General features: G+C 70.3%; 167 protein-coding genes (2 of these 167 only partly in view). 92 read left to right on the forward strand and 75 right to left on the reverse strand.

Annotation, left to right across the window (positions count from 1 at the left end; genetic code table 11):
* The 5 genes from AC07PR_RS01230 to AC07PR_RS01250 form a co-directional block, all read right to left on the reverse strand.
* A protein-coding gene (locus AC07PR_RS01230) for an amidohydrolase family protein (protein WP_495134090.1) crosses the window boundary here: on the reverse strand, positions 1-204 show its 5' portion. The gene continues 732 nt to the left of window position 1, outside the view; the window shows 204 of its 936 coding nt (coding positions 1-204); it begins with the start codon at positions 202-204; its stop codon lies off the left edge, out of view.
* A 10-nt stretch (positions 205-214) separates the two neighbouring features.
* Positions 215-1,159, reverse strand: a complete 945-nt coding sequence (locus AC07PR_RS01235) for an NAD(P)-dependent oxidoreductase (protein WP_483106547.1) — start codon at positions 1,157-1,159, stop codon at positions 215-217.
* A gap of 1 nt (position 1,160) precedes the next feature.
* Entirely contained in the window at positions 1,161-2,126 is a 966-nt protein-coding gene (locus tag AC07PR_RS01240; RefSeq protein WP_377161885.1) for a Bug family tripartite tricarboxylate transporter substrate binding protein, read from the reverse strand.
* Between the two features lie 282 nt (positions 2,127-2,408).
* Positions 2,409-3,092 (reverse strand): 4-carboxy-4-hydroxy-2-oxoadipate aldolase/oxaloacetate decarboxylase, encoded by a 684-nt coding sequence (gene ligK, locus AC07PR_RS01245; protein WP_495134091.1) that lies wholly within the window; start codon positions 3,090-3,092, stop codon positions 2,409-2,411.
* Between the two features lie 99 nt (positions 3,093-3,191).
* The gene (locus tag AC07PR_RS01250; RefSeq protein WP_483106545.1) at positions 3,192-3,887 is read right to left on the reverse strand and encodes a substrate-binding domain-containing protein; all 696 of its coding nucleotides are present in this window, start codon (positions 3,885-3,887) and stop codon (positions 3,192-3,194) included.
* A gap of 177 nt (positions 3,888-4,064) precedes the next feature.
* Here AC07PR_RS01250 and AC07PR_RS01255 point away from each other — a divergent pair, with 177 nt between their 5' ends.
* Positions 4,065-4,979, forward strand: a complete 915-nt coding sequence (locus tag AC07PR_RS01255; protein ID WP_483106544.1) for a LysR family transcriptional regulator — start codon at positions 4,065-4,067, stop codon at positions 4,977-4,979.
* A 45-nt stretch (positions 4,980-5,024) separates the two neighbouring features.
* Here the strand turns inward: AC07PR_RS01255 and AC07PR_RS01260 are convergent, their stop codons facing one another.
* The 3 genes from AC07PR_RS01260 to AC07PR_RS01270 form a co-directional block, all read right to left on the reverse strand.
* Positions 5,025-5,414: a GNAT family N-acetyltransferase gene (locus tag AC07PR_RS01260; RefSeq protein ID WP_377154901.1), complete on the reverse strand. Its 390-nt coding sequence runs from the start codon at positions 5,412-5,414 to the stop codon at positions 5,025-5,027.
* A gap of 104 nt (positions 5,415-5,518) precedes the next feature.
* On the reverse strand, positions 5,519-5,779 hold the full coding sequence (locus AC07PR_RS01265; RefSeq protein WP_377154902.1) for a type II toxin-antitoxin system TacA family antitoxin: 261 nt from the start codon (positions 5,777-5,779) through the stop codon (positions 5,519-5,521).
* Positions 5,780-6,032: 253 nt separating this feature from the next.
* The gene (locus AC07PR_RS01270) at positions 6,033-7,844 is read right to left on the reverse strand and encodes a RecQ family ATP-dependent DNA helicase (protein WP_495134092.1); all 1,812 of its coding nucleotides are present in this window, start codon (positions 7,842-7,844) and stop codon (positions 6,033-6,035) included.
* Between the two features lie 293 nt (positions 7,845-8,137).
* Between AC07PR_RS01270 and AC07PR_RS01275 the strand changes: the two genes are divergently transcribed.
* A complete protein-coding gene (locus tag AC07PR_RS01275; protein WP_421038055.1) occupies positions 8,138-8,293 on the forward strand; it encodes a DUF3309 family protein in 156 nt (51 codons plus the stop codon).
* A 90-nt stretch (positions 8,294-8,383) separates the two neighbouring features.
* Here AC07PR_RS01275 and AC07PR_RS01280 read toward each other — a convergent pair whose 3' ends face one another.
* Both AC07PR_RS01280 and AC07PR_RS01285 read right to left on the reverse strand, forming a co-directional pair.
* Entirely contained in the window at positions 8,384-9,706 is a 1,323-nt protein-coding gene (locus tag AC07PR_RS01280) for a 3-oxoacyl-ACP reductase (protein ID WP_495134093.1), read from the reverse strand.
* Complete coding sequence (locus tag AC07PR_RS01285; protein ID WP_495134094.1) at positions 9,703-10,653, reverse strand: histidine kinase dimerization/phospho-acceptor domain-containing protein; 951 nt, start codon at positions 10,651-10,653, stop codon at positions 9,703-9,705. The genes AC07PR_RS01280 and AC07PR_RS01285 overlap by 4 nt, the downstream gene beginning before the upstream one ends.
* A gap of 137 nt (positions 10,654-10,790) precedes the next feature.
* Between AC07PR_RS01285 and AC07PR_RS01290 the strand changes: the two genes are divergently transcribed.
* Complete coding sequence (locus tag AC07PR_RS01290; RefSeq protein WP_377154907.1) at positions 10,791-11,237, forward strand: DUF4148 domain-containing protein; 447 nt, start codon at positions 10,791-10,793, stop codon at positions 11,235-11,237.
* 221 nt (positions 11,238-11,458) lie between these two features.
* Here the strand turns inward: AC07PR_RS01290 and AC07PR_RS01295 are convergent, their stop codons facing one another.
* Positions 11,459-12,586: an alpha/beta fold hydrolase gene (locus AC07PR_RS01295; RefSeq protein WP_495134095.1), complete on the reverse strand. Its 1,128-nt coding sequence runs from the start codon at positions 12,584-12,586 to the stop codon at positions 11,459-11,461.
* A gap of 243 nt (positions 12,587-12,829) precedes the next feature.
* On the opposite strand from AC07PR_RS01295, the gene AC07PR_RS01300 reads away from it, so the two are divergent.
* From AC07PR_RS01300 to AC07PR_RS01340, 9 genes are all read left to right on the forward strand, one after another.
* Positions 12,830-13,939, forward strand: coding sequence for a beta family protein (locus AC07PR_RS01300; RefSeq protein ID WP_495134096.1), 1,110 nt, complete (start codon positions 12,830-12,832; stop codon positions 13,937-13,939).
* A 78-nt stretch (positions 13,940-14,017) separates the two neighbouring features.
* Positions 14,018-14,446, forward strand: a complete 429-nt coding sequence (locus tag AC07PR_RS01305) for a hypothetical protein (protein WP_495134097.1) — start codon at positions 14,018-14,020, stop codon at positions 14,444-14,446.
* A gap of 230 nt (positions 14,447-14,676) precedes the next feature.
* Entirely contained in the window at positions 14,677-15,993 is a 1,317-nt protein-coding gene (locus AC07PR_RS01310) for a TolC family protein (RefSeq protein WP_495134098.1), read from the forward strand.
* An 8-nt stretch (positions 15,994-16,001) separates the two neighbouring features.
* A complete protein-coding gene (locus AC07PR_RS01315; RefSeq protein ID WP_495134099.1) occupies positions 16,002-17,336 on the forward strand; it encodes an efflux RND transporter periplasmic adaptor subunit in 1,335 nt (444 codons plus the stop codon).
* 10 nt (positions 17,337-17,346) lie between these two features.
* Positions 17,347-20,532 (forward strand): efflux RND transporter permease subunit, encoded by a 3,186-nt coding sequence (locus AC07PR_RS01320; RefSeq protein WP_495134100.1) that lies wholly within the window; start codon positions 17,347-17,349, stop codon positions 20,530-20,532.
* Positions 20,533-20,634: 102 nt separating this feature from the next.
* Entirely contained in the window at positions 20,635-21,111 is a 477-nt protein-coding gene (locus AC07PR_RS01325) for an Sbal_3080 family lipoprotein (RefSeq protein ID WP_483106533.1), read from the forward strand.
* A 229-nt stretch (positions 21,112-21,340) separates the two neighbouring features.
* Complete coding sequence (locus AC07PR_RS01330) at positions 21,341-21,544, forward strand: AbrB/MazE/SpoVT family DNA-binding domain-containing protein (RefSeq protein ID WP_495134101.1); 204 nt, start codon at positions 21,341-21,343, stop codon at positions 21,542-21,544.
* Positions 21,537-21,758: an AbrB/MazE/SpoVT family DNA-binding domain-containing protein gene (locus tag AC07PR_RS01335; protein ID WP_377154916.1), complete on the forward strand. Its 222-nt coding sequence runs from the start codon at positions 21,537-21,539 to the stop codon at positions 21,756-21,758. The genes AC07PR_RS01330 and AC07PR_RS01335 overlap by 8 nt, the downstream gene beginning before the upstream one ends.
* A 47-nt stretch (positions 21,759-21,805) precedes the next feature.
* Positions 21,806-22,258: a DUF1801 domain-containing protein gene (locus AC07PR_RS01340; protein WP_483106528.1), complete on the forward strand. Its 453-nt coding sequence runs from the start codon at positions 21,806-21,808 to the stop codon at positions 22,256-22,258.
* A gap of 45 nt (positions 22,259-22,303) precedes the next feature.
* Here the strand turns inward: AC07PR_RS01340 and AC07PR_RS01345 are convergent, their stop codons facing one another.
* Positions 22,304-23,221 (reverse strand): pyridoxal-phosphate dependent enzyme, encoded by a 918-nt coding sequence (locus tag AC07PR_RS01345; protein ID WP_495134102.1) that lies wholly within the window; start codon positions 23,219-23,221, stop codon positions 22,304-22,306.
* A 57-nt stretch (positions 23,222-23,278) separates the two neighbouring features.
* Here AC07PR_RS01345 and AC07PR_RS01350 point away from each other — a divergent pair, with 57 nt between their 5' ends.
* Complete coding sequence (locus AC07PR_RS01350) at positions 23,279-23,905, forward strand: HD domain-containing protein (RefSeq protein ID WP_495134103.1); 627 nt, start codon at positions 23,279-23,281, stop codon at positions 23,903-23,905.
* Here the strand turns inward: AC07PR_RS01350 and AC07PR_RS01355 are convergent, their stop codons facing one another.
* Entirely contained in the window at positions 23,906-24,367 is a 462-nt protein-coding gene (locus AC07PR_RS01355) for a carboxymuconolactone decarboxylase family protein (protein WP_495134104.1), read from the reverse strand.
* Positions 24,368-24,454: 87 nt separating this feature from the next.
* Here AC07PR_RS01355 and pdxR point away from each other — a divergent pair, with 87 nt between their 5' ends.
* Positions 24,455-25,867 carry a MocR-like pyridoxine biosynthesis transcription factor PdxR gene (pdxR, locus tag AC07PR_RS01360; protein ID WP_495134105.1) on the forward strand — a complete coding sequence of 471 codons (1,413 nt, stop codon included), beginning with the start codon at positions 24,455-24,457 and terminating at the stop codon, positions 25,865-25,867.
* Between the two features lie 146 nt (positions 25,868-26,013).
* Positions 26,014-27,144 (forward strand): DUF4126 family protein, encoded by a 1,131-nt coding sequence (locus AC07PR_RS01365; RefSeq protein WP_495134106.1) that lies wholly within the window; start codon positions 26,014-26,016, stop codon positions 27,142-27,144.
* A 70-nt stretch (positions 27,145-27,214) separates the two neighbouring features.
* Here AC07PR_RS01365 and AC07PR_RS01370 read toward each other — a convergent pair whose 3' ends face one another.
* Positions 27,215-28,405, reverse strand: a complete 1,191-nt coding sequence (locus AC07PR_RS01370) for a sterol desaturase family protein (protein WP_495134107.1) — start codon at positions 28,403-28,405, stop codon at positions 27,215-27,217.
* Between the two features lie 39 nt (positions 28,406-28,444).
* Positions 28,445-29,311: a MipA/OmpV family protein gene (locus tag AC07PR_RS01375; protein WP_495134108.1), complete on the reverse strand. Its 867-nt coding sequence runs from the start codon at positions 29,309-29,311 to the stop codon at positions 28,445-28,447.
* Between the two features lie 351 nt (positions 29,312-29,662).
* Between AC07PR_RS01375 and AC07PR_RS01380 the strand changes: the two genes are divergently transcribed.
* The 4 genes from AC07PR_RS01380 to AC07PR_RS01395 all read left to right on the forward strand — a co-directional run bounded on the left by AC07PR_RS01380 (position 29,663) and on the right by AC07PR_RS01395 (position 35,182).
* Positions 29,663-30,352 carry a response regulator gene (locus AC07PR_RS01380; RefSeq protein WP_377154926.1) on the forward strand — a complete coding sequence of 230 codons (690 nt, stop codon included), beginning with the start codon at positions 29,663-29,665 and terminating at the stop codon, positions 30,350-30,352.
* 4 nt (positions 30,353-30,356) lie between these two features.
* A complete protein-coding gene (locus tag AC07PR_RS01385) occupies positions 30,357-32,504 on the forward strand; it encodes an ATP-binding response regulator (protein WP_495134109.1) in 2,148 nt (715 codons plus the stop codon).
* A gap of 239 nt (positions 32,505-32,743) precedes the next feature.
* Positions 32,744-33,934 (forward strand): MFS transporter, encoded by a 1,191-nt coding sequence (locus AC07PR_RS01390; protein ID WP_495134110.1) that lies wholly within the window; start codon positions 32,744-32,746, stop codon positions 33,932-33,934.
* Between the two features lie 363 nt (positions 33,935-34,297).
* A complete protein-coding gene (locus AC07PR_RS01395) occupies positions 34,298-35,182 on the forward strand; it encodes an alpha/beta fold hydrolase (protein WP_495134111.1) in 885 nt (294 codons plus the stop codon).
* A gap of 6 nt (positions 35,183-35,188) precedes the next feature.
* Here the strand turns inward: AC07PR_RS01395 and AC07PR_RS01400 are convergent, their stop codons facing one another.
* Both AC07PR_RS01400 and AC07PR_RS01405 read right to left on the reverse strand, forming a co-directional pair.
* A complete protein-coding gene (locus AC07PR_RS01400; RefSeq protein ID WP_495134112.1) occupies positions 35,189-36,793 on the reverse strand; it encodes an HD domain-containing phosphohydrolase in 1,605 nt (534 codons plus the stop codon).
* Positions 36,794-36,862: 69 nt separating this feature from the next.
* Positions 36,863-37,651 carry an alpha/beta hydrolase gene (locus AC07PR_RS01405; protein ID WP_495134113.1) on the reverse strand — a complete coding sequence of 263 codons (789 nt, stop codon included), beginning with the start codon at positions 37,649-37,651 and terminating at the stop codon, positions 36,863-36,865.
* 601 nt (positions 37,652-38,252) lie between these two features.
* Here AC07PR_RS01405 and AC07PR_RS01410 point away from each other — a divergent pair.
* The 4 genes from AC07PR_RS01410 (at position 38,253) to AC07PR_RS01425 (ending at position 41,494) form a co-directional block, all read left to right on the forward strand.
* Positions 38,253-38,888, forward strand: a complete 636-nt coding sequence (locus tag AC07PR_RS01410) for a choice-of-anchor J domain-containing protein (protein ID WP_377154932.1) — start codon at positions 38,253-38,255, stop codon at positions 38,886-38,888.
* Positions 38,889-38,941: 53 nt separating this feature from the next.
* A complete protein-coding gene (locus tag AC07PR_RS01415; protein WP_377154933.1) occupies positions 38,942-39,397 on the forward strand; it encodes a post-PEP-CTERM-1 domain-containing protein in 456 nt (151 codons plus the stop codon).
* A gap of 3 nt (positions 39,398-39,400) precedes the next feature.
* Entirely contained in the window at positions 39,401-40,900 is a 1,500-nt protein-coding gene (locus AC07PR_RS01420) for a PA domain-containing protein (RefSeq protein WP_495134114.1), read from the forward strand.
* Positions 40,901-41,218: 318 nt separating this feature from the next.
* A complete protein-coding gene (locus tag AC07PR_RS01425; RefSeq protein ID WP_297524037.1) occupies positions 41,219-41,494 on the forward strand; it encodes an HU family DNA-binding protein in 276 nt (91 codons plus the stop codon).
* Positions 41,495-41,565: 71 nt separating this feature from the next.
* Here AC07PR_RS01425 and AC07PR_RS01430 read toward each other — a convergent pair whose 3' ends face one another.
* The gene (locus AC07PR_RS01430; RefSeq protein WP_495134115.1) at positions 41,566-42,399 is read right to left on the reverse strand and encodes an enoyl-CoA hydratase-related protein; all 834 of its coding nucleotides are present in this window, start codon (positions 42,397-42,399) and stop codon (positions 41,566-41,568) included.
* Between the two features lie 141 nt (positions 42,400-42,540).
* Entirely contained in the window at positions 42,541-43,728 is a 1,188-nt protein-coding gene (hmpA, locus tag AC07PR_RS01435) for an NO-inducible flavohemoprotein (protein ID WP_495134116.1), read from the reverse strand.
* A 148-nt stretch (positions 43,729-43,876) separates the two neighbouring features.
* Here hmpA and norR point away from each other — a divergent pair, with 148 nt between their 5' ends.
* On the forward strand, positions 43,877-45,520 hold the full coding sequence (gene norR, locus AC07PR_RS01440) for a nitric oxide reductase transcriptional regulator NorR (RefSeq protein ID WP_495134117.1): 1,644 nt from the start codon (positions 43,877-43,879) through the stop codon (positions 45,518-45,520).
* A 57-nt stretch (positions 45,521-45,577) separates the two neighbouring features.
* Positions 45,578-46,786 carry a PAS domain-containing sensor histidine kinase gene (locus tag AC07PR_RS01445; RefSeq protein WP_377154939.1) on the forward strand — a complete coding sequence of 403 codons (1,209 nt, stop codon included), beginning with the start codon at positions 45,578-45,580 and terminating at the stop codon, positions 46,784-46,786.
* A gap of 26 nt (positions 46,787-46,812) precedes the next feature.
* On the opposite strand, the gene AC07PR_RS01450 is transcribed toward AC07PR_RS01445, so the two are convergent.
* The 4 genes from AC07PR_RS01450 to AC07PR_RS01465 form a co-directional block, all read right to left on the reverse strand.
* Positions 46,813-49,101: a di-heme oxidoreductase family protein gene (locus tag AC07PR_RS01450; protein WP_495134118.1), complete on the reverse strand. Its 2,289-nt coding sequence runs from the start codon at positions 49,099-49,101 to the stop codon at positions 46,813-46,815.
* A 213-nt stretch (positions 49,102-49,314) separates the two neighbouring features.
* Positions 49,315-51,081 carry a hypothetical protein gene (locus AC07PR_RS01455; RefSeq protein WP_495134119.1) on the reverse strand — a complete coding sequence of 589 codons (1,767 nt, stop codon included), beginning with the start codon at positions 51,079-51,081 and terminating at the stop codon, positions 49,315-49,317.
* Between the two features lie 16 nt (positions 51,082-51,097).
* Positions 51,098-52,612 (reverse strand): TIGR01777 family oxidoreductase, encoded by a 1,515-nt coding sequence (locus AC07PR_RS01460; RefSeq protein WP_495134120.1) that lies wholly within the window; start codon positions 52,610-52,612, stop codon positions 51,098-51,100.
* A 1-nt stretch (position 52,613) separates the two neighbouring features.
* Positions 52,614-53,339 carry a DUF4166 domain-containing protein gene (locus AC07PR_RS01465; protein ID WP_495134121.1) on the reverse strand — a complete coding sequence of 242 codons (726 nt, stop codon included), beginning with the start codon at positions 53,337-53,339 and terminating at the stop codon, positions 52,614-52,616.
* A 130-nt stretch (positions 53,340-53,469) separates the two neighbouring features.
* Here AC07PR_RS01465 and AC07PR_RS01470 point away from each other — a divergent pair, with 130 nt between their 5' ends.
* Positions 53,470-55,296, forward strand: a complete 1,827-nt coding sequence (locus tag AC07PR_RS01470; RefSeq protein ID WP_495134122.1) for a sensor histidine kinase — start codon at positions 53,470-53,472, stop codon at positions 55,294-55,296.
* Complete coding sequence (locus AC07PR_RS01475) at positions 55,293-56,672, forward strand: sigma-54-dependent transcriptional regulator (protein WP_495134123.1); 1,380 nt, start codon at positions 55,293-55,295, stop codon at positions 56,670-56,672. Before AC07PR_RS01470 ends, AC07PR_RS01475 begins: the two co-directional genes overlap by 4 nt.
* 19 nt (positions 56,673-56,691) lie before the next feature.
* Here AC07PR_RS01475 and AC07PR_RS01480 read toward each other — a convergent pair whose 3' ends face one another.
* Positions 56,692-57,459, reverse strand: a complete 768-nt coding sequence (locus AC07PR_RS01480; protein WP_377161894.1) for an SDR family oxidoreductase — start codon at positions 57,457-57,459, stop codon at positions 56,692-56,694.
* Positions 57,460-57,573: 114 nt separating this feature from the next.
* On the opposite strand from AC07PR_RS01480, the gene AC07PR_RS01485 reads away from it, so the two are divergent.
* Positions 57,574-58,503: a LysR family transcriptional regulator gene (locus tag AC07PR_RS01485; RefSeq protein ID WP_495134124.1), complete on the forward strand. Its 930-nt coding sequence runs from the start codon at positions 57,574-57,576 to the stop codon at positions 58,501-58,503.
* A 72-nt stretch (positions 58,504-58,575) separates the two neighbouring features.
* On the opposite strand, the gene rbp is transcribed toward AC07PR_RS01485, so the two are convergent.
* The 3 genes from rbp to AC07PR_RS01500 form a co-directional block, all read right to left on the reverse strand.
* Positions 58,576-58,929 (reverse strand): RNA-binding regulator, encoded by a 354-nt coding sequence (gene rbp / locus AC07PR_RS01490; protein ID WP_495134125.1) that lies wholly within the window; start codon positions 58,927-58,929, stop codon positions 58,576-58,578.
* A gap of 118 nt (positions 58,930-59,047) precedes the next feature.
* Positions 59,048-59,254, reverse strand: coding sequence for a hypothetical protein (locus AC07PR_RS01495; protein ID WP_431104901.1), 207 nt, complete (start codon positions 59,252-59,254; stop codon positions 59,048-59,050).
* A 239-nt stretch (positions 59,255-59,493) separates the two neighbouring features.
* Positions 59,494-60,432 (reverse strand): LysR family transcriptional regulator, encoded by a 939-nt coding sequence (locus tag AC07PR_RS01500; RefSeq protein WP_495134126.1) that lies wholly within the window; start codon positions 60,430-60,432, stop codon positions 59,494-59,496.
* A gap of 129 nt (positions 60,433-60,561) precedes the next feature.
* Here AC07PR_RS01500 and AC07PR_RS01505 point away from each other — a divergent pair, with 129 nt between their 5' ends.
* The 5 genes from AC07PR_RS01505 to AC07PR_RS01525 all read left to right on the forward strand — a co-directional run bounded on the left by AC07PR_RS01505 (position 60,562) and on the right by AC07PR_RS01525 (position 66,157).
* A complete protein-coding gene (locus tag AC07PR_RS01505) occupies positions 60,562-61,758 on the forward strand; it encodes a CaiB/BaiF CoA transferase family protein (protein ID WP_495134127.1) in 1,197 nt (398 codons plus the stop codon).
* Positions 61,755-62,687 (forward strand): HTD2 family dehydratase, encoded by a 933-nt coding sequence (locus tag AC07PR_RS01510; protein ID WP_495134128.1) that lies wholly within the window; start codon positions 61,755-61,757, stop codon positions 62,685-62,687. Before AC07PR_RS01505 ends, AC07PR_RS01510 begins: the two co-directional genes overlap by 4 nt.
* Positions 62,684-63,697: a Bug family tripartite tricarboxylate transporter substrate binding protein gene (locus AC07PR_RS01515; protein ID WP_495134129.1), complete on the forward strand. Its 1,014-nt coding sequence runs from the start codon at positions 62,684-62,686 to the stop codon at positions 63,695-63,697. The genes AC07PR_RS01510 and AC07PR_RS01515 overlap by 4 nt, the downstream gene beginning before the upstream one ends.
* 256 nt (positions 63,698-63,953) lie before the next feature.
* Complete coding sequence (locus AC07PR_RS01520; protein WP_495134130.1) at positions 63,954-64,541, forward strand: hypothetical protein; 588 nt, start codon at positions 63,954-63,956, stop codon at positions 64,539-64,541.
* A gap of 608 nt (positions 64,542-65,149) precedes the next feature.
* Positions 65,150-66,157 carry a hypothetical protein gene (locus AC07PR_RS01525; protein ID WP_495134131.1) on the forward strand — a complete coding sequence of 336 codons (1,008 nt, stop codon included), beginning with the start codon at positions 65,150-65,152 and terminating at the stop codon, positions 66,155-66,157.
* Positions 66,158-66,596: 439 nt separating this feature from the next.
* Here AC07PR_RS01525 and AC07PR_RS01530 read toward each other — a convergent pair whose 3' ends face one another.
* The 10 genes from AC07PR_RS01530 to AC07PR_RS01575 all read right to left on the reverse strand — a co-directional run bounded on the left by AC07PR_RS01530 (position 66,597) and on the right by AC07PR_RS01575 (position 79,319).
* Positions 66,597-67,943: an NAD(P)/FAD-dependent oxidoreductase gene (locus tag AC07PR_RS01530; RefSeq protein WP_495134132.1), complete on the reverse strand. Its 1,347-nt coding sequence runs from the start codon at positions 67,941-67,943 to the stop codon at positions 66,597-66,599.
* A complete protein-coding gene (locus AC07PR_RS01535) occupies positions 67,940-68,293 on the reverse strand; it encodes a cupin domain-containing protein (protein WP_495134133.1) in 354 nt (117 codons plus the stop codon). The genes AC07PR_RS01530 and AC07PR_RS01535 overlap by 4 nt, the downstream gene beginning before the upstream one ends.
* Positions 68,294-69,772 carry an NAD-dependent succinate-semialdehyde dehydrogenase gene (locus AC07PR_RS01540; RefSeq protein ID WP_495134134.1) on the reverse strand — a complete coding sequence of 493 codons (1,479 nt, stop codon included), beginning with the start codon at positions 69,770-69,772 and terminating at the stop codon, positions 68,294-68,296.
* A 16-nt stretch (positions 69,773-69,788) separates the two neighbouring features.
* The gene (locus AC07PR_RS01545) at positions 69,789-70,865 is read right to left on the reverse strand and encodes a tartrate dehydrogenase (protein ID WP_495134135.1); all 1,077 of its coding nucleotides are present in this window, start codon (positions 70,863-70,865) and stop codon (positions 69,789-69,791) included.
* Positions 70,866-70,958: 93 nt separating this feature from the next.
* Positions 70,959-72,656, reverse strand: coding sequence for an ABC transporter ATP-binding protein (locus AC07PR_RS01550; protein WP_495134136.1), 1,698 nt, complete (start codon positions 72,654-72,656; stop codon positions 70,959-70,961).
* Positions 72,656-73,546: an ABC transporter permease gene (locus tag AC07PR_RS01555; protein WP_495134137.1), complete on the reverse strand. Its 891-nt coding sequence runs from the start codon at positions 73,544-73,546 to the stop codon at positions 72,656-72,658. Before AC07PR_RS01555 ends, AC07PR_RS01550 begins: the two co-directional genes overlap by 1 nt.
* 64 nt (positions 73,547-73,610) lie before the next feature.
* Positions 73,611-74,573, reverse strand: a complete 963-nt coding sequence (locus AC07PR_RS01560) for an ABC transporter permease (RefSeq protein ID WP_495134138.1) — start codon at positions 74,571-74,573, stop codon at positions 73,611-73,613.
* A gap of 19 nt (positions 74,574-74,592) precedes the next feature.
* On the reverse strand, positions 74,593-76,212 hold the full coding sequence (locus tag AC07PR_RS01565; RefSeq protein ID WP_495134139.1) for an ABC transporter substrate-binding protein: 1,620 nt from the start codon (positions 76,210-76,212) through the stop codon (positions 74,593-74,595).
* An 88-nt stretch (positions 76,213-76,300) separates the two neighbouring features.
* A complete protein-coding gene (locus AC07PR_RS01570) occupies positions 76,301-77,593 on the reverse strand; it encodes an NAD(P)/FAD-dependent oxidoreductase (protein WP_495134830.1) in 1,293 nt (430 codons plus the stop codon).
* A gap of 238 nt (positions 77,594-77,831) precedes the next feature.
* The gene (locus AC07PR_RS01575) at positions 77,832-79,319 is read right to left on the reverse strand and encodes an aldehyde dehydrogenase family protein (RefSeq protein ID WP_495134140.1); all 1,488 of its coding nucleotides are present in this window, start codon (positions 79,317-79,319) and stop codon (positions 77,832-77,834) included.
* Between the two features lie 223 nt (positions 79,320-79,542).
* Here AC07PR_RS01575 and AC07PR_RS01580 point away from each other — a divergent pair, with 223 nt between their 5' ends.
* The 15 genes from AC07PR_RS01580 to AC07PR_RS01650 all read left to right on the forward strand — a co-directional run bounded on the left by AC07PR_RS01580 (position 79,543) and on the right by AC07PR_RS01650 (position 97,359).
* Positions 79,543-80,415, forward strand: coding sequence for a GNAT family N-acetyltransferase (locus AC07PR_RS01580; RefSeq protein WP_495134141.1), 873 nt, complete (start codon positions 79,543-79,545; stop codon positions 80,413-80,415).
* A gap of 79 nt (positions 80,416-80,494) precedes the next feature.
* Positions 80,495-81,160, forward strand: coding sequence for a haloacid dehalogenase type II (locus AC07PR_RS01585; RefSeq protein ID WP_495134831.1), 666 nt, complete (start codon positions 80,495-80,497; stop codon positions 81,158-81,160).
* Between the two features lie 68 nt (positions 81,161-81,228).
* On the forward strand, positions 81,229-82,629 hold the full coding sequence (locus tag AC07PR_RS01590) for an aspartate aminotransferase family protein (protein WP_495134142.1): 1,401 nt from the start codon (positions 81,229-81,231) through the stop codon (positions 82,627-82,629).
* Between the two features lie 56 nt (positions 82,630-82,685).
* On the forward strand, positions 82,686-83,183 hold the full coding sequence (locus tag AC07PR_RS01595; protein WP_495134143.1) for an Lrp/AsnC family transcriptional regulator: 498 nt from the start codon (positions 82,686-82,688) through the stop codon (positions 83,181-83,183).
* A 290-nt stretch (positions 83,184-83,473) separates the two neighbouring features.
* A complete protein-coding gene (locus AC07PR_RS01600) occupies positions 83,474-83,968 on the forward strand; it encodes a hypothetical protein (protein ID WP_495134144.1) in 495 nt (164 codons plus the stop codon).
* Positions 83,969-84,090: 122 nt separating this feature from the next.
* Positions 84,091-85,419, forward strand: coding sequence for a TolC family protein (locus tag AC07PR_RS01605; RefSeq protein WP_495134145.1), 1,329 nt, complete (start codon positions 84,091-84,093; stop codon positions 85,417-85,419).
* On the forward strand, positions 85,416-86,093 hold the full coding sequence (locus AC07PR_RS01610) for a hypothetical protein (protein WP_495134146.1): 678 nt from the start codon (positions 85,416-85,418) through the stop codon (positions 86,091-86,093). The genes AC07PR_RS01605 and AC07PR_RS01610 overlap by 4 nt, the downstream gene beginning before the upstream one ends.
* 16 nt (positions 86,094-86,109) lie before the next feature.
* Positions 86,110-87,279 carry an efflux RND transporter periplasmic adaptor subunit gene (locus AC07PR_RS01615; protein ID WP_495134147.1) on the forward strand — a complete coding sequence of 390 codons (1,170 nt, stop codon included), beginning with the start codon at positions 86,110-86,112 and terminating at the stop codon, positions 87,277-87,279.
* Positions 87,280-87,292: 13 nt separating this feature from the next.
* Positions 87,293-90,454 (forward strand): efflux RND transporter permease subunit, encoded by a 3,162-nt coding sequence (locus AC07PR_RS01620; RefSeq protein WP_495134148.1) that lies wholly within the window; start codon positions 87,293-87,295, stop codon positions 90,452-90,454.
* A 140-nt stretch (positions 90,455-90,594) separates the two neighbouring features.
* Positions 90,595-90,987, forward strand: coding sequence for a hypothetical protein (locus tag AC07PR_RS01625; RefSeq protein WP_495134149.1), 393 nt, complete (start codon positions 90,595-90,597; stop codon positions 90,985-90,987).
* Between the two features lie 43 nt (positions 90,988-91,030).
* The gene (locus AC07PR_RS01630; RefSeq protein ID WP_495134150.1) at positions 91,031-93,217 is read left to right on the forward strand and encodes a TonB-dependent siderophore receptor; all 2,187 of its coding nucleotides are present in this window, start codon (positions 91,031-91,033) and stop codon (positions 93,215-93,217) included.
* A 19-nt stretch (positions 93,218-93,236) separates the two neighbouring features.
* Positions 93,237-94,127 carry a DUF4198 domain-containing protein gene (locus AC07PR_RS01635; protein ID WP_495134151.1) on the forward strand — a complete coding sequence of 297 codons (891 nt, stop codon included), beginning with the start codon at positions 93,237-93,239 and terminating at the stop codon, positions 94,125-94,127.
* A 16-nt stretch (positions 94,128-94,143) separates the two neighbouring features.
* The gene (locus AC07PR_RS01640) at positions 94,144-95,355 is read left to right on the forward strand and encodes an acetyltransferase domain-containing protein (RefSeq protein WP_495134152.1); all 1,212 of its coding nucleotides are present in this window, start codon (positions 94,144-94,146) and stop codon (positions 95,353-95,355) included.
* A 190-nt stretch (positions 95,356-95,545) separates the two neighbouring features.
* Positions 95,546-96,040: a helix-turn-helix domain-containing protein gene (locus AC07PR_RS01645; protein WP_495134153.1), complete on the forward strand. Its 495-nt coding sequence runs from the start codon at positions 95,546-95,548 to the stop codon at positions 96,038-96,040.
* Positions 96,037-97,359: a M20 aminoacylase family protein gene (locus tag AC07PR_RS01650; protein ID WP_495134154.1), complete on the forward strand. Its 1,323-nt coding sequence runs from the start codon at positions 96,037-96,039 to the stop codon at positions 97,357-97,359. The genes AC07PR_RS01645 and AC07PR_RS01650 overlap by 4 nt, the downstream gene beginning before the upstream one ends.
* A gap of 13 nt (positions 97,360-97,372) precedes the next feature.
* Here AC07PR_RS01650 and AC07PR_RS01655 read toward each other — a convergent pair whose 3' ends face one another.
* Both AC07PR_RS01655 and AC07PR_RS01660 read right to left on the reverse strand, forming a co-directional pair.
* Positions 97,373-97,804, reverse strand: coding sequence for an Hsp20/alpha crystallin family protein (locus tag AC07PR_RS01655; RefSeq protein ID WP_483106503.1), 432 nt, complete (start codon positions 97,802-97,804; stop codon positions 97,373-97,375).
* Between the two features lie 30 nt (positions 97,805-97,834).
* Entirely contained in the window at positions 97,835-98,287 is a 453-nt protein-coding gene (locus AC07PR_RS01660; protein WP_495134155.1) for an Hsp20/alpha crystallin family protein, read from the reverse strand.
* Between the two features lie 929 nt (positions 98,288-99,216).
* Between AC07PR_RS01660 and AC07PR_RS01665 the strand changes: the two genes are divergently transcribed.
* Positions 99,217-100,185 (forward strand): hypothetical protein, encoded by a 969-nt coding sequence (locus AC07PR_RS01665; RefSeq protein ID WP_495134156.1) that lies wholly within the window; start codon positions 99,217-99,219, stop codon positions 100,183-100,185.
* Positions 100,186-100,276: 91 nt separating this feature from the next.
* Here AC07PR_RS01665 and AC07PR_RS01670 read toward each other — a convergent pair whose 3' ends face one another.
* The 7 genes from AC07PR_RS01670 to AC07PR_RS01700 all read right to left on the reverse strand — a co-directional run bounded on the left by AC07PR_RS01670 (position 100,277) and on the right by AC07PR_RS01700 (position 118,655).
* Positions 100,277-104,548, reverse strand: coding sequence for an OmpA family protein (locus tag AC07PR_RS01670; protein ID WP_495134157.1), 4,272 nt, complete (start codon positions 104,546-104,548; stop codon positions 100,277-100,279).
* A gap of 14 nt (positions 104,549-104,562) precedes the next feature.
* Entirely contained in the window at positions 104,563-112,431 is a 7,869-nt protein-coding gene (locus tag AC07PR_RS01675; RefSeq protein ID WP_495134158.1) for an SdrD B-like domain-containing protein, read from the reverse strand.
* A 323-nt stretch (positions 112,432-112,754) separates the two neighbouring features.
* Entirely contained in the window at positions 112,755-113,483 is a 729-nt protein-coding gene (aqpZ, locus tag AC07PR_RS01680) for an aquaporin Z (protein WP_495134159.1), read from the reverse strand.
* Positions 113,484-113,584: 101 nt separating this feature from the next.
* Entirely contained in the window at positions 113,585-115,537 is a 1,953-nt protein-coding gene (locus AC07PR_RS01685; RefSeq protein ID WP_495134160.1) for a CHASE2 domain-containing protein, read from the reverse strand.
* A complete protein-coding gene (locus tag AC07PR_RS01690) occupies positions 115,537-117,186 on the reverse strand; it encodes a FecR family protein (RefSeq protein WP_495134161.1) in 1,650 nt (549 codons plus the stop codon). The genes AC07PR_RS01685 and AC07PR_RS01690 overlap by 1 nt, the downstream gene beginning before the upstream one ends.
* A gap of 23 nt (positions 117,187-117,209) precedes the next feature.
* Entirely contained in the window at positions 117,210-117,935 is a 726-nt protein-coding gene (locus tag AC07PR_RS01695) for a response regulator transcription factor (protein ID WP_495134162.1), read from the reverse strand.
* Between the two features lie 114 nt (positions 117,936-118,049).
* Positions 118,050-118,655: a TetR/AcrR family transcriptional regulator gene (locus AC07PR_RS01700; RefSeq protein ID WP_377154980.1), complete on the reverse strand. Its 606-nt coding sequence runs from the start codon at positions 118,653-118,655 to the stop codon at positions 118,050-118,052.
* Between the two features lie 157 nt (positions 118,656-118,812).
* On the opposite strand from AC07PR_RS01700, the gene AC07PR_RS01705 reads away from it, so the two are divergent.
* Positions 118,813-119,499, forward strand: a complete 687-nt coding sequence (locus AC07PR_RS01705; RefSeq protein ID WP_495134163.1) for a glutathione S-transferase family protein — start codon at positions 118,813-118,815, stop codon at positions 119,497-119,499.
* Positions 119,500-119,506: 7 nt separating this feature from the next.
* Here the strand turns inward: AC07PR_RS01705 and AC07PR_RS01710 are convergent, their stop codons facing one another.
* Positions 119,507-120,637, reverse strand: coding sequence for a sensor histidine kinase (locus AC07PR_RS01710; RefSeq protein ID WP_495134164.1), 1,131 nt, complete (start codon positions 120,635-120,637; stop codon positions 119,507-119,509).
* A 62-nt stretch (positions 120,638-120,699) separates the two neighbouring features.
* On the reverse strand, positions 120,700-121,392 hold the full coding sequence (locus tag AC07PR_RS01715; RefSeq protein ID WP_483106493.1) for a response regulator: 693 nt from the start codon (positions 121,390-121,392) through the stop codon (positions 120,700-120,702).
* A gap of 161 nt (positions 121,393-121,553) precedes the next feature.
* Here AC07PR_RS01715 and AC07PR_RS01720 point away from each other — a divergent pair, with 161 nt between their 5' ends.
* The 4 genes from AC07PR_RS01720 (at position 121,554) to AC07PR_RS01735 (ending at position 128,157) form a co-directional block, all read left to right on the forward strand.
* Positions 121,554-123,041 carry an efflux transporter outer membrane subunit gene (locus tag AC07PR_RS01720; protein ID WP_495134165.1) on the forward strand — a complete coding sequence of 496 codons (1,488 nt, stop codon included), beginning with the start codon at positions 121,554-121,556 and terminating at the stop codon, positions 123,039-123,041.
* Between the two features lie 145 nt (positions 123,042-123,186).
* A complete protein-coding gene (locus AC07PR_RS01725; RefSeq protein ID WP_495134166.1) occupies positions 123,187-123,951 on the forward strand; it encodes a MipA/OmpV family protein in 765 nt (254 codons plus the stop codon).
* Positions 123,952-123,979: 28 nt separating this feature from the next.
* The gene (locus AC07PR_RS01730; protein ID WP_483106490.1) at positions 123,980-125,110 is read left to right on the forward strand and encodes an efflux RND transporter periplasmic adaptor subunit; all 1,131 of its coding nucleotides are present in this window, start codon (positions 123,980-123,982) and stop codon (positions 125,108-125,110) included.
* The gene (locus AC07PR_RS01735) at positions 125,107-128,157 is read left to right on the forward strand and encodes an efflux RND transporter permease subunit (RefSeq protein WP_495134167.1); all 3,051 of its coding nucleotides are present in this window, start codon (positions 125,107-125,109) and stop codon (positions 128,155-128,157) included. The genes AC07PR_RS01730 and AC07PR_RS01735 overlap by 4 nt, the downstream gene beginning before the upstream one ends.
* Positions 128,158-128,181: 24 nt before the next feature.
* Here AC07PR_RS01735 and AC07PR_RS01740 read toward each other — a convergent pair whose 3' ends face one another.
* From AC07PR_RS01740 to AC07PR_RS01785, 10 genes are all read right to left on the reverse strand, one after another.
* Positions 128,182-129,372 carry a sensor histidine kinase gene (locus AC07PR_RS01740; RefSeq protein ID WP_495134168.1) on the reverse strand — a complete coding sequence of 397 codons (1,191 nt, stop codon included), beginning with the start codon at positions 129,370-129,372 and terminating at the stop codon, positions 128,182-128,184.
* Positions 129,369-132,413, reverse strand: coding sequence for an ATP-binding protein (locus AC07PR_RS01745; protein ID WP_495134169.1), 3,045 nt, complete (start codon positions 132,411-132,413; stop codon positions 129,369-129,371). Before AC07PR_RS01745 ends, AC07PR_RS01740 begins: the two co-directional genes overlap by 4 nt.
* A complete protein-coding gene (locus tag AC07PR_RS01750) occupies positions 132,413-135,346 on the reverse strand; it encodes a PAS domain S-box protein (protein WP_495134170.1) in 2,934 nt (977 codons plus the stop codon). The genes AC07PR_RS01745 and AC07PR_RS01750 overlap by 1 nt, the downstream gene beginning before the upstream one ends.
* Before the next feature lie 3 nt (positions 135,347-135,349).
* A complete protein-coding gene (locus tag AC07PR_RS01755; RefSeq protein WP_495134171.1) occupies positions 135,350-136,390 on the reverse strand; it encodes an ABC transporter substrate-binding protein in 1,041 nt (346 codons plus the stop codon).
* Positions 136,391-136,646: 256 nt separating this feature from the next.
* Complete coding sequence (locus AC07PR_RS01760) at positions 136,647-138,467, reverse strand: putative bifunctional diguanylate cyclase/phosphodiesterase (protein WP_495134172.1); 1,821 nt, start codon at positions 138,465-138,467, stop codon at positions 136,647-136,649.
* Positions 138,464-139,051 (reverse strand): YfiR family protein, encoded by a 588-nt coding sequence (locus AC07PR_RS01765; protein WP_495134173.1) that lies wholly within the window; start codon positions 139,049-139,051, stop codon positions 138,464-138,466. Before AC07PR_RS01765 ends, AC07PR_RS01760 begins: the two co-directional genes overlap by 4 nt.
* 17 nt (positions 139,052-139,068) lie before the next feature.
* Positions 139,069-141,033: a TonB-dependent receptor plug domain-containing protein gene (locus AC07PR_RS01770; protein ID WP_495134174.1), complete on the reverse strand. Its 1,965-nt coding sequence runs from the start codon at positions 141,031-141,033 to the stop codon at positions 139,069-139,071.
* Between the two features lie 168 nt (positions 141,034-141,201).
* Positions 141,202-142,785, reverse strand: a complete 1,584-nt coding sequence (locus tag AC07PR_RS01775) for a glycoside hydrolase family 28 protein (protein ID WP_495134175.1) — start codon at positions 142,783-142,785, stop codon at positions 141,202-141,204.
* A gap of 272 nt (positions 142,786-143,057) precedes the next feature.
* Positions 143,058-143,849, reverse strand: coding sequence for an NPP1 family protein (locus tag AC07PR_RS01780; RefSeq protein ID WP_495134176.1), 792 nt, complete (start codon positions 143,847-143,849; stop codon positions 143,058-143,060).
* A gap of 16 nt (positions 143,850-143,865) precedes the next feature.
* Positions 143,866-145,833: an acid phosphatase gene (locus AC07PR_RS01785; RefSeq protein WP_495134177.1), complete on the reverse strand. Its 1,968-nt coding sequence runs from the start codon at positions 145,831-145,833 to the stop codon at positions 143,866-143,868.
* A 164-nt stretch (positions 145,834-145,997) separates the two neighbouring features.
* Here AC07PR_RS01785 and AC07PR_RS01790 point away from each other — a divergent pair, with 164 nt between their 5' ends.
* On the forward strand, positions 145,998-147,596 hold the full coding sequence (locus AC07PR_RS01790) for a cellulase family glycosylhydrolase (RefSeq protein WP_495134178.1): 1,599 nt from the start codon (positions 145,998-146,000) through the stop codon (positions 147,594-147,596).
* A gap of 33 nt (positions 147,597-147,629) precedes the next feature.
* Here the strand turns inward: AC07PR_RS01790 and AC07PR_RS01795 are convergent, their stop codons facing one another.
* The 7 genes from AC07PR_RS01795 to AC07PR_RS01825 all read right to left on the reverse strand — a co-directional run bounded on the left by AC07PR_RS01795 (position 147,630) and on the right by AC07PR_RS01825 (position 159,825).
* Entirely contained in the window at positions 147,630-148,388 is a 759-nt protein-coding gene (locus tag AC07PR_RS01795; RefSeq protein ID WP_495134179.1) for a hypothetical protein, read from the reverse strand.
* A gap of 187 nt (positions 148,389-148,575) precedes the next feature.
* Positions 148,576-151,515 carry a ligand-binding sensor domain-containing diguanylate cyclase gene (locus tag AC07PR_RS01800; protein WP_495134180.1) on the reverse strand — a complete coding sequence of 980 codons (2,940 nt, stop codon included), beginning with the start codon at positions 151,513-151,515 and terminating at the stop codon, positions 148,576-148,578.
* A gap of 204 nt (positions 151,516-151,719) precedes the next feature.
* Positions 151,720-152,409, reverse strand: a complete 690-nt coding sequence (locus AC07PR_RS01805) for a response regulator transcription factor (RefSeq protein ID WP_483106477.1) — start codon at positions 152,407-152,409, stop codon at positions 151,720-151,722.
* Between the two features lie 87 nt (positions 152,410-152,496).
* Positions 152,497-154,098: a sensor histidine kinase gene (locus AC07PR_RS01810; protein ID WP_495134181.1), complete on the reverse strand. Its 1,602-nt coding sequence runs from the start codon at positions 154,096-154,098 to the stop codon at positions 152,497-152,499.
* A gap of 79 nt (positions 154,099-154,177) precedes the next feature.
* Complete coding sequence (locus AC07PR_RS01815; RefSeq protein WP_377161902.1) at positions 154,178-154,624, reverse strand: SgcJ/EcaC family oxidoreductase; 447 nt, start codon at positions 154,622-154,624, stop codon at positions 154,178-154,180.
* A gap of 267 nt (positions 154,625-154,891) precedes the next feature.
* Positions 154,892-156,706: a response regulator gene (locus tag AC07PR_RS01820; RefSeq protein ID WP_495134182.1), complete on the reverse strand. Its 1,815-nt coding sequence runs from the start codon at positions 156,704-156,706 to the stop codon at positions 154,892-154,894.
* Positions 156,703-159,825 carry a sensor histidine kinase gene (locus tag AC07PR_RS01825; protein WP_495134183.1) on the reverse strand — a complete coding sequence of 1,041 codons (3,123 nt, stop codon included), beginning with the start codon at positions 159,823-159,825 and terminating at the stop codon, positions 156,703-156,705. The genes AC07PR_RS01820 and AC07PR_RS01825 overlap by 4 nt, the downstream gene beginning before the upstream one ends.
* Positions 159,826-160,046: 221 nt before the next feature.
* On the opposite strand from AC07PR_RS01825, the gene AC07PR_RS01830 reads away from it, so the two are divergent.
* From AC07PR_RS01830 to AC07PR_RS02010, 37 genes are all read left to right on the forward strand, one after another.
* Positions 160,047-161,645, forward strand: a complete 1,599-nt coding sequence (locus AC07PR_RS01830; RefSeq protein WP_495134184.1) for a family 43 glycosylhydrolase — start codon at positions 160,047-160,049, stop codon at positions 161,643-161,645.
* 52 nt (positions 161,646-161,697) lie between these two features.
* Complete coding sequence (locus tag AC07PR_RS01835) at positions 161,698-163,257, forward strand: GH39 family glycosyl hydrolase (protein ID WP_495134185.1); 1,560 nt, start codon at positions 161,698-161,700, stop codon at positions 163,255-163,257.
* Between the two features lie 124 nt (positions 163,258-163,381).
* Positions 163,382-165,652, forward strand: a complete 2,271-nt coding sequence (gene yicI, locus AC07PR_RS01840) for an alpha-xylosidase (protein ID WP_495134186.1) — start codon at positions 163,382-163,384, stop codon at positions 165,650-165,652.
* Positions 165,652-167,466 carry a glycoside hydrolase family 9 protein gene (locus AC07PR_RS01845; RefSeq protein ID WP_495134187.1) on the forward strand — a complete coding sequence of 605 codons (1,815 nt, stop codon included), beginning with the start codon at positions 165,652-165,654 and terminating at the stop codon, positions 167,464-167,466. Before yicI ends, AC07PR_RS01845 begins: the two co-directional genes overlap by 1 nt.
* Positions 167,467-167,576: 110 nt before the next feature.
* Positions 167,577-168,659, forward strand: a complete 1,083-nt coding sequence (chvE, locus tag AC07PR_RS01850) for a multiple monosaccharide ABC transporter substrate-binding protein (RefSeq protein WP_377161904.1) — start codon at positions 167,577-167,579, stop codon at positions 168,657-168,659.
* 18 nt (positions 168,660-168,677) lie between these two features.
* Positions 168,678-170,255, forward strand: a complete 1,578-nt coding sequence (locus tag AC07PR_RS01855; RefSeq protein WP_377155001.1) for an ATP-binding cassette domain-containing protein — start codon at positions 168,678-168,680, stop codon at positions 170,253-170,255.
* Positions 170,248-171,459 carry a multiple monosaccharide ABC transporter permease gene (gene mmsB, locus AC07PR_RS01860; RefSeq protein WP_495134188.1) on the forward strand — a complete coding sequence of 404 codons (1,212 nt, stop codon included), beginning with the start codon at positions 170,248-170,250 and terminating at the stop codon, positions 171,457-171,459. Before AC07PR_RS01855 ends, mmsB begins: the two co-directional genes overlap by 8 nt.
* A gap of 131 nt (positions 171,460-171,590) precedes the next feature.
* Positions 171,591-172,850 carry an ROK family protein gene (locus tag AC07PR_RS01865; RefSeq protein ID WP_431103673.1) on the forward strand — a complete coding sequence of 420 codons (1,260 nt, stop codon included), beginning with the start codon at positions 171,591-171,593 and terminating at the stop codon, positions 172,848-172,850.
* Complete coding sequence (xylB, locus tag AC07PR_RS01870; RefSeq protein ID WP_495134189.1) at positions 172,847-174,322, forward strand: xylulokinase; 1,476 nt, start codon at positions 172,847-172,849, stop codon at positions 174,320-174,322. The genes AC07PR_RS01865 and xylB overlap by 4 nt, the downstream gene beginning before the upstream one ends.
* Positions 174,323-174,396: 74 nt before the next feature.
* Complete coding sequence (xylA, locus tag AC07PR_RS01875; RefSeq protein ID WP_495134190.1) at positions 174,397-175,713, forward strand: xylose isomerase; 1,317 nt, start codon at positions 174,397-174,399, stop codon at positions 175,711-175,713.
* A 184-nt stretch (positions 175,714-175,897) separates the two neighbouring features.
* Entirely contained in the window at positions 175,898-178,954 is a 3,057-nt protein-coding gene (locus AC07PR_RS01880; RefSeq protein WP_495134191.1) for a TonB-dependent receptor, read from the forward strand.
* A gap of 105 nt (positions 178,955-179,059) precedes the next feature.
* A complete protein-coding gene (locus AC07PR_RS01885) occupies positions 179,060-180,763 on the forward strand; it encodes a DUF5597 domain-containing protein (RefSeq protein ID WP_495134192.1) in 1,704 nt (567 codons plus the stop codon).
* Between the two features lie 53 nt (positions 180,764-180,816).
* Positions 180,817-183,123 (forward strand): hypothetical protein, encoded by a 2,307-nt coding sequence (locus tag AC07PR_RS01890; RefSeq protein WP_495134193.1) that lies wholly within the window; start codon positions 180,817-180,819, stop codon positions 183,121-183,123.
* Positions 183,124-183,212: 89 nt separating this feature from the next.
* The gene (locus AC07PR_RS01895; RefSeq protein WP_495134832.1) at positions 183,213-185,696 is read left to right on the forward strand and encodes a glycoside hydrolase family 95 protein; all 2,484 of its coding nucleotides are present in this window, start codon (positions 183,213-183,215) and stop codon (positions 185,694-185,696) included.
* 25 nt (positions 185,697-185,721) lie between these two features.
* Positions 185,722-187,068 (forward strand): GDSL-type esterase/lipase family protein, encoded by a 1,347-nt coding sequence (locus tag AC07PR_RS01900; protein WP_495134194.1) that lies wholly within the window; start codon positions 185,722-185,724, stop codon positions 187,066-187,068.
* A 57-nt stretch (positions 187,069-187,125) separates the two neighbouring features.
* Positions 187,126-188,535: a GH1 family beta-glucosidase gene (locus tag AC07PR_RS01905; protein ID WP_495134195.1), complete on the forward strand. Its 1,410-nt coding sequence runs from the start codon at positions 187,126-187,128 to the stop codon at positions 188,533-188,535.
* 11 nt (positions 188,536-188,546) lie between these two features.
* Entirely contained in the window at positions 188,547-190,013 is a 1,467-nt protein-coding gene (locus tag AC07PR_RS01910; protein WP_483106459.1) for an MFS transporter, read from the forward strand.
* Between the two features lie 37 nt (positions 190,014-190,050).
* Entirely contained in the window at positions 190,051-191,436 is a 1,386-nt protein-coding gene (locus AC07PR_RS01915; RefSeq protein WP_495134196.1) for a glycoside hydrolase family 5 protein, read from the forward strand.
* 219 nt (positions 191,437-191,655) lie between these two features.
* Positions 191,656-192,669: a family 43 glycosylhydrolase gene (locus AC07PR_RS01920; protein ID WP_377155013.1), complete on the forward strand. Its 1,014-nt coding sequence runs from the start codon at positions 191,656-191,658 to the stop codon at positions 192,667-192,669.
* A complete protein-coding gene (locus AC07PR_RS01925) occupies positions 192,666-193,616 on the forward strand; it encodes a hypothetical protein (RefSeq protein WP_495134197.1) in 951 nt (316 codons plus the stop codon). Before AC07PR_RS01920 ends, AC07PR_RS01925 begins: the two co-directional genes overlap by 4 nt.
* Positions 193,617-193,787: 171 nt before the next feature.
* On the forward strand, positions 193,788-196,415 hold the full coding sequence (locus AC07PR_RS01930; protein ID WP_495134198.1) for a TonB-dependent receptor: 2,628 nt from the start codon (positions 193,788-193,790) through the stop codon (positions 196,413-196,415).
* Between the two features lie 38 nt (positions 196,416-196,453).
* On the forward strand, positions 196,454-197,440 hold the full coding sequence (locus AC07PR_RS01935) for a glycoside hydrolase family 43 protein (RefSeq protein WP_495134199.1): 987 nt from the start codon (positions 196,454-196,456) through the stop codon (positions 197,438-197,440).
* 252 nt (positions 197,441-197,692) lie between these two features.
* On the forward strand, positions 197,693-199,441 hold the full coding sequence (locus tag AC07PR_RS01940; RefSeq protein WP_495134200.1) for an IlvD/Edd family dehydratase: 1,749 nt from the start codon (positions 197,693-197,695) through the stop codon (positions 199,439-199,441).
* A gap of 169 nt (positions 199,442-199,610) precedes the next feature.
* Positions 199,611-201,164 (forward strand): alpha-N-arabinofuranosidase, encoded by a 1,554-nt coding sequence (locus AC07PR_RS01945; protein WP_495134201.1) that lies wholly within the window; start codon positions 199,611-199,613, stop codon positions 201,162-201,164.
* A 3-nt stretch (positions 201,165-201,167) separates the two neighbouring features.
* The gene (locus tag AC07PR_RS01950; RefSeq protein WP_495134202.1) at positions 201,168-202,751 is read left to right on the forward strand and encodes a glycoside hydrolase family 43 protein; all 1,584 of its coding nucleotides are present in this window, start codon (positions 201,168-201,170) and stop codon (positions 202,749-202,751) included.
* Positions 202,752-202,764: 13 nt separating this feature from the next.
* Positions 202,765-205,425, forward strand: coding sequence for a beta-L-arabinofuranosidase domain-containing protein (locus AC07PR_RS01955; RefSeq protein ID WP_495134203.1), 2,661 nt, complete (start codon positions 202,765-202,767; stop codon positions 205,423-205,425).
* A 249-nt stretch (positions 205,426-205,674) separates the two neighbouring features.
* The gene (locus AC07PR_RS01960) at positions 205,675-207,231 is read left to right on the forward strand and encodes a methyl-accepting chemotaxis protein (RefSeq protein ID WP_495134204.1); all 1,557 of its coding nucleotides are present in this window, start codon (positions 205,675-205,677) and stop codon (positions 207,229-207,231) included.
* A 651-nt stretch (positions 207,232-207,882) separates the two neighbouring features.
* Positions 207,883-208,245: a hypothetical protein gene (locus tag AC07PR_RS01965; protein ID WP_377155021.1), complete on the forward strand. Its 363-nt coding sequence runs from the start codon at positions 207,883-207,885 to the stop codon at positions 208,243-208,245.
* Between the two features lie 28 nt (positions 208,246-208,273).
* On the forward strand, positions 208,274-209,404 hold the full coding sequence (locus AC07PR_RS01970; protein WP_495134205.1) for an ABC transporter substrate-binding protein: 1,131 nt from the start codon (positions 208,274-208,276) through the stop codon (positions 209,402-209,404).
* 79 nt (positions 209,405-209,483) lie between these two features.
* Positions 209,484-210,125 (forward strand): response regulator, encoded by a 642-nt coding sequence (locus AC07PR_RS01975; protein ID WP_495134206.1) that lies wholly within the window; start codon positions 209,484-209,486, stop codon positions 210,123-210,125.
* Positions 210,109-213,285, forward strand: a complete 3,177-nt coding sequence (locus tag AC07PR_RS01980) for a sensor histidine kinase (RefSeq protein ID WP_495134207.1) — start codon at positions 210,109-210,111, stop codon at positions 213,283-213,285. Before AC07PR_RS01975 ends, AC07PR_RS01980 begins: the two co-directional genes overlap by 17 nt.
* A gap of 114 nt (positions 213,286-213,399) precedes the next feature.
* Positions 213,400-213,876 carry a winged helix-turn-helix domain-containing protein gene (locus AC07PR_RS01985; RefSeq protein ID WP_495134208.1) on the forward strand — a complete coding sequence of 159 codons (477 nt, stop codon included), beginning with the start codon at positions 213,400-213,402 and terminating at the stop codon, positions 213,874-213,876.
* Between the two features lie 243 nt (positions 213,877-214,119).
* Positions 214,120-215,094, forward strand: coding sequence for an ABC transporter substrate-binding protein (locus AC07PR_RS01990; RefSeq protein WP_495134209.1), 975 nt, complete (start codon positions 214,120-214,122; stop codon positions 215,092-215,094).
* Positions 215,094-216,620, forward strand: a complete 1,527-nt coding sequence (locus AC07PR_RS01995) for a sugar ABC transporter ATP-binding protein (RefSeq protein ID WP_495134210.1) — start codon at positions 215,094-215,096, stop codon at positions 216,618-216,620. The genes AC07PR_RS01990 and AC07PR_RS01995 overlap by 1 nt, the downstream gene beginning before the upstream one ends.
* A gap of 10 nt (positions 216,621-216,630) precedes the next feature.
* Entirely contained in the window at positions 216,631-217,656 is a 1,026-nt protein-coding gene (locus AC07PR_RS02000) for an ABC transporter permease (protein ID WP_495134833.1), read from the forward strand.
* Complete coding sequence (gene yjfF / locus AC07PR_RS02005) at positions 217,653-218,636, forward strand: galactofuranose ABC transporter, permease protein YjfF (RefSeq protein ID WP_495134211.1); 984 nt, start codon at positions 217,653-217,655, stop codon at positions 218,634-218,636. Before AC07PR_RS02000 ends, yjfF begins: the two co-directional genes overlap by 4 nt.
* Before the next feature lie 57 nt (positions 218,637-218,693).
* Complete coding sequence (locus AC07PR_RS02010) at positions 218,694-219,719, forward strand: glycoside hydrolase family 43 protein (protein ID WP_495134212.1); 1,026 nt, start codon at positions 218,694-218,696, stop codon at positions 219,717-219,719.
* Here the strand turns inward: AC07PR_RS02010 and AC07PR_RS02015 are convergent.
* The 10 genes from AC07PR_RS02015 to AC07PR_RS02060 all read right to left on the reverse strand — a co-directional run.
* Positions 219,707-220,657 carry a LysR family transcriptional regulator gene (locus AC07PR_RS02015; protein ID WP_483106442.1) on the reverse strand — a complete coding sequence of 317 codons (951 nt, stop codon included), beginning with the start codon at positions 220,655-220,657 and terminating at the stop codon, positions 219,707-219,709. The genes AC07PR_RS02010 and AC07PR_RS02015 overlap by 13 nt on opposite strands.
* Positions 220,658-220,672: 15 nt before the next feature.
* A complete protein-coding gene (locus tag AC07PR_RS02020) occupies positions 220,673-221,434 on the reverse strand; it encodes a FadR/GntR family transcriptional regulator (RefSeq protein WP_495134213.1) in 762 nt (253 codons plus the stop codon).
* A gap of 16 nt (positions 221,435-221,450) precedes the next feature.
* Positions 221,451-223,391 carry a glycoside hydrolase family 97 protein gene (locus AC07PR_RS02025; protein WP_495134214.1) on the reverse strand — a complete coding sequence of 647 codons (1,941 nt, stop codon included), beginning with the start codon at positions 223,389-223,391 and terminating at the stop codon, positions 221,451-221,453.
* Entirely contained in the window at positions 223,388-224,341 is a 954-nt protein-coding gene (locus tag AC07PR_RS02030; RefSeq protein WP_495134215.1) for a glycoside hydrolase family 43 protein, read from the reverse strand. Before AC07PR_RS02030 ends, AC07PR_RS02025 begins: the two co-directional genes overlap by 4 nt.
* A gap of 86 nt (positions 224,342-224,427) precedes the next feature.
* Positions 224,428-225,795, reverse strand: coding sequence for an extracellular solute-binding protein (locus AC07PR_RS02035; protein ID WP_495134216.1), 1,368 nt, complete (start codon positions 225,793-225,795; stop codon positions 224,428-224,430).
* A complete protein-coding gene (locus tag AC07PR_RS02040) occupies positions 225,795-226,631 on the reverse strand; it encodes a carbohydrate ABC transporter permease (RefSeq protein WP_495134217.1) in 837 nt (278 codons plus the stop codon). Before AC07PR_RS02040 ends, AC07PR_RS02035 begins: the two co-directional genes overlap by 1 nt.
* On the reverse strand, positions 226,628-227,533 hold the full coding sequence (locus AC07PR_RS02045; RefSeq protein WP_495134218.1) for a carbohydrate ABC transporter permease: 906 nt from the start codon (positions 227,531-227,533) through the stop codon (positions 226,628-226,630). The genes AC07PR_RS02040 and AC07PR_RS02045 overlap by 4 nt, the downstream gene beginning before the upstream one ends.
* Positions 227,530-228,642, reverse strand: coding sequence for an ABC transporter ATP-binding protein (locus tag AC07PR_RS02050; RefSeq protein WP_495134219.1), 1,113 nt, complete (start codon positions 228,640-228,642; stop codon positions 227,530-227,532). Before AC07PR_RS02050 ends, AC07PR_RS02045 begins: the two co-directional genes overlap by 4 nt.
* Before the next feature lie 74 nt (positions 228,643-228,716).
* The gene (locus tag AC07PR_RS02055; protein WP_495134220.1) at positions 228,717-229,730 is read right to left on the reverse strand and encodes an arabinan endo-1,5-alpha-L-arabinosidase; all 1,014 of its coding nucleotides are present in this window, start codon (positions 229,728-229,730) and stop codon (positions 228,717-228,719) included.
* Positions 229,731-229,746: 16 nt separating this feature from the next.
* Positions 229,747-230,686 carry the 3' portion of an aldehyde dehydrogenase family protein gene (locus AC07PR_RS02060; RefSeq protein ID WP_495134221.1) on the reverse strand. The gene runs 509 nt beyond the window's last position, so 940 of the gene's 1,449 nt are visible here — the last part of the coding sequence; its start codon lies beyond the right edge, outside the window; it ends in the stop codon at positions 229,747-229,749.

Below are 230,686 nucleotides of genomic sequence, written 5' to 3' on the forward strand. Positions count from 1 at the left end.
CAACGCGAAGAGCTGCGCCTTGCTCGCGTCGCAGGGCGTGTACTTGCGCTCGGGCGCGTAGGGGAACTCGCCGCCCGGGCCGAAGACATGGCAGTGCGCGTCGACGGCGCCCTCGGGCAGCTGGAATCGCGGCGTCGACGGGTCGGCGTACCAGTCGAGCCAGCCGGGGGTCTTGTCGAAGCCGCCGGAAGTGGGGAGCGTCATCGCGGGTCCTTCAGGAAAGCTTGGGTTTGGCGAGCTGCGCGAGCAGCCGGTCGGCCTCGGTCCGCCAGTCCGGGCTGCGGCCGAAGTCGGCGTCGCCACGCTGGCCGAAGACGCCGTCCTCGGCCAGGTCGGCCATCCAGGCCTGGCGCTCGGCCGTGCCTTCCGCGCTCCAGGGCGTGAGACCGGCATCGCGGACCGTCTCGGCGACCTCGCGCACTTCCTCGCTGCGGCGGCGCCCGTGCTGGATCACGCGCTGGAAGAAGTAGGCGGCCTGCTTCTCCCAATCGATGCCGGGGAAGGTCTCCTTCAGCGAGGCGAGCACCGCGTCCTCCACGCCGTAGTGGCGGGCGGCGGTGAGGCTCTCGATGACCATGGCCTCCAGGCCCTTGATCATGACGCTGCGGCACATCTTGGTCGCGCTGACGATGCCGAACCCGGCGCTGCCGACCGTGGGCGCGAAGCCCAATTGCTTCAGCAGCGGCTCGGCCGCCTGCGCATGCGGGCCGCCGAGCAGCAGCGGCACGCGGATGCGGTAGGGCGGGACGCTCGTCATGACGGCGCCTTCGACATAGCGACCGCCGTGGGCATGCACCGCGTCCGCCGCCTCGCGCTTGGCCTTGGGCGACGCGGAGTTGATGTCGAGCACGAAGGTGCCGGGCTTGAGCCCGGCGGCGGTCGAACGCGCGGCGTCCAGCGTCTGGCTCGCGGTGACGGCGATGACGACGAGGTCCGCCGGCGTCGCGACCATCGTGGCCGAGCTCGTCAGCTCGACGCCGAATTCGACCGCGTGCTCGCGCATCGTGTCGGCGTCGGTCGATGGCGACTCCAGCTTCAGGTCGTAGGCGCTGACCGTGGCGCCGGTCGCGCGCAGGTCCTCGGCCAGGATCCGGCCGACCTCGCCATAGCCGACGAGGCCGATCCGGAGCGACTGCGACTGCGGTACTGCGGTGCTCATGTCAGTCCAGCGAGATGTTGAGCCGCTTGATCAGGTCGGCGTACTTGGCGGACTCGCTCGCGATGAAGGCCTGGTACTGCTCCTTCGTGGTCGGGAAGACGTCGTAGCCGAAGGTGGCGTAGCGCTCGCGGATGTCGGGCTCGGCCAGGGCGGCCTCGATGTCGCGCTGGATCTTTTCCTGCACGGCCTTGGGCAGGCCGCGCGGCGCGGCGATCGTGGTCCAGCCGGTCACCTCGTAGCCGGCGGGGCCGCCGGACTCGCTGACGGTGGGCAGGTCGGGGAAGGCCGGATGGCGCTTCGGGCCGGTGACCGCGATGAAGCGGATCTTGCCGGCGCGCTGCAGCGGCCCGGCGGTCGCCATCGAGCCGAGCGCGAAGTTGAGCTCTCCGTTGGCCACGGCGGTGTAGAGCATCGTCGTCTCCTTGTAGACCACGTGCGTCATCTGCGTCTTCGTCATCGCCTCCAGCTGCGCCGCGCCCAGGTGCACCGGGTTGCCGACGGACCAGGAGCCGTAGTTCAGCGCGTTGGGATGGGCCTTGGCGTCGGCCACGATGTCGCCGACGGTCTTGTACTTGCTGTTGGCCGGGACGCCGACGAAGAAGTAGGTCTTGAACAGCGGCGCGATCGGATCGAAGTCCTTCACCGGGTCGTAGGGCAGCTTCTTGAAGAGGTGCGGGTAGACCACGAGGTGGACGTTGTCCAGCTGGATCAGGTCATGGCCGTCGGTCGCGCCGCGCTTGAAGGCGTCGATCGCGATGAAGCCGTTGGCGCCGGGCTTGTTCTCGACGATCACCGGCTTGCCCCATTTCTTCGAGAGCTTCTCGGCGACGACGCGGGCCACCGTCTCCGGACCGGCGCCGGCCGGGAAGGGCGTGATGATGCGCACGGGCTTGGTCGGCCAGTCCGTGGCCGGCGCTCCCGGCGCGCTGGCCTGGGCGGCGGCCAGGCGCGGCAGCACGGCAGTCATGAGCAGGGCCGCGAGGGTCAGTCCTTGCCCGGTGCGGACGAGGGCGGAGGCGAGGGCAGTGCGGCGGGTCTTGCCCCCTCTCCCGCTTGCGGGAGAGGGCAGGGGTGAGGGCCAGCGGCGGTGGCAGTACGGAACTCCGGTGCTGGGATCCAGCGAGAGGGTGGGGGCAGTCATCGTCGTTGTCTCCGTCGATCTCTTGTCATCGGCGCCCTCTGCAAGGCGGGGCGCTCGGGTGGATGGGAACTGCTGCTCGGGTACTTCGGGTGTTGCGGAAATTGGTGCTCAGTCGATGTATCGCAACCCGGCCTTGGCCAGCGGCTCGCGCATCTTGTACATGTCCAGGCCGAGCACGCCGGCGGCGAACTGCTCGCGCTTGGCGCCCTCGTTGGCCTCCCGGGCGGCGGCGGCGTCCAACGTCTTCGGCGCCAGCGCGGCCGGCACGCAGACGATGCCGTCGTCGTCGGCGACGATGACGTCGCCCGGATGGACCAGCGCACCGGCGCAGACCACGGGGATGTTCACCGAACCCAGCGTCGCCTTGATCGTGCCCTTGGCGGAGATGCACTTGCTCCAGACCGGGAAGCTCATCTCGTTGAGCGTGCGGACGTCGCGCACGCCGCCGTCGATGATCAGCGCGCGGGCGCCGCGGGCCTTGAACGAGGTCGCGAGCAGGTCGCCGAAGTAGCCGTCCGTGCACTCGGCGGTGACGCCGGCGACGACGATGTCGCCCTCGCGGATCTGCTCGGCGGCGACGTGCAGCATCCAGTTGTCGCCGGGCTGCAGCAGCACCGTGACGGCGGTGCCGGAGACGGCGACGCCGGACTGGATCGGCCGCATGTAGGGCTTGAGCAGGCCGACGCGGCCCAGCGCCTCGTGGACCGTCGCCGCGCCGAAGTGCCCGAGCGCGTCCGCGGCGATGCGGTCGGCGCGGGTGATGTTGCGGTAGACGACGCCGAGTTCGTACATGGTGGGGTCCTTCTTCTGGGGAAACGGGGGATCTGGGGGATCGGAGGGCGGGATGGGGACGTCGGCGGGAGCGCGTGGCGGGCGGCGCGTTTCGGGCGCTCAGACGCCCGGCGAGGCGAGACCCAGCCGGCGACGCAGCGCATCGTGGCGGGGGGCGGCGAAATCGTCGACGACGCGCTGCGCGGTGGCGGGTTCGGCGGACGTTGCGGCGACGGCGGCGGTGAAGCGGGTGACGATCTCGAGTCCGGGCGGCATCGGACCGAGGATCGTCAGGCCGCCGTGGCCCAGGAGCTCGCTCAACTGCTGGAAGCCGAGGTCGACATCGCCCTGGGCGACCATCTTCGCCACGGGCACCCCGGCGGGGGACTGGTGCAGGCGGTCGGCGAGGGCGTTGCGCAGGTCCCAGCGCTCCAGCAGCTTCAGCAGCGCCTGGCCGCTGGGCCCGGTGGAGTAGCCGATGGCCCGCGCGCCGAGCAGGGCCAGGCGCAGCGTCTCGGCGGTATCGACGGCTGGCCGGGCATGGCCTTCGGGCGACGCGATGAACATCGGCGAGTCGGCGATCGGACGCAGCGAGCCGGCGCGCAGGCGTCCGGCGTCCAGCAGCCGCGCCATCGCATCGTCGGCGAGCACCACGAGGTCCAGCGATTCGCCCGACTCGACCCGCTGGGCGGCATCCACGCCGCCGATCGATTCGATGCGGATCTCCAGGCCGTGTGCCGCGGTGTACGCGGCCGACAGCTCCGCCAGCAGGGCGCGGGTGGCCATGGAGGAGATGCCGGCGAGGGGTGCGATCACGGGTGGGTCCGGAGGAGGGAAGGGCCGAAACAGGGCTGAGAAAGGCTGAGAAGGGCCGCGGGAACGGGTGGAGGATCTTCGCGGGTTGCGGCGGATTCTGGTCCCGCGGGCCCTGCCGATCCAGTTCTAGCTTCCACTAGCTGATATTCCGATCCGGCATGCCACGGATGCAGGGCCATGCCGGTTCGTGAGAGCATGCGCCGCATGAACCTGACGCAACTGGAGACTTTCGTCCATGTGGCCGAGCACGGCAGTTTCAGCAAGGCCGCGATGGTGCTGGGCGTGGCGCAGCCGGCGCTGAGCCGGCAGGTGCGGGCGCTGGAAACGGAGCTGCACGAGACGCTGCTGCTGCGCAACGGCCGCGGCGTGGAACTGACCGAGGCGGGGCGGCGCCTGCTGCAGCACGGGCAGGACATCCTCAACCTGGTCAGCCATGCCAAGGACGACCTGCGCGCCCGGCGCAGCGAGCCGGTGGGGCAGATCACGATCGCGATGCCGCCGACGCTGGCGCGACTGCACACCCTGGCGCTGATCCGGGCCTTCCAGGCGGAGATGCCGCAGGCACGGTTGACGATCATGGAGGGGTTTTCGGTGCACCTGACCGAATGGCTGCTGACCGGGCGCACGGACCTGGCGCTGGTCTACAACCCGGAGCCGGTGCCGGCGCTGGAGATCCTGCCGCTGCGGCGCGAGCGGCTGTGCCTGGTCAGCCCCAAGGACCAGGCGCCGGCGCGGCCGCCGACCTTGTCGCAGCTGTCGCGGTATCCGCTGGTGATGCCGCAGCGGGGGCACATCTTCCGCGCGCTGATGGAGCAGGCGGCGGCCATGGCGGGCGTGCAGCTCGACGTGCGATGGGAGGTGGCGAGCGTACCGGCGATCCTGGACTGCGTCGCCGCCGGCATCGGTCATGCGGCGCTGGGCGAGGATGCGCTGCAGATCTACGAGCGGCCTGAGCGTCTGGTCACGACGCCCTTTGCGAAGGCGGACATCCAGAGCACCTTGTGCCTGGTCACGCCGACCAGCAAACGGGCGACGCCGTTGATGCAGAAGACGGCGGGGGTGCTCATGAGGATGGTGGGGGAGGCGCGCTGATCGGGTCTGATGCGGCGGGGGCCTTCCGCGCAGTCTTCACGGGCGTCACACCCTTGTCATCACCAGAAGAGGATCAACTGGCGACGCCACGAATCCCCGCTTCAAGTAGAAGCTCTTTGCCGCCTGATCGATCGCATGCACCAGCACGGCCTTGCCGCCTGCGATCCGGCCCGCCTGCTGGACTCGTGCCAGAGCGTCACTGACGAGGGCGGCGCCGAGCCCCCTTCCATTCCAGGAGAAGTCCACGGCAAGCCGCCCAAGCAGGTAGGTCGGAATCGGAGACGGGGCATTGCGCCGAATGGGTCGGGCCGCCAGTGGGACATCCAGGGCAGTCGGCGCGAGCGAGTAGTACCCGATCACCTCATCATGCGCGGTAGTGACGACGTATGTCCTGGAGGATCCGGTCGCCTGATTGGGCAACGCTCGTTGCTGCAACCAACGATCCAGGATCACACGCCCACAGCTGAACTGGTCGCACAAATGGCTCGCGGTGAGCAGCTGCGGCGTTCCAGTCGGGGAAGAGGGGAGGCCCTCCACGGCTATGCCCTCGCCAGCAGCTTCTGGAATGCGAGGTCCTCGATCGGCGGATGAGGGACGGGCTGCTCGCAGTCGCTCACGGGTTCATCGCCCATGCAAAACGTGGCGGCATCGAGGATCGTGGCTTCAGTGGCATCCAGCACCGCATCCAGCATGAACTCAGAACGGTTCTTCCGCGTCAAGGTCGCTGCGCGGTCGATCAGGTTGCAGAAGTCTTCTGGCACTTGAAGATGGACGAAGGTGAAGGTGTTCAGTGCGCTCATGGTCCGTACGAATGCTTTGACGATCAGAGGGTCGACATGCTGCTGCCCATGCAGCCCCGAAGCAAGCCAGCCGGCGGGTGTCGCGACAGAAATCCGGCGTTCCGTTGACGTGCCTCAAAGAATCTCTGCGCGACGACGTCATGCTCCATGAAGCCGCCTGCACGCGCATCGCCCCGAGTGGGGCGATGAAGAGGGCCGACCAATGGGGGAAATGCGGGGGCTTTGGGGGGACGGAGAGAGACCGCAGCGACGCTCAGGCCGCCTTCGCCGCCGGCGGCTTCGCACGCTTCACGTACTGCGGCAGGAAGCTGCGCTTCTCCTGACCGAACGCGACGGTGACGCTGTCCGCGCTGGCCTCGACCACCACTCCGCCGCCGTAGCGCTTGACGCGCACCGCGTCGCCCGGCTGGAACACCGCCGCGATCACGGGCGGCCCATCGTGCGGCGCATCGGGCGTCGACTCGGCACCGTGCGAGGACGATGCCCGCTCGTGCGCATCGATGCGCTCGCAGTTGTCGCAGCCGTGGCAGCGGTCGAAGCCCGCCGCCTCATCGAACGCCTCCAGCATCACGCGCCACCGGCACAGGCCGCTCTGCGCGTAGAACACCATCTGCTCGAGTCGGCGGCGGTCCTGCCGGGCCTTGGCTTCATAGCGGGCCAGGGCCTCCATCAGTGCGGCGACATCGCCAGGCGCGGGATCGGCGAGCTGGAAAGCGTCGCCGTCTTCCGTCAGCCATCCCTCGCGGACCAGCAGCCCCGTGAGCACTTCGAGCTTGTTGCGCGGCCGACTGAGCCGGTCCCTCAGCGCATCGAGCGTCCAGCCGGCCTCGTCCGGCGCAGGCGTTCGCAGCGCCTCCGTCACCGCCTGCGCGTCGGCCGGCACCGGATACCGGCCGTTCAGAAAGAACTGCTGCACGGCGCGGTCGCCGGCGACGAACAGCAGCGTGCAGTCGGCGCGCTCGCCATCGCGACCCGCGCGGCCTGACTCCTGGTAGTAGACGTCGAGCCCCGCCGGCACCTGGTAATGGACGATGCGACGGATATCCGGTTTGTCGATGCCCAGCCCGAACGCGTTCGTCGCCACCATCACGCGCACGTCGCCGCGCATGAACCGGTCCTGCGCTTCATGGCGCTGCGCGGCGCGCAGACGACCGTGGTACAGCGCAGAGGAGACGCCCGCACCGACCAACGCGTCGTGCACCGACTCCGCCGCCTTCACGGTGGCCGTATAGACGATGGTGGCGGGCAGCTGGAACGCCGCCTCTGCCTTTGCCTGTGCCTCTGCCGCTGCGTCGGCGCCGATGGCCGTGTCGGCGTCCACCGGGGACTCGTCCGATCCATCGGGGCCGCTTGAGGGCTTCGCCGTCACGAGCGCCAGCAACCGCCGGAGCTTGTCCTCGTCGTCCGCCAGCGGCTCGACGCGATAGTGCAGGTTCGAGCGGTAGGTGCCGCCGATGAGGCAGCCCGCGGCGGGGATGTCGAGCTGCCGCGCGATGTCCTCGACGACTTCCGCCGACGCCGTCGCCGTGAGCGCGAGCACGGCGGGCCGACCCAGGCGCTCGCGGGCGTCGCCGACGCGCAGGAAGGCCGGGCGGAAGTCATGGCCCCATTCGGAGATGCAATGCGCCTCGTCGACGACGATCAGGTCCGTCGGACGCTGCGCGAGGCGCTCGACCCAGTCGGCGTCGTCCAACCGTTCCGGCGTCAGCAGGACGACCTTCGCGCTGCCGTCGAGTGCCATCGACTCCTGCGCCGCGAGCGCCGCCGCGTCGAGGCCGCTGTGCACTTGCGCGCATCGGATGCCGAGCGCGCCGAGCCGCTCGCACTGGTCTTTCATCAGCGCGATCAGCGGGGACACGACGACCGTGCGCCCCGACAGCAGCGCTGCGGGCAGCTGATAGCACAGCGACTTGCCGGCGCCGGTTGGCATCACTGCGAGCGTGTTCAGTCCGCGCAGCACGCGATCGATGACGTCTTTTTGACCGGGCCGCCAGACGCGCAGCCCGAAGCGGCGCAGTTGCTGAAGGAGGAGTCGTTCTGAAGGCGCTTGTCGACGCGTGGTCATGGCGGTGTCTAGGCGTGCAGGTCGGAATTTCCGCGATGGCATGAGCAAGCCGCGCGCCCAAGCGGTACTTCCTGCCACGGCCGCGGTTCCGCTGTGGGTGTCCCGCTAGGCGCGAACCGGAGCCATAGCAGCGCTATAGCGAGGATTTGCAACGACGCGGGGCGCCCACAGCGGGACCGCGGTGCGTTCGTAGGGCGGGCACAGGGGTTGCCTAGAGCCTTCATGCCGCTCGCGTTCGGCCTCTTTCGCCGCTCGCTGGGCCCGACCCACGTCACAACATTCCGGAGATCGTCATGATCAGCACCATCCTGCTCGTCATCCTCATCCTGCTCCTGATCGGCGCGCTGCCGTCCTGGCCGCACAGCCGAAGCTGGGGTTACGGCCCCAGCGGCGGCCTGGGCCTGGTCGTCCTGATCCTGATCGTCCTGCTGCTGTTGGGCTACATCTGACCGCACCCGACCTGGGCCTGCGGACGAGCGCCCCTCACGGGCGTTCTCCGCGTGCCTGGCGGGCGCCGGAACGCCGGGCGTGCCCGGCGCTCACGCGCCCAGCAGCGACTGCCCGCAGACCCGCAAGACCTGACCCGTGAGCGGGTGCGCGCCCGGCGACGCCAGGAAGGCGATCGCCTCCGCGACGTCCGCCGGCGTGCCCCCTTGCTTGAGCGAATTCAAGCGGCGGCCAGCCTCGCGCACCATCAGCGGCATGCGGCGCGTCATCGCGGTCTCGATGAAGCCCGGGGCGACGGCGTTGATCGTGCCGCCACGCTCGTCGAGCGTCGCCGCCCGCGCGCCCACATAGCCGATCAGCGCGGCCTTCGAGGCGCTGTAGTTGGTCTGCCCGGCATTGCCGGCGATGCCGCTGATCGACGACAGGCAGATCTCGCGTGCGCCAGCGTTCAGCAGTCCGGTGTCATCCAGCCGCGCGTCGATCGCGAGGATCGCCGCCAGGTTCACCGCCATCACCGAATCCCACTCCGCCGGCGACATCCGCGCCAGCGTCCGGTCGCGCGTGATCCCCGCGTTGTGCACCAGCACGTCCACGCCGTGCAGGCGCCGCACGGCATCGAGCAATTCATCGACAGCCCCCGGCGCCGTCAGGTCCGCCGCGAGCAGCGAGCCGCCGATCTCGCGCGCCAGCGCCTCGAGCGGCTGCCGCGCCGCGGGCACGTCGACGCACAGCACGCGCATCCCGTCGAGCGCCAGCCGACGGGCCGTGGCCGCGCCGATGCCGCCCGCCGCGCCCGTGACCAGCGCCACCGGCGCGCGCTCGTCGTCGATCCGCGGCTCGACGTCCTTGCGCCAGGACAGGACCTGCCCCGACACATAGGCGGAGCGATCCGTGCCGAAGAATCGCAAGGCACCCGCCAAGGATTCCATCGACGCCGCGCCTTCCTGCAGCACAAGGGCGTTGGCCGTCGCGCCGCGCCGGCCGGCTTCCTTGGCCAGCGCGCGGACGAAGCCCTGCACCGCGTGCAGGCAGGCCGCTTCCGCCGCGCTCATGACGCCGGCCGAGGTCAGCGCCAGGACGCGACCGCCCGGCGCGAGCTGGACCAGCGCCAGCTGGGCCTGCTCGAACAGCGCGCGCAGACCCGCGAGGTCGCGGCAACCGGTCGCGTCGATCACCAGCGTCCGCACCGGACCGTCGCCGCTCGGCGTGCCGCCTTGCGCGACGATCGCGGCCAGCAGGGACGGCAACGGCGCCGCGCTGCCCGGCGCGATCGCAAGCACGGACCGGCCCGCGAGTTCCTCGTCGACCCAGGCGTTCTGGCGCCGCGGCAGCGGCACCGGTTGCGGCAGGTTGAACAGGCGTGCGATGCGACGGCCGAACGGGTGCTGGACGAAGTGGAGCAGGCGATCGGTCATGGCGGCGAGGTCGGCGACGTCGGCAAGGTCGCGGGGGAGGGCTGGGAACGGCGCGCAGTGTAGGCGCGCCCGGACGTGCCGCCGCTCAACGTCAACCCGATGCGCGTCTCCCGTTCGTCCGATCGCGCGAAGGGGGCGCCGCCGTGCATGCGCGCGATCGCGTCGACGATCGACAGGCCCAGACCGAGGTGATCGTCGCCCGTCGCCGCGCCGCTGGCCATGGACCGGTCGGCGCCGTTCGAACCGTTCGCGCCGTTCGTTCCGCTTGACACGTTCGAAGCGTCCGCAGCGTTTGTGGCTTGCGCATCGCCCGCGCGATAGAACCGGTCGAACAGTCGCGGCAGCCGCTTCGCGGGAATGACCGGCCCCAGGTTCGCGACCCACAGGCGGACCTGACCCGACCGCGCGCCCTCGATGCCGACGCGCAGCACGCTGCCGACGGTGGCGTAGCGCGTCGCGTTGGCGATCAGGTTGGACAGCGCGCGCTTGAGCAGCGCGGCGTCGAAGTCGCCGACCGCCTCGCCCTCGACGCGCAGCGACAGGCCCGCCTCCTCGATGGCAGCGTCGTGGTACTCCGCGACCTCCGCGGCCAGGGCCGCGAGGCTATCGACGCGCTGCCGGCGCGCGCGGTGTCCCCCATAGGCCCGTGACAGGAACAGCATATCGCCCACGATGCCCTGCATGCGGCGCAATTCCTCGAGGTGGGTGCCGAGGCGATCCCTGGCCTCGGGCGGCAGGCCGGCGTCGCGCATCGTGAGCTCGGTGCCGGTGATCAGCGTGGCGAGCGGGGTCCGCAACTCGTGCGCGACGTTGGCGCTGAACGCTTCCACCTGGGCCTGCGTGCGACGTTGCCGCTCCAGCATCGCGGTGAGTTGGTCGACGCGCTGGCGCAGCGCCCGCAGCAGTCCGCCGGCGCTGCGCAACGATGACAAAACGGTCATCCGCATGTCCGCCTCATGTCGGTGTCGCGGGCATAGAGTGGGATCCAAGGCGTTTGAAACGCGCGCCGACGCAGCGGGATCCGATCCTCTTCCGACACACGGATGCCGCGTGCAGGACCCCTTTCAATCCAAGGAGTTTGACCATGAACCACTTCAAGAAGCTCTCCCTTCCGATCGGCGCCGTCGCCCTGGCGGCTGCCCTGACGGCGCCGGCTTTCGCACAGGTCGAGGAAGAGGTCGTGTCCGGCCCCAAGTCCCGCGACCAGGTCATCGCTGAACTCGAGGCCGCGCGCCTGGACGGCAGCCTCGACAAGTTGCAGGGCGAACACAGCTACGCGCCGGACTTCGACGAAGCGAAGGGCATGGACGTGCAGTACTCGAATCACCAGGCCGATGCCGACGTGACGGTGGGCATGTCCGCCGACACGAGCACGCAGGTGCAGTTCGCCGCACCTGCCGCGGGCGGCAAGACACGTGCCCAGGTGATGGACGAGTTGGAACAGGCGCGCGCCGACGGGTCGCTGGACCGCGCCTGGAGTGAGCAGGGATATGCGCCGGAGCTCGAGGCGGCGCATTCGTACCGTCGCTGAACGCTCCCGATGCCCGGCACGGGCCGCGACGATCCACGGCGATCCGCCATGGGTTCCGAACGGGACAGCGCCGACCTGACGGACCGATCGACGGACGCGGGATGACCTGACCGAGCAGGGACGGTCATCCGGCTTCGAGCAACGGGGTTCCCATGTGGGAACCCCGCTTTCGTTGCGGGCCCCGGCGGAGCCCTCACGTGACGTTCACAGACGCGTGAAGGTCACAGACGCGCGACGTCCAGGATCGCCTGCGCGAAGGCTTTCGGCGCTTCCTGCGGCAGGTTGTGGCCGATGCCGCCGCTCAGGTCGCGGTGCTCGTACTTGCCGGCGAACTTGCGGCGATAGTTGGCCGGCGCGGGATGCGGCGCGCCGTTGGCGTCCCCCTCCAGCGTGATCGCGGGGATCGTGATCTGGGGCGCCGCGCCGATGCGGGCCTCCACCGCGTCGAAGCGCGATTCGCCATCCGCCAGTCCCAGGCGCCAGCGGTAGTTGTGCACCACGATCGCGACGTGGTCCGGGTTGTCGAAGGCGGCGGCGCTGCGGGCGAAGGTCGCGTCGTCGAAGCGCCATTGCGGCGAGGCCAGTTGCCAGATCAGCTTCGAGAACTCGGCGCGGTACTTCTCGTAGCCCAGCCGGCCGCGTTCGGTCGCGAAGTAGAACTGGTACCACCATTGCAGCTCGGCGGCCGGCGGCAGCGGCTGCTCGTTGACCTTGCGGTCGACCAGCAGGTAGCCGCTGACGGACACCAGCGCCTGGCATCGCTCCGGCCAGAGCGCGGCGAGGATGCCCGCCGTGCGCGCGCCCCAGTCGCAGCCGCCGACGATCGCCTTCGGGATGCGCAGCGCGTCCAGCAGCGCGATCGCGTCGCGTGCCAGCGCGCCTTGCTGGCCGTTGCGCGCCGTGGCGGCGGACAGGAAACGCGTCGTGCCGTAGCCGCGCGCGTAGGGCACGATCACGCGATAACCGGCCGCCGCGAGCAGCGGCGCGACGCCCTCGTAGGTGTGGACGTCGTAGGGCCAGCCGTGCAGCAGCAGCACCGGCGGGCCGTCGGCCGGGCCGGCCTCGACGTAACCGACGCGGAGATCGCCGGCGTCGATGTGCTTGAGGGTGCCGAAGGACGGCGCGATCGCGATGGCCGCGCCGTCGGCCGCCGCTGTCGGTGCCGCCGCCGGTGTCGCCGCCAACGCGGCCGACGGCAGCAGGCCCGACAGCGGCAGCGCGGCGGCGGCCGTGGCGGCGCCCAGCGAGGCGCCCAGGCGCAGGAACTGACGGCGGGGCAGGGCGCCCCCGGCGATGCCGAGGCCGTCGGTCAGGTCGTCGTGCCCGTCGGGGCGGGTGCGGTCGGTCATGGGGATCTCCGTGTGTGGTGGGACCTCCGCAGTGGACGCCGGCGATGTATCTCCGCCTTGTCGATGAGGACGTGGGATTGCATGCGGGTGTCGCCGCCCGAAGCGCAGATACAGGGGCATACAAAGCCGATCTCTGACATCGATCAAACCAACCCCTGGCTTTCCGGCCGCGTCCTTCCTAGCCTGCCGGGACCGGGCGCGCGGGGCGTCCGGATTCGGGCCGCGTGCCCGCAGGAGGTATCGATGAATGGGGTCTTGCTGGACGAGGTCGTCTACTTTCCGTCACTGCAGACATTGCCGGCCGAGATGCGCGGGCTGCGCGAGCTCGACCGCCTGCGCAAGCGCCGGACCCTGCCGCTGATCACGCTGTCGACGCAGCAGCGGGTGCCCGATGTCGTGGACTTCCGCCGCGCGGCGCAGCAGGCGGGCGAGGCCATGCAGGAGCTGCCGCATTTCATCGACCTGGGCCGCGTTCCGCTGGACCACGCGCTGGCGTGGCGCCGGCTGGCCGACCCGACGCAGGGGTTCCGGACCTGGCGCGAGTTCGCCCAGGCGCACAGGAACGCGGTGCCCGTGGTGCTGATGCCCGACGGCGCCAGCGAGCGCAGCATCGTGCTGCAGGCGGTCATGATCGAGCGCGAGTTCGGCCGGGTGCTGTTCCGGCTGCGCGGCGCGGCGCCGTTGACGGCGCCCGCGACGGCGCTCGTGGAGCGGGCACTCGACGGGCTCGAGGACCGGCGCCGCGCGCTGGTCGTGCTGGACTTCGGCACCGAGCGGGAGTGGCTGCTGGGATGTTCCGGCGTCGGCCGGGACCTGCTGGCGCGCTGGCGGACGCGGTGGCCGGGGGTGCGTGTCGTGATGATGGGCAACAGCTTCCCCGCCACGGCGCAATGGATCGGCGCCGCGGTGTCGGAAGACAACCCGAGGTCGGGCCGTCTCGCGATCCTCGAGCGCGAGCTGCATCGCCGGCTCGGCGGCCCGGCGCTCGTCGGCTACGGCGACCATGGCGCCATCCATGCGCCGAGCGAGCCCGGCGTGGAGCTGCCGACGGGTCATGTGCGCTTCGACTATCCATGGCAGGGCGTGTGGCGCTTCGAGCGCCGCCGCCGCGCGAATCCGGACGAGGCCCACCGCGAAGCCGCCGCGGCCCTCATCGAGGCGGCGCCGTCGTTCGGCACCCGCGGCCTGTGGGGGGAACATGAGATCCAGGAAGCCGCCAACGGCCGGATGTTCGCGCGGGGTCGCGAGGCCCTGACGGCCCTCCGCGTCAACCTGCATCTGGCGACGCAGGTCGACGAGATGCTGATCGAACATCGGAGCATCCGGACCGTGCTGCCCGCCTCGACTTCGTGAAAACCACGGGCTGGCGACAGGGCGCGGCGAAGCCGGTCGGCGGGGAAGGGCATGCGGGCCTGCCTATACTCGCGCCCCATGCGCCGCTGGCTGACCGTCTTCCTGCTGATCCTGCTGCCGCTCCAGCTGAGCTGGGCGGTGGCGGCGACCTATTGCGCGCATGAAGCCGATCCGGCGGTGAACCACATCGGTCACCACCAGCACCAGCACGACGGGTCGGAAGGGGCGCCGGACGCGTCCGGGGCGCCTGAGAAGACGGCTGACAAGGCGCCGGAGAAAGCTTCCGAGAGAGCGTCGGAGAAGGCGACGGAGAAGGCGACCGACAAGGCGCTGACCTGCGTCGATGACGACTGCGGCTTCTGCCATCTGGGCCACAGTCAGCCGGTGGCGAGCACGCCGATCGTGCTGCCGGCGGTGGCCGGTCCGGTCGTCGAGGGCTCCGTGCCCGATGCGTGGTCCTCGCGCGGCCCCGATCGCCGCGAACGACCCAACTGGCAGCCCGCCTGATCGGCGGCCGCCCCCGCGGCGCCGAGTTGGGCGCCCCGCGTCGTTGCAAATCCGCGCCATAGCGCTGCTATGGCTCCGGTTTGCGCCTGGCGGTGCATCCCAACTCGACGCCGCGTCCATCGAAGGCAGTCAGGGATGACTGGCCTCGCATCGAGCGCTCGCCGATTCCTCGTTGAACCTCTTCCTGCCCGGCCGCCTCTGCGGCGGCGGGCACAACGCCGGAGTCTCCGATGCCCAAGTTCCTGGTGCCGCTATGCAGCGCGGCACTCCTTTCCCTCGTGCCGATGACCGCGCGTGCCGCGCCTGAGGCGCCACCTGCTTCCTCGACGTCATCCTCGTCATCGACTTCATCGTCGACCGCGTCATCGGCCCCGCCATCGGCCGCGCCCTTGCCGCTGCTGACGCTGAACGCCGCCGTCGACCGCGCGTTGGCCACCCATCCAAGGATGCGCGCCGCGGCCCTCGACGTCGAAGCCGCCGACGGCGCGGTCCAGCAGGCCGCGCTGCCACCCAACCCGTCGCTCGGACTCGAGCAGGAAGACACCCGCCGCGAGACGCGCACGGTCACCGTGCTGCTGAGCCAGCCGCTGGAGATCGGCGGGCAGCGCGCGGCCCGGACGGCGCTGGCCCAGCGCGGTCTCGACATCTCGCAGGCCGAGCTCGACGCGATGCGCGCCGACGTGCGGGCCGACGTGGTGCAGGCCTTCTTCGCCGCGCTGGTCGCGCAGGAACGGGTCGGCGCCGCCGAGGAGTCGCTCCGCATCGCCGGCGGCGGCGCCGACGCGACCGCGCGTCGCGTGGCCGCGGGCAAGCTCTCGCCGAACGACGAAACCCGGGCGCGTGTCGCCGAAGCCACCGCGCGCATCGAGCTGCGCCAGGCGCAGGCGGACCGGCTCGTCGCGCGGCATGCGTTGGCGGCGGCGGTCGGGATGGACGAAGCGACGATCGGGGCGCTCGATGGCAGCGCCGCGTCGCTGCCGGCCTTGCCCGCCGAAGCCGAGATCGCCCGCCGTCTGGCCGATGCGCCCGCGCTGCGACGCGCCCGGCTCGAGGTCGAGCGCGCCCAGGCCGCCTACGACCTCGAGCGCTCGCGCCGCATTCCCGATGTCACGGTGACCCTCGGCGCGAAGCGCGCGCAGGAGATCGGCCGCAACCAGGCGGTGATCGGTGTGTCCATGCCGCTGCCGCTGTTCGATCGCAACCAGGGCGCGCAGCGCGAGGCCCTCAAGCGCCGCCAGGCGGCCGAGCAGCTCGCGGAGGCCGAGTCCCTGCGGTTGCGCGCCGAGGTGCTGAGCGCGGCCGATGAGCTGAGCGCCCGCGCCGACGAGGTCGACGCCCTGCAGCGCACCGTGCTGCCCGGCGCGCGCGACGCCTACACCGCCGCCACGCGAGGCTTCGAACTCGGCAAGTTCGGCTTCCTGGACGTGCTCGACGCGCAGCGCACCTGGCTGCAGGCGCGGATGCAGTGGCTCGATGCGCTCGCACGGGCGCATCGCGCCAACGCCGACCTCGAGCGCCGCCTCGGCGCGCCCGCCCAGCAACCGTGAGAACGACGATGAACTTCAACAAGCAAGACGACAAGACGTCCTCCGGACGCGGACTGCCCAAGCGGCAACTGATCGCCATCGCGGTGCTGGTGGCCATCGGCCTCGGCGGCGGCGCGGCCATCCTGGCCTCCGGCCCCAAGGCATCGTCCGAGGGTGGCCATGGCGAGCATGGCGAGCACGCCGCAGGCGGCCATGACGATCACGGTCCCTCCGCCGGGAAGGAGTCGGGCGAACACAAGGACGAACCCAAGGACGGGCACAAGGACGAGCACAAGGACGAACCCGAAGCCATCGCGATGACCGAGGCGCAGATCAAGTCGGCCGCGATCGCCCTGGAGACCGCCGGCCCGGCGACGATCCGGACGACGACGCGTCTGCCCGGTGAGATCGGCTTCAACGAGGACCGCACCGCGCACGTCGTGCCGCGCGTGGCCGGCGTCGTGGAGGCGGTGCCCGCGACGCTCGGGCAGTCCGTGCGCAAGGGCGATCTGCTGGCGGTGATCGCGAGCGCGCAGGTGTCGGACCAGCGCAGCGAGCTGCTCGCCGCGCACAAGCGCGAGCAGCTGGCGCGCACGACCTACGACCGCGAGCGCAAGCTGTGGGAGGAGAAGATCTCGCCCCGCCAGGATGTGGACGTGGCCGAGCAGGCCCTGCGCGAGGCCGAGATCGCCGTCGCGAACGCGCGGCAGAAACTGCTCGCCATCGGTGCCACGACCGGTGCCACCACCGGTGCCACCACCGGTGCCACGACCGGCGGCGCGCTCACCCGCTTCGAGCTGCGCGCGCCTTTCGACGGCGTCGTCGTCGAGAAGCACCTGACGCTGGGCGAGCAGGTGAAGGAGGACGCGAGCGTCTTCGTCCTGTCGGACCTGCGCACCGTGTGGGCGCGCATCGACGTGCCGGCCGGGGATCTGGCCAAGGTGCGCGTGGGCGAGCGCGCCGTCGTGCGCTCCGCCGCCTTCGAGCAGTCGGCCGACGGCAAGGTCGCCTACGTCGGCGCGCTGATCGGCGGGCAGAGCCGCACCGCGCAGGCGCGCATCTCGCTGGCGAATCCGGACGGCGCCTGGCGGCCCGGGCTGTTCGTCAACGTCGACGTCGTGACCGGCGAGGCGCCCGCGCCGATCACCGTGGCCGCCGACGCGGTCCAGGTCTTCGAGGACCGGCAGGTCGTCTTCGTGCGCACCGCCGACGGCTTCGCCGCCATGCCGGTCAAGACCGGCCGCGGCGACGGCCGGCGCATCGAGATCGTCGACGGCCTGAAGGCCGGCGCGAGGGTCGCGGCGGTCAACGCCTTCGTCATCAAGTCCGAGGCCGGCAAGGGCTCGGCCACCCATTCGCACTGACGGAGGACGCATGTTCGAACGCATCATCCGATTCGCCATCGAGCACCGATGGCTGGTGCTGGTGGCCGTGCTGGGCATGGCGGCGCTGGGCGTCTTCAGCTACCAGAAGCTGCCCATCGACGCCGTGCCCGACATCACCAACGTGCAGGTGCAGATCAACACCGGCGCGCCGGGCTACTCGCCGCTGGAGGCGGAGCAGCGCGTGACCTTCCCGATCGAGACTGCGATGGCCGGTCTGCCGGGGCTGAAGCAGACGCGCTCGCTGTCGCGCTACGGGCTGTCGCAGGTGACGGTGATCTTCCGCGACGGCACCGACATCCACTTCGCGCGGCAGTTGGTCAACGAGCGGCTGCAGGCCGCGCGCGAGCACCTGCCCGACGGTCTGACGCCGGCGATGGGGCCGGTGTCGACGGGCCTGGGCGAGATCTACCAATGGACGATCGAGGCCGAGGAGGGCGCGCGCAAGCCCGACGGCTCGCCCTACACGCCGATCGACCTGCGCGAGATCCAGGATTGGGTCGTCAAGCCGCAGCTGCGCAACGTGCCGGGCGTGACCGAGGTCAACACGATCGGCGGCTTCGCCAAGGAGTTCGAGGTGGCGCCCGATCCCGGGCGGTTGTCGTCGCACGGGCTGACGCTGGCGGAGGTCGTCGAGGCGCTGGAGCGCAACAACGCCAACGTCGGCGCCGGCTACATCGAGCGCCGCGGCGAGCAGTACCTGATCCGCGCGCCGGGCCAGCTGCGGGACCTGGCCGACATCGGCAACGTGGTGCTGCGCACCGACGGCGGCGTGCCGGTGCGGGTGCGCGACGTGGCGCAGGTCGGCATCGGCAAGGAGCTGCGCAGCGGCGCGGCCACCGACAACGGCCGCGAGGTCGTGCTGGGCACCGTCTTCATGCTGATCGGCGAGAACAGCCGCAGCGTCGCGCTGGCCGTCGATCGCAAGATGAAGGAGGTCGCGACGACGCTGCCGAAAGGCGTGCACGTCGTCACCGTCTACGACCGCACCGTGCTCGTCGACAAGGCGATCGCCACGGTCAAGCGCAACCTGATCGAAGGCGCCGTGCTGGTGATCGCCGTGCTCTTCCTGTTCCTGGGCAACCTGCGTGCGGCGGTGCTGACGGCGCTGGTGATCCCGCTGTCGATGCTGTTCACCTTCACCGGCATGGTCGGCCAGAAGGTCAGCGCCAACCTGATGAGCCTGGGCGCGCTGGACTTCGGGATCATCGTGGACGGCGCGGTCGTCATCGTCGAGAACTGCGTGCGGCGCCTGGCGCACGCGCAGTCGCGCCTGGGACGGCCGCTGACGCGCGGCGAGCGCTTCCACGAGGTCTTCGCGGCGGCGCAGGAGGCGCGCCGGCCGCTGCTGTTCGGGCAGCTGATCATCATGGTGGTCTACCTGCCGATCTTCGCGCTGACCGGCGTGGAAGGGCGGATGTTCCATCCGATGGCGGTGACCGTGGTGATGGCGCTGCTGGGCGCGATGATCCTGTCCATCACCTTCGTGCCGGCGGCGGTGGCGCTGTTCATCGGCGACAAGGTCCAGGAGAAGGAGAGCCGCCTGATGGCATGGGCGCACCGCGCCTACGAGCCGCTGCTGGTCAAGGCGATGGCCGCGCGCCCGGTGGTGATCACCGGCGCGGCCGTGGCGGTGGTGCTGTCGACCTTGCTCGCGACGCGCCTGGGCAGCGAGTTCGTGCCCAGCCTCAACGAAGGCGACTTCGCGGTGCAGGCGTTGCGGCTGCCGGGCACCAGCCTGTCGCAGTCGGTGGCGATGCAGCAGCAGCTGGAGGCGCGCCTGAAGCAGAAGTTCCCCGAGATCGAACGCGTGTTCTCGCGCACGGGCACGGCGGAGATCGCGGCGGACCCGATGCCGCCCAACATCTCCGACGCCTACGTGATGCTCCTGTCGCAGGACCGGTGGCCCGAGCCGCGACGCACCCGCGACGAGTTGATCGCCGCGGTGCAGGAGGAACTCGCGACGCTGCCGGGGCAGAACTACGAGTTCTCGCAGCCGATCCAGCTGCGCTTCAACGAGTTGATCTCGGGCGTGCGCTCGGACGTGGCGGTGAAGGTCTTCGGCGACGACATGGACCAGCTGAACGCGGCGGCGGCGAAGATCGCCGCAGTGCTGGGCGGGCTCGATGGCGCGGCGGAGGTCAACGTCGAACAGACGACCGGGCTGCCGATGCTCACCGTCGACATCGACCGCGAGAAGGCGGGGCGTCACGGGCTGAACCTGCAGGACGTGCAGCAGCTGGTGGCGACGGCGACCGGCGGGGCGCATGCGGGCACGCTGTTCGAGGGCGACCGGCGCTTCTCGATCGTCGTGCGCCTGCCCGAGGCGCTGCGGACGGACCTGGCGGCGATCGAACGGCTGCCGGTGCCGCTGCCGAAGGGGGCCGACGGCGCCGCGCGTTTCCTGCCCCTGTCGGAGGTCGCGACGCTGTCGCTGGCGCCGGGGCCCAACCAGGTCAGCCGCGAGGACGGCAAGCGGCGCGTCGTCGTCAGCGCGAACGTGCGCGGCCGCGACCTCGGATCGTTCGTCGCCGAGGCGCAGCAGGCCGTGACGTCGCAGGTCGCCTTGCCGTCCGGCTACTGGCTGGGCTGGGGCGGGCAGTTCGAGAACCTGCAGTCCGCCAGCGAGCGTCTGCGCGTCGTGGTGCCGGTGGCGCTGGGGCTGGTCTTCGTGCTGCTGTTCGCGATGTTCGGCAACGCGCGGGACGGGCTGCTGGTGTTCTCGGGCATCCCGTTCGCGCTGACCGGCGGCGTGCTGGCGCTGTGGATGCGCGGGATACCGCTGTCGATCTCGGCGGCGGTGGGGTTCATCGCGCTGAGCGGCGTGGCCGTGCTGAACGGGCTGGTGATGATCTCCTTCATCCGCCAGTTGAGGGAGCAGGGCCGGCCCTTGGGGGACGCCATCCATGAGGGGGCGTTGACACGGCTGCGGCCGGTGCTGATGACGGCGCTGGTGGCGTCGCTCGGTTTCGTGCCGATGGCGCTCGCGACCGGCACCGGCGCCGAGGTGCAGCGACCGCTGGCGACGGTGGTGATCGGCGGGATCCTGTCCTCGACGGCGCTGACCCTGCTGGTGCTGCCGGTGCTGTACCGGTGGGCGTATCGCCGCGACGAGGCCGATGCCGGGACCGGCATCGCGCGCGGCCGGGGCGAGGACGTGATTTCGGTCGCGACGTGATGTCGGCTGTCCCGCCCGGATGCGGGGGCGCCCCGGGGAGGGGCGCCTTCCCCTTTTTCCTAGAATCGCGCTTCCAAAAAGGACGAGTCTCCAGGAGGGAGCATGAAGAAGTTGGGAGTGGCCGCCGTGGCGGCCTTGGCGCTGAGCGGTTGCGCGATTCATCAGAACGTGACGCCGGTGCAGGTCCGTGTGGAGGATCGGCAGATCTGCGTGATCGACAACCCGTCGGTGCGCAAGGGCTTCAGCGACGGCTACAAGCGCGCCTTGGAAAGCAAGGGCTACGTGGTGCGCACGCTGCCGCAGGTGGCGGCAATCACGGACTGCGCGGTGACGAGCACCTACAACGCCACCTGGCGCTGGGACCTCGCGCTGTACATGGCGTATGCCGAGATCCGCGTCTTCAGCGCGGGCAAGCAGGTCGGCGAAGCGAAGTACGACGCCACGCACGGCAGCGGCAGCATGAACAAGTTCATCGACGCCGACAAGAAGGTCGTGGAGCTGGTGAACAGCCTGTTCCCGGGCGGCGCCGCCACGGCGGCCGCACCCACGGCTGCGGCCGCGGCGTCCGCGCCGCAATGAACGGACGCTGACCTTCGGGTCGGCAGGAAGGCGGAGCGGCCCGCGTCGCTCCGCCGGAACCCCGGGCGTCGGGAGACGCGCGCGGTTGTCATGCGGATCCACTCATCCGCGTGAGTTCGCTGCCTCGTGAAAGTGACGTCGACGCGATGTCGACAAGTCGAGGTCATGGAACCCGGATCGACGTTTCCCTAGAGTGGCTGCATCGCCTCGCGAGGAGAGTGGTGTGCCGATGTCGAAGATGGAAATGAACGGGCGGATCGTCGTCCCCAAGGACATCCGCAAGGCCACGGGCGCCAAGCTTGGTACGCGCTTCATCTGGACGTTGATGGAGGACGGCAGCATCCACGTCGTTGCGAAGTCGAAACGGCCGGTCGCGGAAGAGACGCCGCAGCCGGATTCTGTTGATTCACTGAATGGAGAAGGCAATGCATGAAACGTTTCTGAGCGAGCAAGGCACCCTGCAGGTGCCCGCAGAGATCTTGAAAGAGCTGGAAGCAAAACCTGGCACCCCGTTCGTCTGGGATATCCGCGGCGATGGCAGTCTCTATGTTCGAGCCAAGACGACGTCGTTGGCAGAGTTGGCGGGGATGCTGAAGCCGCCCAACGGCAAGTCGGTTTCCATCGAAGAAATGAATCCGTTCCGTTGAGCAGGCCCGCGGAATCTCCCATCGCAGTGGTGATAAGGTCACTCACCATGACCCGCAAGCCATCAAGACCGACTGCCGTGGCGCGCAAGGGTGACCATGACGTGGTCCTGCTCTCCGGCGGCAACCCGCAGATCCCGAAAGGGCATGGCGACGCGCCGGTGCAGGCCTACATCGCCGCGCTCCAGGACTGGAAGCAGGCCGTCGTGCGGCGCATGGATGCGCTGATCGTCGAGGCCGTGCCCGACGTGCGCAAGGCCGTGAAATGGAACTCGCCGCTGTACGGCGTCGACGGCACGACCTGGTTCCTCGGCCTCCATGTGATGACGCGCTATGTGAAGGTCGCGTTCTTCAACGGCAAGTCGTTGGATCCGATGCCGCCCGTCGATTCGAAGACCGCCCACGCCCGTTATCTGCATGTGAGCGAGCAGGAGCCGCTCGATGAGGCGGCCTTCGTCGCCTGGGTGAAAGCGGCCAGCGCGATCCCCGGCGAGAAGATGTGAGTGGACTGAACCGCTGAACCTGCTGGGCCTGCTGATGCGTGTCGCTCAGCTCGCGGCGCGCCAGTCGAGCAGATCCTCGTAGGTCGCGCCGGCGCCGCCGCAGAGCATCACCAGCACGTTCCTGGCGTCCCGCAGCACGGGTACCTCCCGCTTGAGCGTCGCCGCGACCGCGGCCCCGCACGCGGGTTCGACGATCAGCCGGTGTTCCTTCGCCACGTCGAGGCAGGCCTGCACCGCTTCCGCATCCGTCACCGTCGTGGCGACGACCGGATGCTGCTTCGTCCACGCGAAGGCCCGCTCGCTCACCCGACGGGCCCCCAGCGAGGTGGCGAGGCTCGTGATCGCGTCGAGCGTCACCAGCTCGCCCGCGGCGATCGCCGCTTTCAGCGAATCGGCCCCGAAGGTTTCCGCCGCCACCAGGGGCACGTCCTGCCACCCGACCGCGTGCATGCCCTGCAGCACGCCACTCATCAGCCCGCCGCCGCCGACCGAGAGCACCACCGCGTCCGGCTTCGGGCCTTGCGTGGCGGCCTCCGCGATCATCGTCGCGTGCCCGTCCCACAGCAGCGGATCGTCGAACGGGTGGATGAAGGCGTCGGTGGGCTGGCGCAGCGACATCAGGTGGTCGTTGGCTTCCATCCAGCTCTTGCCGTGGACGACGACCTCGGCGCCCTGGCGGCGGATCAGCGTCTTGGGCCACTCGCGCGTGGTCTCCGGCACGACCACGACGACCGGCAGTCCGAGCCGGCGCCCCGCATAGGCGACCGCGATCCCCGCATTGCCGCCCGAGGACGACAACAGCCGCGTCGCACCGCGCGACGCATGGACTTCGCAGGCGTGGCCGATGCCGCGCAGCTTGAACGAGCCGCAGGGCTGGAGGGCTTCGAGCTTCAACCAGACGCGCTGGTCAGGGGTACTGAAGGCATCGGACTCGACGGTCGGCGTGGTGATGTGGATGGCCATGCGGGAATCGTAGCCTGAGGTGGCCCGGGGGCCGCCAGCCGCTACCATCCAGTGCACATGAATGCTCTCTTCGAACGATCCTGGCAGCGTGCCTGGTCCGCACTCATCGGCGCAGGCCCCGGCGAACGCGACGGGCACGCGCTGCGCGACGACCTGCTCGCGCGCTACGCGGAGCCGCCACGCAAGTACCACACCCGTCAGCATCTCGAGGAATGCCTCGCGCTCTTCGACGAGGTCGGCGCGCTGGCCGTCCATCCCGCCGAGGTCGAGATGGCGCTCTGGTTCCACGACGCGATCTACGACGTGAAGGGCTCGGGCAACGAGGAACGCAGCGCCGAGTGGGCGCAGGAGGCGCTGCTCGCCGCCGGCGCGGAGCGCGACGTCGCCGATCGTGTCCGGCGACTGGTGCTGGTGACGAAACACGACGGCGTGCCGGCCAGCGTGGACGAGCAGGTGCTGGTCGACATCGACCTGGCCATCCTCGGCGCCGGCCGCCCGCGCTTCGACGAGTACGAGCGCCAGATCCGCGATGAATACGCGTACGTGCCGGGTTTCCTGTTCCGTCGCAAGCGCAGGCAGATCCTCAGGACCTTCCTGGAGCGGCCGGTGCTGTACAGCACGGCCGCGCTGCGCGAACGGCTGGACGCGCGCGCCCGGGAGAACCTGCGGCGCGCGATCGGCTGATCAACGCGACGCGGCCACGACCGCCTGCGGCACGTTGCGGAAACTGATGGCCAGCCGGTTGTACGTGTTCATGAGGCCGATCGCGATCGTGAGGTCGACGAGCTCCTTCTCGCCGAACACCGCGACGGCGGCGGCGTAGTCGGCATCGGGCACGCCGGTCGTCGCGACGCGAGTGACCGACTCGGCCCAGGCCAGCGCCGCGCGCTCGCGGGCGTCGAACAGCGTGCCGCCTTCCTGCCAGGCCTGCACCAGGGCGAGCTTCTCGACGGGCACGCCCTTCTTGAGCAGGTCGCGGGTGTGCATGTCCAGGCAGTACGCGCAGTTGTTGATCTGCGAGACACGCAGGAACACGAGGTCGACGAGCGCCGGCGGCAGGCCGCTCTGGGCGACGTAGGCGTAGACGCCGCCGAGCGCCTTCACGCCGGCGGGAGAGATCTGGCTGTAGTCGAGACGTTGGGTCATGGGGGCTCCTTGGGATCGATGACTGGATTCTTCTCCCGCCGTGGTGCAAAGTGGAGTCCCAAGAATCGCAAGAATCGCTGTACCACGATGAGCCCGCCGCTGAGCCTTCCGCTCGACAAGTCCTCCGCCGTCCCGCTGGCGGACCAGATCCATCGAGGCATCGCGACGGCCATCGAGCAGCAGGTGCTCCTACCCGGCATGCGGCTGCCGTCCTGGATCGACCTGGCGGCGCAGTTGGGCGTGGCGCGCGGCACGGTGCGCGTGGCCTATGAGAAGCTGGCCGCCGCGCAGATGATCGAGGCGTCCCGCGCCGCCGGGACGCGAGTCGCGGAGCGGCCCGCCGCCTCGCGTCGCGGCGAGGCGGCCCTCGACCCCGGCCCCTTCATCGCGATGTACCGCGAATTGACGGCCGGCCCGGGGATCTTCCAGCCCGGGATTCCGTCGCGCGACAGCCTGCCGTCCAAGCTGATGCATCGTCTTCGCGCGCGGGCGCTGCTGGCGGAGACGACCGGCGCGGCGCTGTATCCCGACCCGCGCGGCGAGCTGGCGCTGCGGCGCGAGATCGTCGCTTACCTCGCGGTCGCGCGCGGCGTGGTCTGCTCGCCGGACCAGGTGCTCGTCACCGGCGGGTACGCGGCGGGGCTGGGGATCACGCTGCGCGTGCTCGGACTCGACGGCGGGTCGGCATGGATGGAGGAGCCCGGCTTCTTCTTCACGCGGCACGCGCTCCAGGTCGGCCGGCTGACGCCGGTCCCGGTGCCCGTGGACGAACAGGGGATCGATGTGGAGGCCGCCTGGCAGCGCGCGCCGGACGCGGCGCTCGCCGTCGTCACGCCGGGGCAACAGGCGCCGCTGGGGGTGACGATGTCGCTGCAGCGCCGGCTGCGCCTGCTCGACTGGGCCGCCAGCACCGGCGGCTGGATCGTCGAGGACGACTATCTGAGCGAGCTGCAACTGCAGGGGCGCGCCGCCCCGGCGCTCGCGTCGCTGGACCGGCACGGGCGGGTGATCCACATCGGCTCCTTCAGCAAGACGATCGATCCGCGGCTGCGGCTCGGGTTCGTCGTCGTGCCGGCGGCGATGGTGTCGCGCTTCGCGGAGGCGGTCGCCTGCCTGGCGCCGCCGCCGGGGCCGGCCACACAACAGGCGATCGCGGCGTTCATGCGCGACGGGCACTACCTGCGCCACCTGCGACGCACCAAGCGGCTGTACCTGGCGCAGCGCGACGGTCTGCTGAAGCGCTTGCACGAGCGGGGCCTGGAGACCCTGCCGGCGGCCCTGGCGGTGCTGGTCCGGACGCCGTCGGGGGTTTCGGACCTCGCGATCGCGCGGGACCTGTTCGCCTACGGCATCTCGCCGGCGCCGCTGTCGGTCTGGTTTGCCGAAGCCGGGCGGGCGCAATCGGGGTTGATGCTCAGCGTCGCGACGGCGCCGCAGTCGCAAGTCGCGCGCGCCTGCGACCGCCTGCAGGAGGTGATCGCCCGGCACGCGCCGCGCTGAAGGCGCCCTCGCGGCAGAAGTCGCCAGTGCTGCGATGCGAATACCGATCCGGCGCCAACGCTGTGGCCGATGCCGGCAACACGTCATCCCGGGAGGAACGACCCTTGCCACAAGGGCGGCTCCACTCCGACCTTGACGGGACTGCCATGGACCTCCACCACCGCCCGCCGCGCGACCTCTGCGTGGGCACCGCTTCCGGACTGCTCGGCGGCCTGATCGGCGCCGCCGCGATGACCGCCTTCCAGGCGGGCCTGGCGCGAGTCGGCATCACCTCGGGGGTGCGCGGCATGCCGTCGACCGAACGTGCCGCCGATCGTCTCGCGGCATTCACCGGCCGCCGTCTGCCGTCCCGCGAGCGCCCTGTCGCCGGCGAAGCCGTCCACTACGGGATGGGATCGCTGGTCGGCGGCCTGTACGGCGCGGCGGCCGAACTCGATCCCCGCGTGACCTGCGGGCGCGGCACCGTGTTCGGCGTGGCGGCGGCGACCGTCGTCGACGAGACGCTCGTGCCCGCGTTCCGCTTCGGCGACCCGGTCACGCGGGCGCCGCTGCCATCGCATCCGTACTCGTATGCCTCGCACCTGGTCTACGGCGCCTTCACCGAGTCGGCCCGCCAGCTGTTCCGCCGCTTCTTCGGCCGGGTACGCGCGGGGGCGAGGGTCGTGCGCGAGGCGAGGGCGCAGGGCGTGCCGGTGGTCGCGGTCAAGCCGGCCGATTCCCGGCGCACGCTGCTGATGGCCTTCCTGCTCGGCAGCACCGCCGGTCCGCGGACCAGCGCGCCGCTCACCGTCGCGAGTTGGGCCGCGAAGCTCGGCTGGATCGACGTGAAGGACTCGCCGCTGGCCTTCCTGGCGTCGACGCACGCGGTGGCGGTCACCACGCCGATGGCGATCGGGGAACTCATCATCGACAAGCTGCCGTCGACCCCCGACCGCACCGACCCGCCGGGGCTCGCGGCGCGTGCCGTCAGCGGGGCGATCTCGGGCGCGGCGCTGGCGGGCGGACGCTCCTGGCCGGCCGCCCTCGCGGGTGCGATGGGCGCCGTCCTCGCCACCTATGCGGGGTACACGCTGCGCGAGAAGCTGTCCGACGCGCTCGGCCACGACTTCCCGGTCGCGGCCGTCGAGGACCTGATCGCCTTCGGCGGCGCGACGATGGTGTGCCTGGCGCAGGTGGGCAGCAGTGAGGAGGCGACGTCCTCATCGGCGGGCACGGCGGCGGCTCATGACGACGCCTACGACGACGCGCTCTCGGCGCTGGGCTGGCCGCACAGCTGAAGCGCTGCGCCATCCGTCCCCGCGGGGCGCGCAGGAGATGGTCGACGTGGCAGCGCGTCAAGCCATCAGGTCAGGTCCATCTGATCAGGGTGACGATCATCGCCACGCAGAGCGCCATCGCGCCGAGGTAGAGCCCCCAGCCGCGCAGGCGACGGCGACGGCGACGGAGAAGACGCTCGCCGCGGTCGTCGCGAAGGACTTCTTCGTCGTCGCTTCGCGCCAGCAACGCGCCCGCCGCATAGAGCCCCGCGGCGATCACCGCTGCCGCGATCAGGTTGCGGCCTTCGCTCATGTCGTCGCTGACATCGAGCCAGATCGCCGACGCCACCCCAGTCGTCACGACAAGACTGACCGCGCGCCAGCGGTTCAGCCGGCTGACCGCCGGATTGAAACGCGGCTGTCGCAGGCGATCGCCGTCCGGCTCGGCGGTGGTCGACGTGCCCGGCGGCGACCAGCCGGGCGACTTGAACAGCACGCGGATCCGGTCCGACCAGCGCGGCGTGGCGCGGGCGCGGTCGAACAGCTCGCCGTAGAACTGGCTCACCGCCTTCAACGGGTTCCAGCTGTGCAGCGGCTTGACCGTGCCGTAGACGCAGGGCTCGGTCTCCTCGGCGAAGGTGCCGAACATCCGGTCCCAGATCACGAGCACCGCGCCGTAGTTCCTGTCCAGGTAGCCCGGATTCACCGCATGGTGGACGCGGTGGTTGGACGGCGTCGAGAACACCCGGTCCAGCCAGCCCAGTCGCCCGATGTGCTCGGTGTGGATCCAGAACTGGTACAGCAGCACGAACAGCCCCGCCGCGACGTACTGCTCCAGCGGCAGGCCCAGCAGCGCCATCGGCAGGAAGAACGGCCAGCCCATCACCGCGTAGAAGCTCTCCTGGCGCAGCGCGGTCGTCAGGTTGAAGTGCTCGCTCTGGTGATGCACGGTGTGGGCCGCCCAGAAGAGGGCGCTCTCATGGCTGACGCGGTGCAGCCAGTAGTCGCAGAAGTCGTAGACCACGATCGCCGCCACCCAGCCCCACCAGCCGTCCCAGGCCGTGGTCGGAACGAGCGCCAGATGCGGCTGCAGCCACGCGTACATGCCGTTCTGGAACAGCGGCGTGATCGCGGCGACCGCCAGGCTCATCAGGCCCTGGCTCAGGCTGCTGAGCGAGTCGGACAGCCCGTACGTGTCGCGCCCCTTCAGCCGTCCCCACAGCCATTCGAGGGCAATCAGGAGTCCGAACAGCGGGACGGCGATGAGGAGGACACGGTGCATGAAGGACGGCCGGGAAGGAGAGGGTCAGGACTTGCCTGCTCAGAACCGATACCAGAGGCTGGCGCTGAAGGTCTGCTGGGTCTTGGCGGTCGTCAGCGGGGACCGCGACGCGTCGCCCACCAGCCGCGCATTCAGCCATTGGCCGCTGACGGACCAGTGCTCGGAGAACTTGTGCTCGCCGCTGAGGGCGATGCTCCAGTCCATCAGGCCGGCGCGCGGACGCCATTCGGGCAGGCCGCTCGCGCGGGATTCGCCGGGACCGATGCCGTAGCTGCTGCGCAGGTGCGCGCCATTGGCCGCCGTGGCCCCCAGCGTGATGGCGATGAGGTCGTCGCCGACCGGGATGCCGGAGGTCAGGCCCAGCTCGAGCTGCTCGCCGTCATGCCGTCGGCCGCTGCCCCACGAGAAGCCCGACTGCAGCATGAGCCAGGAGGTCGCCTGGACGTTCGCGAACGCTTCCGTCGTGACGCGCGAGCCCAGCCGGTCGATGCCCTGGGGCGTGACCCGCGACGGCCGTCCGAACTGCGGCCACAGCCGGGCGCCGACCTGCCAGACCGAGGCCGTGGCGGCATCGGCCAGCACGGGCACGAGGTTCCAGCCGATGCCGAGGTCGGTGGAGACGAAGGCGCCTTCGGGCGTCAGCACTTCCAGGGCCGGCAGCAGGTCATTGCTGCGCGCGCGGCTGCCGGGCGCGGAGGGCCAACTGCGCGTCGACGCGCCACCGGACCAGCTCGTCTGCGCCGGCGGCGCGTCCATCAGCACCAGGCTGCCCGCCGCCCAGGCCGGTACCGCACCGCCCGCCAGGCCGGCGCAGAGGAGCGGGATGAAAGACCGTGCGGCGCCGCGGGCCGCGGCGGGGCGGCGCGTGCGAGGCAGGGGGAGGGGCGGATGGACAGCGCGGCGCATGGGGACGGAAGCTGCCGGAATTCTAGGGAGCGGTGTCTTCCGCGACCTTGCAGGAATCTGTCGGTCCGCACTCCGGGTCCCGTGCGGAGTACGTTTGCAATTCCCACCAGATGGGGGATAGCGCATGCACCTGGGGCCCTATAAATAGGGATGGCGGGTGACAACGTTGCCGATCTATATCGGCAACATGTCGTCACAAGTGTTTCAGGCATCCCCCCTCAGGGTTCCCCCTGAAGAGGGGGCGACGCAAGTGACCATCGGCCTATTATCCGGGCCTTCTCCGGCGTGCAGTGAGGGGTAGCGACGACCGAGCCGGAGACCCATCGGTCAGTCGAAAAAATGGGAGGCCCTATGGAAACAGTGTCCGTTGCCCGCACGTTCGAGGCGGCTGGAAGTGGTGGCTATGCGATGCCGGCGGTGAAACGCCGGGTACTGCTGGTTGACGACCATGAACTGGTGAGGGCGGGGATCCGCACCCTGTACCAGTCGCTGGATGAGATCGACATCGAGTGGGTGGAGGCGGCGTCGCTGCAGGAAGGTCTGCAGGCCTACGTCGGCGGCGGCGCTGTCGACGCCGTGCTGCTGGATCTGAACCTGGGGGACTGCAAGGGCCTGCAAGGGCTGCGGCAGTTCATGGAGGCCTATCCCGAGGCCCGCGTCGTCGTCTTCAGCGGCACGCAGGATGAATTCGTGGTCCGTCAGGCGCGGGCGCTGGGCGCCGTGGGCTACCTGCCCAAGGGCGCGCTGATGGCCGAGATGCGCAGCACGCTGCGTGCGCTGCTGGCCGAGGGCCAGCGCCACCGGCAGTCGCAGTCGGGCACCTTGTTCCCGCGCTTCCCGTCGTCCGCGATGTACGACCGCGTGGCCGAGCTCGGCCCGCGCCACCTGGAGATCCTCGAACTGGTGCTGTCCGGTTGCAGCAACCAGGAGATCAGCAACTCGACGCAGCTGTCGCTGGGCACGGTGAAGAACTACGTCTCCTCGCTGCTGCTGGCGCTGGACGTCAAGTCGCGCTCGCACATGATCAGCCTCTTCCGCTGACGAGGTGGCCACGGTCCACCGAGGCGATCCGCGGGGCGATCACCGGGGCGAGGAACAAGCCCCCGACACCACCTTTCCGCCGACCGAGATCTTCATCGACTCGCCGGACGTCCCCGACGTGCCGGCGAGCGCCGTTTCTGGCGTGCCGTCCGGCGCTGCATCGAACGGCGGCCCCGCTGCGTCCGGCGTGGAGCGTTCAGTCGCCCCGTCGGCGTCCGGCACGCCAACGGCGCCGGGCCCGCGTCCGGGTGAGGCCGGTCCCGGCCCGTCCACGCCGTCGGGCGCGGGCGCTCCGCCGCCCGCCGACGGCATGGGCGCCCGTCCGAAGCGGTCGCGCCGTCCGCCGCGACCGAGCCTCTTCGTGGCGGTCGCCGGCGCGGTCCCGGAGAACGACGAGTCCGTCCAGGAAGGACGCCGCCGCGAACGGCGGGCGATCGCACGCCGGCTGCAGGATGCGGGCTTCGACGAAGCCTGGAGCCATTGGCCCTGGCTGCTGACGGCGGTCGCCGTGCCGCTGGTCTCGGCGCTGCTGCGCGGCATGCCCGCGACGGGCCTGGTGGTCTGGGTCTTCGGCGTCATCGCGCTGGCGGTGGGCTGTGTCTTCACCGCGCGGTCGCTCTCCCACCGCGGATCCCGGGTCGACAGCAGCCGCATGGCCTTCTCCGACCGCGAGGGCCGGCGCCTGCTCTACCTCCAGGCCGCGGGCTGCCTCGCGCTGCTGAGCCTGCACCCGTGGCTGGCCGAATCGCCGGGCGCGCGCGGCTTGCTGACCGGACCGCTGCTGGCGGCCACGGCGGCGGTGGTCGGCGTGCTGCTCGCGCCGATGGGGCGCTGGTCGGCCGTGATCGCGGTGCTGCCGGCGTCCGAGGGCCTGGCGCGGCTGTTCGATCCCGCCGCGCGGCCGGGGGCCGGTCCGGTGTGGTTCCTCGCCGCGGCGGTGGTCGGCGGGCTGGCCCTGCTCGAACACCATCGCTGGCAGCGGGCCAAGCGTCTGCTGATGGAGCAGGACCTGCACGTCAGCACGCTCGAACAGGACCGTGACGGCGCCATCCGGGCCGACCAGGAGAAGAGCCGTTTCCTCGCGATCGCGAGCCACGACCTGCGCCAGCCGGTGCATGCGCTGGGGCTCTTCGCCGCAAGCCTGGAGCGCCGCCTGCAAGGCACGGAGGAAGAGCCGCTGATCCGCAACGTGATGCGCTCGATCGAAGGCCTGGAGCGTTCCTTCAACGCGATGCTCGACATCTCCCGGCTGGACGCCGGCACGGTCGAGCCCAACCTCCAGCACTTCCCGCTGCGCGACCTGTTCCGTCGCCTGCACATGCACTACGCCGGCCAGGCGGAGGGGGCGGGGCTGGGGCTGCGCTTCTCGCCGGGCGGCAAGTCCGTCACCAGCGATCCGCAGCTGCTGGAGCGCATCCTGGGCAACCTGATCCAGAACGCGATCAAGTACACGGAGGAGGGCGGCGTGGTGGTGGTCGCGCGGTCGACCTCGACCCACCTGAACCTCGAGGTCTGGGACACCGGCATCGGCATCAAGTCCAGCGACCTGCCGCGCATCTTCGCGGAGTTCTACCAAGTGGGCCAGAGCGAGCGCAGCCGCACGCAGGGCCTGGGCATGGGGCTGGCGATCGTCAAGCGGCTGGCGCACCTGCTGGGGTACCGGCTGATGGTGGCCTCGCGGCCGGGTCGGGGGACGATGTTCCGGCTCAGCATCCCGCTGGGCGGGCTGCCCGAGATCCCGGAGTTCACGACGGCGGCCGACACCGTGCCCATGCCGGTCATGGAGCCGCGCTCCGTGCTTGTCATCGACGATGAGGAGCCCATCCGCATCGGCCTGCAGCTGCTGCTGGAGGAATGGGGTTATGAGTCCATCATTGCCGCCACCGCGGCCGAGGCGGCGGAAGCGGTGCGCGCACGGGCCGAGCCGCCGGACCTGATCCTGTCGGACCTGCACCTGGGCGACGGGCCGGACGGCATCGCTGCGATCCGCGCGGTGCGTGAGCTCTGCCGCACCGAGGTGCCGGCGATCCTGGTCACCGGCGACACCAGCCGCGAGGAACTGCGCCGTGCCACCGAAAGCGGCCACACGGTGCTCTTCAAGCCCCTGCAGCCGCGCAAGCTCTTCAACGCCCTGCGCGGCATGGTCTCCTGACGCAAGACCTGCCCCCAGCCCGACACCGACAGCGACAGCGACAGCAACGTCGCATGTTCCAGCGTCAAGCGCAGGAGCGATGTCAGCGAGCGCGAGTGGGGCCGGAATGAGGCTTGGGGTCCCTGGAGGGGTGCCCCATGCCTCGTGGAGAGCCCGCGCTTGGCCCACCGGGGGGGCGACATCCGCGCGAGGTGCGCCAAGTGACGCCTACAGTAACGAGCCCATCACGCCGTTCCACGATGACCACGCTTTCCGACCCCTTGACGCCACGCCGCCCGACTTCGGCGGCCTGGGCGCTGCGCATCCAGTTCTTCGTGTCTGGGGCGTTGTTCGCGACCTGGGGTGTGCATGTGCCGACGGTGAAGGCGCATTACGGCCTGGGCGAGCAGTCGCTGGCGATCGCGATGCTGGCCTCGGGCGTTGGCGCGCTGCTGGCGTTGACGCAGGCCGGGCGTGTCGTGGCGCGCTTCGGACCACGCGGCGTCGCGGGCCTGACCGGAGTGCTGTGCGCGGCCGGCGTGTCGCTGCTGATCGCGCCCAGCGTGTATCTGGGGCTTGTCCTGCTGCTGATGCTTTTCGGCGCGACGGCGAGTCTCTTCGACGTCGCCATCAACGCTGAAGCGACCGAGATCGAGCACCTGGCCGGCCGCCCGCTGATGAGCGGTTTCCATGCGATGTTCAGCCTCGGCGGCATGGTCGGCGCGGGTGTGGGCAGTCTGCTGCCGTTGCTGGGCTGGACGCCGCAGACGCATCTGCTGGTGGCCTGCGGCACGGGCATGGTGCTGATCCTGGGCGCCTGCGCCGCGATGCTGAAGATGAAGACCGATGCCGGCGAGTCACAGCCGCTGAGCCTGCCGCGCGGCGTGCTCGCGCTGATCGGCACGCTGGCGGCGCTGGGTCTGATCGCCGAAGGCGCGATGTACGACTGGAGCGTGCTGTTCATGAAGCAGGAGCGCGCCAGCGACGCCAGCCTGTCGGCGCTCGGTTATGCGAGCTTCAGCCTGGCCATGGCGCTGGGGCGTTTCGGCGGGGACTGGGTGCGGGCGCGCGTCGCGCCGGTGCCCTTGATGGTCGCGAGCGGGTTGCTCGCCGCTGCGGGCATGGCGACCGCGCTGCTGGTGCCGATCGCATCGGCGGGACTGCTGGGCTTCGCGCTGGTCGGGCTGGGCCTGTCGAACGTCGTGCCCGTGCTGTTCAGCGCGGCGTCGAAGGTGCCCGGCGTCAGCGCCGCACACGGCATCGCGGCGGTCTCGTCGCTGGGCTACCTGGGCATGATGGCCGGCCCGCCGCTGATCGGCATGATCGCGGAACACACCTCGCTGACGGCCGGTCTGTCTTGCGTCGTCTTCTTCGCGCTGTTCATGGCCGCCAGCGCGCAACGCGCGTTGGGCGGCACGGCCCGGACGACCGCGCCAGCGGCCGCCGATTGACCTCGCGCTTCGAGACCGCCTCGGACCGGCTGCGAGAGGCCGGACAACCCGTGCGAGGTGTGTAGGCGAACGCCCGACACGGGCATCGGGCGATCACCGAGGCGACGATGCGCCGTTGGCCTCGTGTCGCCGAACGCCATCGTCCCTACAGTTGATCCTGACAACGGAATTCGAGCTTCCGTTGTCCATGCTTCTCTCTCGCATGGTCCGCCTTTTCCCTCTGCAGGCGGACGAACTTTCGGCCCCGGTCTCACGACCGGGGCCTTTTCTTTTTTGGGCCAGCCCGCCACGGCCACGGCCACGGCCAAGGCGGTGGCGTCCGGCGCGGCGCGTCTGCGCTGACCTTGCCTAAGATGCGTGCCCATGAACAGCACGACTTCGACGCCGCGCCTTCGTATCGAATGGCGCGGCAGGGCCACCGACATCGAATACACCTGGGTGAATGGCGGGGTCGACGACGCGGCCGATGCCTCAGCAAGCGCCGCGCCGGTGATGGTCTTCCTGCACGAGGGCCTGGGCTCGATCGCCATGTGGCGGGACTTTCCGGCGCGCCTGTGCGCGGCGATCGGCATGCGCGGCCTCGTGTACTCGAGGCCCGGCTACGGGCGCTCGACGATGCGCGCGCCGGACGATCGCTGGGGCGTCGACTACCTGCATCGCCAGGCGCATGAGGTGCTGCCCGCCGTGCTTGCGGCATTGGGCGTGACGTCGCCGCCCTGGCTGTTCGGGCACAGCGACGGCGGCTCGATCGCGCTGCTGCATGCGGCGAAGCTGCCGACGGCGGGGGCAGTCGTTGCCGCGCCGCACATCGTCGTCGAGGATCTGTCTCTCGACGGCATCCGCAAGACCGTCGAGGTCTACCAGGCCGGTCCGTTGCGGGAGCGCCTGGCGCGCTTCCACGACGATCCGGATTCGCCGTTCGGCGGATGGAGCGGCACGTGGCTGAGCGCCGCCTTCCGCGACTGGTCGATCGTCGAGGAGATCCGCGCGATCCCCTGTCCGGTGCTCGCGATGCAGGGCGTCGACGACGAGTACGGCACGCTCGAGCAGATCCGCGGCATCGCGCGCGAAGTCCCCCAGACGCGTCTCTTCGAGATTCCCGCCTGCGGCCACTCGCCGCACAAGGACAAGCCCGCCGAAGTGATCAACGAAGTCAGCGACTGGTTGGGGACGGTGGTCCTTGGGGTTCCGGCCCTTGCGGCCGGGGCCCCATGGTCCAGCGGCCGACGCCCGAACGACGGCAGGTAGGCGGTCTCACACCGTCAGCAACCCCATCGTCATCGCCTTCAACGTCGCCGCGGCCCGCGTGCTGCATTCGAGCTTGCGAAACGCGCTTTCCAGATGCGTCCGCACGGTCGCCGGGCTGATGCCCAGCACCTTCGCCGCTTCCTTGTTGCTTTCGCCGATGGCGATGCGGCCGAGCACCTCGGTCTCGCGCGCGGAGAGCGTGATCGCTCCGGGCGAGGAGGGCGGTGCGGCAATGCGGCGCCGTTCCGCGCCGCAGACGGCGTCGGCCGCTTGCGGGTCGAGGCGTCCGGCGGCCACTTCCTTGCCCATGGCGACGCGAGCCGCGTCGGTGTCGAGGGCCGGCGCTCCGGGGCGTGGTGTCCGCACGGTCACCCACGCGGCCGCCGCGGCCAGCACCCGGGCGGGCATCGGAATCGCGGCGCCTGCCGCGCTGCGGAACGCACCGGAGCCATCCATGCGTTCGTCGACATAGGACGCGAGCTCCGCTTCGGCGTGCAGCGCGGTCAGGCGCCGCGCTGCACGTCCGGTCCAGTACGGCATCAGGCGAAGCTTCTCGCGGTCGGCCTCGCCGAGCCGGCGGCCTTCGCTCCAGATCGCGTTCGGCACCGACGCGCGGCCGATGCCGTGCAGCAGCCCCGCGCGATGGAGCCGCTCCTGCGCCGCGGCGTCGAAGCCGAGCACCGCGCCCGCCTCGCGGGCTGCATCGGCCACGCGGCGTGACAGGCCGGTCATCCACGGCAGCTTGAGGTCGATGACGTCCGCGACCAGTTCGAGCGGTGTGTCGAGGGCGGCCAGCGCGGCATCCAGGTCAGCGGCCTCGTGGCGCGGGGCGCTGCCATGCCCGCTTTCCTGTGTGCTGCTTCCCTGCGCCCCGCCTTCATGCGCGCCGGCCTCCAACGCAACCATCCACGCCTGCGCGTTCCTCGTCACCAGGTCCACCAGCGCTTTCGGATACTTCGCCTCCGAGCGCTCGCCGATGTAGCGCAGGGCCGCGGACACGCCGTGCACGCGCGAGAAGATCTCCAGATCCCCCGCCAGCGCCACATGGAAGACGACGGCCGGGATCTCGTCGCCGCGCAGTCCGGCAGGTTTGCCGTGACCGTTCCAGGTCTCGAAGAGATGGCGCATCGCGCGCTCTATGTTGGCGGGCAGACCCAGCAGCCGGGCGATCTCGCCCGCGACCTCGCAGTGGATGAGCGCCGCCTCGCCGAGCGTGCCGGCCAGCGCCGACGCTGCTTCGGCCGATCCGTTGGAGAGCATCGCGTCGCGCCCGCCGACGTCGTCGCCCATCAGCACCGAGAACTCCGGCGCGTTGGCCGTGCAGCCGGACCATCGCAGCAGCGCCACGCAGGCGGCGTGGCCGGGCGCCTCGTCGGCATCGCGACCGAGCGCGAGGCCCTCGGCGCGGGCCGCCGCGGCGATGCGCGCGGCGAGCCACGCCGTCCGCGTCGAATGGTCGACCGGCTGGCCCATGCTGAGGTCGCCCACGAATGCGAGCGCGCGCACGGCGTCGAGCACCGGTACGCGCGAGGCCGCCGGGCCCGCCGTCGTGGCGGAGGGCGCGGAGGAAGTCGAGGGGATCGGAAGGAGCGGGGAGGAAGAGTCGGTCACGGCGTCCCAGGGGCAAGGTCGAGCGCGCCGCGGGCACCGCGCCATGGGTGCCCGCGGTCGGCGCGGACCTTACCGGGATTGCCGGACCGCGTCCAGGATGACCTTGGCGACCGCTTCCGGCTGGGACTGCTGCGGCACGTGCGAGCTGTCGACCTTCGTCACCTTCGCGCCGGCGCGCTGCGCCATCGCGGCCTGCGCCTCGGGCGCGATCATGTGGTCGGCGGTGGCCAGCAGGTAGTACGAGGGCTTGGTCTTCCACGCCGCGGCGGACACCGTCTGCTCGAAGGCCTTGGCCTGGATCGGGCCTTGCGTCGCCGTCATCACGGCGGTCGTCGCGGCGGGCAGGTCCTGCGCGAAATGGTTCTTCATGCCTTCGGCAGTCAGGCTGAGCCAGCCTTGCGCGTCGGCCTTGAAGTGGGCCGAGCCGGACGGCGTCGGGAAGCCCTTGCCCTGTTCCGCCGTGTTCTGGCCGACGTTGGGTGCGAATGCGGCCACGTAGACCAGCGAGGAGACCTTGTCCGAGGTGCCGGCTTCGGTGATCACCGTGCCGCCCCACGAGTGGCCGACCAGCACGACCTTGCCCGGCTGGGCATCGATCGCACGGCGCGCGGCGGCGACGTCGTCGGCCAGCGAACTCAGCGGGTTCTGCACCGCGGTGACCTGCACGCCTTCGCGCTGCAGCAGCGGGATGACCTTGGCCCAGTCGGAGCCGTCGGCGAAGGCACCGTGGACGATGACGACCGAGGGCTGGGCCGAGGCTGCCGGCGTGGCGGCCAATGCGGCGGTCGACAGTCCGGCCGAGGCGGCGAAGGCGCTGGCGGCAACGGCGGTGGCGATGAGGCGGCGGGTGATGTTCATGGTCTGGCTCCTGGTGGTTGGGAGGGTGTCGGGACAGGGCTCTACTGTCGCGATTGACGCCCCGCACCGGTATCGGACGAATGTCCGAGGGCCCGACCGCCGGAACGCCGGAGGCGGTCGACCCTGTGACACGGCAAGGGACAGCACGCCGCCTTGCCCATCGGTGTTTACGCTGAGGCCGCCACACTCCCCGCGGGCGATGTCGTCGTGGCGTTAAGCGCACATCGCCCTGCGTGGGCGGAGCTCGCCACCGTCGAGCGACCGGCGCGCGCGGGCCATGCCTCCCCGCATCCCCAATGCGGATGCGTTTGCGCGGCGTTTGCGTCCCGCCGCGGTGGCGCCTCCTGGCAAGTCCTGACCCCGCCCCCCTCGCGCCGCCTGCCTCCAAAGGGTGATCCCTTAGGGAAAGAACCACCCCCACACCAAGGGGGAAACGCGGCCCGACCCCCTCGTGCTCTCCGTGACAAGAGTCACAGAATCGACACGCCCGAAGGTCGTCCTCCCGCCGGCCATCAGCAGTCAAGACGGCGCCCCGCATCACGGTGCGCCGTCGTCCAAGTCCAGGTGGACATCCCACCTTCATCCTGAAAAGGACGCAGCAATGTTCAAGAAGACCTGTCTGGCCCTGGCGCTCGTCGGCGCCGCGGCCGCGGCCCACGCGGGGCCCACCCTCATCAACGAGGGCTTCGACGACGTCACCGCACTCCCAGGCTGGATCATTTCCAACCAGGGCACGCCGGGCGGAACGACCCAGCCGTGGGTGCAGGGCGATCAACAGATCTTCACCGCGCTGAGCGGTGCGGCCAATTCCTACATCAGCTCCAACTACAACAACGCGCCCGCCGGCGGCACGTTGTCGAGCTGGCTGGTCAGCCCCGTGTTCTCGACCGCCGAGAACCTGGAAGTGTCCTTCTGGGCGCGCGGCGACATCCAGCCCGGCTTCTTCGACCAGCTGACCTACGGCCTGGTGAATGCCGCGGGCGTCTTCAGCAGCTTCGTGCCGCAGGCGACGGTGACGGTGGCGGGCGCATGGACCCAGTACAGCTTCCTGCTGGCGGGTCAGGGCGCCGGTTCCACCTCGCGCTTCGCGATCCAGTATTTCGGTGACGCGGACAGCGCGAACTACGTCGGCGTCGACAACGTCAGCGTCAACGTGCCCGAGCCGTCGACCTGGGCGCTGGCCGGCGTGAGCCTGCTGGGCCTGGTGGCCGCGCGCCGCCGCCGCGCACAGTCTTGAGCCGCGTTTCGAGTCATCGGAACCTCCGAGTCATCTCCGCAAGGACAACGACCATGATCACCCGCATTTCCCTGGGCCTGGCGATCGCCGCGGCCCTGCCGCTGGCGGCGCAGGCTCACGAAGCCGCCGCTCCGGCATCGCTGCCCGTGGCCGACGCGGCCGCCATCGCGGCTGCCGACACCAATCAGATCGTCATCGTGCGCGACGCCGATACCGGCCGCCTGCGTCCGGCGACCCCCGAGGAGCACAACGCCCTCAAGGCGCTGCCCGCCAACGCCAACGCCCGGGCGCGCGTCGCCTCGCGCGCGGCCGCGATGACGCCGCTGCTCAAGCAGCATCGCAGCGGCGCTGTCGGTGTCCGCCTGACCGACGACATGGTGAGCCAGTCCGTCATGGTGCGCGGCGCCGACGGCAAGCTCATCGAAGCCTGCTTCGCCAGCAAGGAGGAGGCCGAGGCCTTCATGAAGAACGGCGGCGCGGTCGCCAAGTCGGCCCTGCCCACGGAGTAAGCCATGCAGACATCCTTCAAGAAGACCGTCCTTCGCACGGCCCTGCTGGCCGCGCTGTGCGGCGCCGGCGTCGCGCAGGCCGCCACCATCGTCATCCAGAGCCGTGACCCCGCGGGCGTCGGCTTCAACGACACCACGCCGGTCGCGCCCGTCGGCGGCAACCCCAAGACCACGTTGGGCGAGCAGCGCATGTACGTCTACCGCTACGTGGCGGACGTGTGGGAAAAGGCGCTCGACAGCGACGTCACGATCACGGTGAACGCCGGCTGGGAAGCGCTGACCTGCACCTCGTCGCAGGCGGTGCTGGGCAGCGCCGGCGCCTGGAACATCTGGCACGACTTCCCCGGCGGCACGCCCGGCACCTGGTACCCGCAGGCGCTGGCCAACAAGCTGGCCGGCGAGAACCTGAGCGCGGATCAGCCTCCCGGCCCTTCCGGCTACGACAACGTCGACATCAAGACCCAGTTCAACATCAACCTCGGCAAGACGGGTTGCCTGGACGGCTCGCCGTTCTACCTGGGGCTGGACGGCAACTTCGGCACCGGCGTGAACTTCGTCGAAACGCTGCTGCATGAACTGGGCCACGGCCTGGGCTTCTCGGTGCTGACGGTCTACACCGGCTCGGTGGCGTCCGCGGTCGGCTACCGCCTGAATGCGGACGGCACCGCCTACGTCGCCAACGGTGGACTGCCCAGCGTCTGGGAGCAGTACATGTATGACAACACGGCGGGCAAGAGCTGGCTGACGATGACCAGCGCCGAGCGCCGTGTGTCGGCGGTCAACCCGCTGGGTCTGGCGTGGACCGGTCCCAACGTGCTGGCAGGCGCCGGCATGCTGTCGGCGACGCCGGTGCTGAAGGTCGCGTCCTCGGCGCCGGGCCAGTCCGGTCAGTATGCGTATGGCACGGCCTCCTTCGGTCCGGCGGTGAGCAGCGGTCTGACGCTGGGCGCGCTGGCGACGGTGCCGGCGGATCCGGTCAACGGCGCGGGTTGCCTCCCGTTCAGCCCGGCCGACACCACGGCGGTGGTGGGCAAGGTGGCGATCATCGATCGCGGCACCTGCGGCTTCGCGGTCAAGGCCAAGAACGCGCAGAACGCAGGCGCGATCGGCGTGATCATCGCCAACAACGCGGCCGGTGCGGCCCCGGGCCTGGGCGGTGCGGACCCGACGGTGGTCATCCCGACGGTCAGCGTGTCGCAGGCCGACGGCGTCAAGCTGCGCGCGGCGATCATCGCGTCGGTGCCGTACGGTACCCGCGGCAAGCCGGGCCTGGCGACCTCGTCGTTGTCCACCGATCCGAGCAAGCGTGCCGGCGCTGACGTGCTGGGTCGCCCGCTGCTGTACACGCCGAACCCGATCGCCTCGGGCTCGTCCGTGTCGCACTGGGATGTGTCGGCCTCGCCGAACCTGCTGATGGAGCCGAACATCAGCCCCGACCTGGGCCTGATCCTGGTGCCGCCGAAGGACCTGACCAAGCCGCTGCTGAAGGATCTGGGCTGGTAATCTGCCCTTGTCCTGACGCCGGACCGGCCACCGACCGTTGAGTGGGTGGCCGGCGCGGTAGGATCCCCCTCGAAAGCCTGGTGCGCGAGCGCCAGGCTTTTTTCTTGCAAGTGGCCGCCCGAAGTGGGCTTCGATTCGCTCGAAGGTCGTCAGCAGGCGCGGAGATGTCGCTCAAACGGGCGATGAAATCCGCCATGCGGACGTTTGAGCGGGGTGAAGGGGGCGGCTGGTTGCGTCTTCAAACAGGCGGGTGGTCAGGACTGACTGATAATCGCCGGCCCCGGCTAGCCGGACCCTGGTTTTTTACTGGAAGCATTGATGAACAAGAGTGAACTGATCGAAGGCATCGCCACCAAGGCTGGCGTGACCCGTGCCGTGGCTGCGACCGCCCTGGACGCGACCCTGGAAACCATCACCGAAGCGCTGGCCGCTGGCGACCAGATCGCCCTGGTGGGCTTCGGCACCTTCAAGGTGAGCGACCGTGCCGCGCGCACCGGCAAGAACCCCGCCACCGGCGAAGCGCTGGACATCCCGGCCTCGAAGGTCGCGAAGTTCACCGCCGGCAAGGCGCTGAAGGACGCGGTGAACAAGTAAGCCTCCCGGCTTCTTGTCACTCAGGCGGCGCCCGCTCCTGCGAAAGCAGGGCGGGCGTTGTCGTTTCCGGTTCAGCCCTCGCGGAAGAACTTCAGCGCCGCCAGATCCGGAAACGCCGTCGGCCTTTTTGCCTGAGCGGCCGCGAACGCCTCCATCAGGTTGCTGTTCTGCCAGATCGCCGCCTGCAGCCAGCCCATCTGCTGGAGGCTGTCCTTGACGCCGTGATCGCGGGCGTAGTGGATCGCCTGCTTGCTGCCCCAGATCGCGACGGGCGGCTTCTGGGCGATCTCGCGCGCGCATTGCAGCGCGGCTTCGACGCATTCCGCCTGCGTCGCGAAGACGTCGTTCACCAGGCCCACCGCCTGCGCCCGCGCCGCGGGCATCCGGCGGCCCGTGTAGGCCAGTTCCTTGACCACACCCAGCGGCACCAGCTTCGGCAGCCGTTGCAGCGTGCCCAGGTCCGCGACCATGCCGATGTTGATCTCCTGGATGCAGAAGAACGCGCCGGTCTCCGCATAGCGGATGTCGCACGCCGCCACGAGGTCCACCGCGCCGCCGATGCAGCCACCGTGGATTGCCGCGATCGTCGGCACGCGCAGGTCGTCGAGCTGGTTGAACGCCCGTTGCATGTCCGCCAGCAGATCGACGATCGCCGCGCGGCCTTCGGCGCTGCGGTCGTCGAGCTGGATGCCGCCGTTCTGGAAGACCTCCAGCGACATCCCCGCGCTGAAGTGCTTGCCCGTCGACGAGATCACCAGCGCCCGCAGCGTCGGGCTGCGATGCAACTGCTCGAGCACCGCCTCCAGCTCGCGCCACAGCTGCGGCGACATCGTGTTCATCGCATCGGGCCGGTTCAGCACCAGGTGGCCGACGCCGGCGTCTTCGGTCAGGGTGAGGCAGTCCATTCGAGTCTCCTGTTGTCGTTCCGATCGTTCCCGGCGTCCCGGTCTTCGTGGTGAAGCGGGCCGGGGATCGGACCATGCTAGCGGGAGACCACCGGACGCCGCGTCAAGCACGCGACGCCCGATGCCGATTGGAGAGCGCTCTCAAGCGCCGACCAGCTCCTCCGCCGGGCCGAAGAACTCGTAGCGGAGCTGCCCCGTCGGCACGCCCAGCGAGCGTCCCGCGCGGTACACCGCCTGCATGAACGGCTTCGGGCCGAGCAGGTACAGGTCGACGTCGCGATCCTCGGGCAGGTGGCGCGCGAGCAGCGCATCGGTGACGTAGCCGACCTCGTGGGGCTCGTCGCCGTCGCGCGGCGCGTCGTAGACGTAGAGCGCCTCGACGTTCTCGTGCGCGGCGGCGAGCACGTCCACGCGCTCCCGGAACGCATGCACGCCGCCGTGACGCGCCGCATGGATGAAGCGGATCGGCCGCCCGCTGGCCGCGGCCGATTCCAGCATCGCCATCGCCGGCGTGATGCCCACGCCGCCCGTGACCAGCACCAGCGGTCGCGTGGCCGCGGCGTCGAGCGTGAACTCGCCCGCCGGCGCCTGCACGGAGAGGCGGGTGCCGACCTCGGCCGTGTCATGCATCCAGTTGGACACCAGCCCGCCGTCCTCGCGCTTGATGCTGACGCGGTACCAGGGCTTGCCCGGCGCGTCCGACAGCGAGTAGTTCCGCCGCACCGTCCTGCCGTCGATGGTCAGCACCAGGGTCAGGTATTGCCCAGGGTGGAAAGGCGGCAGCGGCTGGCCGTCGACCGGCTCCAGGTAGAACGAGGTGATCAGCTCGCTCTCGCGTTCCTTGCGCGCCACGACCATCTCGCGCTGTCCGCGCCAACCGCCCGGCAGCGCGGCCGTGGCGGCGTAGACCTGCTCCTCGGCGTCGATCAGCAGTTGCGCCAGGGCGCCGTAGGCCTCGGCCCACGCGTCGATGATCTCGTCGGTGGCGACGTCCGCGCCCAGCACCTCGCGGATCGCGCCCAGCAGGCATTGACCGACGATCGGGTAGTGCGCGGGCTGCACGCCCAGCGCCACGTGCTTCTGGATGATGCGGGGCAGGGCAGGGGCGAGTTCGTGCACGCGGTCGATGTGGCTCGCGTAGGCCAGCACCGCGCCGGCCAGCGCGCGCGCCTGCGTGCCCTCGGCCTGGTGCGCTTCGTTGAAGAAGGCCTTCAGCTCAGGATGGTCGGTCAGCATCACGCGGTAGAAGTGCCGCGTGATGTCCTCGCCGCGCGACTTCAGCAGCGGCACCGTGGCCTGGATCAGGGCGATGGTCTGGGGCTTGAACATGAGCTTCTCTACTCCGGATTCGTTGAGGATGGCTTCCTCTACTCACGATCCATGCCAGCGCGATTCGACTTTCAAAATCATCCATAACCCGTTGATATGAAAAGGGACAAATGACCCTGATGTCAAATCAATGTCGAAATGACCGAAGATGCACCCATGTCCGATTGACAACACGCAGGTCGAAGTGACTCCAGATTCCCGCTACCGCCAGCTGCTCGCCGCCGTGCGCGGCCTCGTTCGATGCGACGCCGCCGCGCTGCTGCGGCTGCTGCCCGACGAGGGCGCTCCGGTGCTGCAGCCCGTGGCCGTCGACGGACTGGCGGAAGAGGCCCTCGGCCGGCGCTTTCCGGCCGCGGCGCATCCGCGTCTGGCGCGCCTGCTGGAGAGCGGCCACGGCCTGCGCTTCCCGTCGGATGCCGGTCTGCCCGATCCCTACGACGGGCTGCTGGAACACCAACAGGAGCTCGAGGCCGTGCACGACTGCATGGGCGCGCCCTTGCGCGTCGACGGACGGATCTGGGGCCTCGTCACGCTGGATGCGCTGGATCCCCACGCGTTCGACGGCGTCGACGACGGCCGCCTGCAAGGCATCGTGCGATTGCTCGAGGCCGGCGTCGTCGCCGAGGAAACCATCGCCGAGATGGCGCGTCGCGCCGAGCAGGAACAGGCCCTGGCCCGCGCCGCGTCACGCGGCGGATCGCGCGAGCTGCTCGGCCGCAGCGCCGCGATGGTCCGGCTGCGCGAGGAGATCGACACCGTCGCCGGCTCCGACCTCACCGTGCTGATCCTCGGCGAGACCGGTGTCGGCAAGGAACTGGTCGCGGAGCGGCTGCATGCGCGCTCGCCGCGGCGCGATCGACCGCTGGTGCAGATCAACTGCGCGGCGCTGCCGGAGACGCTGGCGGACAGCGAGCTCTTCGGCCACAAGCGCGGCGCATTCACCGGCGCGGTCGCGGATCGCAGCGGCAAGTTCGAGCTGGCCGACGGCGGCACGCTGCTGCTGGACGAGGTCGGCGAACTGCCGCTGCCGGTGCAGGCCAAGCTGCTGCGCGTGCTGCAGAGCGGCGACGTGCAGCGGCCCGGCAGCGATCGGGTGCAGAAGGTCGACGTCCGCGTGATCGCGGCGACCAACCGCGACCTGCGCGAGGAAGTCGCGCGGGGCCGCTTCCGCGCCGATCTGTATCACCGGCTGTCGGTCTACCCGCTGCGCGTGCCGCCGCTGCGCGAGCGCGGCCGCGACGTGCTGGCGCTCGCCGGCGGCTTCCTGGAGGAGAACCAGCATCGCCTCGGCGCGCGCAACCTGCGCCTGTCGCCGGCGGCCTCGCAGGCGCTGCTGGCCTACGACTGGCCGGGCAACGTGCGCGAGCTGGAGCACCTCATCAGCCGCGCGGCGCTGCGCGCCTTGTCGTCGGCCACAGGGGCCGGGCGAGGCGGGCGATGGATCGCGATCGAGCCGGAGCATCTCGGATTGAGCCTCGCTCCAGGCCCAGGCCCGGGCCAGGGCCTGGGACCGAATCCCGGCGTCGGCGTCGGATCGGTCATTCCTGCTCCCGGCGCCGGGGTCGGGGAGGCATCCGGTATGCCCCTGGCAGAGACTGCCGCCACGCAGCCGGTAATCGCTGCCGGTCCCGGGCTGCGCGAGGCGACGGACCGCTTCCAGCGCCAATGGATCGAGGACGCGCTGCGACGTCACGACGGTGCCATGGCCGCCGCGGCGCGGGACGCCGGCATGGATCGGAGCAACTTCCTGAGACTGCTGAAACGGCTCGGCGTGCACGCGCCGTCGCGATAGCGTCGTCCGCCCGGGGCGGTCAGGACTCACGGTACAGTGGGACGGACAAGGGACGACATGACGGCTGACAGGCGAGAGGACGATCAGATACCCGGCGAGGCCGACGACGTCAGGCGTCTGCAGCAGGCCGGTGACGCGGTCTACCGCCGCCTGGTCGAAGGCGTGCTCGACTACGCCATCTTCCTGCTGACGCCCGCGGGCCGCATCGCCACCTGGAATGCCGGCGCGCAGCGCATCAAGGCTTACGCGGCCGACGAGGTCATCGGCCGCCACTTCTCGATCTTCTACACGCCCCCGGACATCGACCGCGGCTGGCCCGCGGAGGAACTCAAGCTGGCCCGCGCGCATGGCCACTTCGAGGATGAAGGCTGGCGCGTGCGCAAGGACGGCTCGACCTTCTGGGCCAACGTGGTGATCACCGCGATCATGAATCCGGACGGCGAGCTGCTCGGTTATGCCAAGGTCACCCGCGATCTCACGGCCCGCATGCAGCAGGAGGCCGAACGTCTGCGCATGGTCGAACTCGTCGACGAAAGCCGGCGGATGACCGAGTTCATCGCGATGCTCTCGCACGAGATCCGCAACCCGCTCGCGCCCATCATGAACGTGCTGTCGATCATGGGCCGCGAGGCGCTCAGTCCGCGCGGCGAGTGGTGCCTGTCGGTCGCCAACAAGCAGGTGCGTCAGATCAACCGGCTGGTCGAGGATCTGCTCGACGTCAGCCGCGTCACGACCGGCAAGGTGCGCTTGAGCGTCCAGCCGCTGGAGCTCGGCGTCGTCGTCGATGAAGCCGTCGAAGGCATGCGGCCGGCGGCGGACGCACGCGGGCATCTGCTCCACGCGACGCTGCCCGGCGAGCCGATGCGCCTGAACGGCGACCGCACGCGGCTGATCCAGCTGGTGTCCAACCTGCTCAACAACTCGATCAAGTTCACGCCGGCGGGCGGGCGCATCGACCTGAGCCTGCGCCGCGAGGAGGACGTTGCCGTGCTGACCGTGTCGGACAACGGCATCGGCATGACCGAGGACACGCTGAGCCACGCCTTCGAGCCGTTCTCGCAAGGCGAGGACCACGCGCGCGGGCATGGGGTGCACGGCGCGCAGGGTGTGCAGGGCGGGCTGGGCGTCGGGTTGGCCCTGGTGCGCAGCATCGCGGAACTGCACGGCGGCATCGCCGTCGCGAGCAGCGCGGGGACCGGGCAGGGGAGCTCGGTGACGGTCCGGCTGCCGTTGCGCGGTGGCGAGCGGCCCCAGCATCACGCGTGACTTCAGGTCTCGCCCAGGTCCGGCGCCTATAACGATGTCAGCCAGGCCAGCAGCGCGTCGCGATCCGCCTTGGACAGCTGCTCGAAGCGCTGACGCGACTTCTCGCCTTCGCCGCCGTGCCACAGGATGGCTTCGGTCAGCGTGCGGGCGCGGCCGTCATGCAGATAACCGACCGGCTGCGACGGCGCGATCTTCGCGGTGTAGCCGATGCCCCACAGGGCCGGGGTGCGCCACATCGCGCCTTGCGCCTGGCCTTCGGGCAGGTTGTCCGCCAGGGCCGGACCCATGTCGTGCAGCAGCAGGTCGGTGAAGGGATGGATCGTCTGGTCGCGCAGTTCCGCGAACGGATGGTTCCTGCCCGTCTTCATCTCCGGCGTGTGGCAGGCCGCGCAACGTAGCGCGTCGAACACCTTGCGGCCATTGGCCACCTGGACCGCGTCCACGCGATGCTCTTGCGTCGGCGCCACGCCCTTCGGGAATCCGCTCGGGAGGCTCCGTTGAGCCGGCACCGACAGCAGCTGCAGGTACTGCGTCAGCGCGCTCAGGTCCGCTTCCTGGATGCCCTTCTGCGCGGGCGCCGTGCGACAACCCACCGGGTCGGTCGTGCAACTGCGGTTCGGATACACCGGCGAGGTCACCGACATCTCGTTCAGCAGCGCATGGGCCACCTGGTGACGGACGCTGGCCTTGGACGCCTTCCAGCCGAAGCGGCCCAGACGCGTCGCGCCGGTTTCCGGATCGAAGCTGAAGTTGGCCTTGCCGAGCACACCGTCCTGATCAGGGGCTGATCGCACGCGAGCCAGGATGTCCGCTTCAGGCACCGCTTCCAGCAGGCCGACGCCGATCAGCGCTTGAGCGGCGCGCGCCGACCACAGCTGCGGCATCGGGCCGTCGAACCTGAATCTCGGCTTGCGCAGCTCGACCTGGGTGCCGTCCGCCAGCGTGACGCCGCGGGTCTCGAAGCCCACGACCCGGACGACATAACCCCCTTCCTCCGGCGTGCCGGAGGACGACATGGCGTTCATCTGGATCGACGCGCCGTAGAGCGGGTCGGGACGGAGGGCGCCGCCGGCGTCCTTCATGGCCACGCGGAAGGCCATCCGGTCCAGGCGCTGGTGCAGCGTGGACGGCGCCGGACCGCGGCCGTTGTTGACGTGGCACTGAACGCAGGTCGTGGCGTTGACGTGCGGCCCCGCCAGGCCGGCGATGGCGGCCATCGGTTCGTTGCCGGGCTCGATGTGCGCCCCCGTCATGAAGCTGCTGTGGGCCGTGCGGCGACCTTCGACGAATCGCTGCATGTTCTGCATGCCGATGTTGTTGGCCGGCTGCTGGAACATCCGGAAGCCTTCGTCCGAATAGTTGTACGAGACGGACCCGAGGCCGCCCGACAGCGTGGAGGCCGGCAGCGGCGCGCTGTTCAGGCGCGGTGCCACGCCGTACCACGGGGTCAGGCCTTGACCGACGACGTAGACCCACTCGTTGGCGTAGTAGCGGGTACCGCCGTTGTCGCCCCTGGCCTGCATCGACGCCGTCGTCGTGAACATCGACGGCGCCATCTCGATCGGGTCGCCGACCTTCAGCGGCCGTGCGTCCACGCGCGTGCCGTCGGGGAAGCCGTCGGCGCCCAGGCCCGCGTGTCCGGGGTAGTCCCTGATCACGACCGTGCAATGGTCGGTGCCGGGCTGACCGTTGGCCGGATAGTCCACCGGCGTGCAGACCGAGCCCGTCGTGTCGAGCAGTTCGCCGTTGTCCATCCACCCGTAGCCGGTCACGCCGACGCGGTCGAAGGCGCGGAAGAACGCGGTGCCGCCCGGCAGGAAGTCCACCGTGGGGTTGTAGGTGTTGACCTTCAGCGAGGGCCTGGCGATGCCGGTCACGCGGCTGTTGTCGATGATCTCCATGCCCCAGGTGCGATTCCTGAAGGAGTTCGGCACGAAGCTCAGGTAGGCCCCCTGACCCTTGTCGACGGGGGCGCCCGACGCATCGACGGTCTCGTTGGGGCCTTGGCCGATCTCGTTCCACTCCTCGCCGCGCTCGCGGGCGTGGTGGCCCACGCCGCGGTTGCCGAAGCGCGTGATCAACGTGCCGTCGGGCAGCGTGAACTGCAGCGTCTCGATCGGCGACTGCGGCGCGAACAGCGGCGCCAGGTGCGCGCCGTCGGCGGGCGCGAGGAAGGGCGTCGTGGTCGTGGTGTCGCCCGGCGCGGTGTCCGAGGCGATCTGGAGGCCGCCGTCATGCGGCCCGTGGCCGCCATCGCCGCCGCAGGCGGCCAGCAGCGCGCTGCCCAGGAGGGCGCGGACGAATGCCTTGCCCATCGTGGTGACTCCCTCCCGTGTCCGTGCCTGTGTCTGTGCCTGTGGGTGTGATTGGTGATGTCCCTCCTGGGGAGGGGCAGGCGGCAGGAGTGTCCACGTTTGTTTTGCCGGTCGGCAAGTTTTAATGTGTGTCGAATTGATGCGCCGTCATGCGCGGCTCATGCGCGGCTCATGGGCAGCTCATGGGCGGCCCATGAGCAGTTGATGGGTGCTTCAGGCATGGGAGAGCGCCGCCGGGTCCGGCGCCCTGGGGCCTCCGACCGCGCCGAGCGCGCCGCCCCACACGTGATAGAGCGCCTGCAGCACCACGTACTTCAGCATCTGCGTGGTGATGTTGGCGTCCTTCTCGCTGAGGCCGTGCTGCTGCATGAGCGTCGTCGGCAGGCTGGCCACCATGGCCGTGAGGCCGCCGAATCCGGCGCTGAGGATGGCGTGGGAGGTCCAGCCGACCTTGCTCGCGAAGACATCGCCGAGCGCCTCGGGGAAGGTGTCCTTGAGGTTCTTCACGTGGGCGCCGACGCGCGCGGCGGCACTGAAGATCTGCTCCGCCGCCGGCTTCTGCAGATGGTCGAGGCAGGCGCCGAGATCGTCGCGCGCCAGGAAATGCTGGAAGCCCGCGCGGCCGGCGCTGACGTCGAAGTCGTTCTTGATGACCCGCATGCCGCCGCCGCCCACCGGCATGCCGAAGGCCGGATCGAGGATCCCGTCCATGGCGGCGCGCTGCTTCGGCTGACCCTTGAGTTCGTAATTGAGCATCGCCGGAATGCGCACGAGGCCGTTGCGCGCGGCCCCGTAGCTGAGGCCTGCGGCGATCGAGTTGTCCGCGGCCAGGCTGGCCTTGGTCGGCGGGTTTGCGCTGGCGATGGGTTCGGGCAACTGCTCGCCCGGCGGGCGGGTGAAGTAGGCGTCCTGGAAGGTCTTGCCCGCGGCGGCGCCGGAGGCGACATCCAGCATCGACAGCGCGAAGCCCATCACCGCGCCGGTGATCAGCGCCGGCACGGCGACCGGCAGGGTGGGCATCGCCTTCATCAGACCGGCCAGGGTCAGGTCGGCGAGCTTCAGGTTCGCCGGAATCGTCCCGAGGTTGAAGCCGCTGGCCGAGGCCATGCCATGCATCATGGCCGTACCCTGGTCGCGCCACTGCACCTGCTTGAGCACGGAGACGAGATCGTCGCGGGTGTGGATGCCGCGCGATTCCAGCACCGCGGCCTGCTGCGTGGCCAGGCGCTCGAGCGCGGGGATGTCGTCGGGGCTCTTGCGCATTGCGCTGAGCATGTAGGCGACGCAACCGGTGATGTCGTCGGGCAGCTTCTGCGCGAGCGAGTCGATGTCGATGCGCGGGTTGACGTCGCGCGGGCTCGGCACGGTGGCCGCGTGCAGCGACGCGAGCCCGCCGGGCGCGCGGGGGCCGCGATCCGGCGCCGTGCGGGGCAGGGGATCGAAAGAGCCCGGCATGCTGCGCGTGAGCTGGGAGATCTCGTCATGCGCGTCGTGGCGCGGGAGCGCGGCCGAGTGTTCGGTCTCGGTGGCCACGGAGCGGCGCTGCTCGGCGATGGAAGGCGCGCCGCCGGCCGGCCGTTGCGCGTCGCTGGACACCGAGCTGCTGTTGCCGTTGAGGTTGGGGGTCAGCGGCGTCATGGGGATGTGTTCGCCGCTGCCCTGCGGATCCGGCAACCGCCCGGCGCCGCCGGTGCTGTTCGTGGACGACGTCCGGCTGAGGACCTTCGGCGCCGACTGGCGCGGCGCAGAGGACGGCCGGGAGCGGAGCGGCGCGGCGTCGGCGCCGCCGTCGCTCTTCGCCGCATCCACGGAGGAACGACGCGAGGACAGCCCCTCGGGGACGATGTGCTCGCTCGAGGGCTTGAGCTGCGGATCGACGGCCGGCATCACGGGAAGCGTCGGCGTCTGCGGGCCCGACAGCGTCTCGGCCGACGGGGGAGGGACGCTGATCGCGCGCGCGGTGGGAATGGTGCTGCTCATGACGCCTTGAGTGCCGTTACATCAGGGCGATATCGTCGGCAGGACGTCCCTTGTCGGAGTGCCACGTCCGAACACGTGCCTGAGGATGCGAAGCCAGATCGCGCAACGTCGGTTCCAGCAGCGCGAAGCGGTAGACGTAGCCGCCTGCCAGGGCGACACGCGGAACGACGCGTTGACCGTCCAGCAGCAGGGTCGCCATCTCGCCCGCGAGCCGCCGCAGCGGCGCCGCCGGCATCCGCATCCAGACCCGGCGCCCGAAGGAGCCGGCGAGAGCGGTCGAGAACGTCGCCTGCGAACACCCATCCGGCGCCACCGCGTTGACGGCGCCGCGCACGTCCGCGCGTCGCAGCGCCCAGCCGATCAGACCGACCGCGTCGTCGAGATGGATCCAAGGCATCGGCTGACGACCGTCGCCCAGGCGCGCGCCCAGGCCGAACCGGGCCGACAGCGCCTGCATCGGATAGGCGCCATCCTCGCGGCCGAGGATCACGCCGAAGCGCAGACGTACGACGCGCACGCCCAGCGCTTCCATCCGCATCGCCTCGTGCTCGACGGCGGCGCAGAGGTCGGACTGGAAGACGCCCGGCTGTGCCGGCGACTGTTCATCGCACGTCAAGCCCGCCTCCGGCACACCGTAGTAGCCGACCGCCGAGGCCGCCACCAGCACCGCGGGCGGACGTTCCAGGCGGCGCGCCAATCGATGGAGCTGTTCGGTCAGGCGGGTGCGGCTTTCCAGCAGCTCGCGGCGACGGGCGCGCGTCCAGGGACGTCCCAGCACCCGGGCGCCGGCGAGGTGGACGATGGCCTCGATGCGGGTCTCGGCGGCGATGTCGTCGAGCGAGCCGATGACCGCGATGTCCGCGCCGAACTGCTGCCTCGCCTGCTTCGGATCCCGCGTCAGCACGATCAGCCGCCGGCCTTGCGCGCGCAGTCGCCGCACCAGCGCCTGGCCCACGAATCCGGTCGCGCCGGTCACCAGCACTGCCGACGCATGACGCGCCAGTGGCGGTGCCGGCTGGTCACGCAAGGCCGCCGTCTCGCGGCCCAGCCGTCGGACGGCCAGCACGTTGCGCACGCTCCATGCCCACACGCCGACGGCCATGACCGTGAAGAGCCACGACGCCACGCCGCGCCCCGCGGGTTCCAGTCCGGTCGGCTGCTGCCACCACTCGAGCAGGCGCGGCCCCATCAATCCGAGGAACAGCCCGTAGCTGACCGTCAGCACCGTGTGCAGCCAACGCTCGAAGGGCGGCAACTGGCGCGTGCGGTCTTCTTCCAGGAAGTCGGTCAACGTGATGACCACTTCCACGCCCAGCACCGCGGCGACCGCCAGGGCGAGCGCGCCGTGCCACGACCACCAGGCCAGGCCGAGGAAGAGGGCGCCGTAGAGCGCCTCGCGGCCGGCGTGCAGCGCGAGCTCCCGTCGGGCGCCGCGCTGCTGCGGCAGCCGTGCGGCCCATTCGTGGTGCCAGAGGTTGTCGAACGCGCCGAGCAGCGCCTGGACGATGAGGACGGCATCGAGGAAGTGCATGTCAGGACTCCTGGACCGGGTCGATGGCATCGATGGGATCGATGAAGACGCCGGTCTGTTGAAAGGTCTGGCCCCAGCGGGCGTGGGTCATGGTCAGGGTGAAGCGAAAGCGGCCCGCGCCGAGGTCGCGGTGTTCGACGCGGCACTGGCCCGGGCTGAGCAGCGCCGGCAGGCGCAGGCGGACCGGTCCGAGGCACCAGAGGTAGTGGCGGCTCTGGAAGACCAGGGCGCCGTTGTCCTCGAGGACGTCCAGCGCCATGGCCAGACCGCCGCGCGTCCGTTCGAGCACGCCGGGGCCGGCGGGATGCGCGCGCTTGACGGACTGGACGACTCGCCGCCCCAGCTGGCGGGACCAGACGACGCCACCGAGGCCGTCGGGCGCGACGGTGACTTCGACCGGCACGTCGTTGGCGCGAACGGGCATCAGCGGTCCGCGCAGGGGCCAGGCGAGCCAGGCCAGCACGCGGCCCAGCGGCGAGCAGTGCAGGTCCATCCGGCCGACGTAGCGGACTGCCACCGCGTGCGTGCCGAAGCGGCGCTGCACGGCTGCCGGCAGCCGTGACCAGGCATCGGCGCCCATCAGCGCGGAGAGGTCCAGCGGCGCGTGCAGCGATGCCGTGGACGATGCGGATGCCGGGATGGGGACTGGCGCTGCCGGGCCGGCGGCGCGCTGCGCCTGCAGCAGTAGTGACCGCAGTCGGGGAAGAGCGTGGAAGAGGGCGTTCATGACCCCTCTATCGCGAGAATCGGGCCACCTCGAAGTGGCCACTAAGTCGTTGATTCCATTGAACGTCGAAGGACGAAGTGTGTTCGTCGTATACAGTTGCCGCCCTGTCGACTGTCTACGACGTATACACATGCTGCTGCGGGTGACGATGGGGCTGGCACTGGCCGAGACGCTGCTGCTGGCGGGCGTGCTGATGGCCTGGGCGGACCGGGTGGCCGGCGGTCGACTGCTGGCGGCCTTCCTGGTCGCGATTGCGGTCTGGATCACGGGCAATGAGTTGCCGAACTGGTTCGGCCCCGGTGTCGAAACGCTCGCGCTGCACGTGCTGGCGACGGCGCCGTTGGCTTCGGCGGTGTTCTTCCATTTCTGTGTGGTGTTCTGTCGCGCGCCGTTGCGCCGCGGCTGGATCACGGCGGCCTACGCGGTCGGCGGCGTCGCCGTGCTGGTGTCGCAGGTCCTGGTGCCGGCGCATTTCGTCGATCACCCGGACGTGGGCCGGCTGGCGCTCGCGGAGCCGGCCGCCGTGATCACCAGCCTGTCCTGGGTGGTCCTGGGTCTGGGCGGCGTGGGCGTGCTGCTGCGCACGCTGATGCGTCCGCCGCTTGACGGCCGCGGCCCCGCGCGGGGCCAGGTCGCGGCCGTCACCGCGTCATGCCTGTGGGGCGTGGCCTGCCTGGGCGGCTACGGCATCGCGCTGACGGGCTGGCCGGTCTATCCGTTCCCGCTGCTGGCCTTCCCGCTGTACCCGCTGATGCTCGTCTACGGGATCCTGCGCTACGGCGTGTTCGTCGCGAACGCCTGGGCGGGCAAGGCGCTGGTGTGGACGCTGCTGCTGGCGTCGGGCATCGCGATCGTCGGTCTGATGCCGCTGGTGCTGCCGTTCGAGTCCCGCTGGCTCAGCGGTCTGGCGGTGGCGGCCGGTTGCCTGGCGCTGAACGGGCCGGTGCGGCGTTTCGTCCAGCGTCTGATCTATCCGGGCGGTGAGGTCAGCGCCCAGGACTTGGGACGCTGGCGCGAGACGCTGCTGGCGGCGGACAGCCTCGAGCGATTGAGCGCAGAGGCCTCTTCGCTGCTGAGCCGGCGCCTGGGCACGCCGGTGACGGTGATCGTGGAGGAGGGCATGGAGGAGGGCGCCGGGATCGGGCCGCTTCCGACCGATCGGCCTGCATTGACGATGCGGCGCAACGGCCTGTCCTGGACGCCGCGCTGGACCGCCTGGGAGGCAGCGCCGCCCGGACAGCGCCACGCGGCGGAGCTGTTCGCGACCGTACTGGCCGAGGCGGCCTTGCGCGTCGAGCAGGCGCGGCAGGCGGCGGCCCGCGAGCGCGAACGCCAGATCCAGGCACGGCTGGCCGAGCTGGGCGCTCTGGCCGCGTCCGTCGCCCACGACATCCGCAATCCGCTCAACATCATCGGCATGGCCGTGGCGATGGCGCCGACGGAAACGCGCCAGGAAGTGGGCATCCAGGTGGCGAGGATCGCCCATCTGACCAGCGACCTGCTGGACTACGCCAAGCCGTGGCGGCTGCAGCGCGAGCGCTGCGAGCTGCGTTCGCTGATCGAGGCGCTGACCCGGCGCCACCCCGGCGCGCGGCTGTCGACGACCTGGCCCGACGACTTGTGGGTCGAGGCGATCGACCCGCGGCGCCTCGAACAGGCCCTGATCAACCTGATCGAGAACGCGCGTGGTGCGTCGGCGGCGGGCTGCGAGATCGATGTCGAGCCGACCGCCGGGCCCGACGGCGCGTTGCTGCGGCTGCACGTCTGCGACGACGGCGCGGGCGTGCCGGAGGAGCTCCGGGAACGCCTCTTCGAGCCCTTCGCCTCGCGCAGTCCGGGCGGCACGGGCTTGGGGCTGGCGATCGTCGCGCGCATTGCCGAAGCACACGGCGGGCGCGCGTCGCTGACGACCCGTCCCCCCTGGACGACCTGTTTCACGCTGGAGTTGCCGCGATGAGTTCCTCTTCGACGCCCTTGATCCATGGCCGCGTCCTGCTGGTCGACGACGAGCCGGCGTTCCAGCGCTTGGGCGGCGGCTTCCTGCGCAACCTGGGCCACGAGGTCCTCACCGCTGGTGATGGCGACGAGGCGCTCTCGACTTTCTCGAGCGAGCAGCCGGACCTGGTGCTGCTGGACCTGGCGATGCCGCCGAGCATGGACCCCGAGCAAGGCCTGACCCTGATCCCGCGTTTCAGCGGCGCGCCTGTCGTGGTGCTGACGGGCCATGCCGAACACGAGCTCGCGTTGCGCGCGGCGGACCTCGGCGCCTGGGACTTCCTGGCCAAACCGATCGATCCGGACCTGCTGCGTTTTGTCGTCGACCGCGCACTGCGCAAGCGCAAGCTGGACACGGAGCTGGCGCAACTGCGACGTCAGCAGGGCGAGGACTCGATGGGGCTGGTCGGCCAGTCGACGGCGCTGCAATCGCTGCGGGCCATGATCCGCCGCGTCGCGCCGACGCGGGTCAACGTGCTGGTGCTCGGTCCGACGGGGACCGGCAAGGAACTGGTCGCGCGGGCGCTGCACGAGCACGGCCCGATGGCCGCCGCCCCGTTCGTGCCGGTGCATTGCGGCGCGCTGTCGGCGGAGCTGCTCGAGAGCGAGCTCTTCGGTCACATGAAGGGCAGTTTCACCGGCGCCTACCGCGATCAGCCAGGCCTGGTGGAGGTCGCGCGCGGTGGCACGCTGTTCCTGGACGAGGTCGGGGAGATGCCGCCGGCGATGCAGGTCAAGCTGCTGCGCTTCCTGCAGGAGGGCACCTACATGCCGGTCGGCGGGCGGGTGACGAAGACCAGCGAAGTCCGCGTGGTTGCGGCGACGCATCGCGACCTGGAGGCCATGGTGCGTGCGGGCGAGTTCCGCGAGGACCTCTACTACCGGCTCAAGGGTGTGGTGTTGAGAACGCCAGGACTGGCTGAGCGCCGCGGCGATGTGCCGGTGCTGGCGGCGAGTTTCGCGCGGCAGCGCGGCGCGGGCATCGCCACGAACGCGATGGCCTGGCTCGTCGCGCGGGAGTGGCCCGGCAACGTGCGCGAGTTGAAGGCGGTGGTCGAGGCCGCGGCCGCGTTGCTGCTGCCCGGACAACAGGACGTCGACGCCGAGGCGCTGTCGCTGGCGGCCGGCGAGGTACCGGCAACGACGGCGGCGGTCGCCTCGGGCCCGGACGCGGACGACCGCGGCGGCCTGCTGGACCAGGCGATGACGGAACTGGAGCGCCGGCTCATCAGCGAGGCGATGCAGACGACCGAGGGGAACCAGTCGGAGGCGGCGCGTCGTCTGGGGATCTCCCGGGCCGGGCTGATCAAGAAGCTCGGGAGATTGGGCCTGAAGTGACGCCGGCGGGAGGCCGGACTCAGGCCGCGAAGCCGCCATCGATCAGCAGGTCCGCCCCGGTGACGAAACCCGCCTCCGGCCCGGCCAGGTAGGCCACCATCGCGGCGATCTCATCCGCCTTGCCGTGACGCCGCAGGGCCATCAGGTCGTGCAGGCTGGCGCCGAACTCGGTGTCCGCGGGATTCATGTCGGTGTCGACCGGACCGGGCGCCACGTTGTTGACCGTGATGCCGCGCGGGCCGAGGTCGCGCGCCAGGCCCTTCACCAGTCCGATCAGCGCGGACTTGCTCATCGCGTAGACGGCGCCGCCGGCGAAGGGCATGCGCTGGGCGTTCGTGCTGCCGATGTTGATGATGCGGCCGCCGTCGCCCATGTGCCGGGCCGCCGCCTGCGAGGCGACGAAGACCGAGCGCACGTTGACGGCGACGGTGCGGTCGAAGTCTTCCAACGTGAACTGGTCCAGCGGCGCCACGGCCAGCACGCCGGCGCTGTTGACCAGGATGTCCAGGCGGCCGAAGCGCTCGGCGACGCCGTCGATGGCGCGGGTGAGGGCGGCAGCGTCGGTGGCGTCTGCCTTGACGGCGATCGCCTGGCCGCCGTTGGCCTTGATCTCTTCGACCAGCGCTTCCGCGGCGATCGCGGACGACGCGTAGCCGATGGCCACGGCCGCGCCTTCGCGGGCCAGGCGTCGCGCGGTGGCGGCGCCGATGCCGCGCGAACCGCCGTGGATGAAGGCGACCTTGCCGGTCAGGCGGGCGGTCGAGGCGGTGTTGGTCGTGTTGCTCATCATGTTTCCTTTCGAAGCGGGGTGGTTGATGAGCTCAACTATGGTCGTCGACACCTGATTGCGGTAGTTGGAAAGCGGCGTGTTCAGTTTCAACCGCTGGTATAAGCTGAACGCATGTCGACCGAACTCCGCAGCCACCTCGATGCCTTCATCACCGCTGCCGACGAGGGCAGCTTTTCTGCTGCCGCGCGCCGGCTGGGGCTGACGCCCGCCGCGGTCAGCAAGAGCGTGGCGCAGTTCGAGGCGAGGCTTGGCGTGCGCCTGTTCCAGCGCAGCACGCGGAGCCTGGCGCTGACCACCGACGGCGAGCGGCTGCACGCCCAGGTGAGGCGCCCGTGGAGCGAGATCGGCGACGCCTTGACGGATCTGCGGCAGGGCGCCGGCAAGCCGGCCGGCACCTTGAAGGTCGCGTTGGCGCACACGGTGGGCCGCGAGTACTTCGTGCCGATGATGGACGGCTTCGTGCGTCGCTATCCGGACGTCGTGCCGGACCTGCATTTCGACAACCGCCAGGTCGACCTCGTCGCCGAGGGGTTCGACGTCGCCATCGGCGGTGGCATCGAGTTGACGGACGCCTTGATTGCCAGGGAGCTGGCGCGCCTGCGGATCGTGCTCGTGGCGGCGCCGGCGTATCTGGCGGCGAATCCGGTGCCGAAGCATCCATCGGATCTGGCGCGGCATCGCGGGTTGCTGCGCCGATCGCTGGGGTCAGGGCGGCTGGCGCCGTGGGCCTTGAAGAACAAGGCCGGCGAGCAGGTGGTGGCGAGCGTGCGTCCGGTGATGGTCCTGGACGATCCGGAGGCCATGGCTCGCGCGGCGGCGAGCGGCATGGGCATCGCTTTGCTGCCACTGCCGCATGCCTTGCCACAGCTGGAGCGCGGCGAGCTCGCGCGCGTGCTGCCGGCCTGGTATGCGGAGGCGCTGCCGCTGTCGATCTATTACTCGAGCCGAAGGCTGCTGCCGGCCAAGGTCCGTGTGTTCGTGGACCACGTCGTCGAGGAATTCCGCGTGCAGGGACACGCGGCGAGGTTCAGCCAGGGCTGAGGCTGCTCAGGTGCGGGACGAAAAAAAACCGACTCCGGGGAGTCGGTTTCTTCTCACGGGGCGCTGCCGGGTTCAGTAGCGTCCGCCGCCGAAGCCGCCCGAGCCGTAGCCGACGTCCGAGCGCTTGGTGGAACGGAATTCACCCGTGCTGTGACCGCCGCCCGAGCCGCTGCCTGCCTCGCGAGGACGCGCCAGCGTGACAACGATCGAACGTCCATCCACCGACACGCCATTCAAGGCGGCGATGGCGGCCTGGGCCACTTCGGCCGACGCCATTTCCACGAACCCGAAGCCCTTGGAATTGCCAGTTTCCCGGTCCATCATGACCCGGGCCGAGGAAACACTGCCGAACTCCGCAAAATTGCTTTTGAGGCTGGAATCGGTCACCGAATAGGGCAGATTGCCCACGTAGATTTTGCTGCTCATGGAAGAGCCTTTCTTGATGGTGGCGCACCGTCGACGGAGGGATGCGCAAATGGGGGGCGCGGCGCGGACGCGGCGCGGAGAAAACGCGGACTGAATCTGGCGTGGCGCAGATTAGTCACTACGCCGGGGACTGCGGCATGGAGGTTTCCAGCCAGCCCTGGGTGACCGCGAAGAGCCGGGCGGCGTGACAGGAGGCGAAGGTCCTGTCGAAGCGGAACACACGGCAGTAGGTGCCGTTGCCCTCCGAGCGGCGAACCGAGAAGGAGGCGCTGAAGCGGCCGCAATCGGTTCGGTGTGTCGCGGGCGAAACGACGTATCTGCCCATGGAAATGGCGTTGTTCGGAATCTTTTTCAATCAGTGTCGCAGGCTCGAAGCTCGACCTGCGGGAGCGTGGTGCTGCTCAATCGACTGCAAATTTGCAGGCCAAAAGAGCAAATTGAGGTCACAAAATCGTGACCTTTGAGAGAGGACCAGTTTCGTAAAACGTCTGGTCGCTTATCCCGAAAATGGTTATACCACTTCGGCGGTAAGCGAGTCAATTTATATAAATTTCATATCTGGATTCAACGCGAAAATCCCGCGCCCTGCGACGCATGGGAAGCGGTCAAGGTAGCGACCAGTTCCGCGACAAACGGGTTGTGCAGCGTCTGCTCCCGCAGGCACACCTGCAGGTGACGCAGGGCCCAAGGCTCCACGAGACGTAGCACGGCGACACGCGGCAGGTCCGTCGCTTCCAGCGCGGACCGGGGCACGATCCCCAACCCCGCGCCGGTGGCGACGAGCTGGGCAATGGCGCGATACCCCGAGACCTGGACCCGCACGTCCAGTTGCCCGCCCAGTTGGGCGGCGTGGTTGACCAGGAAGGTGTGCAGGGCCATGCCGCTCTGCAAGCCCACGAACGGCTCGTCCAGGCAGACCTTGAAGCTGGCCTGCTTGCGCCGGGCCAGGCGCGATGACGTGGGGACCAGCAGCACCAGCTCGTCTTCACGGTAGGGGAGGTAGAGCAGGTCCGGATGCGCCTGCTCGACGGCCACGACGCCCAGATCGGCGCGGCCGGCGACCACCGCGCTGACGATGTCCTGGCTTGGACGCTCCTCCAACTGGATCCGCACGCCCGGATGCAGCACGAAGAAGCGCGCGAGGTCCGGGGGCAGGTGGCTGCTGATGGCGTTGTTGTTGGCGAAGAGGGTGATGTGCCCCGCGAGGCCCTGTGAGAACGGCAGCAGATCCGCATGCATCTGCTCCAGTTGCGCCAGACACCGCCGGACGTGCTCGAGCATGACGGCACCGGCGCGCGTGAGCGTCACGCCGCGGGCGCGACGCAGGAACAGCGGGCTGCCCAGCGACTCCTCCATCGCCTTGAGCCGCAGGCTCACGGAGGAGGGCGACAGGTGGCAGCGGGCCGCGCCTCGGGAGAGGTTGAGCTCCTCAGCCACGCTCAGGAATACCCGCAGATCGGTCAAGTCGTAGTGCACGGTGGCGGTCCTCGATGCGGCGTCCATCCGCGTGCGTTCTCCTCTGCGGAAGGTGCATGCGGTGGGCGGAAGCATCCGGTGGTTTTGTCTGCGACAAACGATCAGTTTGCCAGAACTCGCTTCTGCTCAGAGAGGCGCCTTCCCATACTGCGCCCCATGACTGAGCAGCTTTCACAAACACTCAACGCTCCGGAGCCCTCAAGGCCGCCGGTCGGAAAACCCCTGGCAGGCCTTGTCGTCGTCTCGCTGGAGCAGGCGCTGGCCGCGCCGCTGGCCACCTGCCGCCTCGCGGAGATGGGCGCGCGCGTGATCAAGGTCGAACGGGAGGAGGGCGACTTCGCGCGCGGCTATGACCGCGCCGCCTGCGGCGAAGCGTCCTACTTCGTGTGGATCAACCGCGGCAAGGAGTCGGTGGTCCTCGACTTCAAGCAGGCGGAGGATCGCGCGCTGCTCGACGCGCTGCTCGCGCAGGCCGATGTGTGCGTCCAGAACCTGGCGCCAGGCGCCCTGGCACGTGTCGGACTGGACAGCGAGACGCTGCGCCGAAAGCACCGGCGGCTGGTCACCTGCGACATCAGCGGCTACGGCGACGGCCCGGCCAGCGCGCTCAAGGCCTACGACATGCTGGTGCAGTGCGAGAGCGGCCTCGCCGGCATCACGGGCACACCGGAAGCCTGCGGCCGGATCGGCGTGTCCATCTGCGACATCGGTGCGGGTCTCAACGCCACGATCGCCATCCTGTCGGCGCTCGCGTCCCGAGAGCGGACGGGCGTGGGCTGCGGCGTCGCGGTCTCGCTGTTCGACGGCGCGGCCGATTGGATGACGGTGCCTTACGTGCATCAGGTGTATGGCGCGGGCGCGCCGACGCGCCAGGGCCTTCAGCATCCCTCCATCGCGCCGTACAGCGCCTTCACGACGAGCGACGGCGGCAGCGTGGTGATCAGCATCCAGAACGAGCGCGAGTGGGCCAGCTTCTGCGAGGGCTTCCTGGCGCAACCCGCGCTGGCCAAGGACGAACGCTTCAACAGCAACGACCGGCGCGTGACCCACCGGGAGGCGCTGCACGCCATCCTCGACGCGGCCTTCGGATCCTTGCCGCTGGACGAGGCGCTCGCCCGGCTGCAGCGCGCCAGGACCGCCTACGGGCAGGTCCGCACGGTGGCCGAGATGGCGACGCATCCGGCGCTGCGCACGTGGCCGATGCCGGTGGGCGACCGGCAGCTCGATCTGGTCGCACCGCCGGTTCGCGCGCCATGGGACAGCGGGCGTTTCGATCCCGCGCCGTCCCTCGATCAGCACGGCGCTGCCATCCGCGCCGAGTTCCTCCGCATCACCGACAGGGCCATCGCATGAGCCGCATCACCCACCACATCAACAGCGCCAACGACGCCACCAACGACCCCACGAACGGCGGCGACGAGGGCGGCGCCGTCATCGACCTGGACCATCTCCGGACGTGGATCGGCCGCGACACCTGGTCCGAAGACCACCTGTCGGTGCGACAGGCCCGACTCATGGCCGCCACGCTGGGAACGCCTCAGGATGAACTCGTCGTCGGCACGCCGTTGCCGCCGCTGTGGCATTGGCTGTACTTCCTCGAGGGACTGCCGCCGAGTGAACTCGGCCGTGACGGTCACGCCGCGCGCGGCGGTTTCCTGCCGCCGGTGCCGCTGTCCAACCGGATGTGGGCGGGCGGCGAATTGACCTTCCACCGGCCGTTGACCTTGGGCTCGTCCGTCGGGAAACGGTCCAGCGTCCGGTCCGTCGAGCACAAGCGCGGTCGCAGCGGCGACCTCGTGTTCGTCACTGTGCGCCATGAGCTGTTCAACGGCGACGAGCTGGCCGTCACCGAGGACCACGACATCGTCTACAAGGCGCCGACGCCGCCCGGGGCCTCGCGTGCCGCGCCGGTCACGATGCCGGAGGCGACGCATCGCGAGTCCTTCGCGCTCAACTCGACGCTGCTGTTCCGATATTCGGCGCTGAGCTTCAACGGTCACCGCATCCACTACGACGTCGACTACTGCCGCGAGGTGGAGGGCTACTCGAACCTGGTCGTCCATGGGCCGCTGCAGGCCACGCTGCTCTCAGCGCTGGCGCGGCGCCTGGGCAACCGACCGCTCCGGCAATTCCGTTACCGCGGCGTCCAACCCTGCGTGCTCGGCGCGCCTCTGACCCTCAACGCCGCCCCATCGCCGGAGGGGCTCACGCTCTGGACCGCGTTGGCGGACGGGGCGCCGTTCATGACGGCCGAAGCTTCCCACTGGAGACAACAACCATGACCTCATCGATCCGTCGCCGCTTCCTGTCCCGTGCGCTGGCCCATGCGCTGGCCCTGTCCGCGCTCGGCGCCTCGGCCGCCTTGTCGCTGGCCGCGCCGGCCTTCGCGCAGACCTTCCCCAGCAAGCCGATCACGCTGGTCGTGCCCTTCGTGGCCGGCGGGACGACCGACATCCTCGGACGCATCGTCGCGGAGGCCCTGGGCAAGCGCCTGGGGCAGGTCGTGCTCGTGGACAACCGCGGCGGCGCCGGAGGCAACCTCGGCGCGGCGCTGGTGGCCAAGGCCGATCCCGACGGCTACACGCTGCTGATGGGCTACAACGGCACGAACGCCATCAACCCGTCGCTGTATCCCAAGCTGTCCTGGGATCCGCTCAACAGCTTCAGTCCGATCTCGCTGGTCGCGCGGGTGAACAACGTCGTCGTCGTGAACCCCGCGCTGCCCATCAACAGCCTGCAGCAGCTGGTGGCGTATGCCAGGTCCCATCCCGGGAAGGTGAACTACGGATCGGCGGGCGCGGGCTCGATCTTCCATCTGGCGGGCGAGATGCTCTCGCAACAGACGGGCGTGCAGATGACGCACGTGCCGTACAAGGGCGCGGCGCCGGCGCTGACCGACCTGATGGGGGGCCAGATCGATCTCATGTTCACCACCATCCCGAACGCGCTGCAGCACATCAAGACGGGGCGCCTGCGCGCGCTCGGCGTGACCGGCGAGCAGCGCTCGCCGCTGTTCCCGGAGCTGCCCACGGCCGCGGAGGCCGGCTACAAGGGCATGGTCGTGGATTCGTGGTTCGGGATCTTCGCGCCGCACGGACTGCAGCCGGCCGTGCAGGCGAAGCTGAACCAGACCCTGCGCGCCGTGCTGGCCGACCCGGAGGTCGTCAGGCGCATGAAGGAACAGGGCGCCGAGCCCCGGGCGTCGTCGCCGGCCGAGCTGCAGGCGCTGCTGCAGACCGACCTCAAGAGCTGGAAGGCCGTCGTGACGGCGGCGAAGGTGTCGCTGGACTGAGGCGCGTTTCGCTCAGGTGATGATTTCGTTCGTCATCGCTTGCCGAGCGTGGTCGCGCGTCCGGGGCCTTCGAATGGCCAGATGTCTGCCTATATAAGCGACGTCTTCTGGGCTGCTCGTGACGGCCGAGCGATCATTGTTCCCGTTGGTCCGCGGGCAACTGCTTGGTGGATCTCCGCTCGAACTTGCGCTCGTAATCTGATCCGAGCCGCCACGCAGTCTTCTCCCCGTGCTGAGAACGCGGACCGTCTACCAGATGCCGGCATTGCATCTGACCATGGAGCGGATGGTTTCGGCGTTCGCTACTCTCTTCGGAGGTGCGCTTTCCGCGCGAGTTGCCTACGAGCCCGACGTGATGCTGGATTTCCGCGGCAAGCGCTGGGCACTCGCTTTGAAGACGCTCCATAGCAGCAGTCCAAGAACGATCTACGACAACATCAAGAAGGCGACGGACCAGATTGAGCGGTCAAAGGCTGATCACGGCCTCGTCATCCTGAACGTGAAGAACCTCCTGGATTACGAGGCGCTTTGGCCGTCGCCGTTGTCATCCTTTGCGGAGGCTAAAGCCATTGGCCTCCTTCAAGAACAGATGGGGAGAATCCCGAAGAGTCTGGATGAGATCCCGCACGAAGACTGGCTTGCTGCGTTTGGTCTTTTGCGGAAGGCATCACTGCCGATTGTTTTCATTGGACAGGCCGCTTGTTCTGCAGTTCCAACGCTAGGGAATGTACCGCATTTCATGTCGGTTAAGTCAATCCATACCTATCTCAATCCTGTCGAGGATCCCACGGGCAGCATGAAGCTGGTTCATGCGTTGCACCATGCGTCGCAGGAATTCGTGTAGGTCAATCGTCGCGACGATCCGAGAGGAACCGTGGATGTGCAGGAGCCTTCCACTGTCTCGAGAAGACACCGATCACACCAATCGCTGCAGTCTGCGATCACATGTCGAGCGCCGGCCGTGTTCAGCGCGAAGCCACCGTGTCTAGTCCTAGACGTCGCCCACGAGTCGTGCCGCTCATGAATGATGGGCGACTCATGTGGACGCGTGAGTAGAAGGAGACGAACTGACCTTGGACTCTATGCGAACCAGGCAGCTGTTGAGACATAGAGCCATCGAGTGCCCAAGCCGCGCGGACGCACCGACTGGTTGCTCAACGCGAGCGCCTTTCAACATCAGGAGAAGTCCTTGGAAGGCTGCTGCAAGCAGCACTGAGTCTCTGCGGACGTTTTGGATGGAGTGATTGAGATGCATCCGCAGCATGATTGCTTCCGACAGACCGCTTGAACGGCCGCGAAGCTCTTGTACCTTTGCGCGATGCAGGGCAGCGGGAAGGCGCTTGTCGATACCGTCGACTCTATCTGGCCTTTGAGAAGGGCAGGTGGGCGATCTCGCTGTATCACTGCGCGGATGAGGTAACGTGAGTGGATAAGGTACAGGGAGGGAGATCAGTGCCGACCGATGAACTCATCAGCGTGGAACGCCAGCGTCTGGCGATTACTCGAGCGAACCCATGTTCCTTCTCTGGTCGAGACGAGGCGAACAGCCGGCTCGCGGAGGTCGGCATAGCAGCGATGCTCGCCGCAGGCATACCTACGGGTCCGCCGGACTTCCCTGATGCGTACCTCTCAATGCGGTTGGACACCGATGTCAGAGAACTGATCGTCGCGGCCTGCTCGCGCAGGGGACAGCCTATTGCAACGAGCATTGACCATGTTGGAGCGGCCAAGTCATTCATTGCTGGGCTGCTTGGCGTCCCCGTAGATCGGGTGTCGGTGAACTTCAGCCAGGGCGGTGAGGTCAACAATGTTGAAGGCTTCTTTCTTCCCTGCGGAGTGGATGAAGGAGAGGTGTTTGTTCCAGCGGTTTTCGAGACGCCTGTCGAGCTGATTACCCATGAACTCGGACACGCCGTTCATTTCAAGCTTCAGCGAGGCGGGCATCGGCAGGATCCTGCGTACTGGAGATCGCATGAGATTGAGGCTGAGATCGGGCCGTACTTTGCGCAGATGAACTACTTGCTCGCGCATGGATCGAAGGACGAGTTTCTGCAGGCCCTGGGTGTGGTGACGAACTTGGTCAACAAGCTGGCGGTCCTCGTCGCGCACTTCTCTGGGTTGACCAGAGCGGAGTTCGAAAGCAGTGATGACCTCGCACATTTCTCGGGTGCGCAGGAAAGGCGTCTGTTGGTGGACCTGTTCGATGAAACGAAGCCCAATCAACGCGACATGGGACCGTTTAGGAGCTTGCTCGTTTCCGTGCTCAACGGATTCGGCCTGATCTTGGCCCTAAAGCTGGTTGACGAGCGAAGCTCGCTGGTGGTGTTCATGTCCGAGGACTCTTGCTCAATCCCGCTCCTGGATAAGCTGGCCGCAGCGTTTCCGCATCGCGACGACCTAGGGGACCTGGACGACATCAGTGAAGTGGTGCGCCGCTTGTTAGGACGTTTTCAGCGCTGAAGAGCCTTAGTCTCCCCGTGGAACAAGCCCGTCGACGAGACCGTGTTCCGAAGTGGCCCACCGCGTGTCAGACCATTCGATCGATCAGCCGATCAACGAAGAACGCGGTGCGCATCGCCATGAAGTCCGGGCGCTGGAGCGAATCGCTCTCGCTGTGCCCGCTTTCCTCTGACTTCCAGGAAAAGCACGGGGCATGCCGGTGTCGTTGAGGCGCGCTTAGCTAACGCTCTTCGTTGGACACGTGCCGATCGCCTCCGCTCGCTCCTATGCCGTACCTTGAGGTGTTTTGGTTCGTCATCGGGAAAGGGCCGCCTGCAGCGGCGTGCCAGCGCACTCAAAAGACGGACAATGTGCATTATGTTGCTATACGGATGGAGGCGCTTCGCAAGGCTGTGACTGGAAGCTCCTCACCACTGAGAGACCGCCGCATGCCGCCGGTCTAGAACTCCGCCACCTTCCCCCACGCCGACTGCCTGAACCTGTCGGGGTGATACGGCTTCGGATCGACGATCGGCGCGGCGCCCGAGGCAATGTCGGCGATCAGATGCCCCGCACCCGGGCCGATGCCGAAGCCGTGCCCGCTGAAGCCCGCCGCCAGGATGAGCCCCGGCAGGCTGCGGATCTCCCCGATGCCCGGCACGCCGTCCGGCGTGCTGTCGACGTAGCCGGCCCAGGCCGCCTTCAGCTCGCGGCCCTTGAACGCCGGCATCAGCGCCAAGGCCCGCTCGTGCGTCAGCTTGATCGTGCGCGGATCCGGCCGCGGATCCAGCACTCGCATGCGCTCCATCGGCGTGGGCTCGTCGAGCTTCCAGCGCCCCAGGCCCTCGTGGCCGGAGCGCACGCCCTCCCAGCCGCCCGGCGTCAAGGATCGCCAGCGGCGCGCGAACATCGGCAGGAACTGCGGCGCGAAGCGCATCAGCTGCGCCGTCGGATCCACCCGCGCGCGTGCCGCCACCGCCAGCGTGTAGCTGCCGTCGCTGCGGCGGGTCATGCTGATGTCCTTGGTGTGCAGCGCATCCGGCAAGCCCGCGTCCGGTCCCGGCGACACCGCCAGCGCCGTCTGCCGGATCGACGCCTGCGGGAAGCGGATGCCGTACTGCCGGCAGAAGGACGAGGCCCAGGCCCCGCCCGAGAGCACCGCCGTCCTCGCGCGGATGGTCCCGCGCTCGGTCACCACCGCGCTCAGCCGACCGCCCTCGGTCTCCAGCCCGCGCGCGGCGCAGCGCTGGTGCACCGTCCCGCCATGCCGCATCAGCGCGCGCGCCACCGCCGGCGCGGCCAGCGAAGGATCGGCCGTGCCGTCCGTCGGCGACCACACGCCGCCGCGCCAGGTCTTGCCGCTGGCGCGTCCGTGACGGCCGGCCTCTTCGCCCGACAGCATGTGCGTCGTCACGCCCACCGTCTTCGCGAACCGGCCCCATCGCGCCCAGCCTTCCAGCTCCGCCTCGTCGTTGCTGAGGTACAGCAGCCCGCAGCGTCGGAAGCCCGTGTCCTCGCCCTCGTCGAGCGCGAACCGTTCCCACAGATCCAGGCTCCGGGTCGCCATCGGCAACTCGCGCGCGTCGCGATTCTGCTGCCGGCACCAGCCCCAGTTGCGGCTGGACTGCTCGCCGCCGACCACGCCCTTCTCCACCAGCGCGACCTGCAAGCCGCGTCGCGCCAGGTAGTACGCCGTGAACACGCCGATGATGCCGGCGCCGATCACCACCACGTCCGCCTGCGTGGGCAGCGTCGGGGAGCTCTCGACCGTGTCGACGATGGCCCGCAGGCCCGCAGCGGCGCTCATGCCGTCACCCAGACCTTGCGCACGGTCTCCACGGTGCGCCAGGTCCCGACATAGCCGGGCTTGAGGATGAAGCAGTCGCCCGCGCGATAGGTGACCGGCGCGTGACCGTCCTCGGTGATCACCGCCACGCCCGACAGGATGTAGCAGAACTCCCAGGTCTCGCCCTTGATGGAGCGGTTCACGCCCGGCGTGGACTCGAACACCCCTGCCCTCACCGCGCCGTCCTTGGCGCTGTCCACGTCCCAGTTGCGGCAGACGATGTCGCCCTCCAGCACGCGATCGGCCGGCGGCCGGTATTCGCGGGGCTCGCCCAGTCGATCGAAATGGAAGCTGATGTGGCGGTCCGACATTCAGGTGTCCTCGCACAGGTACTTGAGTTGTTGATAGTCATCCAGGCCGTGGCGCGAGCCTTCGCGCCCGTAGCCCGATTCCTTGACGCCGCCGAAGGGCGCCGTCTCCGCGGCCAGCGCGCCGGCGTTGACGCCGACGATGCCGGCCTCCAACGCCGCGCCGACCCGCCGCATGCGCGCCGCGTCCCGCGTGTAGAAGTAGGCCGCCAGGCCGAAGGGCGTGTCGTTGGCCGCCGCCAGCACCGCCGCCTCGTCGAAGAATCGCGTCACCGGCACCACCGGCCCGAAGGTCTCCTCCGACGCGCAGAGCATCGTGGCGTCCACCTCCACCAGCACCGTCGGCGCGTAGTAGTGGGGGCCAGGTCTTGCCTCGTCGTGGATGCGCTCGCCGCCGACCACCACCCGCGCGCCGCGCGCCTGGGCGTCGCGGACGTGGCGCTCGATCTTCTCGACCGCGCGCAGGTTGATCATGGGACCGATCTGCGAGGCTGGATCGCTCGCCGGTCCCACGCGCAGCGCGGACACCCGCGCGCACAGCCGTTCCACGAAGGCGTCATGCACCTGGTCGTGGACGTAGACCCGGTTCGGGCACACGCAAGTCTGGCCGCCGTTGCGGAACTTGGCCGCCATCAGGCCCTCGACCGCCGCGTCCAGATCGGCGTCCTCGAAGACGATGAAGGGCGCGTTGCCGCCCAGCTCCAGCGAGAGCCGCTTGAGCGTCCCGGCCGACTCGCGCGCCAGGTGCTTGCCCACCGGCGTCGATCCGGTGAAGGTGATCTTGCGTACCCGGCTGTCGGCCAGCCAGACGTCGACCACTTCGGCCGCCCGCTGCCGCGACGCCGTCACCAGGTTGACCACGCCCGCGGGCAGCCCGGCCTCCTCCAGCAGCCTGACCAGCGCCAGCGAGGTCAGCGGCGTGTCCTCGGCCGGCTTGGCCACCACGGTGCAGCCGGCGGCCAGCGCGGGCGCGATCTTGCGGGCGATCATCGCGGCCGGGAAGTTCCACGGCGTGATCGCCGCGACCACGCCCACCGGCTCCTTCACCGCCAGCATGCGGCGCCGGTCCGAAGGCGCGGGAATCACGTCGCCATGGGACCGCGCGGCTTCCTCGGAGAACCACTCCGCATAGCTCGCCGCGTACAGCACCTCGGCGCGCGCTTCGGCCAGCGGCTTGCCCTGCTCGCGCGAGATCAGCCGCGCGAGATCCTCCCGATGGGCGACCATCAGGTCGTACCAGCGCCGCAGCAGACGGGCGCGCTCGCGCGGCGCCGTGGCTTTCCAGCCGGGCCCCGCGGCGAAGGCCGCGTCGACGCAGGCGCGCGCGTCGGGCGCGCCGCTGTCCGGCACCTGCGCAAAGTCACGATCCGACGCCGGATCGGTCACGACCAGGGTCCGGCCGTCGACGCCGTCGCGCCAGGCTGCGTCGATGAAGTTCCGCGTGCGTAGCAGCTCGGGGCGGTCCAGGAATGTCAGAGGCATGGCGGCTCCCGTGATCTCAGACATGCGCGACCAGCGCCGCGATCGCCTGACCCATCTCGGCGGTCGAGGCCTCGCCGCCCAGGTCGCGGGTGCGCGGGCCGTCGCGCAGCACGGTCTCGATCGCCGCGAGCACCGCGTCGTGCGCCTCGGTCTCGCCGAGGAACTGCAGCATCAGCGCCGCCGACCAGATCATCGCGACCGGGTTGGCGATGTTGCGGCCGTAGATGTCCGGCGCGGACCCGTGCACCGGCTCGAACAGCGAGGGGAAGCTGCGCTCCGGATTCAGGTTGGCCGACGGGGCCAGGCCGATGGTGCCGGTCGTCGCGGGCCCCAGGTCCGACAGGATGTCGCCGAAGAGGTTGGACGCCACCACCACGTCGAAGCGCCCGGGCTGCAGCACGAAGCGCGCGCTGAGGATGTCGATGTGCTGCTTGTCGACGGTGACCTCGGGATAGGCCTGACCGACCGCGTCGGCGCGGCCGTCCCACCAGGGCATCGAGATCGCGATCCCGTTGCTCTTGGTCGCGAGCGTCAGGTGCCTGCGCGCGCGCTGGCTGGCCAACGCGAAAGCGTAATGCAGCACGCGGTCCGCGCCGAAGCGCGAGTAGACCGACTCCTGGATCACGATCTCGCGATCGGTGCCCGCGTACATCACGCCGCCGAGGTTGGTGTACTCGCCCTCGGTGTTCTCGCGCACCACCAGGTAGTCGATGTCGCCGGGCTTGCGATGCGCGAGCGGGCATGGGACGCCCTCGAACAGACGCACCGGTCGCAGGTTGATGTACTGATCGAACTCGCGCCGGAACTTCAGCAGCGATCCCCACAGCGAGACGTGGTCCGGTACCGTCGCCGGCCAGCCCACCGCGCCGAAGAGCAGCGCGTCCTGGTCCTGCAACCGGGCTTTCCAGTCGTCCGGCATCATCTGGCCGGTCTGCTGGTAGTAGTCGCAGCTGGCCCATTCCACGGCCGTCAGCGCCAGCGACACGCCGAATCGGCCGGCCACCGCGTCCAGCACGCGCAGCGCTTCCGGCATCACCTCCTTGCCGATGCCGTCGCCGGGAATCACGGCGATCCGATGGGTCTTGCGGGTCATGAAGTCTCGTCTCCTTGAAGGCTGGCGACGGGCCGCGCGTGCGGGCGGGCCTCGTCGCCGTGATGGCAGGGGGCAGTGGGCGGCGCGTCGGCTTCAGGCCAGCCGCATCGCCATGGGCGCGGACGGCGCCTCGACGCTGGCGGCGGTCGGCGACGCGGGGCGGCAGCGTTCCTCGAGCCAGCCCTGGCGCAGCTCCGGCACCGAGTTGGCCAGCAGCTCGTAATACGGGTGATGCGGGCCGCGCTCGTAATCGGCGCGCGCGATCTGCGCCAGCTTGCGGCCGTGCTGCATCACCACGATCTCGTCGCAGATCGACCGCACCGTGTGCAGGTCGTGGCTGATGAAGAGGATGGACAGGCCCAGATCACGTCGCAACTGGGCGATCAGGTCCAGCACCGCCGCGCCCACCACCGTGTCCAGCGCCGAGGTCACCTCGTCGCACAGCAGCAGCTCCGGCTCCGCCGCCAGCGCGCGCGCCAGGTTCACACGTTGCTTCTGTCCGCCCGACAGACCGCCGGGCAGCCGGTCCGCCAGCCCTGTCGGCAGCTGCACCAGGTCCAGCAACTCGTGGATGCGACGCTGGAGCGCCACGCCGCTGAGCCCGCCGTAGAACTGCAGCGGCCGGGCCAGGATGCGCTCGATGGTGTGCGCGGGGTTGAGCGCGGTGTCCGCCATCTGGAAGACGATCTGCGTGCGCCGCAGGTCGTCCTTGCCGCGCTGCGCCAGCGACGGGGCCAGGGCTTGCCCGTTCATCAGCACCTCGCCGCGCGACGGCGCGACCAGCCCGGCGATGGCGCGCGCCAGCGTCGTTTTTCCCGAGCCCGACTCCCCGATCACGCCGATGGCCTGGCCGCGATGCAGCGTCAGATCGATGTCCTCGAGGATGCGGATGGACGGCTGGCCGTCCTTGCCGCGCGGGCCGTAGCCGGCCGAGAGGCCGCGCACCTGCAGCAAAGGCACCGTGTCGATCGTGGCGGAGACCGCGCCGGCGTCGCGCACGCGCGGCCGCGCCGCGTCCAGCAGGCAGCGGGTGTAGTCGTCGCGCGGCGTGCTCAGGAGCTCGGCGGTCGGGGCCAGCTCGCGCATGCGGCCGTCGCGCAGCACCAGGATGCGGTCCGCCATCTGCGCCACCACGGCCAGGTCGTGGCTGACGTAGACCGCGGTGGTCTGGCGCTCCCGCACCACGCGGCGGAAAGCGCGCAGCACCTCGATCTGCGTGGTGACGTCCAGCGCCGTCGTCGGCTCGTCCAGGATCACCAGATCCGGATCGGTGATCAGGGCCATCGCCGCCATCAGCCGTTGCAGTTGCCCGCCCGAGACCTGATGCGGATAACGCGCGCCGATGGTCTCCGGCGAGGGCAAGGCCAGCTCGCGGAACAGCTCGACCGCCTTGGCCTTCGCCTGGTCGCGCGGCAGCGTGCCGTGGATCATCGCGGGCTCGATCACCTGGTCCATCAGCGTGCGCGAGGGATTGAAGGACGCCGCCGCGCTCTGCGCGATGTAGGCGATGCGCCGGCCGCGCAGCGCGCGTCGTCCGGCCTCGGAGAGTTGCAGCACCTCGGTCTCGCCGAGTCGCACCGAGCCGCCGGCGATGCGGCAGCCCTGGCGCGCATGGCCCATCAGGGCCAGCGCCGTCGTCGTCTTGCCGGAGCCGGACTCGCCGATCAGCGCCAGCACCTCGCCGGGCGCGAGCTCGAAGGCGAGTTCATGGACGATGGTGTGCTCGCCGCCGCCGCCGTCGGGCGAGGCGGCGACGATCCTGAGGTCCCGGACCTGCACGGGCGCGCCCATCAGCGGCCTCCCTTCGCATGTTGGCCGCGGGCGGCGCGGCCCGGCAGGTTGTCGATCAGCAGGTTGACGGCGATGGTCAGGCTGGCGATGGCCAGCGCGGGCGCCAGCACCGCGGCGCCGGCATCGGGCAGCGCGCCGATGTTCTCCCGCACCAGCGAGCCCCAGTCCGCCTCGGGCGGCTGCACGCCCAGGCCCAGGAAGCTCAGCGAGGCCAGCAGCAGCACCACGTAGACGAAGCGCAGGCCCAGGTCGGCCAGCATCGGGCCGACGATGTTGGGCAGGATCTCCGACAGCATGATGTACAGCCGCCCTTCCCCGCGGGTGCGGGCCACGGTCACGTAGTCCATCGCATGGATGTTGACCGCCAGCGAGCGTGCGATCCGGAAGGCGCCCGGCACGTAGATCAACGCCGCCGTCGGCACCAGCATGCCCAGCGAGGAGCCGACCGCCGCGACCATGATCAGGGCCAGCATCTTGGACGGGATGGAGGTCAGCGTGTCCATGCCGCGGCTCAGCGTCGCGTCCAGCCAGGGCGCGCTGACGGTGGCCAGCAGCGCCAGCACCGTGCCCGTCCCGCTGGCCAGCAGCGTCGCCAGCAGGGCGATGCCGACCGTGTAGCGCGCGCCCTCCATCACGCGGGCCAGCATGTCGCGGCCCAGGTAGTCGGTGCCCAGCCAGTGCGCCGCGCTGACCGGCGCGAAGACCTGATCGCCGCCCATGTCGCTGCCGCTGGCCCCCAGCAGCAGCGGTCCGAAGGCGGCGGCGGCCAGCCACATCAGCAGCACGAGCAGGCCGAGCAGCCCCGGCCAGGCGAGTGGCAGGCGGCGTCGGGATGCTCGGTTCAGGCGGGGCGCGCGAGGAGCGCCGGGCGCGACAGGCGGGAGGGACATGGGGCGGCCGATCTGCGGTGGGTCGGGTGGGAGGGCTTGGACGACGAGGGGATGCACGCGGCGGTCATCGATGCCGCAGGCGCGGATTCGCGACGATGCTGCACAGGTCCGCCAACGTGACCAGCAGCAGATAGACGGCGCAGAAAAGCATCGCGCAGGTCTGGACCAGCGGCATGTCGCGCTGGGCCACGCCGTCCACCATCAGCGTGGCGATGCCGGGGTAGTTGAAGATGGTCTCGACGATGATCACGCCGCCCAGCAGGTAGGACAGCGACAACGCCACCGCATTGGCGATCGGGCCGATCGCGTTGGGCAGCGCGTGCGCCAGCACCATGCGCACCGGCGACGCGCCCTTGAGCAGCACCATCTCGATGTACGGGGCCTTGAGTTGGTCCACGACCGCGGCCCGGGTCATCCGCATCATCTGCGCCATGGTCACGCAGCACAGGCTGAGCACCGGCATGGCGAACGCACGCGCGGTGTCGGCCAGGCTCGCGCCCTCGACCACCCCGCCCGAGGACAGGGCCGGCAGCCAGCGCAGTTGCACCGCGAAGATCAGCACGGCCAGCGTCGCCACCAGGAATTCCGGCACCGACACCACCGCCACCGCGCCGGCGCTCACCAGCCGGTCCAGCCAGGACCCGCGCCACATCGCCGAGGCGATGCCCAGCGCCAGCGCCAGCGGCACCGCGATGACCGTGGTCAGGCCGGCCAGCACCAGCGAGTTGGGCAGGCGGCTGGCGATCATCTCGCCCACCGGCAGGCCCGTGACCACCGAGGTTCCCGGCGCGCCCGACAGCATGCCGCGCAGCCAGCCGACGTAGCGCCTGGGCGCGGGCACGTCCAAGCCCATCTGCTGGCGCAGCGCGGCCAGCGCCTCGGGCGTCGCGTCCTGTCCCAGCTGGGCCTGCGCGGCGTCGCCCGGCAGCACCGCCGTGATCCCGAAGACCACGGCCGAGACCACCAGCAGCGACAGCAGGGCCAGCGCGATGCGGTTGAGCAGCAATCGGAGGATGAGCGCATTCATGGGCGTCGGTCTCCGCGGCTCAGGCATCCAGCCAGACGTGCTCCGCGAAGGAGTAGCCCATCAACCCGCCCAGCGGGATCGGCGACAGGCCCTTGAGCTTGGTGCTGTGCCCGTCCAGGCTGGCCAGGAAGAGCGGAATGCCGACGCCGGCCTCCTCGCTGATCATGACCTGCATGTCGGCATAGAGCTGCTTGCGCCTGGCGACGTCGGTCTCGGTGCGCGCGGCTAGCAGCAGCTGATCGAATTTCGGGCTCTTCCAGCGCGAGCCGTTCCAGGCCGCGTCCGACTTGAAGAACTGCGTGAGCAGCGTGTCCGCGCTGGGCCGCGGATTGACGTTGCCGAAGCCCACCGGGCTGTTGAGCCAGTGGTTGGACCAGTAGCCGTCCGAGGGCATGCGGCGCAGCTCCAGGTTGAGGCCGATGCGGGCCGCCGCCTGTTGCATGACCAGCGCCATCTCCACCGAGTACATCGCCACCGGCGAGGTCACCACCGGGATCCTGGCGCTGCCCAGGTTGGCCTTCTTCAGGTGGAACCTGGCCTTCTCCGGATCGAAGGGCCGCGGCGCCAAACCGGCGAAGTGGAAGCGGTTGCTCGGGTCGATGGGCTGGTCGTTGCCGACCACCGCATGGCCCAGCGCGATGGACTTGCGCATCTGCTCGCGGTCCATCAGGGACTTCATCGCCAGGATGAAATCCGGGTTGGCGCCCGGGCCCATGTCCTTGCGCATGATCAGGTCGGAGTACTGGCCCGACTGCGTCGCGAAGACGGCATAGCCGGGCGTGCCCTTGATGCGCTCGACGGTGCGGGGATTCACCGAGGCCGCCAGTTCCAGCCCGCCCGACAGCAGCGCATTGACCCGCGCGCCGTCGTCGGCGATGCCGACGAACTCGATCTCGTCCAGATACGGGCGGCCGGGCTTCCAGTAGCCCTCGTTGCGCACGGCGATGGAGCGCACGCCGGGCTTGAACTCCTTGAGCTTGAAGGGCCCGGTGCCGATGCCGGCGTTGAAGTCGGTGGTGCCGGCCTTGACGATCAGGAAGTTGAAGGTGCCCAGCACCACCGGCAGGTCGGCATTGGGCGCGTTCAGCGTGATCGTGACCTCGTCGGGGCCGGAGGCGACGACCGACTCGAACTGGTCGGCCAGCGCTTTGGCCTTGGAGGCCGTGGCCGGGTCCTTGTGGCGCATCAGCGAGAACACGACGTCGGCCGGCTGCAGTGCCTTGCCGTCGTGGAAGGCCACGCCCTTGCGCAGCTTGAAGACCCAGACCTTGGCGTCCTTGGTCGCGAAGCTCTCGGCCAGCGCGGGCTGCGGCGTCAGGCTGCCGTCCAGCGCAGTGAGCCCGTTGTAGAGCATGGTCCCGCGCGAGTAGTCCGTCTGGTTGGCCATCTTGGCCGGGTCCAGCGTGTCGCTGATCGCGGCGGTGGCGGCGGCCACGCGGATGCGGCCGCCTCGCCGGGGCGTCTGCGCGTGCGTGGCCAGTGCCGCGGTGCTCAGCCCGCCGGCCACCGACAGCCGCATGCCGCCGCCCACCAGCATCGCGAGCAGGTCGCGGCGCGTGGCGCCGTGTCGCAGCGCGCGCAGCAGCGACTCGCTGTCCTGGGGGCCGAGGGCGTCGCGAAGGGTCTGGAGGTCGTTCATGCGGGGTCCTGATGCGTGGGCGGTAGGAGCGAAGGCGGACAGGCCGGGGGAGGCGTGGAACGGATGGCCGGGCGGACGGCGGCGGCGCTCAGGCGGCCAGCCTGTCCTTGACGCGGTAATACAGGCCGACGGCCGGCAGGAACCAGGGCGGACCCACGTGGCCGGGGATCGCCGGCCAGGGCCGATCGCGCCAGGGGTTGGCGGCGGCGTCGCCCATCAGCGTGGCGGCCATGCGCTCGCCCATGTGGACCGACATCTGCGTGCCGTGGCCGCTGTAACCCAGCGAGTAGAAGAGCCCGTCTCGCTCGCCCGCATGCGGCAGCCGGTCCTGGCTCATGTCGACCAGGCCGCCCCAGCAGTAGTCGATGCCGACGCCGCGCAGCTGCGGGAAGGTCTGCTCCAGGCCGTCGCGCAGGATCTCGCCGCTCTTGCGGTCCGAGGTCGGGCTGGAGATGGCGAAGCGGGCCCGGCCGCCCCAGACCAGGCGATGGTCCGGCGTCAGGCGGAAGTAGTGGTGGATGTTGGCCAGCGTCACATAGGTGCGGCGCCCGGCGAGCAGCGCCCGCGCGCGCTCGGCGCCCAGCGGCTCGGTGACGATGATGAAGCTGCCGATGCCCACGATGCGCCGCCGCAGCCAGCCGAAGCTGCCGTAGCCGCCGTGCAGGCTGGCGCCGGTGGCCAGCAGCACCTGGTTGGCGCGGATCGTGCCGCGCGGCGTGTGCAGCAGGTGCGCATGCCCGCGGCCCAGGCGCTGCAGGCGCGTCACCGGCGTCTCGAGGTGGATGCGCGCGCCGCGCCGCTGCGCGGCCTCGGCCAGGCCGGCGGCGAAGCGGCCCATGTGCATCTGCGCGCTCTTGCGTTGCAGCAGGCCGCCGACGAAGCGCTCGCTGGCGACCTCGTCGCGCACCGCGCGCGCGTCCAGGATCTCCACCTCGGGATCGACCTCGCGCACCATGCGCTCGCGGCTGCGGGCCAGGGCCTCGTACTGCGACGCGCGCGTGGCCAGCTTGAGCTTGCCGTTGCGCTGGAAGTCGCAGGCGATGGCTTCCTCGCGCACCACGCGCTCGACCGTGTCGACGGCGGCGTCGAACTCCCGGTACCAGCGGCGGGCGGTCTCGATGCCGTGCTGCTCGGCGGCGGCGACGTAGTCCACCGCCAGGCCGTTGTTGACGTGGCCGCCGTTGCGGCCGGAGGCTTCCTTGGCGACGCGGTCGCAGGCCTCGAGCACCACCACCTCCACGCCGCGCAGGGCCAGCGATCGGGCGGCCGACAGACCGGTGAAGCCGGCGCCGACGATCACGACGTCGGCACGCGCGGGCAACTCGCCGGCCGCGGGCTGGAAGGCGGCGGCGGAATCGGTCCAGTACGAATCGAGCTTCAACGAAGTCCCCTCTGCGTCCTTGTCCATCCGCGCGCCGATGCGGCATCGAGCGCGCGGTTCCCTGGTTCGCCGGCGGCCCCGAGGGGGCGGCGCGGCCTCATCCGATGGCAGTCATTGAAGCATGGAGCCCCGAGCAGAATGACGCGCTTGTGACGGCACGCCCGGCACGAAACCGTCGTTTTGGCGGGGCCTCGCGGCATACGCTGCGGCGGGCACCGGCGCGAGGCGTCCATGCACCTCAAGCCGGCGTTCCGAAGTCGATGAGCACGCTCTTGAGGCGTTGATTCGCCTCCACCGCCTGACGTCCCAGATCCTTGCCGATGCCCGACTGGTGATAGCCGCCGGTCGGGATCACGAAGTCGTTGCTGCGGCCGTAGCGGTTGATCCACACCGTGCCCGCCGACAGCGCGCGCATGGCCCGCATCGCCCGGTTCAGGTCGGCCGTGTGCACGCCCGCCGCCAGGCCGTAGTGCGGATGCGCGGCCAGCGCCAGGCCCTCCTCTTCCGTCTCGAAGGTCTGCACCGTCAGCACCGGACCGAAGATCTCCTCGATCACCGCGGGGTTCGCGGCGTCCACGCCGTGGATCAGCGTCGGCAGGTAATAGGCGCCCTGCCCGCACACGTCGTCCCTGAGGCCGCCGCCGGTCGGCATCGCGCCCGCCTCGCCGGCGCGGCGCACGATGCCGTCGATGCGCAGCGCCTGCTGGCGCGAAATGATGGGCGGCAGCGTGGCCGCGTCGTCCCAGGTCGCGCCGGGCCGGTGCGCGGCGAAGCGGCGCGCGACGGCCTCCACCAGCGCGGGCGCGATGCCGCGCTGCACGATCAGCCGCGAGCCCGCGACGCAGACCTGGCCCGCGTTGCCGGTGATGGCGCCGGCGACGACGCCCGCCAACCGCTCCAGGTCCGGCGCGTCGTCGAAGACCAGCTGCGGGCTCTTGCCGCCGAGCTCCAGCGTCACCGGCTTGGGGCCGTGCTGCGCGCAGGCGGCCATGATGGCCGCGCCGGTGCCGGTCGAGCCGGTGAAGGTCATCTTGGCGATGCGCGGATGGCGCGTCAGCGCCGCGCCGGCGACGCGACCATCGCCTTGCACGATGTTGAAGATGCCGGCGGGGACGCCGGCCCGGATCGCCAGCTCCGCCAGGCGCAGCACCGAGAAGGGCGTCAGCTCCGACGGCTTGAGCACGACCGCGTTGCCCGCCGCCATCGCCGCGCCGACCTTCCAGGAGGCCATGACCAGCGGGAAGTTCCAGGGCGTGATCGCGCCCACCACGCCGTAGGGCTCGGCCACCGTCATGCCGAGGTGATCGGCGCGCGTGGCCGCGACCTCGCCGCCCAGCTTGTCGGCGTACTCGGCGAAGAAGCGCAGCCCGTCGGCGGTGAACGGGACATCCCAGGCGCGCGCGTCGCGCACCGGCCGGGTCGAGCCGATGGCCTCCAGCGGCGCCAGCGTCGCGACGTCGGCCTCGACCAGATCGGCCCAGCGGCGCAGCACGCGGGCGCGCTCGCGCGGCGGCCGCTTCGCCCAGTCGCCGCCGCGCCAGGCGGCGTAGGCCCCTTCTACGGCCTCGTCGACCAGCGCGTCGCCGGCCATCGGCAGCGGCGCGTAGACATGGCCGTCGGAGGGGCGGCGCACGTCCTGCGCCTGGTCGGCGGGGCCCTCGATCAGGCGGCCGTCGATGAAGTGCCCGCTGGGCACGGAGAGCTGGTCGGGGTCGAATGCTTGCACGAAGCGCCTCGCGGATGCGGTCGATGGAACGCGTCATGCTAGGGAGGACCGACCCGCAGCGGGCGGTGTTGCGCGGCCGCCGGAACGCACAAGATTGCGAGTTCGGTGCCCGTCGCGGCGCAAGCTGCGGTTCTTCGCCGACGGGGCCAAAACGACAAGATCGTCCTAGCGCCGCCCTTTCAAGTTGGGAAGGATGCGAGCCCAGACCCCAGGGAGTACCGCCTTGAACATTTCCTCCACCGCCGACGCCGCCAACGACGGCATCGTGCTGCGTGAACTGCGCGCCGACGACCTCGAAGCCGCGCTGAGCCTGTCCCAGGCCGTGCACTGGCCGCATCGGCTGGCCGACTGGCGCTTCGCCTTCGGGCTGGGCCAGGGCATCGCCGCCGAGCGCGACGGCGAGGTGGTCGGCACCGCCATGACCTGGTACTGGGACGAGACCCATGCGACGCTGGGGCTGGTCATCGTCGATCCGCGGCTGCAGGGCCGCCGCATCGGGCTGCGGCTCATGGAGTCGCTGATGGCCTCGCTGCAAGGCCGCACCGTGCTGCTGCACGCGACCGCCGAAGGCCGCGGCCTGTATGAGCGGCTGGGCTTCGTGCGCACCGGCGAGGTTCGCCAGCACCAGGGCCAGGCCTCGTCGGCGCCGCTGATGCCGCTGGATCCGGGCTTCCGCCTGCGGCCGTCCAATCAGGGCGACGTGCCGGCGCTGGTCGCGCTGGACGCCCAGGCCCGCGGCATGCGGCGCGAGGCGCTGATCCAGGAGCTCTATGCCGAGGGCGACACCGTCGTGCTGGACGAGGACGGCGAGCGTCGCGGCTTCGCGATGCTGAGGCGCTTCGGCCGCGGGCTGATCATCGGACCCGTGGTCGCGCCCGACGCGCAGGGCGCCAAGGCGCTGATCGCGCACCTGGTCGGGCTGAGCGCCGGGCGCTTCGTCCGCATCGACGTCGACTTCGACAGCGGCCTGACCGAATGGCTGGAGGAACTCGGCCTGCCGCGCGTGGACGCCCCCACCGAAATGATCCGCGGCGACACGCCCGCCCCCACGCCGGGCGTGCGGCGCTTCGCCCTGGCCACGCAGGCGCTCGGCTGAGCGCCGTCCCGTTTGTCCCCTCTTCATCGGCCCCTGTCGGGCTGCACCGTTGAACACCGCAGAAAGGTCTCCCGTGTCCATCGTCTTCCGCCCCAACTACATCAGCTTCGACTGCTACGGCACCCTGATCAACTTCCAGATGGCGCCCTGGGCCACGCGGCTGTTCGCCGACCGCGTCGCCGCCGAGGACCTGCCGCGCTTTTGCGACGACTTCTCCGCCTACCGGCTCGACGAGGTGCTGGGCGACTGGAAGCCTTACCAGGACGTCGTCTACAACGCGCTGCTGCGCACCGCCAACAAGTGGCGCGTGCCCTTCCGCGAAGCCGATGCCGCCGAGATCTACGCCGCCGTGCCGACCTGGGGGCCGCATGCCGACACGGTGGCCGGGCTGTCGCGCATCGCCGGCAGGATCCCGCTGGTGATCCTGTCCAATGCGATGGACCATCAGCTGGTCCACAACGTGCAGAAGCTGGAAGTGCCCTTCCATCGCGTCTTCACCGCGCAGCAGGCCAAGGCCTACAAGCCCCGGATGCGCGCCTTCGAATACATGGTCCAGCAGCTGGACGCCCGGCCGGAGGACTTCCTGCATGTCTCGTCCAGCATGCGCTACGACCTGATGACGGCGCGGGACATGGGCATCCGCGACAAGGCCTTCGTCAACCGCGGCCACGAGCCCGGCGTGCCGGCCTACGGCTATGCGGAGATCCCCGACATCGGCGGCCTCGCCGGCCTGGTCGGCCTCTGATCGATCGTTGATCGATCCCCGACCGCGCCACGCGCGTGGTCTCCGATCCACCTCATCCAAGCAGTCCCATGTCCAGTCCTCGATCCTCCGATCTCGACGCGCTGGTCGCGCTCGACCGCGACCACCTGATCCACCCCGTCGCTCCCTGGCGCAAGCATGAGCGCCGCGGCGCGACGGTGCTGACCTCCGGCCAGGGCGCCTGGCTGCGCGATGCCGCCGGGAACGAGCTGCTCGACGCCTTCGCCGGACTCTGGTGCGTGAACATCGGCTACGGCCACGAGAGCGTCGTGCAGGCCGCGGCCGAGCAGATGCGCCGGCTGCCCTATGCCACCGGCTATTTCCACTTCGGCAGCGAGCCCGCCATCCGTTTGGCCGCCCGGCTGGTGGAGATCGCGCCGGCCTCGCTGACGCGGGTGTACCTGACGCTGGGCGGCTCCGAGGCCGTCGACGCCGCGGTGCGTCTGATCACCCAGTACTACAACAACACGGGGCGCCCGCTGAAGAAGCACGTGATCGCGCTGGAGCGCGGCTATCACGGCTCCTCGTCGATGGGCTCGGGGCTGACCGCCCTGCCGGTCTTCCATCGCGGCTTCGACATGCCGCTGCCCCACCAGCATCACATCCCCTCCCCCTATCCGTATCGCAGCGAGCACGGCGACGATCCACAGGCGCTGATCGCGGCGTCGGTGGCGGCGCTGCGTGCCAAGGTGGAAGCGCTGGGCGGGCCCGAGCGGGTGGCGGCGTTCTTCTGCGAACCCATCCAGGGATCGGGCGGTGTCATCGTGCCGCCGGTGGGCTGGCTCAAGGCGATGCGCGAGGCTGCGCGAGACATGGACATGCTCTTCGTCGTCGACGAAGTGATCACCGGTTTCGGACGCACCGGGCCGATGTTCGCGTGCGAGGCCGAGGGCGTGGAGCCCGACCTGATGACGGTGGCCAAGGGGCTCACCGCGGGTTATGCGCCGATGGGCGCGCTGCTGATGGCGGAGCACGTCTACGCCGGCATCGCCGACGGCGCGCCGGTCGATGCGCCGATCGGCCATGGCGCGACCTACTCGGCCCATCCGGTCAGCGCGGCGGTGGCGCTGGAGGTGCTGCGGCTCTACGACGAAGGCGGCATCCTGGCCCACGGGCAGCGCGTGGCGCCGCACTTCGCGGCGGCGCTGGAAGGTCTGCGCGATCACCCGCTGGTGGGCGACGTGCGGCATCGCGGACTGCTGGGCGCGATCGAGCTGGTCAGCGACAAGGCCGCCAAGCGGGGCTTCGATCCCGCGCTGGGACTGTCGGACCGGATCTTCGACGCGGGCTACCGGAACGGGCTGGTGTTCCGCTCCTTCGGCGATCACATCCTGGGTTTCGCGCCGGCGCTGTGCTTCACCGAGGACCAGTTCGCGCTGATGGCGAGTCGACTGCGCAAGACGCTGGACGAGATCCTCGACGCCCCCGATGTACGTGCTCTCCTCAAGTAGTCAGCGGGGTCGTCGCGACGCAGAATCGAAGCTTCCCTCCCTTGACCTGACGCACCGTGGTATCCCCCCTCAAGCTTGACCGCCTGGACCTGCGCATCCTCAGCCAGCTGCAGAAGAACGGCCGCATCACCAACGTCGACCTGGCCGATGCGGTCGGGCTGTCGCCGAGTCCCTGCCTGATCCGCGTCAAGCGACTCGAGCAGGCGGGCTACATCAGCGGCTATGGCGCCCAGCTGCGGCTGGAGAAGCTGGGCGACACGCTGACCGTGTTCACCGAGGTCACGCTGTCGGACCACCATCGGGAGGACTTCATCCGCTTCGAGGCGGCGATCCGCGAGGTCGACGAGATCCTCGAATGCCATCTGGTGAGCGGCGGCTACGACTACCTGCTGCGCTTCACCACGCGGGGCGTCAATCACTACCAGTCCATCGTCGAGGACCTGCTGGAGCGCAACATCGGCATCGAGAAGTACTTCAGCTACATCGTGATCAAGACGCCGTTCGTGAAGACGCATTACCCGATCGAGAAGCTGTTCGCGGCGTCGTCGGAGTGAGACGACGAACTTCGCGGTGAACGCCCCAGGGGCCGCCTCGTGCGGCCCCTTGTCGTTCCTGCCGGCGTGGGGGCGAGGGCGGACCGCTGGCCTCGGTCGGCCGAGATCCCGATGGATAGGGACTTCCCGAAGATCCTGATGGTGCATCGCGCACCACGCCGAGGGTTGTCCGCACCATCCTCCGACGCGCAGCAGCATGTGCTGCCGAGGGCCCGCCAATACGACAGGAACTTGCGTGCGACAGGCCGCAAACAGCGAGCGCAGCGCAATCCCACTTTCATAATGCGCTCATGCGTTCCCGCCTCGTCACCGCCGCCTTGCTGCTCTCGATGCTGTTGCAGACAGTGTCGATGGGCGGCTACTGGGCGGGGAGCGGCAAGCCTTCCGACGCGCTGCATGCCGTCCTCCACTGGTCCGGCGTCCTCCATCACCATGACCACGAGGTGACCGAGGCCGAGCTCGCCGCCGGCGGCGACCGCGCCCGCGTCGCGCTGCATGCCAAGCAGCTGCCGCAGCCGCAGACCGACGAGGGCTTCGAGGCCTTCGCCGCCGAGTTCTCGCAGGTCACGCTGCATCCCGATCAGAGCTACCACCGCGACCTCTCGCTCGACTCCCGTCATCACCTGGGCATCGACGCCTGCATGAGCGTGGTGGCGCTGATCCCGTCGATGCCGGTCAGTCCTTTGATGGACGCCCCGGCCGACGCACCCGTCGCCGCGCCGCAGGTCGAGCGCGTCGACCCCTTCCTCGCCGGTCCCCGCCGACCTCCCCGATCGCTCGCCTGATCCCGAGCGGGCTCCCCGCGATGCGCGACGCGCCGATGCGCCGTCACTCCCCGGAGCCAAGTCCAACCGCAGTTCCCGCCCCATCGACGCCCTCCGGCCATGTCGAGGGACGAGGACCGCCCGTGAACGACAGGATCATGTTGAACATCCCGACACGAACCACCCCACGCCGATCCCGGCCCCGGCTGGCGCGCGGCGCCGCCTGGTCGGGCCTGGCGATGGCGATGGTGATGACGACCGGCCTGGTGGGTGCGCCCGCCACCGCCGCGTCGGCCACCGGCCCCGTGACCCTCGCCGCCGCCGTCGATGCCGCGTGGCAGCGCACGCAGGCCGGCGCGGCGGCCCAGGCGCAGCGGCTCAAGGCCGATGCGGACCGGCGCGCCGCGGCAAGCCTGCTGGCGGCGCCGGCGTCGATCTCGCTGTCCGAGCGCAGCGACCGCTGGCAGGACGACACCGGCGTGCGCGAACGCGAGATCGCGCTCGCCCTGCCCGTCTGGCTGCCCGGCCAGCGCGGCGCCCGTCAGGAAGCCGCCGAGGCCGCCGTGACCGCGGCCGATCAGGCGGTCACGGTCGCCCGGCTGCAACTGGCCGGCGAGCTTCGCGAGGTGGCCTGGAGCCTGGCCGCGCTGCGCGCCGAGGCCGACAGCGCACGCGCCCAGCAGCGCTACCTGAGCGCCCTGGGCGCCGACGTCGAGCGCCGCGTCAAGGCGGGCGACCTGGCCCGCAGCGATGCGCTTGCCGCCGAGGGCGAGCGCCTCAACGCCGAGTCCGAGCTCGTGGCCGTCGAGCAGCGGTTGCGTGCCGAGCAGGCGCGGTGGACCGCGCTGACCGGACTCGAGAGCGAGGTGATCGCCGACGAGCCCGTCGACGACGCCCGCCGCGCCGCCCAGGCCGAAGCCGCCGACGCGGCGATGGACGACGTGCATCACCCGCTGCTCAGCCAGCTGCGCGCCAGCGAGGAGGCCGCGCGCCGCGCGCTCGAGGTCGCCCGACGCGACATGGCCGATCCGCCGGAACTCAGCATCGGCTACCGCAACGAGCGCGACGCCCGCGGCAGCGCCAACCGCGGCAGCGTGACCCTTGGCCTGCGCGTGCCCTTCGGCGGCGACATCCGCAACGCGCCGCAGCGCGCCGGCGCCCAGGGCGCGCTGGATCAGACGCGGGCCGAGCTGGTCCGCGCCCGGTCCGAGGTCGCCGCCAACTGGCGCATCGCCCGTGACGCGCTCAGCAGCGCCGAGCGCCAGACCGCCATGCAGCGCCAGCGGGCCGGCCTGCTGCGCCAGCGCGTCGAGCTGCTCGACAAGTCCTTCCGTGCCGGCGAGACCGCCCTGCCCGACCTGCTGCTGGCCGCCCAGGCCGCCGCGCAGGCCGACGCCGCGCTCGCCCGTCAACAGGCCGCGCAGGGCAGTGCCCGCGCCCGCCTCTACCAAGCTTCAGGTGTTCTGCCATGACCTTCCACCCTTCCCTGTCCACCCCCGCGATCGCCATGCCGCCGTCGCCTCCGGCCCTCGCCGCTCCCCGGGTGCGTCCCGCGCGGCCGGCGCTGCTGGCCGCGCTCGTGATGCCGTTGCTGGTGCTGCTGGTGCTGCAACTGGTCGCGCTGCCCCGGCTCGCCCTGGCCTCGCCCGGCGCGCACGGTCCCAACGGCGAGCACCTGGACGGTCCCGCCGCCGTGACGGCCGGCAGCGGCCAGCCGCGCGTGGAAGCCTTCTCCGAGTCCTTCGAGCTCGTCGGCCGCCTCGACGCCAGCGGATTGACGCTGTACCTCAGCCGCTACGAGACCAGCGAGGCCGTGCTCAACGCCAGGCTCGAGGTCGAGCTCGACGGCGCCAAGGCGCCCGCCGCCTTCATCGCCGACGGCGGCAGCTATCGCGTCAGCGACGCCAAGCTGCTGGACGCGATGCGCAAGCCCGGCACCCACACGCTGCTGTTCACCGTGGTGGCCGGCGCCGACTCGGATCTGCTGGACGGCGCGATGGCCGTGGCCACGCCGGAGGACCTCCATCACGACGCCCACGACGACGGGCACCGCGGCCTGGGTCTGCGCGGCGGCATCGCCCTCGCCGGCGGCGGCGTGTTCTCTATCGCCTTGGTGGCCGCCATGCTGCGCCGCCGCCACGCTTGAAGCCAGGGAGCCCGACATGACGACTTCCCCGCTTCAACGCCGTCTGCGCACCGCCTTCGCGGTCCTCGCGATGGCGGCGACCGCCACGGCGCTCGCCCCCCTCGCCTCGGCCTCCCCGGGCGCGCATGGTCCCAATGGCGAGCACCTCGACGGCCCCGTCGCCGTCAAGGTCGATGGTCTGGCCCGCCTGCCCGACGGCAGCGTGCAGGTCCCCGTGCCGGCCCAGCGTCGCATGGGCGTGCAGACCCGCTTCATCCCGCTGGGCGACGCCGCCGGCGCGGTGCTGCTGCCGGGCCGCGTGCTGATGGACCCCAACGCCGGCGGTCGCGTGCAGACCGTGCAGGGCGGGCGCGTCGAGCCCGGCCCCAAGGGCCTGCCCGAAGCCGGCCGCGCGGTGCGCCGCGGCGAGGTCCTGGCCTACGTCCGCTATCACGGCGATCCCTATGCCCACGCCAACCAGGCGGCCGCACTGGGCGAGCTCCGCGCCAATCGCGGTCTGGCCGAGCAGCGGGTGCAGCGGCTGCGATCGTTGGAGGGCAGCGTCCCGCGCAAGGACATCGAGGCCGCCGAAGCCGAGCTCGCCAGCCTGCGGGCCCGTGAGCAGGCCGTAGGCGGCAGCCTGACGACCGCCGAGGCCCTGACCGCGCCGGTGGACGGCGTGATCGCCAGCGCCTCCGTCGTGGCCGGCCAGGTGGTCGAGCCGCGCGACGTCCTCTACGAGATCGTCGATCCGCGCCGCGTCATGGTGGAGGCGCTGACCGCCGACGCCACGCTCGCCGATCGCATCACCGGCGCGCAGCTGCGCGAGGTGCCGGGCCTGACGCTCACCCTCACCGGCGCGGGCCGCGCGCTGCGCGACGGCTTGTTGCCGCTGACCTTCCGGGCGGCGCTCGGCAAGGACGGCGCCAAGGGCCCCGCCACGCTGCCGCTGGCCGTGGGCCAGACGCTGTCGGTGATCGTGGCGACGGACACCCGGCTCAAGGGCTACGTGCTGCCGGCGCAGGCCGTCGTGCGCAACGCCACCAACGAGCCCATCGTCTGGATCAAGTCCGGTCCCGAGCGCTACATCCCGCAGCCGGTGCAGTACCAGCCGCTGGACAGCACGACCGTGGTCGTGACGCACGGGCTGGGCGAGGCCAACCGCGTCGTGGTCCGCGGCGCGCCGCTGATCGCGCAGATCCGCTGAACCGGAGGACCGCATGTTCAACTGGATCGTCCGTTTCAGCCTGCAGAACCGGCTCTTCGTCCTGGCCTTCGCCGCGATGCTGCTGGTCTACGGCGCCGTCACCGCGCTGCGCACCCCGGTCGACGTCTTCCCCGACCTCAACAAGCCCTTGATCACCATCCTCACCGAGGCCGGCGGCATGGCGCCCGAGGAAGTGGAGCAGCTGGTCACCATCCCCGTCGAGACCGCGCTCAACGGCATGCCCAGCGTGACGCGGGTGCGGTCCACCTCGGGCGTGGGCCTGGCCATCCACTACGCCGAATTCGATTGGGGCACCGACGTCTACCGCAACCGCCAGATCGTCGCCGAGCGCCTGGCCCTGGTGCGCGAACAGCTCCCCGCCGGCATCACGCCGGTGATGGGTCCGGTCTCGTCGATCATGGGCGAGGTGATGCTCATCGCGTTGCCGCTCAAGGCCGGCGATCCGAAGGCCGCGACGCCGATGCAGGTGCGCGAGTACGCCGACTTCGTGCTGCGGCCGCGGCTGCTGTCCCTCGTGGGCGTGTCGCAGGTGATCCCCATCGGCGGCGAGGTGCGCACCCTGCGCGTGGAGCCCGACACCGCGCGCATGGCGCAGCTCGGCGTGTCGCTGACGCAGATCCAGTCGGCGCTGACGGGCTTCGCGTCCAACGTCGGCGGCGGCTTCATCGACCTGAACAGCCGGGAGTACCTGATCCGCCACATGGCGCGCACCACGCGCATCGAGGACCTGCAAGGCGTGGCGGTGGCCTGGAAGGACGGCCGCGCGGTGCTGCTGGACCAGGTCGCCGGCGTGCGCACCGCCCCGGCGATGAAGCGCGGCGACGCCGGCTACGACGGCGCGCCGGCGGTCATCGTCAGCGTGCAGAAGCAGCCCGGCGCCGACACGGTGCGGCTCACCCACCAGATCGAGGCCGCGCTCAAGGAGTTGCAGGCCGGCCTGCCCGCCGGCGTGGCCGCGCCCAAGGTGCTGTTCCGCCAGGCCGACTTCATCGACGCCTCCATCGGCAACGTGAAGGAGGCGCTGCGCGACGGCGCGATCATGGTCGCGATCGTGCTCTTCGCCTTCCTGCTGTCGGCGCGCACCACGCTGATCTCGCTGACCGCGATCCCCCTGTCGCTGGCGGTGACCGCGCTGGTGTTCCAGGCGCTGGGCCAGTCGATCAACGTCATGACGCTGGGCGGCATCGCCATCGCCATCGGCGAGCTGGTGGACGACGCGGTGGTGGACGTCGAGAACATCCTGCGCCGCCTCAAGCAGAACCGCGCCGCCGCGCACCCGCTGCCGGTCGGCGAGGTGGTCCGGCAGGCCAGCGTGGAGGTGCGCTCCGGCATTGTCTACGCGACCACCATCGTGGTCCTGGTCTTCGTCCCGCTGTTCGCGCTGCCCGGCATCGAGGGCCGGCTGTTCTCGCCCCTGGGCGTGGCCTACATCGCCTCGGTGCTGGCCTCGATGCTGGTGTCGATGACGCTCACGCCGGTGCTCTGCGCCTGGCTGCTGCCGCGCATGAAGCGGCTGAACCATCAGGACAGCCCGCTGGTGCGCTGGCTCAAGGCCCGCGACGCGCGACTGCTGGCCTGGTCCTTCCCGCGCGCCAGGATGCTGGCGGCGCTCGCGGCGATCGCGGTCGCGATGGCCGCCGCGAGCGTGCCCTTCCTGCCGCGCGCTTTCCTGCCGGCCTTCAACGAGGGCTCGCTGGTGCTGGGCATGATGTTCAACCCCGGCACCTCGCTGGACGAGGCCAACCGCATGGGTTCGCTGGCGGAGCAACTGATCCGCGAGGTCCCCGAGGTCACGCAGGTGGGCCGCCGCACCGGCCGCGCCGAGCTCGACGAACACGCCGAAGGCGTGCACGCCGCCGAGATCGACATCGACCTGGTGCGCGAGGGCGGCCGCGGCCGCGAGGCGGTGATGGCCGCGATCCGCGAGAAGCTGTCGGTGCTGCCGGCGCAGGTGGCGATCGGGCAGCCGATCTCGCACCGGCTGGACCATCTGCTGTCCGGCGTGCGGGCGCAGATCGCGCTGAAGATCTTCGGCGACGACATCGACACGCTGCGTGGCCTGGCCGACCAGATGCGCGGCAAGCTGGCCGCCGCGGTGCCGGGCCTGGTCGACCTGACCGTCGAGAAGCAGGTGCTGATCCCGCAGATCACCGTGCGGCTGGACCAGCGCAAGGCGGCCCAGGCCGGCCTGGCGCCGGGCGAGGCGATGCGGCTGCTGCAGGCCCTGACCGACGGCGCGCACGGCGCGGAGATCGTCGACGGCCAGCGCCGCTACGACCTGGTGCTGCGCCTGCCCGACGGCCAGCGCAGCCCGCAGGACCTGGCCGCGACGCTGATCGACACGCCGGCGGGCCGGCTGCCGGTGTCCGCCATCGCGCAGGTCGAGGAGAGCGACGGCCCGAACCAGATCGGCCGCGAGAACAGCCGCCGCCGCATCGTGGTCTACGCCAACACCGACGGCCGCGACATGAGCCAGGTCATCGCCGACATCCGCCGCATCGTGGCCGAGACCCGGCTGCCCGAAGGCAACTTCATCAGCCTGGAGGGCCAGTTCCAGGCGCAGGAGCAGGCCACCCGCCTGATCACCCTGCTCTCCCTGCTGTCGCTGACGATGGTCTTCCTGGTGCTGTATTCGCGCTACCGCTCGGCGGTGCTGGCGGGCGTGATCATGGCCAACATCCCGCTGGCCCTGATCGGCAGCGTGGCGGCGATGTGGATCGCGGGCGTGAGCCTGTCGGTCGCTTCGATGGTGGGCTTCATCACGCTGGCGGGCATCGCCACGCGCAACGGCATCCTCAAGGTCAGCCATTACATCAACCTGTGCCGGCTGGAGGGCGAGTCCTTCGGCCAGCCCATGATCGTGCGCGGCTCGCTGGAGCGCCTGACGCCGGTGCTCATGACCGCGCTGGTGGCGGCCTTCGCGCTGACGCCGCTGCTGCTGGCCGCGGACGCCCCGGGCAAGGAAATCCTGCACCCCGTCGCGGTGGTGATCTTCGGCGGCCTGCTCAGTTCCACGCTGCTGGACACGCTGCTGACGCCCATCGTTTTCTGGCTGGTCGGCCGGCGCCCCACCGAGCGCCTGCTGGCCGAGCAGCGCGAGGCCGACCCGGCCGCCCGCCAAGCCCCGTCCACGCCGATGGAAGAAGCCTTCTGATCCCCTGACCCCGACGGCCAGGCCGCGGCACGGGCGCCGCGGACCTGCGTCGCAGTGACCGAGCCGTTTTCCGTTGACGTTCTACAGGTCGAGCGCGCCGCCTTTTTCGAAGAGCGCCTGCAATGAGCCGGAGAGTGAAGATGCAATCAATCCAACGACAGATGGGCCGCGTCGCGACGGCCTGCGCCCTGGCGCTCGGCGCCCTGTGCGCGCCCGCCTGGTCCCATGGCGACGGCACGCCCAAGCACGGTGGCCTCGTGGCCTCGGCCAACGACCTGGCCTTCGAGCTGGTCGCCGGCGCCGACGGCGCCACCGTCTACATCGAGGACCACGACAAGCCGCTGGCCACCGACGGCTTCACCGGCAAGCTCAGCGTGCTCAAGGACGGCGTGAAGGTCGAAGTGCCCCTGAAGGCCGTGGCGCCCAACACCCTGGTGGCTGCCGGCGTGAAGCTGGGCGCCGGCAACAAGGTCGTCGCCGTGATCACCACGCCGCAGAAGCAGACCATCGCCGTCCGCTTCACCCTGCGCTGAGCGCGCACCTCCCTTTTTCGACAGATCCACGGAGTCTCCCGCGATGTCCCTGATCCGCCTCCCCCTCGCGGCCATCCCCGCCGCCGCCCTGCTCGCCTGCAGCCCCGCGCTGCGCGCCCAGTCCGACCCCGAGGCCGCCGCCCCGCCCGCCTCGTCCAACGCCGCCGCAGCCGACACCAGCACCGCGACCGCGACCACGAAGAAGAGCGACTCCTCGCTCGACACGGTGCACATCCAGGGCCAGCGCCAGCCCTACCGGACCCTGTCCGCCACCGGCGCGATGAAGACCGACACGCCGGTGCGCGACATGGCGCAGAGCGTGCGCGTGCTGTCGACCGAGATGCTCAGCGACGCCGGCGTCACCAAGCTCAACGAGGCGCTGGACCTGAGCAGCGGCGTGTCCCGCCAGAGCAACCTGGGCGGCCTGTGGGACAGCTATGCGATGCGCGGATTCACCGGCGACCCGAGCTTCGGCTCCGACTACATGGTCAACGGCTTCAACTACAGCCGCGGCTACAACGGCGTGCGCGACACCGCCAACACCGCCTCGGTCGAGGTGCTCAAGGGCCCGGCCTCGGCGCTGTACGGCCGCGGCGAGCCCGGCGGCACGGTCAACATCACGACCAAGAAGCCGCTGTTCGTGCCCGAGTACGCGCTGGAGCTCTCCGGCGGCAGCTACGGCACGCTGCGCGCCGCCGCCGACCTGAGCGGCCCGCTGAGCGAGCGCGTCGCCTACCGGCTCAACGTCGCGCATGAGAAGGCCGACAGCTACCGCGACCACGTCGAGTCCGAGCGCAGCATGCTCTCGCCGTCCTTCCTCTGGATGATCGACGACAACACCACGCTGTCCTATGAGCTGGAGTATTCCAAACAGAAGGCCACCTTCGACCGCGGCGTGGTCGCGGTCAACGGCCAGCTCGGACTCGTGCCGCGCAGCGCCTTCTATGGGGAGCCCGGCGACGGCCTGCACACCACCGAGACCCTGGGCAACCAGCTCTTCCTGCAGCACGACTTCAACGACGACTGGTCGCTGCAGACCGGCGTGAGCTATCGCGACAGCTCGATCAAGGGCATCTCCACCGAGGCCCGCTTCCTGCAGGCCGACGGCCGCACCCTGACGCGCCAGCGCCGCACCCGCGACAACTCGGGCGTCGACGTGTCGGGACGCTTCGAGGTGCTGGGCAAGGTACGCGCGATGGGCCTGAAGCACCACCTGCTGTTCGGTGTCGACGCCTACCGCTTCGTCGACAAGCGCATGCAGTACCGCGTCGCGACCTCCACGCCCATCGACATCTACGCGCCGGTCTACGGCGCCACGCCGCCGGCGATGACGCTCAACACCTGGACCCGCGAGGAGCAGAAGTCGCGCTCCGCCTACGCCCAGGACCAGATCGACATCGGCGACCGGTGGAAGCTGCTGCTGGGCGTGCGCTACGACAGCTACGACCAGTCGCTGCTCAACCGCCGCACCGAGATCACGACGGCGCAGTCGCTGAGCGCGACCTCGCCGCGCGCCGGTCTGGTCTATCAGCCCGGCAAGACGGTGTCGCTGTACGCGACGGCCTCGCGCAGCTTCCGGCCCAACAGCGGCGTGAGCCGCTCCTACACACCCTTCCCGGCCGAGAAGGGCAAGTCGGGCGAGGTGGGCGCCAAGTACGACTCCGCCGACGGCAAGATCTCGGGCACGCTGGCGGTCTACAAGATCTCCAAGAACAACGTGCTGACGCCCGATCCGCTGGACCCCAACAACTTCAGCGTCGCCGCCGGCGAGGTGCAGAGCAAGGGCGTGGAGCTGGACGTGGGCGGCGAGATCGCCGCGGGCCTGCGCCTGTCCTTCAGCTACGCCTACACCGACGCCAAGGTCGTCGAGGACAACAACGCCTTCCTGGTCAGCCGCCAGCTGGCCAACGTCCCGAAGAACAGCGCGAACCTGCTGCTGGTGCAGGCCTTCCAGTTGGGCGGCGCGCGCGCCACCGCGGGCATCGGCCTGAACTACGTCGCGGAGCGGGAAGGCGCGGTGGCGCCGCTCACCGCCGCCGACGACTTCCAGCTGCCGGCGTACACGACGGTCAAGCTGCTGGGCAGCTACCAGCTGGACAAGCACTGGCGCTTCACGCTGGACGTGGACAACGTCTTCGACAAGCGCTTCTACACCAGCTCCTACAGCCAGGTCTGGGTCTACCCCGGCAACGGCCGCAAGCTGATGGCGTCGGCCCAGTACAAGTTCTGATTCGTCCCCGGAGAACGACATGAGCAAGACCATCAAGATGACCGACAACACCGACAACACCGGCGGGATCGCGATGACGGCGACGACCGCCCCGGCCGGACCGTGGCCCTCGAGGCGCCGGCCGCTCCGCCTGGCGGCCGCCCTGGCGCTGCTGGGCGCCGCGCTGGGCGCGCAGGCGCACCAGATCTGGTTCGAGCAGGACGGCCGCGCGCTGACCTTCCGCTACGGCGAGCTGGACGTGAACATGCACGAGGTCTCTCCCGGCGGGCTGGACCGCTTCGCCCAGCTCAAGGGCAGCTGGCTGACGCCGTCGGGCGAGCAGCCGCTGGCGATGAGCAAGGCCAAGGACGCGTTCACGCTGCCCGACCTGAAGCAGGTGCCGGGCCGTGGCCATTCGCTGGTCGCCATCGACCGGCAGTACCCGATGTTCGACACCAGGCGGGACGGCAAGGCGCTGCGCACCTACTGGGTGCCGTCCACCCGCTGGGTCGCGGATCTGGGCGCCTGCACGCCGACGCTGCCGCTGGACATCGTGCCCACCGGCGCGAGCGAGGGCGGCAAGGCCGAGTTCCAGGTCGTCTACAAGGGCGATCCGCTGCCCGGCGTCAAGATGCAGCTGGTCACGCCGGCCGGCTGGACCATGAGCGCCACCAGCGACGCGGACGGCAAGTTCCGCTTCCCGCTCCCCTGGAGGGGCAACTACGTGATCGGCCTATACCACGTCGACGACGTCGCCGGCGAGCGCGACGGGCCGACCGGCAAGGAGGCCTATCAGCTGGAGGGCTACAACGCCGCGCTGTCCTTCCACCGCGCGCAAGGCCTGACCCCGCTGCCGGTGGCGGACAAGACCTTGCCCGCGTCGGTGCTGGCGGATCTGGCGAAGGCGAAGTCCGCGGCCGCGCAGAAGTAAGGATGGGGAGACCGACATGTCCACTACCACCAGCCTGGGCGGCGCGCGGGCGCTGCCGCGGACCGCGGCGCCCGTCGGCGTCACGACGGCCCACGCCCGGCGCATCACCTCCATCGATGCGCTGCGCGGCTTCGTGATGATCATCATGCTGCTGGACCACGTGCGGGAGACGCTCTACCTGCATCTGCAGGTCACCGATCCGATGACCGTGCCGGGCACGCCGCCGGAGGTCTTCTTCTCGCGGCTGGCGGCGCATTTCTGCGCGCCGGTCTTCGTGTTCCTGACCGGGCTGTCCGCCTGGCTGTATGCGAATCCGCCCCAGGGCGCGCCGCGCGACGTGCGCAGCTACCTGGTCAAGCGCGGCCTGCTGCTGATCGGGCTGGAGCTGACGCTGGTGAACTTCGCCTGGAGCGGCACCTACCAGGTGCTCTACCTGCAGGTGATGTGGGCCATCGGCTTCAGCATGCTGGCGCTGGCGCTGCTCGCGGGCCTGCCGCGCTGGGCGCTCGCGGTGCTGGGGCTGGTGATCGTGGGCGGGCACAACGCGGTGGCGGGTCTTGCCGTCGCCCCCGACAGCGTCTGGTATCCGCTGTGGACGCTGATGCTGCATCGCGGCTGGCTGGTGGCCGAGGGTGTGGTGCGGGTCAAGCTCACCTATCCGGCGCTGCCCTGGGTGGGAGCGATCCTGCTGGGCTACGCCTTCGCGCCGATCTTTGCGGCGGCGGTGGACGCGGCGCGACGGCAGAAGGTGCTGATCGTCACCGGTGTCGTCTGCCTGGTGCTGCTGCTGGTGCTGCGCGGCTTCAACCTCTACGGCGAAAACGCGCCCTGGGTACACGGCGCGAGCACGGTGGAGACGGCGATGTCCTGGCTGAACTTCACCAAGTACCCGCCCTCGCTGGACTTCCTGCTGATGACGCTGGGCACGGGCCTGCTGCTGTTGGCCGCGCTGGAGTTCGCCGACAACGGCTTCACGCGGGTCTGCTCGACCTTCGGGGGCGCGCCGATGTTCTATTACCTCTTCCACCTCTACGTGCTGCTGGTGGGCTACCGCATCATGCTGGCGCTGGTGGGCCCCAACCAGGGCACGCGCTTCGGCGTGGACGCGGACGCCTTCTGGATCGTCTGGGTGGTGTGGCTGGTGATGCTGCCGCTGCTGTACTTCCCGGTGAAGGCCTTCGGCGCCTACAAGCGGCGCTCGACCCTGGGCTGGATCAAGTACTTCTGAAGCCGCCCAAGCCCCCGCACGGGCCCTGCCCATCGGCCTTGTCGTGCGGCGTCCGCCATCCCCTGCGCGGGATGGCCGGGACGGGCGACGGCATCTTCTGCGTCGGCGCGACGCGCTTTCGCAATTCGCTGCCGCCGCGGGCCTGCTGAACGACGCCAAGAGAATCGGACCGCTCCCTATGCTGCAAGCCATGCTTGACGCCTCGTCCCTCGCCACTGCGTCCGACAGCCTGTCGGCGTTGCCTGACTTGCCCCGTCCCCGGTCGTCGGCGGAGCGGCGCTCGCTGGCCCCGGTGCTCGATCACATCGACGCGCATCTGGCCGAATCGCTGCCGTTGGAGACGCTGGCCGCGCTGTGCGGGCTCAGCATCTGGCGCTTCGCGACGGTGTTCCGGGAGCGCGTGGGCGTGTCGCCGCATCGCTATGTGAGCGAGCGTCGCGTGCGTCGCGCGCAGGAGCTGCTCGGCCAGGGCGTGCCGCCCGCGCGCGCCGCGACCGAGGCCGGCTTCTACGACCAGAGCCACATGAACCGCCGTCTCAAGTGCCTGACCGGGCGATCGACGCAGGACGCCCGCAGGGGGAGAACGGCCGACGAGGCCCACGGTGCGTCCCCGGCCATCGTGGCGGCCGGGCTCGGTGGCCTTGAGGGACTCAGGGTTGGCACCCGCGCGGTGTCGCGCGCATGAACGACAGGATCGCCATGAACGTGGGCGCGCTGGACGGCTTCGCCGGCATCGACGATCTCCTCCCCGATCTGGTCCGGCTGCGGCGCGACCTGCATGCGCATCCGGAGCTGGCCTATCACGAACATCGCACCGCGGCCCTCGTCGCCGCCGAGTTGCGCGCGCTGGGGCTGGAGGTTCACGAGGGCATCGGCCAGACCGGTGTCGTCGGCGTGCTGCGCCGCGGCGAGGGCCGCGGCATCGGCCTGCGCGCCGACATGGACGCGCTGCCGATGGAGGAGCGCAGCGGCCTGCCGCATGCCAGCCGGACCGCCGGCGCCCATCACGGCTGCGGCCATGACGGGCACACGGCGATGCTGCTGGGCGCTGCGCGGCACCTGGCGCGCCCAGGCGCGCACGTCGGATCGTTCTCGGGCACGGTGAACTTCATCTTCCAGCCCGCCGAGGAGGGCCAGGGCGGCGCGCGGCGCATGGTCCAGGAGGGCCTGTTCGATCGATTCCCCTGCGATGCGGTCTATGCGCTGCACAACTGGCCGGACCTGCCGGCGGGTCAGGCGCGGACGCGACCGGGGCCGATCATGGCGGCCGCGGACCGATTCGACATCGTCGTCAAGGGCCGCGGCGGGCACGCGGCCATGCCGCATCGCACGCCCGACGCGATCCTCGCCGCGAGCCAGATCGTCGCGCAGCTCAACACGCTGGTGGCGCGCCGCATCGACCCCAACGAATCGGCGGTGCTGTCGGTGACGCGCATCGAAGGGGGACAGTCGCACAACGTGATACCGGCCGAGGTGAGCATCACCGGCACCGTGCGCAGCTTCGACGCCCACAGCCAGGACCTGCTCGAGGCCGCGCTGCGCGACAGCGTCGAAGGCCTGTGCCGCGCGGCGGGCTGCGAGGCCTCGATTCACTACGACCGCTACTACCCCGCGACGATCAACACGCCGGCCCAGGCCGCGCTCGCGCTGCGGGCGGCGTCGGCCGCCGGCCTGGCGGCGAGCGTCGCGGAGCGACCGGCGTTCACCTCCGAGGACTTCGCCTTCATGCTGCGCGAGCGACCCGGCGCCTACCTGTGGCTGGGCCAAGGCCCGCGGGGCGGCGTTCTGGCGCAGGCGGCGGTGGCGCCTCGAAGGGCGCCCTCCTCCAGCACGGGGGCCGAGGCCGACGCCGATCCCAACGCCAACGCCAACGACGTCGACGTCTATCGCCCACTGCATCACCCGTGCTACGACTTCAACGACCAGGTGCTGGCCAGCGGCGTGCGGTGGTTCGTCGCGGTCGTCGCTCTCGAGCTGGGTCACGACAAGCCCGAGCACTGCTGATGGGTCTGTCCCTTCAGGCCGTCGACACGGCGATGCGACGGGGTTGCGCATGCGCCTGCTTCGGGATGCGCAGCGTCAACACGCCGTCCTTCACCCCAGCCTCGATCCGAGCCATGTCGAGTTCGCGACTGAGGGTGAAGGCGCGACGATAACGAGGCACATTGACCTCCGCCCACACGCCGCGCATGCGCTCCGGGGCTGCGACGGCGACTTCGCCTTCGATCACCAGCGTCTCGCCGTCGAGCCGGACATCCAGGCCGTCGCGCGGAACGCCCGGCATGTCGGCCAGGAGCGTGATGCCCCCCGCGTCCTCGAAGATCTCAACGGCGGGTTCCGCGACCTCGCGGGACGTCGCCCGCTGTCTGGCCGCCGGCGAACTCGCATCGGACGAGGAGACTTGCGCGCGGTCGGACTCGGTGCGGGTGAGTTGGGTTTGAGCAGACATGGTGGTTCCTTCCGATGGTGATTCAAGCGTTCACTGGACGTTGATGCGCTGCGGCTGAGCCGCTTCGCGCAGCCCGACGCTGACGCGCAGCACGCCGTCGCGGTACTGCGCCTCGACGCTGCCGGTATCCGCCTCATCGGGCAGCGTCACCGCGCGGCTGAAGCGGCCATGCCAGCGTTCCGCGGCGTACATCTGCACCGAATCGGAGGAGCCGCGATCGGTCGGTTGGCGCTCTCCGGAAATCCGGAGAACGCCGCGCTCGACGGTCACGTCGATCGACTGGGCATCCAAGCCCGGCGCGAAGGCGAAGACCTCGATGGACCGTTCGCTGTGCCCGATGTTGATGGTCGGAAAGCTCCCGGCCATCGAGGAACGAATGCCGTCCGCAAGTCCGTCGGCCGACCGCGAACGCGAGAGCGCCTGTTGCAGTTGGGCAAGCTGCTCCAACAACCCCTGGGGACGGTGGAACACGGTGTCGAACATCAGAAACTCCTTTCCTTGGTCGATAAGTCGATGATGGAGGCCGACGCTGGCGCGTCGACTCGCGAGATCCCTTTGGTGAGTTGACGAAGGCGTGGACCGTCGATGGCCCACGAGGCAAGAGGCTCGTGGGCGGCCCGTGCAGCGGTCGACGGTCAGGGGTCAGCGTTCTGCGGGCGGGCGCCTGTTGGCGCTCCTCAATGCTGACGGGTCGCGCGCGAAACATGGGCGCGACGACGACTTCAGGCGACGCAGCGTCTCGCGTGCGATCAGATAGGCTTGAAGTTGCGACGGGCTCAGCGGGAGCCGAGGCCGTCGAGAGGCGCGCGCTTCTGGCGCGGGGGAGTTGTCGGGCAGCGGTTTGGCCATGATCCAGTCCTCATCCGAATCGATTGATGGCGGTTCGACACGGATTTAGGAACTCGGAGCGGCGAGTTCAAGGGTGAATCGATTAGGTAGAAACCCTGAATCCCTGCGAGGGCGATCGTTGGCCCGCGAATTGCGGTCTTTCGCGCGCGCGGCCAGCGAGGCCCCTTCTCCCTCCCCGGTTGACATTCCTTGGCTGCGATCGATGACAACGCTGACGAATTTTGTCAGTCCGGTTCGTCCGCCGGCGGGAACGTCGCCGCCTCGCGTGCATGACGCTTCACCTCATTCGAAAGGCATCCATGTCGTCCACTCCGAACGCCACGCCTGCGGTCCAGCGGCTCGCGCTCGCCCTCCTGGTGGCAGGTCTTGCCTCCTGCGGTGGAGGCGGATCGACGTCCTCGCCAGGCACCGATGCGACAACGCCACCGCTCGGAACCGCTCCTGCGCCCTCGCCTGCGCCTTCACCCTCTCCAGCGCCACCGCCCGCATCGCCGATCACGACGGCCCTGGGCGTTCCCAGCCGGATGCTGGGTGGCCTGGGCGCCGGCAATCCGATCGCGGAGATGACGAAGCAGCAGATCCGTCCGGACATCATCGACACCTACCTGGTCGGCGTCGGCGGCGGTTCCTGGCCCACCTGGAACAGCCCCGATGGCGCCTACGTCACGTATGTCTCGGCGAATGTCTCGGCCGCTGGCGCGGTGCCGATGTTCACGCTCTACCAGATGGCCTCCCGGGGTGAAGGCAACCTCGCCGCGATCAATGACGCGTCCTTCATGGCGAGCTACTGGGCCCAGGTCAAGCTGATGTACCAGAAGATCGGCGCGACCGGCCTGCCGACGCTGATCAACCTGGAGCCGGACTTCTGGGGTTTCGTGCTCACGGGCGCGCCGGGCGCCGATCCGGCGAAGCTGCCGGCGCGCGTGAGCCAGGTGGCGGAATGCGCGAGCCAGCCGGACAACGCCGTCGGCATGGCGGGATGCCTGCTGGCGCTCGGACGGACCTACGCGCCCAAGGCCAGGATCGGCTTCCCGCCGTCCTTCTGGGGCCGCGATGCCGCCACCGTCGGCGCCTTCATGCTGAAGCTGGGCGCGGACAAGGCCGACTTCGTCGTGGGCCAGACCAGCGACCGGGATGCCGGCTGCTTCGAGGTCTCTCCGCCGCCGGCCGAATGCGCCGGGCGTGGCAACGGCCCGTTCTACTGGGACGAGACCAACGCGGCGACGCCCAACTTCCATCAGGACCTCGCCCAATGGGCCGCGGTGCGAAGCGCGCTCGGCAACCTGCCCATCCTGTTCTGGCAGACGCCGATGGGCGTGCCCTCGTCGACGCCGGGTGGCACGCCGGGGCACTACCGGGACAACCACGTCCAGTACATGCTGACCCATGCGAGCGAGTACACGGCCAGCGGCGTGTTCGCGATCGTGTTCAGCGGCGGCGGCAGCGGCTCGGTCAACATCACGACCGATGGCGGCCAGTTCGCCCGCCTGTTCAAGGCCTACCTGGCCAATCCCGCACCGCTGCCACGCTGAGGCCCCCTCGCCTCACGCCGCCGCTGGCCCTCGGCAAGTCTGTGGAACCGGGCGGCCCGAGTCACGCCGCGCCGCCCCGCGCCAGGACCGCTCAGAACTTCCCCAGGATGTTCAGGAACACCCCGCGACTGCGATAACTCAGGTCGGTCAAGTCGTCCGAGAAGTCGGTGAAGTTGTAGCCCACGCCCACCTTGAGGTTCTCGTTCACGTGGTAGTAGCCGGCGGTGAGCAGGCCGGTCTTGCGCTCGCTCAGTTCGCCCGCGCGCAGCATGCGCAGTTCCAGCAGCCAGTCGTACTGCCGCACGACCTGCCAGTCCACGCGGGCAATCGCCAGCTGTGCGCTGCTCTTGAACCACGGCGCGCTGTCGTCCCGGCTGGGACGCAGCTCGCCGACGCGCCAGGCCAGCTTGCCGCCGATGGTCCAACGCGCGCTGAGGTCGTAGGTCGCATCCACCGCCGCCACCTGGCTGCGCTGCTGGTAGTCGATGCCGGTGGTGCTGATCGCCGTCTGCGTCACGTCGGTCGTGCTCACCTGCCCCGGCGACGACAGGTCGTACAGGTAGGTGTACTTGAGCAGCAGGTTGAGCTTGTCGTTGCTCACCGGCCGGAAGGCATACCCCAGCACCGCCTCGGTGTACTTTGCCGCGGCCAGCGTACCGGCCGCGCTGTCGCTGTCGGCCCAGTTGAGCTTGCCCAGCCAGCGGGCGTTCGGACCGTCCTGCACGCTGACCGAATTCTTCAGCAACCAGCTGCGGCGGGTGTCCGTGTTGCTGTGGTCGCGCCGGTACTCGACGCCGCCGGCGTACTTCAGGGACGCATCGACGAAGCCGACGCTGAACCCCGCGGCGTCGCGGTCGGTCTGTCCCGCGTTCTCGGCTTCCAGCCGGCCGGTTTCGGCGCTGACGCCAAAGGTCCAGCGATCGTCCGGCGCGTACTGCACACCGTAGGCATGCGTCAGGCCGCTCAGGGTGCCGGTGCTCTGCTTGTGCTCGGTATAGGCGCTCAGCCCGTCCGCCAGGCGCGACTTGATGCCCCCCACCAGCGTGCCGCCGCGCGCGTTCAGCGTCTCGTCGGTGCGACCGGTGTCCAGCGCATAGGTCACGTAGACGTTGGAGCGGTCGTCGTACTGGTAGTCGACCCCGGCCTTGCCGGCCGCGCCGCCGTCGCCCCCCGAGGCCTCGCCGCGCAGCGTCAGCTTGTCGTTGAGCCGGTAGCGCGCGCCCGCGCCCAGGCGGTCGTTGTCCTGCCGCGTGCCGGTGCGCTCCAGCGTCTTCTGACCGAAGCCGTAGACGCCCCAGCCCTGGCCGCTGTCGTAGTCGACCTGCGTGGCCGCATCCGACCGCTCGCCGGTGACCACGCCCGAGCCCGGCAGCAAGGGCGAGGTGTTGACCGTGTCGGTGGACTTGCGGTCGGCGCGCACGCCGGCGCTGACGGTCCAGTGCTCGTCGACGCGCGTGACCACCTGAACCTCGCCGGCATCGGTGTTGTAGCCGTTGAGCTCGTCCTTGTGGTCGCCCTTCAGGCGGACCTCGGTGCGCTCGCCCACCGGCGCGCTCACGGTGGCGCCGGCCTGCCGCGTCTCGTTGGACGCGACCTGCCCGGGCGCCGAGAAGCCGGCCTCCCGCAGCTGCGCATAGGCGCCGACATGGCCGCTCTTCGCGACGCCGAGGTCGACCAGATCCGCCTGTCCTTCCACGCGCCAGGCGTTCGCGCCGCGCGTGTCCCCGGCCAGCGTGTTCTGCGAGAACCCGAAGCCGCCGTCCAGCGACGTCGTCGTGCCGATGCCGGGACCGTCGCTGCGCGCGGCCTCGATCTTCAGCGTGGTGTTCTCGCTCTGGCGCAACAGCAGGTCGACGCCGCCCAGACGCTGGTCGCCACCGGTCTGGCGCTGCTTCGCCGCGGTGACGCCGACGCGCACGCCGTCGGTGACCCACCAGGCGGTGCGACCGCCCAGGGCCAGCGTGTCCAGATCGCCCGACAGCGGCGTGTACTCGTAGTCCACCACCAGGTAGGCCGGCTGGCCGCTGAGCCCGCCGGCGCGTACCAGCAGCCCGTTGTCGGCCAGGCTGGGCAGCGGCGAGGTCAGCAGCACGCGACCCTGCAGGTAGTCGACGTCGTAGTCGCTGCCCGGGATCAGCGCCCGACGCTGGAGGACGAAGCCGGAGTCGCGGTCGCGGATCTCCAGCCAGACCTTCTCGGCGCCGCGGCTCACGTCCTGGTGGCGCAGGTAGTACAGCGAGCCGCCGGTGCCGCGGAATTCCTCGCGCGCGGCCAGCGTGCCGGGTTCGGCCGCGTAGACGTCCAGGGTCACGCGCGCATCGCCGAAACGGGTCGCGTCCTCGCCGACGTAGTGGCCCTTCAGGCCGTACAACCCGCGGTTGACCTGCGCCAGCGTGTTGTCCGCGCCCAGGTTGAGCTTGAAGTTGCCCCACAGCGCCTGCGAGCGGCCGTCGTCCACGCGCAGGTACACGCGTCCCTGGGTGGGCGCGTCCTCGATGCTGGTGGAGTCGTCGCCGAAGGTGCCCCAGCTGTCCACCGGGTCCATCCGCCGGAACAGCGACGTCGGGTCCTTGCGATCCAGGTTGCGGAACAACTCGCCGAGCGGCCGCTCCTCGGTGTCCAGGCTGGCGGTCAAGGTCCAACGATCGTCCAGCATGCCCTTGCCGTAGAACGCCAGCCGGCCCTCGGTCCAGGTGTCGTTGTTGTAGCGGTTGCGCTCCTGCGTCACCAGCGCGGCCGGGCCGGCGGTGCGATCGCGGCCGACGGTCAGGTCCGCCTGGCCGACGAAGAAGAAATCGCGCCGCGGCAACTCGAAGTCCCGGCGATAGATGCGCTCGTGGCCATCGGTCCCGCGCACCGCGATCTCGCCGGTCTGCACGCGTCGCGGCACCAGCTGCTGCATCACGAACCGGCCTTGCGCATCCACCGGCACCGCGAATCCGAGCGCGCGCACCTGCTCTCCCGGCGCGATGCCCTCCCCGCTGGCCGTCACGGTGCCGCCCGCGATCGGGATGTTGGCGACGGCCAGCCGGCTCTCGCCGTAGCCGGCCAGCAGGCGCTGCGCCGCGTCGGGTTCGCGCTCGCCGGTCGGCGCATGGCGATCGGCCAGCGCGAGCGGGATGTCCTCGGTCTCGTCGAAGCGCCCCGCCCCGTCGTAGACCCGCACGCGCCAGTAGAGCTTGCGCCGCGCCAGCGGTCCTTGCGCCCACTCGGCGGGAACGGTCCACTGCGCGCGCAGCTCGCCATCCAGCGGCACGGTGGCCAGCAGCTGCGGGCGCATGTCGCCGTCGGTGCCGAACACCCTCAGCTCCGCGCGCATCAGATACGGCCGGTAGTTGCTGTAGCCGCTGAAGCGCACCGTGTCGCCCGGCACCGCGGTCGCGGGCCAGGCCGTGCCATTGAGGCGCCTGGGCTGCGACAGGTTGTCGTACTGCAGGCGCAAGTGGTCGCGCTCGAGCCGCACGTCGATGCAGCGCTGGCGGTCGGCACTGGCGCTGTCCGCGCCGACCACCGGCTGACCGTCGATGGTCAGGCGCAGCGCGGCGTCGTCGTTCGCGTAGGGCGTGAGCATGCCGCAAGCGGTCGGGTCCACGAGCTTGACGCTCGACGTCGTCTCCACCTGCGCCGGCGCGGTCTCGCGCCAGTACACGCGCACCTCGACGCGCCGGTTGGCGGACCAGTTGGCGCGGTCCTGCGGCGGCGAGGCCAGCGGCTCGTCCGGCCCGCGCGAGTCCGCCGCATAGGCGCTCGCCGGCAATCCCAGCTGCTGCGTCAGGTAGCGGCCGACCTGCTCCGCGCGGGCCAGGCCGAGCGCATGGTTGTCGGGGAAACGCGGACGCAGCTCGGGCTTGATGCGCTGCACGTCGGTGTGGCCGACGATCTCGAAGCGCAGGCCCTCGCGGCCGCGCACCTGCGCCACGATGGCGTCGAGCCTGGCCTTGTCCTCCGGCTTGAGCAGGTCCTCGCCGGAATCGAAATGCGGCGTGTGCGATTCCTCGCGCGGCCGCACGGCGCCGGGGACGCTGCGTGTTTGCTCCTCGAGCCGCTCCTGCAAGGCACGTGGATCGCCCAGGATCACGGTGAGCTTGGGCAGCTCGCGCTCGCCGGACGCGGGGAGATGGTCGCGACCGTCGATCTCGACGGCGCGACGGTCGGCCTGGCATCGGTCGCTGAAGCGGCCGCGCGCGTCGGCGCGGCAGCTGCCGTCGTCGCTGCTCGCGTCGGCGGCCGAGGCCGGCAGCCCGATGGCCAGGCAGGCGGCGGCCGCGGCGCTGGCGAGGGCCGCGCGGGGAAAGGTGGAGCGAGTCATGCGGGTGGCACAGATGAAGGTCGTGGACAAGGACGTGGACAGGGACGTGGTCATGGCGCGCCCCTGCATCAGCGGTTGAGCAAGGCCGGCACGCGCTCGACCTCGATGTCCAGGTTGAACAGCGCCCGGTCCTGCGACCGGCGCATCGACTTCCCGAGCTCGCGCCAGCGGTCGAGCAGCGCGGCCCGCATCGCGGCGACGCGGGCGTCGCCCAGCTCGCGCGCTTCGTCCGGCGCCGGCTGATAGGCCAGGCGCAGGATGGACGGACGCTCCACCAGGGCGGCGATGGTCTGGTCCAGGCGCGTCTCGTAGGCCGGCTGCAGCACGACCTGACCCTCGACGAAGGCGGCCGCCTTGAGGTCCAGGCGCACGACGCGGTGCACGGTCGCGCCGAAATTGACCTTCAGCGCCTTGCCGCGCGTGGCGCGCTCGGCGGCCGGGTTCTCGGTCGTCACGCGATAGCCCGAGGGCAGCGTGCGTTCGTCGACCTTGAGCACCAGGTTGCTGCCGGTCCCCTCCTTGGGCACCGCCGCGCAGGCGATGTGATAACGGCCGTCGGCGTCGGTGCTGACGAGCAGGCCGTTGACCGTGGCCACGCGCACGTTCGGGATGCCGGGCTCGCCCTCATCCTGGACGCCGTTGGCGTTGCGGTCGTCGTAGACCTTGCCGATCACGTCGGTGCAGTCGAACAGCGCGTCCGGCACGACACGGACCGAGGCGCTGGCCGTGTTGGACAACACCCGTCCAGCGATGCCCTGCGTGGCGACCACCGTGTTGACGTACTGGCCCTCGCCCACGCCGACGCCCACCGCCAGCACCATCGAGATGCGCTTGGTCTCGCCGCGCAGGAAGGTCTGGTCGGCCAGCGTCAGCTGCCGTCCGACGACGGTCGGCTTGACCGTCACCACCGGCCCCGCCGGCAGGGTCTGCACCGTCAGCGATCCGTCCAGGTACTTGAAGCCCGGCGGCAGCGTGTCCAGCAACGCGACGTTGCCGATGGGGCCGCTGCTGGCGTTGCGCGCGGTGATCACGTAAGGCACGGGCTCGCCCTTCTTCACGGTCAGCTTGGACGTGGTCTTGCGCAGCTCGATGGCCGTGCCGCTGCCCTCGCGGTCCAGCGGGATGTGGTTGTTGACCACCTGGCGCGCGGCGCCGCCCGACTGCCAGTTCAGGAAGTACGGGGCCGCCGGACCGGCCGCCGGCGACGCGGCCGCGCTGATGACGCAGGCCTCGCTGCCGCGGGTGATGGCGGTGCCCGGCGCGCTGCAGGTCAGCGCGTCGAGCGGACCGGCCGCCGCCGGATAGGTCACCGACGGCAGGTAGCCGGCCGGCGGCGTGACCGTGACGGCATAGGCGCCGGCCGGCGCGCCGGGCAGCAGGAAGAACTGGTACGCGCCGTCCGGACCGGTGGTCAGCGCGGCGTTGCCGCCGAGCAGCTGCGTGGCCGCATCGAACCCCGCGGGACCGAACAGCGTCACCACCGCGCCGGGGATGGGCTCGGCGCTCAGGCTGTCGTACACCACGCCGCCCGGATCGAGCGGCAGGTCCTGGTTGACCACCGCGGCGCCCGCGGTCACGGTCAGCGGGATCCAGCCGCGTGGCGCCATGCCGGAGACGGTCGGGAACGCGCCACCCGCGCCGTTCAGCGTCGGATCGGTGGGCCACGTGCCGCCGACGAGCCGGCCTTGCGCGTCGCGGAAGCGCACCTGGTACGAGCCGGGCACGACGTTGTCGAATCGATAAGCGCCGTCGGCCGCGGTGGTGCGGGTGTCGAGCACCAGCGCGCCGCTGTTGGCACACGTGGTGCCGCCGTCGGCGCAGGCCACCAGTTCCACGGTCCATCCGGCCACGGCGGGTTCGCCGCCGTCGGCCTGACGGTCGTGATCGGTGTCGCGCCAGACCCGGCCGCTGACCGCCGCGGGCGCGGTGGAGCGCTCGAAGAAGTCGTAGGCCGTGCCCTGGGCCGCCACGGCGGGCAGCCTGACCTGGAGCTGGCGCGCGGCCGGCACGCTGCCGCCCAGCGAGCCGGGCGTCTCGCCGGCGTGGGTGGAGCTGGGCACCGGCGACTGCACGATCGTGTAGCCCGCGCCGTTGTCCAGCGGCAGATCGGCGAAGCGGTAGCTGCCGCCGCGCGCCGTCACCGCGGTGCGGCTCACCGCCTGCCCGGTGGCGTCGGTGCCGGCCAGCGTCACCGTCACGCCCGCCAGCGGCAGATCGCCGGCGTCACGCCTGCCGTTGCCGTTGGCGTCGTTGAAGACGCTGCCCGCGATCGAGGCGCCCTGCTCGCCGAAGTCGTAGCCGTCGCCGGCGCCTCCGGTGTAGACCAGGCCGCCGATGCGGTCGTAGCCGCTCGCCACGCCGGTGGTCGCGCCGCCCAGGCGGCCGATCGTCTCGCCGCCGTCGGCGTAGGTGACCGGTTGCGTTTCGGCGATCACGTAGCCGGCGGCGTCCGAGGGCAGCACGCCGTCGAAGAGGTACTGGCCGTCCGCGCCAGTGACCGCGGCGATGCTGACGGGCAGCCCGCCCGCGCTGGTGCCGGTGAGCGTCAGCGCGACGCCCGCGATCGGCGGCTCGCCCGCGTCGCGTCGGCCGTTGCCGTTGCTGTCGGCGTAGACGTGGCCGGTGATCTGGCCGCCGCGCTCGCCGAAATCGTAGTCCGTGCCGGCCTCTTCCGAGGCCAGCGCGATGCCGCCGAACCGGTCGTTCACGCCGCCCGGGTTGGCCGCGCCGCGCGGGCTGCCGCTCACGCCGCCCAGGTGCTCGGGACCGTCGCCGGTGCCGGCGGGCTGGGCCTCGTCGATCTGGTATTTGCCGGGCAGCAGGCCGGTGGCCGCATAGCCGCCGTCGGCCGCGGTGGTCAGCGCGACGGAGACCGCGCGTCCCAGGAAGTCCGTGCCGGTCACGGTGACCGTGACGCCGGGCATCGGCGGCTCGCCCGCATCACGCTGGCCGTTGGCCGGTGCGATGTCGGCATAGACGTGCCCGGCCAGCGAGGCCGCGCGCACCGACGCGAAGTTGTTGCCGCTCGAGCTCGAGCCCGGAGCGCCGAGGCGGATGTTCTGCACCACCGGCGCGGTGGAGCCGTTCGGACCCACGCTGACGCCCGCGCCGACGGTGGGCACGCTGCCCGCGGTCGATCCGGCGCCCGTCACCGTGCCCGCCCGCGTCAGGCCGGGCAGATAACCCGTCGGACGCGTCTCGCTCACCGTGTAGGTACCGGGCGCGATGTTGTTGAAGACGTAGTCGCCGCTCGCGTCGGTGGTCGTCGTCGCGGAGACCGGACTGCCGTTCGCGTCGGTGCCGCTCAGCGTGATGCTCACGCCCGGGATGCCGGGCTCGGTGGCCGTCGCGCCCTGGCTGCCGTCGCCATCGCGGTCGTAGAAGCTGCGGCCTCGGATCTGGCTGCTGGTGAGCTCGCCGAAGAGATAGTCGCCCAGTGCGGCGGGTGTGCCGCTGAGCGGGATGAGCACGCCCTGGACGACGTTGCCGCCCGGCTGCGCCGTGCCGGCGTTGCCGTTCGGGTTGGCCTTGCCCGGCGCGTAGGTCGACGGCTGCGTCTCGGTGATCGTGTAGCCGCCGGCCGCCGAGGGCGGCACGTTGAGGAACTCGTAGCGGCCCGGCTGGCCGGCGACCGGCGTGGCGACGATGTCCACCGGCGTGCCGGTGGCGGACGTGCCGGTCAGGTGCAGCGTCACGCCGGTGATGCCGGCGTCGCCCGTGGCGGGCACGCCGTCGTTGTCGGCGTCCTCGAAGACGCGCACGCTGACGCGCGTCAGGCGCTCGCCGAAGTTGTTGCCGGTCGCGGCGGTGTTGCTGCCCAGCGTGATGCCGCCGATGCGGTCGTTGACGGTGGTGCTGCCGCCGGCCGTGCCGGCCGTTTCGCCGCCATCGGCGAAGCCGTCGGGCTGCGTCGGCTCGACCACCGTGTAGCCGCCCGGCAGCAGGTTGGCGAAGCCGTAGCTGCCGTCGGCCGCGGTGGTCGTGCTGGTGTTGACGGCGTTGCCCTGCAGGTCGGTGCCGATGAGCTGCAGCGTCACGCCCGCGATGCCGGGCTCGCCCGCGGTGTAGGCCCCGTCGTAGTCGGCGTCCTGGTAGACGCGGCCCGCCAGCGACGCGGCATGCACTTCGCCGAAGAGGTTGCCCGTCGAGCTGCCGCCCGCGCCCAGCACGATGGTCTGGATCACGTTGGCGTTCGAGCCGTTGGGGCCGCTGACCACCCCTGCCCCGCCCGCCGGCACGTTGCCGGCGGTGCTGCCGACGCCGCTGGCATTGCCGGCGCGCGTGATGCCCGGCAGGTAGCTGGCGGGCTGCGCCTCGGTGACGGTGTAGGCACCCGCGGGAACGGAGAAGCTCCAGTTGCCGTTCGAGTCGGTCGTGGTCGTGCGCGTGACCGGATTGCCCAGGCTGTCGGTGCCGCCGAGCGTCAGCGTCACGCCGGCGATGCCGGGCTCGCCCGCGTCGGCCTGGCCGTTGCCGTTGGCATCTTCATAGACGCGGCCCGACAGCGTCGAGGTCTGCACGGTGATCGTGCCGCTGGCGAAGTTGTTGCCGGCCGCCGGGTCGGCGCCGCCGTTGGTGTCGCCGGAGCCGACCGTCACGATGGAGACGGTGTTGGTCAGCACCGTGCCGTTGGCCGGGTTGCCGGTCAGCTGCACCGGGATGCGCAGCGTGGCCGCACCGCCCGAGGGCATGCTGGCGATGGCGCAGGTCGTGCCCGTGCCGCCGGCCGTGCCGGTGCAGGTCGGCGCGGCGGGCGTGAAGGTCCCGGCGGTCACCGTCAACGCCGGCGTGCCGGCCAGTTGAAGTCCCGCGGGCAGCGTGTCGCCGATGCTGGTGATCTCGGCCGCCTGCGGGCCGTTGTTGCGCACGTGGATCAGCCAGTCGAAGGCCTGGCCCTGCGCGATGGCGCTCAGCGGCGTGGTGGTGCCGGCGATCACGGCCGCCTTGTCGACGGCCTGCACGTCGGCCTTGTAGCGGAAGGTGGTCGGCTCCGAGACGCTGTTGTTGGCCTGCGGATCGAAGGCGTCCTGCGCCGCGCTGGCGAAGCGCACCGAGGCGGCATTCGAAAAGGTGCCCTTGTCGGCGCCCTGCAGGCGCACGCGGACCTGGACCGAGTTGCTTTCGCCGGTGGACCCGCCGCCGGTGCCGCCCAGGCTGGCGATGGTGCAGCCGATGCTGCCGCCGGCCGCGCCGACGGTGACCCCCGAGGTGTTGCAGCTCACGCCCGCGGGCAGCGGCGTCACCAGGGCCACGAAGGTCGGTGCCCCCGCCGTCGACGGCAGGGTGTCGGTCAGGACCACGTTCTCGGCGGTCGACGCGCCGTTGTTGGTGACGGTGATGGTGTAGGTGACGTTGTCGCCGACGCTGACCGGGTCCACGTCGTCGGTCTTGTTGACGATCAGGTCGTAGGACGGCGCGATCACCGTGGTGCTCTGCGTCGCGGTGTTGTTGGCGGCGCCGCCGGCGATCTCGGGCGTGGACGTCGACACGGTCACCGTGTTGGTGATGGCGCCGCTGCCGCCCAGGGCCGCGGCCAGCGCGGCGGTGGCGCGCACCCGCACGGTCACCGTCTGCTGCGAGCCGCGCGCGATGGCACTCCAGCCGCAGATCAGCGTGTCGTTGCCGGGGCCGGTGGTGGTGCCGGCCACGGGCGTGGTCGTGCAGCTGCCGCCGCCGTTGGCCGTGGCCGACAGGTACACCAGGCCGGCCGGCAGGCTGTCGTCGATGCCGACGTTGAAGGCGCGGCTGCCGCTGGTGGCGGCCGGATTGCTGGCGGTGATCGTGTAGGTCAGCAGCTGGCCGGCGGACACCGGATCGGGGTTGTCGGTCTTGCTGACCGCCACGTCGGCGCGGGCGATGAAGTAGGCCGTCGCGGGCGTGTTGTTGTTGGCGTTGTTGTTGGCGAGGTCGGGATCGGCCTCGTTCTGGGCCAGCGCGAACGCCGTGTTGGTCGCGGTGAACTGGTTGTCCAAGGCGGTGCCGTCGCCGAAGTGGCGCACCGTGATCTGGAACCGCGGGCAGTCGACGCCGGCGGTGCAGACCGGGAGGCTCGCGATCGTGCAGTTGCTCAGCGACACCGCCGAGGCCGACGGCGCGAGGCTGCAGCTGCCCAGCGTGGCGCTGCCGGCCACCGTGGCCAGCGCATACTGGCTCGCGTTGGCGTTGAAGACGTTGTTGACGGTGTCGGTGACCGCGACGCCGGTCGCGGTCTGCGGACCGGCGTTGACGACCTCGATCTCCCAGGTGATCGGGGAGCCGGCCTCCTGGCGGTTGCCCGCGGCGTCGCCCAGCCCGACCACGCGCTTGAGCACCGACACGTCGGCCTGCGCGGCATTGGTCTGCGGGTTCACGCCGACGCTGGCGCAGTCGTTGGCGGACACGTTGTCCGCCGGCGCGTTGGCCGAGCCCACGCAGACCTGGTTGGTCAGCGTGCCGCCCGCGGCCGTGGCCTGCGCGTTGATGGTGACGTTCGAGGTCGTGGCGTTGACCGCCAGCGCCACGTTGGCGCTGGTGCAGGTGATGGTCACCGGGCCGGCCTGCGGGAAGCTGCCGCCGCCCGAGGACAGGCAGGTGAAGCCCGCCGGCGCCGCGATGCTGTTGACCCGCAGGTTGGCCGGCACCGTGTCGGTCAGCGTGATGGTGCCGCTGGTCGGGATCGCGCTCGGGCCGAGGTTGGTCGTCGAGATCGTGTAGTTGAACGCCTGGTTCACCGGCACAGCGGCCTGCGGCCAGCTCTTGGCCTTGTTGGCGCGCAGGTCCGCGGCGGGGTCGATCACCGTCGTGTTCACCGAGCCGTTGACCGGCGCCACGCCGGTGGCGCTGGCCGTGGCGGTGTTGACGATGCCCACGCCGCTGGTCAGCGCCTGCATCGGCGCGCTGATGGTGCCCAGCGAGACGTTGCTGCCCGCGCTGCCGGTGCCGCCGCGGGTGCAGCTCAGCGTTCCGCCCGCGGAGGGACAGGTGCTGGACGCGGTGCAGGTCCAGCCGCCGCTGCTGAAGGTCGCGGGTGCGACGGCGCAGAAGTTGGCGGGCAGGTTGTCCGTCAGTTGCGCGCCGGACGGGAAGTCCCCGCTGTAGCGCACGTTGAACTGGAAGTTGAAGGCCTGTCCGGTCTGGACGGGGTCCGCGACGGACTTGGTCTTCGTCACCGACAGGCTGCTGCCCGCCGTGACCGCGGTATTGGCGTTGGCGATGTTGTTGCTGGTGTCGCCGTCGGCGACGCCTCCGCCATTGGTGACGTCCGCCGAGTGCGTCAGCGTGGAGTTGCCGCCCACGCCGATCACGCCGGTGACGGTGACGCTGGTGCTGCCGCCGTTGGCGATCGCGCCCAGGCTGCAGGTGAGCGTGTTGCCCGACAGCGAGCAGCCGCCCGGTGTCGCGCTCAAGGCGAAGCCCGGCGGCACGTTGTAGGTCAGCGTCGAGGACGGCGAGGCGTCGGGCCCCGCGTTCGACACCGTGAGTTGCACGTTCTGCGTGCTGCCGGCCGCCACCGACGCCGGTGCGTTGATCGACAGGGCCAGATCCGCGCCGGTGTTGACCGTGGTCGTCTCGCTCTGCGAGGAGCCGCCGACGACGGTGGCCGTGACCGTCATCGTGCCGGCCGCGGTCGACCGCACGCGCATCGGCAGATGCGTCACGTCCAGCGACGGCACGTTGATCCCGGTGCAGGTCACCGTGCCGGGTCCCGCCTGGCCGACCGCCATGCCGCCGCAACTCACGCCCGCCGGCAGGGTGCCCGTGCCGGCGAAGCGCCCGTTGGCCGGCACGGCGACGTTCACCGTCACGCCGCTGCGGGCCACGCCCAGGGCGTCGCCGATGCCGATGTCGTAGGTCACGACGCCACCCGCCGCGACCGGATCGGGCGTGTCCGGCATGCCGGTCACCACCAGCTGCGCCTGGGCGGCACCGGCCAGGCCGAGGCCCAGGCCGACAAGCACGGCGGCTCGTCGGAAGGCGGCCCGGCAACGGGCGAGAGGATTCAACACGCGGGCAGACGTCATCGTTGTTTTACGGGCGGCGCGGGCCGGTCCGTGCTGAGACTGAAAGTCGGAGGAGAGATCCGCGCGAACCCGGGCCTGGCGGCCGTGGTCGGCGGATCGGTGGTCGATCGGTGGTGGTGGCGTCACGCAACGGGTGCGTCGTCGCGAGCGGACGGACTGTCGCGGGCGGACCGCGACAAGTCCTCACGAGCGCATCACGCTGGCCTAACGGGTGCAAATGCACCCAGCTGTGCGCGCGCTCGTGCCGGCGCGACGCTGCGTCAATGCGGCGTCGGCGCGGGAGGATGGGCGGGCCGCGGGTCCTGCCCGGCGAACAGGATCCGGCCGAGCAACGCGCCGCCCACGGCACCGACGATCGGCGCCAGCCAGAACAGCCACAGCTGGCCGAGCGCCCAGTCGCCGGAGAACAGGGCCACGCCGGTGCTGCGCGCCGGATTCACCGAGGTGTTGGTGACGGGAATGCTGATCAGGTGGATGAGCGTGAGCGCCATGCCGATCGCCAGCGGCGCGAAGCCGGCCGCGGCCTGGCGCGACGTCGCCCCCAGGATGACCAGCAGGAAGCCGGCCGTGAGCACGGCCTCCGTCAGCGCGGCCGCCGCCATCGAGTAGCCCCCCGGCGAATGCGCGCCGTAGCCGTTGGCCGCGAAGCCCCCGGCGGCCAGGTCGACACCGGGCTTGCCGCTGGCGATCACGGCCAGCACCGCCGCCGCGACCACCGCCCCCAGCACCTGCACGCCGACGTAGGGCAGCACGGCGCGTGCCTCGAAACGCCCCGCCACGCACAGTCCGACGGTCACCGCCGGATTGAAGTGGCCCCCGGAGACCGGCCCGACCGCATGCGCCATCGTCAGCACCGTGAGGCCGAAGGCCAGCGAGACGCCGAGCAGTCCGATGCCCCATTCCGGATAGGTGGCCGACAGCACGGCACTGCCGCAACCGCCCAGAACGAGCCAGAACGTGCCGATGAATTCAGCGATGAGCGCTTTCAATGCCTTCTCCCAATTCGTGCCGCAGGAACAGCGGCGGGCGGACTGTAGGAAGGCACGGCGAGGGGCACCAGCGCCGCTGACGATTGTTGACGTTTGAAGCGTCAGTCCGCGGCGCGCGGCAACTCGATGAAGAACACGTTCCCGTCGTCGTCGGGGCGCCAGCCGGCGTCGCCGCCATGCCGGCGAGCCACCGACCGGACGATGGCCAGGCCCAGGCCCGCGCCCGAGGCCGATGGCGCGCGACCTTCGGGCGCACGCGTGAAACGGTCGAACAGCGTCGCCGCCAAGGCGGGCGCCAGCGGTTGGCCCTGGCTGCGGACGTCGATGCGCCAGCCCGCGCCGATCGCGTGCAGGTCACAGCGCACGGTGCCGGCCTCGCGGCCGTACTTCAAGGCGTTGTCGAGCAGATTGCCGACGGCGCGCACGAGCAGGGCCGCATCGCCGTCGCAAAGGGCGTCGTCGGCCGGCGCCTCGCTCTCGATCGAGATCCCGCGCTGCCGTGCGTCGGACCAGGCACCGTCCATGGCCTCGACGATCACGTCGCGCAGATCGAGCGGCGTGGTCCGCAGCGCCTCCGGCGCCTCCGCCCGGGCCAGATCGACGAAGCCCTCGGCCAGCGCCAGCGCCCGACGGGTCTGGGCCTCGATCGCCGCGAGCGTGCGCGCGTCCGCCACCGGCCCGGCCATCTCGATCAGCGCGAGCGTCGCGGACAGCGGCGCGCGCAGATCATGGGAGAGGAAATCCACCGCTTGCCGGCGCTGGACTTCCAGTTGACGAAGCCGGCTCGCCGCCGCCGTCAAGGCGGCCATGCGCCGCTCCATCGGGTCCCCGCCCGACGACGCGGTGGCGGCCCCGTCGCGCGGCGGCAGGCGCTCCCGGACGCGATGGAACTCGCGCTCCAGGTAGGCCATCGCGGTCTCCAGCCGTTGCCAGCTCCACAGCGGAATCACCAAGGCCACGCCGATCAGCGCCGCCGACGGCGCCCACAACACGCCGGCCAGGTGATGCAAGGCCCAGGCGAGCGCCACGATCGCCGGCATCAGGCCCAGCGTCACGCCGAGCCCCACGCGCGGCCGTGTCCGCCGCAGCACCGCCAGCGCCAGCAGCAGCGGCGCCACCGCCAGCACGGCGCCCTGCCACCGCGTCGGCACGCGCAGCGAGCGGCCGTCGCGCAGCGCGATCAAGGCCTGCGCGGAGATCTCCACGCCCGGCATGAGCGCCTCGTTGCGCGACACCGGCGTGGGATAGGCGTCGGTCAGGCCCGCCGCCGTGGCGCCGACCAGCACGATCGCGTCCTTGAAGGTCGCCGCGGGCACCCTGCCCTGCAGCACGTCGATGTAGGACACGCGCCGGACGCTGCCGGGCGGCCCGGAGAACGGGATGACGAATCGCGCCGCCCGGCGCCAGCGGCCGTTGTCCGCGCGTGCCGAGGGATCCGGGATCGGCTCGAGGACCTCCTGCGAAGGACGTGCCTGCTTGAGCAGGGCCACGGCGAAATGGTCCCAGGTCACGTCGCCGAAGCCCTCCCGGAGGAACAACGCGCGCACGGCGCCGTCGGCGTCGCGGTCGACATGCAGCTGCCCCAGTCCGGCGGCCGCGGCGGCCAGCGCGGGCACCGGCAGCGACACCACGCCGGCATGCGTCTCGGCCGGCGCGAAGTGCAGCGGCAGCACGATCCGCCCGTGGCGCCGCATGGCGGCGGCGAGTGCTTCATCGTGCGCCGGGTCCGGCTCGGCGAGGATCAGGTCCAGCCCGACCGCGCGGCTCCCCGACTCCGTCAGCACGTCCAGCAGCCGCGCATGGACGTCGCGGGACCAGGGCCAGCGCCCGAGCGCCGCCAGGCTGGCGTCGTCCACGGCGACGATGACGACGTCGTCCGGGATCGGTCGCGGGGAGTAGTGCAGGAAGGCGTCCGTGATGAGGGCGTCCAGCCGCCCCAGCCCGCCCGAGACACCCAAGGCGCCGGCACCGGCCACGATGCCCAGGAAGAGCGCCCACCCCAGGGCATGGAGCCGGCGCCGGAAGTTCCCGTCGGCGATCCAGCCGGTCCGCATCAGCGCTCAACGCGCACGCCGCCGCCGCCGCCTTCGACCGCCGCGCCGTCCTCGGTGCACAGGCCGGCATCGCCGCTGATCAGCCGCGGCGCGCCGAAGTCCGATCGGCGCCCCAGCGCGTCGATCGCCTGCAGTCGCACGGCCAGCGTGCGGCACCCCGTGGGCAGCGTCAGGCGGGCTTCCGGCACGTCGACGTCGACGTCGGACAGGACCTGCTCGAACGCGGCATCCGCCGCCACCTGGACCCGGTAGCGGCTGCCCGCCGCGCCGGCCCAATGGAGACGGTCGCCCTGCAGGGACAGGTCGTCGCCCGCGGGCGCCACCGGCAGCGGACGGATCTCCAGACGGCTCCGATCGCTGAACGGCCCGCGCTCGAGACGGCCGTCCGGCTCGGGCGCCAGCGAGGCGACGCGCCAATACAGCGTCCCCACCGGCACCGGGCCGAGCGTGAACGCGCAGGCGTCCGGCGGGACTTGCTGCTCCGCCAGCAGGCGCTCGAAGCCGGGCTCCTCCGCGACCTGGAACAGGTAGCCCTGAGCGCCGGGCACTTCCGTGCAGCGGAACACCACCGGCGCGGGCGGCACGACCTGACCCTCGGACGGCGCGCGCGCGATCGGCGCGTGCGGCAGCGTCTTGACGCGCACCCGCGACGCGGTTTCGCGGCCGAACAGGCCGTCCGCGTCCAGCAGACGGCCGCGGATCCGGTAGTGGCCGTCCGGCAGCGCCGGGACCGTCAACGGCGGCCTGCCTTGCAGCGTCGCGACCACCCGGGTGAAATCGTCGTCCTCCGCGATCTCGACGCGCACCTGCTGTCCGTCGCGCAAGTCGCCCATCGGCAGCACGCCGGGCAACTTCTCCAATCGGAGTTCCTCCGTCCAGGGCGGCGCGGGCGGCAGTGGCCGCAACGCCAGCGCCCGGCCGGGACGCACGACGGCGCCCTGCCCGATCGAGACCTCGGCTTGCGCGGCGCCCGGCGGGGCCGCACCGACCGAACCGACCGCAGCGACCGCAGCGACCGCGACCAGGCCCTCGATCACGTCGGTGGCGGTGAGCGCGCCGTCCGCCGCCATGGTCACGCCGAAACGCGTGCCGCGCACGCCCGCGGTCGCCAGCGGCGTCTTGACCCGGAAGCGCGAGCCCGGCGTCTGAGGGGACACCCGCAAGTCGATCCGGCCACGATCCAGCTGGATCAGGGTATTGCGCGTCTCGCGCGGCAGATCGCGCAGGCGGACCAGGCGGGCCGTGGAGTCGGACTGCAGTTGCAGCAACGAGCCGTCGGCCAGCGTCACGCTGATGAATCCCTGCGACGGCACCGTCAGCGTCGCGGCCTCCTCGATGCGATCGCCGATGCGCAGCGCCGTGCCGTCGGCGAGCACGCCGCCCCGGACATAGGCGACCGTGGCTTGGCTGGCCTGGCCCTTCATCAACGCCAGCGGCAGCAGCAGTCGTTGTCCAGGCTGCAGCTTCGACGGACGCGCGAGGCGATTGAGCCGCGCGACCTCGGGCCAGCGGGCGGGGTCTTCCAGTTGCTCCTGCGCGATGCGGTACAGCGATTCGCCCGGTCGCACCACATGCGCCACGGTGTCCCCGGCCTGCGCGTGCACGGCCACCGCGCCCGCCGTCAGCAGCGCGGCCATCAACACGGTCACCACCGCATTCGTCGGCGCGCGCCTCATTCGGCGGCCTCGCGCGACGGCGCCTGCGTGTCCTGCCGCTCCTGGGCCTCCAGCGCTTCGAGCCGGTAGCCGTGTCCATACACGGCGCTCAGCCGATACCCGTGTTCCGGGCGAAGACCCAGCTTCAACCGGATCGCGGAGATGTGGGTGTCCAGGGTGCGCGTCGGCACCTCGTCGTCCCGTCCCCAGACGGCCTGCATCAGGTAGTTCCGCGACAGCACCCGCCCGATCTGGCGGAACAGGCAGACGCACAGGTCGAACTCGCGCGGCTTGAGCTCGATCGGCTCGCCGTCCCTGGACCAGGCGCGGGTCGACACGTTCCACTCGTAGGGCCCGTGGCGTTGCAGGGTGGCCTGCTCCGGATAGGCGCGGCGGAGCAAGGCCAGCAGCCGCGCCTTCAACTCGGCACCGCGCACCGGCTTGACGACGTAGTCGTCGGCGCCCTTGGTCAGGCCCTGCACCACGTCGCGCTCGCCGTCGCGATGGGTCACCATCACGATCGGCATGGCGGCCCCCTCGGCGCGCAAGGTCTGCACGATGTCGACGCCGGAGAGGTCCGGCAGCTCCCAGTCCACGAGCAGCAGGTCGAAGGTGCTGCGTCGCATGGCTTGCAACAAGCCCTGGCCATCGGTGAATCGGTGGCTCACATGCCCCATGGTTTCCACAGTTCGCGAGAGCAGCTCCAGCTGATGGAGGTCATCGTCCACAACCGCGATTTGCATGAGTGCCATCCCCTAAACCTGCTAGTGGCGGCGGATTGTGCACAAGAACGTGGGAGTGGCAGCCCGATTGGGCGATTCACGAACAGCACGGTGCGCGCGGCGGACGCACCGACTTCAACTGAAGAGGCCGACGCTCCGGTAGGTGTCGATGATCCGATCGAAGGCACCGACGTCCTTGCGTCCGCGTGCGATCAATTGCGCGCCTTCGATGGCGGCAAAGATGGCCACCGCGCGCTGTTCCAGCTCGGCGGGCGGCGCCTTGCGGTGGCGCGGCCTCAGCGTGGCGGCGAGCCACTCCGCATTGATCTGCGCAAAGCGGTCCACCTCCGTGCGGGCCTGCGCGGGCAGATCGTCGTACTCGGCGGTCATGATCCCGCACAGGCACATGCGGTTGTCGTTCTCCAGCGCCACGCGGAAGGCCCCTGCGTAAGCGCGCATCAGATCGTCATGCGGCATGCCGCTGGCGCCGAGCTCGCCGAGGAAGGCCTCCGCCTCGTCCGCGTAGCGGCCGGCGAGTGCCGCGGCCAGGTCGCCCTTGGTGGGGAAGTAGTAATGGACGCTGGCGCTCTTGATGCCGACCTCCTTGGCCAGTTCCCGGAAGCTCAGCGCGTTGTAGCCGTGGGCCTGCACCGCCAAGCGGGCCGCGGCCAGGAGTTCCTCCCGGGTATCCGTCTTGGCGGCACCTGCGTCCGCCGCTTGCGTGTGGCTCTTCGAGGACATCGGCGCCCTTTCACAGTTGAATCTATCTATCGATAGATTAGTTTGACACAAAGTCAGGCGAGCCCTTAGAGTCCGCTCCCATGCTCATCTATCTATCGATAGATAGGCATCTCGACCCGCAATCTCAACCAGCACTGTCAACCGACAAGGATGAACCATGAAGATCTATGACCGCCCCGGCTTCCCCAACCCCGCCCGCATCCGCATCGTGCTGGCCGAAAAGGGTCTGGACGACCAGGTGGAATTCGTGTCCGTGGACCTGATGGCCGCCGAGCACAAGCAGCCGGCCTTCCTGGCCAAGAACCCGGCGGGCATCGTGCCCGTGCTGGAACTGGACGACGGCACGCTGATCTCGGAATCGACGGCCATCACGGAATACCTCGACAACCTCGACGGCCGCCCCTCCCTCACCGGCCGCAGCCCCAGGGAGAAGGCGCTGATCCACATGATGCAGCGGCGCGCCGAGTCCTTCGTGCTCGATCCCGTCGGCCTCTACTTCCACCACGCGACGCCTGGCCTCGGCGCGGCCTTGCAGGTCTACAAGAGCCCCGACTGGTCGGCCCGCAAGGAAATGGGCCTGCAGGAGGCCCAAAAGGTGGTGCAGGGCTACCGGTATTTCGACGACCTGCTCAAGCACCGCCCGTTCCTGGCCGGCGATCACTTCTCCATGGCGGACATCACGCTCTTCGCCGGCTTGATGTTTGCCGACGCGGCGGGGATCCCGGCACCTGAAGACCACGAGGCCCTTCAGGCGTGGCGTCGGCGCGTGGCGGCGCTACCCAGCGTCCGGGAACGCAGCGGCCAGCAGTTCGTGCAGGAGGACCTGACCCGCATGGGCTTCTGATCCGCCCTCAGCCGTTGAAGCTTTTCGGCAGCGTGACGACAGCCCGCAGCCCGCCGCCTTCGCGCGGCGCCAACACCAGCATGCCCGCATGGGCACGACAGATCGCCTCCGCGATGGCGAGGCCGAGGCCCGAGCCGCCGGAGTCCCTGGATCGGGACTGGTCCGCGCGCCAGAACCGGTCGAGCAGGCGCGGCAACTCCTCGTCGGCAACGCCCGATCCGCGGTCGGCCACGACCAGCTCCACGCTCCGATCGACGGCTGTCGCCCGGATCTCCAGCACGCCGCCCACGGCGGCGTGCCTCACCACGTTCTCCATCAGGACGAGCAAGACCTGACCCACGCGGTCCCGGTCACCGTGGAGGGTCAGGTCGCCTTCAAAGGTCGCTGTCGCGAGGACGCCCGCTTCCTTCATCGCGACTTCCAGCCAGGACACGCGTTCTCGGACCAGTTCGGACAGGCTGAACGGCTCATGCGCCAGCCGCAACTGCCCGGCCCGGGCCAACGACAACAGATGCAGGTCACCGACCAGTCGATTGATCTGCGCCAGCTGCCGGTGGACCAATGCCAGTTGCGCCATGTCGCGCGGAAACACGTCGTCCAGCATGCCCTGCACACGTCCCATCGCGGCGTTCAGCGGCGTGCGCAACTCGTGCGCCAACATGGCGCTGGACTCGCTCAACTCCCGCTCGTATTGCTCCAGCTTGGCCGCCATGTCGTTGAAGTCCCCCGTCAACTCGACCATCTCGCGAGGCGGTGCGCCATGGACCGTCGCGCGCACGCGGAAGTCTCCGCCCGCGACGCGGCGAGCCGACCGCGCCACCTGCCCGAACTGGCGTGACAAGGTCCGCGACGCGAGGACGCCGAACAGCACCAGGAATGGCAGCTCGCAGGCCGCCAACGCGCCGACCATCAGCCAATCGGGATTGGACAGGCCCGGCACGAACTGCTCGACCGCATAGTGCTGCTGGATCAGCGACCACAGGCGTTCCTCGTTGCCTTGGGGCTGCGCGCGCAGTCGAAGGATCTCCTCGCGCGCGGTCGGCGGCAGGCGGTTCAGGATCGCCTGGTCGTGGAGGCTGAAGTAACCCCACATGCCGATGGCCACCGCCGCGATGGCGCCGAAAGCCAGGGCGCTCATGCGCAAGCCCATCCACAACCACAAGGGCATGGGCCCCGCGCGGCCCGGGAACAGGCGCCGCATCATTGGAAGCGGTAGCCGACGGCCCGCACGGTGACCAGCACCCCGGTGATGCCCTGCTGCTCGAGCTTGCGGCGCAGGTTGTGCACGTGGGTGTCGACCACGCGCTCGAGCGCGTCGCTGTCGGGCAGGCAAGCCTCCAGCAGCTCGCCCCGCGTGAACGCCTTGAACGGCGTCCTCAGCAGCGTCACCAGCAGGTTGAACTCGGTCGGGGTCAGGTCGAGCAGCTGGCGCGAACTGCCGTCCGGGGCCTCGACCGCGGCGACCACGGCGTCGACGTCGACGCTCAAGCGGCCGTGGCGCAACGGACCATCGGCGACTCGCGCCGGCGAGGAGCGACGCAGCACCGCATGGACGCGGGCGACGACCTCCTTGGGGCTGTAGGGCTTGACCACGTAATCGTCGGCGCCGTAACGCAGCGCGCCGAGCTTGTCAGGCTCGTCACCGACGGCGGTGACCATGATGACGGGCGTGTCGCCGGCACGGCGGATGCTGGACAGCACCTCGATGCCGCTGAGCCGCGGCAGCATCACGTCGAGCAGCACGATGTCCGGTCGCCATTGGGCATGCAGCTGCACGGCCCGCTGGCCGTCATGCGCCAGCGTCACGGCGAAACCGTCCTTGCGCAGGTAGGCCTCCAGGATGCTGGCGCTGTCCAGGTCGTCCTCGACGACGAGCACCTTCTTGTCGGTCATCACGATGGGTCAGCCGAATTCAGGAAAGGAAAGACGCCGTGGAAACACGGCAACGGTGGTGGGGCGACGGCGGAATGAGGGGTGGCATCCCCGAGGGTCCTTGATGAAATCTTGATGATTCGCCGAACGTGCCTTGAAACTCCTCGTCGACGCTTCGGGGCATGGACACCTTCGAGCGCTCGCGCATGATTCCACACTTCGCCCTACGCCCGGGGCATCGCGTTCAACGCACGGCCGCGGCCGGCCTGATCGCGCTGACCGTGGCGGGATGTGCCCTCGCCCCGCCTGCCCAGCGTCCCGAGATGCGCTTGCCGGCCCGCCTGTCCGACGACGGGATCCCGCTGAGCACGCAGACCCGCCCGGACGTGGCCCTCACACCGCAGGAGCGTGATTTCATCGCTGCGTTGGCCCCCGACCGTGACCTCGCGCCGCTGGTCTCGCGAGCGCTGGCGGCCAACACCGACTACCGGCTGGCGGTGCTCCAGGTCGACCAGTCCCGGGCCCAGTACCGGCTGCAGCAGGCCGATCGGTGGCCGACCGTCGGCCTCTCGGCGACCCAGTCGCGCCAGCGTTTCGACAGCGCGGAGCAGGACGCGCGGTATGGCCAGAAGCTGGTCTCGGCCACCCTCGGTCTCGACGACGTCGAACTGGACCTCTTCGGCCGGCTGAAGTCGCTGTCCGATGCGGCACGCGAGCGTTATCTCGCCTCGTCCCACGGACAGCAGGCGGTGCGAGGCGCGCTGGTCGCCGAGGTGCTCCGGCTCTACATCCTGGAACGCAGTGCGGCGCAGGCGCTCGATGCGGCGGCAGCGGTCCATGCCCACAGCGCGGACCTGCTGGCCATCGGGCAGCGTCAACGCGCGGTGGGCCTGGCCTCCGACGACGATGTCGACCGCCTTCGGGCGCAGGACGACCGGGCGGCCGTGGCCGAAGCGCAGTCGCGCGAGGCGCATCTCGGCCTGCTGCGCGCGTTGCGGCTGATGACCGGATCGGATGTCGTGCCGGTGGGGCCGCTGGCGCCGCTCGCCAACGCGTCAAGCCAGCCGGCCGCCTTGCGCGACCTGGACTCGCGACTGCTGCTTCAGCGTCCGGACGTGCAGCAGGCCGAGGCCGAATTGCGTGCCGCGCATGCGGACATCGGTGCCGCACGGGCCGCGTTCTTCCCATCGATCCGCCTCAGCACCGGCATCGGCACGGCCAGCGAGGGCCTGCGCGGTCTTTTCGCGAGCGGCAGCGGCGTCTGGAGCTTCATGCCGCAGTTGACGCTGCCGCTGTTCGACCACGGCCGTCGCCGGGCCGCGCTCGATCTGGCCCAGCTGCGGCGCGAGGCGGGCGTCGTCAGCTACGAACAGGCCGTCCAACGCGCGTTCCGGGAGGTGCTCGAGGCCCTCGACGCGCAGTCCACCTCGCGTGAGGCCGAGCGCCGTCAAGCCGATCAGGACGATCGCACGCAGCGCCGCGTGCAACGCGCGACGGCCCGCGCCGAGGCCGGCTGGGTCGATCGCGCCGACCTGCTGGCCGAGCGCATTGCGGCCGGGCAATCGGCGCTGGCGCGGCTCGAAACGCAACGCGATGTGGCGCTGAACCGGGTGCTGCTGTTCCGAGCCTTCTATGGCGTCGCGCTGCCCGCTTCCGCCGCCGCCCTTTGAACCGTCCCCCGATGCGCCCGGCGCATCAGCCCCTGTTTCGCCTCCCCTGTTTCGCCTCCCTGGAGCACCCATGCCTCATCTGTCTCCTCTGCCTCATCGCGTTTCCCTCCTTCTCTCGCGCACCGGCGCGGCACTCGTCGCGTCGATGACCGCATCCGGCGCCGCCATCGCCGCAGATGGCCTGACGCCCTCCCCGCTGCTCGGCGACAAGACCGAGATCACCGTCGGCGCCGCGGCGCAGCTCGCGCCACGCTACGCCGGCGCCGACCGCACGCGGCTGCAGCCGGCCCCCGTGCTGGTCGTTCAGCGCGGCGTGTTTTTCCTCGACACGACGCGCGGCGCCGGCCTGCAGTTCCAGACGGACTGGGGACTGTATGGATCGCAGTCGATGTTCTACGACTTCGGGCGCCTGCAACGTGACAGCGACTGGCGCCCCGGCGACCGCCGCCTGGCCGGCATGGGCGACGTGCGGGGCTCGCTGACCACGCGCAGCCTGCTCGTGCAGGACCTGGGTCACGGCCTCTCGGCCAGCGTCGAGGCGGAATTCGCGCTGCGCGATGGCGCGCGCCGGAACCGATACCGCACCGGCGTCGAGTACGACGTGCTGAAGGCCGGGCGCGAACACGTGACGCTGGACGTCGACGCCTTGTGGGGTGACCGCCGCTACAACCAGGCGTACTTCGGCGTCACGGCGGCGCAGGCGGCCAACAGCCGTTTCGCCGCCTTCCAGGCCGGTGGAGGCCTGTATGCGGGCAGCGTGGCGGCCACCTGGGAGCACCGCTTCGACCCGCACTGGACGGGATCGCTGGAACTGCGCGGGACGCATTACCTCGACAACGCGGCACACAGCCCGGTCGTCGAACGCCGCAATCCCGTGTCGACCACCCTGGCAGTCACCTACGCCTACTGATTCGATGCAAGCAACGATGAAACTGCCCTTGAGCACACGCCCTTCCCGTCGCGTCGCGAGTGCCTGCCTGCTGGCCGTGGCGGCCACGGTGCTTGCCGGCTGCGGCCGCGCGAACGTGGCGCCACCCGCTGCGCCGCGCACCGTGAAGCTGGAGACAGCCGGCATCGGCGCTGCAAGCAGCGACACCCGCTTCATCGCCATGGTCCGGCAGGAGCAGCGTGCCGACCTCGCCTTCGAACAGGGCGGTCGCATTGCGGCGATTGCCGTCGATGTCGGCGACCGCGTGCGCCAGGGCCAGGTACTGGCACGGCTGGACCCGGCACCGATGCTGTTGAAGCTGCGTCAGGCCGAGGCGCAGCTGCGTGCCACGGCCGCGCAATGGCGCGAGCGCGACAGCCAATGGCGGCAGCAGCAGGCCATGTTCGATGACGGGGCAACGTCGCGCGCGACGCTGACGGCGGCGGAGGCCGCCCTCGATGCCGCGGCTGCTCAGCGGCAGACGGCGGAAGCCGACCTGGCGCTGGCGCGGCGCACGGTGCATCAGAGCGAGATCCGCGCGCCCTTCGACGGCAGCGTGGTCGCGCGGCTCGCACAGCCGCAGGGCGATGCGGCGGCGGGCCAGGTCTTGCTGCAGCTGGAGGGCCTCGGGCGGCCACAGGCAGTGGCCGTCCTCCCGGGGGACATCGCCAGCCGGCTGCAGCCGGGCGCGCTGGTGCGCGCGCGGCGTGCCGGTGCCGCCGAGCCCTTCTCGCTGCGCTTGCACGGTGTCTCGTCGCGCCTGGACGCCGGCGGCAGCGCCCAGGTGATCCTCGACTTTCAGGGCGCCGCCAACGCACTGCGCAGCGGCGACAGCCTGTCGCTCGACCTGATTGATGCGCCCGCTGGCGCCCCGGCCGGAGCGCTCACGGTGCCGCTGTCGGCGGTGATCGCCGACGCCCGCGGCGTCAACGCCGCCGTCTTCGTTTATCAGCAGGCGGCCGGACGCGTCACCCGTCGCCCGGTCACCCTCGGCCCGATCGCCGGTGAGCGCTTCGTCATCAGCGCCGGCCTGAAACCCGGCGAGCAGATCGTGACGGCGGGGTCGGCCTTCCTGAGCGATGGGCAGGCGGTCCAGCCGCTGCCCGTGGCATCGCGCCTCGCCGACGGAGGCCCCCTGTGAAGCTCACGCACTCCGCCCTGGGGGCCAGCCGGCTGACCCTGTTGACCGCCGTGCTGCTGCTGTTGGCCGGCGTGGCGACCTTCCTGGATTTCCCTTCGCAGGAAGAGCCCTCCGTCACCGTGCGCGACGCGCTGGTATCGGTCGCCTTCCCCGGCATGCCCAGCGAGCAGGTGGAGCAACTGCTCGCCAAACCCACCGAAGAGCGCCTGCGCGAGATCGGCGACCTCAAGCGGATCGTCACCACGGTGCGGCCCGGCAGCGCCGTGCTGCAGCTCACCGCCTACGACCGGGTGAGCGATCTGCCCGCGCTCTGGCAGCGCGTGCGTGCCAAGGCCGGTGAGGCCGCCGCCGAGCTGCCCGCCGGCACGGTGGGCCCGTTCGTCGAGGACGACTTCGGCCGCGTCGCCGTCGCGTCGATCGCCGTCACGGCGCCAGGCTTCGGCATGAGCGAGATGCGTGAGCCGCTGCGCCGGCTGCGCGAGCAGCTCTATGCGCTCCCGGGCGTCGAGCATGTGTCGCTCTACGGCCTGCGCGAGGACCGCGTCTACGTCGACTTCGACCGCGCCCGCCTGGTCGAGGCCGGCGTGGCGCCGGCCGCGATCGCGCAGCAACTGCAGGCGCAGAACGTCATCGCGCCCGGCGGGCTGATCTCGGCGTCCGGACTCGCCATGACGGTCGCGACCTCGGGCGAGATCCGCGGCCTCGACGATCTCCGCCACTTCCTCGTCGCGGTGCCGGCGGCCGCCGGCAGTCGTCAGGTGCCGCTCGGCCAACTGGCGCGGATCCAGGTCTTGCCGGCCGATCCGCCGGAGAGCGCCGCGGTCTATCAAGGGCAGCCGGCGGTTGTCGTGGCGGTGTCGATGGCCCAGGGGCGCAACATCGCCGCCTTCGGCAAGGCGCTGCGGGCAAAGCTGGAAGAGACCCAGCGCCTGCTGCCGGTGGGCTTCGAGCAGCACGTGGTCACCTTCCAGGCCGACGTCGTCGAGCGCGAGATGGGGAAGATGCATCACGTCATGGGCGAGACGGTGCTCATCGTCATGGCCGTGGTGATGCTGTTCCTGGGCTGGCGCACCGGACTGATCGTCGGCGCCATCGTGCCGCTGACCATCCTCGGCGCGCTGATCGCGATGCGCGCGCTCGGCGTGGAGCTGCAGACGGTGTCGATCGCGGCGATCATCCTGGCGCTGGGCCTGCTCGTGGACAACGGCATCGTCATCGCCGAGGACATCGAACGCCGCCTGGTCGCCGGCGAGGAACGCCGCCACGCCTGCATCGAGGCCGGCCGCACGCTCGCGGTGCCGCTGCTGAGCTCGTCGCTGGTGATCGTGCTGGCCTTCTCCCCCTTCTTCTTCGGCCAGACGGCCACCAACGAGTACCTGCGCTCGCTGGCGGTCGTGCTGGCGGTGACGCTGCTCGGCTCCTGGGTGTTGAGCCTCACCGTCACGCCGCTGCTGTGCCTGTACTTCGCTCACGTGCCGGCGACTCATGGTGCCTCGGACGATCAGGGCGGATCGCGCTTCTATCGCGGCTATCGCGCGCTGATCGGATGGGTGCTCGATCACAAGGCGCTGTTCATCGGCAGCATGGTCGCGTTGCTGATCGCGGCGGGCGCGGTGCTGTCGAACATCCCCTACGACTTCCTCCCCAAGTCGGACCGGCTGCAGTTCCAGATGCCGGTGACGCTGCAGCCGGGCAGCGACTCCCGCCAGACCTTGCGTACCGTCGAGGCGATGAGCCGCTGGCTGGCCGACCGCAACGCCAATCCCGAAGTCGTGGACAGCATCGGCTATGTGGCCGATGGCGGCCCCCGCATCGTCCTCGGGCTGAATCCACCGCTGCCAGCGGCCAACATCGCGTACTTCACCGTCAGCGTGCAGCCGGGGACGCGGATCGACGACGTCATCGCCCGAGCCAAGCGGCACATGCGCCTGCACTTTCCCGAGCTGCGAGCGGAGCCGAAGCGCTTCTCGCTCGGCAGCACGGAGGCCGGCGTCGCGATCTATCGCGTGTCGGGGCCCGACGAGGCGGAACTGCGGCGCATCGGCGGCGAGATCCAGGCCGCGCTGGCCTCGGTGCCCGGCAACGTCGATGTCTACGACGACTGGATGACGCGCGTGCCGCGGCGCGTGATCCAGGTCGATCAGGCGCGGGCGCGCCAGGCGGGTGTCTCCAGCGACGACATCGCCCGGGCCTTGCAGATGCGCTACGGCGGCGTCGCGGCGTCGGTCGTTCACGACAACGGCGTGTCGGCGCCCATCGTGCTGCGCGGCGGCGCGTCCGAACGCGCGGCCGATGGCTCGCCCGCCGACACGCTGGTGTATCCGTCCGCGGGCGGCGCGCCGGTGGCCCTGTCGGCCATCGCCTCGGTGACCAGCGACACCGAGCCGTCGACACTCGTGCGTCGCAATCTCGTGCGCACGCTCACCGTCACCGGGCACAACCCGACGCGGACCACCAGCGAGCTGGTGCAAGCGATCGCGCCGCGGATCGCCGCCATCGCGCTGCCGCCGGGCTACCGCATCGAACTGGGCGGCGAGATCGAGGACTCGGCCGAGGCGAATCAGGCGCTGCTCGAGTTCATGCCGCATGCGCTGATCGCGATCCTGCTGCTCTTCATCTGGCAGTTCAACTCGTTCCGCAAGCTGTTCATCATCGTCGCCAGCGTGCCCTTCGTGCTGATCGGCGCGACGCTCGCGTTGCTGCTGACCGGATATCCGTTCGGCTTCATGGCGACCTTCGGCCTGCTGGCGCTGGCCGGGATCATCGTCAACAACGCGGTCCTGCTGCTGGAGCGCATCGAGGCGGAACGCGCCGCCGGTCTCGGTCGGCGCGAGGCGGTCGTTGCCGCGGCGGTCAAGCGCCTGCGGCCCATCGTGATGACCAAGCTGACCTGCATCGTCGGCCTGATCCCGCTGATGCTGTTCGCGGGGCCGCTGTGGACCGGTATGGCGATCACGATGATCGGCGGACTGGCGCTGGGCACGCTGGTGACGCTCGGGCTGATTCCTGCGCTCTACGACCTGCTGTTTCGTCGGCGGGGCGGGTGAACGCTGGAGGCCCCACCTGCGCGCTCATTCAACGGTCTGCGGCAGTGAAAATCGAAACGTGGCGCCTTCCCCGGGCGCGGAGGTGGCCCAGACCCGTCCACCGTGACGCTGCACGATCCGCTGCACGATCGACAGGCCGAGGCCGTGGCCTTCGACCTTCTCCGCGCCCTGCAGGCGGATGAACGGTTCGAACAAGCGCTGCGCGTCGGCTGAATCGAAACCAGGGCCGTCGTCGCTGACCGAGAAGACGATGGCGGCGCCGTCCCGTTCGCCCCCGATCGAGACCGTCGCTTCGTGTCCTGTCGCCTGCTGAACGGAGAACTTCGCAGCGTTGGAGATCAGGTTGGCGAACACCTGCCGAAGCATCGGCGCGTCCGCCACCACGCGGGGCATCGCGCCAACGTCGAACCGCGGCACCACGCCGGATCCTGAGGCCAGGAGTTCCCCGATCACGCTGCGCACCAGCGCCTCCACATCGACCTCGGTGAGCGCCAGCGCACGCCGGCCCATGTGGGACAAGCGCATCAACGCGTCGATCAGATCCGTCATGCGTTGTGCCGCCAGCTGCATGTCGGCCAGCCAGCCGCGCTGGCGCGGCGACAGCACCGGGCCCGCCTGCGCCGCCAGCAGCGTCGAGAACCCGACGAGGGCGTTCAGCGGCGTGCGGAGGTCATGCGACACGGTGCGCGCAAAGGCGTCCAGCTCCCGGTTGGTGGCCTCCAGTTCATCGGCACGGCGTTGCAGGCTGAGGTGGAGTCGGGTGTTCTCACGCCGCAGGCGGCCGATCTCCACCGCACGGCCCAGCACCGGCAGGATGGACGCGAGCCGGAACGGCTTGAGCACGTAGTCGGTGGCCCCGCTGCGCATGGCCTCCACCGCGGTGGCAATGCTGCCCTCCCCGGTCATGACGACGCCCACCAGCTGAGGATCGATCTCGAGCGCGGCGCGCAGCAGTTCGATGCCGGTCTTCCCGGGCATCACCAGGTCGGTCAGCAGAACGTCGAAGACGCCGCGCCTCAGTTCGTTCAAGGCGCCCTCGGCGTCGGCGTGGCCCACGACCGCGTAGCCGTGCCCGGCCAGCGTGTCGCACAGGGCCTCCATGTGCCGCGCCTCGTCGTCGACGACCAGCAGCCGGGCGGGCTCGGACCCGGAGGACCCGGAGGACCCGGATGACAGGACGGAGCCGGTCGACCCGGCGGGGCTGTGGGTGTTCACGCGTGTTCTCCCTTCGGGACCGCGAGCAGCCGGGCCAGCGCCGTTCGCACTTCCCGGAGCTTGGGCGGCTTGCTCAACACAAGATCGACCGCGGGCGGCATCTCGCCGTCCGCGATCATGCGCTGGCCCCATCCGGTCAGCAGGATGACCGGCGTGCCGGGCGCGCGCGCCTTGGCCTCGGCGGCCACGCGCCGTCCGTCGACATCGGGCATGCCGAGGTCCGTGATGACGGCGTCGAAGGCGGCCGTGTCGTCGCGCAGCGCGGCGATGCCGGCCTGCCCGCCGTTGGCGGCCGTCACCGCGTGCCCGTCGCCCTCGAGCGCTTCCTGCATCGACCGCAGGATCAGCGGATCGTCGTCGACCAGCAGGATCCGCAACGGCCCGGCGGGCACCAGGCCCGGGGCGTCCGCCGCCGTGGCTGCGGACATCGTCCGCCGCACCGGGAAACGCAGTCGGAAGGCGGTGCCCTTCCCGACCACGCTGTCGATCTCCAGGGCCGCGTCGTGGCGCTGGACGGCGCCGTAGACCATGGCCAGGCCCAGGCCGGTGCCGCGCTCGCCCTTGGTCGTGAAGAACGGCTCCAGGCAGCGCCGACGCGTGGATTCATCCATGCCGACGCCGGTGTCCGAGACCTCGATCACGACCTCCTGGCGGTCCGGATGTCCGTCGTCCGCTCCGACGTCGCGCAAGGCCGTCCGCAGCGTCAGCAGGCCGCCCTCCGGCATCGCGTCGACGGCGTTGAAGACCAGGTTGATCAGGGCTTCGCGGATCTCGCTCTCGCCTCCGAGGACTTCGGGCAGGGCCGGCGTCAGGTCGACCGCGAGCCGGATCACCACGCCCCGCTGCTGGGGCATGTCGCTCCAGCGCGCGCGCGTGAGGTCAACGACCTGCGGCACCAGGTCGTTCAGCTGCAGCGGCAGATGCTGGGCGCACGATTCCCGTTGTCGGTAGAACTCGCGCATGCGGGCGACGGTCGCCGCCACATCGTCGATCGCGCGGGCGATGACCGCGAGCCGCGAGCGCGTCTTCTCGCTCAGCCCGGGCGTGCGTTCGAGCAACTCGTCGGTGTACAGCACGATGGGCGAGATCGCGTTGTTGATGTCATGCGCGATGCCGCTCGCCATCTGTCCGAGCGCCCGCAGCCGCTCCTGCTGCATGACCGTCTGCTGGGATTGCGTCAGCTCGTCATAGGCACGCTGCAGGTCCGCGTGCAACTGCGCCTGACGCGCCGCCAGCGCCACGTGGGCACTCAGCTGGCGCAGGAACTCGCAGTCGCCGCTGCCGAATCCGTTCGTCGCGCGTCGCGCCACCAGCAGCAACCCGAACACGATGTCGCCGGCCCGCAGCGGCGCCAGCACCATCGAGCGCAGGCCTCGCTGCGAGAGCCGCCGCGCGAGGGGCAGCGACAGGCCGGTGAGATCCGGCTCGTACACCAGCGTCCCCTGCAGCACGCGCGTGACGTCCGTGCCATGAAGCGCGGGGACGGTGTCGGCGCCCTCCGCGTCAGGGCCGTCGGCACCGCCGTCCCGGCCGGCCAGGATCTCGAAGCTCTCGCCGATGCGGACCGGCGTCAGCGTGCGTCCCGCCGGGTCCAGGATCAGGACGCCGGCCACGGGCGCCGGCAGCCGGTCCTCCAGGGTGCCGACCACGACCTGGTAGATGCTCGGCAGATCCTGCCGCTCGGCGATCGCGGCGGTGATGTGGTCGAGCAGCTGCAGCCGCTCCAGCTGCGACTGCAGTCGGCGCTCGACGCCTTCGCGCTCGGCCACCTCGGCGCTCAGTGTCGCGGTGCGCTCGCGCACGCGCGCCTCGAGGGCGTCGTTGGCGCGCTCGAGGTGGCCGGCCTTGGCCTGCAGGTCCTCGGCCATCGCGTTGAACGCCCGGATCAGGTCACCGATCTCATCGTCGCGCCGGCTCTCCACACGGACGGACATCTCGCCGCCTGCCATGGTCCGGGCGGCGCGCGCGAGCGAACGCAACGGACGCAGGATCGTGCCCGCCAGCAACAGCCCGGCAAGCCCCGCGCCGAGGATGATGGCTGCGGCCAGCCCGAAGCGCTGCCACGTCATGCGGTCGATGTCCGCGACGAAGGCCCGCTCGGGAATCATGTAGAACACGGTCCAGTCCACCGCATGGAAGCGGCGTGCCACGCCATAGTTCCATTGCGCGTTGACCGGCGCCCAGCCGCGGAAGACCGCCGGATCCGGCGACGCCGCCCGCGCGCGTTCGAACTGCTCCGGGAACGGACGGATGTCCGCCAGCAACTCCCGCGTGCGTTCGCCGAAACGTTGATTCGCGACCAGTCGCTCGACGACCTCGGGCGGCAACTTCCCGGCCGGGCGGAAGACGATGTCCTCGCTGTAGGTGTGGGCGATGCGGATCCCCTCCCGGTCGAACACCACGGCGAAGCTGCCCTTGCCCGCCTGCTCGTTGGAGCTCCGGACCGCGGTCCAGAAGGCTTCTGCCCGCACCCAGATCACGCCCACGCAGCGCAGGCCGTCGGCCTCCGACAGGGGCGCGAAGTAACCCAGCGACGGCTGGGCGCTACCGCGTCGGGACGCGACGTAAGGATCGGAGACCACCGGGACACCGCCCAGCGCGGCCTTCACGTTCGGATCCTCGCCCAGGTCCACGCCGACCATGGCGTGCTCGGTCGCCGCGACGACCCGCCCGCGCGGGTCGATGAGCGCCACGCCGCGCACGGCCGCGTCGCTGTCGGGAAAGCTCGCGAGCGCGCCCTGGAGGTCCGCCTGCAGCGCCGCCCGCCGTTGCGGCGTCGCACTGCAGAACTCGCGGGACGAGGGGAGCCGCACCAGGCGCTCCGAGGCATTGCGGTAGCCGCGATGGAAGGCGTCGATCTCCCGGACGATCTGGTCGGCACGCGCCTCCAGCAGGCTCCTGAGGCCGTCGAGCATCCGCTCCCGGTCGTCGCGCAGGTCGACATAGGCCCACAGCGCCAGCGGCAGCGAGGACACCAGCACCAGCATCGCGACCACCTGCAGGCGCAGAGGCCAGCGGCCTGGGTGCCAGAACGCGCGCATCAGGACGGCTCCTTCATCCCGGAGCGCCGCGGCCCCCCGGGATCCCCGGGATCCCCGGGATCAGGCGCCGCGCCGGGCGGGTCCGCCGGCGCGGTCGCGCGTCGCAGGGCGCGACGCAACTCGCGCAGCTTCGGCGGCTTGCCGAGCACCTGGTCGACATGCGGCGGCTTCTCGTCCTCGTCCACCAGTCGCTGCCCCCAGCCCGTGAGCAGGATCACCGGCGTGGCCGGCGAGGCCGCCTTCACCGCCGCCGCCACCTGCCGTCCGTCGACGTGCGGCATGCCCAGGTCGGTCACGACGACCTCGAAGCCGTGCCCGTGCCGGTCCGCGCCGCGAAGGGCGTCCCGGAACGCGTCGATCCCGGCCTGTCCCGCATGGGCGCTGGTGACCGCGTGGCCGTCCGCCTCCAGCGTCTCCTGCAGCGAACGCAGCAGCAGCGGGTCATCGTCGACGAGCAGGATCCGCAGCGGCGGCGGCTTCTCGTCCGGGTCGCTGCGGAGCGACGTACCGGCCCCCTCGTCCGGCGCCGGCACGGTGAAGCGCAGCGACACGCGGGTGCCCTGCCCCGGCGCGCTGTGCACCTCCAGGTCGGCGCCGTGGCGCTGCGCGATGCCGTACACCATCGCCAGCCCGAGGCCGGTGCCGCGCTCGCCCTTGGTGGTGAAGAACGGCTCGAGGCAGCGGCGGCGCGTCGCCTCGTCCATGCCCATGCCGTCGTCGGCGACCTCCAGCATCACGGCCGCCTGGGCGCCCTCGCCTTGCTGACCCGTGCGGATCGCCACCGTCCCGCCGTCCGGCATCGCGTCGACCGCATTGAAGACCAGGTTGATCAGCGCCTCCCGGATCTCGTTGTCGGTGCCCAGCACCACCGGGTCATCGGTCGCCAGGTCCGTGCGCAGGCGGATCACGACGCCGCGCTGCAGCGGCATGTCGCTCCAGCGCGCGCGCGTGAGCTCCACCACCTGCCGCACCAGTTCGTTCAACGACACCCGCGTCAGCGCCGATCCGCTCTCGCGCTGGCGGTAGAACTCGCGCATGCGCGCCACCGTCGCGGCCACGTCGTCGATGGCGCGGGCGATGTTGCCCAACGCGCTGCGCGCCGACGGGCTCAGCCCAGGCTCGCGCTCCAGGAGGCTCTCCGTGTAGAGCATGGCCGGCGAAATCGCATTGTTGATGTCGTGCGCGATGCCGCTGGCCATCTGCCCCAGCGCCCGCAGCCGCTCCTGCTGCAGGATCGCCTGCTGCGTCTGGCGCAGGTCCTCGTAGGCCTGCTGCAGCGCGCCGTAGAGCTGCGCCTGGTGGCTGGCCAGGCTGACGTGCTCGCTGAGCTGTCGCAGGAATTCGCAGTCGCTGCTGCTGAAGGCCTGAGGGGCCAGACGCGCGGCGACGAGGATGCCGAACACACGGTTCTCCGACTGCAGCGGCGCGATCACCAGCGATCGCAGGCCGCCGCGCGCCAGCCGCTGCGGGAAAGGGAACGGGACCGTCGTCAGGTCCGGCTCGTAGACCAGGTGCCCGGCCAGGCATTGCGACAGGCCGTCGCCGTCGATCGACAGGTCGGCCTGTTCGGACAACGCGAGCTCCAGGGCCAGCGGCGCGCTCTTCACGCCGACGCCCGTCACCCGCAGCGTGTCGCCGGCGGCGTCGCGCAGGCAGACACAACTGAAGTCCACCGGCGCGTTGTCCTCCAGGCCGCGGATCACGGCCTGGAAGATGCTGTGCAGATCCTGGCGTTCACCGACGGCGCGGGTGATCTGGTTCAGCAGGTCCAGCCGCGCCAGCTGCTCCTTGAGCCGGGACTCGCCGAGCTTGCGGCTGGTGATGTCGCGCAGGAAGGCGTTGAAGCTCACCACGCCGTTGGACCGGATCGCGGTGATCGCGAGCTCGATCGGGAACTCGGTCCCGTCGCGTCGCGTCGCCCGCAATTCGACGCGCCGGTCGAGCACGGTCGCCACCCCGGTGTCGAGGTAGCGCCGCAAGCCGGCCCGGTGCGCCTCGCGGAAGCGCTCGGGCACGACGAGCGCTGTCAGGAGCCGCCCGACGGCTTCGTCGGCGGACCAGCCGAACACCGCCTCCGCCTGCGGATTCCAATGCGTGACGCGTCCCTCGCCGTCCATGCCCACGACGGCATCCAACGCGGCATCGAGGATGAGTCGGGTGCGCGCCTCGCTTTCCGCAAGCCGGTCGCGGGACACGGTCGTGGTCCTGAGCAGCGTGCTCATGCCGTCGAACTCGCGCGCCAGCTCGGCGATCTCGTCGGCACCGGTACCGCCGACGGCGTGCTCCAGGTCGCCCGCCCCCACGCGCCGCATGCCCTCGCGCAGTCGGGCCAGCGGACGAGCGATGCCGCGGAAGATGAAGAACATGCTGGCCGCCACCGCGACGGCCAGCATGGCCGACAAGCTCAGGACGATCGCGATCGCGCGGCGCTGGGCGGTCGCCACCTGCTCGCGGCTGATGTCCTGCAGCCGGAACGACTCGCTCATCATGATCAGCGTCTTGCGCGCCATGGCGGCCGTCAGGCGTCCGGCCCACTCGTCGAGGACCTGCCGTTGGCCGTCACCGGCCAGGCGGGCCTGCTGGGCCCGGACCAGTTCCGCGAAGACGGCGGGCGCCTTGTCATGGGCTGCGCGGATCTGCGAGATGCCCTCCTGCTCGTCGCGCGATTCGAAGCCCTGGGCGCGGTCCAGCGCATGGCCCAGCGTGCGGTAGGCGCTGGCCCATTGCACCTCGACCCGCGCCTCGGGCTGGCGTGCGTACTCCAGCGTCAGGTAACGCAGGCCGGCCGCCGACTCGACCAGGTCCGCGGCGGCGCGGTTCTTGCGCATGCTCTCGGCGACCTGCCGGCCGGACACGCCCAGCGACACCGCGATGGCCAGCGTGACCAGCACGCAGGCCGAGCCGATGATCGCGAGGCGGGTCGATATCTTCATGGCCTAGCGGATGATCGTGACCGCACGCGGCTTGACCGCGGCCAAGCCGTCCAGATAGACGGCATCCAGGAAGTTCGGCGCACGCGGCGCGTCCACGACCCGGTTCTTCATCGCCCAGCGGCCCTCGTCCTCGAGGACCACCAGCAGGTGTTGTTCCAGCGACAGGGAGAAACGGCTGCGCGAGAGCAGTTCATGGATCTCCTCGGGCGGTTTGCGCAGCGCCTGCGCGACGATGGACTCGCTGGCGGCCAGGTCGTGTTTCAGCAGATCCTCGGCCTGCAGCAGCGCGACGAGCAGGTGACGCACCACCTCGCCGCGCTGAAGCGCGAAAGCGCGCTGCGAGGCCAGATTGAAGCTGGAGTCGTACACCCCCTCGCTGGGGAACACCGCCGCCCGGTCGCCCAGGCGCCGTCGTGCGTCGGCGACATAGGGCTCCCAGGTCACGATGGCATCGACATCGCCGCGCACGAGCGCATCGGCCAGGTCGCGCGGCTTGTGGTCGACGACGTGGACATCCGCGCGCGACAGGCGCGATCGGACCAGCAACACGTCGAGCACGAAGTCGCCGCTCGTGCCCACGCTGGCGCCGATGCGCTTGCCTCGCAGCGCGTCGGCGGACCAGATGCCGCGGTCGGTACGGCCGACGATGGCATGGTCGCTTTGAGTGGACAAGGTCGCGAGGATGGTGACCGGATGCCCTTTGACCACGGCCAGTGCGACGGGCAGTTCGGCCACCGTCGCGACGTCGGCCTTGCCCGCCAGCACGGCGTCCAGGGCCTCCTTGCCGGAACCGTGGTGCTGCACCGTCACGGACAGGCCTTCGCGTTCGAAGTAGCCCCTGGCAACGGCCACAAAGGCGGGCGCCGCGCCGGCATAGGGCGTCACCGCCAGCACGACGGCCTCCCGCGAGGCCGCGGCCTGCGGCGGGTCCGGTCTGCCGCAGGCGGACAGCGCCGAGCCGAGCGCGGTGAGCAGCCAGAGGCGGCGCGTGGCGTTCAGGCGCCACGACCCCGCGAAGACATTCGCCCTGTTTGCGTCAGACATCGCAGCCCCCCTGCGTCTCGAAGGTCCGGGGGGACTCGACGTTCCCTCTCCGGCTCGCACCTCGCGCTACCCGCCCCTGCGCAACGACGGTCGAAGGGTGACCCGGCCTGCGCGCTGCCACATCGGCGCACTCACCGGATTCCTGGGTAGTCTTTCTGAATGACAGCGACCATTAGAGGCCGAAGCCCGCGCCATGTCCAGGGTCGGCAGCCTGGCGGTCTCGCGGCCAGTTCGCCGGGGACGCGGGCCCTCGCACTCAGCTGGGAACGGGCTCGGACAACAAGGCTTCGATGTGGGAGACGCTCTCGGGCTTGCACAGGCCGAAGCCCTGCATCAGATCGCATCCCATGGCCACGAGCGCCGCCTCGTCCGCCTCCAGTTCAACGCCCTCCGCGACGACCGTCATGTGCATCGCATGCGCGACCCGCACCATCGACTCCACGAGCATTCGGGAATCGTCGCTGGCGGCAAGCCCGTGCACGAAGAGCCGGTCGATCTTGATCTTCTTGCAGCGCAGCCGGCGCAGGTAGGCCAGCGAGCTGTAACCCGTGCCGAAGTCGTCGATGGCCAGCCCGTAGCCCAGGCCCTGCAGCGTGAACACGAAGGAATCCGGCTTGTCGATGTCCTCGAAGTTCAGGCTCTCCGTCAGCTCGAATTCGACCTCCAGCGGCGTGAGCTGCAGGGTCTTGAGCTGCTGCAGGAAACGTTCGCGATGCTGCGGCTTGCGGCACTGTTCCCAGGACAGGTTGATGGCCACCGGCGGGCACCGGAGTCCGCGGGCCTTCCATCGGTCCAGGTCTTCGCGCAGCCGGGCAAGCATCGCCAGCCCGAGGTCCACGATCATTCCTGACGACTCGGCCACCGGAATGAACGCCGCGGGCGACACCGGGCCGCGCTCCGGGTGCTGCCAGCGTGCCAGGGCCTCCAGGCCTCGGATTCGACGCTGCGCGTCGTATTGCGGCTGGTAGGCCAGGTGGAACTGACCCTCGATCAGCCCGGCTCGCAGGTCGTTCTCCAGCGCGATCCGCGACTGCAGCTGCTCGCCGAGTTGAGGCGTGAACATCTGGAAGCCGTCCTTGCCCAGGAGCTTGGCCTGGCGCATCGCCGCATCGGCGCAGCGCAGTGCGTCACTCGCGGTGCCGGCTTGCTCCGGCAGCAACACCGCGCCGGTGCTGGCGCGCAGGTGCAGCCAATGACCATCGAAGAACAGCGGTTGGGTCAGTCCGATCTGCAACTGGACTGCAAAGGCCTGCAGCGAGGCGGCGTCCGGCCGCGGCGTCAGCAGCACGGCGAACTCGTCCGCCGACAGCCGCGCGGCGGCATCGCCCGGGCGGCAGAGCTGGCGCAACCGTTGACCGGTCGCCTGCAAGGCCGCGTCGCCCGCCGCGTGTCCGAACTGGTCGTTGATCTGCGTGAAGTTGTCCAGGTCCAGCAACAGCAGCGCTGCGCCGCCTTCGTCGGTGATCGCCTGGTCCAGCAACAGGCGCAGATGCTCACGGTTGGGGAGATCGGTCAGCGCGTCGAACCGCGCCAGGTATCGAGTGCGCCGCTGTGCCTCCTGCATCCGCACACGCAGGCGTTTGGACAGCAACCAGGCCAGCGCGGCCGTGGCCGTCAGCGTGGCCAGCGTCGCTCCGATGAATTGCGCCAGGTCGCCCCACATGGGCAGGCGGCTCGCGCTCAAGACCAGGGTACCCACCACCTGTCCGTTGGCGGACACCGGCTCCACCAAGGTGATCTGGCCGGCCCAGTCCTCGAGCCGGGACCGCTGCGCCGGCGGACGCACGTAGATCGTGAACACGCTGCCGTCCCGCTTGAGCAACTGCGCGCGCAGCGTGGCCGGGTTCTGTTGCAACGCCTGCAGGATCTCCGCGGCGTCCTCGCGGCTGTCGAAGACCAGCGCGGCGGACGCCGTCTGTCCCACGATGCCGGCCTGCAGGCGCAGATCCTCCCGCTGCCGGTCCTGCAGGCGCCAGAACTGCATGGCACTGAGCAGCAAGGCAAAGACGAGCAGCACGGTCAGCGACACGGCGAGTTCGCGCCAGCGCTCCACGGTGTCGAAGATCTTGGCGTTCATGGCGAAGTCGATTGATGCCGCACGAAACGCGCCAGTCGCAGCAACTTGGCGCTCACCGTCAGCCCGGCGCTCCGCGCCGCATCCAGGTCGACGTCGAAAACGATACGCCCATCCTCCACCTGCAGGTTCACCATCGCCCCGAAGTCCAGCATGCCGGCCTCGTCGGCCAGTACCAGGACGTGGGCGCGCTCGAGTGCCGAGCGCCAGGCCGGCTGCGGCTCCCCGACGTAGAGGACGTGGCAGCCGACGAGCTGCTCCGGGCGCGAGACGCGGCGCACCTCGATCGTGAACTGCCGGATTGGCCGGGCCGCCAGCGCTTGCAGGAAAGGTCCAAGCCGACTGTCCCCCGCGATGCACAGGTGCAACACGCGGCCGGCTTCCCGCTCCGCGGGCCAGGTGATGAACATCAGCGTCCGGTAGATCACCTCGGCCTTCAGGACCTCCGGGCCAGAGGCTTGCGCGAGCGCGGGAGCACCGACCGCAACGCCCAGGAACGCCAGCATTCCGGACATCGCGAGGCGCCGGAAGCGGCCGCGGTCACCCGATGCCGGCGCACAGGCGCGCCCGATCGAAAGCGGGGACATGAGCATCCGCACCACGGTCAGAAGGCGATCCGCCAATCCAGACGCCAGGTTCGGCGTGGCTGGGGAATCGCGTCAAGTGAGGCGTCGGGTGACGACGGGTCCTGGTTGGCGCGATCGAGCAGGTTGTCGACGTGCATCGCGACGGTCTGGCGCTCGTCGACGCGGTAGCGCAAATGCGCGTTGAGGAAGGCCGACGGCGAGACCCGCACGCGGCCCAGTCGCGCGCCAAGTGCGGTGCCTTCCACGCCGAACTGCCATTGATGCCATTCGGACGTGACGAGATGGCCCTTGACCATCCAGGTCGGCGCGTTGCTCAGCCGCGCGCCCCGGTCGTCGCGGGCATCCATCCACGAGGCGCTCGCGCGCCAGAGCCAGCCGTCCTGCCGCCGATGCTCGACGGAGAGGTCCACGCCCCGCATCCGCGCGCGGCCACGATTGACGAATTGCACCACCGCGTCCGACTCGGCGCTCAGCGGTACCTGCTCGATCAGGCGATCCAGGCGCGTGTCGTAGGCGTTCACGCCCAGCGCCTGTCCCGACGGCAGCAGATACTCCCACGCGATCTCCGCGGAGCTCAGCCGCTCGGGCCGCAGCGCCGGATTGGCCAGCTGCGATTGACCGCCGTCGTCGTAGAAACGCTCATAGAGATTGGGCGAACGGAAGGAGCGCGCCCACATCAACTTGAGGGTTTGGCGCTCGCTGGGTCGGTAGACCAGCACCGCCCGCGGCGACAGCGCCGGCGAGAAGCCTCGCGCGTGGTCCACCCGCAGCCCGGTCGTGAGCTGCCAGGCCTGCGACAACCGCCATTGGTCCTGCGCGAACAGTGCCGCCGAATCCTGCGTCACATGCGAGTCCAATCGCGATGCGTAGGGCTCGACCCGGTAGTTGCGTTGCACGCCGTAGGGCGAAGTCCTCACCTCGGCGCCGGTCATCAACTCGTGGTTGAGCAGGCCGCGCCACAGCACGCGTGCATCGACGGTGATCCATTGGGCATAGGCCTCGTCCTTGTCGATGACCGCGGGGGACTCGCCGAAGACGTAGCGGCCGCGAAAATCGTATTGAGACAGGTTGAACCGCAGGCTGCGGCGCAGGTCCCCCTGCCAGCCCTCGTCGTAACCGGCCTCGACCATCAACTCGCGGTCCGTGTAGCGGGTCCCCGATGCGCCGGGCAAGGTGCCGTAGGGCGCGGTGGGCACCTCCTTGTCGCGTTGCACCGCGGACAGCGACAGCCGCCAGCGGCCAACGCGGTACTTCGCGAGCACGGCCACCTGGCGCTCGCCGTCCAGTCCGCGGACCCAGCCGTCGGCGGTGCCCAGCGAGGGCAGGAACAGGTCCTCGCCGCCAGTGCGTTGAAGGTTCACGCCAAGGAACAGGTCGCCGCCCGCGACGTCGGCGGCGCCGTAATGCAACTCCGCGCGGCGCATGCCGTCGCCGCCGGCGCTGGCGAGCGCGGACAGGCCCGGCGCATCGATGCCGTCCAGCGTCACCACGTTGACCACGCCCAGCAGCGCGTTGCTGCCGTAGATCGAGGAGCCCGGGCCCTGCACGAGCTCAACCCGCTTGACCCAATCGGCGACGACGGGGAACTCGAGTTGCGGCAGTCCCTGGTCGTAGATGGCGTCATTGACACGCTGACCGTCGATGGACATCAGCACGCGGGAGTTGTAGTCGCCTGGCCGGTTGAAGCCGCGAACGCCCAGGTTGCTGTAGCTGCGCGTGTTGCCCAGATAGACGCCGGGCAGCCGGCCGAGCATGTCGCCGATGGTCACGTGGCCGAGCGCCGCCGCCTCCTGGCGAGTGATCACGCTGACGGCGGCGGGCGCATCCATCAGGCTCTGCGCGTAGCGTGAGGGTCCCTGCACTTCGCGCTTCAGCAACGCTTCCAGCTGGTCCTCATCCTCGCCGACCGGTGCTGCGGTCGCGCCCAGACTGACCAGCGGTCCGAGCAGGCCACAAACGGCCCAGGCAATTGCGTGTTTCACGGGGAAACGCCGTAGGGCGGCGACGGCGGGTACAACAAAGGGGGGCCAGCTTATCGGGCAGCGTTGACCGGATGGAAGTCAAACTTCACATCATTGAAAACTTGCTGCGATACCCCTATACGCAAACCGTCGCCGCGGACTTAGTGCACGCTCCCGCAGGCGCTGGACTCAGATCGGCGCGTTGGCCGACGGAAAGTCCGGGAAGGCGCCGTCACAGCCGAGCGGCGCCCGGGATCCGGCGCGCACGTCGTTGAGCTTGAAGGTCGACGACGTGGCGAACGGGATCGTCACCGGTCCCGGTCCGAGCGTCAGCGTCGCATAGTCCGGCTGCGTCGGCCCGCCCTTCTTGCCGTCGGAGGTCAGGAAGTTCGTCGAGTCGAAGACCACGTTGTCCAGCGTCATCGTCAGCGTGTTGGTGACGCTGCCATTGTGATAACCGCGGAAGACCAGCTTGCCGGCGCCGAACTTCGCGCTGCTCAGCACGTGGATGTTCTGCAGCAGGATGTCGGTGATGTTGGGCGCGGTGCTGTGATTGCCGCTGCTGTAGTACGGCGTGAAGATCAGCGGCTGCTTGACGTTGCGCATGCAGGCGTTGGCGAAGATCACGTTGCTGACCGGACCGCCCACGCTGTCGTAGGTCTTGATGCGCAGGCCGTTGACCTGGGCGTCGTCGAAGCCGTCGATGCTGACGTCGTCGACCCGCACCTGGCTGACGCCCCGGGTGGTCTCGCTGCCGATCGACACGCCGTGGCCGTAGTACAGGTGGTTGTGCGCGATGTAGACGTCGGAGCTCGGCGCATCGGCGGCCTTGATGGCGATGTGGTCGTCCCCGGTGCTGATGGACGCGTGCGCGATCCTCACGTTGCTGCTCTCCACCACGTCGATGCCGTCGGTGTTGGCGGCCGTGTCCGGCGTGAAGCAGGTGCTGGGCCTGGTGGCCGCGACGTCGGGATTGGGCGTCGTGCCGGCGGCACACGCGTAGTGGGCCACCGAGTAGGCCAGCGACGGCGCCAGGACCTTCGTGTTCCAGGCGACGAAACCGGTCAGACCGCTGACCACGACGTGCGCGTTCGGTGAGTTCTGCAGCGTGACGCCATACAGCGTGAAGTTGCTGCCGCCGATCAGGTTGATCAGGCGCGGGTTGTTCTGCTTCTTGCCCGTCGCCTCCAGGAGATTGGCGACGTCCCACCAGGTCATCTTGCCGGCATTCGCGCCGGAGGTCAGCACGCTGCCGCCGCGGCCGTCGATGATGCCGTCGCCGACCACGCGGCTGTCGGCCGCATTCTTCAGGCGGATCAGCGCGTAGCAGGACTTGCCGTCGCCGCCCGCGGTGCCGCAGTTGCCGCCGCCGTTGTCGAAGTCTTTCGGACTGCGCGACGCGAAGAGGGTCACGCCGTTGTCGACCCACAGCGTGACGCCGCCCTTCAGCAGCAGCGGCCCCGACAGGAAGGCGTTGGCGTTCCCGCTGATGACCAGGCGCACCGCCTGGCCGCTCGGGCAGGCATCGATCGCATCCTGGATCTGGTGCGTGTCCGGTTGCGAGTGCGCGGGGTCCGCGTCGACCGCGTCCGGCAGCAGACCGCCCGACTGCGTCAGGGATGCGTTCAGGGTCTTGCAGATGGCCGTCGCGGCGGGCAAGGCCGGCTCCGCGGGCAGCGTCGGGTTGTAGGACGCCGCTTGCGCGGCGGAGGCGGTGATCGCGCCGAGCGCGGCCACCACGGCGAGGTGGCGTCGGGAGAGAACGGGAGTCATCAGGATCCTTGGCGGGAGAGGCTCGCCGGACCGGCGGAGAACACGGACCGGGAGCGGGTGGACAGGCCGTGCTGTGTACCGTGGTGCCAGGTCTTGCGGTTGCGTTCGACGCGAGTCCAGACGTAAGCCAAGGATTGCGATTGCAGCGGAATGCAAGAAGGGCGAAAGCCGTTCCGTTTTGCAACCGGGAGATCACGCCAAGCCAACCAGGCCCCAACCCGCGCAAGCGCCCCTCGAGGATCCCGGACCCACGCGGACACCGCGCCCTCGCCTCACTGCGCCGCGTCCAGACTCGCCTGCGTGAACGCGGGATAACCCGCCGGGCGGTAGTTGTTGAGGTTGTTCAGGAAGTTGCTGTCCTTGACCGGGACATTCGCCGAGCCGTAATCGAAGGTGTTGAGCAGGCTGCGCATCGTGGCGTTGCTCACGCCGTCACCGGTCATCGATGTCCAGCTGACGATGGCGGGTGTCAGCCATTGGCCGTACGGGTTCTCCGCGGCGACCTCGGTGGCGCCGGCGAAGCGCATCGCATGCGTAAGCGCGCCGTCCTTGTGATAGACGAAACGCACATGCCCGTTCTGCACCGCCAGCGTGTCCACCGCCGCGTTGTTCAGGTCGCCGTGGGCGCTGTAGCCGCCGTGGGTGACCGCGCCGTTGGTCGTCCAGATGGCCACGTGCTCCCAGTCGTGGCGGTGCCCGCCGCCGAGCCCCGTCGTCTGGTCCTTCAGGAAGTACAGGGCGTAGAAGTGCCCGCAGTACACGTTGCCGCCGCTGGTCACGCAGGCATGGCGATGCAGCGTGTTGGCGTAGTCCAGGAAGTCGGTGCGACGGCAGCCGCCGGTGATGCTGCCCGAGGTCTTGAGGCCGCCGTTCTGCTGGCCGCCGCGGCTGATGCCGGCGCTGGGCAGGCAGCCGTCGGTGTCGAAGTCGAACAGCGGATAGGTGGCCGCGATCTGGACGTTGACCGGCCAGGCGGCACTCAGCGCGGGGAAATCGTCGGCGCGCGCGGACGTGGTCGCGAGCGCGGCCAGGAGCGCCAGGGCGGCGATGCGGATGCGATGCATGGTGGACGTCCTCGGGTCAGTTGATGCGGATCTGGAGACCGGTGGCGGTGTAGGTCGGCGTGGCCGCGAAGCCGTCCACGACGACCTTGTCGAACCTGCCCTGCAACGCGGCGGCCTGGATCACCGTGAAGGTGTCGCCGCTGCGCGGCGTCGTGCCGGGCTGGAACTTCACGGCCAGCGTGCCGCCCGCGATCACCACCTTGCCCTGCGCGGCCAGGCTGCCGGCGTTGCTCGCGCCGAGGTGCAGCTCCAGCGTGCCGGTGGCCAGTTGGGTGTAGTTCGTGACCGCGACCGGCACCGGCGCCTGCGTCGTCAGCGTGCCGGTGTCGACATAGACGTCCCCGGTGCCCAGCGCCTTGGCGCTGTCGGCGCGCAGGACGCCGGCGGAGACCTGCGTGCCGCCGCTGTAGCTGTTGCCGCCTGCGAGGGCGAGCGTGCCGCTGCCCAGCTTGGTCAGCTTGCCCGCGCCGCGGATGTCGTTGCGCCAGACGTCCAGCGCCTGGAAGCCGCCCTTGGCCGCGTCCATCGTGACGCCGACGTCGCCGTCGAAGGCGGCGTACCCGTCCGCCGCGGCGAAGAGGTTCAGACGGCCCCAGCCTTCGGCGTCGTCCATCACCGGATAGCCGGAGCTCAGCGCGGTCGTCTTCAACACGACCCGACGCTGGTCGGCGCTCAGGTAAGGGAGGCGCGTCTCGAGCAGCACTTCCGCGCCCTTGGGCACGACGGCGCCCTGGGTGGTCGCGCCGATCGGGCTCAGGCCGAAGGTCATCAGGCGCTGCACCGTCGCCTTGTTGGTCGCGTAGTCGGCGTAGGCGTCCTGCGCCGCCGGCAGCGAGTGCGCATAGGCCTGCAGCGCCGCGGCGTCCTTGGCACCGACGGCCGCCATCAGGGCCGTGCGGGCCTGGTCGTAGGCCGCCTGGCGGTTGGTCTTGTTGGGATCGTTGACGAGGTTGGCCGCCGCGGCCGCCACGCCCTGGATGCGTCCGCCCACCACGTCGAGCGGCGAATGCATGCCGGCGAGGATGCGGTTCTCGCCCAGCACGAGGGCGCGGGTCACCATCTCCTGGTAGCGCTCGGGCACCAGGTAGGCCATGGCCAGCGCCTTGCGGACACCTTCCGCCGTGTGGCCGCTGACGAAGCCGCCGTCGGTCGTCGGCGTGGCGCTCTTGGCCGGCTCCAGCGCCGGCACGACCTTGACGCTGGCGCTCCAGCGCCATGGCCGCGCGTACTTGTAGAAGCGCTTGGCCGGCTCGGTCGACGCGTTGGCGCCGATGGCATTGACCAGGTCGATCGCCGCGCCGAAGCCGTGGCTGTTGGCGGCGCCGGCATTGCCGATGTCATTGCCCTGGTCGTTGTAGAGCACGGTGGTCGCATCCGGCGCGATGCCCGTGATGGTCGTCGTCTGCTCGCTGAGGGTGCGCCACGCCGAAGTCAGCGGCCCCATGCCGTCGCTGACGCTGTAGCCCTTGCCCCGTCGATCGTCGAGGTAGGCGGCCAGCTCCTGGGCCGCGGTCCGACGGCCCGTCGCGTCGACGACGTACTGCACGTTGGCGGCGTGGACGGCGGCGTTGAGCACCTTGCCGTCGGTCGCATCGCCGGGAATGCCGCTCCACGTGGACGCCGCCACGGCCGCGAAACCATCGCGGGCCGGCGCGCTCGATCCGGCGTCGACCAGCTGCGTGCTCGGCTGCCAGATGTCGAGGAAGCCGGCGACCACGCGCACGCCCGCATTGGTTTGCAACGTGGCGTAGCGCGCGTCACCGCGCTGGTTGGTCGCGATGGTGTCGACGAAGGGCGGTGTCTTCGCCTCGTCCTGCACCGCCGCGGTGTCGGTGGTGCCCAGCCCCTTCGGTGCCGCGGGCACCACCAGGGGCGTGTCCTGTTCGTCGTCGTCGGACGAGGAGCAGGCGCCGAGCAGAAGCGCCGGCACCAGCACGGGAAGAATGGCCAGGAGCAGTCGGTTGCGTTTCGGTTGGGAATTCATCATGGGAGTCGTCGACAAGGAATGGTCGCGGGCGACTCTAGAAAGGCGCGATGTCGAGGTCATGACAGCGTAGTCATTCGTTACCCATTTTTGCGAGACACGCGCATCGGAACTTCGGACACTGCATGCGCTCACCCGCCCCTGCACTTCGTTCACGGACCGCCATGCATCCAGTTCCACGTCGATTCGTCCAACGAGCCAGCCTCGTCGCCCTCGCCTTCGGCGCCATCGCGCCCGCCTATGCGGCGCTCAGCCTGAACGTCACCCAGGACCTCTGGTCCGGCGGCTTCTGCTCCCGGGTCAACATCCGCAATCCCGGCACCACGGCCAGCGGCGTCTGGACCTTGCGCTTCGAGCTGCCCAACGGGCAGCTGAACGGCAGCTGGAACGGCCAGTTCAAGAACGAGTCCGCCACCACCGTGGCGGTCACCGGCACGAGTTGGAACTCGCCGGTCGCCCCGAGCCAGAGCTTCGAGGTCGGCTTCTGCGGCACCGGCACGGCACCCAGCGCCGCCTCCTTCCGCATCGCCGAGGCCAGTGCCCCCGCCCCCGCCCCCGCCCCCGCCCCCGCGCCAGCACCAGCGCCAGCGCCAGCACCAGCGCCTGCGCCTGCGCCTGCGCCTGCGCCTGTCGGCGATCTGTCCGTTCCGGCCACGGGGCAATTCAAGCTGCCGTTCAGCGTCGCGGCCGACGGTCGCATCCTGGACAACCAGGGCACGGCGGTCTCGATCCGGGGCGTCAACTGGTTCGGCTTCGAGACACCGGACCTGGTCGCGCACGGCCTCTGGCAGCGCAACTACAAGGACATGATTGCCCAGATGAAGGACCTGGGATTCAACGCGGTGCGCCTGCCCTTCTGCCCGACGACGCTGCGTTCCACGGGCCGCCCCAGCGGCGCGCTGAACACCAGCGTGAACCCCGACCTGGCCAACAAGACGCCGCTCCAGGTGATGGACCGCATCGTGGCCGAGTTCGCGACGCGCGGCTTCTACATCCTGCTCGACCACCATCGGCCGGACTGCAACGCGATCTCCACGACGCCGCAGATTCCCGGCTATTCGCTGGACCAGTGGGTCGCCGACCTGCAGTTCGTCGCCGACCGTTACCGCAACGTGCCCAACGTCTTCGCGATCGACCTGAAGAACGAGCCGCACAGCACCGGCGGCTCCGGCGCCTTCTGGGGCACGGGCAACATCGACAACGACTGGAAGCTCGCCGCCGAGCGCGCCGGCAGCGCGGTGCTGGGCATCAACAGCAAGCTGCTGGTGTTCGTCGAGGGGGTGTCCGACAACCAGGGCCGTTGCGAGAACCCCGACCCGCACTGGTGGGGCGGCAACATCGAGCCGGTGGCCTGCTATCCGATCGACGCCACCCGGATCCCGCGCAACCGCCTGGTGCTGTCGCCGCACATCTACGGGCCGTCGGTGAGCGCGCAGCCCTACTTCGGCGACGGCACGGGCTTCCCGAACAACATGCCGGCCATCTGGCAGAACCAGTTCGGCCGGTTCATGGGGACGAATGCCGTGGTGCTCGGCGAGTTCGGCGGCCGCTTCACCGACAAGGATCGCCAATGGCAGATCAAGATGGTGGACTGGATGAAGTGCAAGGGCGTGCGCAACTTCTTCTACTGGTCGTGGAACCCCAACTCCGGCGACACCGGCGGCATCCTGCTGGATGACTGGCAGAGCGTGTCGCTCGACAAGTACAACAACCTCAAGCGCCTGTGGGACGGGTCGGCGATCGACGCGAACGTCTGCAAGTAGGCGCCTTCGAGGCGGCGCTCGGCATCGCCCGTGTCAGCGCGCGCGGGCCGCCAGGAATCGTTGCAAGGCCTCCTCGCGAAGGCGGGCCACGATGCCCTGCCGCTTCATGTTCTGGAGCGTGTCGGACAGCGTCGGCACGAAGGCCTCGTGCCGGCGATGCAGATAGGCATGGCCGGTCGTGGATTCGACGATGCGCAGCAGACTCGGCGCCGGACCGGCCCGGACCTGCGGACTGGCATCACCGAACGCGAGGTAGTCCTGGACGGCTTCCTGCACGTCGAAGTAGAGCGCGACACGTTTGAGCTGCAGCCGCCGGACGCCTTGTTCGATGGTGGTCACGGTCGACACATGCCCGGGTGCGGCCTCGCGAGCCAGCAGGGCAGCGAGTTCCTGGATGCCTCGCCGGTGCTCGCACGTCAACCCCTGGGCCCGCACCGCGGACCACCCGGGAAAGTCGGCCAGGCCGGAATCGCCCGCCGCATACACGGCGAACTCGACGGTGTTGTTCGCTTCCGGCACGCGCACCAGCGACGGATAGAGGTCGCCGTAAGCCCGGGTCCGGCCGAGCTCGCCGTCCGCCTCGCCGGCCTCGATGGCGAGCGGCGCCCGCCCCGCGGGCACGTCCAGGAACTCGAACCCCACGCCGAGTGAAGCGAGCGCCTCGCGGTAGACCGCAATGAGCCACTGCGTCCGCGGATCATCGAATCGTCGCGAGAAGGTGAAGCGCAGGAGGCGGGGCCGCGCCGCCAGCGCCGGAACGGAAACACACAGGGGCGCCGCCAGCGATGCCAACGCGCGCAGGCAGTCCCTTCGCCCCGGCAATCGAGTCGTGCTCGCGCTCATGGATCAAGGCGCTGGTCGGCTTGCCCCCTGCCGTGCACGCCAGGCTCTGCGGTGGTCGTGCGCCCAGGAACGACTGTAGTCCAAGGCATGGGGCTCCGGTAGCCGCCCGGCCTGGAGGACACGCGGGCGAGCGGCCTCACGGGGCCTCAATCCTCTCGGTCAACTGCGTCCGGTCATCGGCCCGTGAACCGTCACACGGGACGTCCTCGTGGAAGGCCACCCGGTTGCGTCCGCTGTTCTTGGCGCGATACAGCGCCTGGTCGGCGGCCTCGAGCAGCGTCTCGCCCGTCGTCAGCGCTCCACCGAACATCGCCGCGCCGAAGGAACTCGTCACCCGGCCGATGGCGGTCGGCTCGCGGTTGACCTCGACCTGCATGCGGCACAGCCGCTCGCGGTCCGCCGCTTCGTTCAGGTCCATGCCCGGCAGCACCAGCATGAACTCCTCGCCGCCCAGACGCCCGACCGCGTCGTACGGACGAATCTCGCCGCTCAGCCGCTCGGCGAAGGTCCTCAACACCGCATCGCCAGCCGGATGTCCGTAGGTGTCGTTGACGCGCTTGAAGTGATCGATGTCGATGATCACGACACTCAACGGCAAACGCTCGCGCCCCGCCCGCGTCACCTCGCGGTCGAGCACCTCCAGGAGCGCACGGCGGTTCCACACGCCGGTCAGCGCATCGCGACTCGCCAGCACTTCGAGCTGGGCACGGGAGTCCTCCAGGGCCTGCGTCCGCTCGCGGACCACGGCCTCCAGTCGCAGCTGCTGATGGTGCCACTGTCGCCGGCGCCATCGATGGATGCCGTAGACCAGCCCGAGCAGCAGCAGCAGCCCCAGCGCGCGGGCCCAGCCCGTGGCCCACCAGGGGGGATCGAGCGTGAAGGAAAAGGAAATCGGCTGCGACCGCACACCGCTGTCGGGATCGGCGCTGCGGGCCTCGATCTGGTACGACCCGGGCGCCAGCCCGGTCAGTTCGATCTCCGCATGTGGCGCCGGAAACCAGAGTTCATCGCGCCCCGCCAGGCGGTACTCGATGCGCAGGCTGGGGTCCGAGAACTGCGCGGGGGCCAGCAGCAGGTGGAAGCGATCCTGCGACCACGGGAGCGCCTCGCCATCCCGCACGGGGCGGGGATCGCTGCCATGCAGGGCCGACAGCAGCAGCGGCGGACGGATCGCCTTGGCGAACACCGCGGAGGGATCCACCAGGTGAGACAGCCCCCGGCTGGTGCCCACCCACAGCGAGCTGTCCGAGTCCTCGTACAGCGCGAAGCCGGAGGTGTCGTTCCCGATGAGCCCATGGGACTGATCCAGCACCTTCCATTGCGTGCCGTTCCAGACGACCAGGCCGGCATCGGTCCCGAACCAGAGCCAGCGCCGGCTGTCCGCGAGGATCGACATCACCTGCCGCCCTTCGAGTGCCGGACTGGCGATGCGTTCGGCCTTGGGGGTCGAGCCGTCGCGTCGGAGATGCCAGAGTTCGCCGTATCCGCTGACGGCCATCACGGTGCCGTCCGCCAGACAGGCGAGCATGCCGGCGCCTTCCTTCATGGCCACCTGAGGTGACCAGACATCGTCGCGCTGGCTGGCGACGCCCTGCCAGCCGGCCATCCACACGGTGCGATCGTCCGTGTCGCAGAGGTCCTCGAAGCTCTTGGCCTGCCCGCGGGGGCCGGGCAGGACTTGCGGCTGGCCCACCGGACCTTGTGGCCATCTCAAGGTCTGTTGCGTCGTCATCAGCCAGAAGGCGCCGTCCCGGGCCCGCATCGCCCGCAGAAAGCCGTCCTCCGGACCGCGCGGGGAGATGGGGAGGCCCTGCGCACGACGATCCCGCATCCGATGCAGCGCGCCGCCCGGCGTGATGCCCCAGAGCCCGCCCTCCCCATCCGGCACCAGTTGCGAGATGTCGCGCTTGTGCCGGAGGGCGACCTGGCGGAAGCGTTCCGCCTTGGGATCGAAGACGCCCACGCCCCGTCCGGTGCTCACATACAGGTCTCCCGCGCCGCCACCGCTGCCGCCACCGACACGCAGGATCGACCAGACCACGTCGTTGGGCAGACCATCGGCGGCGCTCCAGTTGACCCAGCGGCCATAGCCCTGCCAGTGCAGGAGACCCGTCCCGCGCAGCCCCATCCAGAGTTCGCCCTCGCGGTCGCTCATCAGCGCGATGAGACGCCCGTCCCCGGGCAAGCCCTGGTGCCGGCCGAACAGCGCCCAGCTCTGCCCGTTCCACCGCAACAGCCCCTCCTGGGATGCGGTGAGCACGCGGCGTGCGGCGTCCTGGATCAGCGGGTACTGATTCATCGCATCGTCCCGCGTGCCAGGCGGCGTCCTGTCCACGAAGTTGCCCGCCGGATCCACCAGTTGGATCAGCGCCCCCCGCGCGCGTGCCCAGATGCTGCCGTCCTCCGCCTGCAGCAGCGAGGACCATTCCCGCCGATCCGGAACGCCGCGATCGACGGCCCACTGGGTCAGGACATCGCCCCGGAGTCGGCAGATCGCTTCGCCGCAGCCCAGCCAGAGGCTGCCGTCGCGATCGCGCAGGACGCTGAAGACCTGCAGCGGCCGGTTCAGCCGGACGCCGAGCTGCTCGGGCGTGCGGGCGACGGTCGTCTGCAATGTCCCGGCCGTCGGGTCGAAGGACACATGCAGCAGCCCCTTGTCGGTGGTCAGCCAGGCCTCGTCGTCGACCGCCGCCAGGGACTGCGCGTAGACGCCGATCTCCGTGTCCTTGGGCAATGGGGCGGATCGCAGCCGCCCTTCCCGCCAGAGCCACAGTCGGGACTGGGAGCTGATCCAGAGATTGGCGCCGCCGGCCGCCAACGAGGTGACGCTGCGGATCTCGCTCGAGCCCACGCGGACGATGCGAGCGCCGTCATGGCGATACAGGCCGTTGTCCGTTCCCGCCCACATCAGCCCCGGCGCGTCCTGCGCCAGCGCGTTGATGGACAGGTTCTGCAGTCCGTCCGCCTGGCCGAATTCGCGCAGGTTCATCTGCTCCGCAGAAGCGCTCCCCACGCCGAGCGCTGCGAACAACGCGATCGCGCCCTGCATCGCTCGGTGGCGCCAGGCATTCACCATCTGTCCTCCTGTCGGGCTCCTCGGATCCTTGCTCGCGTCGTCAACGACGCCGCACCGTCAGCCCGGAAGACTAGCCGCCTGTGCGGCTGGCGCCCGGTGAGGGTCGTCCGGGCAGTGATCAATTCCACGCCTTCTCCACCCGGATGTCGTGGCGAGCGGCGGAGCATTGGGAGGCGACAAGGACGAATGCCGGCGACGGCCCGCCTAGGCCGGACTGTCGTCGAGGCGGTAGCCGAGTCCCCGCACCGTCTTGAGCAGCGGCAGCGGGTTCCCTTCGTCGATCTTGGCGCGCAGCCGGCGCACGTAGACGTCCACGATGTTGGTCAGCGGATCGACGTTCACGCCCCACACGTTGGACAGGATGCGCTCGCGGCTGAAGAGCCGCCCCGGGGCGCTCATCAACAGCTCCAGGAAAGCGAGCTCCTTGGCCGTCAACGCGACCGGCCGGCCGGCGCGGCTGACCTGCATCTTCTCCCGGTCGAAGACCAGGTCGGCGACCTGCAGCGTGGTCGCGTCGATGCGCTGCTCGCGCCCGCGACGCTGGAGCGCGACCAGGCGCGCGAGCAGCTCCTCGAAGTCGAAGGGCTTGGTCAGGTAGTCGTCGGCGCCCAGGCGCAGGCCGCGCACCTTGTTCTCCGCGCCGTCCATGGCGGTGAGCATCAGGATCGGCACCTGGCATCCTTCCGCGCGCAGCGTCTGACAAAGTTCCAGGCCGCCCAGGCCCGGCAGCATCAGGTCGAGGATGACCAGCCTAAAGTCCCCGGCGCGCACGCGGGCCAGGCCGTCGGGACCGGTGGTGGCGATGTCCACGGCGTAGCCCTCCGCGGTCAGGCCGCGCGAGAGGAAATCGGCGATGCGAGGGTCGTCCTCGATGACGAGCAGATGGCGGTTCATGGTCGATGGGGGCGGGGAATCGGGGCGAACAGGGGAAGGTGGGGAAACAGGGAACCGGACGGAAGGACCCGGCGGGGAACGAGGGTGTCAGACGGGCCGCGAGAAAGGAAGCACCAGCCGGACCGTGGTGCCGACGTCGACCCGGCTGTCGATGTCGATGCGCCCGCCGTGGGCATCCAGGATGGCTTTCGCGATGGACAGGCCGATGCCGGTGCCGTCGGCCCGATGGCGCCGTGCGCGCGCGCCGCGGACAAAGCGCTCGAACACCTGCCCCAGCTCTTCGGCGGCGATGCCGATGCCCTCGTCGCGCACGCTCAGCACGATGTCGTCGTCGCGCAATGCCCAGTCCACGCGCACCGTGCCATCAGGGCGGGAGTAGCGGACCGCGTTGTCGATGACGATCATGAGCGCCTGCCGCAGCCGGACCGGGTCGACGTGCACGACGATGTCGGCCTGCACCGGGCTCGTCTCGATGCGCTGCCGATGCGTCGCGGCCAGCGTGCGCGCCTGCGCGACGGCATCGTCCATCAGCGGCGCGAGCGCGATGCGTTCCAGCACGAGATCGAGCTCGTCCGCCTCGGCGCGAGCGACCAGCATCAGATCGTCGACCAGACCGGTGAGCTGCTTGACCGCCGAGACGATGCGGCCGAATGCGACGCGGTAGTCGGCCGCCGGCAGCGTCGCGGCGCGCAAGGCGAGATCGGCCTCGCCGCGGATGACGGTGGCCGGGGTGCGCAGTTCATGGCCCAGGTCGGCGAAGAGCTGACGCCGGCGTTGATCGAGGCCCTGGAGACGTTGATGCGCCTCCTCGAGCTCGTGGGTACGGGCGCGGACCTGGTCCTCGAGGCGCTGCCGCACGGCCTCGGCCGCTTCACGATGCAGCTGGAGCTCGTGCGCCATCGCGTTGAAATGCGCGGAGACGCGACCGAACTCGTCGCTGGATTCCACCGGGATGCGGTGGTGGAGGTGCCCGGCCTGCAGCGCCTGCGTACCGGCCAGCAGCGCGTCCAGCGGGCGCTTGAGATGGCGGCTCAGATGCACGTACAGCGCGAGCGCCAGCGCGAAGGTCACGCCGATCATGAGCACGGCCTGGCCGCGCAGCCGCGCGATCCCGTCCTCGGTCGCGGCCCGCGCGATGGGCACCGCGCGGCGCTGGTGCTCGATCGCCCGGTTGAGCAGATCGCGCAGGTCCCGACCGTGGGTCATGTCGAAGACCTGGTTCAGCTGGTGCCAGACCGCGTCGAACGCCGTGCGGTCGCGCTGCGGCTGCAGGTCGTGCAGTTGGCTGTGCAACTGCGCGATGTTGTCACCCAGCAGTCGGCTGATCTCCACCAGTTGCGTGACCTCTTCCGGAATCGTGCCGTCGTCCGTGGCGGCAATGCGTTGCCAGGACGCCAGGTGGCGACGCGACATCTCGGCCAGCCGTTCCGCGCCGGCTTCCATGTCCCCGAGCAGCTTCTCGCGCGTCGCGGGCAAGGCGCCGGCGCCCATCACCTGCTGCGCGGCCCAATTGCGCAAGCGCTGCTTGTTGGCCGACAGGTCGAGCAGCTCCGACAACAGATCGCTGGTCAGGCGGCTGTGCGCGGCATAGCTGTCCACACGCGCCGCGCCCCAGTGGACGAATGCGGCCTGCACGCAGACCAGCGCCAGCATGGCGGCCAGGGCCAGGGTCAATCTCAGTCGATACATGGGCGCGGATTCTAGGAACTCGCGCATCGAGCGCCTTGTGCGCCCGCCGCCATCGCCGAGGATCGCGGCGGGCGCCGTCTCATCGGGACGCCGTCTCCGGCATCGCCGACGAATGGTGATGCGCGATCAGCCATTGGCCGTCGTTCCACTCGTACACGTAGGTGTATCGGGCCTTCACGGTCGCCCCACTGCCGAAGCGGAAGGTGTAGGTGCCGACGTCCTGCGCCACGTTGCAGCCGATCTTGATGAAGCGCTTGTCGATCGTGCCCTGCGGCTTGTCCTTCAGGAACTTCACGAAGTAGTCGCGAATGTCGGCCGGCGTGGCGCGCGGCTCATTGGTGACGGTGGGCAGCAGCACGGCGTCGGGCGCATAGTTGGCCGTGACGCGGTCCGGGTTGCCGGTCGCGAGCGAGGCGTTCCAGCGGTCGAAGAGCGCCGCGATCTGCGCCTTGTCGGCGCTGGCGCAGACAGGCGCGGACGTCGCGCGATCCTGGGCCGAGGCGGAAGTGCCCATGGCGCCCAGCATCAGCGCGGCCAGCGCGGGGGCCCACAGGGCTCGCGGCACGCGGCCCGAAGCGGGGCGGACATCGGTGGCGTCGCGGTGACGGGCGGAAACGGTCATGTGAGGAAACTCCAGATCGGTCGTTGAGTACGGGCACCGTGAGGTGCCGCGCCGGGAACAGGCTGTCCCTGGCGCACCATCGATTCTGGAAATCCCTCATGAACCCGCCATGAGTCGAACATGAACCGCGAATGAACAGCGCCGCCGCCGGACGCGACGGCACGCCGGCCGTCAGCCCGCGCCCGTCGGCGCCTCGATCCACTGCAGACCGAGCTGTTCGCCGATGTGGACCTGCAGTTCCTTCAGGGACACCGGCTTGGTCAGGAACACGTTCACGCCGGCCTGCAGGCAGGCGGCGCGGTGTTCGGCCGTGGCCGAGGCCGAAATCGCGATCACGGGCACCGTCGACAGATCGGCATCCCGACGCAGCCGGCGCGTGGCCTCCATGCCGTCCATCGACGGCATCAGGCTGTCGATCAGGATCAGGTCCGGCCGGAAGCGCGTCGCGGCCACCGCCAGTTCGTCGCCGTCGGCCGCCTGCGCCACTTCAAATCCGGCGTTCGTGAGGAAATCGCACATCAGCGTGCGGTTCCCCTCCACGTCGTCGACCACCAGTACCCGCCTCGGCGCACCCAGGTAACGCGGCACGCCGGGCGTCGTGTGGGGCGCGTCCTGCGCCGGGGCCTCCGCCGTGGGCAACGGCAGCTCCACGCAGAAACGCGTGCCGCTGCCGAAGACGCTGCTGACCTGCATCTGCCCGCCCATGTCGTTCACCAGCGCTCGCGTGATCGCCAGGCCCAGACCGCTGCCGCCGGTGCGATGCCGCGCGTCGCCCACCTGCACGAAGGGCTCGAAGATGCGTCCCAGGTCCTCCGGTCGCATGCCGACGCCGGTGTCCTCCACCTCCAGTCGCAGCAGCACGTGCGCGGCGTTCCTCGGCTCGGCGGAGGCACGCAAGCAGACCGTGCCGCTGTCGGTGAACTTGATCGCATTGCCCAGCAGGTTGAGCAACACCTGGCGCAGCCGGCGCTCGTCGACGAGCACGCCCGCCGGCAGGCCCGTCCCGGCGTCGAACTGGAACGCCAGGCGCTTCTCGTCCGCCTTCACCCGCATCAGGTTCACCACGCGCCGCAGCGCGTCGGACAGGTTCACCGGCGCCGGATTCGACGCCGTGTGGCCGGCCTCGATGCGCGCCAGGTCGAGGATGTCGTTGATCAGCGCCAGCAGGTGCAGGCCGCTCTGGTGGATCGTGTCCAGCCCGCGCGCCTGACGGGCGCTGAGGCCCCCTTCCATGCTCAGCAGTTGCGCGTAGCCGAGAACACCGTTCAGCGGCGTGCGCAACTCGTGGCTCATGCCGGCGAGGAACTCGCTCTTGGCGCGGTTGGCGGCCTCGGCCGCATGCCGGGCGGCCCGCTCGGTCTGGAGCATCCCGCGATCGAGCTCGGTCCTGTCGGCCTGCGCGCGATCCTGGGCGTCGAGCTTCGACAGGATGCTTTGCACCTGCCCTTCGACCGTCGCTTCGCTGAGGCCGAGCGCCGAGGCAATCTCCTGGTAGGCGTTGCCCTGCGCGATGAATCGCAGGACGCTGATCTCGGCCGGGGTGAGCGCCTCGTCCGTGACCTGCCCGGCCAGCTCGAACGAGGCTTCGGAAGGCAGCGCCATGCGGCCGGCATGCACGGCGCGGATGGCGTCGAGCAGCTCCTTGTGCAGGGCGTTCTTCAGCAGGTAGCCCCGGGCGCCGGACTGCAGCGCGCGCTGCGCCTGGGCGTCGTCGGCAAAGGTGGTGAGCACGATGATCCGGGCGTCGGGGAACTCGGCCCGGATCGCGGCGATGGCGTCGAGACCGCCCATCCCGGGCATCTGCAGGTCCATGAGCGTGACGTCCGGCCGGTGTGTCCGGAACTGCTGGATCGCCTCGCGGCCGTTCGACGCTTCCGCCACGAGGGTCATGTCCGACTCGACGGAAAGCAGTGTCGCAATGCCTTGCCGCACGATCGGATGATCGTCGACACAGAGCACCTGGATGCGCGTCAGATCTTCGGTCATTCGCCGACCTCGTTGGGCGAGAACTTCTTGTGATGGAGCCACGACCGTGCCGATGTGACAGGACTATACGCCCGCGATGCGGGGGTGCTGAACACCACCTCCGTGCCCGCGTCGGGGCTGCTGCGAACCTCGAGCCTGCCGCCGACCAGCGCGGCGCGCTCGCGCATGCCGTTCAAGCCGTAGTGCCCTTGCTTCTCCCCCATGCGCAGCACCTCCGGGTCGATCCCCTTGCCGTCGTCGCGTACCCGCACGCGCAACTCCCGCGCGTCGTAGTCGATCTCCACGTCGACCCGTCCGGCATCGGCGTGGTGGACGGCGTTTCGCATCGCCTCGCCGGCGATGCGGAAGGTCTCGGCGCGCACGAGCGGATGCAGCGACCGCGGCGAGCCTTGCACCTTGACCTCCACGTCGACCCGCGCCTCGACCCGCGCCTCGACCCGCGACGACGCCATGTGACCGTCCTCGTTCGCAAGCTCCTGCGCCAGCGCGCGCAAGGCGTCCGGCAGGTCGTTCTTCTCCTGGGCCGACGTGCGCAAGCCTTGCACGGTGTCGCGGCCTTCCGTGATCGCCTCGGCCACCTGGTCGATGGCGCCCGCGAGGACCTGCTTCGATTCACGCGGGCGATCGGGCAGGAGGTTGAACGCGGCCTGGAACTGCAACAGCAGGCCGTTGAAGCGCTGCAACAGGGTGTCGTGCAGGTCGCGGGCGATGCTGGTGCGTTCGGCCACGCGCGCCTCCAGCGTCGCTTCGAACTGCTGATGCAGGCGCCGGATGCGCATGTGAAGCCAGGCCTGGAAGCCGGCCCAGGCCAGGGCGACGAGCACGGCCGCGGCGGCCACGCGGAACCAGGTCGTCTGATAGAAGGCCGGCTGGATCGAGAACGCCAACTGCGCGCCCTCCTCATTCCAGACGCCGCTGTTGTTGGACGCCTTCACATGGAAGCGATAGCTGCCCGGCGCCAGGTTCGTGTAGGTGGCCTGGCGCCTGTCGAAGGCTTCCTGCCAGTCGTCGTCGTGTCCCTCCAGCCGGTAGTGGAAGCGGGTGTTCGTCGGATCGACGAGACTCAGCGCGACGAAGTCGATCGTGATGTCGCGGATCAGCGGAGGCAGACGAAGCCCGTCCTTGACCTCATGGGGGGTCTGATCGGCCACGAGCGTCACGATGTGCACCGGTGGCGGCAGCGGATTGATGGGCAGGTGATCGGGGTCGACCACGTGCACGTCCGCCCCCGACACGAACCAGAACCTGCCGTCCCGGGCCTTCGCCACCGGCGGGTTGAAGTAGGCCGGCGAGAAGGCCAGCAGCGGGACGCCGTCCGTGGCGCCCCAGACCTTGGCGGCGATCTTGCGGGTCGGGTCGGCCACCCAGGCGGCCAGATCGTCCTTCAGCACCCGGACGAGCCCGCAGGCCGCATACATCCACAGCGATCCGTGGTCGTCCGACAGCGACCAGTGGATCGTGTTGCAGGGCAGGCCGTTGCCCACCGTGAGCGTCGTGACGCGGCCGTCCTGGATCCGGCTGAGGCCGCCCTCCTCCGTGGCCGCCCACAACGCGCCGTCGGCATCGATGCGCAGACCCGCGACGTGGCCCGCGCCAAGCCCTTGCGCGGACGTGTAGGTCGCCTGGATCTTCCCGTCCTTGACGTACAGGACGCCGCCGTCCTGCCAGAAGGCCAGCCAGACGCCGCCTCGATCGGCCACGACGACCTTGGCCTGTTGCCGCCGGCCGAGCGCGGTCCATGGCATGTTCTCGACGAACCGGCCCTGGTGCAGGCGTGTCAGACCCTTGTCGCCCGACAGCCAGAGGTTGCCCGCCTCGTCCCCGGTGATGGAGTAGATCTCCTTGGCGGGCACGCCGGGGATGGCGACGAAACGGTCCTTCTCCAGGTAGGCGAGTCCGCCGCCCGTGCTGACCCAGAGCCGTCCGTCCACGTCCTCGTACAGGGACTGCACCTTCGGATCCGGCAGCCCGTCGCGCTCCTTGTAGACCGTGGGTCTGGCGTCCTTCCACCGGGCCAGTCCATCGTTGGTGGCGACCCAGACGCTGCCGTCCGTCGTGGCCAGCACGGATTTCGTCCCCTCGTTGGGCAGCCCCTGTTGCGTGGAGAGGGTGGTGATCGGGAGCTTGCGAAAACGGTCCACGCCCTTCTCGCTGCCGAACCAGATGTTGCCCTCCCGATCCTGGAACAGGCTGCAGGCGATGTTGCCCGAGAGACCCTCCGCCCGGGTGAAGGTGTCCACCCTGCCCGCCCGCTCATGGAGGATGCCCCGGCCCTCGGTGCCGATCCAGAGACCGCCGTCGCGGTCCCGCAGCAGCTTGTTGGACTTGATGTCGCGGTCGGCGATCGGCTCCTCCTGCCTGAGGACGCTTCGCATCGGATAGTCCACCAGCTGGTCGTCCACGATCCGCTTGAGCCCCGCGCCGCGGATGCCGATCAGCAACTGGCCGTCGGTGGTCGTGCTCAAGTCGCCCACGCGCATCCCGGGGGTCTCGAATCGCCGGGGGGCGCCGGGCTGCCACCGCCAGAGGCCGGATTCCGCGCCCGCCCACAGGGTCCCGGCGCCGTCCTCCGCCAGGCTCCAGACGAACGCTCCGAATCCACCGTCCTGCGTCGTGCATCGCGCCTGTCCGTCGCGGACCGAGCAAAGCCGCCCAGGGTTCGCGAGCAGCCCGGCCCAGATCGTTCCGCTGCTGTCTTCGAGCAGCGAGGTCACGAAGCCTTCGGTCTGCGGATACTGGGTCAATGCCTGGCCGTTCCAGCTGGCCAGGCCGTTGAAGGTGCCGATCCACAGCGTGCCGTCGCGGGACACCAGCAGGGCATAGGGATTGTCTGGCAGCGCCTGGCCCTTCGGCGGCTTCCAGGGAACGAAGCGCAGGCCGTCGAATCGGAACAGGCCGAAGGACCCCGCGACCCACAGATAACCGTCCGGCGTCTGGGCCATGGCGAAGACCAGGCCCAGCAGGGCCCCGTCCCGCGCCGTCCAGGACGTGTGCGCGTATTGCGTGATCTGCAGGGGCGGATCCAGCGCGAGCGCCGGGGACGGCGGGAGGGACAGGACCGATGCCAGGAACAGGCCCGTCAGGAGGGACGCGTGCCCTTGGCCTTGCAGTCGACTCACAGGGATCCTTTGCCGCATGCACTCCGGGCAGCGTATCGCGAAAGGATCGCGGAGGGGTGGCCTCAAGTGAGGGGGAGAAAACGGGGAAAAACAGGAGAAAACCGGCGCGCCCGGTCTCCGGGTTAGCTCTCATTAATTCGTACAGCGCTCGAACTAACATGAGCCGGTGCCGCGATCGACAGATCGCCTTCGAGGCGACAGGCGGCAAGGAGACACGACCCATGTTGACGTTCACCCGACGAGCCGCCGTCCAGGCGACGCTCGCCTCGGCCACGGCGGGACTGACCGCCATGCCGGCCGCCGCCGCGCCGGTCTTCGGGCAGGGCCGCGAGGGCCAGCGCAAGGCCGACCTGGGCAACGGCCATTACCGCAACCCGATCGTTCCGGGCGACCGTCCCGATCCGACCGTCCTCAAGGACGGCAGCGACTACTACCTGACCTTCTCCTCGTTCACCTCGTATCCGGGCGCGGTGATCTGGCATTCGACGGACCTCGTCAACTGGGCGCCGGTGACCGCCGCGCTGCATCGACCGATCGGCGCCGTCTGGGCCATGGACCTGGTGAAGCACGACGGCCGCTATTTCCTCTACATCCCTGCCATGCAGGACGACGGCTCGCGGATCTACGTCATCCATGCCGACGACATCCGCGGTCCGTGGAGCGAGCCCGTCGACCTGGGCCTGACCGGCTGCATCGATCCCGGCCACGCCGTCGGCGAGGACGGCCGGCGCTACCTCTTCGTCAACGGCGTGCGCCGGATCCGGCTCAGCGACGACGGCCTGTCGACGGTCGGTGCGCTCGAGCCCGCCTATGCGCCGTGGCAATACCCCCAGGACTGGGTCGTGGAGATGTTCGCGCCGGAAGGTCCGAAGCTCCTGCGCCGCGGCGAGTGGTTCTATCTGATCGCCGCGGTGGGCGGCACCTCGGGCCCGCCGACCAGCCACATGGTGACACTGGCGCGATCGCGCTCGATCCACGGCCCCTGGGAGGACAGTCCCCACAATCCGATCGTGCGCACGCAGAGCGCCGACGAGCCCTGGTGGTCGCGCGGCCATGCCAGCGTCGTCGAGGGCCCCGGCGGGGACTGGTGGATGATCTATCACGGCTACGAGAACGGCATGCGCACCCTGGGCCGGCAGACCTTGCTGGAGCCCGTGGCATGGACGAAGGACGGCTGGCTGGAGGCGCGCGGCGGCACGCTCGCGCGGCCGCTGCCCAAGCCCCGGGGCGGCCGGCCCTCCCCCGCCGGCTTCGACCTGTCCGACGACTTCGAGACCGACCGGATGGGGGTGCAGTGGACCCTCTTCGCGCCCGACGCCCGGGACGCCGCGCGCGTCTCGCGGCGGGACCGCGCGCTGGTGCTGAAGGCCAAGGGGACCTCGCTCGCGGACTGCTCGCCGCTGACCTGCCTGGTCGGCGACCGCCGCTATGAAGCGAGCGTCGAGATGGAGATCCCCGGCGACGCGCACGGCGGCCTGGCGCTGTTCTACGACGGCCGCTGCTTTGCCGGCATCGGCGCGAGCGCGCGGGAGATGCTCACCTACAACTACGGCCAGGAGATCGCGTGGATGCGCCAGCCGCTGCCGGCCGCCTCCGGCCCGCGCGTCCTGCACCTGCGGGTCACGAACCGCGAGAACATCGTGAGCTTCCATACCTCGCCGGACGGCCGGGCGTGGACGCAGCATCCCTGGCAGATGGAGGTCTCCGGCTTCCACCACAACGTCTTCGGCGGCTTCCTCAGCCTGAAGCTGGCGCTGTTCAGCGCTGGGACCGGCGAGGTGCGCTTCCGCCGTTTCCGCTATCGCGGCCTGGCCGCCTGATCCTTTCCACGGAGCGCCCTTCCCCATGTCCCCCAAGCTTTCGAGACGTAAGATGGCCGCGCTGGCCCTCGCGCTGGCGCCGGTCGCCGCCTGGAGCGCCGGCCCGACTGCCAGACCCGGCCGCAGCATCGACGTGGACGTCCAGCGGGCCGCCCAGCCGGTGGATCGCAGCTTCGACTACGCCGTCGGCGCCGACTTCCCCGGCACCCTGATCCGCGACGACAGCCAGGCGCAGCTCAAGACGGTCGCCGACGAGCTCGGCTTCCGCACGGTGCGTTTCCACGCGATCTTCCACGACGCGCTGAAGACCGTCACGAAGGACGCCGACGGCCGCCTGCGCTTCGACTTCAGCCGCATCGACACGCTCTACGACGGCCTGCTGGCCAAGGGCATCCGGCCCTTCGTCGAGCTCGGCTTCACGCCGGACGCGATGGCGACCTCGCCGCAGACGATCTTCTACTGGAAGGGCAACACCTCGCATCCGCAGGCCGAGGCGTGGACCGCGCTGGTCGACGCCTTCGCGCGCCACCTGATCGCGCGTTACGGGGCCGAGGAGGTGCGGCGCTGGCCCTTCGAGGTCTGGAACGAACCCAACCTCGCCGGCTTCTGGGAACGCGCCGACCAGGCCGCCTACTTCGACCTCTATGCCCGCAGCGCCCGCGCGCTGAAGGCGGTCGATCCGCAGTTGAAGGTCGGCGGCCCGTCGACGGCCGGGGCCGACTGGGTCGTGCCCTTCCTCGCGTTCTGCAAGGACAAGGGCGTGCCGGTCGACTTCGTCACCACGCACACCTACGGCGTGGACGGCGGTTTCCTCGACGAGTTCGGCCAGGACGACAACAAGCTGTCGCGCTCGCCCGACGCGATCGTCGGCGACGTGACGCGGGTGCGCGCGGAGATCGAGGCCTCGCCCTTCCCCGGGCTGCCGCTCTACATCACCGAGTGGAGCGCCAGCTACAACCCGCGCGACCCGATCCACGACGACTACCTCAGCGCGCCCTACATCCTCGAGAAGCTGCGCCTCACGCGCGGCCTGGCCCAGGCGATGAGCTACTGGACCTACAGCGACCTGTTCGAGGAGGCCGGCCCGCCGCCGGCGCCGTTCCACGGCGGTTTCGGCCTGCTCACGCGCGAAGGCGTGCGCAAGCCGGCGTTCTTCGCCTACAAGTACCTCGGACAGCTGCGCGGCCGCGAGATCCCGCTCGTCGACGCCGGCGCGCTCGCCGCGGTCGACGGCGCCAAGGTCGCCGCGCTGGTCTGGGACTGGCGGCTGCCGGACCAGGCCGTCAGCAACCGCCCCTTCTTCGGCGCGGTGCGTCCGGCCGCGAAGCTCGCACCGGCGACGGTCCGCTGGCAAGGCCTGACCCCCGGCACCTACACCTTGCGCCAGTACCGCACCGGCTACGAGGCCAACGACGCCCACACCGCCTGGTTGAAACTCGGCAAACCGGGCACACTGTCCGCCGCGCAACTGGCGAAGCTGCAGGCGCTGACCGTCGACCAGCCGGAGCGCGTACGCACGGTGCGCGTGGGCCGCGACGGCCGCCACCGCGAGTCCGTGCCGATGCGCACGCACGACGTGGTGCTGCTGACGCTGGAGCCCGCGCCGCGCTGACACGGCGTCGGGCAGAGGACGACAGGACGACGACCGGACGAGGGCCGCATGGCGGCCGCGCGAAGATCCGCATGAAGATCCGAATGAAGAGCCATCGACAGACAGGACAACGAGAAGGAGCCCCATGAAGTTCACCGACGGGCAATGGCTGCTGCAGCCGGGCGTCTCGGCGCACTACGCCACCGAGACCTATGCCGTGGACATCCACGACGACCGCGTCGTGCTGCTGGTCCCCACGCGCCCCATCAAGCACCGCGGCGACACGCTGCAGGGACCGACGCTGACCGTGACGCTGCGTTCGCCGCTGCCCGGCGTGATCCGGGTCAGCGTCGAGCATTTCAGCGCCTCCCAGGCGCCGAGGCTGCATGTCCCCATGGTCGGCGCCGACCCCCAGCGGCTGCAGATCACCGAGACCGATCAGCTGCTGACCGTGACCTCCGGTCCGCTGTCAGTCGACGTGAAGAAGGGCGAAGGCTACGGCCTGGTCTTCCGCGAGGGGGACAAGGTCCTCACGCGCAGCGACTGGCGCTCGCTGGGTTACGTGCAATGGGCCGGCAAGGCCAACTACGTCCATGAACAGCTGACGCTGGCGGTCGGCGAATACGTCTACGGCCTGGGCGAGCGCTTCACCCCGTGGGTGAAGAACGGCCAGACGGTCGAGAACATCAACAAGGACGGCGGCACCGCCTGCGAGCAGGCCTACAAGAGCGTGCCCTTCTACCTCAGCAGCCGCGGCTACGGCGTGCTGGTCAACGAGGCCGGTCCGGTGTCCTTCGAGGTCGCCTCGGAAAAGACCTCCCGCGTGCAGTTCAGCCGCGAGGGCGAGACGCTCGACTACTGCGTCATCGCCGGCCCCACGCCCAAGGCCGCCGTCGCGCGCCTCACCGAGCTGACCGGACGCGCTCCCCTGCCGCCGGCCTGGACCTTCGGCCTGTGGATGACGACCTCGTTCACGACGCAATACGACGAGGCCACCGCGACGCACTTCATCGACGAGATGGCGCGCCGGGAGCTGCCGCTCAGCGTCTTCCACTTCGACTGCTTCTGGATGCGCGAGTTCCAGTGGTGCGACTTCGAATGGGACCGCCGCGGCTTCCCCGATCCCGAGGGCATGCTCGCGCGGCTGCAGGCCAGGGGCCTGAGGATCAGCCTCTGGATCAACCCCTACGTCGCGCAGCGCTCGCCGCTGTTCGCCGAAGGCGTGCGCGAGGGCTACTTCCTCAAGCGCCCGAACGGCCTGACGTGGCAGACCGACCTCTGGCAGCCGGGCATGGCGATCGTCGACTTCACCAACCCCGCGGCCAAGGCCTGGTACCAGGGCCACCTGCGCCGCCTGCTGGCGATGGGCGTGCACTGCTTCAAGACCGACTTCGGCGAGCGCATCCCCGACAAGGACGTCGTCTACTTCGACGGCGCCGATCCGGTCGAGATGCACAACCTCTATGCGCTGCAGTACAACGAGGCCGTCTTCGACCTGCTGCGCGAGGTGCGGGGCGAGGACGCCGTGGTCTTCGCGCGCTCCACCTACGCCTCGGGCCAGCGCTTCCCGGTGCACTGGGGCGGGGACTGCTGGTCCAACTTCGAGTCGATGGCCGAGAGCCTGCGCGGCGGCCTGTCGCTGACCGCCTGCGGCTTCGCGTTCTGGAGCCACGACATCGGCGGTTTCGAAGGCAACCCGCCGCCGGCCGTCTACAAGCGCTGGATCCAGTTCGGGCTGCTGTCCTCGCACAGCCGCCTGCACGGCAGCAGCTTCTACCGCGTGCCCTGGCTCGTCGACGAGGAGAGCTGCGTGGTGCTGCAGCGCTTCACGCGGCTCAAGCATCAGCTGATGCCGTATCTCTACGCGACCGCGATCGCCGCGAGCGAGACCGGCGTGCCGACGATGCGCGCGCCGGTGCTGGAGTTCCCCGACGATCCCGCCTGCGCGACGCTGGACCGCCAGTACCACCTGGGCGACGCGCTGCTGGTCGCGCCCGTGTTCACCGACAGCGGCGAGGTCGACGTCTATCTGCCGGCCGGCCGCTGGACGCACCTGCTCAGCGGCGAGGTCGTCGACGGCAGCCGCTGGCGGCGCGAGACGCACGACTTCATGAGCCTGCCGCTCTATGTCGCGCCCAACACCGTGCTGCCCTGGGGCCTGCAGACCGAACGGCCCGATTACGACTACGCCGACGGCGTGGTGCTGCGGGTGTTCGCGCTGGACGACGGCGCGACCGCGCCCTTCGCGGTCGCCTCGCTGGACGGCTCGATCGCGGCGCGCGGGACGGTGACCCGCAGCGGCGCGGACTACCGCGCCCGGATCGTCGAAGGCGCGCTCTACGACTGGACGGTCGAGGTCGACGGCCGGCGCAGCCCGCCGCAGACCGGCAGCGCCCTGGACTGGAAGGCCGAGTGATGCGGACCCGGATCCTGGCCATGCTGATCGGGCTCGCGATCTTCGCCGTGGGCGCGACCGCCGCCTATGCGCAGGGCCAGGAGGCCCCGCGCCAAGGACGCGACGCGCGCATCGCGGTGAACCAGGTCGGCTACCTGCCCGGAGCGGCCAAGCGCGCCACCGTGCCCGCCGGCGCGGCGACGCGCTTCCAGCTCGTCGACGCCGACACCGGCCAGCCGGTGTGGAGCGGTAGGCTCGGCACCGCGTCGCTGTGGGCACCGTCGCGCGGCAAGGTCCGGATCGCCGACTTCTCCGCGCTGGTCCGGCCGGGACGGTATCGGGTGCGCGTCGCGGGCCTGCCCGACTCCGACGCGGTGACGATCGACGCGGGCGTCTACGACGCGCTGGCCGCCGCCTCGATCCGGGCGTTCTACTTCAACCGCGCGGGCCTGGCGCTCACGCCGGCGCTGGCCGGCCCCTACGCGCGCCCCGCCGGGCATCCCGACACGCAGGTGCGGATCCACGCCTCGGCCGCCGGCCCCAGGCGCCAGACCGGCGACGTCATCAGCAGCCCCAAGGGCTGGTACGACGCCGGCGACTACAACAAGTACGTCGTCAATTCCGGCATCACCGTCTACACGCTGCTGGCCGCCTACGAGCAGATGCCGGCGCGCACGCGCGCGTTGACCGTCGGCCTGCCCGAGAGCGGCAACGGCCTGCCCGACCTGCTCAACGAGGCCTTGTGGAACCTCGACTGGATGCTGACGATGCAGGATCCGGACGACGGCGGCGTTTATCACAAGCTGACGAATCCGAACTTCGACGGCGTCGTGATGCCGGACGCGGCGACGAGCTCCGGCGAGCGCCTCGTCGTGCAGAAGACGACGGCGGCGACGCTGGACTTCGCCGCGGTCATGGCCGTCGGCAGCCGCGTGTTCAAGGACTTCGAGGCCCAGCGGCCCGGCCTCTCGGCGCGCATGCGCCAGGCCGCCCTGCAGGCCTGGTCCTGGGCGCGGGCCCACCCCGACGCGGTGTACCGCCAGCCGCCGGACATCCACACCGGCGACTACGGCGACGCCACGCTCGACGACGAGTTCGCGTGGGCCGCCGCCGAGCTCTACATCACCACCGGCGACGACGCGTTCTACGTCGCGATGAAGCCTGGGCAGACCACGATGACGGTCCCCTCCTGGGGCGACGTGCGCGGGCTGGCCTGGATGTCGCTCGCAACCCATCACGAACGGCTGACCGCCGCCGCCGATCGCGCGTTGATCGAGCGCCGCATCCGCGCGCTGGCCGATGCGCTGGTCGAGAAAACGAAGCGCTCCGCATGGGGTGTCGCGCTCGACGACAAGGACTTCCACTGGGGCAGCAACTCGATCGCGCTGAACGAGGCGATGGTGCTGCTGCAGGCCGACCGCCTCGAGGCCTCGCGTGCGGCGGCCGGCGGCGCCGGGCGTCGCGCCGCTCCCGCGGGCAGCGTCTATCGGCAAGGCGCGCAGGCGCTGTTCGACTACGTGCTGGGCCGCAATCCCCTGGGCCTGTCGATGGTGACCGGTTTCGGCGCCCGCTCGCCGATGCACCCGCATCACCGCCCGTCGGAGGCCGACGGCGTGCCCGGACCGATCCCCGGCTTCGTCGTCGGTGGCGCCAACAGCGGCCAGCAGGACCTGAAGGGCTGCCCGGTGCCCTACCCCTCGGCGCTGCCCGCGCTGTCCTACCTCGACCACTTCTGCAGCTACGCGAGCAACGAGATCGCGATCAACTGGAATGCGCCGCTGGTCTACGTCTCGATCGCGCTCGGCGCGGACAGGGCCCCGGCATCGCCGCGATAACCGCGACCGCGCCAGCGATGCCCAAACTGAGATCGACAACGCCGCGGTGTCGCAGTACAAACGCCCGGCGTTCATAAATTATTCAGGAGACGACAATGTTTCATACAGGTATGAATCGCCGGACCTCGCTCGCCAGGACCCTGCTGGTGGCGGGCGCCACGACGCTGTCCCTGCTGGCCGGCGGCGGCGCCCGGGCCGAGGACAAGGGCCTGGTGGGCATCTCGATGCCCACCAAGAGTTCGGCGCGCTGGATCGCCGACGGCGAGAACATGGTCAAGGCCTTCCAGGCCAAGGGCTACAAGGCCGACCTGCAGTACGCCGAAGACGACATCCCCAACCAGCTCGCGCAGATCGAGAACCTGATCACCCGCAAGGTCAAGGTGCTGGTGATCGCGCCCATCGACGGCTCGGCGCTGTCGCCGGTGCTGCAGAAGGCCGCGGACCGCGGCATCAAGGTGGTCGCCTACGACCGGCTCATCCGCGGCACGAAGAACGTCGACTACTACGTCACCTTCGACAACTTCCAGGTCGGCGTGATGCAGGGGCGCAGCATCGTCGACAAGCTCGGGCTGGCGCAGGGCCAGGGCCCGTTCAACGTCGAGCTGTTCGGCGGCTCGCCCGACGACAACAACGCCGCGTTCTTCTACGACGGCGCGATGTCGGTGCTCAAGCCCTACCTGGACAGCGGCAAGCTGGTCGTGCGCAGCAAGCAGTTCGGCATGGCCAAGGTCGGCACGCTGCGCTGGGACGCGTCGACGGCGCAGGCCCGCATGGACAACCTGCTGTCGGCCTTCTACGGCAAGGACCGGCTGCACGCGGTGCTGTCGCCGTATGACGGCATCAGCATCGGCATCCTGTCGTCGCTCAAGGGCGCCGGCTACTGCACGGCCAAGCTGCCCTGCCCGATCGTGAGCGGCCAGGACGCGGAGCTGCCGTCGATCAAGTCCATCCTCAAGCACGAACAGGCCAGCACCGTCTTCAAGGACACGCGCCAACTCGCGCTGGCCGCCGCGACGGTGAGCGACGAGATGCTCTCGGGCAAGGCGCCCGCCGCCGTCAACGACACCAAGACCTACAACAACGGCGTCAAGGTCGTGCCCAGCGTGCTGCTCAAGCCGGTCGCGGTGGATGCGGCCAACGTGAAGCAGGTCCTCGTCGACAGCGCGTACTACAAGGACACGCAGCTGCGTTGATGCGGTGCGGACCCCGTCATGAACGCGATCCCCGAGGACACGGGCGCCCTCCCGCTGCTGGAGCTGCGCGACATCACCAAACGCTTCCACGGCGTGGCGGCGCTCGCGGAGGTCCGGCTGCGCGTGCGCGCCGGCGAGATCCACGCGCTGTGCGGCGAGAACGGCGCCGGCAAGTCCACGCTCATGAAGGTGGTCTCGGGCGTGTACCCGCACCCCGACCACGGCGGCGACTACGGCGGCGAACTGCGCTTTGAGGGCGAGGTCCGCCGCTTCGCCGGCATCGCCGACAGCGAGCGGCTGGGCATCATCATCATCCACCAGGAGCTGGCGCTGGTGCCGCAGCTCTCCATCGCGGAGAACCTGTTCCTGGGCCATGAACCCGCGCGCCTGGGCGTGATCGACCGCCTGGCGATGCACGACCGCGCGGTGGCGCTGCTGGCGCGCGTCGGCCTGCGCGTGTCGCCTGACACGCCGGTGGGCGAGCTGGGCGTGGGCCAGCAGCAGCTGGTGGAGATCGCCAAGGCGCTGGCCAAGCGGGTCCGGCTGCTGATCCTGGACGAGCCCACCGCCAGCCTCAACGAGACCGACAGCGACGCGCTGCTGGCGCTGCTGCTGGAACTCCGGGCCCAAGGCATCGCCTGCATCCTGATCTCGCACAAGCTCAAGGAGGTCACGCGCGTGGCGGACGGCCTCACGGTGCTGCGCGACGGACGCTCGATCCTGAGCGTGGACTGCGCCGCCGAGCCGCTCAGCGAATCCCGGATCATCCAGGCCATGGTCGGCCGCGACCTGGCGGACCGCTATCCGCGCCGCACGCCCGCGATCGGGGAGCTGCTGTTCGAGCTCGAGGGCTGGCGCGCCTTCCATCCGGTGCAGGCGGGGCGCGAGGTGGTGAAGGGCGTGGACCTGACGGTGCGCCGCGGCGAGATCGTCGGGATCGCCGGGCTGATGGGGGCCGGCCGCACGGAGCTGGCGATGAGCGTCTTCGGCCGCAGCTACGGCCGGCGCATCAGCGGCCGCGCGCGTCTGGACGGGCGCGAGGTCGACCTGTCCACGGTGCCCAAGGCGATCGCCGCCGGGCTCGCGTACGTGACCGAGGACCGCAAGTCGCTCGGCCTGCTGCTGGACGAATCCATCGCCGTCAACACCTCGCTGGCGCATCTGCGCGGCGTCTCGCGCGCCGGCGTGCTGGACGCGCCGCGCGAGCACGAGGTGGCGCAGGACTTCCGCCGGCAACTGGCCACGCGCTGCGCGGGCGTGGACCAGCGCGTCATGCACCTGTCGGGCGGCAACCAGCAGAAGGTGGTGCTGGCCAAGTGGCTGTTCTCGCAGCCCCGCCTGCTGATCCTGGACGAGCCCACGCGCGGCATCGACGTCGGCGCCAAGTTCGAGATCTACAGCCTGATCGCCGGCCTGGCCGCGCAAGGCTGCGGGATCCTGCTGATCTCCTCGGAGATGCCGGAACTGCTGGGCCTGTGCGACCGCCTGTATGTGATGAACGAAGGTCGCATGGTGGCGGAGTTCCCCGCCGCCGGCACCACCCAGGAAATGATCATGGGCGCCATCGTGGGCGCCGGAGAGAGCGCTCATGTCTGAACCGATCGCGGCGGCCGTGACGCCGCCGGCCCATCCCCTGGCCCAGCCGGCCGGCATCGCCCACTTCCTCAAGCGCCACCTGCGCGACTACGGCATGCTGCTGTCGCTGCTGGCGATCATGACCCTCTTCGAGGTGCTCACCGACGGCACGCTGCTCGAGCCGCTGAACCTGACCAACCTGGTGCTGCAGAACAGCTACATCGTCATCATGGCGCTGGGCATGCTGCTGGTGATCGTGGCGGGACACATCGACCTGTCGGTGGGCTCCGTGTGCGGCTTCATCGGGGCGCTGGCGGCGGTGCTGATGGTGCAGCACGGATGGGGGGCCTTCCCCGCGGGACTGGCCTGTCTGGCGGCCGGCGCCGCGATCGGGGCGGCGCAGGGCTGGTTCGTCGCCTACCTGGGCATTCCGTCCTTCATCGTGACGCTGGCGGGCATGCTGGTGTTCAAGGGGCTGGCGCTGGCCCTGCTGCAGGGGCAGTCGCTGGGGCCCTTCCCCGACGGCTTCCAGGCATTGAGCGGGGGCTTCCTGCCCGAGCTCTTCGGCCAGGAGGACCCGCGGCCCACGACGCTGGGCCTGGGGCTGTTCCTGGCGGCGGTCTCGCTGACGGTCACCTGGCGGCACCGCGCGGCCGCGCGCAGCCACGGCATGGAGACCGAGCCCGGCCTCATCTTCTGGTTCCGCCAGGCGCTGCTGACGGGCGCGATCGGCGCGATGAGCTGGCTGATGGCGTCCTACAAGGGGCTGCCCACGGTGATGGTGGTGATGGTCGTGCTGACGCTGCTCTACGACTTCGTCGCGACGCGGACGACGCTGGGACGCCGCGTCTACGCCGTGGGCGGCAACGAGAAGGCGGCGCGGCTGTCGGGCGTGCGCACGCAGCGCATCGCTTTCCTGACCTTCGTGAACATGGGCGCGCTGGCGGCGCTGGCCGGACTGGTCTTCGCCGCGCGGCTCAACACGGCCACGCCCAAGGCCGGCCTGGGCTTCGAGCTGGACGTGATCGCCGCGTGCTTCGTCGGCGGCGCCTCGGCCTCGGGCGGCGTCGGCAAGATCATGGGCGCGGTCATCGGCGCGTTCGTGATGGGCGTGATGAACAACGGCATGTCCATCCTCGGCGTGGGCATCGACTACCAGCAGGTGATCAAGGGTCTGGTCCTGCTGGCGGCCGTGTTCATCGACGTCTACAACAAGCGCAAGTAATCCTGGCTCGGCCTCACGGGGCCTAGGTGTTTTCCTCCTATTTATTAGTTCATCGCCCCAACTAATATGAATCCCATGGACGCGCGATGAGCGCGGACCACCTACAACAAGACAAGCAGGAGACGACGCGCATGCAAGCCGACACCAGCGGTGGCCAGCAACTGTTGAAGTCCATCAACCGGATGGCCCTGGTCCGCCACCTGTGCGCGCATCCCGGGCTGTCGCGCGCCGATCTCGCCACGGACATCGGCCTGACGAAGTCGACGATCACCAGCCTCGTGCGCGAGCTGATCGCCGAAGGATGGCTGATGGAGAGCAGCGTCGTCGCCACCGGCGATCTCGGCCGCCGCCCCACCCCGCTGTTCATCAGCCCGGACCACCTGCTGCTGCTCGGGGCCGAAGTCGGCATCGACGGCGTGCGCGTCGTGGCCACCACGCTGACCGGCGAGGTGTGCGCCCGGGCCGTCTCGGGTTTCGGCGCGAGCCGCAGCGCCAAGGCCTGCATCGGCGTGCTGGCGACGGTGCTCGCCAAGGTCCGCGCGCAACTGGATGCGTCGCAGCAGATCATCGGCATCGGCGTGGGACTGCCCGGCGGCGTGGACGAGGAACGCGGCGTGCTGCACTTCGCGCCCAACCTCGGCTGGCATGACGTGGCGGTGGGTCAGTTGCTGGCGGAGAAGCTCGACGGCGGCCCGCTGTCCGGCATCCCCCTCTTCCTGCAGAACGAGGCCGACGTCGCGGCGCTCGGCGAGATGGAATTCAACGCCGGCGCCCCCGTCGACCCGCTGCTGTATGTGTCGATCAACCAGGGCGTGGGCGCGGGCGTGATCGTCGGCGACCGGCTGCTGACCGGCGCCAGGGGCTTCGCCGGCGAGGTCGGGCACATGATCCTGCAGATCGACGGCCCGTTGTGCTCCTGCGGCCGGCGCGGCTGCGCCGAGGCGCTGATCGGGATGCGCGCGATGCTGCGTCCCGGCGAGGCCGAGGAGCCCGGCCCGCATTCGCTCCCCGACATCCGCGGGCGCCTGATCGACGGCGACCGCAAGACGGCCAAGGCGGTCGAGTCCGCGGGGCGCTACCTGGGCGTGCTGCTCCAGAATCTGGCCACCGCCTACGACCCCGCCTGCATCGTGCTCGGCGGCAGCGTGGTGGAGTTGGGCGACGCCTTCCTCGATCCCGCGCTGACCACGCTCAACGAGTACGCCGGGGCCGCCGGTCTCGCGCCGACGCCGGTGCGCACCTCCCGTTTCGGCGCCGACGCTGTCGCGGCCGGCGCTGCGGCGCTGGCCCGCTATCGCGTCACCCGGCCCCAGCTGCCGCTGGCCGGCGGCGGCGCGCGTGCGAGCGCCACGACGCCGGCGGAGAGCGAAGGCGAGGAGACCTCGCTGTGACGTCCGGCCCGACCTTCCTGGGCATCGACCTCGGGACGTCCGACCTCAAGCTGCTGCTGATCGACGCGGCGGGTGCCGTGGTCGGTCGCGCCGCCTCGCCGCTGACCGTGTCGCGGCCCGAGCCGCTGTGGTCCGAGCAGGATCCCGCCGACTGGTCGAGCGCCCTGGTCGCCGCGGTCGGGCACCTGCGCGCGACGGCGCCCGCGGCGTTCGCGCGCCTGCGCGGGATCGGGTTGTCCGGTCAGATGCATGGGGCCGTGCTGCTGGACGCGCAGGACCGCGTGCTGCGCCCGGCCATCCTCTGGAACGACGGCCGCAGCCATGCCGAGTGCGACGAACTGAGCGCCGCCGCGCCCGGCCTGCATGAGATCGCCGGCAACCTGGCGATGCCCGGCTTCACCGCGCCCAAGCTGCTGTGGGTGCGCAAGCATGAGCCGGAGATCTTCGACCGCACCCGCAGCGTCCTGCTGCCCAAGGACTACCTGCGCCTGCTGCTGACCGGCGACAAGGTCAGCGACCCGTCGGATGCCTCCGGCACGCTGTGGCTGGACGTCGCGCGTCGCGACTGGTCCGATGAACTGCTCGCCGCCACCGGCCTGACGCGCGCCCACATGCCGCGGCTGGTCGAGAGCAACGCGCCCTCGGGGGTGCTGCGCGCCGAGCTTGCCGACGCCTGGGGCGTGGCGGGCGACATCGTCGTCGCCGGCGGCGCGGGCGACAACGCCGCCAGCGCGATCGGGATCGGCGCCACGGCGCCGGGGCTCGGCTTCGTGTCGATGGGGACCTCGGGCGTGCTGTTCGTCGTCAACGATCGATTCCGACCAAATCCCGCCTCGGCGGTCCACGCGTTCTGCCATGCGCTGCCGCAGCGCTGGCACCAGATGAGCGTGATGCTGAGCGCGGCCAGCGCGCTGCGCTGGTTCTGCCAGCTCTGCGGCACGAACGAGGCGGCGCTGCTTGAGGAGATCGAGGCGCTGGACCCCGCGGACCTGGCCAAGGCGCCGCTGTTCCTGCCCTATCTCGCCGGCGAACGCACGCCCCACAACGATCCCTTCGCGACGGGATCCTTCCACGGCCTGACGCACGACACCCGGCGCGCCCATGCCGGCTATGCGGTGCTGGAGGGCGTCGCCTTCGGCCTGGCCGACGGCCTGGCCGCCTTGCGCGCCGCGGGCACCGAGGTGTCGCGGCTGTCCATCGTCGGCGGCGGCGCCCGCAGCGGCTTCTGGGCGCAGCTGATCGCGGACGTGCTCGACGTCGAGATCGTCCGCCACGCCGATGCCGATGCCGGCGGGGCGCTGGGCGCCGCGCGCCTGGGCCGCATGGCCGCCGGCGACGGCATCGACGAGTCCTGTCCCCCGCCGCCCGTCATCGAGCGCTGCACGCCCTCGCCCGCGCGCCGGGAGCAGCTCGCCGGACGACTCCAGGTGTTCCGCGCGCTTTATCCGTCGCTGCCCTTGCGGCCCGCCTGATCCACCGACTCCGCCCCGCGCCCGGCCCCGACGGCCTGGCGCCGGCCCTTGCCACATCGACCCGCAGGTGCTCCATGACCAGCTACTTCTCGCACATCGACCCGATCCGCTACCAAGGCCCCGACACCGATCAGGTGCTCGCCTTCCGCCACTACGACAAGGACCGCGTCGTCCTGGGCAAGACCATGGCGGAGCATCTGCGTTTCGCCGCCTGCTACTGGCACAGCTTCTGCTGGACCGGCCTGGATCCGTTCGGCGGCGGCACCTTCGAACGCCCCTGGTTCCAGGGCGGCTCGCCGATGGAGCTCGCGCGCCAGAAGGCCGATGCCGCCTTCGAGTTCTTCCAGAAACTCGGCGCGCCGTACTACTGCTTCCACGACCGCGACGTCGCGCCCGAAGGCGCCACGCCCAAGGAAAGCCACGACAACCTGCTGCGCCTGGTCGACGTGCTCGGCGAGCATCAGCAGCGCACCGGCATGAAGCTGTTGTGGGGCACCGCCAACCTGTTCAGCCATCGCCGCTTCATGGCCGGCGCCGCGACCAATCCGGATCCGGAGATCTTCGGCCTGGCCGCGCTGCAGGTGCGCGACGCCATGGACGCCACCATGCGCCTGGGCGGCGAGAACTACGTGCTGTGGGGCGGCCGCGAAGGCTACGAGACCCTGCTCAACACCGACATGGGCCGCGAGTTCGACCAGATGGGCCGCTTCCTGTCCATGGTCGTCGAGTACAAGCACCGCAAGGGCTTCCAGGGCACGATCCTGCTCGAACCCAAGCCGCGCGAACCGGCCAAGCACCAGTACGACTTCGACACCGCCACCGTCTACGGCTTCCTGACCCGCTACGGTCTGGAGAAGGAGGTCAAGGTCAACATCGAGGCCAATCACGCCACGCTGTCGGGCCACAGCTTCGAGCACGAGATCGCCACCGCCTCGGCGCTGGGCATCCTCGGCAGCATCGACATGAACCGCGGCGACCCGCAGCTGGGCTGGGACACCGACCAGTTCCCCAACAACGTGCCCGAGCTGGCGCTGGCGATCTATCACATCCTGCAGGCCGGCGGCCTGGGCGCCGGCGGCTTCAACTTCGACGCCAAGGTGCGCCGCCAGTCGATCGACGCCGAAGACCTCTTCCACGGCCACATCGGCGGCATGGATGCCTGCGCCCGCGCGCTGCTGGTGGCCGAGCAGATGATCCTCGACGGCGGTCTGGCGCGCCACCTCGCCCAGCGCTACGCTGGCTGGGAGGCGCCCGAAGCGCGCGCGATGCTCGACGGCCGCATCCCCCTGGATCAGCTGGCCGATCGCGTGCTGACCCGCAACACCGATGTCGCGCCGCGATCCGGGCGGCAGGAGTTCCTCGAAAACCTCGTCAACCGCTTCATCGGCTGACGTCGGCCTGCTGTTCCCCAGAGGTCGCGATGCACACGCCCTTCTCCCCGATCCCCTCCCGGCCGCGATGTTGACCGGGCAGGCGGCCCGTTCCCGATTTCCCTCCCCGATCCCGAGCAGTACGCCCTCCCGCATGAGGTCACGCCGACAGAGCGGACCCACCCAGAACATTGGAGACAACATCATGAGCACTTGCCAGCGGACACCCGTGTCCCTCGCCGCCGCGCAGGCGGCCGTCCTCCTCGGCGGCCTGGCCGCCGGCATCGCTGTCGCGCAGACCGCGCCGACGGCGCCCGCCCCTGCCGCCTCCGCGGCCTCCGACGCGAAACCGGAATCCGCCCGCCAGATCGAGACCGTCGTCGTCACCGGCAAGCGCGCCGCGCTGAGCTCGGCGCAGAAGATCAAGCAGAACTCGGACGAGATCGTCGACTCCATCGTCGCCGACGACATCGGCAAGCTGCCCGACCGGTCGGTCACCGAGGTGCTGCAGCGCATCGTCGGCGTCACCATGGATCGCACCATGGCCAAGAACGACCCGGAGCACTTCTCGGTCGAAGGCTCGGGCATCTCGGTCCGCGGGCTGACCTACGTCCGCTCCGAGATGAACGGCCGCGATTCCTTCTCCGCCAACGGCGGACGCTCGCTCAACTTCGAGGACGTGCCGCCCGAGCTGATGGCCGCGGTCGACGTCTACAAGAACCCCTCCGCCGAGCAGATCGAAGGCGCCATCGGGGGTCTCGTGAACCTGCGCACGGCCCTGCCCTTTGATTTCTCCGGCCTCAAGACAGCGTTGTCGGTCCAGACGACGTATTCGGACCTGAAGGAGAAGTCCTCGCCCAGCCTGTCGGGCATGGTCAGCAACCGCTGGAAGACGGACCTGGGCGAGTTCGGCGCGCTGATCAACATCGCCAGCTCGCGCAGCGGCACGCGCACCGACGCCTTCCAGGTCGAGCCCTACTACCCGCGCTCGGACGCCGTCGACGGCCAGCCCGCCGGCACCACGCTGTGGGTGCCCAAGGGATCGCAGTGGCGCACGCTGGAGTTCGACCGCAAGCGCGAAGGCCTGTACGGCGCGCTGCAGTGGAAGAAGGACGACGTGGACACGAACGTCACCTACTTCCGCAGCAAGTACCGCATGCAATGGGACGAGCGCGCCCTGTTCGCCCAATCCGACCCGTACAAGCTGAAGGTCAGCAACGGCGAGTTCGGCGACAACGGCCAGTTCCTGTACGGCACGCTGCGCAACAGCGACGGCTCGGGCATCAACTTCGGCGCCGACACGCGCAGCGCCTACCGCAACTCCGAAACGCAGGACCTGGCCTGGAAGCTGAACTGGCGCGCCAATGAGCGCTGGTCCTTCTCGTCGGACCTGCAATACATCCGCGCCACCACCGACAGCTTCGACTCCACGGTGGCCACCGGCGTGCAGTTGCCCGAAGAGACGGTCGACCTGCGCAGCGGCCGGCCCCAGCTGATCTTCAGCGATGCGCAACGGGCCGCGCTGGCCGATCCGTCCCAGTACTACTGGGCCTTCACGATGGAGCACAAGGACAAGTCCAAGGCCACCGAGAAGGCGTGGAAGGGCGATGCGCGCTACAAGTTCGAGGACGGCTTCCTGCAGGACCTGCGCTTCGGCGTGCGCTTCACCGAGCGCGACGCCACCACCACCAACACGGTGCCGGGCTACAACTGGTCGCCGATCACGCAGCCGTGGCAGATCGGCTGGGACATCAACCACCTGGCCTTCCTGAACGACCCGCGCTTCAGCCAGAACACCTACGTCCACAACTTCAACAACTTCTTCAGCGGCAAGGCCTCGGTGCCGTCGCTGATCTTCCCGACGGTCAACACCACGTCCGGCTATCCGGACAGCTACGCCGCGCTGCACAAGTACCACGACATCCTGTGCGCCGAGCAGCACGGCGGCGACGCCTCGGCCTGCGCGCCGTGGACCCCGGCCTCCTTCGGCACCGATCCGGCGGGCACCAACGACCAGCGCGAGCGCACGCAGGCCGCGTTCGCGCAACTGCGCTTCGCCATGGACGACTGGAAGTACCCGGTCGACGGCAATGTCGGCCTGCGGGTGGTGCGCACCGAGTCGCGCGCCAGCGGCTACACCGTCTTCTCCGGCAAGCAGGTGCCGGCGGGCGCCACCGGCGTGCCGGTGCCGGTGATCCCGAACTTCTCGGAGGCCGGCAACTTCCAGAACAACTACACCGATGCGCTGCCCAGCCTGAACCTGCGCCTGAAGGCCAGCGAGAAGCTGCAGTTCCGCTTCGCGCTGGGCAAGGGCATCTCGCGGCCGGACTTCAGCCAGCTGCAGGCCTACACGACGCTGTCGCAGGACTTCACCTCGACGACGGTGAACGGCCAGACCGTCGTGAGCAATGTGACGCAGACCGGCACCGCCTCGGGCAACCCGATGCTCAAGCCGATCAAGTCGACGCAGGGCGACCTCACGGCCGAGTGGTACTTCGACCGCACGGGCTCGCTGACCTTCGGCGCCTTCCACAAGCAGCTGCGCGACATCATCCTCAACCAGACCTTCGTCAAGCAGATCCCCGACGCCTCGGGCCAGCTGCAGAACTTCATCACCACCGGCCCGATCAACGGCGCCAAGGGCCGCGCCTCCGGTTTCGAGGTCGCGTTCCAGACCTATTTCGACAAGCTGCCCGGCTGGCTGTCGGGCTTCGGCATCCAGGCCAACTACACCTTCGTCGACAGCAAGACCAAGCTCTACGACCCGGTGTCGCAGGCCTACTGCTCGGGCGGCAACTCCGCGGGCAACCTGAACCTCAACCTGAACGGCTGCGACACGGACGGCCGGACCTTCGGCAACCTGCCGCTGCAGAACCTGTCGAAGAACGCCTACAACCTGGCCCTGCTGTACGACCGCGGCGACATCTCGGCGCGACTGGCCTACAGCTGGCGTTCGAAGTACCTGCAGGCGGTCAACGTCAACGGTACGCAAGGCGGCGACGGGCTGGACACCAACCCGGCCAGCCCGACCCAGGGCCAGACCAACGTGGCCTGGGGGCTGCCGGTGTGGGCCGATTCGTACGGGCAGCTCGATGCCGGCGTGTACTACAAGTTCAGCGAGCACGTGACCTTCGGCGTCGAGGCGCAGAACCTCACCAACGCGACCTACAAGCAGCTGATGCAGCAGCAGATCGGCACCGTGGGCCGCGCCTGGTTCGACACCGGCCGCCGCTACACGGTGACGGCGCGGATGAGCTTCTGAGGCCGGGCGCCGCAAGACCCGACCCCGTCCTTGGTCCCTTGTTCCCCGCCCGTCCGCGGCGCCCCCCGCGTCCGGACGGGCCCTTGCAGGAAAGGAATGTCTCCGATGACCGCACGCCCTCGCCCGACCGCCGCGCCGGCGCCTTCCTCCGGGCTGGCGCTGGCCGTGGTTGCCGCCGTGATCGGCGCCCTCGCGGCCGTCTGCGGCGGCGCCGCGCTGGCGGCGGAGCTGCCGCGCCTGGTCGAGCGCGACGGCCGCCATGCGCTGCTCGTGGACGGCAAGCCGTTCCTGATCCTCGGCGCGCAGGTGCACAACTCCAGCAACTCGGCGCCGGCGCTCGAGCGCGTGTGGCCGGCGGTCGCCGACGCCAAGGCCAACACCGTCGTCGTGCCGGTGGCCTGGGAACAGGTCGAGCCGACCGAGGGCCGCTTCGATTTCTCCTTCGTCGACACGCTGCTGGCGCAAGCCCGCGAGCGTCAGCTGCGCGTGGTGCTGCTGTGGTTCGCCAGCTGGAAGAACACCAGCCCGCAATACGCGCCGGCGTGGGTCAAGCTGAACAATGCGCGCTTCCCTCGCATGCTCGATGCGCAGGGGAAGCCGAGCTACTGCCTGTCGCCCCTCGGCGCGGACACCCTGGCCGCGGACAAGCGTGCCTTCGTCGCGCTGATGACGCACCTCAAGCAGGTGGACGAGGCGACGCGCACCGTGATCCTGGTCCAGGTGCAGAACGAGGTCGGCACCTACGGCCTGGTGCGCGACCACGGCGCGGCGGCCAACCGGGCTTTCGCCGCCGACGTGCCGGCGGACGTGCTGCGGCTGCAGAAGCCGGTGGCCGGCGCGGGTCGAAAGCCCCGGGGCTCCTGGACGGAGGTCTACGGCGACTACGCCGACCAGTACTTCCACAGCTGGGCGATCGCGCGCTACATCGGCGAGATCGCCGAGGCCGGCCGCCGGGCCTACGACCTGCCGATGTATGTCAACAACGCCCTGCGCGACCCGCTGACGCCGATGGCGCCGTGGAAGTCGGACTTCGCCAGCGGCGGGCCGACCTACGACGTGCTCGGCCTCTACAAGGCGGCCGCGCCGAAGATCGACATCGTCGGCCCCGACATCTACATGCCGGAGTCGGCCAAGGTCGAGGCGGTCCTCACGCAGTTCCAGCGACGCGACAACGCGCTGTGGGTGCCGGAGATCGGCAACGCCGAGACCTACGCCCGCTACCACTACGCGATCCTGGGCCGCGGCGCGATCGGGATCGCGCCCTTCGGCGTCGACTACGCGGACTACAGCAACTACCCGCTGGGGTCGCCGTACACCGACGCGCGCATGACGGCGCCGATCGCCGCGGTCTACGGCAGCTTCGCGCCGATGGCCTCGCAGTGGGCGCAATGGGCGCTGGAAGGCCGCACGCACGGCGTGGCCGAAGGCGACGACCGCCAGCCCCAGACCCTCGCGCTGAAGGGCTGGACGGCCCGGATCAGCTTCGGCGAATGGCAGTTCGGCGAACGCAGCTGGCCGCAGCTCAAGGACGATGCGCCGCCCTCGGCCGCCAGACCCGGCGGCGGCGTCGCCATCGCGCAGATCGGCGACGACGAGTTCATCGTCACCGGCCAGCGCGCGCGGCTGCGTTTCGAGCCCGACGCCGCCTTCAAGGGTCTGGGCACGATGCTGGTCCACGCGCAGGAGGGCCGCTTCGGCCCGGACGGCCGCTGGATCACCACCCGCAACTGGAACGGCGACCAGGTCGACTGGGGCCTCAACCTGACCGCGACGCCGACGGTGCTGCGCGTCAAGCTCGGCCGCTATTGACCGGCCCCCATTGATCGGCCGCTGACCGGACACACAACCCCGAGACATCGCGCATGCAACGCCGCCGCTTCATCTCCCGCACCGCCGGTCTCGCCGCGCTCGGCGGCGCCATCGCGGGGCCTCTTCCCGCCGCCTTCTCCGGCGCCCTTTCCGGCGCGCTCGCCGCCACCGGCGCTTCCGCCGTGCCGTCCGCCGTGCCCTACGACTGGCGCAGCGTGCCCTTCGGCGGCGGCGGCTTCGTCGACGGCTTCGTCTTCCATCCGCGCGAGGCCGGACTGCTCTACTGCCGCACCGACATCGGCGGCGCCTACCGGTTCGATCCGAAGGCGCGGCGCTGGTGGCCGCTGCTGGACCACCTCGACAAGGCCGACGCCGATCTGATGGGCGTGCTGAGCGTCGCGGTCGACCCGAACGATCCGGACCGCGTCTACCTGGCCTGCGGCCTCTACCTGTCCAAGGACGTGCGCGACGGCGCGCTGCTCGCCTCCAGCGACCGGGGCCGCACCTGGACGACGCACCCGCTCGGGCTCGGCCTCAAGATCGGCGGCAACTCGCCCGGCCGCGGCAGCGGCGAACGCCTGCAGGTCGATCCCTGGGTCGGCGAGGTGCTCTACCTCGGCAGCTCGCAGGACGGCCTGCTCAAGAGCACGGACCGCGGCCGCAGTTTCCAGCCGCTGGCGTTGCCGGCGCGGCATGTGTCGCTGGTGCTGATCGACGCGGCCAGCGGCGCGGCCGGCCAGGCGGCGTCGCGGATCTACGCGGGCAGCCACGACCAGCCGGGGCTCTACGTCTCGGACGATGGCGGACGCAGCTTCGCCCGCGAACCCGGCACACCGGCGCTGGCGCCGCAGCACGCGGCGATGGGACCCGACGGCGTGCTCTACGTGAGCTTCGCGGGCGGCGACGCGGGACAGGCGGTCAACCCCGGCTACGCGTCGCGTGGCGGCGTCTGGAAGCGCGAATCGCGCGGCGGCCGCGCCGTCTGGACCGAGATCACGCCGGTCAAGCCCGGCCAGGGCCTGCAGGGCTTCGGCTACTCCGGTCTCGATGTCGACCGCGCGCGGCCGGGACGTCTGATCGTCTCGACGATCGAGCGCTGGGTCGACGGCGACGATCTCTTCCTCAGCGAGGACGGCGGCGCGAGCTGGACCGCGATCGGCGCGCGCTCGACGCACGACGTGGCGTCGCGCCCCTGGCTCGCCGATTACAAGCGCGCGACGCGACGGCCGGATCCGATGGGCCACTGGATCGCCGACGTGAAGCTCGATCCCCACGACGGCAGCCGCGCGATCTACGGCACGGGCTACGGCGTGTGGATGACCGACACCCTGGCCGCGGCCACGCGCACGCCGGCCGGCCGGGTCGAATGGCGTTTCGAGGTCGAGAACATCGAGGAAACCGCGACGCTCGAGATCAAGAGCCCGTCCGGCGGCGCGACGCTGCTCGCCGCGATGGGCGACGTGTCCGGCGCGGCCTGGGACGACCTGGCGAAGAACCCGTCGGCGGGACTGTTCTCGCCGAGCAACGAGACCAACCGCTCGATCGACGCCGCGCAGCTCGAGCCGCGCGTGCTGGCGCGCACCTCGGACCACGCGCCGACCGGCGGCTACGTGTCCGTCGACGGCGGCCTGAACTGGCGCCCGTTCGGGCCGTCGCCGAGGCAGGCGGCGGACGCGCGGGGCCATCGCGCGCCGACGGGCCTGGTCGCCGTCAGCGCCAAGGGCGGCTTCCTCGTGTGGGCGCCGGAACGGCAACCGGCGATGTGGTCCAGGGACAAGGGACGCAGCTGGTCGCGCAGCGAGGGATGGCCCGACGATCGCAGCCCGCTGCTCGCACCGATCGCGGACCGCGCGGTCGAAGGCGTGTTCTACGTGCTCGACCGCGCGCAGGGCCGCGTGCTGATGAGCACCGACGGCGGCCAGCGCTTCCAGCCCGCGGTCGACGGGCTGCCGAAGGTCGGCGACTGGCAGGACGCGCAGCTGGTGTGCGCGCCGGGCCGCGGCCGCGACCTGTGGTTCGCGCTGCCCAACGGCCTCTTCCATCTGCCCGCCGTCGATCAACCGATGCAGACGATCAAGCCGGTCGCCGAGGCCTGGATGATGGCGCTGGGCAAGAGCGCGGCGGGCGCGGCGTACCACGCGATCTACGTCTGGGGACGGGTGTCGGTGGGCGGCGCCTCGCCGCTCGAGGGCCTGTTCCGCAGCGACGATGAGGGCCGGAGCTTTGTCCGCATCGGCGACGACCTGCACCGCTACGGACGTCTGCTCTCGATGGCCGCCGATCCGCTGGAGCACGGCACCGTGTTCCTGGCGCCCCACGGACGCGGCGTGGTCGTCGGCAAGCCGAGGGCCTCGGCGTGAGCGAACGGCGCGCCGCCTCCTTCGCAGGCCGCGTCTCCGCGCGGCTGCTGATCGCGGCCGTGACCGTGATCGGTGCAGTCATCGCACCGATGGCATCAGCATCGGCGGCGGCGGCGGCGGCGGCGGCGACCGAGACTGCGGCCGCGGCGCCGGCCGACCTGCGCCTGTTCGAACGTTCGCCCGCGCCCGACACGCCGGACGGCTGGGAGCGTCAGGCCTTGCCCATCGGCAATGGACGACTCGGCGCGATGCTCTTCGGCGGCCTCGCGCGCGACCGGATCCAGTTCAACGAGAACACGCTGTGGACTGGTGACAGCCGATCGATGGGCGCCTACCAGCCCTTCGGCGACCTGATCCTGTCGCTGCCCGGGCACGACAGCGGCGTCCAGGACTATCGACGCGAGCTCGACATCGGCAACGCCGTCCATCGCGTCAGCTACACGCGGGGCGGCGTGCGCTTCACCCGCGAGACGTTCGCGAGCCATCCCGCGCAGGCGATCTTGCTGCGCCTGAGCGCCGATCGCGGCGGCCAGTACAGCGGCAGCCTCGCGCTGACCGACCGCCACGGCGCGCGCCTGATCGTGGACGGCGCCCATGGCACGCGGCTGACGACGACGGGCTCGCTCGCCGGGTATGCGCCGCCCGGCCCCGACGGCCGGCCCGGCGACCAGCCGCCCACCGCCAACCGCATGCGCTACGCCGCGCAGGTGCGCCTCACCGCGGAAGGCGGCACGGTGCGTGTCGAGGGCGACCGGCTCGTCTTCAACGATTGCGATGCCCTGACGATCGTGCTGGCCGCCGGCACCAGCTACCTGCCCGACGCCTCGAAGGCGTTCGACAGCGGCATCGATCCGCTGCCGCGCGTCGTCGCGCAGCTCGATGCGGCCGCCGCGCAGCCGTGGGCCACGCTGCTCGAGCGGCACATCGCGGACCACCGCCGCTTCTTCGCCCGGCTGGCGTTGAACCTCGGCCGCAGCGACGACGAGCGCCGCGCGCTGCCGACCGGCGAGCGCCTGCGCCGCTACACCACCGAGGGCCGCGATCCGGAGCTCGAGGCGCTGCACGCGCAGTACGGCCGCTACCTGCTGATCGCCAGCTCGCGCGACTCGCTGCCCGCCAATCTGCAGGGCCTGTGGAACGACAGTCTCACGCCGCCCTGGAATTCGGACTACCACACCAACATCAACGTCCAGATGAACTACTGGCCAGCGGAGACGGCCAACCTGGCGGAGATGGCGCGCCCCTTCCTCGACTTCGTGCGAAGCCAGATCCCGATGTACCGCCGGGCGATCGCCGAGGTCGCGGCGCGAGCATCAGCATCAGCTTCAGCTTCAGCATCGACATCGACATCGACATCGACATCAGGCGGCACGACCGCGACCGGCGCCGTCGTCTCCCGCGAGCCGATTCCCATCGGCGCGCATGCCGGCGAGGTCCGCCCGCCCGAAGCGCGTTTCCTGACCGCGCAGGGCCGACCGGTCCGCGGCTGGACCGTGCGCACGGAATCGAATCCGTTCGGCGGCATGGGCTACCTCTGGAACAAGACCGGCAACGCCTGGTACCTGCAGCACTTCTGGGAGCACTATGCCTTCGGCGGCGACCCGCGCTTCCTGCGCGAGGTCACGCTGCCGCTGATGAAGGAGGTCGTCGCGTTCTGGGAAGACCAGCTCGTGGCGCTGCCCGACGGCCGGCTGGTCGCGCCGATGGGCTGGTCGCCGGAGCACGGTCCGGTCGAGGACGGCGTCAGCTACGACCAGCAGATCCTGTGGGACCTGTTCAACAACGCCGTCGCCGCGGCCGACGCGCTCGGCGGCGAGCGGGCCTGGCGCGGTCACGTGGCCGCGCTGCGGGACCGGCTCGCGGGTCCGCAGGTGGGCAGTTGGGGCCAGTTGCTCGAATGGCTGGACGAGAAGCGCGATCCGGTGCTCGACACGCCGGGCGACACGCACCGCCACGTGTCGCACCTGTTCGCGCTCTTCCCGGGCCGGCAGATCTCGCCCGCGCGCACGCCGGCCTGGGCGGCCGCCGCGCGCCGCACGCTGGAGGCCCGCGGCGACGCGGGAACCGGCTGGTCGATGGCCTGGAAGATGGCGTTCCGGGCACGGCTCGGCGACGGCGATCAGGCCTACCGCATGCTGCGCGGCCTGCTCGCGACACCCGGCGCCCGCGCCGCATTGCAGGCCGGTCCCGGCACCGAATCCAACAACGCCGGCGGCACCTATCCCAATCTGCTGGACGCGCATCCGCCGTTCCAGATCGACGGCAACTTTGGCTACACGGCCGCGGTGCTCGAGATGCTGCTGCAGTCGCAGGACGGCGAGCTCCAGTTGCTGCCCGCCCTGCCCTCGGCCTGGCCCGACGGCCGCGCGACGGGACTGCGCGCCCGCGGCGGCGTCGAGGTCGATCTTGCGTGGTCCGCGGGCCGCGTGACGGCGGTGACGCTGCGCGCCGCCCGCGACGGCTTCGCGGCCACGCGCCGCGTCGTCGTGCGCGCCGGAGACCGACACGCGACGGTCGTGCTCAAGCCCGGAGACACCCGCCGCCTCGACGGCGAGCTCCGCCCGATCCGATGAACCCGCTCTTCCCACAGTCCCGCCCATGTCCAAGTTCACCATGACCGCCGCCCTCCTCTCCACCGCGACCTTGTCCGGCGTCGTGCCGGCCGCGCTCGCCGCCGACGCGCCCCCGGCCGGCGCGGTCGACGAGTTGCGTGTCTTCGTCGACCAGCCGCTGCCGGGCCATCAGTGGACGATCGCCGACTTCGAGCTCAGCGCGCCGCTGACCGGCGATCGCGCCGAGGTCCCCAAGCCCGCCAAGCCCCAGGTCGAGGCGAGCCGGGTCTCGGCCCGCCGCAGTGCCAAGGACGGTGCGCGCGACGCCGTCACGATGACGTGGCAGGAAGCATGGTTCGCCAACCTGCGCATCGACGGCGGTCCGCCCGTCGATCTGCGCCCCTATCTGGCGCACGGCACCCTGGAGTTCGACATCAACGTCAAGGCGCTGTCCCAGGCCGGTCTCGGCTTCAAGCTGGGCTGCGGCGACGGCTGCGAACGCAAGGTCAACTACCTGATGCCCGGGCGCGCGCTGGAGGGCAAGGGCTGGCAGCGGCTGTCGTTCTCGCTGTCGTGTTTCCATCGCGACGGCGACGACTTCAGCCGGGTGCGGCAGCCCTTCTCCGTCGAAGCCAGCGGCAGCGGCGAGCTGTCGATCGCCAACGTCCGTTTCGTGCGGCGCGGACAGGCCAACGCGGTCTGCGCGGACTACCGCACCGAGTCGCTGACCCCGTCGCCGCTGATGCAGGCCTGGGCGCTGGACTGGTGGATGCCGCGTCATGAGCAGAAGCTGGCCGCGGTCCGCGCGCTGCGCGAGAGCGGCAGGAGCCCGGAGGTCGTCTTCATCGGCGACTCGATCACGCAGGGATGGGAGGACGCCGGCAAGGCGGTCTGGGCCGAGTACTTCGCCCGCTACGACGCGCTGAACCTGGGCTTCGGCGGCGACCACACCGAGAACGTGCTGTGGCGTCTTCAACATGGCGAGATCGACGGCATCGCGCCGAAGGTCACCGTGCTGATGATCGGCACCAATAACACCGGCGACCGCCAGGACGTGCCCGCCGTGACCGCCGCCGGCGTGCGCCGCCTGATCACCGAGATCCGCATGCGGCAGCCCTCGACCCGGATCCTGCTGCTGGCGATCTTCCCGCGCGATGCCAGGCCCGACGGCCGTGCACGCGCGATCAACAACCAGGTCAACGCCATCATCCGGGACTTCGCCGACGGACAGGTGATCCATTTCCTCGACGTCGGCGCCTCGCTGACGAACGCCGACGGCACGCTGTCCCCGGACGTGATGCCCGACTTCCTGCACCTCAGCGAGCGCGGCTACAAGCAACTGGCGCAGGCCATCGAGCCGACGCTGACGCGTCTGCTGAAGACCGCCCGCTGAGCCGGCCCGCACCGCGTCGCGCTTACCCCCTCCGACCCTCACACCACGAGCAGTCCCTTGACCTCCACGCCTGCCCCCTCCCCCTCCGTGTCGCCCGCCTTGTCGCCGCTGCCCGCCTTCGGCTACGCCTCGCCCTTCCCCGACACCTTCGTGTTCGGCGTGTCCGCCTCCGCGCCGCAGATCGAGGGCGCGGCCTTCGAGGGCGGCAAGGGCGAGTCCAACTGGGACCGCTTCAGCCGCCAGCCCGGCGCGGTCCACGGCGGCGACACGCTGGACGTGGCCGTCGACCACTACCACCGCTTCGACGAGGACTTCGCGCTGATGGCCTCGCTCGGCGTCAAGGACTACCGGATGTCGATCGCCTGGCCGCGGATCATTCCCGACGGCACCGGCGCGGTGAACGAGGAAGGTCTGCGCTTCTACCATCGGCTGTTCGCCAGCATGCGCCGGCACGGCATCACGCCGTGGGTCACGCTGTTCCACTGGGACCTGCCGATGGCGCTGGAGGCGCGCGGCGGCTGGACCTCGCGCGAGACCGTCGACGCCTTCGCGCGTTATGCGGAGGTCGTCGTGAAGGCCTTCGCGAGCGAGGTGACGCACTGGATCACGCTCAACGAGATCCGCTGCTTCACGATGCTGGCCTACGGCTACGGCACCAAGGCGCCGGGCCGCCGCGAGCCGGAGGCGGTCGTCAACCAGACCTATCACCACGCGATCGTCGCCCACGGCCATGCGGTGCGCGCGGTGCGCCTGCACGGCGGACCGGGGGCGAAGGTCGGCCTGACCGACAACTGCGACGTCAGCGTGCCCGTCAGCGAGACCCTCGAGGACATCGCCGCCGCGACCACGTGGTTCCGCGACCGCAATGCCCACATCCTCGGCGCGATCCACGCGGGCCATTACCCCGAGTCCTACCTCGCGCGCGTCGGCGACGCCGCCCCGACCGTGCTGCCGGGCGACTTCGCGCTGATCAGCCAGCCGACCGATTTCCTCGGGCTGAACATCTACACCGGGCACTATGTCCGTGCCGCCGACAACGCGGCCGGCTACGAACAGCTCGCGCTGCCGAAGAACTACCCGCGCGCCGATCCGCCGTGGCTGCACCTGGTGCCGCAGTCGATGTACTGGGCGCCCCGGATGGCGGCGGAGCTCTACGGCCACCGCTCGATCTACATCACCGAGAACGGCTGCGGCTACGACGACGAGCCGCTCGTCGGCGGCGAGTGCCACGACCTGCACCGGCGCGACTTCCTGCGCGGCCACCTGCGCGAACTGCATCGCGCGATCGGCGACGGCGTGCCGGTGGACGGCTATTTCCTGTGGTCGTTCATCGACAACTTCGAATGGGAGGACGGCTACCAGCGCCGCTTCGGCCTCGTGCACTGCGACTACGACACCTTGGCGCGCACGCCCAAGCTGTCCGCGCGCTACTACGCGCGGATCATCCAGGAACGGCAGATTCTCTGAGCCCGCGCCCCATGAGTGCCAACAGCCTGAACTCCACATCCGCCGCCGACGGCGCCGCGCCGATGCCTCACGCGATGCGCCCGCACGACCGCGTCCCGATGCCGCAGAAGCTCGGCTACGGGCTGGGCTCGATGATCGACCTGTGGGGGCACTGGCTCTACGCGTCCCTGGCCTTCCACGTCTTCAACGTCTTCCTGGGCGTCGCGCCGGGGCTGATCTCGACGGCGCAGATGATCAAGATCATCGTCGACGCCGCCTCGGACGCGATCTTCGGCTGGATCTCCGACAACACGCGCACCCGCTACGGGCGGCGCCGGCCCTTCATCCTGATCGGCGGCGTCCTGGCCGGCATCGGTCTGCCGCTGATGTTCGCGGTGGGGCGCGGCTGGACGGACATGCAGTACTTCATGTTCATGGTGCTCTCGACGGTGATCTACGTGCCGGTCATGAGCTGCTTCAACATGCCGTGGCTCAGCCTGGGCTCGGAGATGACGCCCGACTATCACGAGCGCACCAACGTGATGTCGATCAAGAACGCGATCCAGAAGGTGCCGGAGCTGGCGATGTTCTTCGCCGCGCAGTTCACCACGCTCGCGTGGTTCCACGGCGCGGACGGCAAGCCCGACATCCTGCGCGGCGCGCAGACCTATTGCGCGCTGCTGGGGGCCGTGATGGTGGCGGTGTCGGTCGTGATGTTCATGACCGTGCGCGAGCGCTACTACGAGAAGCTGGTCGCGCATTCGCAGACCCACATCCCCTTCGCCGACACGCTGTGGCGCACCCTTCGCTGCCGGCCGTTCCGGCATCTGCTCGGGATGATGCTGGCCTACGGCATCGGCACCGCGATGGTCGCGGCGCTCGGCTACTACGCGACGGTGTACTACGTCTGCAAGGGCGACGTGACGCTGGCCACCCAATGGAACACCGCGATGGGCCTGTCCGGCATGGCGTTCGGCTTCCTGGGCATCCCGTTCTTCAACCTCGTCGCACGGCGGCACGGCAAGCGGGCGGCGCTGGCGCTGGTGCTGTCGCTGGCGATCTGCGCGTTTATCGGGGACTGGTGGCTCTACGACCCGGAACGCCCCGCGCTGCAGCTGCTGGCCTGCGGATTCGTCGCCTTCACCGGGGCCGGCTTCTGGACGATCTACGGCTCCGCGGTCGCCGACGTCATCGACTACGACGAACTCCAGACCGGCCAGCGCCGCGAGGGCTCCTTCGCGGCCTGCCAGTCCTGGATCTCGAAGGTCGGCATCGCGCTGGGCGTCGGCGCCTCGGGCTGGATCCTGCAGTTCACCGGCTTCGATTCGAAGGTGCCGGTGCAGAGCGAGCACGCGATCTTCATGATCCGCCTCCTGCTGTCCGGTATCCCCGTGGCCGGGCTGCTGATGGCGCTGGTGGCGGTGTTGCGGTTCGAGCTGACCGAGCGCGGCATGGAGGAGATCCGGCAGCGCCTGGAGGCGCAGCGCGGCACCGTGTGAGCGGTCCGCATCCATTCACCCACAAGACGGAGACACGATGACGACACGAGCTTCCCTGATCGCGCTGCTCACCGCGGCGCTCGGCCTGATCACCGGCCTGGAGGCGGCGGCGCAGAGCTGCACGCCGACGGCGATCAAGCCCTATGTCAAGGTCGGCAGCGGCGCCTGGACGCAGGGCGCGGCGGCCACGGTCGCCGCGGGCGGGACGGTCACCCTGGGGCCGCAACCGACCAGCGGCGGCGCGTGGAGCTGGTCCGGCTGCGGCGCATCGGCCGGCAGCCGGGAGCTCGGCCTGACCGCCAAGGCCAGTTGCGCGGCGGTGGCGACCTACACCAACACCTGCGGCGCCAAGACCACGCAGAGCTTCGCGATCACCGTGCCCGGCATGCGCGACCTGACCAGCCTGCAGCTGTCCAAGCTGATGGGCGCGGGCTGGAATCTGGGCAACTCGCTCGAGGCCATCGGCGGCGAGACCGCCTGGGGCAACCCGGCGGTGACGCAGGCCATGTTCAACGCGGTGAAGGCGGCGGGCTTCAAGACGGTGCGCATCCCCGTGTCGTGGAAGCAGTACGCGGACGCCAACGACAACATCGGCGCGACGTGGATGGCGCGGGTGAAGCAGGTGGTGGATGACGCGCACAACGCCGGCCTGTACACGATGATCAACATCCACTGGGACGGCGGCTGGATGCAGCCGACCTATGCGCAGCAGGCGACGGTCAACGCGCGCATCACGAAGTTCTGGACCCAGATCGCCAACACCTTCAAGGGCTACGACGACACGCTGCTGTTCGCGGGCACCAACGAGGTCATGGTGACGGGCGACTACGGCACGCCGACGGTCGAGTACTACACGGTGCAGAACAGCTTCAACCAGACCTTCGTCAACGCGGTGCGCGCGACCGGCGGCGGCAACCTGGCGCGGCACCTGGTGGTCCAGGGCTTCAACACCAACATCGATCACACCGTCAATTTCGCGACGGTGCCGAGCGACTCGGTGGCGCGCCGGCTGATGATGGAGGTGCACTTCTACGACCCCTACAACTTCACGCTCAATGAAGGCAGCAGCATCTGGCAATGGGGCGCGGGGGCGACCAGCGCCGCCAACACGGAGACCTGGGCCAACGAGGCCTACGTCGACGGGCAGTTCCAGAAGATGAAGACGCGTTTCGTGGACCAGGGCATCCCGGTGATCCTGGGCGAGTTCGGCGCGATCCGCCGGACCGAGTTCCCCGGTGCGGAGACGTATCGCACGGCGTGGGACCGCTACGTCGCGCGTTCGGCATGGACGCACGGCGCCGTGCCGGTCTACTGGGACGCCGGGGCCGCGGCGTCCAACCACAGCACCGGGCTGTTCGATCGCGCGACCGGCAGCCAGGTTTATCCCGGCGTGATCAGCGCGATCGTCGACGCCGCGAAATGACGCGGTCGGATCCGGCGAGTCCGGGTCCGCTTTCTCCACGTCCTCCGCCGTCTCCACCCGATGCCCGCGATGCCCGAAGCGGTATCGCCGCCGGCACCGAATTCATTGGTCCCTGCCTGGCCCGTTTCCTAGCATCGCCAGCGGGCACGCAGAGCGCCTGCGTGCTCCCGCGCGACCGCGCGGCCATGAGAACCAATACATACGGACCGGAGACAAGACATGACCCTCGCATTCCCGCGCCTGGCGACGGCGGCACGCTGGCTTCACTCCACCCGCGCCGCGCTCGCCCTGCCGCTGGCCGCCCTGTCGATGGTGGCGACGAGCGCGGCCTTGGCCGCGCCCTGGACGCTCAGCGGCTCGCTCGGCACGCACGATCCCGACATCTACAAGACCAGCGCCACCTGGTGGATCTTCGAGACCACCGACAACGGCGGCATCGGCGTCAAGTTCTCCAGCGACGGCCACGCCTGGACGCAGGGCCAGCCGATCTTCAGCGGCGGCCTGTCCTGGTGGAAGTCCTACATCCCCGCCAACAAGACCGCCCAGGTCTGGGCGCCGGGGTGCGGCGAATGGGGCTCGCTGGGCTACTGCTATTACGCGGTGTCGAGCTTCGGCTCGCAGAAATCGGCGATCGGGCTGACCACCTCCGCAGGCGGCATTGCCGCCGGGAAATGGGTGGACCAGGGCGCGGTCGTCAGCTCGCAGGCCGGCGACACCTTCAACGCCATCGACCCCGCCCTCGCCAAGACCGTCGGCGGCAGCCCCTACCTGGTCTACGGCTCGTTCTGGAACGGCATCTTCATCCGGCCGGTCAGCAGCACCACGCTGAAGCCGTCGGGCAATCCGACCAACATCGCGCGCGACACCGTCAACGGCATCGAGAACGGCTTCGTCATCTCGCACGCGACCAACGGCACGACCTGGTACTACCTGTTCGCGTCCAAGAACGCATGCTGCCAGGGCGCCAACAGCACCTACCGCATCGTCGTCGGGCGATCGAGCGCCATCACCGGTCCCTATGTCGACAAGGCCGGCGTGGCGATGATGTCGGGCGGCGGCACGGTGCTGGCGTCCAGCGGCTCGCGCTTCAAGGGACCGGGCGGACAGTCGCTGCTCGCGGACGGCTCGGTGATCGCCTGGCACGCCTACGACGCGCAGAACAACGGCGCGCCGGTGCTGTTCATCAACAACGTGACCTGGGGCAGCGACGGCTGGCCGCAGGCGGTCTGGTGAACCCCGCCCGGCTCACGCTCGGGGCCGTGCTCGGCGGCGCGCTGACGGGCTTCGTCGCGGGCTGCCTGGTGGACGAAGGCCGTGAGCCGGTCGTTCTGGCCGCCGCGCGTCAGGCGCCGATACCGCCCCTCGACGCGGTCCGGTCCACCCGTGCGCCGGGCACGGTGAGGGTCGCCGAGGCGGCCGCCGCGATGCCGGACGCCGACAGGCCGGATCTCCCGGCCTTGCTGCACGCGCCGCCCGGCGAGTTGCGGGCGAGTGTCCTCACCGCGCTGCGCCACCGCGCCCATGGCGGCTGGCTGTACGCGCGGGCGCTGGTCCAGCCCTGCGCGACGCTCGAGCTGATGGCGATGCGGGCGCAGGTGGCTGAGCCGGTGTCGCTCGACCTGAACAATCCGCGGGCGCAACGGGCCGCGCGCCAGCGCGACCAGCTCGTCGCCGCATGCGCGCAACTGCAGCCCGAAGAGATCCAAGAGGCGATGAACGTCCCGCCGGGATCGACCGATCCGCTCATCGCGCTGAGGGACCGGCAGGTGCGACCGGGCAGCGCCGAGGCGCGTGACCGGATGGCGGCCATCCTCGACCGCCCCGATCCGCTGATGCTGGCGGCGCTCGGCCCGGGCCTGCTGCAGCGTGACGGCGAGGCGTACGTCTTCGACGGCCGGCGCCACGGGGACGAGACCGAACGCCGCGAGATGGAGGCCGCGGCGGTGCTGCTGGCCTGCTCGCTCGGCCTGCCCTGCGACGACAGCAACGAACTCGTCTGGGCGCCCTGCCTGATCGACGGCGACTGCCGCCATGCGTCGCTCGCCGAGTCCGTCATGGACGAGCTCGGCGCGGCGGACCATCCCGAGCGCCGCGCCGCCGTGCTGGCCTGGGTGGGGAAGCTGCGCGACGCGGTCCTGGCGCGCGAGGTCGACCGGTTCGTGAATCCGCCCGCGCGGTAATCCGGGCCTGCCCTGATGCCGAATTTGGCATTGCGCAACTGGAAAATGTGATTGGCTCTGAATCGCACGCTTTCCTAGCATCAGCTCCGCTCGACAAGGGACCCTGAGGGGCTTGTGGGCGTCGTCCGGGACCCTGCCGGTGCGACCAGCCATAAAAACGACGGAGACAACATGAGCAAGATTCCTTTCGCGTTGCGCGGCACCGCGGCTGCCGCCACCGTTCTGGGCCTCATCGCGGGCGCCCACGCCCAGCAGGCGCCTGAAGAGAAGAAGAAGGCGGACGACAACCAGCTCGAGACGGTGGTCGTCACCGGCATGCGCCGCTCGGCCGAGTCGGCCCAGACGATCAAGCAGAACAGCGACCAGGTGGTCGATTCGATCGTCGCCGAGGACATCGGCAAGTTCCCCGACAAGAACGTGGCCGAGATCCTGGGCCGCGTCACCGGCGTGCAGATCCAGCGCAACAACGGCGAGGCCAGCGGCGTGATCGTCCGGGGCCTGGGCGGCGTGGTCACGCTGCTCAACGGCCGCGAGTTCTTCTCGGACTCGGGCCGCAGCCTGTACCTGTCCGACGTGCCGGCGACCATGCTCAAGCGCATCGACGTCTACAAGACGCAGGAAGCCTCGCTGCCCGAAGGCGGCACCGCCGGCGTCATCGACGTGCGCACCAACCGCCCGCTGGACTTCAAGGACGCGCAACTGGTCGTGTCCGCCCGCGGCGAACGCCGCGACAAGGCCAAGACGAACAACCCGGACATCTCCGGCATGGCGTCCAACCGCTGGAAGACGGACCTGGGCGAGATGGGCGCGCTGATCGGCCTGTCCTACCAGCGCGGCCAGTACCACGATGAAACCGGCTTCGTCGGCAATCCCGAGCAGATCGTCGTGCCGGGCCGCACGAACCCGGTGCTGGGCACCGACTCGATGGGCCGCGTCTTCGCCCTCGGCGACCGCAAGCGCGTCGCCGGCAACTTCGCCCTGCAATGGAAGCCGAACAAGGATGCCGAGATCTACCTCGAAGGCTTCGGCACCCGCATCGACCACCGTTATCAGCTGTCGTTCCTGGTGGGCGGCATCGGCATGTTCAACGACGGCGCCTGGCGCCCCGCGCCCGGCACCGTGATCACGACCAAGCCGGGCACCGACAACCTCGACACCGCCACCAACACCAACTATCCGGGTTGGGGGTTCACCTCGACGCAGGCCAAGCACGACGAGGTCGGCAACAACCAGCTGGCCCTGGGCGGCAACTGGCGCATCACCGATCGACTGAAGGTCAGCACCGAGCTGGCCCGCACGCGCAGCGAGATCGACTGGGTCAACCGCATCCTGGACACCGGCTACAACCCCACCAGCACCGTCGCGATGGTGCGCGGCGGCGGCGGCTACATCGACTATCCCGGCCTGGACCTGACCGACGCCGCGAACTTCCATGTCAACGGCGGCGTCGACGTGCGCGGCCGCCGCGAGGGCCGCTCCACCGACTGGCGCGCCGATGCCGACTACGACATGGGGGACGGCTTCCTGAAGGAGCTCAGCACCGGCGTGCGCCTGGCCAAGCGTGATGCGATGTCGATCAACAGCAACATGCCGTGGACGACCTCGTTCTCGGCGGTGGGCCAGACGCTGACCAACTTCCCCGGCGTCTACGAGGTGTCGCCCAAGACCTACGGCGACTTCGGCGTGAAGCGCTACGTCTTCGCGTCCCGCGACTGGCTGCTCGACAACGGCGACGCGTTCCGCCAGATGCTGACCGGCAGCACGACGCTGACGCCCTACGACCCGATGACGCTGTTCGACGACACCGAGAAGACCAGCGCCGTGTATGGCCGCGCCAAGTTCGGCTTCGACGCGTGGGGCGTGCCCGTCTCCGGCGTGGCCGGCGTGCGGCTGGTCCGCACCGAGCAGACGCTGCGCGGCAATTCCCGGGACGTCTCGTCCAACGTGATCACCCCGGTGCTGGTCGACACGTCGCGCACCGACGCGCTGCCGACCCTGTCGTTGCGCGCCGACCTGACCCCGCGCCTGGTCAGCCGGCTGGTCTGGGGCAAGACGATCGAGCGTCCCAACTTCGTCGACTACAACCCGGGGCAGACCAACTCGCCGCCCGGCGGCGGCACCACCTTCGGCACGCTGTCGGGCGGCAATCCCGACCTGAAGCCGACCGAGTCGAACAACACCGACGTCGCGCTCGAGTACTACTTCGCCAAGACCGGCTCGGTGACCGGCACCGTGTTCGAGCACAAGTTCAAGAACCGCGTCATGACGCAGACGACGCAGACCACGATCAACGGCGTCCCGTACAACGTGACGCAGCCGGTCAACGTCACCCGCGCCAACCTGCACGGCTACGAGCTGAGCTACCGCCAGTTCTACGACTTCCTGCCGGGCTGGCTGGGCGGCTTCGGCATGGAGGCCAACTTCACCTTCATGACCGGCAAGCAGACCCAGCCGGACGGTACCGACGGCCCCTTCCTCGGCCAGTCGAAGAAGGCCTACAACCTGGTGGGCATGTACGAGCGCAACGGCATCTACGCCCGCCTGGCCTACAACTGGCGCGACAAGTTCCTGGCCGAGTTCCCGTACCGCAGCACGCAGCACGCGCTGTGGGTGGCGCCGCTCAAGACGCTGGACCTGTCGCTGGGCTACGACGTGACCCGGCAGATGACGGTGTCCCTGGACGTGACCAACCTGCTGAACCAGGCCTATCACGACTACTTCGACAAGGACCCGTCGCTGGTGCGTGACGTGCGCTACTACGACCGCACGGTGGCCCTGGGCCTGCGCTGGAAGCTCTGATCCCGCCCGCCGACGACCTCGCAGCTCCCCCCGTACCGATGACCCGCCCCACCGACGCGCCCGCGGCGCAAGTCCTGACCCCGCTGATCCTCCAGCGGGCGGATCCCCACCTCACCCGTCACGTCGACGACGCGGGCCGGGCGCGCTATTTCTTCACCGCCTCGGTGCCGGCCTACGACCACATCGAGCTGCGCGCCGCCGACCGCTGGGGCGACCTGCCCCAGGCCGAGCCCCGCGTGATCTGGCGCAAGCCGGACACCGGGCCGTGGTCGGCGCTGATCTGGGCGCCGGAGCTGCACTTCCGGCAAGGCGCCTGGTACGTGTACTTCGCCGCGGCGCCGAGCCGGGAGATCGTCGACGGCCTGTTCCAGCACCGCATGTATGTGCTGCGGACCACCTCGGCGGACCCGATGGCCGGCACCTGGGAATTCCTCGGCCAGGTCGACAGCGGGATGGATACCTTCTGCCTGGACGCGACGACGTTCGAGCACCAGGGACGGCTGTACTACCTGTGGGCGCAGAAGGACCTCGCCGTCCCCGGCAATTCCAACCTGTACATCGCGCCGATGCGCACGCCCTGGCAGCTCGCCGGCGCGCCGGTGATGCTCAGTCGTCCGGAGTTCGACTGGGAGTGCCGCGGCTTCCTGGTCAACGAGGGGCCCTCGGTGCTGAGGCGCCATGGCAAGGTCTTCATCAGCTACTCAGCAAGCGCCACGGACGAGAACTACGCGATGGGTCTGCTGTGGATGGACGAATCGTCCGATCCGATGGACCCGGCGAGCTGGACCAAGTCGCGCCGGCCGGTGCTGACGACCAGCGCGACGCAGCCGGTTTTCGGCCCCGGGCACAACAGCTTCGCCCTGGACGAGGACGGCGAGACGGTCCTGCTCGTCTATCACGCCCGCACCTACACCGAGATCGTGGGCGATCCGCTCTGGAACCCCGACCGCCACACCTTCGTCAAACGTCTGGCATGGACCTCCGACGGCATGCCGCGTTTCGGCGACGCCGGCCTGACCACCTGACGGCGTCCTCGGTCGCAGAACCGTGGAAGTATGGCGCTGGTGGGGGACGGCATGGCGTGGGGTTTCGGCGCTTGCCGCCGGGGCCCCACGCCATGGCGGCCAACGCCCCGGCCGAAGAAGGACGGACAAAGAAGGACAGCCGCCCCCCAAAAACAGATACCGATCTTGACATCGAAACCATGGAAGTTTTGATTGGATCCGAATCACCCATCTCCCTAGCATCGTGCAACGGAGACATCACAGAACACTGCAATGACCGAGGCCAGGAAGAAGATCAAGCTGCGTTCCGCCGAGTGGTTCGGAACACAGGACAAGAACGGGTTCATGTACCGGTCCTGGATGAAGAACCAGGGCATCCCGGACCATGAATTTGAGGGGAAACCGATCATCGGCATCTGCAACACGTGGTCGGAACTGACCCCGTGCAACGCGCATTTCCGCAAGCTGGCCGAGCACGTCAAGCGCGGCATCCTGGAGGCTGGCGGCTTCCCGGTGGAGTTCCCGGTGTTCTCCAACGGCGAGTCCAACCTGCGCCCCACCGCCATGCTCACGCGCAACCTCGCCAGCATGGACGTCGAGGAATCGATCCGCGGCAATCCGATGGATGCCGTCGTGCTGCTGGTCGGCTGCGACAAGACCACCCCTGCCCTGCTGATGGGCGCGGCCAGCGTGGACCTGCCGACCATCGTCGTGACCGGCGGGCCGATGCTCAACGGCAAGCTCAACGGCAAGAACATCGGCTCGGGCACCGCCGTCTGGCAATTGCACGAACAGGTCAAGGCCGGCGAGATCTCGATGCACGAGTTCATCGGTGCCGAGGCGGGCCACTCGCGCTCGGCGGGCACCTGCAACACCATGGGCACGGCCTCCACGATGGCCTGCATGGCCGAGTCGCTGGGCACCTCGCTGCCGCACAACGCCGCGATCCCGGCGGTCGACTCGCGCCGCTACGTGCTGGCGCACCTCTCCGGCATGCGCATCGTGGACATGGTCTGGGAGGACCTGAAGCTGTCCCGGATCCTGACCCGCGAGGCCTTCGAGAACGCCATCCGGACCAATGCCGCGATCGGCGGCTCGACCAACGCGGTGATCCACCTGAAGGCGATCGCCGGCCGCATCGGCGTGCCGCTCGAGCTCGAGGACTGGACCACCATCGGCCGCGGCACGCCGACGCTGGTGGACCTGCTGCCCTCGGGCCGCTTTCTGATGGAGGAGTTCTATTACGCCGGCGGCCTGCCGGGCGTGCTGCGCCGGCTCGGCGACCACGGGCTGCTGCCGCACAAGGACGCGCTGACCGTCAACGGCCGCACCCTCTGGCAGAACTGCCACGACGCGCCCATCCATGACGAGGAGGTCATCCGCCCGATCGACCGGCCGCTGATCGAGGACGGCGGCATCTGCGTGCTGCGCGGCAACCTGGCGCCGCGCGGCGCGGTGCTCAAGCCCTCGGCGGCGACGCCCGCGCTGATGCAGCATCGCGGTCGCGCCGTCGTCTTCGAGGACTTCGACGACTACAAGCGGCGGATCATGGATCCGGACCTGGAGGTCGACGCCGATTCGATCCTCGTCATGAAGAACTGCGGCCCCCGCGGCTACCCCGGCATGGCCGAGGTCGGCAACATGGGCCTGCCGCCCAAGCTGCTGGCGCGCGGCATCAAGGACATGGTCCGGATCTCCGACGCCCGCATGAGCGGCACCGCCTACGGCACCGTGGTGCTGCACGTCGCGCCGGAAGCCAAGGCCGGCGGACCGCTGGCGGTGGTGCGCGAGGGCGACTGGATCGAGCTGGACTGCGCCGCCAACCGGCTGCATCTGGACATCGGCGACGAGGAGCTGGCGACCCGGCTGGCCGACTGGGCCGCGAAGCAGACGCCCGATCCCGCGGACCAGAGCGGCTACCGCAAGCTCTACGTCCAGCACGTGCTGCAGGCCGACGAGGGCTGCGACTTCGACTTCCTGCGCGGCAACCGCGGCTCCGCGGTGCCCCGGCACTCGCACTGAGCGCGCATCGAGGACAAGCGAAGGACCGGCGACGGTCCTTCGTCGTTTGAGCGGGCGAGCGCCCGGAGACGAGACGACACCAGACGGCCGCAAGCCCGCGACGATGGGACGACGGGACGGCAGGCGCCGCCCCACAGGCCGGCCACGACAACGACAACAGGAGACAGACATGAGCATGAAGAACAAGGCCTGCGGCCTGGTCGCGGGCGCGCTGCTCGCGGGCGCCGCGCAGGCGGCCGACGTGACGCTGAGCATCGACGCGGACAAGCCTGGACCGCGCATCCATCCCGAGGTCTACGGCCAGTTCGCCGAGCATCTCGGCACCGGCATCTACGAGGGGATGTGGGTCGGTCCCGACTCGAAGATCCCCAACGTGCGCGGCTGGCGCAAGGACGTGGTGGGCGCGCTCAAGGCGCTGCACGTGCCGCTGGTGCGCTGGCCCGGCGGCTGCTTCGCCGACGAGTACCACTGGCGCGAAGGCCTCGGCCCGCGCGGCAAGCGGCCGGTGAAGGTCAACACGCACTGGGGCGGCGTGGCCGAGAACAACGCCGTCGGCACGCACGAGTTCTTCGACCTGGTCGAGCAGCTCGGCGCCAAGGCCTACGTCAACGGCAACCTGGGCACCGGCAGCGCGCGCGAGATGGCCGAGTGGCTGGAGTACATGACGGCCGAGGGCAACTCCACGCTGGCGCAGGAACGCCGCAGGAACGGCCGCGACAAGCCCTTCAAGGTGGACTACTTCGCCGTGGGCAACGAGGCCTGGGGCTGCGGCGGCAACATGACGCCGGAGTACTACGTCAACCAGTACCGGCAGGTCGCCACCTTCCTGAAGACGCCCGAGAACAACCGGCCCAAGTTCATCGCCAGCGGCGGCAACGCCAACGACACGCGGTGGACCGAGGTGCTGAGCACGCAGAACATCAAGTTCAACTTCGACGCGATCGGCCACCACTACTACGTCTTCCCCACCGGCCAGTGGGAGGGCAAGGGCCCGGCCGCCGGCTTCCAGGAGGACCAGTGGCTCTCGCTGCTGTCCTACACGCAGGACTTCGAGAAGACCGTCGCCGCCAACATCGCCGTGCTGGACAGGAACGACCCGCAGAAGCGCCTCGGGCTCTACCTGGACGAATGGGGCAGCTGGTATGACCCGGAGCCGGGCACGAACCCGGGCTTCCTCGTCCAGCGCAACACGCTGCGCGACGCGGTGCTGGCCGCCCTGCACTTCCACATGTTCCACCGGCATGCGGACCGCGTGCACATGACCAACATCGCGCAGATGGTCAACGTGCTGCAGGCGATGATCCTGACGGACAAGACCCGCATGGTGCTGACGCCGACGTATCACGCCTTCGCGCTGTACGCGCCCTTCCAGGACGCGACCGCGCTGCCCACGACGCTGGGCGGCAATCCCGAGTACGCGCTGGCCGGCAAGGCCATGCCGGCGGTGAGCGCCTCGGCGGCGCGCGGCAAGGACGGCCGGCTGTACCTGGCGCTGATCAACGTGAATCCGCGCGAGGCGCAGACGGTGACGCTCGCCGTGCAAGGCGCCGCGGCGCGACGCGCGGTCGGCCAGGTGCTGAGCGCCGACGCGATGGACGCCGAGAACAGCTTCGCCAGGCCGGACGCGGTCAAGCCGAAGGCCTACGAGGCGCAGGCCAAGGACGGCCGGCTGAGCCTGCCGCTGCCGCCGAAGTCCATCGTCGTCGTGTCGCTGGAGGGCTGATCCATGAGCGACCTCACCCGACGCACCCTGCTCGCGCAGGGCGGCGCGGCGGCCCTCGTCCTCACGGGCTGCGGCGGGGGCGGCTCGACCGGCGCGGATGCGAGTCCCGCCGCCCCGGCACCGGGCCCTGCGGTTCCTCCGCCGCCCCCTCCTCCTCCGCCACCGCCACCGCCACCGCCCGCACCGCCGGCCCCCACGCAGACGCCGGTGACCTTCACGGAGGTCTCGGTGCACGACCCGTCGGTGATCCGCGCCGACGGCAGCTTCTACATCTTCGGCTCGCACCTCGGCGCGGCGAAGACCTCGGACCTCATGAACTGGACGAGCGTGGCCGACGGCGTGAACAACGCCAACCCGCTGTTCAACCAGGTCACGACCGCGCTGGCAGACACCTTCGCATGGGCGCAGGTCACCGACCTGTGGGCGCCGGATGTCGCGCGGCTCGACGACGGCAAGTACCGGATGTACTACTGCGCCTGCAAGGGCGACTCGCCGCGCTCGGCGCTGGGCGTGGCGATCGCCGACGCGGTCCAGGGCCCCTACGTGAACCAGCAGATCCTGCTGAAGTCCGGTCAATGGGGCCTGCCCAGCGAGGACGGCACGATCTACGACGCGACGGTGCATCCGAACGTCGTCGATCCGCAGGTCTTCAAGGACGCCGCCGGGCGGCTGTGGATGGTCTACGGCTCGTACTCGGGCGGGCTCTTCATCCTCGAGCTCGACAGGACGAGCGGCCTGCCGCTCGCGGGCCAGGGCTACGGCAAGCACCTGATGGGCGGCAACCACGCGCGCATCGAGGGCGCCTACGTGCTCTACAGCCCGGCGTCGCAGTACTACTACCTGTTCTGCAGCTTCGGCGGGCTCGACGCCAACGGCGGCTACAACCTCCGCGTGTCCCGCTCGCGCCTTCCGGACGGCCCGTACGTCGACGGCCGCGGCACCGACATGGCCACCGTCAAGGGCGCCGCCGGCACGCTGTTCGACGACGCGAGCATCACGCCGCACGGCCAGAAGCTGATGGGCGGCCATCAATGGGCGCTGGCGAGCGGCGAGACGGGGACGGCACCCGGTTATGTCTCGCCGGGGCACAACTCGGCCTACCTCGACCCGGCCACGGGCCAGTTCTTCCTGATCTTCCACACGCGCTTCCCCGGCACCGGCGAGCTGCACCAGGTCCGCGTCCACGAGATGTTCCTGAACGCCGACGACTGGCTCGTCGCCGCGCCGTTCCGCTACGCGCCGCTGTCGCTGGCGGTGCCGGCGGTGGCGGCCGCGGTGAGCGCCGCGGACGCTGTCGGCGGCTACCAGCTGATCAATCACGGGTTGGACATCACGGCCACGTCGAAGACGTCGGTCGCGATCCGGCTCGCGGGCGACGGCACGGTCAGCGGCGGCGCGACGGGGACCTGGACGCACCAGGGCAACAACCGCGTATCGGTGGTGTTGAACGGCAGCGGCACGGCGGGCGGCACCTTCGCCGGCGTCCTGTCCCGGCAATGGAACGCCAAGGCGGGCGCCTTCGTCGTGACCTTCACGGCGCAGTCGAGCGGCGGCGTGTCGCTGTGGGCCGCGCGCACGGGCGACTGACAGGGCCCGGCTGATGCGCCGCGACTTCCTCCGACGGTGCCTGTGCGGCACCGCGGCCGCCTCGGTCGGGACGGTCTGCGGGCCGGCCTTCGGCGCGCTGTTGGCGGGCGAGTCCGCCGCCGCGCCCGCCGACCCGTGGCCCGCGGATCCTGCCCGGGCTGGCGCCACCGTGGTCTCCCGCTTTCCGTTGTCCCGGGTGCGTCTGCTCGACGGGCCCTGCCTCGACGCGCAACGCACCGACCTGCGCTACCTGATGGCGCTCGATCCGGACCGGCTGCTCGCGCCGTTCCGCCGCGAGGCCGGCCTGCCGCTGCCCAAGCCGTCCTACGGCAACTGGGAGAGCAGCGGGTTGGACGGCCACATGGGCGGGCACTACGTGTCGGCCCTGGCGATGATGGCCGCCGGCACGGGCGACGACGCGGTGCGCGCCCGCCTGCGGCAGGTGCTGGCCGCCCTGCGGCACTGCCAGCTCGCCCACGGCGACGGCTACCTCGGCGGGATCCCCGACGGCAAGCTCGCCTGGCGCGAGATCGCGCGCGGCGAGCTGAAGGTCGACAGCTTCTCCGTCAATGGGCGCTGGGTGCCCTGGTACAACCTGCACAAGACCTTCGCCGGGCTGCGCGATGCGTGGGTCCTGACCGGGGAAGCGCTGGCGCGCGTGATGCTGATCGACTTCGGCGCCTGGGCGCTGACGCTGCTCGAGCCGCTGAGCGATGCGCAGCTGCAGGACATGATGCGCGCCGAGCACGGCGGCATGAACGAGATCCTGGCCGACGTGGCCGCGATGACCGGCGACGCCCGCTTCCTGCGCCTGGCCGAACGCTTCTCGCACCGGGCGGTCCTCGATCCGCTGCGTGAGCGGCGCGACGCGCTGACGGGCCTGCATGCCAACACGCAGATTCCCAAGGTCATCGGCTTTGCACGGATCGCCGAGCTGCGGGCCACGATGCCGGGCGGCCCGCGCGCAGGCGGCGATGCCGCGGCGGACGGCGACTGGATCGACCCCGCGCGATTCTTCTGGCACACGGTGCGCGAGCGTCGCAGCGTCGCGACCGGCGGCAACAGCGTGAAGGAGCATTTCCACGCGCTGGAGGACTTCCAGCCCATGCTCGACGAGGTGGAAGGTCCCGAGACCTGCAACACCTACAACATGCTCAAGCTGACCGAGCTGCTGCATGCGCATGCCGCCGACGATCGCGAGCGGTCACGTTACGCGGACTACTACGAGCGCGCGCTGTTCAATCACATCCTGGCGTCGCAGCATCCGTCGGGCGGCTTCGTGTACTTCACGCCGATGCGGCCGAACCACTACCGGGTCTATTCGCAGGTCCACCTGGGCATGTGGTGCTGCGTCGGGTCGGGCCTGGAGAGCCATGCGCGGCATGGTCAGTTCGTCTACTCGCGCGTGGAGGACACGGGCGACGTTCCGGCGCTGTTCGTCAATCTCTTCGTTTCCTCCTCGCTGGACTGGCGCGAACAGGGCCTGCGCCTGAGCCAGCACACCCGATTCCCCGACGAGGGGGCGACGCGCCTGCGCATCGACGCCGTCGTTGCCGCCGACGGCGTCGCTGGCGGTGTCGTTGGCGGTGTCGTTGGCGGCGATGCCGAGGCGCGCACCACCGGCGCGGCCGAGGTGCCCGCATCGCGGCGTTTCGCATTGAAGATCCGCCATCCCGGCTGGGTCGCGTCGGGCGCGCTGCGCGTGAAGGTCAACGGCCGGCCGATCGCGCTGTCCGCCGACGACGCGCGCCCGGGCGGATACCTCACGATCACGCGGGACTGGCGCGCCGGCGACGTCGTCGATCTGCGCCTGCCGATGCGCACGACGCTCGAGCCGATGCCCACGCGCACGGACTACGTCGCGGTGCTGCGCGGACCGATCGTCCTCGCGGCCCGCACGCGCTCGATCGCGGGCGAGCGGCTCGTCTTCCGCGCGGGCGAGGCCCGCATGGACCACATCGCGCAGGGCGCGGTCGTGCCGCTGTCACAGGCGCCGCTCTTCGTGAGTGCCGCGCCGGACTTCGGCGATCGGCTCGCGCCGGTGCCCGGACGCCCGCTGACCTTCAGCGCCGGATCCCTGCCACAAGGGCCGGACGGCGCCCCGGTGAAGAACCTGGTGCTGGAGCCCTTCTTCCGCCTGCACGACACGCGGTATGTCGTGTACTGGCCGTACAGCACGCCGGTCGAGGCCAGAAGCCGCCGCGACCGGCTCGCCCGGGACGAGCGCGAGCGCCTCGCGCTGCAAGCCCGCACCGTCGACACCGTCGCCCCCGGCGAGCAGCAGCCCGAGAGCGATCACGGCTTCGCGGGCGAAGGCGTCGACACCGGCCTCCACAAGGGCCGCCGCTGGCGCCACGCGACCGCGTGGTTCAGTTATCGCCTCAGCGATCCGAAGCGGGAGGGTCAGGTCTTGCGGCTCGCGTTCTCCGCGCTCGACGACGGCCGGCGCTTTTCCCTCCACGTCAATGATCGTGAGCTGGCCGAGCTGACGCTGCGTTCGTCCGCCCTGCCACCCGGCGAGGAGATCTACACCCGCGACTTCGCGCTGCCGGTCGACTGGCCCCGGCCGGCGGACGGATCGCTGCGGGTCAGGCTCGTCGCCTCGCCCGGCTCGATTGCGGGCGGGGTGTACGACCTGAGGCTGTTGAAGGCCGCCGATCCGGATCGGGACTAGGACGCGTCGGAGTCCTGGTTGTCTGGTGGCGACCTGTCATCGCATGACGGCGACCCTTGCCGGGACCAGGTCGCCGAGCGTCCCCAACGACAGCCGGGCGCGGTCGACCCATCGGGTCATCGTCGCCGCAACGACGGTGGACCTGCGCCCTTGTTCCCTCCAAGAGACGGATCCCTCAATCTTCGCGTCGCGCGACGGCCCATTCGAGGCGATCATCCTGTCCACACATGGCACCAGAGGGAGTTCATCGTGACTGCTATCTCCAACCTGAAGATCGGCGTCCGCCTGACCGTGGGCTTTGCGGCCGTGATCGCGCTGCTTGTCATCCTGGCCGTGATCGGCGTCACCAAGATCAGCGCCATCGACCACAACGCCGAGACCATCCTCCATGACCGCTTCGTCAAGGTGAAACTGGCCCAGACGGTCGAGAACGAGGTGAACAACCAGCTCCGCGCGATGCGGACGGCGCTCATCGTGTCCGATCACGCGATGGCCGAGCGGGAGATTGCCAAGCTGGAGACCTCGCTGCCCGTCGTCGCGCGCGCGGTCGAACAACTGACCGCGACGGTGCACAGCGAGCGTGGCAAGGCGGCCCTCGATCAACTGGTCGAGAGCCGCGCCAGGTTCAAGGAAAAGGAACTCCAGCTGATCGATCTGGTGAAGGCGGGAAAGATCGACGAGGGTCGCCAACGACTCGTGTCGGACATCCTGCCGCTGCAGAACGTCTATCTGACGGCGGTCGAGGCCTTCTCGAAGTCGCAGGCGGACAGCATGGAGGAGTTCGGCGCTCAGACCACGGCGCTGGCCCGCAGCGCCAGGACGCTGATGGCGCTGCTGTCGGTGATCGCCGTGCTGCTGGCGGTGGTGATCGCGTATCTGCTGACGCGCTCGATCACGCGGCCGATCGCCGACGCGGTCCGTGTCGCCGAGACCGTGGCCGCCGGTGACCTCTCCGCGTCCATCGAGGTGCGCGGCCGCGACGAGACCGCTCAGTTGCTGGCGGCACTCAAGTCGATGAACGAGAGCCTCATCGGCATCGTCGGGCAGGTGCGGCTGAGCAGCGACTCGATCGCCACGGGCTCGCATCAGATCGCGACCGGCAGCGCCGACCTGTCGCAGCGCACGGAGGAGCAGGCGTCCAGCCTCGAGCAGACGGCCTCGGCCATGGAGGAAGTGGCGGCGACCGCGCAACGCAGCGCCGACTCCGCGCGCAGCGCGACGACCCTGGCCGAGTCCGCCAGCATCGTGGCCAGCCGGGGCGGCGCCACCATGACCGAGATCGTCGCGACGATGGGCGACATCAGCGCGAGCGCCCGCAAGATCGCCGACATCACCGGCGTCATCGACGGCATCGCGTTCCAGACCAACATCCTGGCGCTGAACGCGGCGGTGGAGGCGGCGCGCGCGGGCGAGCAGGGACGGGGTTTCGCGGTGGTCGCCAGCGAGGTCCGCACCCTGGCCCAGCGGGCGGGAACGGCCGCCAAGGAGATCCGCGTCCTGATCGGCGAGAACGTCGGGCGGGTCGAGACCGGATCGCGACTCGTCGAAGGCGCGGGAAGCACCATGGACGAGATCGTGCGCCAGATCCGGGAGGTGGCCCTGTTGATCGCCGAGATCGACACGGCGACGGGCCAGCAGAGCCTGGGGATCGGCGAGGTGAGCAAGGCCGTCAACGTGCTCGACCAGGTGACCCAGCAGAACGCCGCGCTGGTCGAGGAATCGGCCGCGGCAGCGGACAGCCTGAGTCAGCAGGCGCGGCGCCTCACCGAGGTCGTCGGAGCGTTCAAGCTGGGCGCCGCGGGCTGATCATCCACCGACGTCGGCCACGCTGGCTCGACGACGGAGGACGTGCGAAAAGTCTCACCCTCCAATGCCCCCGGGTCGTCGGTTCGATCCGGGTGATGAATCAGTGACGACAGCGACCGGGAGGTCCGAAAGAATCTGGTTCAAGGCAGACAGAGATGAACGATGAGTAGATCCGGGGTGTGCGTCGTCGACCTGACGACGCGGCTGGGCGAGCAGGCGATCGGTCAGGTCCGGACGTCGCCGTCGACCACCGGGCCGCGTCGGTCCATCGCCCTGAGCGCGGATCCCGGCGCCCCGGTCCTGGACTGGTGGCGGCCCCCGCCGCACGGCGAGCACCTGACCCTGGACGACAGCCCCGTCCTGCTCATCCTGCTGCTCGGCCCCGGCTCGGTCCAGGCGGCCAGGGCGATCTTCCGGCAGGCCGTCGCCGCGGGGGTGCCGCGCATCCGCGTGCTCGTCATGCCCAGCGCCATCGTCGAAGAGCTGGCGATGCAATCCCTGGTCGCGCCGGACGATCCCGTGGCGAGCCTCCATCGTCTGCCCGACAGCAGCCCGGAGACGCTGTGGTTCGTCCTGATCGAAGAACTCCCCCCATGGTCCGGCACGCAAGGCCTGACCCCTTCACCCCCCGCCGAGAACCTGAGAACACCGATGAGCACCAATCTCAAGCAGTCGATGAGCACGGCCATGACGATCGACGGCGCCCTCGCGGCCGCCCTCGTGGACTTCCGCAGCGGCATGTGCCTGGCCCAGGCCGGCACCGCCATGAACCTGGACCTGGCCGCGGCCGGCAACACGCAGGTCGTGCGCGCCAAGCTGCAGACGATGGAGGCGCTGGGCCTGCGCAAGGGCATCGAGGACATCCTGATCACGCTGACCGACCAATACCATCTGATCCGCCTCGTGACCAGCAACGCCGGGCTGTTCCTCTACCTGGTGCTGGACAAGAACAAGAGCAACCTCGCCCTGGCCCGCTACAAGCTGACCGACATCGAACGCGCCCTCATGGTGTGACCTGCCCCCGCTCAACCGGAAGAACGCCATGCAATCGCTTCGCGCACTCTGCGGGCTCCTGGCCGCGATCACCCTCGTGCCCGCCTTCGCGGCCGACCCGCCGGTCACCGGCACCCTCCTGCTCGGTCAGGTCGCGCCGTTCAGCGGCCCCTCGGTCAAGCTGGCCGAGGAGTTCAACCTCGGCGCCCGCACCTACTTCCAGGCGCTCAACGAGCGCGGCGGCGTCAACGGCCACCGTGTCGAGCTGCGCACCCGCGACGACCGCTACGTCCCCGCGGAGACCGCGAAGTTCGCCAAGGAACTGATCGAGCAGGACGGCGTCTTCGCGCTGTTCGGCACCGTCGGCACCGGGACCACGCTGGCCGCGGTGCCGGTGGCCGTGGCGGAGGGCGTGCCGCTGTTCGCGCCGTCCACCGGCGCCGACGCGCTGCGCACGCCGCTCAACCGGCTGGTGTTCCACATCCGCGCCGGCTACCACGAGGAGGCCGACTACATCGTCGAGCAGCTGGCGGTCAGCAGCCTGCGCCAGATCGCCGTGTTCCACCAGAACGATGCCTACGGCAAGGCCGGCCTGGAGGCCGTGACGAAGGCGCAGGACAAGCGCGGCTTCAAGGTCGCGGCCCTGGCCACGGTCGAGCGCGACGCCACGGACGTCGCCGACGCCGCCCGCGCCCTGCTCGCGGCCAGACCGCAGGCGGTGATCCTGATCGCCTCGTACACCTCCAGCGCGGCCCTCGTGAAGGCGATGAAGAAGCTGGGCTACGCCGGCCAGTTCGTCGCGACCTCCTACGTTGGCGGCAAGTCGCTGGCCGACGAGCTCGGCGGCGAAGGCAGCGGCGTGTGGGTCTCCGAGGTCGTGCCCTTCCCCTGGAGCGAGGGCACGCCGCTGCAGCGCGAGTACAACCAGGCGATGCAGCGCGCCGGCGTGCCGCATCGCAGCTTCGGCTCGATGGAGGGCTACCTGGCGGCCAAGGTCTTCACCGAAGGCCTGCGGCGCGCCGGCCGCGATCCCACCCGCGCCAGGCTGATCGCCGCGCTGGAATCGATGCAGGGCTGGGACGCCGGCGGCCCCAGGATTTCCTACTCGGCCGCCGATCACAGCGGCAGTCACCGCGTTGAGATGACAATGATCGGTCCCGGAGGCAAGTTCCTGCACTGACCATGTCCCTCACACATCCCTGCCACGCCCGCCGCGTGCCCCCCGCTCCCCGTCCCGTCACCGGCCACCGGCGGGCGCGATGAGCGCCGGCGACAGGATCCGCGTCCTGATCGCGGACGATCACGCGCTGGTGCGCGAAGGCCTGCGCAAGGTCCTGGAACTCGACGACGGCATCGCGCTGGCCGGCGAGGCCGCCTCGGCCACCCAGGTGCTGGAGCGCCTGGCGCAGGGCGGCATCGACCTGCTGCTGCTCGACCTGCTGATGCCCGGCTGCAACGACGTCGACCTGATCGAGCGCGTCCACCGGGCGCATCCCGACCTGCCGGTGCTGGTCCTGACGATGCACGCCGACCCCCACATCGCCCGGCGCGCGCTGGAAGCCGGCGCGAGCGGCTACCTGACGAAGGACATCTCCACCGAGCTGCTGATCGACGCGATGCACCAGGTCGCGGCCGGCCGCTCCTACGTGGATCCCTCGCTCAGCGCCGCGTTGATCCGGCCGCAACCCAGGACGCCGGAACGCCTCGACTCGCTCTCGCCGCGGGAGCGGCAGGTGCTCGTCGCGCTGGTGCGCGGCAAATCGCTGGTCGACACCGCCGCCGACCTGAGCGTGGCGCCGAACACCGTGAGCACGTACAAGACGCGCCTGATGGACAAGCTGGGCCAGGCCTCGCTGAGCGACCTCGTGCGCTATGCCGTGCGCCATGGCATCGTGGACTGACGGACGGCGCGTCCGCCGCTCCCTCGGGGCGGGGGCTACACGACTCACACTTGCACGACTGGCGCGACTGTCGCAAGTCTGGCGCCTGTCGCTGCTGGCGCTCCTCGCGCTGCTGGCCCTGGCGCCGCTGCCCGGACGGGCTGCCGAGCACATCGTGCTCGCCTCCTACCAGGAGCGCGAGGGGCTGCTGAATCTCACGCCCACCTGCCTGACACGGGATCAGCGTTCGATCCTGTGGATCTGCACGGAGAACGGGCTGTTCCGCTTCGATGGCTTCCGGGTGCGCGCCGAGCCGCTGCCCGGCTCCGTGGGCACCATCGTGTGGGGCGGACGCGTCGACCCTCGCGGCCGCCTGTGGCTCACCACCGACCGGGGGCTGTTCGTCCGCCAGCCGGCCGGTGACGCCGCCGACGGCGAAGGCGGCGGCACGCCGCGCTGGGTCGAGGTCCTGCGGCCCGACGGCAAGACGATCGACGTCGTCCTGGACCAGCAGTTCGACGTGGACGAGCAAGGCATGCTGGTCGCCTTCGATCGCGACCACCGGTACTGGACGGCCACGGTCGACGAGCGTCAGGCAGGCCCGATACGGGTCCAGGAGTTGCCCGTCGCCGCCCATGTGCGGGCGCGCGGCACGCCGTATGTGGACTCCAGCCCGCTGCGGCTGCGCGGCGGCAGCCTGTGGTTCGGCTGCGGCGAGGGCCTGTGCTCCTGGGACCGGCGGCAGCCGACGGTCACGCAGTGGTCGGCCGGTCAGGGATTGCCGCCGGAGTCCTGGTCGACGCTGTTCGTCGGCCGCGACGGCAGTCTGTGGGCGCGCGGTCGCCAGCATCTCGCTCGCCTGGCGCCGGGCGGGCAACGCTTCGAGGTCGTCGCCGCGCCGCCGCCGAACCGCCTCTGGGAGGCGTCCAACCCCATCGCCGAAGACCCGCGGGGGCGGATCGTCACGGCCACCGACCGCGGCCTCGCGCGCTGGGACGGCGCCGCGTGGCAGGAATGGACGCACGAGGACGGACTGCCCGACGCGGCGATGCGCGTCCTGCTCTTCGACGCCGGCGGCGCCCTCTGGCTGGGCGCCTCCGGCCAGGGCATCCATCGATGGATCGGCTATGGCGAAGTCGACCATTGGACGCGCGCCTCCGGCCTTCCGTCGAGCGTCGTGTTCAACCTGCTCCAGGACGGCAGTGGCCGCATCTGGGCCTTCACCCGCCAGGGCCCGGCCTGGTTCGATGCCGCCGCGCGCCGGTTCCGGCCGATCCGGACGACGCTCGCGACGGGCGACGACGTGCCGTCCGGCGCCGCGATCGACGCGGCGGGCGATCTCTGGTGGATGGACAACGGGCAGTTGATGACGGTCAAGGCCGGCGGCACGGCCGCGCGCCGGGTCCTCAGCGACCCCTCGCTGCTGGCGCTGTTCCAGGGCCACGCCGGGACCCTCTACGTCGCCAGCGACGAGCGCGTCGAGCGGCTGGTGCCTTCGGGCTCCGGCGTGCGCAGACAACCGGTCGCGACAGGAGTTCCGGGCGGCAGCCCGCCCATCGAGGTCTTCAGCGACGGGGCCGTCGACTGGTTCGTCAATGCGCGCTGGAACGCCTTCCGCGCCGAAGGCACCGGTTGGGTGCCGCTGCGCGACGAGCAGGGCGCGCTCGTCAAGGGCATCTCCCAGGTGCTGCTCCCGGACGGGGTGCTGTGGATGACGGACGACGCAGGCCTCGCTGCCTACGCGCTGTCCGGATCCGAGGCACGACTGCGCCAGCGCGTGTCGAGGGCCTCGCTCGGCCAGACCGCCCCGATGTGGCTGGGACGGGGACCGGACGACGGGCTCTGGCTGGGGACGGACCGGGGCGTCTTCCTCTTCGACGGCCAGGGCGCCTGGCGGGAGATGATGGACCGCGACACGGGACTGGTGTGGAACGACACCAACAGCGGGAGCTTCCTGCTCGACGCCGCCGGAGACGCCTGGATCGGCACGAGTGCCGGGCTCACCCGGGTGTACGGGAACCGGCGCCCGCCCCCCGTGCCGGCCGTGCTGCGCGCGGACTTGCTGGAGTTCGGCACCCTGCGCTTCGATGCCGCTCCGCGCGACCCCGTGCCCTGGAGCGATCGCCAGTTGCGCATCACGCTGGGCACGCCGGCCTTCTCGCTCGCGCGTGCGCAGCGGGTCGAGTACCGCCTCTCGGCCGACACCCCGTGGCGCGTCGCCGAAGGCGCGTCGATCGAAGTCGGCGCGCTGGACACCGGACGGCACGTGCTGGAGATGCGTGCCGGCGGCCGCGTCCCGCTCGAGCCGCCGGGGCCGTCGCTGAGCGTGCCGGTCGAGGTGGCGCCGCCCTGGTGGGACACCACGGGCATGCGGCTGGGGTATGCGGCCGCGCTCGCGGCCCTGTACTGGCTGCAGGCGGTCTGGACGCAGCGCCGCGCCCGCGCGCGACGGCGCGAACTCGAACGGGCCATCGAGGCGAGGACGGCCGAACTGGAAGCGTCCCAGGCCGCGCTGCATCGCCTGAGCGAGTACAACGCGCTGGCGCTCGAGGACGAACGCAAGCGGGTCTCCCGGGAACTGCACGACGAGCTCGGCCAGCAATTGGCGGCCTTGCGCCTGGAGATCTCCGTCATGCGGGCACGGGCCGCGAAGGCGGCCGCCGCGACCGGCACGGCGCCCGTCACCGACCAGTTGGACCTGTTGCACGAGCGCGTCGACAGGCTCGTGGCCACCGTGCGCAGCGTGGTGTCGCAACTGCGCCCGCCGGCGCTCGACGGCGGGCTGGAAGCGGCGCTGCGCTGGCTGGCCTCGACGTTCATCCGCGACACCGGCCTGCCCTGCGCGGTCTCGATCCCCGCCGAGGCGAACCAGTTGAGCGCCGAGGCCGGCACCCTGATGTTCCGCATCGTGCAGGAGTCGCTCAACAACGTGCGACGGCACGCCGAGGCCTCCCATGTCGTCGTGAAGCTGGCCTGTCACGACGCCCAATGGACGCTGACGGTGCGCGACGACGGCCGCGGCTTCTCCCCGGCGAGCCGGTCCGCCGGTTATGGCCTGCTCGGGATGGAAGAGCGCGCGCGCCTGCTGGCCGGCAGCCTGCGTGTCCTCTCGGCGCCGGGCCAGGGGACGACGGTCGAGTTGAACGTCGTTCCCGGGGCGCCTCCGGTGCCGCCGCCCTGATGTAGGGGATCCATGACAACCCGGGCCGCAAACGTGAAGGATGTCACGCCCGTTTGCGCAAACGTCCTGTAGAGTTTCACCTACATTGTCGTAGTGCACCTACAGGAGGGCCTGATGCTCATCGCCGCGCCACCGCATGTCATCCCCGGCCTCCTGGCCGAAGTCGACATCGAACTTGAACTCGAACTCCAACTCGGCCTCGATGGGGATCTCGACCCCCTGGCGCGCCGCGATGCGTGGGCGACGACCGAGTTCTCGGACAGCTGCTGGCGTTTCGGCGCGTGCGTCGTGCGGCCGGCGTGCCGCGAGATCGTCGTCGGCGGCGAACCCCGCTATCTGCAGCCCCGCCCCTTCGATCTGCTGGCCCACCTGATCGAGCACCGCGGCCGGGTGGTCTCCGCCGACGAACTGCTCGACGCGGTCTGGGGCGACCAGGCCGTGCAGCCCGCGGCGCTGACGATGGCGATCGCCCGTGTCCGCGCGGTGCTGCAAGGCGCCATGGCGGATCACTGCGAGATCATCCGGACCTATCACCGCGTCGGCTACCGTTTCGTCGCGCCGCTGGACCCCGGCATCGACCTGCTGCGCTGAGCCGGCGCGGGGACAGCCCCCGAGGGCCCCGGATGGCCCCGCAAGACCTTTGATGGGCCCCTGATGGGCCCCCGATGGGCCCCTGATGGGTCCATCAGGCCCGCGATATCGATCAGGACATCGCCCGCGCAAGAAATGTGATTGGTCCGGCATCCCTGCCCTCCCTACGATCGCTGTCACCTCACGAGGCGCGTCGCCGCTGGACGCGACCTCCACACCAACACCAACGAGGAGACAACGAACATGAAGACGACCCGTCGTCATCTGCTGGCCCTGGCCGCGCTCGGTCCGGGCCTGGGCCTGGCCGGCACCGCCGCCTTCGCCGCCGACAAGCCGCTCGTCATGGGCTTCTCCCAGGTCGGCGCGGAAAGCGAATGGCGCACCGCCAACAGCAACTCGATCAAGGACGCGGCCAAGCAGGCCGGCATCACGCTCAAGTTCGCCGACGCCCAGCAGAAGCAGGAGAACCAGGTCAAGGCCATCCGCAGCTTCATCGCGCAGCGCGTCGACGTGATCGCGTTCTCGCCGGTGGTCGAGTCCGGCTGGGACACCGTCCTGCGTGAGGCGAAGAACGCCCGGATCCCCGTCATCCTCACCGACCGCGCGGTCAAGGTCAGCGACCCGTCCCTCTACGTCACCTTCATCGGCTCCGACTTCGTCGGGGAGGGCCGCAAGGCCGGACGCTGGCTCGTCGACTGGGCCAGGAAGAACGCCCCGGCCGGCGACGTCAACATCGTCGAACTCCAGGGCACCGTCGGCTCGGCGCCGGCGCTCGACCGCAAGCGCGGCTTCGAGGAAATCCTCGCGTCCGAGCCCCGGCTGAAGATCGTCCGCTCGCAGTCCGGCGACTTCACCCGCGCCAAGGGCAAGGAGGTCATGGAAGCCTTCCTGAAGGCGAAGGACAAGAAGATCCACGTCCTGTTCGCGCACAACGACGACATGGCCATCGGCGCCATCCAGGCGATCGAGGAGGCCGGCCTCAAGCCCGCCAAGGACATCGCCATCGTCTCCATCGACGGCGTGCGCGGCGCCTTCCAGGCCATGGCCGCGGGCAAGCTCAACGTCACCGTGGAGTGCAACCCGATGCTCGGCCCGCAGCTGATGCAGCTGGCCAAGGACGTCGTCGCCGGCAAGTCCGTCGCCCGTCGCATCACGACCGAGGAAGGCGTCTTCACCGCCGACGTCGCGGCCAAGGAACTCCCCAACCGCAAGTACTGATGGACGCCCAGGCACCGCTGCTGTCGCTGAGCGGCATCGACAAGGGCTTCCCCGGCGTGCGGGCGCTGTCGGGCGTCGGACTGCGGCTCTTCGGCGGCGAGATCCACGCCCTCATGGGCCAGAACGGCGCCGGCAAGTCGACGCTCATCAAGGTCCTCACCGGCCTGTACGCGCCCGACGCCGGCGTCATCGAGCTGGCGGGCCGGCCCATCGCGCCGCGCTCCACCGCCGACGCGCAGGCCCTCGGGATCAGCACGGTCTACCAGGAGGTCAACCTCGTGCCCAACCTGTCGGTGGCCGAGAACCTCTTCATCGGCCGCTACCCGCGCCGCTGGGGCCAGATCGACTGGAGGCGCATGCGCGCGCGGTCGCGTCAACTGCTCGCCGAACTGGAACTCGACCTCGACGTCGACGCGCCGCTCGCCCGCTGCTCGCTGTCCGTCCAGCAGATGGTGGCGATCGCGCGGGCGCTCAACATCTCGGCGCGGGTGCTGATCCTCGACGAGCCCACCTCCAGCCTCGACGAAGCCGCCGTCCAGCACCTGTTCCGCGTGATGCGGCGACTGCGCGGGCAAGGCCTGGCCATCCTCTTCGTCACGCATTTCCTCGATCAGGTCTACGCCGTCTCCGACCGCATCACCGTCATGCGCAACGGCTGCACCGAAGGCGAATATCCGGCCGGGGAACTCGGCCGGCTGGCGCTGGTCCACAAGATGGTCGGCCCGAACGTCGCATCCTCGACACCGCCGCCGGCCTGCGCCCAGACCACCGAACCCGCGCTGACCACGCACGGCCTCGCGCGGCGCGGCGCGTTGCAGCCGCTCGACCTGGAGATCCGCCGCGGCGAGGTCCTGGGGCTGTGCGGACTGCTCGGCTCCGGCCGCACGGAAACCGCGCGCCTGCTCTTCGGCGCCGACGCCGCCGATGCCGGCGACATCGAGGTCGACGGGCACCGGCAGCGCTTCGCCTCGCCGCGCCAGGCGATCGCGAAGGGCCTGGCGTTCTGCTCCGAGGATCGCAAGCTCGAAGGCGCGATCCTCGCGCTGTCGGTGCGGGAGAACATCGTGCTCGCGCTGCAGGCGCGCCAGGGCTGGTGGCGCGCGATCGCGCTGAAGCGTCAGCAGGCCATCGCGGACGACTACGTGCGCCGCCTCGGCATCAAGACGCCGGACATCGAGACGCCCATCGGCCTGCTCTCGGGCGGCAACCAGCAGAAGGCGCTGCTGGCGCGCTGGCTGCTGACGCAGCCGGGCCTGCTGATCCTGGACGAGCCGACGCGCGGCATCGATGTCCGCGCGAAGGAGGAGATCATGGACGAGGTCCGCCGGCTGTGCGCCGAAGGCGGCGCGAACGACCGGCGCATGGCGGTGCTCTTCATCTCCTCCGAGCTGCCCGAGGTCCTGCGCTGCAGCGACCGCATCGTCGTGCTGCGCGACCGCCAGGCCGTGGGCACCTACGCGCGCGGAGCGCTCGACGAGCGCTCGGTGCTGGAAGTGATTGCCGGTGAGAGACCCGCCCGTGATTGAGACCCTTCCCCTGCGCGGCGCCGCGGAGGCGCCGAAGCGGCGCGCCCGTCTGGCGCTCTTCGTCGAGCATCCGCTGCTGCGCCCGGTCGCCGCGCTCGCGGTCCTGCTGCTGCTCGACGTGATCTTCCTCCCCGGCTTCTGGCACCTGGAGATCAAGGGCGGTCATCTGTACGGCCCCTTGATCGACATCCTGAACCGCGCGGCGCCGCTGATGCTGGCGGCGCTGGGCATGAGCCTGGTGATCGCGACCCGCGGCATCGACGTGTCCATCGGCGCGGTCGTCGCCATCGCCGCGACGGTGGCCGCGTCGCTGGTGGCCGCGGACCAGCCGCTGGCCGTCGCGTATGCCGGCGCGCTCGGCGCCGCGCTGCTGTGCGGCGTCTGGAACGGCGCGCTGGTCGCGGGACTGAAGCTGCAGCCGATCATCGCGACGCTGATCCTCATGGTCGCCGGTCGCGGGCTGGCGCAACTGCTGTCGGACGGCCAGATCCTCACCGTCTATCGCGAGGACTTCTTCGTCCTGGGCGGCGGCTACCTGCTCGGCCTGCCGGTGTCGCTGTGGATCGTCGCCGCGCTGGCGCTGGCCACCTCCGCGCTGCTGCGCAGGACGGCGCTGGGCCTGTTCATCCAGGCCGTGGGCTTGAATCCGGTCGCGTCGCGCCTGACGGGCCTGCGCACCGCGACGCTGATCTTCGGCACCTATGTCTTCGCGGCCGCCTGCGCCGGCCTGGCCGGCCTGATGATCGCCTCCAACATCCGGAGCGCCGACGCCAACAACGCGGGCCTGCTGCTGGAGCTCGACGCCATCCTGGCCGTGACGCTGGGCGGCGCCTCGCTGGCCGGCGGCAAGTACCACCTCGCCGGCGCGCTGGTCGGCGCGCTGATCATCCAGACACTGACCACGACGATCTACTCGCTCGGCGTCCCGCCGGAGGTCAACATGGTCGTCAAGGCCGTCGTCGTCTTCATCCTCTGCATCCTGCAGTCGAGCGAACTCCGCCCGATGCTGCGCCGCCTGCGAGGGCCCGCCCGATGAACCCACCTGCCCTCTTCCACCGCTGGCTGCGGCACCCGGCGTTCAGCGCCCAGATCACGGTCGTGCTGCTGCTCGCGCTGATCGCGGCGGGCGGCGCGCACTACACCGGCTTCGCGTCGCCGCAGGTGATGCTCAACCTGGTCATCGACAACGCCTACCTGCTGGTGCTCGCCGTGGGCATGAGCCTGGTCATCCTGTCGGGCGGCATCGACCTGTCCGTCGGCGCGGTGCTGGCGCTGTCCACGACGGTCGCCGCCTGGCTGCTGCACCACGCGCACTGGCCCGCGTGGGCCGTGATCGCGCTGGTCCTGGGCGGCGGTGCGGCCTTCGGCGTCCTGCAGGGCGCGCTGATCCACGGCTTCAAGCTGCAGCCCTTCATCGTCACGCTCGCCGGCATGTTCCTCGCGCGCGGCCTGTGCTACCTGGTCAGCATCGACTCGATCACCATCGAGGATCCGACCTTCGTCGCCGTCTCGCAGACCCAGTGGCGCGTGCCCGGCGGCTTCGTCTCGCCGAGCGCCGCCATCGCCGTCGCGGTGCTGGTCGCGGGCATCTGGCTCGCGCACCGCAGCGCCTTCGGGCGGGCGGTCTACGCGCTCGGCGGCAACGAGCAGTCGGCACTGATGATGGGACTGCCGGTCGGTCGCACCAAGCTGACGGTCTACGGCCTCAGCGGCTTCTGCGCCGCGCTGGCCGGCCTGCTCTTCGCGTTCTACATGCTCAGCGGCTACGGCCTGCATGCGCAGGGGGCCGAACTCGACGCGATCGCCGCCGTCGTCATCGGCGGCACGATGCTCAGCGGCGGCTACGGCTACGTCGCCGGGGCGTTGTCCGGCGTGCTGGTGCTGGGCGTGATCCAGACGCTGATCGCCTTCGACGGAACGCTCAGCTCGTGGTGGACCAAGATCGTCATCGGCGCGCTGCTGTTCGTCTTCTGCGTCGTGCAACGGCTGCTGGCGCGTCCCGCCGCGCCGGTCTGAGCCCATTCACCGCTTCCCCCGCTTCCCCGCCCTCGTCCCTTCACTGCCCACGCGCCCATGCTCCGCTTCCCGATCCATTCCCTGCGCGCCACCCTCGCTGCCACGGCGGCGGCCGTGCTCGCGCTGGCCGTCCCGGCGCAGGCCGCCAACCCGCTCTTCCCGCGGCTCTACACGGCCGACCCCGCCGTGCTGGTGGACAACGGCCGCGTCTATCTCTACGTCGGCCACGACGAGGCCGCGCCGGACGGCAAGGACTTCGTCATGAACGAATGGCGCGTCTACTCGAGCTGCGATCTGGCGACGTGGACCGACCACGGCGCGGTGATGAAGGCCGTGGATTTCCGATGGGCCAAGGGCCGGGCCTGGGCGTCGGACATCGCCAGGCGCGTCGTCGACGGCAGGGCGACCTACTTCTTCTACACGACGGTCGAGCACGCGACGATTCCCGGCTTCGCGGTCGGCGTGGCGAGCGCCGACAGCCCCACCGGTCCGTTCAAGGATGCGCGCGGCTCGGCGCTGATCACCAACGACATGACCCGGCAGACCGACATCGCCTGGGACGACATCGACCCCGCGGTCTTCGTCGACGACGACGGCCAGGCCTACCTCTACTTCGGCAACACCGTGCTCAAGTACGCGCTGCTGAAGCCGTCGATGACGGCGCTCGCGGGCCCGATCACGGCCGTGCCGGTCAAGGACTTCACCGAGGCGCCCTACCTGCACAAGCACGGTGCGACCTACTACCTGTCCTACTCGCAGCACTTCCCCGAGGAGACGGCCTACATGACCGGACCCGGACCGACCGGTCCGTGGACGCCGCGCGGCGTGATCATGGCCAGGAACGAGAAGACGCCGACCATCCATCAGGCGATCTTCGACTTCAACGGCAGGAGCTACATCGCGTATCACAACGCCAAGCTGCCCGGCGGCGGGGAGTTCCGCCGTTCGGTCGCGATCGAGGAGCTGCACTACGCCCCCGACGGCACGATCCGCTTCGTGCCGCAGACCGACGCCGGGCCCGCACCGAACCCGTCGCCCGGCTGCCAGGGCCCGTCCCGGCCCGGCGCCGCTCAGTCCTTGTAGAGCTCCTTCGCCACGCCCTGGACCTCCCGCAGCAGCGCCCGCGCGCCCGGCGACAGCAGGTGGCCCTCACGCGTGATGATGCCGAACGGGTCCATGCTGCACGGCAGCTCGATCGGCAGGATCGCCAGCGCCCGCAGGGACGCGTAATAGCGCGCGACCTCGGCCGGCATCACATGCAGCGAGTCCGTCTGCTGCAGCAGCGCGGTGATCACCAGCAGCGCCGTCGTGTCGACGGCGTTGGCCGGCGGATCGATGGCCGCGCGACGGAACATCTGCTCCCAGCGGTGGCGCAGCACGCTGCCCGGCGGCGGCAGGATCCACGCCTGCGTCGCGAGGTCCGACAGGGTCAGGTCGTCGCGACTCAGCAGCGGATGTCCCAGGCGCGCCACCGCGCAGGCGGGTTCGCCGCTGAGTTCCTCGTACTGCAGGCCGGCGCCGCTGTCTTCCTCCAGGATGCGCCCGATCATGAAGTCCAGCGTGCCGCGCTGCAGCTGATCGAGCAGCACTTTGCTCGTCTCCAGCTGCACGCCGATGCGCAGCAGCGGCGCGCTGGCCTTCACGCGCGCGATCGCGCGCGGCAGCAGCGACATGCCCGGCGTCATGATGACGCCGACCTCGACCTGGCCCGTCAGTCCCTTCTTCAGCGCGACGATGTCTTCGTGCGCGGCCGCCAGGCTGGTCAGCGCCATGCGGGCATGACGGATCATGGTCTCGCCGAACAGCGTGGGCTCCATGCCGCGGGGCAGGCGTTCGAAGAGCCGGACCTCGAGCATGTCCTCCAGGTCCTTGAGCTGCTTGGACGCCGCGGGCTGGGTCATGCACAGCGCCTCGGAGGCGCGATGGATGTTGCGGTGCTCGTCCAGCGCGATCAGCAGCAGCAGCTGCCGCGTCTTCAGCCGCGCGCGCAGGAACCAGTTGGGATTGGGGGCGTCGTCCATCGGGTCCAGGTTCGCTCAGGCGAGATCCACGATGCCCTTGGCGGACAGCACGTTGCTCAGGTCGTCGCCGGTCTCCTGCAACTGGACCAGCGTCGCCTGCCGCGCGCCCAGCGGGTCGCGGTTGCGGATCGCCGTCAGGATCGCCTCGTGGCGGGGCAGCGACAAGGCGTGCGTGTTGGGCAGCTGGCTGCTCAGCAGGATCGACTCCCGCAGCGCGAGCGACAGCATGTTGCCGATGTAGGCCATCAGGTCGTTGTTGGTGGCCTCGGCGATGTGGCGGTGGAACGCCAGGTCGGGCTCAAGCAGCTGCTTGGTGTCGGTCGCCGCGGCCATGCCGTCGAACGCCTCCTCGATGCGGTGCAGCTGGTCGGTGGTCGCGGCCTTGGCGGCCAGCGCGGCGGCGGCCGGCTCGAAGACGCGCCTCACCTCCATGAGGGTGTTCAGGAACTCCTGCTGAGGCTTGGACTGGATCAGCCAGTAGAGGACGTCCGGATCGAGCAGGTGCCACTCGTTGCGCGGCCGCACGATCGCGCCGGCGCGCTGGCGCGAGACGACCAGTCCCTTGGCCACCAGCACGCGCACCGCCTCGCGCAGCACGGGACGGCTGATCTCGTAGCGGTCGAGCAGTTGCTGCTCGCCGGGCAGCCGGTCGCCGGGCTCGAGTCCGCCCGAGACGATGGCCAGCCCGAGCTCGCTGACGATGCGACCGTGCTGGCTCTTGCCCTCGGCGCGGCGCGCGCGCGGGCTGTAGGTCGAATGGTCGGCGCGGGTCTTCATATCGGGCGGCAGGCTATCACGGGTGGCCGGGCTCGAAACTTGCGACAAATCCCCCCCTCGCGGGCAGCGTGATGCGCTGAACGCCCCCGCCACGCAGCGCCTCGGTCCGGAAATCGCGCGGGCCGTCGCCTTCGCCGATCAGCGTACCGACGCGACCGGCGAGAAAGCGCAGGTCGAGCGACAGCGTGCGGGGTTCCGCCTCGGCGTTGATGGCGGCGACGACCCACCGATCGCCCGCGCGGCGCGCCAGCGCCACGGACTTGCCGGGCTCGCCGGCGAGGAAGCGGACATCGTCCCATTGCCGCGGCAAGCCGCGCAGGAAGGCGCGGACGTACTCGGGGACCGCCGCCATGCCCTCCGGTGTTTCCGCGTAGTGCTGGACGCCCGACAACAGCAGCACCGACAGCGCCAGCTCGAAGCCGTTGCGCGTCGCGCGCTTGAGATTGGGGATGTCGCCGAAGACCACCGGCGTGAAGTCCATCGGATCGAACAGGTTGCGCGCGAACGGCAGCATCGCGAGATGCGCCGGCACCGCGTCCTGATCGGCCTGCTCGAAGGTCGCGAACTCGAAGCCCTTCACCGCTTCCGCCGTCATCAGGTTCGGATAGGTCCGGTTCCATCCGCGCGGCAAGGTCGCGCCGTGGAAGTTGAGCAGCAGGCCGGCCCGGGCGGCGTCCTCGAGGAGGTCGACGTAGTACCGGATCACCGACTGGCCGTCGCCGGCGAAGAAGTCGATCTTCAGGCCCTTGATGCCGGCGTCGGCCAGCTTGCGGAACTCGGCGCGACGCCGGGCGGGATCGATCAACGCGCCCTTGGGCGAATACTCGGTCTCGTTCCAGGCACCCGAAGAGTTGTACCAGAGCCAGAGCCCGACCTGCCGGCTCCGCGCATGGGCGATCAGCGCCTGGATCCGCTCCCAGCCGATCTTGCGGTCCCAGTCCGCGTCGATCAGCGTGTAGGGCCAGCGCATGTCGGCGGCGTAGTCGATGAAACGCTTCTGCACGTCGTAGACGGTGCCGTCGTCCTTCAACAGCGCCCAGCTCCATGAGGCCGGGCCGGGCTTGATCCGGTCCGCCGCAAACGGCACGGCCGGCGCCGCCAGGTCGGTGCCCAGGGTCGACGCCATCAGCGCGGGCAACGGCGCGGCGGCGATCACGCGCCACGGCGGCGTCGTCATCGGGCCCGCCACGTCGGCCAGGCGGCCGCCGCCGGTGACGACCTCCGCGGCCATGGGCTGCCCGAGGCGGTACTCGCCGCCCTCGGACGCGGCCTGCAGACGCGACGCATGGAAGGACCCGTCCATGCCGGCCTCGGTCAGCGTGACCCAGGTCGCCGACGGATCGGTCGCGTCGCCGACCCGGTACAGCGCCGGGAACACCCACCCCGCCGGCGACGGGGACGGCTCGCCGACCGGGATGTCGCGACGGTAGTGTTCCTCGTAGGCCGGATTGGTGTTCTTCCAACCGGTCTGTGCCACCTGCATCGGCTGCAGCCAGGCGCGCGCGGCGGCGGGGAAGCGGAAGCTCGTCAATTCCTCGACGAAGCGCTTGCGGACCGGCACGGCCTCCGCAACGACGTAGCGGAAGGCCACGCCGTCGTTGAACGCGCGCCACTCCACGCGCAGCACCTGGCCGCGGCTGTTGACGATGCGGCAGGCGACGGCGCGATACGGCTGGTCCACCCGGCGCTTCTTGCCGGTCAGCGCGTAGCGCTCGCGGCCCGAGGTGACGGGCCCGCAGCCCTTCAGCGCCAGCCCGTCCACCCACTCGACGCCGTCCAGACGGAGACCGAGCCGCGACGGCAGCAGCACGTCGCCGCCGGCGCGGCTCACCGTGTAGCGCAACGCGGTCGTCTCATCGAGCGCCATCGACACGCTGAGCGCGCCATCCGGACTTGTCAGCACCGGCGCGGCCTGAACGGCCAGCGGTGCCAGCATCGCGAGCAGCCAGGTCCTCATGCGTCCCCCCACGGCACCGGTCCATCCGGCAGCGGCTGAGCGAAGTCCGGCAAGCCGTCCGCGCGCCAGCGGAAGGGCTGCACGCGCGCATGCCGATTGGGATCGTGCAGGGGATCGCCGACGATGTCGCGGTAGTTGCGGGCGTGATAGACGAGCAGGTCCGTCTGCCCATCGGGGGTCGTGGTGAAACTGTTGTGCCCCGGTCCGTACTGCCCGTTGGCGCTGGCGAAGACCGGCGTCGGCGACTTCTGCCAGATCGAGGGGTCCAGCAGGTCCGCCGCCGCGTCCGCCCAGAGCAGGCCCATGCAGTAGTTCGCGTCGGTCGCGGCCGCGGAGTAGGCGATGAACACGCGGCCGTGCCGCTGCAGCACCGCCGGCCCCTCGTTGACCGAGAAGCCGATGCGTTCCCAGGGCAGCAGCGGCTCGCTGATCCGTGTCGGCGCGCTCTTCAAGGTCCAGGCATTCGCCAGCGTCGCCAGGTAGAGGTTGGTCTTGCCGTCCCGGGCCGTGTCCGCCTCGGCCCAGCACAGGTACTGCTCGCCGGCGTGGCGGAAGGTGGTCGCATCGAGCGCGAAATCGTCCAGCGGCGTGCGGATCTGGCCCCGTTCGACCCATTCGCCGCGCGTCGGATCGTCGTGGACGTTCTCCAGCACATGCATGCGGATCTTCCAGATGTCGTCGCGCTGGCCACCGGCGAAGTAGATCAGCCAGCGTCCGTCGACGCGATGCAGTTCCGGCGCCCAGATGTGCCAGCTCGCCGGGCCGTGCGCATGGCGCGTCCAGACGATCTTCGGCTCGGCATGTGGGAGGTCCCCGATGCGCGCGGCGCCGCGCAGCTCGATCGCATCGAAGCCGGGCACCGACGCAGTGAACCAGTAGCGGCCGTCGTGCAGCGACAGGTGCGGATCGGCGCGTTGGGGAATGAGCGGGTTGGACCAGTTCAGCGACATGGCATCGGCGCGCGCGGCGCGGTCAGGAGGGAGGAAGGACGATCACGTTCCGGGACACGGGCGGGCGACTCATCTGGCGACTCATCTCAGCGCCTCACCTTCTTCAGCGCCTTGTTCACCTGCTTCTCGACGTCGGCCTGCACCTCGGCGACCGGTTTGCCGGAAATCAGCAGGTTGCTGACGTCCTCGCCGATCAACAGCTCGATCGCGCGCTGCGTGGGCACGTTGCCGGGCATCGCGGCGCCGGTCCGCGTGATCTCGGTCAGGTTCTCGCGGAAGGGCAAGGCGCGGAAGGCCTCGCTCTGCGCCACCGAACGCCGCACTGGCAGATGCCCCGTGCGCGCCCACTCGGCGCTGTGCGTCCAGATGAAGCGCAGCAGCTTCAACGCGGCGGCGTGCTGTTCCGGCGTCGCGGCGCCGCCCTTGAGCAGCGCCCAGCTGTGCCCGTCGGCGAAGACCGCCGGCCGCTGGTACAGCTGCGGGAACGGCACGACCGTGTAGCCGCCCCGCAGCGCCGATCCGGGCCGCTTCGCCTCGCGCAGGAACTGGTCGATCGTCCAGGTGCCGACCACCACCACGCCTGCCTCGCCGTTCAGGAAGGCCTGGTTGGCCGCGCCGTAGTCGAGATCGGGCTTCACGTGACCCTCGGCGTACAGCCGCTGCATCAGCGTCAGCGCGTTGACGACCTGCGGCTGATGCATGTCGATGCGGCGACCGTCGTCGCTGAAGAGCCGGGTGTCCTGCTGCGCGATCAGCGTCTGGAAAGTGCGGTTGGTCGCCGCCGTCTCCTTCACGATCGCCCAGGCGAAGAACGGCTTGCCGGTCCGCTGCTTGAATTGCCGGGCCATCGCCAGCAGCTCGTCCGGGGAATGCGGCAACCGGGGTCTGCCGTCCGCCCCCATCAATCCCGCCTGGCCCATCAGCGTCGTGTTGACGTGCCACAGCCAGGCCCAGGTGTCGAACGGCAGCGCGTAGATCTGGCCGTTCAGCGTCACGCCGCGGCGGGCGTGATCGGTGAAGTCGTTCAGGTCGATGCCCAGCCCGGGCAGCTCGGCGTCCAGGGGCTCGACCAGCCGGCGTCGCACGTAGTCGCCCAGCGCGGATTCGTGCATCACCGCCACCGTCGGGATGTCCTTGGCGACCAGGCGCGCCGTCAGCTGGTCGTAGTACGGCGCCCATTCCGCCACCTGCGTCTTCACCCGGATGCCGTCGGTGTTGGTCGCGTTGAATTCGTTGATCAGCGCGGTGACGATCCCGCATTCGCCGACACCCTGGCTCGTTTCCTTGACCGCGCCGAACTTCGCGTCGCAGCTGCCGAAGAAGCGCATCAAGGTGATCTCGGTCCTGGGCGGGACGGGTGGCTCGGCGTCGTGCTTGCCGCAACCGGCGAGCAGCGCCGCGCACGTCGCGAGCGCCGCGAGCGCCGCGAGCGCCGTGAGCAGGGACTTGTTCATCACGAGCGCCCCGTCCCGGCCACGGCCGTGACCAGATGCTTCTGGAAGAAGAGATAGATCATGAGCACCGGCGCGCCGGCGAAGACCGCCTGCGCCATCAGGAAGCCCAGTCCCTCGGACTGCGCGAAGTTGGTCTGCGTCGACGCCAGCCCGCGCGTCAGCGTGTACATCTCGGGCTGGGTCGCGATGACCAGCGGCCAGAGGTAGTCGTTCCAGCAGGCCAGGAAGGTGAAGATCCCCAGCGTCGCCTGCGCCGGCAACGTCAGCGGCAGCACGACGCGCAGGAAGGTCTTGAAGCGCGAGGCGTTGTCGAGCAGCGCGGCCTCCTCCAGGTCGATCGGCACGGCCTTGAAATACTGCGTCATCAGGAACACCCCGAACGGGGCCGCCAGGCCCGGCAGCGCGAGCCCTGCGATGCTGTTCTGCAGGCCCCAGTCGGAGAACAGCCGGTGCAGCGGGATGAAGACGCTCTGCGACGGCACGGCCAGGCCGAACAGGACCAGCGCGAACAGCGCGCGGCGGCGCGGGAACTCGCAGCGCGCGAAGCCGTAGCCCGCCAGCGACGACAGCACCAGCACGCCCAGCGTCTGCAGCGCGGCCACCAGCGCGCTGTTGCCGAGCCAGCGGAACACCTGCGAGGTCTGCAGGATGTCCGCGTAGTTGGCGAGCGTGTACGGCGGCGCCAGGAAGACGTCGGTGCGGACCATCAGCAGCTCGTTGGGCTTGAACGACAAGGCCAGCACCCACAACAGCGGCAGCATCCACAACGCGGCCAGCAGGACCAGGGCGGCCATGACCGCGCGGTCGAACCAGCCCTTGCGCAGCATCGGGGTCATCGGCCGCCTCCCTGCGCGGCGTCGCGCCGTTCCAGCCACATCTGCACGGAGACGCCCACGAGCATGACCCCCAGCAGCACCTGGGACGCCGCCGTCGCATACCCCAGCGAGAGCTGCATGAAGGCCTGCTCGTAGATGAACTGCACGATCGGCCGCGTCGTGTTGTTGGGGCCGCCGTTGGTCATCAGCATGATCTGCGGGAAGACCTGGAACTGGCGGATCACCTCGATCACCGCGACCAGGGCCACGGTGCGCCGCAGCGCCGGCAGGGTCACGTGCGTCAGCGTGCGCCAGCGGCCGGCGTTGTCCAGCGCGGCGGCCTCGTAGACGTCCGACGGGATCTGCTGCAGCGCCGACAGGAACAGCATCATCGGCAGGCCGACGATCCACCACACGGTCACCAGCGCCAGCGTCGGCAGCGCGAGCGCCTCGCTGGTCAGCCACGGCAGGGACGGCAGACCGACCGCGGCGCTGCCCTGCGCGACGAGGCCGCGCTCCGGCATCAGCGCGAGCTGCCACACCAGCGTGATCAGCGTCACCGAGAACACGCTCGCGCAGAAGAACACCGCGCGCAGGAAGGCCGCCAGCCGGCCCGGCCGGTTCAGGGCCAGCGCCAGCATCAGCGACAGGACGACGAAGACCGGCACGCTGATCAGCACGAAGCGGATCGTGTTCCAGACGACCTGGTGGAAGACGTCGTCCTCGATCAGCTCGCGGTAGTTCTGCCAGCCGATGAAGAAGCTGTCGTTGGACAGCAGGTCATGGTCGTGGAAGCTGATGAACCAACCCTTGGCCAGCGGCCAGAGGAGCAGCAGCACGTAGACCGCGACGAAGGGCAGCACGAACAGCGCATGCGCCGGACGCGACGCGCGCCATCCGACGGACGGGGACGCGGTGCTCATGCCGGGGTTCCCTGTGGCGCGGCCGCTTCCGCGTGGGGCGTCGCATGGTGGGCGCGCCCCTTTCCGTCGAAGAGATGGGCCTCCTCCATCGCCAGCGACAGCTGGACGGACTCGCCCACGGCGGGCGACACGCCCGCGACGGTCGCGATCGCCCGCGTGCCGTCGACCAGCCGCACGTGCGCCAGCGTGCGCTCGCCGAGGAACTCGACCATCTCCACCTGCGCCGCCAGCGGACCGCGCGCCGCGGTGACCAGGTGCTCCGGCCGCACGCCCAGCGTCAGCTCGCTGCCGGGCACGGCGTCGCCGACCTGCGTCACGACCTCGTGACCGCCGGGCAGTTCGGCGACGGCCCGGCCCTGCCGATCGGCCAGGCGGCGCACCGGCACGAAGTTCATGCCCGGCGTGCCGATGAAGCCGGCGACGAAACGCGTCGCCGGGCGACGGTACAGCTCCGACGGCGACGCGACCTGCTCGATGCGTCCGGCGTTCATGACCACGATGCGCGTGGCCAGCGTCATCGCCTCGATCTGGTCGTGCGTGACGAAGATCATCGTCGCGCCCAGCCGGCGGTGCAGTTGCGCCAGCTCCAGCCGCGTGCGTCCGCGCAGCGCGGCATCGAGGTTGGACAGCGGCTCGTCGAAGAGGAAGATCGCCGGCTCCTTGACGACCGCGCGGCCGATCGCGACGCGCTGCCGCTGGCCGCCGGACAGCTGGCCCGGCTTGCGCGCCAGCAGCGCGTCGAGCTCCAGCATCCGCGCCGCCTCCTGGATGCGCCGGCCGATCTCGTCCTCGGGCAGGCGGATGTTGCGCAGGCCGAAGGCCAGGTTCTCGCGCACCGTCATGTGCGGATACAGCGCGTAGTGCTGGAACACCATCGCCAGCCGGCGCTGTCCCGGCGCGGCGTGGGTGACGTCCTGGCCGCCGATCCGGATGCGGCCGGCGGTGACCTCCTCCAGCCCGGCGATCATGCGCAGCAGGCTGGTCTTGCCGCAGCCGGACGGGCCGAGGAAAACGATGAACTCGCCCGGCGCCACGTCGAGCGACAGGTCGGGGATGACCTGCACCGCGCCATAGCGCTTGCCGATCTGCTCCAGCGTGAGAGCTGCCAAGGGAATGTCTCCTGATGCTTCTGGGTTCGCCGGGGATCTTCTCGGATCTTCTCCGGCGGCGGTGGCGGCGCGGTCTACAGGCCCGGCCAGCCGTCCTCGGTCCAGCGGAGTTCGCCGAACCGCAACTTGGGCTTGCCGCCGTCCTCCGCGTCATAGGCGTGCCGGACGATCCAGCGGCCGACCACGTCCTGGTGCCCGGGCCCGATCCAGCGGCCCGCGCCCTGCTCCACCGGCGTGCCGCCGCCGTCCATCAGGTCGCGCCCATCGCGGTCCAGGAACGGCCCTTGCGCTGATCGCGCCCGGCCGACGCGGATGTTGTACGTGCTGGCCAGGCCGCGGCAGCAGAAGTCGTGCGAGACGAACAGGTAGACCCAGTCGCCGTGCCGCACGAGGGTCGGCGCCTCGATCGCCCCCCCGGCGCCGGCGCCCGCCTTGGAGGCGCCGCGGGCGATGAAGCGCGTCGGTCCGGTCGGGCGCATCGTCGCGGGATCGAACTCGACGACACGGATCCCGCCCCAGAACGAGCCGTAGCTGAGCCACAGCCGGCCGTCGCCGCCGGCGTCCGCGACATCGATGAACAGATCGGGATCGATCGCGTTGAAGTCGTCGCGCTCGACGCTCGCCACGACGAGGCCGTCGTCACGCCACGGCCCGTCGAGCGACGCGCTGCTCGCCAACCCGATCGCCGAGCGGTTCCTGCCGAAGGTCGAGATCGAGTACAGCAGCCAGTACCGCCCCTTCCACGCGAAGACCTTGGGCGCCCAGACGTCCAGTCCGCGATGCGCGGGCACCGCCTCGGCCCACCAGGCCGGGGCTTGCGTCAGCGCCGGCGCCAGGCGCCGCCAGCGGCGGCCATCCTCGGAGCGCAGGTGCTGGATGCCCTGGCCCGTCGCGAAGACGTGGAAGACGCCGTCGCGCTCGATCAGCGTCGGATCGTGCGCGCCCGCGGGGTCTTCCATCGCCGCCGCGGCATCCGCCGGGGACGGGCCGGAGGGCACCGCGTTCGAACACGCCGCCGCCAGGGCGACGAGCCACGCCGCGCCGGCCGACAGGGCCAGGCGCGCGAAGCGATGCGGGATCGGCGTCATCGCGAGCTCGGCGCCATCAGCCGGGGAAGGTGTAGGCGGTCTTGACCGTCGTGTAGAACTCGCGGGCATGGCTGCCCTGCTCGCGCGGGCCGTAGCTCGATCCCTTCGTGCCGCCGAACGGCACGTGGTAGTCGACGCCCGCCGTGGGCAGGTTGACCATCACCATCCCGGCCTGCGCATGCAGCTTGAAGTGGGCCGCGTGTTTCAGCGAGCGGGTGCAGAGGCCGGCGGAGAGGCCGAACTCGGTGTCGTTGGCCAGCGCCAGCGCCTCGTCGTAGTCGCGCGCGCGGACCACGTTGGCGACCGGACCGAACACCTCCTCGCGGTTGATCGTCATGGCGTTCGTCGTGCCGGTGATCAGCGCGGGCACCTGATAGAAGCCGGGGGTCTCGCGCTCGACGACCTCGCCGCCGAAGGCGAGCGTGCCGCCTTCCTGCTTCGCGATGGCGACGTAGCGCAGGTTCTGGTCGAGCTGGCGCTGGTCGACGACCGGTCCGATGTCGGTGCCGGCCTTCAGCGCATGGTCGACCTTGAGCGTCTTCATCTTCGCCACGACGGCCTCGACGAAACGGTCGTGGATGCCGTCGGTGACGATGATGCGGCTCGACGCGGTGCAGCGCTGACCGGTCGAGAAGAAGGCGCTCTGCACGGCCGCGTTGACGGCCACGTCGAGCTCCGCGTCGTCGAGCACGATCAACGGGTTCTTGCCGCCCATCTCGGCCTGCACCTTGGCCTGGCGCGCGGCGCAGGCGGCGATGATGCGGCGGCCGGTGGCGACCGAGCCGGTGAAGCTCAGCGCCCTGACGCGGGGCGAATCGACCAGCGTCTGCCCGACCTGCGAGCCCGCGCCCATCACCAGGTTGAAGGCGCCCCGGGGCAGCGCGGTGCGCGACAGGATCTCGGCGAGGGTCCAGGCGCAGCCCGGGACCAGCTCGGCCGGCTTGAAGACGACTGTG

It is taken from the genome of Roseateles sp. GW821-FHT09H11, from assembly GCF_059415845.1.

What these genes read in the sequence shown, in the direction of transcription:
- AC07PR_RS01745 (WP_495134169.1), bottom strand. Translation starts at nt 132,413, where the DNA reads ATGCGCGCGTTCTGGCACCCAGGCCGCTGGCCTCTGCGCCTGCAGGTG.
- AC07PR_RS01965 (WP_377155021.1), top strand. Translation starts at nt 207,883, where the DNA reads ATGAGCACCAATCTCAAGCAGTCGATGAGCACGGCCATGACGATCGAC.
- AC07PR_RS01290 (WP_377154907.1), top strand. Translation starts at nt 10,791, where the DNA reads ATGAACCACTTCAAGAAGCTCTCCCTTCCGATCGGCGCCGTCGCCCTG.
- AC07PR_RS01970 (WP_495134205.1), top strand. Translation starts at nt 208,274, where the DNA reads ATGCAATCGCTTCGCGCACTCTGCGGGCTCCTGGCCGCGATCACCCTC.
- AC07PR_RS01725 (WP_495134166.1), top strand. Translation starts at nt 123,187, where the DNA reads ATGACCGCATCCGGCGCCGCCATCGCCGCAGATGGCCTGACGCCCTCC.
- AC07PR_RS01350 (WP_495134103.1), top strand. Translation starts at nt 23,279, where the DNA reads ATGAATGCTCTCTTCGAACGATCCTGGCAGCGTGCCTGGTCCGCACTC.
- AC07PR_RS02040 (WP_495134217.1), bottom strand. Translation starts at nt 226,631, where the DNA reads ATGACCCCGATGCTGCGCAAGGGCTGGTTCGACCGCGCGGTCATGGCC.
- AC07PR_RS01665 (WP_495134156.1), top strand. Translation starts at nt 99,217, where the DNA reads ATGACGAAGCAGCAGATCCGTCCGGACATCATCGACACCTACCTGGTC.
- AC07PR_RS01695 (WP_495134162.1), bottom strand. Translation starts at nt 117,935, where the DNA reads ATGCAAATCGCGGTTGTGGACGATGACCTCCATCAGCTGGAGCTGCTC.
- AC07PR_RS01615 (WP_495134147.1), top strand. Translation starts at nt 86,110, where the DNA reads ATGACGACTTCCCCGCTTCAACGCCGTCTGCGCACCGCCTTCGCGGTC.
- AC07PR_RS01705 (WP_495134163.1), top strand. Translation starts at nt 118,813, where the DNA reads ATGAAGATCTATGACCGCCCCGGCTTCCCCAACCCCGCCCGCATCCGC.
- AC07PR_RS01275 (WP_421038055.1), top strand. Translation starts at nt 8,138, where the DNA reads ATGATCAGCACCATCCTGCTCGTCATCCTCATCCTGCTCCTGATCGGC.
- AC07PR_RS01445 (WP_377154939.1), top strand. Translation starts at nt 45,578, where the DNA reads ATGACGGCTGACAGGCGAGAGGACGATCAGATACCCGGCGAGGCCGAC.
- AC07PR_RS01405 (WP_495134113.1), bottom strand. Translation starts at nt 37,651, where the DNA reads ATGAACATCACCCGCCGCCTCATCGCCACCGCCGTTGCCGCCAGCGCC.
- AC07PR_RS01885 (WP_495134192.1), top strand. Translation starts at nt 179,060, where the DNA reads ATGACCGCACGCCCTCGCCCGACCGCCGCGCCGGCGCCTTCCTCCGGG.
- AC07PR_RS01780 (WP_495134176.1), bottom strand. Translation starts at nt 143,849, where the DNA reads ATGCATCGCATCCGCATCGCCGCCCTGGCGCTCCTGGCCGCGCTCGCG.
- AC07PR_RS01320 (WP_495134100.1), top strand. Translation starts at nt 17,347, where the DNA reads ATGTTCGAACGCATCATCCGATTCGCCATCGAGCACCGATGGCTGGTG.
- AC07PR_RS01975 (WP_495134206.1), top strand. Translation starts at nt 209,484, where the DNA reads ATGAGCGCCGGCGACAGGATCCGCGTCCTGATCGCGGACGATCACGCG.
- AC07PR_RS01565 (WP_495134139.1), bottom strand. Translation starts at nt 76,212, where the DNA reads ATGAACGACCTCCAGACCCTTCGCGACGCCCTCGGCCCCCAGGACAGC.
- AC07PR_RS01920 (WP_377155013.1), top strand. Translation starts at nt 191,656, where the DNA reads ATGACCCTCGCATTCCCGCGCCTGGCGACGGCGGCACGCTGGCTTCAC.
- AC07PR_RS01450 (WP_495134118.1), bottom strand. Translation starts at nt 49,101, where the DNA reads ATGGGCAAGGCATTCGTCCGCGCCCTCCTGGGCAGCGCGCTGCTGGCC.
- AC07PR_RS01715 (WP_483106493.1), bottom strand. Translation starts at nt 121,392, where the DNA reads ATGACCGACAAGAAGGTGCTCGTCGTCGAGGACGACCTGGACAGCGCC.
- AC07PR_RS01485 (WP_495134124.1), top strand. Translation starts at nt 57,574, where the DNA reads ATGTCGACCGAACTCCGCAGCCACCTCGATGCCTTCATCACCGCTGCC.
- AC07PR_RS01495 (WP_431104901.1), bottom strand. Translation starts at nt 59,254, where the DNA reads ATGGGCAGATACGTCGTTTCGCCCGCGACACACCGAACCGATTGCGGC.
- AC07PR_RS01270 (WP_495134092.1), bottom strand. Translation starts at nt 7,844, where the DNA reads ATGACCACGCGTCGACAAGCGCCTTCAGAACGACTCCTCCTTCAGCAA.
- chvE (WP_377161904.1), top strand. Translation starts at nt 167,577, where the DNA reads ATGAATCGCCGGACCTCGCTCGCCAGGACCCTGCTGGTGGCGGGCGCC.
- AC07PR_RS01750 (WP_495134170.1), bottom strand. Translation starts at nt 135,346, where the DNA reads ATGAAGATATCGACCCGCCTCGCGATCATCGGCTCGGCCTGCGTGCTG.
- AC07PR_RS01650 (WP_495134154.1), top strand. Translation starts at nt 96,037, where the DNA reads ATGAACGACAGGATCGCCATGAACGTGGGCGCGCTGGACGGCTTCGCC.
- AC07PR_RS01330 (WP_495134101.1), top strand. Translation starts at nt 21,341, where the DNA reads ATGTCGAAGATGGAAATGAACGGGCGGATCGTCGTCCCCAAGGACATC.
- AC07PR_RS01800 (WP_495134180.1), bottom strand. Translation starts at nt 151,515, where the DNA reads ATGGTGAATGCCTGGCGCCACCGAGCGATGCAGGGCGCGATCGCGTTG.
- AC07PR_RS01380 (WP_377154926.1), top strand. Translation starts at nt 29,663, where the DNA reads ATGGAAACAGTGTCCGTTGCCCGCACGTTCGAGGCGGCTGGAAGTGGT.
- AC07PR_RS01425 (WP_297524037.1), top strand. Translation starts at nt 41,219, where the DNA reads ATGAACAAGAGTGAACTGATCGAAGGCATCGCCACCAAGGCTGGCGTG.
- AC07PR_RS02045 (WP_495134218.1), bottom strand. Translation starts at nt 227,533, where the DNA reads ATGAGCACCGCGTCCCCGTCCGTCGGATGGCGCGCGTCGCGTCCGGCG.
- AC07PR_RS01985 (WP_495134208.1), top strand. Translation starts at nt 213,400, where the DNA reads ATGCTCATCGCCGCGCCACCGCATGTCATCCCCGGCCTCCTGGCCGAA.
- AC07PR_RS01530 (WP_495134132.1), bottom strand. Translation starts at nt 67,943, where the DNA reads ATGAGCGCCGCTGCGGGCCTGCGGGCCATCGTCGACACGGTCGAGAGC.
- AC07PR_RS01805 (WP_483106477.1), bottom strand. Translation starts at nt 152,409, where the DNA reads ATGAACCGCCATCTGCTCGTCATCGAGGACGACCCTCGCATCGCCGAT.
- AC07PR_RS01890 (WP_495134193.1), top strand. Translation starts at nt 180,817, where the DNA reads ATGCAACGCCGCCGCTTCATCTCCCGCACCGCCGGTCTCGCCGCGCTC.
- mmsB (WP_495134188.1), top strand. Translation starts at nt 170,248, where the DNA reads ATGTCTGAACCGATCGCGGCGGCCGTGACGCCGCCGGCCCATCCCCTG.
- ligK (WP_495134091.1), bottom strand. Translation starts at nt 3,092, where the DNA reads ATGTACGAACTCGGCGTCGTCTACCGCAACATCACCCGCGCCGACCGC.
- AC07PR_RS01600 (WP_495134144.1), top strand. Translation starts at nt 83,474, where the DNA reads ATGCGTTCCCGCCTCGTCACCGCCGCCTTGCTGCTCTCGATGCTGTTG.
- AC07PR_RS01785 (WP_495134177.1), bottom strand. Translation starts at nt 145,833, where the DNA reads ATGAATTCCCAACCGAAACGCAACCGACTGCTCCTGGCCATTCTTCCC.
- AC07PR_RS01720 (WP_495134165.1), top strand. Translation starts at nt 121,554, where the DNA reads ATGGACACCTTCGAGCGCTCGCGCATGATTCCACACTTCGCCCTACGC.
- AC07PR_RS01415 (WP_377154933.1), top strand. Translation starts at nt 38,942, where the DNA reads ATGATCACCCGCATTTCCCTGGGCCTGGCGATCGCCGCGGCCCTGCCG.
- AC07PR_RS01640 (WP_495134152.1), top strand. Translation starts at nt 94,144, where the DNA reads ATGTCCACTACCACCAGCCTGGGCGGCGCGCGGGCGCTGCCGCGGACC.
- AC07PR_RS01765 (WP_495134173.1), bottom strand. Translation starts at nt 139,051, where the DNA reads ATGTCCCCGCTTTCGATCGGGCGCGCCTGTGCGCCGGCATCGGGTGAC.
- AC07PR_RS01535 (WP_495134133.1), bottom strand. Translation starts at nt 68,293, where the DNA reads ATGTCGGACCGCCACATCAGCTTCCATTTCGATCGACTGGGCGAGCCC.
- AC07PR_RS01945 (WP_495134201.1), top strand. Translation starts at nt 199,611, where the DNA reads ATGAGCATGAAGAACAAGGCCTGCGGCCTGGTCGCGGGCGCGCTGCTC.
- AC07PR_RS01895 (WP_495134832.1), top strand. Translation starts at nt 183,213, where the DNA reads ATGGCATCAGCATCGGCGGCGGCGGCGGCGGCGGCGGCGACCGAGACT.
- AC07PR_RS01370 (WP_495134107.1), bottom strand. Translation starts at nt 28,405, where the DNA reads ATGCACCGTGTCCTCCTCATCGCCGTCCCGCTGTTCGGACTCCTGATT.
- AC07PR_RS01995 (WP_495134210.1), top strand. Translation starts at nt 215,094, where the DNA reads ATGGACGCCCAGGCACCGCTGCTGTCGCTGAGCGGCATCGACAAGGGC.
- AC07PR_RS02015 (WP_483106442.1), bottom strand. Translation starts at nt 220,657, where the DNA reads ATGGACGACGCCCCCAATCCCAACTGGTTCCTGCGCGCGCGGCTGAAG.
- AC07PR_RS02010 (WP_495134212.1), top strand. Translation starts at nt 218,694, where the DNA reads ATGCTCCGCTTCCCGATCCATTCCCTGCGCGCCACCCTCGCTGCCACG.
- AC07PR_RS01625 (WP_495134149.1), top strand. Translation starts at nt 90,595, where the DNA reads ATGCAATCAATCCAACGACAGATGGGCCGCGTCGCGACGGCCTGCGCC.
- AC07PR_RS01865 (WP_431103673.1), top strand. Translation starts at nt 171,591, where the DNA reads ATGCAAGCCGACACCAGCGGTGGCCAGCAACTGTTGAAGTCCATCAAC.
- AC07PR_RS01940 (WP_495134200.1), top strand. Translation starts at nt 197,693, where the DNA reads ATGACCGAGGCCAGGAAGAAGATCAAGCTGCGTTCCGCCGAGTGGTTC.
- AC07PR_RS01335 (WP_377154916.1), top strand. Translation starts at nt 21,537, where the DNA reads ATGCATGAAACGTTTCTGAGCGAGCAAGGCACCCTGCAGGTGCCCGCA.
- AC07PR_RS01635 (WP_495134151.1), top strand. Translation starts at nt 93,237, where the DNA reads ATGAGCAAGACCATCAAGATGACCGACAACACCGACAACACCGGCGGG.
- AC07PR_RS01700 (WP_377154980.1), bottom strand. Translation starts at nt 118,655, where the DNA reads ATGTCCTCGAAGAGCCACACGCAAGCGGCGGACGCAGGTGCCGCCAAG.
- AC07PR_RS01910 (WP_483106459.1), top strand. Translation starts at nt 188,547, where the DNA reads ATGAGTGCCAACAGCCTGAACTCCACATCCGCCGCCGACGGCGCCGCG.
- AC07PR_RS01325 (WP_483106533.1), top strand. Translation starts at nt 20,635, where the DNA reads ATGAAGAAGTTGGGAGTGGCCGCCGTGGCGGCCTTGGCGCTGAGCGGT.
- AC07PR_RS02025 (WP_495134214.1), bottom strand. Translation starts at nt 223,391, where the DNA reads ATGAGGACCTGGCTGCTCGCGATGCTGGCACCGCTGGCCGTTCAGGCC.
- AC07PR_RS01240 (WP_377161885.1), bottom strand. Translation starts at nt 2,126, where the DNA reads ATGACTGCCGTGCTGCCGCGCCTGGCCGCCGCCCAGGCCAGCGCGCCG.
- AC07PR_RS01760 (WP_495134172.1), bottom strand. Translation starts at nt 138,467, where the DNA reads ATGAACGCCAAGATCTTCGACACCGTGGAGCGCTGGCGCGAACTCGCC.
- AC07PR_RS01545 (WP_495134135.1), bottom strand. Translation starts at nt 70,865, where the DNA reads ATGACCCGCAAGACCCATCGGATCGCCGTGATTCCCGGCGACGGCATC.
- AC07PR_RS01815 (WP_377161902.1), bottom strand. Translation starts at nt 154,624, where the DNA reads ATGCTGGGCGCCATGGGCACTTCCGCCTCGGCCCAGGATCGCGCGACG.
- AC07PR_RS01500 (WP_495134126.1), bottom strand. Translation starts at nt 60,432, where the DNA reads ATGGACGCCGCATCGAGGACCGCCACCGTGCACTACGACTTGACCGAT.
- AC07PR_RS01630 (WP_495134150.1), top strand. Translation starts at nt 91,031, where the DNA reads ATGTCCCTGATCCGCCTCCCCCTCGCGGCCATCCCCGCCGCCGCCCTG.
- AC07PR_RS01880 (WP_495134191.1), top strand. Translation starts at nt 175,898, where the DNA reads ATGAGCACTTGCCAGCGGACACCCGTGTCCCTCGCCGCCGCGCAGGCG.
- AC07PR_RS01375 (WP_495134108.1), bottom strand. Translation starts at nt 29,311, where the DNA reads ATGCGCCGCGCTGTCCATCCGCCCCTCCCCCTGCCTCGCACGCGCCGC.
- AC07PR_RS02035 (WP_495134216.1), bottom strand. Translation starts at nt 225,795, where the DNA reads ATGAACAAGTCCCTGCTCACGGCGCTCGCGGCGCTCGCGGCGCTCGCG.
- AC07PR_RS01930 (WP_495134198.1), top strand. Translation starts at nt 193,788, where the DNA reads ATGAGCAAGATTCCTTTCGCGTTGCGCGGCACCGCGGCTGCCGCCACC.
- AC07PR_RS01610 (WP_495134146.1), top strand. Translation starts at nt 85,416, where the DNA reads ATGACCTTCCACCCTTCCCTGTCCACCCCCGCGATCGCCATGCCGCCG.
- AC07PR_RS01420 (WP_495134114.1), top strand. Translation starts at nt 39,401, where the DNA reads ATGCAGACATCCTTCAAGAAGACCGTCCTTCGCACGGCCCTGCTGGCC.
- AC07PR_RS01830 (WP_495134184.1), top strand. Translation starts at nt 160,047, where the DNA reads ATGTTGACGTTCACCCGACGAGCCGCCGTCCAGGCGACGCTCGCCTCG.
- AC07PR_RS01355 (WP_495134104.1), bottom strand. Translation starts at nt 24,367, where the DNA reads ATGACCCAACGTCTCGACTACAGCCAGATCTCTCCCGCCGGCGTGAAG.
- AC07PR_RS01235 (WP_483106547.1), bottom strand. Translation starts at nt 1,159, where the DNA reads ATGAGCACCGCAGTACCGCAGTCGCAGTCGCTCCGGATCGGCCTCGTC.
- AC07PR_RS01455 (WP_495134119.1), bottom strand. Translation starts at nt 51,081, where the DNA reads ATGAGCAGCACCATTCCCACCGCGCGCGCGATCAGCGTCCCTCCCCCG.
- AC07PR_RS01480 (WP_377161894.1), bottom strand. Translation starts at nt 57,459, where the DNA reads ATGAGCAACACGACCAACACCGCCTCGACCGCCCGCCTGACCGGCAAG.
- AC07PR_RS01555 (WP_495134137.1), bottom strand. Translation starts at nt 73,546, where the DNA reads ATGTCCCTCCCGCCTGTCGCGCCCGGCGCTCCTCGCGCGCCCCGCCTG.
- AC07PR_RS01310 (WP_495134098.1), top strand. Translation starts at nt 14,677, where the DNA reads ATGCCCAAGTTCCTGGTGCCGCTATGCAGCGCGGCACTCCTTTCCCTC.
- AC07PR_RS01590 (WP_495134142.1), top strand. Translation starts at nt 81,229, where the DNA reads ATGTCCAGTCCTCGATCCTCCGATCTCGACGCGCTGGTCGCGCTCGAC.
- AC07PR_RS01775 (WP_495134175.1), bottom strand. Translation starts at nt 142,785, where the DNA reads ATGACTCCCGTTCTCTCCCGACGCCACCTCGCCGTGGTGGCCGCGCTC.
- AC07PR_RS01660 (WP_495134155.1), bottom strand. Translation starts at nt 98,287, where the DNA reads ATGTTCGACACCGTGTTCCACCGTCCCCAGGGGTTGTTGGAGCAGCTT.
- AC07PR_RS02030 (WP_495134215.1), bottom strand. Translation starts at nt 224,341, where the DNA reads ATGTCGCTGAACTGGTCCAACCCGCTCATTCCCCAACGCGCCGATCCG.
- pdxR (WP_495134105.1), top strand. Translation starts at nt 24,455, where the DNA reads ATGAGCCCGCCGCTGAGCCTTCCGCTCGACAAGTCCTCCGCCGTCCCG.
- AC07PR_RS01790 (WP_495134178.1), top strand. Translation starts at nt 145,998, where the DNA reads ATGCATCCAGTTCCACGTCGATTCGTCCAACGAGCCAGCCTCGTCGCC.
- AC07PR_RS01560 (WP_495134138.1), bottom strand. Translation starts at nt 74,573, where the DNA reads ATGAATGCGCTCATCCTCCGATTGCTGCTCAACCGCATCGCGCTGGCC.
- AC07PR_RS01670 (WP_495134157.1), bottom strand. Translation starts at nt 104,548, where the DNA reads ATGACCACGTCCCTGTCCACGTCCTTGTCCACGACCTTCATCTGTGCC.
- AC07PR_RS01460 (WP_495134120.1), bottom strand. Translation starts at nt 52,612, where the DNA reads ATGCACTTCCTCGATGCCGTCCTCATCGTCCAGGCGCTGCTCGGCGCG.
- AC07PR_RS01655 (WP_483106503.1), bottom strand. Translation starts at nt 97,804, where the DNA reads ATGTCTGCTCAAACCCAACTCACCCGCACCGAGTCCGACCGCGCGCAA.
- AC07PR_RS01540 (WP_495134134.1), bottom strand. Translation starts at nt 69,772, where the DNA reads ATGCCTCTGACATTCCTGGACCGCCCCGAGCTGCTACGCACGCGGAAC.
- xylA (WP_495134190.1), top strand. Translation starts at nt 174,397, where the DNA reads ATGACCAGCTACTTCTCGCACATCGACCCGATCCGCTACCAAGGCCCC.
- norR (WP_495134117.1), top strand. Translation starts at nt 43,877, where the DNA reads ATGCACCCATGTCCGATTGACAACACGCAGGTCGAAGTGACTCCAGAT.
- AC07PR_RS01305 (WP_495134097.1), top strand. Translation starts at nt 14,018, where the DNA reads ATGCGCCGCTGGCTGACCGTCTTCCTGCTGATCCTGCTGCCGCTCCAG.
- AC07PR_RS01280 (WP_495134093.1), bottom strand. Translation starts at nt 9,706, where the DNA reads ATGACCGATCGCCTGCTCCACTTCGTCCAGCACCCGTTCGGCCGTCGC.
- AC07PR_RS01395 (WP_495134111.1), top strand. Translation starts at nt 34,298, where the DNA reads ATGAACAGCACGACTTCGACGCCGCGCCTTCGTATCGAATGGCGCGGC.
- AC07PR_RS01685 (WP_495134160.1), bottom strand. Translation starts at nt 115,537, where the DNA reads ATGCGGACCGGCTGGATCGCCGACGGGAACTTCCGGCGCCGGCTCCAT.
- AC07PR_RS01810 (WP_495134181.1), bottom strand. Translation starts at nt 154,098, where the DNA reads ATGTATCGACTGAGATTGACCCTGGCCCTGGCCGCCATGCTGGCGCTG.
- AC07PR_RS01505 (WP_495134127.1), top strand. Translation starts at nt 60,562, where the DNA reads ATGACTGAGCAGCTTTCACAAACACTCAACGCTCCGGAGCCCTCAAGG.
- AC07PR_RS01515 (WP_495134129.1), top strand. Translation starts at nt 62,684, where the DNA reads ATGACCTCATCGATCCGTCGCCGCTTCCTGTCCCGTGCGCTGGCCCAT.
- AC07PR_RS01285 (WP_495134094.1), bottom strand. Translation starts at nt 10,653, where the DNA reads ATGCGGATGACCGTTTTGTCATCGTTGCGCAGCGCCGGCGGACTGCTG.
- AC07PR_RS02020 (WP_495134213.1), bottom strand. Translation starts at nt 221,434, where the DNA reads ATGAAGACCCGCGCCGACCATTCGACCTACAGCCCGCGCGCGCGCCGC.
- yicI (WP_495134186.1), top strand. Translation starts at nt 163,382, where the DNA reads ATGAAGTTCACCGACGGGCAATGGCTGCTGCAGCCGGGCGTCTCGGCG.
- AC07PR_RS01300 (WP_495134096.1), top strand. Translation starts at nt 12,830, where the DNA reads ATGAATGGGGTCTTGCTGGACGAGGTCGTCTACTTTCCGTCACTGCAG.
- AC07PR_RS01315 (WP_495134099.1), top strand. Translation starts at nt 16,002, where the DNA reads ATGAACTTCAACAAGCAAGACGACAAGACGTCCTCCGGACGCGGACTG.
- AC07PR_RS01835 (WP_495134185.1), top strand. Translation starts at nt 161,698, where the DNA reads ATGGCCGCGCTGGCCCTCGCGCTGGCGCCGGTCGCCGCCTGGAGCGCC.
- AC07PR_RS01990 (WP_495134209.1), top strand. Translation starts at nt 214,120, where the DNA reads ATGAAGACGACCCGTCGTCATCTGCTGGCCCTGGCCGCGCTCGGTCCG.
- AC07PR_RS01470 (WP_495134122.1), top strand. Translation starts at nt 53,470, where the DNA reads ATGCTGCTGCGGGTGACGATGGGGCTGGCACTGGCCGAGACGCTGCTG.
- AC07PR_RS01755 (WP_495134171.1), bottom strand. Translation starts at nt 136,390, where the DNA reads ATGTCTGACGCAAACAGGGCGAATGTCTTCGCGGGGTCGTGGCGCCTG.
- AC07PR_RS01430 (WP_495134115.1), bottom strand. Translation starts at nt 42,399, where the DNA reads ATGGACTGCCTCACCCTGACCGAAGACGCCGGCGTCGGCCACCTGGTG.
- AC07PR_RS01915 (WP_495134196.1), top strand. Translation starts at nt 190,051, where the DNA reads ATGACGACACGAGCTTCCCTGATCGCGCTGCTCACCGCGGCGCTCGGC.
- AC07PR_RS01645 (WP_495134153.1), top strand. Translation starts at nt 95,546, where the DNA reads ATGCTTGACGCCTCGTCCCTCGCCACTGCGTCCGACAGCCTGTCGGCG.
- AC07PR_RS01950 (WP_495134202.1), top strand. Translation starts at nt 201,168, where the DNA reads ATGAGCGACCTCACCCGACGCACCCTGCTCGCGCAGGGCGGCGCGGCG.
- rbp (WP_495134125.1), bottom strand. Translation starts at nt 58,929, where the DNA reads ATGAGCAGCAAAATCTACGTGGGCAATCTGCCCTATTCGGTGACCGAT.
- AC07PR_RS01390 (WP_495134110.1), top strand. Translation starts at nt 32,744, where the DNA reads ATGACCACGCTTTCCGACCCCTTGACGCCACGCCGCCCGACTTCGGCG.
- yjfF (WP_495134211.1), top strand. Translation starts at nt 217,653, where the DNA reads ATGAACCCACCTGCCCTCTTCCACCGCTGGCTGCGGCACCCGGCGTTC.
- AC07PR_RS01980 (WP_495134207.1), top strand. Translation starts at nt 210,109, where the DNA reads ATGGCATCGTGGACTGACGGACGGCGCGTCCGCCGCTCCCTCGGGGCG.
- AC07PR_RS01295 (WP_495134095.1), bottom strand. Translation starts at nt 12,586, where the DNA reads ATGACCGACCGCACCCGCCCCGACGGGCACGACGACCTGACCGACGGC.
- AC07PR_RS01620 (WP_495134148.1), top strand. Translation starts at nt 87,293, where the DNA reads ATGTTCAACTGGATCGTCCGTTTCAGCCTGCAGAACCGGCTCTTCGTC.
- AC07PR_RS01710 (WP_495134164.1), bottom strand. Translation starts at nt 120,637, where the DNA reads ATGAGCGCCCTGGCTTTCGGCGCCATCGCGGCGGTGGCCATCGGCATG.
- AC07PR_RS01255 (WP_483106544.1), top strand. Translation starts at nt 4,065, where the DNA reads ATGCCGGTTCGTGAGAGCATGCGCCGCATGAACCTGACGCAACTGGAG.
- AC07PR_RS01340 (WP_483106528.1), top strand. Translation starts at nt 21,806, where the DNA reads ATGACCCGCAAGCCATCAAGACCGACTGCCGTGGCGCGCAAGGGTGAC.
- AC07PR_RS01465 (WP_495134121.1), bottom strand. Translation starts at nt 53,339, where the DNA reads ATGAACGCCCTCTTCCACGCTCTTCCCCGACTGCGGTCACTACTGCTG.
- AC07PR_RS01955 (WP_495134203.1), top strand. Translation starts at nt 202,765, where the DNA reads ATGCGCCGCGACTTCCTCCGACGGTGCCTGTGCGGCACCGCGGCCGCC.
- AC07PR_RS02055 (WP_495134220.1), bottom strand. Translation starts at nt 229,730, where the DNA reads ATGACGCCGATCCCGCATCGCTTCGCGCGCCTGGCCCTGTCGGCCGGC.
- AC07PR_RS01520 (WP_495134130.1), top strand. Translation starts at nt 63,954, where the DNA reads ATGCCGGCATTGCATCTGACCATGGAGCGGATGGTTTCGGCGTTCGCT.
- AC07PR_RS01475 (WP_495134123.1), top strand. Translation starts at nt 55,293, where the DNA reads ATGAGTTCCTCTTCGACGCCCTTGATCCATGGCCGCGTCCTGCTGGTC.
- AC07PR_RS01935 (WP_495134199.1), top strand. Translation starts at nt 196,454, where the DNA reads ATGACCCGCCCCACCGACGCGCCCGCGGCGCAAGTCCTGACCCCGCTG.
- AC07PR_RS01365 (WP_495134106.1), top strand. Translation starts at nt 26,014, where the DNA reads ATGGACCTCCACCACCGCCCGCCGCGCGACCTCTGCGTGGGCACCGCT.
- AC07PR_RS01265 (WP_377154902.1), bottom strand. Translation starts at nt 5,779, where the DNA reads ATGAGCGCACTGAACACCTTCACCTTCGTCCATCTTCAAGTGCCAGAA.
- AC07PR_RS01345 (WP_495134102.1), bottom strand. Translation starts at nt 23,221, where the DNA reads ATGGCCATCCACATCACCACGCCGACCGTCGAGTCCGATGCCTTCAGT.
- AC07PR_RS01855 (WP_377155001.1), top strand. Translation starts at nt 168,678, where the DNA reads ATGAACGCGATCCCCGAGGACACGGGCGCCCTCCCGCTGCTGGAGCTG.
- AC07PR_RS01820 (WP_495134182.1), bottom strand. Translation starts at nt 156,706, where the DNA reads ATGACCGAAGATCTGACGCGCATCCAGGTGCTCTGTGTCGACGATCAT.
- AC07PR_RS01845 (WP_495134187.1), top strand. Translation starts at nt 165,652, where the DNA reads ATGCGGACCCGGATCCTGGCCATGCTGATCGGGCTCGCGATCTTCGCC.
- AC07PR_RS01510 (WP_495134128.1), top strand. Translation starts at nt 61,755, where the DNA reads ATGAGCCGCATCACCCACCACATCAACAGCGCCAACGACGCCACCAAC.
- hmpA (WP_495134116.1), bottom strand. Translation starts at nt 43,728, where the DNA reads ATGTTCAAGCCCCAGACCATCGCCCTGATCCAGGCCACGGTGCCGCTG.
- AC07PR_RS01550 (WP_495134136.1), bottom strand. Translation starts at nt 72,656, where the DNA reads ATGGGCGCGCCCGTGCAGGTCCGGGACCTCAGGATCGTCGCCGCCTCG.
- AC07PR_RS01900 (WP_495134194.1), top strand. Translation starts at nt 185,722, where the DNA reads ATGTCCAAGTTCACCATGACCGCCGCCCTCCTCTCCACCGCGACCTTG.
- AC07PR_RS01410 (WP_377154932.1), top strand. Translation starts at nt 38,253, where the DNA reads ATGTTCAAGAAGACCTGTCTGGCCCTGGCGCTCGTCGGCGCCGCGGCC.